Genomic DNA, 229,779 nt, shown 5'->3' with positions numbered 1-229,779 from the left:
ATGACGAGGACGTCGCCCCCCTCGATGGTGGAGGGGTAGTCGGCCTGGCCCTCGGACCAGACGTGGAACGCCTCGCCACGGAAGAGGGGGTGGTGCCGGTAGATCGCCTCGAAGTGGACGGTCTCGCGCTGACGGGCCGGCCAGCGCATGGCGTTGATGGAGACCCCGTCGTAGATCCAGGCGGAGGTGTCACGGGTGAAGAGGTGGTTGGGGAGCGGTTCGATGAGGAAGTCGTCCAGCTCCATGACGTGGAAGCGGACGCTCGTCGGCTCCATGTGCGCGTCGAGGAACTCCCGCTTGGTCATCCCGCCGACCAGCGCCTCGACCAGTTCACCGAGGGGCAGGGACTCGAAGGCGGCCCGGAGATGGTCCGTGGCGAGCGGGCCGTACTCCTTCTCGTCGAAGACCCGGTCGAGGACGAGTTCACGGGCCTCGGGGACGCGCATGACGTCCGTCAGCAGGTCGCCGAAGAGGTGGACGGCGACTCCCCGGTCGCGCAGCACGTCCGCGAAGCCGTCGTGCTCCGCGCGCGCCCGGCGCACCCACAGCACGTCGTCGAAGAGGAGTTGGTCCTTGTTGCTGGGGGTGAGCCGTTTGAGCTCTAGATCGGGCCGGTGCAGGATGACGCGGCGCAGCCGCCCGGCCTCGGAGTCGACATGGAATCCCATGCCTCCATCCTGACCATTCGGGCGCGCGTTCACCCACAGGTCGGCCGAAACGATTCTCCGATCTCGTCTCCTTGACGATAAGCGGGCGGAGCCATTATCGTCCACCTGACGCGAACGAGTGTGCGGGGACGACGAGGGGGATCTTTCATGGCCGACATCACCAGACGGTTCGGCTGGCGGCACCTGCGCGGAGCGCCCACCGCGCACATCCGTCACCACCGCTCCGGACGACTCGTGCACGACGGCCCGGGGCTGAGCTTCTGGTACCGGTCGCTGACCGCCGCGCTGTCCGAGGTCCCCGTCGACGACCGCGAACTGGCGATGACCTTCCACGCCCGGACGTCCGACTTCCAGGACGTGGCGGTGCAGGCGACGGTGACCTACCGGGTCAGCGACCCGGCGACCGCCGCCGCACGGCTCGACTTCTCCATCGACCCCGACACGGGTGCCTGGCGGGGCGCTCCCCTGGAGCAGCTGTCGACCCTGCTGACGGAGACGGCGCAGCAGCACGCCCTGGACGTCCTCGCCCGTACGTCGCTGTCGTCCGCGCTGGTCGACGGGGTCGCGGCGGTACGGGAGCGGGTGGCGAGCGGCCTGGCGGCCGAGCCGCGGCTGCCGGCCACCGGCATCGAGATCGTGGCCGTGCGTGTGGTGGCGCTGCGACCCGAGCCGGAAGTGGAGCGAGCGTTGCGGACGCCCGCGCGGGAGCAGATCCAGCAGGAGGCGGACCGGGCGACCTACGAACGCCGCGCCGTGGCCGTCGAGCGGGAACGGGCCATCGCGGAGAACGAGCTGGCCAGCCAGATCGAACTCGCCCGCCGCGAGGAGCAGCTGGTGGAACAGCGGGGGACGAACGCGCGCCGCGAGGCCGAGGAGAAGGCCGCCGCGGACGCCGTGAGGGCGGGCGCGGAGGCGGCCCGGACGCTGCGGCTCACCGAGGCCGAGGCCACGCGCACCGTGCAGCTCGCCGAGGCCGAGGCCACGCGGAACGTCCGGCTCGCCGAGGCGGAGGCGGCCCGGCAGGTCAAGCTCGCCGAGGCGGAGGCCGCGGCGGCGCGGGCCGTCGGCGCGGCGCGTGCGGAGGCGCAGTCGGCGTGGCTGCGGGTGCACGGCGAGGTGGACGCGGCGACGCTGCACGCGCTGACCGGGACACGGCTCGCGGAGAACCTGCCGCGCATCGAGAACCTGACCGTCTCGCCGGACGTGCTGACCGGGCTGCTGGCGAAGCTGGGCGGGGCGGGCGGTCCCGGGGAGAGCGCGTGAGTCTCGCACCACGGGTGGTGCTGGTCCACCGCACCACCGAGTACGAGGAGCTGGTGGCCCGGCACGGCACGCACGGCCAGGCCGCCTTCTTCCTGAGGTCACGGGGGCGGGACATCGAGGAGGTCGCCGAGCGGCACCGCCAGGAGCGGCGGGCGCTGGCCGAGGTCACGTCCTCGGTGCCGCTGACCTGGCGTCAGGCCCGCGTGGAACGCGCGGACCTGGACCGGTTCCTGTTCGCTCCCGAGGACGTCGTGGTCGTCGTCGGGCAGGACGGGCTGGTGGCCAATGTCGCGAAGTACCTCGCGGGGCAGCCGGTGCTCGGGGTCGACGCCGACCCCCGGCGGAACCCGGGGGTGCTGGTACGGCACGGGGCCGGGGACGTGGCGAAGCTGCTCGCCTCGGCGGTGGCGCGGGCAGCGGCGGTGGACGAGCTGACCATGGTGGAGGCCGTCGCCGACGACACGCAGCGGCTGGTGGCGCTCAACGAGGTCTATCTGGGCGCGGCGGGGCACCAGACCGCGCGGTACCGCCTGGGACTCGACGGCGACAGGGGTGCCGTCGAGTCCCAGGCCTCGTCGGGGGTGCTGGTGGGGACGGGTACGGGGGCGACCGGGTGGATCCGGTCGGTGTGGCAGGAGCGGGCGAGCCGGCTGGAACTGCCGGGGCCGGGCGAGGCGCGGCTGCTGTGGTTCGTGCGGGAGGCGTGGCCGTCGCCGGTGACCGGTACGTCGCTGGTGGCGGGGGCGCTGGGGGCGGGGGCGCGGTTGCGGATGACCGTGGAGTCGGACCGGTTGATCGTGTTCGGGGACGGGATGGAGGGGGACGCGCTGGAGCTGACGTGGGGGCAGACGGTGGAGGTGGGGGTGGCGGACGTGCGGTTGCGGCTCCTGGGATGAGGACCTCGCCTCGCCCCCGCTGCCCCGGCCCGGCCCGTCCGTTAGGGGCCCCGCCCCGGCCCGTCCGTAAGGGGCCCCGCCCCGGCCTCTCGCCTGCTCCCGGTCCGCTACGCCGTCTCGGTCGCCGCTCCCTTGCGGCGCTTTCTCCGGGTGTAGGTCTCCAACGCCTGCCAGAGGTCCCGGCGGTCGACCTCCGGCCAGGGGGTGTCGGTGAAGTGGAGTTCGGCGTAGTGCGCGTGCCAGGGCAGGAAGTTGGAGATGCGGAGTTCGCCGCTGGTGCGCCACAGCAGGTCCACGTCGGGCATCGCGTGGTGCGGGAGGTACGCGGCGAACTGCTGCTCGGTGACGCGGGAGGGGTCGATGTCTCCCGCGAGGGCGGCGCGGGCGAGCGCCGCGCCCGCGCGGGTCAGCTCCGCCCGGCCGCCGTAGTTCACGCAGATGTTGAGGGTCAGGCCCGTGCGGTGGCGGGTGGCGCGCTCCTGGGAGCGCAGGACGTCGACGACGTCGTCCGGGAGACCGTCGGGGGAGCCGATCCAGCGCAGGCGTACGTCGTGCTGGAGCAGTTCGCCGTCGAGGAGTTCGGCGCGCATGATGGCGAACAGCTTGGAGACCTCGTCGGGTGAGCGCTTCCAGTTCTCCGTGGAGAACGCGTACACCGTCAGATGGCGCAGGCCGACCTCCAGGGCGCCCTGGACGACATCGCGCAGGGCGACCGCACCGGCGCGGTGCCCCTCGTCGCGGGGCAGACCGAGGCCGGTGGCCCAGCGGCCGTTGCCGTCCATGACGATGGCCACGTGGTTCGGGAGCTGGGCGGGGGCGATCCCGGGCGGGCGCACGCCCTCGGCGTGCGGGCGCGGCGGCAGGGGCGGCTCGGCGAGCGGCACCGGCTGCCACTCGGGCGTGCCGGGGGCGGTGTCGGCCTCGGCGCCCGGAACCGGGCGGCCACCGGGGGTGGCCGTGGTGGGCGGGAGGGTCAGCCGCCAGATCGCGGCGGCGCGGGCGCGGGCCGGCCCGAGGACACGCCACTGCTTGTGCCGGGGGACGCGTACCGGCCGGCGCAGCGCGGCGGGGCCCGCGCCTATGATCGCGTCCAGCTCCGCCGTGAACAGGTCGACGGTGGTGTCCAGGACGATCGCCGGCCCCAGCGGCAGACTGCCGCGCAGGACCCGGCGGGCACCCTCCAGCCAGGCGCGGGCCTCCCCCGTGAGGTGGGCGATGAGCCGCCGGACGGCGGGGGTCCACCGACGGGCGATCAGATCGGCCGGGGTGACCTGGAACCGGTCGAGCACCTCGGTGGGGAACCAGACGTGCCCCCCGTCCAGGTCCTCGGGCAGGTCGCGGAGCATGTCCGCGAGGAACAGCCCCTCCACGAAACGGGTGAAGCCGGGCACGTCCCGCAGCCGTACCGGCACGGGCAGGCCGCACCGCACCAGCAGCCGCATGAACTGCTCGGGCCAGCTGATGTTCTGGGCGTGGGCCCGTTCCCGCCACTCCTGCCAGGTGGCGACGGACTGCCGGTCGCCGTCCCGCTGGACCGCCTCCAGCGCGCCCAGCAGGTCGCCCAGTTCGAGTCCCCAGTGCCACACCGCATCGGTCAGCGCGAGCCGGATCGGGTCGTCGCTGGTGCCGCCGGCGAGGTCGGCCCGCAGCGCCTCCCGCCACTCATGGAGCCGGGCGGCGCGTTCCTCCAGGGTGCCGTCGGTGGCGTCGAGCAGGTCGTCGGCGTGGGCGAACGCCGCGTACAGGGCCCAGCAGGCGGGCCGGGCCGCCGGGGGCATCAGCCCCATCAGGGCGTACTCGGTGGGCCGCGTCGTGCGGACCAGGCGGCGGCACTCGTCGTAGGCGGCGTCGAGTGCCGATCGCTCTCGCCCGGACCGCGTTGCGCTGCGACGCATGGGTTACCCCGCATACCTTCGAATGGAACCGATGGGACCGACTCGGGTGGCGGCGATCGCCTGCGATTGGCTGCGATCGCTGCCCCCGAGCAGTGCCGGAACCGCTGAAACCATTCGAACGCGGAGCACGGCCACGCCTGTCTGCGACATTATCAGCCGCAAAGTCGCCACACAGGCTAGGGCTCTTCTGACGGATCTCCGCGGCGGCGTGACGCCCGGCGCGCCTCTCGCCGCACCGGCCGAAAGCCCGAGCACATCCGGTACGAGGGCTTCCGGCAGGGCTTCCGGCCGGCACACCGAGAGCGTCACAGCCGGGGGTCGACCGGCTCCGACTCCAGGGCCAGTACCCCGAACACCGCCTCGTGCACCCGCCACAGCGGCTCCCCCTCGGCGAGCCGGTCGAGTGCCTCCAGACCGAGGACGTACTCACGCAGGGCGAGGGACCTCTTGTGGTTGAGGAAACGGCCGCGCAGCCGGGCCAGGTTGTCCGGGCGGGTGTACTCCGGGCCGTAGATGATGCGCAGGTACTCCCGGCCGCGGCACTTGATGCCGGGCTGCACCAGCCGCCCCTGCTCCGTACGGACCACGGCGCCGACCGGCTTCACGACCATGCCCTCGCCGCCCCGGCCCGTCATCTCCAGCCACCAGTCGACGCCGGCGCGGACCGAGTCCGCGTCGCCGGTGTCGACGAAGAGGCGCCGGGTGGTCTGCAGCAGTCCGCTTGCGTCGAACTCGACGAGCCGGTCGATCAGGGCGAGCTGCTCGTCGTGCGGCAGCGCGGCGAGGCTGCGGCCCTGGACGGCGAGGATCTGGAACGGGGCGAGCCGCACCCCGTCCAGGCCCTCGGTGGGCCAGCAGTAGCGCCGGTACGCCTCGGTGAACGCGGCCGCGTCGGCGGCCCGCTCCCGCTGCCCGTCCAGCAGCCCGCCCACGTCGACACCCCGCGCCGCCGCGCCCTCCAGGGCGGCCAGCGCCCTCGGGAACACCGCGCCGGACGCGGCGCCGACCGCCGCGTACTGGGTGCGCAGCAGCCCGGACGCCTTCAGCGACCACGGCATCAGCTCGGCGTCGAGCAGCACCCAGTCCGTGTCGAGTTCCTCCCACAGCCCCGCCGCCGTCATGGCCTCGCGCACCCGCGCGAGGACCAGCTCGGTACGGGCCTCGTCGTCGAAGAACGGGCGGCCGGTACGGGTGTAGAGGGAGCCCGTGGGCCCTCCCGCAACCCCGAAACGGCGGCGGACCGTGTCCGCGTCACGGCAGACCAGGGCGACGGCCCGCGAGCCCATGTGCTTCTCCTCGCACACGACCCGCTCGACCCCGTCGTCCTTGTACTGCGCGAACGCCTCCGCGGGGTGCTCCAGATAGCCCTCGACGTGCGAGGTGGCCGTCGGCGCCATGGTCGGCGGGAGGTACGGCAGCAGCCGCGGGTCGACGGCGAACCGGCTCATGACCTCCAGCGCGGCGGCCGCGTTCTCCTCGCGGATCGAGACGCGGGCCTGGCCGTCGTAGCGGGTCTCGACGACGCGCCGGCCGTATACGTCCGCCAGGGCCAGCGGCCGGCCCTCGTGGCCGCCGGGCGCCTCGGAGGCCAGCGGCCTCGTCGGCTCGTACCAGACCTGCTCGGCGGGTACGTCGACCAGTTCGCGCTCAGGCCAGCGCAGCGCGGTGAGCTTCCCGCCGAAGACGGCGCCCGTGTCCAGGCAGATGGTGTTGTTCAGCCAGGTGGCCTGCGGAACCGGGGTGTGGCCGTAGACGACGGCGGCGCGGCCCCGGTAGTCCTCCGCCCACGGGTAGCGCACGGGCAGCCCGAACTCGTCGGTCTCCCCCGTGGTGTCGCCGTACAGGGCGTGGCTGCGCACCCGGCCGGAGGTGCGGCCGTGGTACTTCTCCGGCAGGCCGGCGTGGCAGACGACCAGCTTCCCGCCGTCGAGGACGTAGTGGCTGACGAGGCCGTCGATGAACTCCCGGACCTGCTTCCTGAACTCCTCGCTCTCGCGCTCCATCTGCTCGATGGTCTCGGCGAGCCCGTGGGTGTGCTGCACGTTGCGGCCCTTGAGGTAGCGGCCGTACTTGTTCTCGTGGTTGCCGGGCACGCACAGCGCGTTGCCCGAGCCGACCATGGCCATCACGCGGCGCAGCACACCCGGGCTGTCCGGACCGCGGTCGACGAGGTCGCCGACGAAGACGGCCGTACGGCCCTCGGGGTGGACGCCGTCGACGTAGCCGAGCTTGCCGAGCAGCGTCTCCAGCTCGTTCGCGCAGCCGTGGATGTCGCCGATGATGTCGAACGGGCCGGTGAGGTGGGTGAGGTCGTTGTAGCGCTTCTCGGTGACGACCGTGGCGTTCTCGACGTCCGCGACGCCCCGCAGGACGTGCACCTTGCGGAAGCCCTCGCGCTCCAGGTGGCGCAGCGAGCGGCGGAGTTCGCGGGTGTGGCGCTGGATGACGCGGCGTGGCATGTCGGCGCGGTCGGTGCGGGCCGCGTTGCGCTCGGCGCACACCTCCTCGGGCACGTCCAGGACGATGGCGATGGGCAGCACGTCGTGCTTGCGGGCCAGGTCGATGAGCTGTTTGCGGGACTCCGACTGCACGCTGGTCGCGTCGACGACGGTGCGCCGGCCGGCGGCGAGCCGCTTGCCGGCGATGTAGTGCAGCACGTCGAAGGCGTCCCTCGTCGCGCTCTGGTCGTTCTCGTCGTCGGAGACGAGGCCCCGGCAGAAGTCGGAGGAGATGACCTCGGTGGGCTTGAAGTGCCTGCGGGCGAACGTCGACTTGCCGGAGCCGGAGGCGCCGATCAGGACGACGAGGGAGAGGTCGGTGACGGGCAGGACGCGCCCCGCGGCCTGCCGCACGCCGGTCTCCACGGTGGTGTCGCTCATGCCGCCTTCGCCTCCTTCTCGTTCACGTCGCCGATGCTGAACACGGCCATCTGGGTGGGTGGCCCCACCTCCGGGTCGTCGGGGCCCACGGGGACGAACGCGACGTCGTAGCCGTGCCGTTCGGCCACCGTGGCCGCCCAGGCGCGGAACTCCTCCCGCGTCCACTCGAAGCGGTGGTCGCTGTGGCGGACGTGGCCGGCCGGGAGGGTCTCCCAGCGGACGTTGTACTCGACGTTCGGGGTGGTCACGACGACGGTCCGGGGGCGGGCCGAGCCGAACACGGCGTACTCCAGGGCGGGCAGCCGGGGCAGGTCGAGGTGCTCGATCACCTCGGAGAGCACGGCGGCGTCGTAGCCCTTCAGCCGGTTGTCGGTGTAGGCGAGGGAGCTCTGGAACAGCTGCACCCGCGACGCCTGCCGCTCGCCCATGCGGTCGAGCCTGAGGCGGCGGGAGGCGATGGTGAGCGCGCGCATCGACACGTCCGTGCCGACGATCTCGGTGAACCGCGGGTCCTTGAGCAGCGCCTGCACGAGCTGGCCCTGGCCGCAGCCGAGGTCGAGCACCCGGGCGGCACCGGCGTCCTTCAGTGCGGCGACGATCGCGTCGCGGCGGAGGACGGCGAGGGGGGCGGGCTTGTCGGCGGCCGTGGACCCGGCGTCGGCGTCGAGGGAGTCAGTGGTGGCGCCGGCGTCGGTGGTCGGGGCGGGCCCGTCCTGGTCCCGGGTTTCCTGTCCTTCCGTGCCCCGGGGTGCCTGCGCCGCCTCGGCTGCCTCCGCCGCGTCCGTCTCCGCCGGCTCCTCCAGGTCGTCGACCGCGTTGTCGATCTCCTCGACCTCGCTGTCGTCGGCCTCGGCCAGCCGTACGAGTTCCAGGCGCCCCAGGGCCTCGCGGGTCAGCGACCAGCGGCGGGAGAGATAGCGGCTGGTGATCAGCTTCTGCTCCGGGTGGTCGGACAGCCAGCCCTCACCGGCCCGCAGCAGCTTGTCGACCTCGTCGGACGACACCCAGTAGTGCTTGGCGTCGTCGAGGACCGGCAGCAGGACGTACAGGTGGCGCAGCGCCTCGGCCAGGGTCAGGGACTCCGACTCCAGGACCAGGTGGACATAGCGGGAGGCGCCCCACTCCGGGAACTGCGTGTCGAGCGGCACCGCCTCGGCGGTGACCGTCCAGCCGAGCGGCTCGAACAGCTCGGCGACGAGGTCGGGGCCGCCGTGCGCGGGCAGGGCGGGTATCTCGACGCGCAGGGGGCGGGCCTCCCCCGGGGCGTCGGGCCGGGCGGTGCAGCGGCCGCTCATCGCGCTGGAGAAGACGCTGCTCAGCGCGACGGCGAGCAGGGAGGAGGCCGCGTACGGGCGGTCGTTGACGTACTGGGCGAGCGCCGCGTCCGGGGCGCCGCCGCGGCCCTTGCCCTTGCCCCGCCGGACCAGGGCCACCGCGTCCACCTCCAGCAGCAGCGCGGCCGTGCACTGCTCGACGCCCGCCTCCGGGTAGAAGACGTGCGCCGTGCCGTAGGAGGTGGTGAACGCCTGCGCGTTGTCGGGATGCTTGTGCAGCAGGTAGCCGAGGTCGGTCGCGGGGCGCTCTGGGGTGCCGGTGGTACTGATCGTCAGGAACACGTCGGGGTGGCCTCTGGTCGTCGGAAGTGTCCGTACAACCTACAGAGAACGTGCTCTGGGCAGGCAGTTTTTTTCGGGCCCTGGCCGGTTCGCCGCCCGGTGGGCGGGGCCCCGGCACGGGCGGGTGCCCCGGTCGTGCCGGGCTCGGTCGCGACGGGCTCGGTCGCGGCCCGGCGGGGGCCGCATGTCGCCGGAAGGCGTCCCGTGGGGCGGCGCGGGTCGGGTCGGCCGCCGCGTGCGACGATCGGTGGGGGCGCCGGGGACGGTGCCCCGATCGGTGGGGACGCCCGGAGGCGGTGTCCCGACACCGGCACGAACGCCGACCGGAGGGCACGCGGGACATGACGACGCAGCGGGATCGTTGGGCTGAGCTGACCGGCGGGCAGGGCGGGGAGGAGTACGCCCGGCGGTTCGCGCGGCTCGCCGCCTCCGGCCAGGACGTCCACGGGGAGGCGTCCTTCTGCGCCGCGCTGCTGGGACCCGGCGCCCGGATCCTCGACGCCGGCTGCGGCACCGGACGGGTGGCGATCCGGCTGGCCGAACTGGGGTACCACTGCGCGGGGGTGGACGTCGACCTCTCCATGCTGGCCGTGGCACGGCGCGAGGCACCCGCCTCACGATGGCTGCACGGGGACCTCGCCCGCCTGGACACCCTCGGTCTGGACCCGGACTTCGACCTCGTGGTCGCCGCCGGCAACGTCATCCCGCTGCTGGCCCCCGGCACCGAGCCGACCGTGGTCCGGCAACTGGCCGCCGTACTGCGCCCCGGCGGGCTGCTGGTCACCGGCATGGGCCTGGACGCGGCACACCTGCCGCTGCCCGAGGCGACGGTGACACTCACCGACTTCGACGACTGGTGCGAGCGGGCCGGACTGGCCCTCCGGGAGCGCTATGCCACCTGGGACGGCGCCCCGTTCGAGCAGGGCGGCGGGTACGCCGTCAGCGTGCACGCCCGCGCCGCCGGCTGAGTGCGGGCCCCGGGTTCCGGGGCCGCCTCAGCTGAGGGCGACGAGCGGAGGGCGGGCGGCTGAAGGCCGGGCGGCCCCAAGGGCGAACGGAAGGATGGCCCCAGGGGCGAACGGGCGGGCGGCTCGGACCGGGCGCCGGGGCACGGGCGCGGTCCGGGCCGTCCGGGGGCGGGCGCTACGACAGCTGGGTCTGCACCGCCGAGGAGATCAGCTCCAGGTGGTCCAGGTCGTCGAGGTCGAGGACCTGGAGGTAGATGCGCTGCGAGCCGACGGCCTGGTAGCGGCCGATCTTCTCGACCACCTCGGCGGGGGTGCCGGCGAGCCCGTTGGTCCTGAGCTCGTCGACCTCGCGGCCGATCGCGGCGGCGCGGCGGGCGACCTCGGCGTCGTCCTTGCCGACGCAGACGACCAGCGCGTTCGAGTAGACGAGGTCGTCGCCCTTGCGGCCGGCCTCCACGGCGGCCTCGCGGACCCGCCCGAACTGCCGCTCGCTGTCCTCCAGCGAGCCGAACGGCATGTTGAACTCGTCGGCGTACCGCGCGGCGAGGCGCGGGGTGCGGCTCGCGCCGTGCCCGCCGATCAGGACGGGCACCTTGGCCTGCGCGGGCTTGGGCAGGGCGGGCGAGTCGGTCAGCTGGTAGTGGGTGCCCTCGTACGAGAAGGTCCTGCCGACCTCGGTGGCCCACAGCCCCGTGACGATGGCCAGCTGCTCCTCCAGGCGCGCGAACTTCTCCTTCGGGAAGGGGATGCCGTACGCCTTGTGCTCCTCCTCGAACCAGCCCGCGCCCAGGCCGAGCTCGACGCGGCCGCCGGACATCTGGTCCACCTGGGCGACCTGGATGGCGAGCACACCCGGCAGGCGGAAGGTTCCTGCGGTCATCAGGGTGCCGAGCCGGATGCGCTTGGTCTCCCGCGCGAGGCCGGCCAGGGTGATCCACGCGTCGGTGGGGCCGGGCAGGCCGTCCACGGAGCCCATGCGGAGGTAGTGGTCCGAGCGGAAGAAGGCGTCGAAGCCGAGGTCCTCGGTGGCCTTGGCGACGGTGAGCAGCTTGTCGTAGGTCGCCCCCTGCTGGGGCTCGGTGAAGATGCGAAGATCCATGCCCTCCATCCTGCACGCTCGGACGTCGCTCGACGCCACCGGTCCGGGCCACGGCCGTCGTGCCCTCTCGGGTGAAAATCCGTCAATCCGGTGTACGGGACGGGTGGCGCCAGTGACCGGCGGGAACGGTGATCGTTGCCCGGGAGGAGCCGGACCGCCCGGCACCCGTCGCCGGCGGTCGCTGCCGGGGCGGTCGCACACGTGCCCCCTCGGGGGGGCGAGGGCCGAGGAGGCCGTCACATGTCCCAGGAAGCCGTGCCGGAGCAGGCCGCCGTGCCTGCGCAGCCCAAGGGTCTGCTCCAGCAGATGGAGGAGTTGATGGCTGCCCTGAACGCGGACCTGTCCCAGCTCGACGCCGATCTGTCGGCGCCGCGTCCCGCTCCGACGGAGGACGCGGGCTCCGCCTGACCCGCCCCGCCGTCCGACCGGACGTCGTCGGACCGACCCCGCGGAGCGGCACGGGGCCACCGGGTCGTGCCGCGGGGTGGTTCCCGTACGGCGCGGGGAATCGCGCTGACGCGCGCCTTCTCCCCTCCCCCGTCGCGGAAACGGTTCAGCTTGCTGCCGCGTCCCGTTCCGCGAGGACCTGGTCCCGCACGGCGAGACGGCGGAGCATTTCGAGGACCCTGTCGCGGGCCTCGTCGGCCGCGTCGATCGCCTCCATGCACTGCCAGTACGTCGACTCCTCGCCGACGACGCTGGCGAGGCCGACCAGGGCGATGCCGACCTCGCCGAGGAGGCCGCCGAGGCGGGTGAGCGAGTCGTGGGCGTCGCCCAGATCGGTGAGCTGGGCGGCGCGTAAATCGCCCACTCCGAGCGGAGGGGCGCCGAGTATGCCGCAGCCGCTGCCGGCCAGCTCGGTCAACCCCAGCGCCTCACCGCGCAGTTCGGGGGGCCCGGAGACGGCCAGGCGGCTGCCGATCGCCTGCGCGAGGGCGTACGCCTGCCACGCCTCCGCCATGAGTTGAGGTTCCTCGACGCTGCCCGCCAGAGCGCGCCTGCTCGCCAAGATGAGCCGCACCGCGTCCATGCGCTGCTCCCGACTGTCCCGACGCGCTCTCACACGTCCACCCGACCTCTTCTCTGTTCATTACCCACAGTGAGGGCGACTGAGACAGAAAGCCAGAGGAAGCCTGAAATCTGTGGATAACAAGTCGGCAGAGCACCGCCGTTCAACTACGGAGCGTTATATTAGCGGTGAGGTGACTCGGTTTCACGGGGCTTCCGGCGCCGGGAACCTCCGTTCGTTGCGGTCGATCTTCGCGTCGAGGGCGGCCAGCGGATCGATGCCCAGCACTTCGCAGAGTTGGAGCAAGTAGGCGAGGACGTCGGCGACTTCGTCGGTGACCCGGTGGGCGGTGTCGGGGTCCGACATCACGCGGGCCGACTCCTCGGGCGTCAGCCACTGGAAGATCTCGACGAGTTCGGATGCCTCGACGCTGAGGGCGGAGACCAGGTTCTTCGGGGTGTGGTACGGCGCCCAGTTCCGGGCGGCCGCGAACTCGGCCAGGCGACGCTGGAGGGTCGGGACGTCGAGACGCGCCGGGAGGTCGGGCCCGTCGGGGGCTACAGGTGCGTCGGGCGCTTCAGGCCCGTCAGGGGCTTGAGGTCCGTCAAAGGCTTGAGGTCCGTCAAAGGCTTCAGGTCCGTCAGGGGCTTGAGGATCTTTCACGGTCCAGGTGTACCACCGTCGCCCCGGGGACCCCGTCGGCGCATGACGCGTCGCTCACCGCGCCCACGAGCCGGATGTGACCGCGCTCGCCCATGCGGGCCGCCACGCTTAGGAGTTGGGCGCACTGGCGGGGATCGAGGCAGCGGTCGAGGCCGTCGGCGAGGACGGTCAGGGTCTGGAGCGCCGCCGGCACCTCGGCGGCCGGGTCGACCTCCAGGACGCCGGGGCCGGTGAACAGCACGAGGGCCAGGGCGAGATACCGCAGTTCGCCGTCGCCCAGCAGGGCGAGGGGCGTCCGTACGCCGTCACCGCGGTCGAGCACCGCCCGCACCAGGCCGGGGCCGGTACCGCGCCCGTGGCAGGCTCCGGGTGCGTCGCCGAACCCGTTTCCGCCCGGGGCGGGTTCGGCGACGAGGTCGGCGATCGGCCCCGCACAGCCGTCGCGGACCGCCGCGACCAGTTGCGCGTGGCGTCGGCCGCACTCCGTGCGGGTGCGCCACAGCACGTCGGCGAGGTTGTCGCAGCCGCGCAGGAGGCGCCCGGAGCCGAGCGGTACGGCGTCGCGCATGCGGCGGGGGCGGGGGTCGCAGGCGAAGACCGAGCGGAGGGCGACGACCATCTGCTCGGCGGCGGCGAGGACGCGGCGCTGGCCGTCGGTCTTGCCGGCGACGCGCAGGGGGAGCAGGGCGGTGCCGAGGCGGTCGTCGGGCAGGGGGCCGCGGGTGACCGGGGAGGCGCCCGCGGTGTGCCAGGCGGCCTGGACGACGGGGCGGCCCGGGTCGACCAGCGCTGTCTCCAGGAGGGTCAGCCCGCCGGAGGTCAACCGTTCGCCGGCGATGCGGAGTTCGGGTTCGGCCTGGACGGCGACGTCGAGCCGGATGGGGCCTTCGGGGCCGTCGGCGGTGCAGCCGACGCGGAAGCCGCGGCGGCGCTGGGCGTCCGGGCGGGCCCGCTCGGGCACACAGCCGTGCGGATCGGGGAACGCCTCGTCGAGGGGGGCGCCGCCGCCGAGCCGGGCGAGCGCCTCGTACGCCCTGAGCGCCGTCGTCTTGCCGCTGCCGCTGGGCCCCACGAGCAGGGTGAGCGGGCCGAGCGGGACGGCGGCGCCGCGGTGTCCGGCGTAGGCGGAGAGCCGCAGTTCGGTGATGCTCGGCCGCTCCGGACGGACGGCGGCGTCGGTGCCGGACCGCACCGGCGACGGGGGTGACACGGTCATATGCGGACCGTAGAGACACCCACGTCAGACGAACCGTTCCACCTCGCGGATCTTCCTACGTTCGAGGGAGCGCTTTCTATGCGGGGGCGCGCCTTGGGGCACGGAGAGCGCCGGATGGCAGGTTCGGCGAGCGCCGGGAGGCGGGTCCGGCGAGCGCCGGGGGGCGGGGGATGCCTGTGCTGGATGCGGAGGGGCGCCGGGGCGCCGGCAGGCCGTGGGGGCGCGCTCTCCGGGTTCCGGCACACCGGTACCGCGAGCCGGGCGAGGGCCGGGGCGGAGTTCGGCAAGGCCGACGGGAAGGGACGCGAGGCGGTTCACCTCTCGGCCGGTGGGGCACCGCCGCGGGTACTCGCCGCCGGGCACCCGACGCACCGCGCGCCGGGCCGCTTCCCAGTGCCGCGGCAGGTGACGTTTGCCCGTCGAGGAGCGGCGTCCGGTGCGTGCTCCCGGCGTGCCGGGCGCACGTCCTCGTACGGGATGTACTCGGGCTTGTGCCCGGTGCGGCGAGAGTGCGTGCCGGGCGTCGCGCCGGGGCGAACGTTGCCCGTCGCGGCACCAGCACCTGGGGCCGGCTCGGAGCACCGGGCGGGTGCCGGGGCTCCGGGCCGGCGTGGGACAGGGGTCAGACGCCGGGGACGCCGGCGTTCTCCATCAGGCCCCGGACTTCCGTCCCGTGGGGCGTGAGGAGGAACACGTTGCGGTCGACGCGGTGCATTCCGCTGGCGAGGCCGAACACGACGCCGGTGCTGAAGTCGAGGACGCGCTTGGCCACCTCGGTCTCCGCGCCGGAGAGGTCGAGGAGGACGGGGATGCCCGACATGAGCGTCTCGGCGACGTCACGGGCATCGGCGAAGACATTGACGCGGAGGACGACGAAACGGCGCCGGGCCTCCGTCTCGGCCTCCGGAATGGTCCGGTGGTCGACCGCGGACGGCCAGGCGTCCCGGCCCCGCAGCGGCACGACCTGTGCGAGCCCCTCCCACTGTTCGTCGGTGACATCGTGGCTGTTCACCCTGTTCACCGGCCTTCCCCCTGGCTCGCACTGATTGACTGCATCGACCAATTCTTACGCATGGTCACCCGATCGGCCCAACAACGACACGTACCGCCGAGCGGGCCGTGGAACGGGCCGCAGGACAGGCCGCGGGACCGCCCCCAGGGAAGGTGGACGAACGGGCTGTCAGGGCAGCCGCGGCGGCCCCGTCGGCCCCTCGGCCGGGGCCCGGCCTCACACCCTCGCGCGGGGCGCTGTGTGGCGGCCGTAACCCCTCATGATCGGGTCATGTGACATCGGCGTAACGGGCAATTCGTACGATCGAGCCTGCCCGGCGGCCACCAGGACGCTGAGCGGAAGCAGTCCGACCGCCGTACCGAGCGGTGACCGGACACCCCGCACGCCGACAGAGAGGGGCCGCCCGTGGCCGCACAGGGCCCGCAGAGCACCACCACCCAGGTGCGGACCGTGTGCTCGTACTGCGGTGTCGGCTGCGGCATGCTCCTGGACGTCGGGACGGGTCCCGACGGGCGGCGCACGGTCCTGAGGGCGACCGGCGACAGGTCCCACCCGGCGAACCGTGGCCGGCTGTGCACCAAGGGCGCGACGACCGCCGACCTGCTGGCCGCTCCCGGCCGGCTCACCACGGCCCTCGTGCGGGACGACCGGGGGGACGAACCGGTGCCCGTGCCGGTGGCGGACGCCCTCTCGGCGACGGCCCGGCGGCTGCGCTCGATCATCGACGAGCACGGGCCGGACGCGTTCGCGTTCTATGTGTCCGGCCAGATGAGCCTGGAGGCGCAGTACCTGGCGAACAAGCTGGCCAAGGGCTTCATCCGCACCAACCAGATCGAGTCGAACTCCCGGCTGTGCATGGCGAGCGCCGGCACCGGATACAAGCTGTCGCTCGGCGCCGACGGGCCGCCCGGCTCGTACGACGACCTCGACAAGGCGGACGTCTTCCTGGTGATCGGCTCGAACATGGCCGACTGCCACCCCATCCTCTTCCTGCGGATGATGGACCGGGTCAGGGCGGGCGCGAAGCTGATCGTCGTCGACCCGCGGCGCACGGCGACCGCCGAGAAGGCCGATCTCTTCCTGCAGATACGTCCGGGCACGGACCTCGCGCTGCTCAACGGGCTGCTGCACCTGCTGCACGCGGACGGGCACACCGATCCCGAGTTCATCGCCGCCCACACCGAGGGCTGGGAGGCGATGCCCGGCTTCCTCGCCGACTACGCGCCGGACGCCGTCGCCTCCGTCACCGGGCTCGCCGCCGAGGACATACGGCGGGCCGCGCGGCTGATCGGCGAGGCCGCCGAGTGGACGAGCTGCTGGACCATGGGGCTGAACCAGTCCACGCACGGCACCTGGAACACCAACGCCCTCGTCAATCTGCATCTGGCGACCGGCGCCATCTGCCGGCCGGGCAGCGGACCGTTCTCGCTGACCGGGCAGCCCAACGCCATGGGCGGGCGCGAGATGGGCTACATGGGCCCGGGGCTGCCGGGCCAGCGGTCGGTGCTCGTGGACGAGGAGCGGGCGTTCGTCGAGGAACTGTGGGGGCTGGCGCCCGACACGCTGCGCCCGGACGGTTTCGGCAAGGGCACCGTCGAGATGTTCCGGAGGATGGCCGACGGCGAGATCAAGGCGTGCTGGATCATCTGCACCAACCCCGTCGCCTCCGTGGCCAACCGGAAGACGGTGATCGAGGGGCTGGAGGCCGCGGAGTTCGTCGTCACGCAGGACGTGTTCGCCGACACCGAGACCAACGCGTACGCCGACGTCGTGCTGCCCGGGGCCCTGTGGACCGAGGCCGAGGGCGTCCTCGTCAACAGCGAGCGGAACCTGACGCTGGCGTCCGCGGCCGCCGACCCTCCGGGCGAGGCGATGGCGGACTGGCGCATCATCGCCGCCGTCGCGCGGGAGATGGGCTTCGAGAAGGGCTTCTCGTACGACAGCGCCGAGCAGGTCTTCGAGGAGATCAAGCAGGCGTGGAACCCGAAGACCGGGTGGGACCTGCGGGGGGTGACGTACGAGCGGCTGCGGTCGACGTCGGTGCAGTGGCCGGCCGCGGAGGAGACCGGGCCGGCGCGGAACCCGGTCCGGTACGTGGACACGGACGGCGGGCTGAGGTTCCCCACCGCGAGCGGGCGTGCCGTGTTCCACGCGCGGCCGCACCTGGAGCCCGCCGAACTGCCGGACGACGACTTCCCGTTCGTGCTCAACACCGGACGGCTGCAGCACCAGTGGCACACGCTGACGAAGACGGGCAGGGTCGCCAAGCTCAACCGGCTGAACCCCGGGCCGTTCGTGGAGGTGCACCCGCAGGACGCCGAGGCGCTGGAACTCGCCGACGGCGACTTCGTCGAGGTCGCCTCGCGGCGGGGGCGGGCCGTGCTGCCGGTGGTCGTGACGGACCGGGTGCGGCCGGGGTGCCTGTTCGCGCCGTTCCACTGGAACGACCTGTTCGGGGAGTACCTGAGCATCAACGCGGTGACCAGCGACGCGGTGGACCCGCTGTCGTTCCAGCCGGAGTTGAAGGTGTGCGCGGTGGGTCTGACGAAGGTGGCGGCCCCCGCGCCGGCGCCGACCGGGACCCAGCCGGTCGCGGCCGACGCGGTCGAGGCTCGTACGGGCCAGGGTCACGGCCGGGGCGGGGCGGTCGAGGCGCTCGTCCCGACCGCGGTCGCGCCCGGCGCCGACGCCTTCGGTCTCGCGCCCGCTCCCCCGCCCGTGCTCTCCGCCCGCGAACGCCATTACCTCACCGGCTTCCTCGCCGGGCTCGCGTCCGGCGTCACCGGGGTGCCCGTGCTGCCGCCGGACGCGCCGTTCAGCCCCGAGCACGCGCTGTGGGTGAACGGGGTACTGGCCGGGATGTACTCGCGGTCGGCGGCGCCCGTGGCCGACCCGGCGGCCGGGACGGCGGGGCGGGACGTCGTGGTGCTGTGGGCCTCGCAGACGGGCACCGCGGAGGAGTTCGCGGTGGCCGCCGCCGAGCACCTGGGCGCGGCGGGACACCGGGCGACGCTGGTCGGCATGGACGAGGCCGCCCCGGGCGAACTGCCGCGCGGCGCGGACCTGCTGCTCATCACGAGCACCTTCGGCGACGGGGACGCGCCCGACAACGGCTCCGGCTTCTGGGAGGCGCTCGCGGACCGGGAGGCGCCGCGACTGGACGGTGTGCGGTACGCGGTGCTGGCGTTCGGGGACTCGTCGTACGACGACTTCTGCGGGCACGGCCGGCGGCTGGACGCCCGGCTCGACGAGCTGGGCGCGGTGCGGCTGGCGCCCCGCACGGACTGCGAGCCGGACTACGCGCCGTCGGCGGACGCCTGGCTCGGACAGGTGCTCACCGCGCTCGGCAGCGGGACGCGGACGCCTGCCCCGCAAGGGCTCACGGAGGCGGGCCCGCAGCCCGCGCCCCTCGCGCCGCCCGGCCCCACTCCCCTCTCCGCGCGCGGCGCCGCCCCCCTCACCGTGCCGGTGGCCCCCCGGTCCGCCAGGCCCGCGCCCGCGCCCGCCCGGCTGGTCGGCAACCGGCTGCTCAGCCTGCCGGGGGCGGGCAAGGAAGTACGCCGCTTCACCTTCGACACGAAGGGGACGGGGCTCACGTACGAGGCCGGTGACGCGCTCGGAGTACGGCCGGTCAACTCGCCGGGCCTGGTCGCGGAGTGGCTGGCGGTGACCGGTCTGGACGGCTCGGCCGCCGTGGAGGTCGCCGGTGTCGGCGAGGTGCCCTTCGCCGAGGCGCTGCACCGGCATCTCGACATCACCCGGATCACCCCGGACCTGCTCCGCTTCGTCTCCGAACGGACGCGGGACAAACGGGAGTTGAAGAAGCTGATGCGACCCGACAACAAGGACGGGCTCGCCCGGTGGTCGTGGGGCAGGCAGGCCGTGGACGTCGTCGCCGAGTTCGCGGCGCGGGCCTCCGCGGCCGAGTGGGCCGGGGTGTTCAGGCGGCTCCAGCCGCGGCTGTACTCCATCTCGTCGAGCCCGCTCGTCGACCCGCACGAGGTGTCGCTGACCGTGTCGGTCGTGCGGTACGAGAACCTGCGCGGGCAGCGGCGCGGCGGGGTCTGCTCGCCGTTCCTCGCGGACGGCGAGGCCGGCCGGGAGGTGCCGGTGTTCGTGCAGCGGTCACCGCACTTCCGGCCGCCGGCCGATGCCACGACCCCAATGGTCATGGTCGGTCCGGGCACCGGGGTCGCCCCCTTCCTCGGCTTCCTCCAGGAGCGGCAGGCCCTCGGCCACCGGGCGCCCAACTGGCTGTTCTTCGGCGAGCAGCGCCGGGCCACCGACTTCTACTACGAGGAGGAGCTGGCGGAGCTGCGGCGGGCGGGGGTGCTGGACCGGCTGGACACCGCGTTCTCGCGGGACCAGCGGGCGAAGGTGTACGTGCAGGACCGGATGCGCGAGCACGGCCCCGAACTGTGGCACTGGCTGCAGGACGGCGCACGCTTCTACGTCTGCGGCGACGCCTCCCGGATGGCGAAGGACGTCGACCGGGCGCTGCGGGACATCGCCGTGGCCCACGGCGGGCTGGGCGAGGCCGAGGCCGCCGCGTACGTGAAGCAGCTGGCGCACGAGAAGCGGTACGTCCGGGACGTGTACTGACGGCAGGGGTGCGCTGACGGCAGAGGTGCGCTGAAGGCACGTGCTCGGGCCCGGATCGGATCCAGCCCTGCCGCCACGCGTGGTGGGCCGCCGCGATGGGGGTCTCCCGGGTCCCCCGCGCGAGCGGAGCCGAGCGTGGCGGAGGGTGGGGGCGCCCGGCTTCGCCGGGTGGTGCGGGGGCGTGGACGTCGTGGTGGCCGTGGAGTCGGTCTTCCTCGTCCGACGCGGGGCGGGTGCCGCGGTCGAATCGGCGCCGACGGGCCGCGGCGGCCGTACCGGCGGCGGCCCACGACACCGGCTTTGCCATCTCTTTACAACGGGGTCGGCCGCTGTCTCGTCTCTCCGCTCGATCCGCAACGCCGCCCCGCCCGTTGACCGGCCGGGCGGCCCGACGAGAGAGAGCGACTCATGCGCCGTACCGTCCTCAGTGCCGCGGCCCTGGCCTGCACCGCCGTCCTGGCGGGCGCCCTGCCCGCCGTCGCCGACGACACCGCCCCGTCCACCGCGCCGCGGTCGGCGACCGCCACACCCACCACGGGGCCGTCCACCGGCGGGCCCGCCGACGAGTCGGCCACGGCCGAACCCACCGAGGACGCGAACGTCACCGAGCCGTCCCCGGTGCCCAGCCAGGTCTCCGTGGTGCCGAGCGGGGCCCCCGACACCGGTGAGGCGCCGGGGGCGGACGGCTCCGGCACCGGGGCCGTGCTCGTCGGCTCGGGCGCCGTGGCGGCCCTCGTCGGCGGGGCCGGTGCGCTCGTCCTCGTCCGGCGCCGCCGGGGCGACGCGGCGTGACTGCGTCCACCGCGGCGCTCTCCCGGCGCTCCCTCGTCGCCGTGGCGGCGGCCTCGCTGCTCGCCGGCTGTCAGGGCAGCGGCGGGGCCGGGGGCCGGGACTCGGGCGCTCCCCCGGCCGGCGCGGCCCCGTCCCCCCGGTCGTCGGGCGCGTCCCGTCGGCCGTCGTCCTCGGACGGGTCGCCGTCGCCGTCGCCGCTGGGGCGTTCCGTGCCGGTGAGGCTGCTGATCCCGGCCATCGGGGTGGACACGCCGGTCATGGGGCTGGGGCTGGCGGCGGACGGGACGGTGGAGGTGCCGCCGGTGACGGAGCACGACCGGGCGGGCTGGTACCGGCACTCACCGACGCCGGGAGAGACCGGCCCCTCGGTGATCCTGGGTCATGTCACCGTCGGGGCCTACGGCGACGGTGTCTTCCGCAGGCTCGCAGGGCTGCGGCGCGGCGCGCGGATCACCGCGCGCCGGGCCGACGGCTCGACGGCGGAGTTCACCGTCGACCGCCTGCGGACCGTCGCCAAGTCCGACTTCCCGGCGGCGGAGGTCTACGGGAACGCGGACCGGCCCGAACTCCGTCTCATCACCTGTGGTGGCCCTCGCTCCGGCCAGGAGTACCGGGACAACGTGATCGTGTTCGCCACGCTGAGCGCCACCGGCCAGGGGGGCGAGCGGGCGCGGTGACCGTTCCTCCTCCCCCGCCGCCCACCCGTACGGCCCCTGTCGCGGCCGGTTGTGTCTCCTCCCGGACGACCGCCCGCACGGCATGACGAGCCCACGACCCTGGAGAGCGTTGAAACGGTCCCGTGAGAAGGCCGCGTCCGAACTGTTCGCCGCCCTCTACCCCCGCCTCGCCGGCTGGTGCCGCAGGCTGGTCGACGACGACGAGACGGCCCACGAGATCGCGTCGGAGGCGTTCACCAGGCTCTGGGCCCGCTGGACGTCCGTCGCCGAGCCCCACGGCTTCCTCTATGTCACCGCGGCGAACCTCGTCCGGGACCACTGGCGCAAGCTCGAACGGGAACGCCGGGCGATGCACCGGGCCACGGCCGAGGCGGCGGTGCGTCCGCCGGGCGATCACACGGAGCAGGCCGACCCCTCGGTGCGGCTGCTGGTGCAGTCGCTGCCGGAGCGACTGCGCGTCCCGATCCTGCTGCACTACTACGCTGACATGCCGATCCGGGAGGTGTCCGTCCTGACCGGACGCAAGGAAGGAACCGTCAAGGCCGACCTGCACGCGGCCCGCGAACTGCTCCGCGCCCACCTGAGGAGAAGCCTTGATCACACACGCTGACGACGGGGCGGAGTTCGAGCCGGACGATCCGCTCGCCGTCGTCCTGCGCCCGCCCGCCGGGCATCTCGGCCCGCCGCCCGGCCGCTACGAGTCGATCCGCCGCACCGCCGCCCGCCGGCGGCTGCTGCGTGCGGCCGCCGGAACCGCCGTCACCTGCGCGGTGGTCGCCCTCATCACCGTCCCGACGCTGTTCGCCTCGTCCGGGACGCGCACGCCGCCGTCGCCGCCGCTCGCCCCACCGCCGGCCGGCAGTCCCGTTCCCACACAGCCCCGGGTGGAGTCGCCGCCACCCACGCGGCCGGACACGGGATCGTCCTTAGCCGTCACCCCCACGCCCGCTCCCGACGCCGGTCGCGATCCCGTCGAGGACGCGTTCACCGGGCCGTCCGCGAAGCCGGGTGCGTCCTCCCCGACCGACGCGCCCTCGACGCTGCCGACGCCGTCCACCGACCCGTCGACGGCCGGGTCACGGTGAAGTACGGGTCACGGTGAAGTACGGCGTCGGCGGCGGACGTCGTGGACGCACCGGGCAGCTTGAGGAGAACGCGCCGGCGAGGGCTGCCGCGCCGGCGGCACCGGCGCCGGCCACCTCCCCCGGCGCACCGACGGCCGGGGCGGACCCGGCCGCCCCCGCACCGGCCCCTCACACCACCCGCCGCATGCACACCAACTGCTCGCGCGCGTCCCACGACTCGGTGACCGTGAAGCCGAACCGCTCGTAGAGGGCGACGGCTCCGGTGCGCCAGCGCCACACCGACAGCCGCAGGGTGCTCACCCCGTTCTCGGCGGCGTGCGCCACCGCGGCGTCGATCAGGCGCGACGCGACGCCCCTGCCGCGGTGGGCGGGATCCGTCCAGAGCCGCTTGATCTCGGAGCAGTCGTCGACGGGCGCGGTGACGACGAGGCAGCCGACGGCGGTCCGTCCGCTCGTCGCCAGCAGCACGGCGTCGGCGGCGAACGCGGTCCGCGGATCGGTGATCTCCGCCCGGTAGCGGTCGGGCAGCCCCTCCACACCGGTGACGACCTGGCCCTTCTCCGCCTCGGTCCGCAGGTGGTAGTCCGCGAGCAGCCGGGCGAGCCCGGCCTCGTCGCCGGGGTCGGGTCCGGGCCGGTGGACCACCGTGATCTCACGCCTCTCTGTCATGCCGTCAGCATCACACGCCCTGATGGAGCCGCCGGACGCGGGCGTACATCTCGGCAACTCTCCTTGAATGCCGCCCGAACTCTCGACAGGACAGGGGTAACCGGGGGTAACTTCAGCCACGATCGTCCCGCAACCGCTTTCCCCGGCCAGACCCACGAGCCCCACCCCCGTACCACCAGCCCCCGTTCACGCCCCAGTTCACATCTCAGTTCACGTCCCAGGAGAGACTCCCCATGCGCAGACTCCTCGCCTGCCTGACGACGGCGGCCGCCGTCCTCGGCGGGCTCACCGTGGCCGCCCCCTCCGCCACGGCCGCCGACTCCGCCACGGCCGCCGACTCCGGCACCTTCAACGTCCTGAGCTACAACGTCGCGGGCCTGCCCGAGGCGATATCCAGCGCGCCGACACCCCGCGAGTCCAGCACCACGACGATCGGCCAGCGGATCGCGTCGTACGACGTCGTCCACGCCCAGGAGGACTTCAACTACCACGCCCTCCTCTACGCCGCCGACACCGCGCACCCGTACCGCACCCCCACCAGCGGCGGCGCCGGCATCGGCAGCGGACTCAACACGCTCTCGAAACTCCCCTACGACGAGGACGACTTCGAGCGGGTGCGCTGGAACACCTGCACCCTCGGCTCAGGCGACTGCCTGACCCCCAAGGGCTTCACCTTCATGCGCGAGCGCCTCGCCGAGGGCGTCTACGTCGACTTCTACAACCTGCACACCAACGCGGGCAGCAACGACGACGACCTCGCCGCCCGCAGGGCCAACCTCAGCCAGCTCACCGACTTCATCGCGTCCCACTCCGCGGGCAACGCCGTCGTGGTCATGGGCGACACCAACACCCGGTACACCCGCTCCGGCGACACCATCGCCGAGTTCGCCGCCGCCAACGGCCTCACCGACCCCTGGGTCCAGCTGATCCGGGGCGGCGTGGCCCCCGCGAAGGGCAGCGACGCCCTGGTCTGCGACCAGACGGGGACGACCGTGCCCAACACCTGCGAGGTCGTCGACAAGATCCTGTACCGGGGCAGCAAGCTCGTCTCGCTGAACGCGACGCGCTACAACAACGAGCACGCCAAGTTCCTCACCGACGGCGGTCTGATGCTCTCCGACCACGACCCGCTGACGGTGGACTTCTCCTGGTCGCGCAACGCCGCGTTCCAGCTCAGCGACCAGTTCGGCGGCCCGCACGGGAACTACTTCAACGACATCGGCAGCGTGCCGGCCGGGGCCCGCGCCACCGGCGTCGCCCTGCGCGCCGGTTCCCGCGTGGACCAGCTGAGCCTCACCCTCGCGAACGGCACCACGCTCGCCCACGGCGGCACCGGGGGCACGGCGTCCTCCCTCACCCTGGGCAGCGGCGAGTACCTCACCACGGCCACCCTCTGCCAGGGCCAGAAGGACGGCCGCACCCGGATCTTCTCCGCCAAGTTCACCACCAACCAGGGCCGCACCCTGTCCGGTGGCACCACCACCTCGACGTGTGTGACGCGCACGGCGCCGTCGGGCTGGCAGATCGCCGGCTTCCACGGCCGCGCGGGCGACGAGGTGGACAAGATCGGCTTCATCTACACCCAGCGCTGACCCGGCCCGGGACGACCGGCAGCGCACCTCGTCCCGGGCGGGCCGGACCGACCCGCCCGGGGCACCCCGCGGCCCACCGCGCCCGGACCGGTCACACCGGCGGGTCGAGGTGCGGCAGCGGGTCGAGGAACGTCAGGACGCAGGCGTCCTCCTCGATGAGCGGCGCGAGCGCGGCGTTGAACGGGCCGCCGTAGGGCGCGTCCAGATGTGCCCTGGAAGGCGTCCTCGTCCCGGTACACCTCGGAGATCCAGAAGCCGCGCGGCTCGGCCGCCCTGGTGCAGGCGTCGAAGGCGAGGTTGCCTTCCTCCTCGCGCACCTTCCGGGCGTGCTCCCCGATCATGCGGGCGACCTCGTCCCGCGCCGCCTCACGGGCGGTGAACTCGGCGAGCAGGCTCTTCTTCACCCTCACGTGTCCTTGTCGTTGCGGGGATGGGGGGTCGGGTACGCGGCCCGCGCCTCGGCTCAGGCCCCGGCGGCGGGCGCGGGCTGCTCCACCTGCTCCCGCCACGGCGGGTTGGGGCCCGCGACCGAGCAGGTCAGGGCCGCCACCCGGGCGCCGAACCGGCACGCCTCGGCGACCTCGTCGAGGCCGACCCCGTCCAGCCGGCCGCCGAGCAGACCGAGGGCACCGAGGTGGTGCAGGAGACCGGCCGTGAAGGAGTCGCCCGCGCCGACGGTGTCGACGACCCGGGTGGCGACCGCGGGCACCCGCAGCCGTGCGCCGTCGAGCGAGGCCAGGGCGCCGTCGGCGCCGAGGGTGATCACGACGAGCCGTACCCCCGCGGCGTGCCAGGTGTCGCAGGCCCGCTCGGGCGACGTGCCCGGCAGCAGCAGGTCCAGGTCGTCCGAGCTCAGCCGCAGGATGTCGGTGAGGGCGCACCAGCGCGCCAGCCGGGCGCGGTAGACCTCGGGGTCCACCAGCAGTGGCCGGACGTTGGGGTCGACGCTGACGGTGGCCCGCTCGGCCGCCGTCTCCAGGAAGCGCTCCACCACCGCCCCGCCGGGCTCGCGGACCAGGGCCAGCGAGCCGGTGTGCACACAGGCCGTGCCGGACAGGTCCACCCGGGCCAGCTCGTCCGAAGTCCACTGCCAGTCGGCGGTGTTCTGGGCGTGGAAGGAGTACGCGGCCTGCCCGGTGGCGTCCAGTTCCGCCACGGCCAGCGTGCTGGGCTCCGCGGCGGCGACGGCGCAGGAGAGGTCGACGCCGGACGCCTCCAGGTGCCCGCGGAACAGCCGGCCGAACACGTCCCCCGACAGGCGGGCGAGGAAGCGGGCGGGGGTCCCGAGCCGGGCCAGGGCCACCGCCGTGTTCGCGGGTCCGCCGCCGGGGAGGACCCGCAGAGCGAGTTCACCGGGAGCGCGGGCCGGCTCGGTGAAGGCGTCCGCGACGCACTCTCCCAGCACAGTGATCCGACTCGGACTCATGGGCTGCTCTCTCTCGAAGAAGGCTCGGAAAGGACCGGGCGAAGGGGCCGGCACGGCGACAGGGTGCTCACCGGCCGTACGGAGACGACGGCTTCGTAGATTGCCGATCTGTGACGGGTGGAAGGCATTGGCGTTGCCTGGATGCGGAGTCCATCATCCTCGCCATGCACTGTCAACGATGACATAAGTCAACGCTGACACGTTCGAGACAGCCGACCGCGTCCACGTCCACAGGCTGGGCCGGCGGGCCGCCGTGATCGACCCCTCCGACTACTCGATGGCGGAGGTCGTCGCCATCATGACCGGCGCACTCACCGTCGACGCGGCCGGAGATACTGTCGTTGCGGATTCGAAGGCCGCGAAGGCCGCCGGTGTCCGGGCCACTTGACAGCTCGACCCCGCTCTCCCGTCTCCGGCCGAAGGCCGCGGCCGGAGTGGAGAGCCCTCAGGAGACTTCCTCCATGGCAGCCAACCGCCGCCCCACCCTGGCCGACGTCGCCCGCGAGGTGGGCGTCAGCGCCAAGACGGTCTCGCGGGTCCTCAACGAGGACGGCCCCGTCTCCGCGCGGACCAGGGAACAGGTACTGGCCGCGGTGGCGAAACTCGGCTTCCAGCCGAACCTCATGGCCCGCCACATCCGCGTCGGCGGCCCGGACACCACCATCGGTCTGGTCATCCCCGACCTGGCCAACCCGTTCTTCGGGGCGGTGGCGCGGGCCATCGAGGACACCGTCGACGACCGCGGGCTGACCCTGCTGATGGGCTCCTCCGCGGACGACCCCGAGCGGGAACGCGCCCTCACGGACCAGTTCCTCGCCCGCCGGGTCAGCATCCTGATCGTCGTCCCGTCCGTGGGCGCCGACCACTCCCACCTCAGGCCCCACCGCGCGGCGGGACTTCCCGTGGTCTTCCTCGACCGGCCCGGAGCCGGCCTGGCCACCGACAGCATCGTCAGCTCCAACCGGGCCGGGGCCCAGGAGGGCGTCGCCCACCTCATCGCCCACGGGCACCGCAGGATCGGCTTCGTCGGGGACCTGCCCCGGAAGCTGTACACCCGCCGTGAGCGCCAGGCCGGCTACCGCGCGGCACTGCGGGAGGCGGGTATCCCCTACGACCGCGCCCTAGTCGCCGACGCCCACGACCAGCGGGGCGCCGAGGCCGCGACCGCGCAGCTCCTCGGTCTGAGCGATCCCCCGACCGCCCTGTTCGCGGGCAACAACATCATGGCGCTGGGCACAGTGGCCGAACTCGCCCGCGGCAAGCGCAAGGAGGTCGCGGTCGTCGCCTTCGACGAGGTGGCGCTCGCCGAGGCGCTGGAACCGGCGCTGACCGTCGTCGCCCAGGACGCGGAGGAACTCGGCCGGGCCGCCGCGACCACCGCGCTGGCCCGCCTCGACGGCGACCGCGGCCGCGCCCGCACCCTCACCGTCCCCACCCGTCTGATCGTCCGGGGCTCGGGCGAACAGCCCGCCCCGCAGCCGTAGCGCCGCGACCGGAGCGGTTCACCGGCCCGCCTCCCTCGCCGCCCTGGCCTCGGCGGGACCTGCTTCCTCCCCGGGCGCTGCTCCCAGGTCGCGGTGTCCGGGTCGCGGTGTCCGGGTCGCAGAGTCCGGGTCGATGCCGTGGGCGCGCGCACCGGCGTCGGCCGCCTGCCGGAGCCAGCCGGCGAGACCGGCGCGGATCCCGTCGTAGTGGGCGGCGAACCCCGGGTCGGCCTCGTGCCGGCGGCCGAGACGGACCTGCATCCGCCGGGTGAGGGGGAAGTACGCGGCGAAGACCTCGCGGTGCCGCTCGACGAGCCGGTTCGCCTCCGGGGCACCGGGGGTTGTGGCGACTGACACAGTCGACCGATCAAGTGCTTGCACCGCTTTGAAGAAAGCCGCAAAACATCAGTAAACAGGCAAAAATCCTCCCGCAAGGCGCTGTCGCGAGATGGGCTTCCAGGTGGGGAGTCGGGAGGTTCTGGGCCCTCAGGGGCTTTCTGGGCCCTCAGGGGCTGAGGACGAACCGCATCGGGTCGCCGGTCTTCTTCTCCGGCCCGCGGACGGCGCCCGCGGCGTGGGCCGACGGAACGGCGGCCGGAGGCGGGATCCGCGGTGTCATCGCAGTGACTGGACGGCGTAGAGCGCGCCGAAGGCCGCGGCGAGGGCGCCGAGCAACAGGCGCAGGGCGGTCTCGGGCAGTCGGGGCTGCAGGTACGCCCCGAGGTATCCGCCGATCAGCCCGCCCAGGCCGCAGGCCAGCCCGAGGTACCAGTCGGGGGCGATGCTCCCGGAGCCGGTCAGGGACAGCGACGCGAAGGTCGCGGCACCGGTCACGGACGTGGCGAAGGTGGAGGCGAGGGCTGCCGGGGCGACCTGGCGCACGGGCATACCGCGGCCGACCAGGAAGGGGCCGAGGAGGGAGCCGCCGCCGATGCCGTAGACCCCGCCGACGACGCCGACGGCCAGGGCCAGGCCGGTGAGGGCGCGGGGGGAGGGCTCCGCCGCCGGGGTGGCCGGGGCGGGCCGGAGGGTGCGGACGATCAGCCACAGGCCCAGCGGCATCAGCAGTCCGGCGACGAGCAGCCGGAAAGCGGTGGGGCCGGGTACGACGAACACCCGTACCACCGCTCCGACGACCACGCCGGGCAGGGTGCCGATCACCAGGCGGCGGGTCAGCGGGCTGTTCAGCAGACCCGCTCGGCGGTAGCGCAGCAGGGCGCCAGGCCCGGCCACCACGTTGTACAGCAGGTTGGTGGGGGTGACCGCCGGACTGGCCACGCCGAACACGCTCAGCTGCACGGGCAGCAGGAACACCGCCCCCGAGACCCCCACGGGGGCGGTCACCACGGCGATCACCAGGCCGACGACCAGTCCGTACAGTTCCACCGAGCCCGCCGTTCCAGTTCAGTGTCCGATCATGACAGGTCCGCCCGGCAGGCCGCGGACGTGGCTGCCGCACGACGCCGGGCACCGGGCCACGACCGGCTCATCGGCGGTGCCACTCCTCTGCGAGGAGCCGGTAGGAGCGCACCCGGTCGGCGTGGTCGTGGGTGATGGTGGTGATGATCAGCTCGTCGGCGCCGGTGGCCTCCTGCAGTTGTTCGAGCTGGTCGGCGACGCGCCCCGGAGAGCCGACGAACTGGGTGTCGACGCGGTCGGCGACCAGGGCCCGGTCCGCTTCGGTCCAGGCGTGCGCGCGGGCCTGGACCGGGGTCGGGAAGGGGATGGCGCCCTCGGCCGTGCGGATGCTGCGGACCCACGGGCCGTAGCCGGTGGCCAGTTCACGGGCGGTCGCGTCGTTCTCGGCGACGACGACGTCGGCGGAGACGCTGACATGGGGCTTGTCGAGGTGGCCGGACGGCTGGAACCCGGCGCGGTAGCCCTCGACCGCCTCCAGCACGGTGGCCGGGCTGACGTGGTAATTGGCCGCGAAGCGCAGGCCGTTGCGACCCGCGACCTCGGCACTCTGTCCGCCGCTGCTGCCGAGGATCCATACCTGCACCTCGGCGCCCTCACCGGGGACGGCGTGCGCTTCGATGCCGTCTGCGGAGCGGTAGTCGCCGCGCAGGAGCGCGAGGATGTCGCCGACCTGCTCACCGTAGTCCTGGGGGCGTGCCCCCGGCTGGTGCAACAGGTGCTGCTGGAGCCGGAGACGCGGCGAACCGATCAGGTGCTCGGAGGAGAACCGGGGCGGGATCCGCAGACCGTTGGGAGCGCGCCCGCCGACGACGGGCGTCGTGGTCGGCCGGGGTCCAGCCGTCCGCTCCGGGGGACGTCCGCCCGAGCGGCCGAGGCCCAGGTCGAGTCGCCCGGGGTGCAGGGCGTCGATCAGCCCGAACTCCTCGACGGTGGACAGGGCGGTGCGGTGACCGAGCTGCACGGCCCCGGACCCGATCCTGATCGTGGAGGTCGCGGACGCGGTCAGGGCCAGCACGACGGCGGGAGAGGTCCCGGCCACGCCCGGGTTGAGGTGGTGCTCGGCGAACCAGTAGCGCGTGTAGCCGAGACGCTCGGCCTGCTGGGCGAGGTCGATGGTGTTGCGCAGCGCCTGTGCGGCGGTGGACCCGGACGGGATCGGGACGAGGTCGAGGACTCCGAGAGGGATGGCGGACATGGTCGGGGTGTTGCTCCTCAGCGGTCGGTGGGCGCGGGTGCCGGTGCGGACGCGGACACGCGGTCGGCGCGTGGGACGGTGCGGACGCGGACACGCGGTCGGCGCGTGGGACGGCGGGGAGCGCCGGCCGGTCGCTGCGGGGGACGGCACCGTCACCTCCGCTCGTCCGGCCCCCTTGTCCCGCTCCGCACGGGCCGTGCCGTGCTCCGGTACGGGAGCGCCCGTGTCGTCGCAGGTTAGGCGGATCCGGACGGGCGAAGGTGGAGGGCGTATTGCGGTTGCGTGAAGCCGTCCGGAGCCCGCCGGGCGGGCCGGGCGGCGGCCGCGTCCGCGCCGTGCAGGGACCAGTCCACGCTCCGCACCGCCACCCCTGCGGCCTCCAGCCCTCGGCAGTGGGCGTGGTGTCGGCGGGCGATGCCGTCCAGGTCTAGGTGGATGCCGAAGGCGGGGTGGGCGGCCAGTCGCCGTGCGTAGGCCCACAGGTGCGGATGGTCGGCGATGCGTTGGACCACGGCGGCGTCCAGGTGCGGACGGTGCGCGGCCGACGGCGAGCGAAGGGTCAGGCGGCTCGTCCGGTGGCCGCCTGCGGGGCCGGTCGGCTGCCGAGGGCTTCGGCGAACTGGTCGACGACCTGTGCGAGGGCCTCGGCCGGGCCCGGCGCGACGGTCAGGGTGCCGTCAGCGCCCACCGCGAGGTCCTTGTCGAGCGTGAACCAGCCCTGGACGATGTGCGCGGCGCCCATGGAACTGAGCACCGGACGCAGCGCGTAGTCGATCGCCAGGACGTGCGCCGTGCTCCCGCCGGTCGCCAGCGGGAGGACCGTCTTGCCGACCAGGCCGTACTGCGGCAACAGGTCCAGCAGGGACTTCAGCAGCCCGGAGTAGGCGGCCTTGTAGACGGGCGTGCCGATCACGACTCCGTCGGCGCGGGCGAACAGTTCGGTCGCCTCGACGATCGCCGGGTGCCGGAAGTCGGCGCCGAGCAGGGCCTCGGCGGGGATGGTGCGGACGTCCAGGGGGATCACCTGGTGTCCCTGTGCCGTGAGCCGCGTGTCCAGGTGACGCAGCAGGCGGGCGGTACGCGAGGTGGCGGAGGGGCTTCCGGAGACGGACAGGACGGTGGCCATTGCGGATCCTTCGGGAGCGGGGGGGTGCGGGGGACTGGTGCGGGGCCGCGTACCGGGGGTACTGCGCACGGTGGCGTACGCGGTGAGCTGGAGGGTGACCCACACCGCCTGCACGATCGTCTCGGACAGCACGTAGTCGCGGAATACACCCCACTCCCAGACCGGGTTGGTGGTCAGGCCGTGCACGAACTGGCCGACCAGCACGATCACGGCGACGGCCGCCACCCAGCGGGCGTAGTGACGGGCGGGGACGACCTTGAGGGAGGCCGGGTCGTCCGGAGCGGGCGGGGCCCTGGGGCCGGTGCCCGGGACGGCCGCGCGGGGCGGCACGGTGTCGGTGGTCGGTCTCATCGTGGTGTTCCTGTGGGACTCGTATGGGTGCTCGGGCGGTTCGCTCCGCGCCGTCCCGGTCGTGGAGGGGGCGGTGCCCACGTCGTGCGGAGACGGGTTCCGGTGCCGCGGTCGTTCATGAGCCGGCCGCCTCTTTCTGGGGTGGTGCGGCGGGCAGGTGCTTCTCGAAAGGCAGCGGGCCGATGGATTCCGGGTCGGCCTCGGTGTCGAACAGCGGGGTGTAGCCGGTCGTCAGGTACAGGCCGCGGGCCTCGGGCTGGCGCGGACCGGTGGTCAGGTGGATCCGCCGGTAGCCGCGGGCGCTCGCCTCGCGTTCCAGCTCGGCGACGACCCGGCGGGCCAGGCCGCGCCTGCGGTGGGCCGAGTGCGTCCAGATCCGCTTCAGCTCGGCCGTGGTCTCGTCGTACCGGCGGAACGCGCCGCCCGCGACCGGCTCGCCGTGTTCGAGGAGCAGGAGCAGCACCCCTCCGTACGGTGCGGTGAACTCCTCGTCGGGGTACCGGGCGAGTTCGGCGTGCGCGTCCTTGCCGTAGCGGGCGGAGTACTCGTCGCCGAGTTCGCGCAGCAGGGGTTCCACCCGCGGGTCGGACACGGTGACGCGAACGACCGCAGGCCCGGCCGAGAGCGGCGGCGGTGGTGCGACGGAGGTCATCCACGCACCGCCGCGAGGGTCTGCGGGCCGCGGGCCGCCCGCGCGGCGTCGCGCTTGGCGACCTCCTCGCGGACGATCGGGATCACGTACCGGCCGAAGTCGATCGCGTCGCCCAGCAGGTCGTAGCCGCGGGCCGAGAGGATGTCGACGCCGAGGTCGTAGTAGTCGAGGAGCGCCTGAGCGACCGTCTCCGGGGTGCCGACCAGGGCGTTGGAGTTGCCCGCGCCACCGGTCGCGGCGGCGGTCGGGGTCCACAGGGCGCGGTCGTAGCGCTCTCCCGCCTCGGCGATGGCGAGCAGCCGCTGCGAGCCGGTGTTCTGCGGGCGGCTGTGGCCGTTGTGACGCTTGGAGACCGCCTCGCCCTTCTCCTTGCGGGCCTTGATCGCGCCGACCGTGCGATGGGCCTTCTCCCAGGCCAGCTCCTCGGTCGGGGCGATGATCGGGCGGAACGCCACCTGAATGCGCGGCACGTCGGTGCGGCCCGCGGCCTTCGCGGCGGCCTTCACGTTCTCGATCTGCTCGGCGGTCCTCTCCAGCGGCTCGCCCCACAGGCAGTAGATGTCGGCCTCGGCGCCGCCCGCGGCGTACGCGGCGGGGGACGAGCCGCCGAACGAGACGTTCGGACGGGGCTGTTGAACGGGGAAGACGTCGCTGACGAAGTCGTGGAAGCGGTAGTGCTCGCCCTCGTGGTCGAAGGGCTCGTGGGTGGTCCAGATCTTCTTGACGATGCGGATGTACTCGCGGGTGCGGGCGTAGCGCTCGTCCTTGGTGAGGGTGTCGCCCTCGCGGCCCTGCTCGCGGTCGTTGCCCCCGGTGATGAAGTGCACGGTCAGCCGGCCCTCGCTGATTCGGTCGAGGGTGGCGAAGGTCTTCGCGGCGAAGGTCGGGTAGGAGACGTTGGGCCGGTGGGCGAGCAGGATCTGCAGGCGCTCCAGCCTGCTCGCGACGTACGCGGCGGCCGGCGCGGGGTCCGGGGACCCGGAACCGTAGGCGAACAGCACCCGGTCCCAGCCGTGCTCCTCGTGCGCCCGGGCGAGCCGGAGCGTGTACTCCTTGTCGAAGGCGGCGCCGGAGCGCGGGGTGGTTTCGGAGCCGTCGTTGGTGGCGGCGATGCCGAGGAATTCCACGGGCATGGGAGATGGCCTTTCCTCAAGGCTCTGGGGCCGGGCCGCCGCGTGGGCAGCGGGCGGACACGGCGGAGCAGCCCTCGGAGCGACCGGATGTGACGGCGCTTCAGGGTGCCGGGAGGCAGATGGTGAGCAGGTGGGATGACGGCGGGGGGCAGCGACCTCGGGCGAGGTCGTGCGGCGGCAGTGCGTGTCAGGTCCCGCAGGACCGTTCGCGTACGCGGGTTCGGCGTGCGTGCGGCGGATGCGCACAACGGTGCCGCGCAGGGAGGAAATCGGCCCGCTACGGGGTCACCGAGGGAGAGCAGGGCCGGTCAGAGGGCCCGCTGCCGCGTCAGGCGCGACACGCCGCGGACCACACCCGACCGAAGTCGATGTGGTCACGGGTGACCAGGCGCTGCTCGGCATTCATGCGGCCAATTGAGCAGGACATCTCGCTTCTCGTCAACTGCGGCCCGGATGCCGGACCGGGGCGACACCGGCCCGTGGGCCCACGCACGGTGTTGCGTTCCCTACATTTCCCATCGATTTACTAGGGAAGCATTGACGGCCTGCCCGTAGGGTGCGCAGGATGATGCGCATGGCCCACACGCAGCAGCGACTCGTTCGTCGTCGGCATGTCGACTTTGGTCACGTCGTCAGCGCCGCCTGCTGTCGCGCGTAGAGGGCACACCGCTCACTCGTCGCGTGTGCCACTCCGCTCCTTCTCCCCCATCCCAGGCGGTCGGACGAAGCCACCGGCGCGCCTGACGGCCCGACGCATTCCTGAAGGACGACCGCCATGACCACGGCACTTCCGGCCCAGACCGCTCCCGCGACTCCGCCGCTCCCCGACATGCGGCATCTCCGCCTCGTGGGCGACACCGCGCAGTTCGACGACGAGGGAGACGGTTCCGCTCCGCTCGTCGGCTACCTCGTCCTCGTCCCCGAGGGCACCGATCCCGCCCGGCTGTTCGCGAAGGACGTGGCACGCCCGCTGATCCGGCCGGTCGCCCCTCCGGACGCGCCTCCCGCGCGGCAGACCGGAGCCGGCGGCGTACGCGTCGATCCCGCGCGACGTGTCGCAGAGCTGGACGGACGCGAACTCGACCTCACCTACCTGGAGTTCGGCCTGCTGGCCCATCTCGTCCTCCATCCCCACCAGGTGCATTCGCGTGAGCGGTTGATGGCCGGCATCTGGGGCTACGACCACATCGGCGACGGCCGCACCGTGGATGTCCACATCGCACGGCTGCGCCGCAAGCTGGGCGGAGCCCACCGGCACCGGATCGTCACCGTACGGCGCGTGGGCTACAAGTACGTGCCCGACCGGCAAGAGGACACCGGCTCCGCGCCCTGCCACCGACCTTGAGGAGACCACCGCCATGGGCGTTGCCACCGCGCCGTCCGAACCCGCCTCGGACTCCGACCGGACCGGGCCCGGCCGTGCGCACTGGCTGCGGGTGGCCCGGGAGACGGCGGACGACCTGGCCACGGACGCGGTGGCCAGGGAGCAGGCGGGCAAGGCCCCGTTCGACGAGGTGTCCGGGCTTCGTGAGGCGGGACTGCTGACGCTCCTCGTACCGGCCGCGCTCGGCGGAGGCGGCGCGGACTGGCCCACGGCCTACGCCGTCGTCCGGGAGATCGCCGCCGCCGACGGCGCGATCGCTCAGGTGCTCGGCTGTCACTACTTCCTGTCGTGGAGTGCCCGGTTGTTCACCGAGCCCGCCCTCGCCGCTCGGGTCGAGCGGACGTCCGCGGCGGAGCAGTGGTGCTGGGGTGGCGGTCTCGCCCGTCAGGAACTGCCGCTGACCCTGGCCAGGAAGGGCAGTGGCTTTGTGCTCGACGGTCGGCAGAGCTACGCCACGGGGGTCGTGGTCGCCGACCGCCTCGCCGTGCGGGCCGAGCGGGCCGACACCGGCGAACCACTCGCGGTCGTCGTGGACTCCGCCCGTCACGGTGTGCGCGTCGACGGCGACACCGACACCTTCGGCCAGCGGCTCGCGGCCGGCGGGAGCGTGGAGTTCGACGCCGTGCCGGTCGCCGCCCACGACGTACTCGGCTCGCTGTCCGCGGACGAGGACGATCTGTCACCCCTGGCCGCTCTGGCCTCGCCGGTCGGGCGTCTGCTCTCGGTCCAGCTCCTCCTCGGCATGGCCGAGGGGGTGCTCGCCGAAGCCCGTGAGTACAGCAGGGCGGGCCACTCCCCCTGGCACCCGGACCGGCCGGCCGGCTCCCCCCAGGACCCACAGGTGCTGACCGCCTACGGAGAACTCACCGTCCTCGCCCGCTCCGCGTCCGCGCTCGCCGCTCAGGCCGTGGACGCCGTGGACGGCGGGCTGGCACGAGGCGAGGACCTCACCTACGACGAGTACGCGGAGACCTCCGTCCTCGTGGCCATGGCCGAGGCCGCCGCGTCCCGGGCGGCACAGGAGTCCACCGCCCGCGCCCTCGACATCATCGGCGCCCGCTCCGCGTCCTCGCGGCTGGGCTTCGACCGCTTCTGGCGCAACACCCGAACGCACACCTTGTACGAGCCCGTCGCGCACCGGCTCCGCGACGTCGGGGACTACTTCCTCAACGGCGCGCACCCTCCGTTCGTCCTGCCGGTCCGGCCTTGAGGACCGGCTCCGGATCTGCGGCGAATCCACGACGGATCCGCGACTGATCCTCGTTTGATCCGCGATGAATCCGCCATTGATCCGGGACGGATCCGCGACAAGGCATCTGCTGCGGGAATACCCCTTCCGGCAACGCACGAGACCACTGTCCCGCGGCCGGGCTCGCCCCGGTCGGGATTCGCCATGCACCGTGACGTCCAGGCAATTGTGAATGGCGCACTTCACGTGCATGTCGGGCGGTTCAGGATATGAGACATCCACGGAACCGACATTGACGTGGCCGGATTTCGCTGCGACTCTCTTGGTTGTGAGCCCCTTCGAGAATCTCGCCACGCGCCTGCACGTCGATCTGCGACGTCAGGCCAGCGCCATCTGTGCCGTCGGCCACCGAACCCGCTGACGAGCGCCGCTCTCTGCCGCTCCACTGCGAAGCCGGCTGCTACGACCATGCCCCTGCTGTCGTAGATCACCGATGTCCCGCAGGCTCTCCTGACAGGGTTTGCATTCTCAGTCGGTTTCTCCTTACCCAGCCGGGTTCTCCTTCCCCGGCCGGGGTCTCCTCCATTTGCGCCTAAGGGCGGGACAGCCCTTGGCTGCCGCGCACCCTTTCGGCGGGGAATTCTCATGCCGAAGTACCCCTGCGGGCATCACTTTGTCGCGCCCTCGGACGGCACGTCCGCCGATTCCACGTCATTCCCCATTCGCTCGAACAGGACCTTTTCCATGGCCATCACGGCATCGACCCGACGCCAGTTCCTCTCTCTGCTCGGACTTTCGGCGGTGACCGTGAGCTGCGGCACCACAGCGACCGGAGCCACCTCCGGCAAGGGCCAGACCAAGACGCTCCGGTACCAGGGCTGGGCGGGACAGGTCACGTTGCCGGAACTGGCCGAGGATCTCGGCTATCTGGAGGACGTGAGACTGAAGTGGGTCGGCAACACCATCAGCGGGCCACAGGACATCCAGTCCGCGGCCACGGGCCAGATCGACTTCGGCGGCGCCTTCAACGGCGCAGTCGTCAAACTGGCCGCGAACAACACCCCGGTCAAAGCCGTCATCAGCTACTACGGCTCCGACAAGTACGCCTACAACGGCTTCTACGTCCTCAAGGACGCACCCATCCGTTCGGCCCGTGACCTGATCGGCAGGAAGGTCGGGATGAACACCCTCGGAGCCCACGCCGAGGCCATGCTCGACATCTATCTGCAGCGAGGCGGTCTCTCCCGGGCGGAGATCGACAAGGTCGAGCCCCTGGTGGTACCTCCGGTCAACACGGAGCAGTCGCTGCGTCAGAAGCAGATCGACGTGGCCGTGCTCGGCGGCATCCTGCGCGACAAGGCCCTGGCGACCGGGGGCATCCGTCCGCTGTTCACCGACCATCAGCTGCTCGGTTCGTTCAGCGCCGGCACCTATGTGATGACGGACCGCTTCCTGGAGCAGAACCCCGACACGGCCCGGACCTTCGTCACCGCCGTGGGGCGGGCCATCGAGTGGTCCCGTTCCACTCCGCGCGAGGAGGTCATCGCCCGGATGACGGAGATCGTGGAGAAGCGCGGCCGCAACGAGCAGACCGCACCGCTGAAGTACTGGCGGTCCTACGGCGTCGCCGAGACGGCCGGCCGGATCACCGGCAAGGAACTCCAGCTGTGGATCGACTGGCTGGTCGAGCGCGGTGATGTCCGCAAGGGCCAGGTCACGCTGTCGGACCTCTACACCAACGAGTTCAACGGCAACCGGAAGTCCTCGGCCGCCGCGGAGAGCGGGAGCTGATCCCATGCCGGAACCCACCACGAAGCCCTTCACACCCAAGATCGTGTTCGAGAACGTCCGGAAGGACTTCACCGTCAAGGACCGCGCGGGAACCCGACGCACAAGCCGGTTCACCGCCCTCGACGGCATCGATCTGGAGATCGCGGCCGGCGAGTTCGTCGTGCTGGTCGGCCCCAGCGGCTGCGGGAAGTCGACGCTGCTGGACCTGCTCGGCGGCCTCACCCGGCCCACCGGCGGACGGATCCTGCTGGACGGCGAACCCGTCACCGGCCCCGGCCTGGACCGGGGCGTCGTGTTCCAGCAGTACGCGCTGCTGCCGTGGCGCACGGCCCAGGGCAATGTCGAGTTCGGCCTTGAGGCCGTCGGCGTCCCACGGCGTCAACGTGCCGCACAGGCCCGGGAGTTCCTGGACCTGGTCGGTCTGTCCGGGTTCGAGGAACGCCACCCGCACGAACTGTCGGGCGGGATGCGGCAGCGGGTGGCGATCGCCCGCAGCCTCGCCTACGACCCCGACGTGCTCCTGATGGACGAGCCGTTCGCCGCGCTGGACGCCCAGACCCGGGAGTCGCTGCAGGACGAACTGCTGCGCATCTGGCAGCGCACCGGCAAGACCGTCGTCTTCATCACGCACGGCATCGACGAGGCCGTCTACCTGGGACAGCGCGTCGCCGTCATGACGTCGAGGCCGGGCCGGATCAAGCAGATCGTGCCGGTCGCCCTCGGCTCCCGTACGGCGACGGACGACCCGCGCTCCAGTCCCGAGTTCGCACGACACCGGCACGAGATCTGGTCGCTGCTGCACGACGAGGTGGCCAGGGCCCAGCAGTTGGAGAAGGAGGAGGCCTCCGTATGAGTCTCACCACCGGCACGACCACCGAGAAGACCACGGCGCCGGACTCGGTGAGCGCCGCCGAGCCCGTGCCCGGCCCCGGCCCGTCCGCCGCCGAGTCCGGGGTGCCCGCGCCCCACGGCGCATCGCCGCCAGGAGTGCGCCGAGCCCTCTCCACGGCGGCCCGGGTCCGCCGGGCCGTCCGCCGCCTGCCGCACCTGCTGGTCCGGGGGGCGACCAGGTCCGTAGCGATCGTGGCGCTGCTCCTGCTGTGGGAGACCGCGCCGCGACTCGGCCTGGTCGACCGGATCTTCCTGCCGCCGTTCAGCGAGGTCGCCCGTGCCTGGTGGGGACTGGCCGTCGACGGTCAGCTCGCCGACAACGCGCGTGCCAGCCTGGCGCGTTCGTTCAGCGGATTCGGTATCGCCGTGGCCGTCGCCGTGCCGCTCGGGCTGCTGATCGGCTGGTACCGGCCGGTCGCCGACCTCCTCGGACCGCTGCTGGAGGTGTTCCGCAACACCGCCGCCCTGGCCCTGCTGCCGGTGTTCGTCCTGCTGCTGGGCATCGGCGAGACCTCGAAGATCTCCATCGTGGTGTACGCCTGCACCTGGCCGATCCTGCTCAACACCATCAGCGCGGTCCGCCACGTCGACCCGACCCTGCTGAAGCTGGCGAAGTCGATGGACCTGTCCGCGCCGCGGCTGTTCCAGAAGGTCATCCTGCCCTCCTCGGTGCCGGTGATGTTCACCGGCATCCGGCTGGCGGGAGCGGTGTCGATCCTGGTGCTGGTCGCCGCGGAGATGATCGGCGCCAAGGCCGGCCTCGGCTATCTGGTCAACGCCTCGCAGTACAACTTCGCGATCCCGCAGATGTACGCGGGCATCATCACGATCTCCGCCGTCGGCGTGGCCTTCAACCAGTTCCTGGTGACCGTGGAGCGGCGGCTCAGCTCCTGGCGCGTGCCGGTCGGCGGCTGACCCGGCCGCCTTCTCACCCCGCTGTCTTCTCGGCCCAACTGTCTGTCGGCCCGCTGCCTTCTCGGCCCCGGTGTCCTCCCCGATCTCCTCCTTCTCCCGGTCTCTTCCGTCCAACGATCTCCTCAGCCCCCCGCTCTCCTCAGCCCTCCGCTCTCCTCCGTCTCCCGACCGTCTCGTTCGCCCCGATCCGAGGAACCCATGACCGCGCCCCGACCCCGTCAGCTGCATCTCAACGCCTTCCTGATGAACGCCGGCCACCACGACGCCGCCTGGCGGCACCCCCGCACCCAGCCCGAACGGGTCACCGACCTGCGCTACTTCCAGCAGCTCGCGCAGACCGCCGAGCGCGGCCTGCTCGACTCGGTGTTCCTCGCCGACGGCCTCGCCCTGTGGGGGAAGGTCCGGCACAACGCGCTCGGCGGCTTCGAACCGCTGACCCTGCTGTCCGCCCTGGCGGCGGTCACCGAACACGTCGGCCTGATCGCCACCGTCTCCACCACCTTCAACGAGCCCTTCCACACCGCCCGCAAGTTCGCCTCCCTGGACCACCTCAGCGGCGGCCGGGCAGGCTGGAACATCGTCACCTCCGGCACGGTGAACGAGGCCCGCAACTTCGGGCAGGACGAACACCTGGAGCACGCGCTGCGCTACGAGCGGGCGCGGGAGTTCGTCGAGGTCGCCACCAAGCTGTGGGACAGCTGGGAGGACGACGCGATCCTGCTCGACCGGGAGAGCGGCATCTACGCCGACACCGGCAAGGTGCGGGAGATCGACCACCGCGGAACGTACTTCGGGGTGCAGGGCCCGCTGAACGTACCGCGCAGCCCGCAGGGCTACCCGCTGCTGGTGCAGGCCGGCTCGTCGGAGGACGGCAAGGAGTTCGCCGCCCGGTACGCCGAGGCCGTCTTCACCGCCCAGCAGACCCTCGCCGACGGCCAGGCCTTCTACCAGGACCTCAAGTCCCGGCTCGCCCGCTACGGCCGCACCGGGGACCAGCTGCTCGTCCTGCCCGGCATCGCCCCCGTGATCGGCTCCACGGAGGCCGAAGCCCGCGCACTGGAGCGAGAGCTGACGGACCTCCAGGTTCCCGAGTACGGGCTCGCCCAGCTCTCCGGGATGCTCGGCACCGACCTGACCGGACTGCCGCTGGACGGGCCACTGCCCGAACTGCCCGAGGAACGCGACATCAACGGCAACAAGAGCCGCTTCACACTCGTCGCCGAACTCGCCCGACGTGACGGCCTCACCCTGCGCGAACTCATCGCCCGGCTCGGCGCCGGCCGCGGCCACCGTGTCTTCGCCGGCACCCCCGAGCAGGTGGCCGACCAGTTGGAGGAGTGGTTCACCCAGGGCGCCGCCGACGGCTTCAACATCATGCCGCCCCATCTGCCGGGCGGCCTGGCGGACTTCGTCGACCACGTCGTCCCGATCCTGCAGGGGCGTGGGCTGTTCCGCACCGAGTACACCGGCCGCACCCTGCGCGAGAACTACGGCCTGGCCCGCCCCGCCAACCGGCTGGCCGCGACAGCCGCACGAGAGCAAGTGGCCGTATGACCGGTCTCGACCTCACCACGGACGTCCTGGTGGTCGGCGGCGGCCCCGCCGCCACCCGGGCCAGGACGGAACGGACGTGGTCCTCGCCGACAAGCCCCCACTGCGGCACCAGCGGCGCCACCGCCTCCCCCGGCACATCGGCCGGGGACGAGGCCGCACCCCCGGCGCACTGCGGGCCGTCGGCCCTCCCCTCGGACCGCCGGGGTCCGAGGAGTCCTTCCCGCCCATCACCTCCTGAAGGGAACACCCGCACATGACCACCAGCACCGGCTTCGACGTCCGCAGGATCGGCGGCCGCATCGGCGCGGAGATCCTCGGCGTGGATCTTTCCGCCGACCTCGCCCCCGCCGTCGTCACCGAGATCAACTCCGCGCTCCTGGAGCACAAGGCGCTCGTCTTCCGCGACCAGAACCTCGACGACGCGGGCCAGCTCCGCTTCGCCTCCCTCTTCGGTGAGCTGACCACCGCGCACCCGACGGTCCCCTCCGTCGACGGCCGGCCGAACATCCTGCCGGTCGACGGCGCCGAGGGGATCCGCGCCAACCAGTGGCACACCGACGTCACCTTCGTCCGTACGCCCCCGAAGGCGTCCACGCTGCGCAGCATCGTGGTCCCGCCCTACGGCGGCAACACCCTCATCGCCAACTCGGCCGCCGCGTACCGGGATCTGCCCGAGCCGCTGCGCGAGCTGGCGGACAGGCTGTGGGCGGTGCACACCAACGACTACGACTACGCCGCCCCGAAGAGCGAGAAGGCGGCCGAGCACCGCAGGCGGTTCGTCTCCCGGAAGTACCGCACCGCCCACCCGGTCGTCCGCGTCCACCCCGAGACCGGGGAGCGCGGGCTGTTCACCGGCGGCTTCGCCCAGAGCATCGTGGGCCTCGGTCCGTCCGACTCCCGCGACCTGCTGCGCATCTTCCAGTCGTACGTCACGCGTCCCGAGAACGTCGTGCGCGTGGCCTGGGCGCCCGGCGACCTCGTCCTGTTCGACAACCGCATCACCCAGCACTACGCCCCCGACGACTACGGCGACCTGCCGCGCCTGCTGCACCGGGTGACCGTCGCGGGCGACGTCCCGGCCGGTGTCGACGGCCGCCTCAGCCACGTCATCGAGGGCGACGACGCCGCCCACTACACGCCCGCCGCCGCCTGAGCACCCGGGCCGCCGGGCAGGGGACACCCGTCTCCGCCCGGCGGCCCGCCGACGGCGGACACCGGCGGAAGGCCGTACGGGATAATGCAGGCATGAGGATCTCAGCCAGGGCCGACTACGCGGTGCGTGCCGCGCTGCAGCTCGCCGTGTCCCCGGATGACGGGCCACTGAAGGCCGAGGCCATCGCCGACGCCCAGGACATCCCGCACAAGTTCCTCGAAAGCATCCTGAACGACATGCGCCGGGGCGGTCTCGTGCTCAGCCAGCGCGGCGGCAACGGCGGCTACCGGCTGGCCAGGCCCGCCGAGTCCATCAGCATCGCCGACGTCATCCGCACGGTGGACGGCCCCCTGGTGTCGGTACGTGGCGTCCGCCCGCCCGAGCTGTCCTACACCGGCCCCGCCGAGTCACTGCTGCCCCTGTGGATCGCCCTGCGGTCCAACGTGCGCGAGATCCTGGACGGCGTGTCGCTCGCCGACGTCGCGTCGACCCAACTGCCCCCCTCCGTTGTCAAGTTGAGCGAGGACCCCGAGGCCTGGGTGAACCCCTGACAGGCTGAGCCACTCACCGGCCATCTCACCAAGCGAGAGCGCCGCGTCCACCATACGAACACCCTCTTGGGGTGGACGCCGCCTTCTGCCACTATCCCTAGCAACCAGGTAGGGAAACTAGGAATGCACGGGGGGGTGGCCATGCGTACGCTCGATCGCTCAGGCCAGTTGCTGCCCCTTCTGACCTCGCGTCGCCACGTCGACCTCGGCCGTACCTCCAGTGCCATCTGTCGGCCCTTCTCACGCCGCAGAACCTGACTTCCGTCCGCACCACCGCGCCCCTCCCCCGCTCCGCCTCCGCCGGACGGGTGAGGGACCGACGCCCCCGCTGACGACGACTCTCTCCCTCCCCGTCCCCCTTCTCGGGCCGCGACGGCATGCGTGCCGCCCGGTCCGAGGACGGGAGTGCCGGCGCGTGCCGGCAAGCACCACGCCTCGCGTCTTCGCACCTCCACGATCACCCATCCCCGAGAGGACACCGCTGTGTCTGCCGCCAGACCGCTCACCACCCTGCGCACCCTCACCGTCGTGGCCGCGCTGCCTCTGCTCCTCACCGCCTGCGGCTACGGTTCCGCCTCCACCGACGACGGCAAGCGGACCGAGGTCGCGGCAGACGCCAAGAAGCTCTCCGCCGACGAGGTGAAGATCGGCTACTTCCCCAACCTCACCCACGCCACCGCCCTGGTCGGCGTCCAGGAGGGCCTGCTCCAGAAGGAGCTCGGCGGCACCAGGATCAAGACGTCCACCTTCAACGCCGGCCCCTCCGAGATCGAGGCGCTCAACGCCGGCTCCATCGACATCGGCTGGATCGGCCCCTCCCCCGCCATCAACGGCTACACCAAGTCGAACGGCGCGAACCTGCGCATCATCGGCGGTTCGGCCTCCGGTGGCGTCAAGCTCGTCGTCAACCCGAAGAAGATCAAGTCCCTGGACGACGTCAAGGGCAAGAAGATCGCCACGCCGCAGCTCGGCAACACCCAGGACGTCGCGTTCCTCAACTGGATCGCGGAGAAGGGCTGGAAGGTCGACGCGGAAAGCGGCGCGGGCGACGTCTCCGTCGTCCGTACGGACAACAAGATCACCCCGGACGCCTACAAGTCCGGCTCCATCGACGGCGCCTGGGTGCCCGAGCCCACCGCGTCCAAGCTGGTCGCCGAGGGTGCCAAGGTGCTGCTGGACGAGGCCGACCTGTGGCCCGACAAGAAGTTCGTGATCACCAACATCATCGTGTCGCAGTCGTTCCTGAAGGAGCACCCGGACGTCGTCGAGGCCGTGCTGCGCGGCTCGGTGAAGACCAACGCGTGGATCAACGCCAACCCGGAGAAGGCGAAGTCCTCCGCGAACGCGGCGCTGAAGGAACTCTCCGGCAAGGCCCTGCCCGCCGAGGTCATCGACCCGGCGTGGAAGTCGATCACCTTCCTCGACGACCCGCTGGCCGCCACCCTCACCACGGAGGCGGAGCACGCGGTGAAGGCCGGTCTGCTGGAGAAGCCCGACCTGAAGGGCATCTACGACCTCGCGCCGCTCAACAAGGTCCTCAAGGCCGAGGGCAAGGACGAGGTCGACGACGCCGGTCTCGGCGCCGAGTGACCACGGCCGGACGACGATGAGTTCCCAGGAGGTGACGGCCATGACCACCACGGTCACCGGGGCCGGCGAGGACGCACCGGCGGTGACGTACGCCGCCCGCATCGAGCACGTCTCGAAGTCCTTCCCCGCGCCGGGCACGCCCGGCGGACAGCAGCTCGTGCTGGACGACATCACGCTGGACGTCGCGCCGGGTGAGTTCGTCACCCTCCTGGGGGCCTCGGGCTGCGGCAAGTCCACCCTGCTCAACCTGGTCGCGGGACTGGACCTGCCGTCCGCGGGCTCGATCCGCACGGACGGCCGGCCCGCCCTGATGTTCCAGGAACACGCGCTGTTCCCGTGGCTGACCGCGGGCAGGAACATCGAACTCGCGCTGAAACTGCGCGGCGTCGCCAAACCGGAGCGCCGCGCCGAGGCGGAACGGCTGCTGGACCTCGTACGGCTGCAGGGCGCGTACGGCAAGCGGGTGCACGAACTGTCCGGCGGCATGCGCCAGCGCGTCGCACTGGCCCGCGCGCTGGCCCAGGACAGCCGGCTGCTGCTCATGGACGAGCCGTTCGCCGCGCTCGACGCCATCAACCGCGACGTCCTGCACGACGAGCTGACCCACCTGTGGCGGGAGACGGGACTGTCGGTGCTGTTCGTGACGCACAACGTGCGGGAGGCGGTGAAGCTGGCGCAGCGGGTGGTGCTGCTGTCCTCGCGGCCGGGGCGCATCGCCCGGGAGTGGACGGTCGGCGTTCCGCAGCCGCGCCGCATCGAGGACAGCGCGGTCGCCGAGCTGTCCGTCGAGATCACCGAGGAACTGCGAAGGGAGATCCGCCGCCATGGCCGGCACTGACACCCGCGTCGACACCACGAAGGACGGTCCGTCGACGGCCGGGGACCCCCGGGACACACAGGAACTGGCAGGGCTGGAGGCAGGGCTCGACGCGCTGGAATCGGTGCCGAGCGGCCGTACCCCGCTGCGCGAGACCCTGGTGCGCAAGGTCCTGCCGCCCCTCACCGCCGTCGCGCTGGTGCTGGTGGTCTGGCAGCTGCTGGTGTGGGCCGAGGTCGCCCCCGACTACAAGCTGCCCGCGCCGTCCGCGGTGTGGGACGAGGTGACCGACGCCTGGCGGCAGGGCACGCTCCTCGACTACATCTGGACATCCGTCTCACGCGGTCTGCTCGGCTTCCTGATGGCACTCGCCATCGGTACGCCGCTCGGCCTGCTGGTCGCCCGGGTGACATTCGTCCGGGCCGCCGTCGGCCCCATCCTGTCCGGACTGCAGTCGCTTCCCTCGGTGGCCTGGGTGCCGCCCGCCGTGCTCTGGCTGGGCCTGAACAACTCGATGATGTACGCCGTGATCCTGCTCGGCGCGGTCCCCTCCATCGCCAACGGCCTCGTCGCGGGCATCGAGCAGATCCCGCCGCTGTTCCTGCGGGCCGGGCGGACGCTGGGCGCGACCGGGCTGAGAGAGGCCCGGCACATCGTGATGCCGGCCGCGCTTCCCGGCTATCTGGCGGGGCTGAAGCAGGGCTGGGCGTTCTCCTGGCGTTCGCTGATGGCCGCCGAGATCATCGCCTCCTCACCCGATCTGGGTGTCGGCCTCGGCCAGTTGCTGGAGAACGGCCGGAACAACGCCAGCATGTCGCAGGTGTTCCTGGCCATCTTCCTGATCCTGCTCGTCGGCATCGCCATCGACCTGCTGATCTTCAGCCCGCTGGAGCGGCGGGTGCTGCGCGGCAGGGGCCTGCTGGTCACCCGCTGAGCGCGGGTCCCCACCACGCGGGACGCACGGCCCGTCCCGCCACGGCGTCAGGAGCGCTCGGCCACCGGTTCGGAGATCGCCCCCGCGCTCCGCGTGACGCGTCACGCGGAGCGCGCGAGCGTGATCGTGACCGGTGACGAGCCCTCCGGGCGCCGGCGCGCGGGACGCGCGCACAGCCCGCCCGGCGGTCCTGACACCGTTGCCGTCGAGTCCGTGGCGGCTCCCGATGGCCCGCGGCCGGATGAGGATCACATGCCCGCACCGGAGTACCCGTCGGCACTTCCGCCCAGTTCCCAGTGCCACAGCACGTCACAGAGCCGCTTGTGTCCCTGGGACAGATGCCGGCGGTACGTGCTGTACGGCAGCCCGAGCCGTGCCGCGGCCGCTTCCTGGGTGGTGGCCGTCCGGCGCAGGTAGGTGGCGGCGAGGGCCCGGTGCTGCCTGCTCGCCCTGGCATCCCTCTGCACCTCGTCCACGGCGCTCACCAGCGTGTGGCGCAGGGACTCCACCGGGTCCTGCCGTGTCGTCCAGCCGAACCGGGTGCACAGGCGGCTGGAGAAGAGGGCGCTGCCCCGCAGGGCATCGGGGCGGTGCAGGTCCCGCAACGCCTGCCGTACGGCCGCGTCGAACTCCGTTCTGCTCAGGGGCTTGCGCGGCGCCCCCGCGGGCTCCGGCGCGGCGGGGGCTTCGGCGAGCGCCCCCGGCTGCGTCCGGTCGAACCACACTTCCAGGGGCGTCACCCGCCAGTCACACGCGAAGGTGGTGAAGGTACGACCGTGCTCCCACGGCGTACGGAACATCTCCTCGTGACCGAGGTGGTCCATCAGCGGTCCCCACAGTTCCGCGTCCGGCGTGGTGATGAACGACCAGGCGAGGTCACGGGAACGGATCCAGTCGCTGCAGATGCGCAGTTGCATCAGGTGCCCGACGCTCGATATCTGCCCGTAGGCTCCCGGGTGGATCATGAATCGGCTGATCCGCACGTGCTGGCCGGCCAGCAGCGGGCCCTGCTGCGCGACACCGGCCCAGGCCTGGGCGACGACCGGGTCGAGGCTGCCTCCCACCTCGGGGTCGGTCAGCCGCAACCACAGCATGAAAGCGACGAGTTCGCCCGTCTGGGCGCTGCGGTACATGCGGAACGCGCCGGGCTGCTCCTGCAGCCAGAAGCGGACGATGTCCGCCGAGTGAGGGCCTTCCGTCTCCAGGGTCATCCGGACCGCCTGCTCATGGTCGCGCGGGCGCAGAACGTCCTCGTAGACGTCTCCCTCCCGGTCGATCTTCTTGAAGTACGGTTCCATGGGCCCGTACCGCTTGAGGTAGGTCAGCGCGCGGATCGCGGTCATCGCCTCCGTCTCCGCGGCCGTCCTGGCCCGCTGGAGCAGGTGGTGACCGGTACGAACGTGCATCCGTTCGTAGCTGTCGGGGTCCCGCCAGCGGAAGTCCTGGTCCAGGACCTCGCTGACCAGCTCGTGCAGGAACAGGCCCTGGCGCCCGTACTCGGCGAACGGCAGCGCCCGGAGCCAGGCGAACATCTCGACGGCCCGGTCCTCCCCGATCACCGCTGCCAGCAGGGCCTCGGTCGTGCTGAGCGCGTGGGCGGCGGTCTCCAGGGCGAGCCGGTGGTCGCGGGAGGGCAGCTCTCCCACGAGCGCGGAGAGCAGCCTGGCGATCATGTCGGGCCCGGGGGTCCACCGCGCGCCGGCCGCGGTGCCGGTCTGCGTCACCGAGGCGGCCAGGCTCAGCGCGAGCGGGTGACCGTCCGCGAAGGCCAGGATGGCCTCGCGCCTTGCCGGAGCCACGCCCCGGCGCTCCAGCAGTGCGGCGGCCGTGGACCGGTCCAGCGACTCCAGCGGGAGCACCTCCAGAAGATCGCTCCAGGCCAGATCGCACAGCCATTCATCGCTCGGTGGACGGCGTCCCGCCACGACGACGACGGCGTCCTCGCGCAGGCCGGGTAGGAAACGGTCCCGCAGCCAGCCTTCCAGTCCCTGGCAGCGTTCGAACCCGTCGATGAGGAGTACGACGTCCGGGCCGGCGACGACGTCGGTCGTCTCGGCCAGGAAACCGGCCGGGGACGGGGTCACCCGGTGACCGTCCACCCACACGATCCGGCGGCCGGCCCGGCACGCCTCGTCCTCGAACCGGCGCAGCAGTGTCGACTTGCCCACTCCGCCCGGCCCATGGACGTAGAGGACCGGTCCCACACCCTGGGCGCCGTCGAGGGCGGCGCGGAAACGGGCCACTTCCTCGGACCGTCCCACGAACGTCTTGTTCCGCGCGGCCCGCAGGCGGTTCGCCAGGCTTCCGGAGTCAGTTGTCACGTACACATTCTAGGAACCGGGGGACCTCGTCGCTGGTGGGGTCGCGGCGCAGTGGCCGTAGGGCGGCGTGGGCGTGCCCATGGTTCCGTGCCACGTGGTCCGCCGGTTGCCGAGAGGTGGTTCTCGGCCGACGCGACCAAGGGACGGCGGGCTGAACCACCCGTCGAACGACTACCTGACCGGGACTGCCGAAACCTCACGTTCGGTCTCCACCGCTTTCCCGTCGGCTGCTTGCGCGACCGACGGGCGTGCTCCGCCCAGCAGTGTCGGCACCGCCGTCATCACCCGGGCACGGCACACGTCGGCGTGCAGGGTCCGGCGGCGTGCCGGACTCAGCTCATCGAGCACCGCGCGCCGGAGCAGTCCTGCTGGAAAGTGATAGCCCTGGCTGTCGTACGGCGAGGTCGCCTCGGACCAGGCCAGCAACCGCGCCGCGACCGCCTGGTCCGCCAGGCTGAGCGTCTCGTCGAGCGGCATGAGGCCGAGCCGGGCCACCAGCCGCATGTCAGGCCGGTCACCGGTCACGGCCGCGCGATCCACGACCTGCCGTGCGGCGGGTGACAGTTCGGCGAGCCGGGCCCTGACGACGCTCCGAACGGCCGGTGGCACGGTCCGCAGCTCACGCGACCAGGTCCCGTGGGGGTGCGGAGCCGGCCCGAGGTGCCGCAGATGCGCGAGCACCTGGTGCAGCAGGAAGGGATTGCCGCCGCTCAGTCCGTGCAGTCGGTGTGCGACGTCCCCCGGTACGGGGCCCTCCGTGGCCGCGGAAACGACGCGCCGCACCCCGGCTTCCGTCAACGGGGCGAGGGACAGGACGTCGGCACCGCGTCCCGCCAGCCCGGCCAGGAACCGTTCGGTGGCGGGGCCTGGTAAGTCCGCCACGGTGCACACCACCGCAAGCGGCGCTTCCCGCAGCGTCCGTGCGTACGTGAGGAGCAGCCCGCGTAGGTCGTCCGAAGCGAGGTGGACATCCTCCACGACGCACAGCGTGGGCCCGGTGACGTGCGCGTTCTCGGACAGCTTGCGCAACTGGGCGGCGAGCGGCTCCAGTTGCCGGTCCAGGACACGTGATCCCGGGTGGCTCTCCTCGGCGCACCAGGTACGCAGCACCTGCCAGCCGGTGTCGCACGCCTGCCGCGCCACCTCTTCGACGATCCGGGACTTGCCCACGCCGGGCTCCCCGGTCACCACGGCCCATCCGGCGCGGCCGCCTGCCGCTCCGCGCAGCAGCTCGGACAGCCGTCCCAGTTCACGTTCCCGGCCCGGCAGATCCGGCCGGATGCCGGCCGGTCGCCGCACGGGCCCGCTCTGTACGGCGGCTGCGACGCGAGGGGGTGGCGGGCGCAGTGCCCCGATGTCGTGGCGCAGCACGGCCAGTTGGGTGTCGCGCAGCCCAGGGCCGGGTTCCACGCCGAGGTCACGGGCCAGGAGGAGCCGCACCTCCTCGTAGCGGCGGAGCGCCTCCGCGGGCCGGCCCGCCAGATACAGAGCTCGCATGAGCACGGTCCAGGACGCCTCGCGCAGGGGATCGCGTTCGACGAGCCGTTCCGCACTGGTGATCGCCTCGACGATCCGGCTTTCCCGGAGCAGCAGGGAGGTGCGCAACTCCTCGGCCGACAACTTCACGTCGTGGAGCCGTCCGCTCTCGCCCGTGACGAAGGGGTGGTCGCGTGCGTCGGCGAGCGGTGTCCCCCGCCACATGGCCAGGGCGCGCTCGGTCTCCCGCAGAGCCTCGTCGACGCGGCCTGCGTCCGCCAGTACCTGCGCTTGCCGCACGGACCGTTCGAAGCGCACCGAGTCCAGCAGTTCGGAGCGGAAGGACAGGGCGTAGCCGGTGGGGGTGGAGCGGAGCACCTGTGGCTCCCTGTGCCGCCCACGACCGGGTTCCAGGACGGTGCGCAGTCTGCTGATGTGCGCGTGGACGGAAGAGCGGGCGCCGGGGGGAGGAGAGCCGTTCCACAGGTCGTCACAGAGCCGTTCCACTCCGACGGTGTGTCCGTTCTCCAGCAGGAGACGCAGAAGCAGGGCGCGCCGCTTGGGCGGCCCGAGGCGCAGTACCTCGCCGTCGCGCCGTACTTCCAATGGGCCCAGCACACGAAAATCCACAGTGGCACCTCTCTCGCATCGGTGCCAGCCTCACCCTTTCACCTGTTCATTCGGCAGTCCGGACATCGCTCATCACCTGCCCGGTTCTGCTCACTTTCCCTCCTGTCCCGCTCATCCCGCGGCCGGCGAACCGGCAAGAGGAAGACAGGGATCCGCCAAGTCGTCCTCCGCACGCTGGCCCTGCCACCGACGAAGGACGCGGTGGACGTCAGTGGGGAGACACCATGGGAGCCACCAGCGTCATCGGGCGGGCCGGGACGGCCGGTCAGGGCACTTCCGCCTGCGGAACGGGTGAACCGCCGCACGAGCGGCACCGGGTGCGTGACGACGCCGGCGACACGGACGGCGAACGCTTCGTCCGCCTGATCTACGACAAGCACGGGAGTGCGCTCGTACGCTTCGCCGCACGTCTGCTGGACGGAGACCGGACCCGGGCTGAGGACGTCCTCCAGGAGGCCGTGATCCGCGCCTGGCGGCACATCGGCCTGCTGGGGCAGCAGGAGGAGGACGGAGTTCGGCCGTGGCTGTTCACCGTCGTGCGCAACCTGGTGATCGATGACCACCGGGCGCGCCTCGTCCGGCCCGTCAGCACCTGCACGCTCGACGACGTCGTCGTCCCCGTCGACGACGACGTCGAACGGACCCTGACGCGTCAGGTCGTCCACGACGCCCTCGACGACCTGACACCTCGGCAACGGCAGATCCTGCACCACATGTTCTTCCAGGACCGCAGCGTCGCGGAAACGGCGGAGGTGCTCGGAATCGCCCAGGGGACGGTCAAGTCCCGTACGTACTCGGCGGTGCGCGCCCTGAAAATCGCCCTGCACACCCGCGGCGTCCGACGCTGAACCGCGCTGAATCGCACTGAACCGCACCGAGCCACCGACAGGCGGATCGCATCCTCGCGGTGGCCTCGCGCACCCGTCGGCAGCGGAGCCGACGCGGCTTGGCCACCGCCCTCGACGCGTCGGCCCGCCCACGACGGGTGCGCGGGCGGGCCGACGGCTCAGCGGACCCGGTGGTGTGAGCCCCCTGGTGCCGGGTGGTACCCACACCCCGCATTCAGGGGGCGATGCGCCGGACGGCCTGTCACCAGCCGGTGTTGACCGGTACGTGCATGTCCCTCAGGAATCGCTCCGCGGCGTCGTCGAACATGGAGATGTAGGCGTGGTCACGGTCGTTGGGTCCGCCGTCGGAGGAGACGACGCCGACCTGGGTCCCCTGCCACATCATGGCGCCGCCCGAGTCGCCTTCGCGCAGTATCCCGTTCTTCAGCGAGCCGTAGACCCGGTAGGCGGGACCACCGACCAGGTCGGTGCCGTAGTCGACGATCCTGACCCGCGCTTCCTTCAAGTACGGCGAGCCGGTGCAGGTCAGGCACGTCCTCCCCCAGCCCTGGACCGTGCCGTACTGGCCGAGAGCGGGCTCTATGGTGGTGGTGACGTTGATGTGACGGACGTTGGGGTCATCGCTCAGATCGCTCTTGAGGCTGGCGACGGCCAGGTCCCGGTGCTTGTTGACGTTGCCGATCCTGATGCGCGTACCCTCCCCCTTCGCGGTGTGGCCGACCACGACGTAGTAGTTGTCGTACGGCACACCCGGCGTGAAGCAGTGAGCGGCCGTGAGAACCTTGATCGGGCCGACGACGCTGCCGCTGCAACGGTAGGCGGCCCCGCCGGGCGTCGCCTCCCACACCTGGGCCATCCCGGTGCCCCACCCGGCAGCGATGATCACTCCGCCCTCGACAGCCTGGGCCGACGGGGCTGCCAGACCGAAAGCGGCGCCCAGGGTCAGCAGCGCGGCTGTCGCGGCGCGGGCCAGGCGGGTGGTGCGCACGTTCTTCACGATGTGATTCTCCGAACTCTCGTATGCGTGGTTGTCGGGCAGGGCACCTGTTCGGGGCCCTGCCGCGCACCGCCCTCGGGGCTCCGGACGGTGCGCTTCGTTCCCTGCAACGGCCACATACGCGGATCGGTTCGGTGCCGGGACCACCGGATCACGATGACTTCGCGTCGACGCGGGACGCCGCCCGACCCGGGCAGTCGTCACGGGCCTGACACCCCGTCATCGACAGGTCAGGCATCGACAGATCAGGCGCCCTTGCCCGCAGGCCCAAGGATCGCCAAGGTCCTTCAACAACACGTCAGCCACCAGTTCCTCGACCACGGCCGTACCGTGCTCTGCCATGGCCTCGGCCAGCTCACGGTCCCAGGGTGCCTCGGTGATGCGCCCCGGCTGAGGGCCGCGCGGGTGGCGGGCGACCGCGGCACGGTAGTCCGCTGCCGTCATCCGCCAGGGCCGCGCGGGCGTCTTGTCCAGGACGTACGCGGCGATGCGGATGCCTTCGCCGTCGAAGTCGCCGTGGTAGCGAAGATCCGCGCCGTGGTCCGCGAGCATGCGCAGGAGCTGGATCGCGGCGCTGTTGGGCCAGCCGGACGTACAGACGAGCGGCGGGCAGCAGGACCCGAAGCGGCGCAGGGCCAGTGCCAGGACGCTGGGGTTCTCCACGACGTGGACGACGCGTGCACGGGCCCCGGAAAGGATGAACTCGCCCGGGTGCCGGACGTGGCCGAGGGTCAGACTGGCGGCCTGACCCGCCTCCGCGCACGCCGTGGCCACCCGCGCGAGCACGCCGTCACCGGCCGGGCGCAGTCCGCCGACGAGAACGGTGGCGGACAGCTCGTCGTCGGCGACTCCCGCGCGGGTCCACAGGGCGCGCCGCTGCGCGGCGGACTGCGGAGGGACGGTGTCGTACAGGGTCGCCAGGGCGCGCAGGACGAGCGCGGACAGGGGTGTGCCGTCGTCGAGTGCGTGCGCCTGGCCGCCCAGGACCCGGGCGGCGAACACGGGAAGGGGTTCTGCCCGGCCGGGCAGTTCGGCGAGCACCCTGAGCGCGTCGGTGAGCAGCGTACGGGTGTGTTCCGCCGAGCCGGCGACCACGCCGGATGCCCGGCACGAGGCCGCCCAGTCGGAGAGCACCGGCTGGGCCCTCACCGTCTCGTGCTCGGCCAGCCAGGTCCACAGCCGGGTCCGCTCGTCCTGCCGGCGGCGCCGTTCGCCGGCTCTGTCGCCGAGCGGGCCGACGAGCTCGGTGACGACTTCTCGTACGGTGCGGCCGGACAGTTCGGTGACGGCCTCCTCCAGGCGGGCCAGGGGGACGCAGGGGTGTGCGTCCGGCAGGCGGTCGAGGCCGAGGAGGTCGGCGAGCGCCTCGCGCTGGAGGTCGTCGAGCGGTCCGGGGCGCACCCGTGTGACGGGGCGGCCGGAGGAGAGGCGGCTGTGGAGCGTGTCCCAGAGGGGGCGCAGTTCCGGGCGGCGCAGGGTGGCGTCGCCCGGGGCCGGTTCCGTGGGGATCGTCGCGTCGGTGCCGGTCATCCCGTTTCCAGGTCGCTGCCGTTCCAGACGAAGCGGGCGCTGGTGACCGCGTCGTCGTCCCCGCCGGTGAGGAGTTGGTGGACGGCGATGCCGGGCAGTTCGCCGTAGGTGCACCATTCGTGGTCGGAGGTGACCATGAGGTCCAGGTCGAGGGCGGTGAGCAGCGCGAAGACCTGTCCGCGGTTGACCGTGTCGACTCCGACGAAGACCTCGTCCAGCAGGATCGGCCGGGGTGCCAGGGGCACGGCCTCGTAGTGTGCGGCGACGGCGGCGAAGAGGGGCAGGTGCAGTGCGATGGCCTTCTCCCCGCCGGAGAGCGCGCCGTGCAGTTTCTTGGTCAGCGGCTGCCAGCCGGTCCCGTTCGCCCGGTCGAGGCGGACGGTGAAGCGGTGCCAGGCGGTGTAGTCGAGCACCTCGCCGAGCTGTTCCTCCCAGCTCGCGGCCGTCTCACTGCCCTTGGCCTCCTCGATGCGGGCGCGGAAGAAGACGTGCAGGGCTTCCCGGTCGCTCTCGGTGACCCGGCCGGGGTCCTTGAGCAGCAGCTGACGGGCGGTGCGGGTGCTGTCCGGAAGGTCCGGGCGGACGTCCCAGACGAGTTGGACGGCGACGTTGGAGGCGGTGCGGACCCGCTCCAGGTGACGGTTCATGCGGTCGACGAGTTCACCGGCCTGGCGGATGCGGGCCGCGAGGTGACGGCGGATGTCGCCCGTGAGGATCTGGTCGAACAGGCGCCGCTCGGCGGCCGTGATGTCGTCCCGGCTGCGGTCCCGCTCCTGGATGAGCGTGCTGAGCAGGCCCGCCGCCCCCACCCGTACGCCGTCCAGGGTGGCGGTGAAGAGCTGGATGTCGTCGTCCGGTTCCAGGTCCAGGTCGGCACGGGTGCCGAGGCACTGGCGGGCCTCGTGGACCGCTTCGGACAGTCGGGTCGCGGCGTCGCCCAGGTTGCGTGGGGCGTGCGGGAGGTCCGGCCACGTCGCCGCCGTGGCGCGGGCGGCCTCCAGGGTGACCTTGGTGCCGTCCCCGGCGTCGAGTGCCGGTGTGCTGCCGGCGTCCTCGGCCAGCCCGGCCAGGCACAGGTGCCGGAACCGGTGCGCCGCCGCGTCGCGGGCCGTGACGGCCTGTTCCCGTCGTTCGGCGTCCTGGCCGCTGGTGGCCCGCAGTTCTCCGACCTGTCCTTCCAGACGCAGCAGGAGGTCGGCGGCCCGGCCGGCCTCCTCACGGCAGCGGCGCAGCTCGGCGCGCGCCTCGGCGACGCGTGCGACGATCTGCCGGTAGTCCGCGCCGACGGTGGCTTCCACTGCCTCCAGGCGCGCTCTCAGCCCCGTTGCCTCCGCTTCGGCGGCGGCGGCGTCCCCGGCGCGTTCCTCGGCGGTCGCCCGCGATCGGTCCGCCTGGGCGGCCCGCCGGCGGGCCCGGTCGGCGGCGGCGGTCGCGGCGAGCCGGGCGTCCACCCAGCTGTCGGCGGTGTCCCGGAACCTGTCGACGGCGTCGGAGAGCGTACGCAACCGGGCGCGGTCGGTGGGCAGTCCGTGTTCGGCGGCCCGGCGGTCGAGGGCGCGCAGGGCTCCCGCCACTTGCCTCTCGCACCGCGCCAGACGTCCGGCGACGTCACGTACGGCGTCGTCCCGAGCCGCAACGGTGTCCTCCGCGCGGTCCCGGTCGCGCCGCCGGGCGTCGAGTTCGAGGTGGTCGGGGCGGGCGGAGCGGTCGGCGTCCAGCCGGGCGCGGCGGGCGGCGAGGCCGCGCAGCCGGTCGTCCAGTGCGGCGAGGGAGGCGTTGGTCTCGCCGACGCGGTCGGTCAGTTCGCCGATCCTGCGCTGCCGGGCGCGCTGGCGTGCCGGGGCGCCGATGTGGGCGGGTTCCGGCTTGCTCCAGGTCCCGGTGGCGAGCGCGAGACGCCAGGCGCCGTCGGCGGAGACGGCCGCGGGGTGCCCGCCCGGCAGAGTGGGTCCGTAGGCGATGCCGGCGAGGATGCGCGTCACGGTGTCGGCCGGGACGGGGAGGTCCTCCTCGGGCCTCAGCACCTCCAGCAGGCTGGGCCCCGGGGCGGTCGCGGCCAGGGCGGCCTCGGCGCGGGTGTCGTGACCCGGCAGCGTTATTCCGTCGTAGGGGCTGACCCAGGCGTCCAGGAGCCCCGACGCCTCCAGTGCGGCCTCCACCGCGGACTGGACGGGCAGCGGGACGCCTTCGCGGAAGGCGACCACGCGCCACAGGGGTGCTCCCGCCGTCGCCGTACGGACGGCTGTGCGGGTGGGCGGGGGCACGGGCGGCAGGTCGGTCTCACCGATCAGCCGTCGTAGCTTCTCCTCCAGTCGGCTCCGCTCCTCCCGCAGGCCCTGGCGTGCGGCCCGGGTGGTGGCCTCCGCCTCGGCGATCTCCTGTTCCAGCGGGCGCGCGGCGGCTTCGGTCAGGGCCGTCACCTCGGCCTGTGACGCTGCTGCGGCGGCGAGTGCGTCGAGGTCGGTGACGCGCAGTTCCGTGCAGTGCTCGGCCCAGGCGAGGAGGCGTTGCGCCTGTGCGGCGAGGGCGTCGTCCCAGGCGGCGGTCGCCTCGTCCCGCCGGGCGATCGCCTCGGCGAGGCGGGTGCGGGCCTGGTCCAGCAGTTCCTCGGCTGCGCCTCGGTCGCGTACGGCGCGGTCATGTTCGTCGATCGCCTCGGTGACGAGCGTGACCTGCTGCCGTCGGGCGGTGTCCGCGCCGCGCAGCAGCCGACGGGCTTGTCGCGCGCCGTCCTCGCCCGTCGTGCGCGGGTGGCCGCCGTGGTCGTGTCCCGTGCCGTGGGGGAGGGCCACCGCGGGATGCGCCGCGTCGAGGACCGTCCTCACCTCGTGGTGGATGGACTCCAACCCCGCTGCCCGAGCCGCCCTGTGTGCTTCCCCGGCGGCTTCGCGCGCGTGCTCGGCCAGTGCGCGGGCGTGGTCCGCAGCCTCCTCGGCGTGCCGCTGGTCCTCCTCCGACCGGACCTGAGCGGCCTGAGCGGCGGATCGCTGCCTCCCGGCGGCGGCTGCCACGTCTTCGGTGCGGCGGCGGAGCCGGTCGAGTTCCTCGCCCTGCCGGTACGCGTCGCTCTCGCGCAGGCCCTCGACGGTCTCCTCCAGGGCATGCGCGCGCAGCTCCTGTTCCTCGCGCCGGGCCTGGGCCGACTCGCGTTCCGCCAGCGCCTGTTCGAGTTTCTCGGCGCTCCGGCGGGCGACACGGGTGAGGTTGTCCATCTCGGTGGTGGCCGAGATGAGCGCGGCGGAACTCGCGCGCAGGACCCGCCGCGCGTAGGCGCGCTGCCGGGCCGCGACGGTCTCGGCGGCCGTCACCTCGTCGTCGAGCCGTTTGAGGTGTTCGCGCTGCCGGTCGAGCCGTTCGAAGCCCTCGGCGAGTTCGGCGATCTCCCCCTCGCCCAGCGGGGGCAGGGCACGGGACAGCAGGGTGGAGAGCAGGGACGGGTCGAGCCGCTCGGACAGTTTGGGCTGACGCAGCTGGAGCAGCGCCGACAGCAGCGACTCGTAACGCTGCTCCCCCATCCCCGCGAAGAGTTCACGCCGTACGGCCGTGCGGTAGTCGGTGGCCGAGGCATGGACGTCGCCGCGGTCGCGCAGGGCTTCGGCGAGGGCGGCCCGGGTCAGTGGCTGTCCCGCGTCGTTGACGAGGAGCACACCGCCGGGGCGGGCGATCCTGGAGCCGGTGGTGAAGTAGTCGGCGTGCACGGCGCTGGTGTGCACGCTCGCCTGCAGGCGCGCCCCGCAGCCGAACCACCGCTCGGTGCCGTCGTCGCCGACGCGGCGGAACTCCATCCACACGTATCCGACGCGGGTCTTGCCGGAGGCGCCCTCGCCCAGCAGGTTCCAGTGCATGGTGCGTTCCGAACCGCCGAACGTGGACAGGCGGTTCGGGCGGAGGCTGGCGTCGAAGAGGAACGGCAGCAGCAGTTCCAGGGCCTTGGACTTGCCGGAGCCGTTCTGCCCGCGCAGCAGCAGGCGTCCCTGGTGGAAGGTGAACGTCTCGTCGTGGTAGCGCCAGACGTTGAGGATGCCGGCGCGGTGGGGCCGCCAGCGGCTGCCGGTGGCGTCCGCCGCTCGGGCGGCCCCTGCCACGGCCGGTCCGGTGGGCTCCGGCCGCCGGGGGGAGGGAAGCTCGGTCACGCTCACTGCTGGTCTCCTTCTGCGGCGACGCCCTCGGCAGCCGTGCCGCCTGCTTCCCGGGGGGCGGCGTGCCCATCCGGTCCGGGCTTGTCGTCCCGGTCCTGGCTAGTCGTCTGTGTCAGGCGGTAGCGGTATGCGGCCGGGCACGCGACGACACGGCTCCCGGTCCGGCGGGCCAGGCCGACGTCACGCAGGACGCGTACGGCGTCGTCGGACAGCCGGGCCGCGCCGTCCTCGGACTGGTACGCCCTGGCCCACCGCGGGAAGCGCCGCAGCAGGTCCGCTCCGGCCTCGGCGAGCTGCTCGGGCAGCAGCCCCGCGGGCGCGGCACACAGCGGATCCAGGAGGAGCAGCGCGGCGACCCGGGCGGTGGACGTGTCGTCGGGGAAGCGGACGTCGGTGGCGAGCCCGTCCGGGTCCACGAGCAGGAAGCCCTCGGCTCGTTCCTCCAGCAGGAAACCGGCCTGCTCGACCGAGCGGCGCAGGATCTGGCGTCCGGTCAGGGAGGTGACGTAGGCCAGCTCGTCGTCGGTGAGGTCCGTCCGGTACAGCACGGGGTCGTCGAGGAGGCGGCGCAGCACCGAGTGGCGCAGCCTCAGGTTGCGTTGCGCGTCCGTGGCGGCCCGCTCGCCGTGCGCCTCGTCCTCCGTGCCGTCGGCGACCGCGCCGCCGTAGCGGCGCTCGCGCACCAGACCGGTGAGGAGTTCCCCGAACCGCGCGGGCACCTCGTCCGGGGGCACGGCGAGCCGGGAGGCGCCGACGGGTGCGGCGGGCAGCCGCATCAGCAGCGTGGTGTCCACCCGGTAGAGGACCTTCGCCTCCACGGACTCGACGTACGCCTCGGTGGTCCCGTCGACCGCGCGCAGCACGTCGTACGACTCCAGCAGTTTCAGGACGTCGACGAACGCCGTCCGCTCCGGCCTGTGCACCGGGTCGAACGCGGCCAGCGCCCGGTCGGCCGCCGTGGCCTGCACGACACGGTCGGCGAGCATGCCGATGGTCGTCATCGGCATGGACAGCAGCTCGGCGGCGGTCACGCACAGCAGCACGTAACGCCGGCGGTCGAACGGGGCCCGGCCGGAACGGGCCCTGCGGGCCGGGCGGGTGCCGTCCGGGTCGGCGCGGACCTTGGTGAGGCGGGCGTAGCCGCGGCGCGGTTCCACCACCAGGCTCCAGCCGCAGGTGTAGTCGAACCACCGGGCCAGCGGCTCGCGACGGCGGCGTACCAGTTCGAAGCCGGCCGGGTCGGTGGCCTCGGTCAGCAGGGGCCGGGCCAGCAGGAGACGGATGGCGCGGGCGACCTGCTCCCGTTCCGCGGCGGCGAGTTGGTTGGCGAGGGTGCTCATCCGGCTGCCTCCCGCCGCGCGGCGCCCGGCCGGGGGAGGGGGTTCGCTCCGCCCGCCGCGGTGATGAGGACGACGTAGTCCGGTCCGGCGAGTGTGCCCTTCGTCGTGCGCAGTACGGCGGTGCGCTCGTCGGGAGGCGGGGACAGCGCGATCTCCACCCGGCCGTCCCCCGTCGTGGCGCGGCGTGAGCCGGTCGTGTCCGGCCGGGCGGCCAGGGCCCGGCCCACCAGGTCGAGCAGCCGCTCGAAGACGGCGGGATCCAGGGTGCCGAAGGAGGACAGGCGCACGGGGCCGTCCGTCCGCAACGCCTGCCAGGCACGCGCGAGTTCCGCCCGCTCCGCGCGGGCCCGCTCCGCACGCTCGGCCCTGACGGCCGTGACGTCCCGCACCCTGGCCGTGCGGGTGAAGCGCTCCGTCCGTCCGCTGGTCCGCAGCAGCGCCGACACCTCCACGGGCGGGGCCTCGGACCAGGAACGGGACGACGGGATCAACTCCGGGTCCGGGTGGGCGAGGTGGGCGTGGCGCGCCGGGCCGAGTCCGAAGGCGGCCGACCACAGCCGGTGCAGGTCCTCCTCCGCCGGGGCGGCGGCGAACCAGCGCGCCAGCTCCCGGAAGTCCTGTACGGCGCTGGAGGAGCGGCGCCGTGACTCGTTGATCCGTTCCAGGACCTGCAGCAGCGAGACGATGGCGCGCCGGGCGATGTCGTGCAGCTGCTCGATCCGGGGCCGTGCCCCGTCGTCCGGCAGGAACCAGGCCCGCAGGCCCGCCCAGCGCGCCCGCCTGCTCTCCAGCCAGCCGGCCGCGGGGTCCTCACCGGCGACCGGGGGGAGTTCGGCCCCGCGCAGGGCGCGCTCGCGCAGCATGGCGGTCCCCCGCTCCTCCACCCGGGCAACGGCGGCGGCGACCGCCTGTCCGCGCCGGTCGAGGTTGACCAGGAACTCCTGCAGATAGGCGACGGTGGCGGCCTTGACCTCGCGGAAGACCTCCAGGTCCGCGCCCTCGGCGCGCAGGAGGCGCTGCAGTTCGCCGTTGAACGCCTTGGTGTTCTCCACCAGGGCTTCCAGATGTGCCTCCAGCTCGCGCAGCGTGCTGAAGATCCGCCGGTCGGCGGAGGCGGGTTCGCTGGACAGCAGGCACAGGTCGTCCAGGCGGTCGGCGATGGCCTCCAGCACGGCCGTCTGCAACGCCCCCGTGGAGGCCAGCACCTCCAGCGCGTGCCGCACTCCGGCGAGAGCCGCCTCACCCCGGCGGGTCAGCGAGTACTGGAGGTTGCGCCGCTCGTACTCCTCGGCCGTGCGGTAGTTCTCGGCGTGGTTGTGCACGACGTCGAGGAGGTCCCACTTCACGAGCCGGCCGAGCGCGTCGTGCAGTTCCGCGTCGTCGACGTCCGCCACCCAGCCCACCTGGCGCAGTCGCTCGCGCACCGCGTCGGCCCCCAGCGTGGTTTCGAGATGCTCGCCGGCCACGCCGAAGGCGTCCAGCACCGCCCCGTACAGGTCGGCCTTCTCTCCGGTCGTGAACCGGAACATCTCCGGTGGCACCCTGCGCACGCTCGTCGTCCCTCCCCACCGCCCTGGCGGCATCGGTGATCTCCACCGTAGAGGGCGGCACCGACATCACGGGCCGTGTCCCGGAAGAGGGGTGTGCGCCCCGGTCTGCCGGGGAATGGGCGGTGACCGGCCTCCCGCGGGGGCGGGCGGTGGTCTGGCGTGACCGTGGACGCCGGTTCCGCCCGATGGTGAGGCCCTTCGTGCACATCGCGCCCCTCAGCCCCGACGGCCCTCGCGAGCTGGGCGGTTACGAACTGCCCGGCCGGATCGGGCAGGGCGGGATGGGCCAGGTGAATGGCAGGACTACCTCGGCCTCATGGCCCACCTGGAAGACCCGGAGCGCACCCCGCCCCCCGAGGGCTACCAGGCGCCCTTCTACAAGGCCGACCGCGAGACCGAGATGCGGGCGGCGCACGATCACTTCCAGGCGCGGCTGGACGCCGAGATCGCAGCTGGGCGCTGGACTCCGTCTGTCCGCGAGAAGACGAACGCGTAGTCGGTCGACCAGGCGGCACATAGGTCTGCCCCCGACCCAGGGCCGGGGGCAGACCTACCGCTCACTGAGCAGCGAAGCCGACAAACGCTGTCCAAGCCTCAGCATCGACCGCAAGGCCGCGACGAGCTACGTCCTTGGAGTCGCGCACTCGAACGACACGAGGGCAGACGGCGACCTCGATGCACTCCCCGCCCGAGCCCGTGCTGTAACTGCTCTTGAACCACGCCAACGCAGAACCGGTGGACTTCTCGGCGTTCATTGTTCTCCCAGCAACTTTTCGACGAAGGCCAGTGACGCACGTGGGGTGAGCGCTTGGGCTCTGAGGATGCCGTACTGCTCCTCAAGCTCCCGGACCGCCCTGCGTTCCGTATGCAGGCGGCTGTCCTTGTACCCCTCCACGTAAGCGATCCTGCGCCCGTCACGCGTCTCGATCAAGGTGAACGGCCCCTCAAGTCCAGCGTGCTCTTCCAAGTCGGTGGGCACCACCTGAATTTCGACGTTGCGGTGCTGGCCGTACAGCAGGATTTGCTCCAGCTGCCCCCGCATGACCGCCCGACCCCCGAGTGGCCTTCTCAGCACAGCCTCTTCGATGACGAAGCTGATGGTGGGCTGTGGCACACGAGCGAAGATCTCCTGCCGGGCGAGACGGGCCGCCACCCGCTCCTCGATCAGGTCCTGCGCCAGCAACGGCCGCCACATGGTGAACACCGCTCGCGCGTACTCGTCGGACTGGAGGAGCCCTGGGACAGCCTTCGTCGCGTACACGTGCAGCTCAACCGCCTCCCCCTCCAACCTCGCCGCATCCCGGAAGAACGCCGGATACTGAGCCCGAGCCACCTCCTCCTTCATCTCCTGGAGGACCCCGCCCGCGTCCAGCACCTCGTCCGCCTGGTCGATGAACCTCGGCGGCGGCACCCGGCGCCCCTGCTCGTACGCGGCGATGGTCGACACCGAGTACCCCGTCAGCGAGCCGAACTCGGGCCGCTCCATGCCCGCCCGCACCCGAAACCGTTTCAACTGGCGCCCGAAGACCCGCAGGACCCCGGAGCCGGCGTCCGACTCCGGATGCCGCTCCTCACCCTCGCCGCCCCCGGACGCCCCGTCCACCAGCCGTGTCGGTTCACTCATCCCCGTACCACCTCCCTCGGCCAACGCGCCCCCGCGCCGACCGTCACGCTCCGTCCCGCCTACACCCGCACATCGGCCACTTACAGCGACGGCCCGTATGCGCGCCGTATCCGGCCACGCTAGGACCGCACCGGCAGCGTGGGCCACATGAACAGCCGAATCTCCACCCCCCGGGTACACACCCCCGGCGCCGAGGCCGAAACGGCCCACCCCCTGCACGAGTTCGCGATGGCGTTCACCTCCTCCCCGCGCGGCGCCCGCCTGGCCCGCAGACTGGTGTCCCACCGGCTCGACACGTGGGGACACCCGTACGGCGGCCGGGTCAACGAAGCCCTCACGCTGATCACCGCCGAGCTGGCCGCCAACGCCGTCCGGCACGGGCATGTCGCCGGACGGGACTTCCACGTCCGGCTCACCCACGCCACCGGCACCGTGCGCGTCGAGGTCAGCGACACCCGCACCGAACGCGTGCCCGTGCTCACCGACGCGGAACCGCCGGGCGACGCGGAGTCCGGCCGGGGTCTGCTGATCGTCGCGGGACTGGCGACCCGCTGGGAAGTCGCGCGGCGCGACGGCGCGCCGGGCAAGACGGTGTGGGCGGAACTGCGCCTGGCATGAGCCGCGCGCGACCCGGCCATCGGCAAGCGTGTTCACGCCAACGCCGGGGCGGACAGGGCCCGTTGGACCGTCGGTGTCAGTGGTGGACGCTAGTGTCGTTCGCCCGGCAAGGAGCCGACGGACCCAGGGGGAGCACGAGAACGCCATGCACGACAACCACAGCGGATACCGGATCTCCGTCGTCGACGAGGACCCGCTGCGCGCCCGCAAGGACGCACGCGAACTGCTCGCCGCGCTCGCGGAGGCGGACTCCACGGCCAGGATGGACCTGCCCGAACCGGGCAGCCTTGCGGGGGTCGGCGACAAGGGCGGCCCGTCCGCCGAGACCGTCGGGCTGCTGCTGAGCGCCGGTTCGTTCGTCGCCGCGCTGGTGCAGGTGTGGCTGGCGCGGATCCCTCAGCGCACCCTCGTCGTCAAGCGGCCCGACGGGGCGGTCCTGCGCATCACCGGCAAGGAGGCCCGCGAGGACGACACGCTCGTCGAGCGGTTCCTCGCGGACGGCGGCGACGGCGACGGCACGGCGGCGGGCTGAGCGGCGATGACGGACAACGACCGCCACGCGTTACTCGTCGGTGTCTCCACGTACGACAGCGAGGCGTACCAGAACCTTTCGGCGGTGCGGGCCGACCTGCACTACATGCGGGCCGTGCTGGAGAACACCGGGATCGGCATGTACAACGAGTGCGCGGTGGCCGCCGAGCCGACGCGCGCGGAGATGCTGCACGCCGTCGAGACGTTCCTGGAGGCCCGGCTGCCCAGCGAGACCGCGCTGCTCTACTTCAGCGGGCACGGGGAGTACTGCGAGCAGGACGGCCAGCTGTACTTCCTGACCCGCGACACCGATCCCGCCGACCTGCCGGGCACGGCGGTGCCGGCGGAGTTCCTGGAGCGGATGCTCCAGTCCTGCCGGGCCGCCTCCAAACTGGTGCTGCTGGACTGCTGCTCCAGTGGTTCCGTCGTCCAGGGCTGGACCGCCAAGGGCCCGGCGGGGGAACCGGACCGGCCCACGCCGAGCACCCTGCTGAAGCCGACCGGCGTGTACTTCATCACCGCGTCCGACGCCCTCCAGGCGGCCTCCGCGATGGCGCCGCCCGGGTCGGGCCTCGGCACCTCCCGGTTCACCGGGGAGATCGTCGAAGGGCTGCGCAACGGCCGGATCAAGGACGGCGGCTGGATCACGCCGGACGACCTCTTCGACTACCTGACCGCCCAGATGACCCGCGACGGCGTCCCGGAGGAGCAGCGGCCCACCAAGTCCACGATCAGGGCCACCCGGAGCCTCCCCTTCGCCCGGTCGGTGGCCCGGCCCGTACGCCTGCCCGCGCTCCCCCACGACGCCACCGAGGCCGCCCGGCGCTCCCCCGCGCTGCTGAAGGCCCGGGAACTGGCCGAGGCGGACGACCGGGACGGCGTCGACCCGCAGCGGCTGCTGCGGTACTACGCGGACTGCCTCACCGCGCAGGCGGCGGCCGGAATGCGGCCCGACCGGGACGCCGGCCGCGACGAGAAGTACTTCCTGCTGGGCCAGGGCGAGGAGACCATCCAGTCGGGCCGCGGACCGCACATCGTCGCGCCCGGGTCCCTGCCCCGGCCCCAGGACGGGCGGGCCGGGGCGGACGGCGGGGCGGGGACGCGGCAGGAGTACTGGTACGGGTATCCGGCGATCACGCTCCCCTCGCGTGACGGGGGCCGGGGGCGGCGCGCGACGGTCGAGCTGGCGCCGCTGCTGATTCAGCAGATGGAGCTGGCGCCGGACGAGAACGGCCGGGACGTGCTGCGGCCCAGCGGCGTGCCGTCCCTGCACAGCGGCGTCGTCTCGGAGCTCCTCGACGCGGGCGACGCCGCCGACCTGGTCGCCCGCTGGCAGCCGGCCTGGCAGGAGGGCAACGACGCCCAGATGCTGCGCGCCGTCCGGGAGTTGCTGGACGAGCTGGGGCTGCCGGAACTCGAACCGCTGGACCCGTCCGCGCTCAGCGACCGCACGGTCATGCAGGCACTGCGGCCCGGCGCGCACAACGCGGCCGTGCTGCTGGTGCCGTCCGGTGCGGAGGCAATGGCCACCCAGGCGCTCGTGGACAACCTGCTGGAGATCTCCACGCGGACCGCGCAGATCACGGGCACCGCCCTGGACGCGCTGCTGAACGGCGGGGCCCGGCAGGCACCGGCCACGACGGCTGCCTCGGCGAACCCGGTGACCCCCGTCGCTCCGGGGCCGTGCAACGAGAGCCAGGAACAGGTGATCGCCTCGGCGATGAGCCGGCCGCTGACGGTGGCGACGGGCCCACCCGGCACCGGCAAGAGCGAGGTCGTCACGGCGGTCGTCACCACCTGCGTCGCCGCGGGACAGTCGGTGCTGGTCGCCTCCACCAACAACGAGGCCGTGAACGTCGTCGCCCAGCGCTGCGACGACATCGCGCCCGGCCTGCTGATGCGAACGGGCAACGCGGAGGCACTGGAGCGGGAGGCCGCCAAACTGGAACGGCTGCTCGCCGAACCGGTTCCGGCGCCGCGCCGCGGATCGGCCACCGTCGGCGGCGAACTGCGCAACACCCGGGACACGGCCGACCGGCTGCGGGCGGAAGCGGCACACCGCGTCGGTGAGGAGACGCGGCTGCTGGAACTGCTCGGCGACCGGGAGGAGCGGGCGGCCGGACTGGAGCTGCCCCTGCCCCTCCTCGAAGGGGCCTGGGCGGCGGACGCGGACGGCCCGGCAGCGTTGGGCCGGTGGGCGGACCGGGCCCGGAAGACGGCCGGGGCCCGCTGGTGGCAGCTGGGGACATGGCGGCGCGGCCGTGCGCTCGCCGCACTGGTCTCGGCGGGCGCGGAGCAGCCCGACGGGGCCCAACCCGCGTGGCCGCAGTGGGCGGCGGCACGACCGGTGCCGCCCGGGTTGCTGGAGTCCCTGGCCGACATCGTGACCGTGGAGCGGGAGGTGCGCGAACTCGTCCGCGGACAGAGGGACTGGGACGAGGACGGACTCAAGGCGTCCCGGTCGGCGACGGCGGAGGCGCTGTCCGGCCTGGCGGCGGAACTGTCCCGCGCGCTGTCCGCCGAGACCCTCGACCGGGCCGCCGGGCTCATGAACCAGCGGCTCCAGGCGCTCCGCCGCCGCTCCGGCTACCAGCGCAGCCAGAAGAACCTGATGACCCTCGTCAAGGGATGGGCCGTCAGCACCCACTCGGTGCGGCAGCTGGAACTCACCCCGAAGCTGTTCGACCTCGTCGTCATCGACGAGGCCAGCCAGTGCTCCATCCCCTCGGTGCTGCCGCTGCTGTTCCGGGCCCGGCGGGCACTGATCATCGGTGACCCCATGCAGCTCGGGCACATCCCCGGAGTGTCACCGCAACAGGAGCGGCAGGCACGGACGCGGGCGGGGCTGAGCGCCGCGCAACTGGAGCACCACCGCCTCACCTACCACGTGTACTCCTCGTACCACGCGGCCGAACAGCACGGCGAGGGCGCGCTGCTCCTCGACGAGCACTACCGCTGCCACCCGCGGATCGCGGACGTCGTCAACAGCCACTGCTACGGCGGCCGGTTGCGGGTGCTGACCGACGTGCGGCGGCAGGTGCCGGGACACGACCCGGTGGGAGCGGCCGACCCGGCACCGGTGCTCGGCTGGGTCGACGTACCGTCCGGGGCGTCGGCGCGCGGCGGCGACGGGCGGTCCTGGCGGAACGCGGCGGAGGCGGAGGCCGTGCGGCGCGTGGTCGACGGATTGCTGGCGGGCCTTCCGGCGGACGCGACGGTGGGGGTGGTCACGCCGTTCCGGGCGCAGAAGGAGACACTGGCCCGGATCTGGCGGGACGACGACCGGGTCCGGGTCGGCACCGTCCACACCTTCCAGGGCGGACAGCGTGACGTGATGGTGCTCAGCCCGGTGGCCGCGCCCAACACACCGCCCCGGACCACACACTGGGTCGCGAGCCAGGTCAACCTGTGGAACGTGGCGGTCACCCGGGCCAAGTCGCAGCTGCTCACCGTGGGCGGCCACGCCTTCTGGCAGGAGCAGAGCGGGCTGCCGGCCCTCCTCGCCGCGCGCTCGGCACCCCTGGGAGCGGGCGACGGCGGCACCGCGGCCGAGGCCGGCCCGCCCGGCCCGGTGAGCGAGGCGCGCGAGGACCTCGCCGACCGCCTGCAGCGGTATCTGACCGGACGGGGCGTCACCGATCTGGAGCGGGCCGTGCCGGTGGGCGGACACCCGGTGGACCTGCTGTTCACCGACGCCGGCCAGAACACGGCGGTGCTGATCGACCCCGGTCCGAGGCCCGGCGACGATCCCGCACGGCACCTCCGGCTCACCCACGCGCGAGGCGACCTGCTCACCGGACTGACCTCCGGGGGCCACGGCGCCAAGCCCGGCCCGGTGAGCCGGACGGTGCGGGTGCCCGCCTGGCGGATCATGGCGGGCGAGACCGCGCTGGCACCGCTGTTCGACTGAAACCCCGGGCAGCGCGGCCGGGTTCGGCGCCCGGACCCGGCGGCCCGCTCAGCCGCCGGGCAGGCTCCGCACGACGTACGTCATGTGCTGGAGGTTGCCCGCCCGCAGCCACTCCGTGGGACCTCCCACCCCCTCGCTGACCGAGAGCGGGCCGTTCGCGCAGTCGCTGAGCCATGCCTCGCCCTGCCCGGCCCGCGCCCCCCGGAACTCGGGCAGCTCGGTGATCCGGCGGGCCGCGGCACGGTTGACGGCGATCCGGTCGGGCCCCCGGGTCACCGTCCTGACGACGTACGAGCTGTCGGTGGTGTAGCGGAGCACACCCCAGGGCGGGCCGCCCTTCCTCCCGGGTGCCGGGGCCTGCGCGAGGGCACTCGGAGGCTGCACCCCGTAGTCGCCGCACGGGCAAGACCGTCGTCGCCCTGCACCGGGTACGCCACCTGGTCCGCCAACTCCCCCCGGGGCACGACAAGCCGGTCCTGCTCACCACCTACAACAAGAACCTCGCCGCCGACCTGCGCTCCCGGCTGCTGGAGCTGGGCGGTGAGGAACTCCTCGGCCGGGTCGACGTGAGTCACGTCGACCAGTTGGCGCTGCGTGTCGTCCGCGAGGCCGAACCCGGCAACGGCAAGCAGGCCATCGACGACGGACAGGCCGTACGCGAGTGGCGCGCACTGCGCGACGAACTGGGCGAGGACACCTGGGACCCGGAGTTCCTGCACGAGGAGTGGACCCAGGTCGTCCTCGGCCAGGCGGTCGGCAGCCGCACCGACTACTTCCGTGCCCGGCGGGCCGGGCGCGGCAAGAGCATCGGCCGCGGGGAGCGGGCCGAGATCCGGCAGTTCGCCGAACGCTTCACCCAACGGCTGCGTGACCGTGAACCCACCCGCTACCGGCACGAGATGCAGCGAGCCAGGTCCCTGCTCTTCGTGGCCGCGACCCGGGCTCGCGACCGTGTGGACGTCTTCTGGCACGGCAGGCCCAGCCCGTTCCTCGACGGCTCGTGGGTGAAGACCGAGCACGGCGGGAGGTGACTCCCGGCTCCGAGGCAGGTTTCCACCTCGGCACACCCGTGCCCGTGCGGACGTCACCGGGTGTCTGGGGCACGCCGTCGACCCCGTGGGCGCACTCCTCGTCGTCACGCTCTCAGCCCCCTCCGGCGACCACGGCGGCTCCGGTGAGGTGGCGGCCGGGCACAGGGCCGGGTGGGCAAGCGCCGGGCGTGAGCGATCCGCAGCCCGGGGTGACCCTGATGAACACGGTGTCCGTCCACGCCACAGCCGGCCCGTGCCACAGGCCGCCGCCGACGCACGCGCCACCGCACCAGCCTTCAGCGCCGACCCGCGGCAGCCGAACAGCAGCCGCCCGATGCCGCGCAGCACGCCCCTGGCTCGCCGCCGCACATGCGCACTGCCGTGACCTGGACCGCGGCACCAGGGGAGCCGTGTGCGCCCGTCCTGCCCGATGGCCCCGTCCCGCTAGCCACCAGGGCGGCCCGGTGCGTAGCATCCGGTCCCATGCCGAAGCCTGACGAGCTGCTCGTTGACATCGCCGCCCGTGTGGAGTCCGGGCAGAGCAATCAGATGTCCCTGACCGTGGTCACCAGTGGTGCTGTCATCACCGGTCGGCTGGCCCCAGAAGCCATGTGGAGGCAGAGGGTGTCTGAGGTGCTGAAGGACTCCGCCGACCTGGGCGAGTTCTCCACCGTCTTCGACAGCCCCGCGAAGCAGGACGGTCCGCCCAGGCACCTGCACTTCCACGTCGCCCGGATCCTGCAGGGAGTCGTGGGGGTTCCGGAGACGGGCGGGATGTACCGCGTCGCGATCGAGGACGTCAGTGCCTGGACCGTGGGCGACTTCAGCTACTCCGACCACTGACGCACCGGGACACGGCACACAGTGAGGCCCGACCGGCACCCGCCGGTCGGGCCTCAGTGCTCGGTTCGGCGCCCCCCTGTCCGCGGGTCAGGCGGACAGGGGGGCGCCGAGCCGTGCGGACGCCCGCCGGTACGGGCCGGCCATGGGTGCGGTCGCGGCGGCGGGGCGGGGGCGGCAGGTGAAGCCGAGTCGGGTCATGGCCCTGAGGACTTCGCCTGTGCTGACATCACGGCGATCCTGGCGGGTGATGACCTGGGCGACCTGCTGGGCGGGGTGGTGGCGTCGTCCGTTGACGACGCACTCACCGGTGACCGGCTCGGGTCGGACGCGCTTCGTCGATTCCGCCACGCCGCTCTTGGTCAGCTCGAACGGGAGGTGGGTGACGACACAGCGCATGATGCCTCCCGGGAGACGACAAGACACGGCCGGGTGGGGTGAGGGCGGTTCAGCGGGAGAGGGCGAGAGCGCTCAGAGCGGTGCCGTGTTCGTCGGCCGCGGGCGCGGCCCCGAGCCGGCGGCAGGGCATCACACGTTCGGCGTCGGTCCCCGAGGTCAGCGGTGGGGCGAAGGGCCCGATGACGTCTGCGATGTCTCGCAGGCGGATCCGGTCCGTGTACCCGGAGCCGTCGCGGACGGCCGTGAGCCCGGCCCGGGTGACCAGGCCGGTGCGCAGACCGTCCTCGTCGCAGACCGCCAGATGACCTGTACGGGCGGCGGTCATCACGGACAGCGCCACCTCCACGGTCATGTCCTCCCAGACCTGCGGTCCGGCCGTGTCCATGGTGTCGGCCACCGTGCCGTGCGCGGGGTGGGCGCTCGCCGGGCGGAACTGCGTCTGGTCAAGCGTCAAAGGGTGCCTCCTGAGGAGTTGGGCCGGCTTCCTGATCACGAGGGTTCTATGCAGCGGCACCCGCGGTGGACTGCCGTACGGGCGCGCGGCGGGCCGCCGGGACGGGGCGGCGCCGGCCGCGTGAGGTGGCGCCGCGCTTCTTGGGGCGTTCGACCACCGGTGCGGTGATGACGACCGGGATGCCCGAGGGGGTCTGGGCGCCGGTGATGCGATGCAGGGCATCTTCGCCGGCGCGGACCAGGGTGGTCTGCGGGACGATGCCGGCCGCTGCCATGAGGCGAGTCAGGGCGCGGCGCTGGTTGGGGGTGACCAGGGTGACGACACTGCCGGACTCTCCTGCGCGGGCGGTACGGCCGCCGCGGTGGAGGTAGTCCTTGTGGTCGGTCGGCGGGTCGACGTTGACGACGAGGTCGAGGTTGTCGACGTGGATGCCGCGCGCCGCGACATTGGTCGCCACCAGTACGTTGACGTGCCCGCTCTTGAACTGTGTCAGCGTGCGGGTGCGCTGCGGCTGCGACTTCCCGCCGTGCAGGGCGGCGGCCCGTACCCCGCTGTTCAGGAGGTGCTCGGTGAGGCTGTCGACGGCGTGCTTGGTGTCGAGGAACATGATCACGCGGCCGTCGCGTGCGGCGATCTGGGTGGTGGCCGTGTGCTTGTCGGCGCCGTGAACATGGAGCACGTGGTGCTCCATCGTCGTGACCGCGCCGGCCGAGGGGTCGACGGAGTGGACGACGGGGTCGTTGAGGTAGCGGCGCACGAGCAGGTCGACGTTGCGGTCGAGAGTGGCGGAGAACAGCATGCGCTGCCCGTCGGGGCGGACCTGGTCGAGGAGGGCGGTGACCTGCGGCATGAACCCCATGTCGGCCATCTGGTCGGCCTCGTCGAGGACGGTGACGGAAACCTGGTTCAGCCGGCACTCGCCACGGTCGATGAGGTCCTTGAGGCGTCCCGGCGTGGCGACGACGACCTCGGCGCCACCGCGCAGCGCGCTCGCCTGCCTGCCGATCGGCATTCCGCCCACCACCGTGGCCAGCCGCAGCCTCACGGAGCGGGCGTACGGGGCGAGCGCGTCGGTGACCTGCTGCGCCAGTTCACGCGTGGGTACGAGGATCAGCCCCAGCGGCTGCCTGGCCTCGGCGCGCTGCCCGGCCGTACGGGCCAGCAGCGCCAGCCCGAAAGCGAGGGTCTTGCCGGATCCGGTGCGGCCACGGCCCAGTACGTCCCGGCCGGCGAGGGAATTCGGCAGGGTCGCGGCCTGGATCGGGAAGGGCACGGTCACGCCCTGCGAGCCGAGCGCGGCCAGCAGTGCGCGGGGCATGTCGAGATCGGCGAAGACCTCCGCGGCGGGAAGCGCGGGGGTGATCGTCCTGGGCAGCGCGAACTCCCCCTGGACCGCGGCGGGCCCGCGGCCGTGACCACCGGAGCGGCTCGGCCCGCCGGAGCGGCTCCTGGCCGACGAGCCGAACCGGCTGCCGCCCCTGCCGGAGTCGGTACTGCCGTTACGGGTGCGGGCGAAGCGGTCGTTCGTGCGTGTGCGGTTCATGCGGAACCTTCCTCGATACGGCACATATCAAGGAATTCCCGCAGCAATGAGCAGCAGAGAGAATTGCAAGAATGGACCGGCGGAATGCGAAAGCGATCTGACCGACGAAAAATCCGTGCGGGCACAGGCGCTGGAATGAGTGGCGCGAAGCGGACGCAACGCAATGTGCGGGCGTCCGCCGCCATGAAACCCATGAAGGGGTGCGTGCACCCCTGAAGAGTGCCCCGTATGCGATGAGCCTACGGGTTTCCTGGTTGTCGTCCGCAGCCGGGACCACTGCGGGAAAATGCGAGCAGCTGGGGCCCGCACCCCGAAGGATGCGGGCCCCAGCTACACGTACGCGACAGTCGACGTCAGGCGAGAACGATGTTCTCGGCCGTCGGGCCCTTCTGGCCCTGAGCGATGTCGAAGGTCACCTTCTGGCCCTCCAGCAGCTCACGGAAGCCCTGGGCGGCGATGTTCGAGTAGTGGGCGAACACATCGGCGCCGCCACCGTCCTGCTCGATGAAGCCGAAGCCCTTTTCCGCGTTGAACCACTTCACGGTGCCAGTAGCCATGTCATTTCTCCTTTGGGGCAGTGCATCGGGATCCGCACTGCGCGGACCCCGTGTCGCCGCGATGATCAGCCCGTCCGGAAAAAGACCGGATAACAAAAGCGCTCCCAACGGCACAGACGCCGCCCGGAGGACACTTGGAGTTTTGGGAACCACAACTGCAACTGAGATCGACAGCAGCACGCCGCAGCGGCATGCGGACGGCGAAAAATCCCACTCCACTAAAAGCGGTAGAGGATCTGTCTGCCTGTTCCATTGAAATCTCAGCTGGCGGGCACAGATATTGACCCAGCCGGAGCGGAACGTTTCAGGGAGCCTCGGGGGCGCGCCCGGCGTGACGGCTGCCGCCCGAAGGGATGGTGCGGGCAGGCACGGGCCACGTGGGCCCGGCCCTCGGCCCGACCCTCGGCGCTATCGCCCCGCGGGGGACCCGCTCGCTGGACGCCGCCGTCGCCCGGCTCCGCACCGAGGGCCACGACATCGAGGATGAGGACGTGGCCCACCTCCCCCCGTCCGAGGACCGGCACGTCGACTTCCTGGGCCGCCATCCGTTCACCATCAGGGCCGGCGGACCCGGTCAGGGCCTGCGTCCCTTCCGGAACCCCGAGGCAGCCGAGGACGACGAGGACCGACGGCGGCACACCCTGCCCGCCGGGCCGCCACAGCGCCCTCTCATGGTCGCGCCTGCGTGGGCAGGGTGAGGATTTCGGCACCGTCGTCGGTGATGGCGATGGTGTGCTCGCTGTGCGCGGTCCGGCAGCCTGTCGCGCTGCGCAGCGTCCAGCCGTCGGCGTCGGTGACGAGTGCGGCGGTGTCGGCCATCACCCAGGGCTCCAGGGCGAGCAGCAGTCCGGGGCGCAGCTTGTATCCGCGGCCCGGCCGTCCGGTGTTCGCGATGTGGGGGTCCTGGTGCATGGTCGAGCCGATGCCGTGGCCTCCGAACTCGGTGTTGATCGGGTAGCCCGCCCCCTTGAGGACCGTGCCGATGGCGTGGGAGAGATCACCGGTGCGCGCCCCGGGCTTGGCGGCGGCGATGCCGGCGGCGAGCGCACGCTCGGTCGCCTCGATCATCGCGACGCTCTCCGTGGGCCTGGCCTTGCCCACCAGAAAGCTGATCGCGGCGTCCGCGGCCACCCCGCCCATGGCTACGGCGAGGTCGAGGGTCAGCAGATCCCCGTCTGCCAGCGTGTAGTTGTGAGGCCGCCCGTGGAGCACTGAGTCGTTGACGGCCGTGCAGATGTAGTGCCCGAACGGGCCGCGCCCGAAGGAAGGCGCGTAATCGACGTAGCAGGACTGCGCTCCCGCCTCGGTGATCATCTCTTTGGCCCACTGGTCGATGTCCAGCAGGTTCGTCCCGACCGTGCTGCGCTGCTTCAGTGTGTGCAGCACGTCTCCGACCAGAGCGCCGGTCTCCCTCGCCCGCTCAAGCCGCGCGGAGTTCAGGATCTCAATCATGGAGGCCTCTCAGGTGTGCCCAATAACTATCCCGGCCTAACAATACCGGTATTAGAATGGGTCCATGGTCAGGTTGCCGCTCACCCCCGCCGAGGTAGAACGCGGACAGCGCCTCGGCGCCCTGCTCCGCCGAGCCCGGGGCCGCCGCTCGATGCTGGACGTGGCGCTCGCCTCGCGCATCTCGCCGGAGACCTTGCGGAAGATCGAATCCGGCCGTGTGGCCACCCCCGCCTTCCCGACCATCGCAGCGATCGCCGACACCCTCGGCCTGTCCCTCGATGCCGTCTGGGCCGAGATCAACCGGGCGGAGCGAACCGTCGAGGACCGGTCGGTCCTGCCTGTCGCACGGCGTCCATCGCTGGCTTCGTGACACCCCGCTCGACAGCGAACACACATGAACGGACGCAGCCGGCTTGCCCGTGGCCGCGTTGCCTTTCCAACTGCTCCTGCCGGGGCTCGGCGGGGGCGTGATCGCGGTGCTGGGCGCGAGGTCGGCGGGGCCGGGGTGAGGTCACGGGTCCCCTCCCCCGGCGGCGGGGCTCAGCCGGCCGACGACCTCCCCACCGCGCACGGAATCCTCGTCACGCCCGATCTCCCCCTGGGGGCGACCAGGCGTGACGAGGATTCAGCACGAGCGTCATCCGAGCGTCAGCCGTGCGAGAACCGCGCCGGGACCACGACCACGGCAGGTCACCGCCCACGCCTGGAGCCGCAGCCCAGAGCACACCAGGCGGGTGGTCCCCCGCTCCGTGCACCGTGCGAGGGAGAACAGCTCGAAGCAACCACCCGCGCCGACGAACCCACAGGTCAGCGACCCTTTTCGACAGGCTCCAGAATCGCCACGCACTCCACATGATGCGTCATCGGAAAGTGTCGGCCTGACCGACTCTCGGAAAGTCCCAGGTCAGAGCCGGTTTATCGGCTCACTGTCACGCGTGCGGGCCGCACGGAGCGTCAAACGAGCGTCATGACCCACAGTCCAGCTCCTCTGCAGGGGGAACAGGCCGCCACGACCAGCTCACCTGCACGGGCCCGCTCCCGACCGAGGAGCTCGCGCTCTACCGAGAGGGGTTCCGGCGGCGTCTGCCGGAGTCGCTGGACGGAGTTGCGCGGGCCGACCACGGTGTCATGGCTCTGCCGCTGTACATGTCTTGGTCGGGGATGACCTCGTACGACCTGGGCAAGCCGCGCCAGCGTATGGGCCTGTACCGGACCGTCCTGCACGAGGGCCTGCGCGACGACCTGCCCCGCGCCGGCCGTGCAGGTCCCTCCGTGGTCAGCCGCCGGTGGCAGCCCGGGCAACCGCTTCGGCGAGGAACGCGGCCACCTCGTCCGTGTGGGACAGGTGGGGCGAGTGGCCGGAGGGGACACGAAGCCTGTGGGCACAGTGCGCGGCCCACTGCTCCTGGACCGCGGGCGGCAGCGCCGGGTCCTCGGTGGCTACGACGTACGCCAGCGGTACGTCCGCCGGCGCGGCGGCCGGCTCTTCCGTGAAGGCGCGCATGCCCTGCCAGTTGAGGCGCTTGACCGCCTCGGCGATCACGACGGGGTCGACACCGCTGAAGATCGACTGCTCGGCGTCCCCCGCCCTGACGGCGCGTCGTGAGCGGCTCACCGCCCGCGGCATCGAATCCCGAGCCGTGCAACTGCCGAGCAGTAATCCCGACAGTGCCGCCGCCGAAGGACTGACGGAGGACGTCGCAGTCGTCCGGGACACGATCGACGCGGTCAGCGGCCCCGTGGTGCTGGCCGCCCACTCCTACGGAGGGGTGCCCGCCACCTGGGCCGCCGCCGAGGCGGAACAGCTCGCCGAACTCGTCTACCTGGCCGCGTTCGCAATCGGACCCGGTACCTCGATGATGCAGTGGATGGGCGGAGACTTCCCGCCCACCTGGATCCACTCGCCGGACGTGCCGGCCCCAGTACCGCCCCGACGTCCTCGATGGCTGCCTCACCGGCACCGGCCTCCGACGCCAGCCACTATGACGACATGTAACTGGATAGGTGGTTGGTTGGATTGGCTCGGTCGGCTCTGTGGCGGCTGCCGGGACCCTGTACCGCCCCTGAGGGTGTGGCGATCGTCAATCTGGGCTCAGCGCAAGGCGCTGGCGAGGTAAGCGTTGCGGGTTCTGATGAGGCGGGGCATGTACCAGCTCAGGACAGTGCGGTCGGCGACACGTCCGAGGAATCCGAACGGCGAGGCAAAGTCGATGACGTCCCTCATAACGGTGCCGCCAGTGCCGTCCGGCTCGAAGTGATGACTGTGATGCCATCGCTTGAAGGGGCCAGCATCCTGCTCGTCCACGAAGCACTGGGGCGGGTCATACGCCGTAATGCGGGCGGTGAGTCGCCAGGTCAGGCCGAAGTGGCGGGCCTGGAAGGTCACCGTGTCGCCGAGTGAGAGTACGCCTCGGGTCCTGCCGCCGACCGCCCGCTCCGACGAATCGGCCATCGACCGCGTGTGTGCTTCCACGTCGAGGCATGCCTCGAACACCCGGTCCGGGGGTGCGGCAACGGCTGTCACGATCTCGAAGTGCGGCACCGGGCCATCCTAGAAGGGCGTGCTTGATCGCCGGTCGGTGGGGCCGGCGTGTCAGGTGATGGCGGGCATCCAAGGGCTGCCTCGCATGGCTTGCACGAGGCCGTCGAGCATGGGCTGGTCCTGGCGGGCCGCGGTGGCGAGGTAGGTGCGGATCGCGGCGAAGTCCTGGGCGCCTTGCAGGGGCCGTAGACATCCGGAGACCTTGATCCGCAGTTTTCCCGTCCTGATCGTCTGTTCGGCGGGGTTGTTGTCGAACGGCAGCCGCAGGTCGTGGACCCAGCGCAGGTAGTCCTCCCAGCGCCGGTGCAGGCGCTTGAACAGGGCGTGGTGCTTGGCCTCGCCCTTCGACGCTCGGGCGGCGGTGACTGCCAGCCCGTCGTCGACCGCGCGGTGAATCACCTATCCGTTACGACGACATCACGCATTCAAGGTCAGTAATCACGGTCAATACGGGCGCCCCAACGCAGTACGCACGTTGCCCTCTAGTGTCCTGAGTCTTTATTTCGCTGTAGAAGTAGGCTGGGCTCATGGCGCGTATGGGTCGGCCGACGGTCGAGGTGGTTCTGACGGATGAGGAGCGAGAGACGTTGCTGCGCTGGTCGCGGCGGGCAACGTCCTCGCAGGCTCTGGCGTTGAGATGCCGGATCGTGCTCGCGTGCGCTGATCGCGGTTCGAACACCGCGGTGGGGGCGGAGCTTGGGGTCCACCCGGTCACGGTGGCCAAGTGGCGTAAGCGGTTCGCGGCCGACCGGCTCCAGGGCCTGTCCGACGAGCCGCGGCCCGGCCCGCCCCGCACGGTGAGCGACGAGAAGGTCGAGGAGGTGGTCGTGCGGACCCTGGAGACCACGCCGAAGAACGCCACGCACTGGTCGACACGGGAAATGGCCGCGGTCAGCGGGCTGAGCCAGTCCACCATCTCGCGGATCTGGCGGACCTTCGGCCTCAAACCGCACCTGGTGGACACCTTCAAGCTGTCCAAGGACCCGCAGTTCATCGAGAAGGTCCGCGATGTCGTCGGCCTGTACCTGGACCCGCCCGAGCGGGCCATCGTCCTCTGTGTGGACGAGAAGTCGCAGATCCAGGCACTGGACCGGTCGGCACCGGTGCTGCCGATGATGCCCGGCATGCCCGAGCGCCGCACCCACGACTACCTGCGCGGCGGCGTGACGCCCCTGTTCGCCGCCCTGAACGCGGCCACCGGCGAGGTCATCAGCTCGCTCCACCGCCGGCACCGCGCGGTGGAGTTCAAGAAGTTCCTGGCCAAGCTGGACAAGGAGGTCCCCGGCCATCTCGACGTCCACCTGATCTGCGACAACTACGCCACCCATAAAACGCCCGCGATCCAGAAGTGGCTGCTGGCCCATCCTCGGTTCCACATGCACTTCACCCCCACCAGCTCGTCATGGCTCAATCAAGTGGAGCGGTGGTTCGCCCTGCTGACGGACAAGCACATACGGCGTGGCGTCCACAGGAACGTCCAAGCCCTGGAGAAAGACATCCGGGCCTGGATCGCCGACTGGAACGACAACCCGAGGCCTTTCGTCTGGACGAAGACCGCTGATGAGATCTTCGAACGCCTCACCGGATATCTGAACCGAATCAAAGACTCAGGACACTAGCGCGCGTTTACGCAGGTCAGGCCCGCAATGATGCATGCACGTCCCATTGATTCCCAAGCTCAGAGTGCGGGTTCGATTCTCGTCACCCGCTCCACGAAAACCGCAGCTCATAGCCGCTTTCCCACCCCGGGAAAGCGGCTCTACCGCTGTCTGCACCCCGTGGGCGTGGGAGAACCTGGGGGACAGCTCCGCCTGAGCCTCGTTGATCACATCGGGTACGACCCGACGAGCTGACCGGGAGGCAAGGATGGCGTCAAACTCCCCGCCGAGGAGCGCGCCGGAACCCTCGCGGTGCTGGCCGAGGCGTTCCCCGCTCTGGCGTTCCCGGATACGGAGGTGCTGCGGGCGAAGCCGCCGCCTCATCTCAAGCCGCCGCCGGGGGATGGTCCGGCGTGGGCGCCGAAGGGGTGGAACTGGTGAGCCGGTGGTGGTGCACCTGGGGGCAGTGCCCAACTAAGGGCTGTCCCGTAACTGCTGGTCACGAGTGAGATGATCTTGTCGTGTCTGGTGTGATCACGGCGTCGGAGCCCTCCTGGATAGCCCCGTTCACCGGGCTGAGCCCGCGCCAGTTCGGCAAGCTGATCACCGCGCTCCGGCGTGAGGGTGCGGATCCGGTACGCAAGGGCCGGCCCTGGAGCCTGCCGTTGGAGGACCGCGTGCTCCTGGTCGCCGCGTACTGGCGGACGAACCTGACCCTGCGCCAACTGGCCCCGCTGTTCGGGGTGTCCAAGTCGGCGGCCGACCGCATCATCGACCACCTCGGGCCCGCGCTCGCGCTCCAGCCGCGCAAGCGGTTCCGCAAGGACACCGTGCTGATCGTGGACGGCACCCTGGTTCCCACCCGCGATCACACCATCGCCGAGCAGTCGAAGAACTACCGGTACTCCACCAACCACCAGGTCGTCATCGACGCCGACACCCGGCTCGTCGTCGCGGTCGGCCGACCGGTCGCGGGCAACCGCAACGACTGCAAGGCGTGGGAGCTGTCCGGCGCGAAAGACGCCGTCGGCAGGACCACCGTCATCGCAGACGGCGGCTACCGCGGCACCGGCCTGGTCATCCCGCACCGCCGCGAGAAAGGCCAGAGCGAACTTCCGGCCTGGAAGGAGGAACACAACGCCTCGCACCGCAAAGTCCGTGCCCGCGTGGAGCACGTCTTCGCCCGCATGAAGGGCTGGAAGATCCTTCGCGACTGCCGGCTGAAAGGCGACGGCGTTCACCACGCCATACTCGGCATCGCCCGCCTGCACAACCTCCTCCTTGCCGCGTGACGCAGAAACCCGCAGGCCACCAGGCACGTCAGAGATCATTTACGGGACAGCCCTTAGACACTAACGGGCTAGTGTTACGCCTGGGTACGGTTCAACTCCCTTACCGGAAAATGATCACGCTGGGAGTTGTTGTGCGTCTTTCCCGTACCGCGCCCGTTGCCCTGGCGCTCACCGCGATGCCCGCGCTCGTCGTGACGACGGCTGCTGCCTCGCCGCCGTCCGCCCCCGAACCGTCCGCACCAACAGCGGTGTTCACCCTCGACGCCTCCAAGGGGACCTTCTCGGCGAAGGCGGCCAGCGGTCAGCGCGTGAGCGTGCTGGCCACCCACATAGGGCAGGGCGCGGACACCAAGATCCTCAAAGCCGGGGACGAGCGGGCCGTGTCGGACACCACCTTCGCCAGGTCCTCGGAGCCTTCCGCGCGCTCTGCGTGGGCAGCGTCCTCGAAGTTCGCGGACCTCTCCTGGGCGGACGCCGGCGCGAAGACCTACACCGTCTACCGTGACGGCGCGAAGATCGGTACGACGTCGAAGCCGAGCTTCCGCGACACCAGTGTCATACCCGGCACGGAGGCGGACTACCGGATCATCGGGGCCGGGAAGAAGGACACCCACACCTGGGGGATGACCGCGACCATCCCCAGCAGCGATACCACCAAGGCGCTGAACGCCACAGCGAAGGACATCGAGGCCAAAGCCCGCAAGTACTCCAAGTCAACGCTGCGGTGGCGCTCGTTCATCCGCCCGACTTGGGCCGACATCCCCAAGGAACTCGAGAAGCTCTCGGGCTGCAAGTACACCAAGGGCTACAAGTACGCCGGGGACGCGCGCGGCTTCTCCAAGTCGGGGAAGAACCCCGGCTCGCGCGCCGGGGTCACCGGGACGGTCGACTGGAAGAGCGGCAAGGTCACATGGGACCGCTTCACCGGCAAGACCCGCGTCTACAAGAAGTCCAACTCGAGGCTGGTCGCCACCCGTAAGGCCAGCGTGAAGAAAATCAAGTTCAAGGCGCTGAACAAGCACAACGGCAAGGAGCGCGGCGTGCGCATCATCGTCGACGCCACCGACCCGTTCTGCCCCAAGTCCGGTGTCAAGCGGGCCGGGATCGGGGCGTCCGCCACCGTCCAGATGACGCGGAGCGGCAGCTTCCACGTGACGGGCAAGCACCGCCAGGCCCCGGACCACGAGCTGTACATGTACAACTACGCGGGCAAGAAGTACAAGACGAAGACGATCCTGCGGGACAAGATGCTCGACCTGCGCTGCATTTCGCAGCCGGCCTGCCAGCTCCAGAACATCGCCGCCAAGGGCTGACCCCGCCCACACCCGCCGGTAGGTGCGGTGGGATGATCCAGGGGCGGTCTCCCGCTGCGGGAGACCGCCCCTGGAGGGAAGATCATGAAAGTCACATTCGGCAACGTCCAGTTCGGCAAAGCCACTCTGGGAAGTGCCCTCTTCTACGCCGTGAACGTCACCGTCAGCTCATCGCTGATCGGCCTGGTCGTCGACCGGGCCTGGGCCTCCTTCGCAGACGGTCCCTGGGACCCGCTGCTCTACGGCGAGAGCAGCGATCTGCTTTTCCCCGCTGCCTGCCTCCTCGTGCTGACGGCGGCCCGCCTCATCCTGCCCCCGGCGCCACGCTGGAAGGCCATCCTCGTCGATAGCTCCCTCTACCTGCTGACGCTCCTGATCTGCTACAGCGCGGGCTCCCTGGCGGACGGCGAGGGCGTCGGCACCGCCTTCGGCGGGGCTTTCTTCGTCGCGCTCCTGTCCCTGTTCACGCTCCAGCTCCCCGCCGCCTGGGCTCTGATCGCCTGGGCCACCGGCCACCTCGACCCCACCGCGCCCCGCGGCGAGCAGAGCCCGGCCTCGTCACCGGCCGGCAGTCTTCTTTGACGGTTTCACAGCCCAGGAGGTCATCTCCTCCAGCATCTTGCGGTTGATCGCCCCCGACCGCGAGGCGGCGATCTTGTGCCGGGAGTCGATGACGAAGGTGAAGGGCAAGCCCTGGGACTGGATGACGCCCTTGGGCATGTCCAGGATGGACTTCCCCGAAGGATCATCCAGGTTCGGGTAGGGGACGTCGAACTCCTCGATGAACGCCTTGGACGCGGCGATGCCGCTCCCGTGGTTGATGCCGACCACGACCACGCCCTTGCGCTTCATCGACTTCTCGTAGTCGACGAGCATGGGCATCTCCAGACGGCACGGCCCGCACCAATACGCCCACGCGTTGACCACGACCGTCTTGCCCCGGTAGTCCGACAGCCGGAACGGCTTCCCGTCGACCGTCGTCCCCTTGATGTCCGGGGCATCGGGACGGCTCTTCACATCGATGGTCAAAACCCCGTCGGACACGCGGTATCCGGTCCGCTCGGAGCCGTCCATCGACGTGACGGCAAGGATGCCGCCACCCCCGACGGCGACGACGGCGGCGGCCACGGCAATGGAGACGATAGAACGCTTCACAGGTCAAATCCTCGCTCGGTCACGGAATATGCCTGTCATCATCCCAACGCTCCAGGAGCACCTGGGCGTTGGGGTACTGCCCTTAGGGGCAGTGCCCAAAGAGCCACTACCGCCGACCTGTTCGAGCCGCGCAGCATGAAGGGACACTTCCCCGCAGCGGGGGAGGGCAGAGAACGGAGTGCTGCTGTGCAGGTAGGAAAAGCCGCCATCTCGGTCGCGATAGCGGCCAGTGTACTGGGCGCAGGCGCCACCACCGCCACGGCCACGCCGGCCCCCAAGGGCGACATCGCCGCGAAGTGCGGCTACGAGCGACGGCCCGACGGCGGCTGGCTGGACTGCTGGAAGACGAAGAAGGGCACGCAGAAAAGCGCCGCCCACAAGGTGAAGAAGGGCAAGCACTTCTTCCACTTCGGCATCAAGGGCAATAACGCCCGCTGGACCGCATCCGTCTACAAGCAGGTCAAGGGCAAGGACCCCAAGGTCCAGTCCCTCAAGGGCAAGGCCAACGGAACCGAGACCTTCGCCGTCGGCAAGAGTTACGGCGCCGGCAGCTACTACATCGTCTGGAAGTACGGCAAGACGGGCAGCCTGGCGTACGGCGGCATCGAGTAGGGAACCCCGCAACCCACGCCACAAGGAGGGGCCCCACCGGCGGGGCTCCTCCCGCCCTGCCCCCCAACGGTAAAGGACCCTGCATGATCCGCCTCCTCAGACCGTAGTGCTCATCGCCGCCACCATCGCCCTGATCGCCCCCACCGCCGCGCAGGCTTCCCCCGGCGGAGCACGCGGCAACCACAAGAACGTCCGGCTCGAAAAGGTCGCCGCGAAGGACAAGGCGGCCTGCTTCACCATGAGCGGCAAGACCGGCAAGGGCGCCACCCTGCGCCAGGCGAAGTACTCCAAGAACTCCACGCAGCGCTGGGACATCGAAGGCGTCCTGATCGGCAAACCCTCCGAATCCTATTACCTCATCATCAACCGCAAGTCCGGCAAATGCCTGCACTCGGGCAGCAAGAAGTCCGGATCGGCCATCGCCCAGCAGAAGTGCTACGCAGGCAACGACAAGGAGCTGTGGAACCTCACCTCAACAACATGAGGAGCACCAACTTCTGGTCCAAAAAGTTCATCCTGAGCCCGAACAACAAGAGCGGCACCAAGCTCAAGCTCGGTAAGAAGGGCTGCAGCGTCAAGGACGAACGCTGGGGCCTGTCCTGACCCGCTCCCGCACATGGGGCAGGGCCCGCAGCGTACGGGGCGGGCCCTGCCCCATGCGGGCTGTTACAGCGCGGTCGGGTCGTTCTTCTTCCAGATCAGCGAAAACGCCTGCTTCTTCAGCTTCACCGTCTTGTTCGAGTACTTCATCAGCGTGATCTTCGAGCCCTTCTTGTCCGACTGCGCCGACATCACCAGCCTGCCCGAGCCGTAGGAAGTGATCCGCCGGTCATACAGCGTCCACCACTGGGCCTTCGACTTCTTGTTGCACCCGTACTGACGCACTGACGCACCCGACTTCTTCGACGTCGGCGCCAGGCACTTGCCCGACTTACGGTTCTGGATCCCATAGCGCGGGCGCTCGGCCGGCTTGTTCGCATTGAGCCAGTTCAGGTTCCAACGCTGTGTCGTGGACTTCTTGTTGCAGCCCCGCAGCTTCACCGCCGCCTTGGACTTCTTCGAGTTGTCCATCGAGAAACACAGGCCGGTCTTGCCGTACACCTTGGTAAGACCTGTGTTCTTGTACGGGTCATTGCCCGCGGGCGCCGCCCCCACCGGCGCGGCCACACCCCCCAGCACCGCCACCGCGGCACCGGACACCACCACAGCCTTCATCGTCCTCGACACTGCGGGTCCCCTCCCACAACAGCTCGCGGCCCCTGCGGCACGAGCCCGCCCGAGCCTACGCTCGACGATCACCAGGCGGTATTGGCCCGGGGGGCAGCGCACTTGAGGGCAATACCCGCCTCCTACAGTTCCCTCATGCCCAAGCACTCCCGCACCCTGCCCATCCTCGCCAGCGTCCTGACCCTGGCTGGCGCCGCCCTGCTGGCCATCCAGTTCCTGCCCGCCGAAGCACCATCGGCCGAAGGCGCCCCCCAGGCCAAAGGCGCCATCTGCCGCGACCTGGCCGAGGGCTACCCCGACAAGATCGGCGGACACGAGAAAACCGCCACCTCCCCCGGCGCCGCCGTCTACGGCGACAACGTGATCACCTTGCGCTGCGGACTGCCCGAGATGCTGCCCACCACCGACATGTGCGTCACCGTCAACGGCGTGGACTGGGTACTGAAGAACAGCGGACAGGGCGAGGGCGACAAGACCATCACCACCTTCGGACGCAAGCCGGCCGCCGAAGCCGTCATCGACCCCGAAGTGCCCTCCGACGTCGCCCTGGTCGAGCTCGCCGCAGCGGTGAAGAACCTCCCCCGCAACGGCCACAGGTGCATCGATCAGGACGACGCCGCACGCCCCAGCCCGACCGGCAGCACGCACCACACCCCCTGAGCTGGGGTGTTGCGACGACCACTGGAACGGAAGGGTCAGGGTGCGGGCCTTCGTCTACGGGGACGCCCTGCGGGCCGCCTCCACGCCCCCCAGTTCCTCGAACAGGCGGGTGGAGACCACCCTGAAGGCGTCTCCCTCGTCTCTCACCCCAGAGACGCCATTTGCGCCTCCCAGGCTCCCCAGCGCCGTCACCGCGGACGCCGAGATGATCACGCTATGTACCACGGCTGCGGTGATTTCCCAGGGCCCTGCATGGCCCCGGAACGCCGCCTTCTATTCATTCATGACCCAAGGACACCATCAACCGCCTCCGGCCAGAGGAGGGTTCAAGCAATCCGCGACTCAGGACGCGACGTGTGCGTGGCTGCGATGCAAGGGGATCGCCTCCCTCTCCGCGCAGTTGCGCACACATCACGCGTCTTCACACAGCACGTGGTGCAGCAGCACGGAGACCACCGCGGCCTCCAGCCGCGAAGGCAACCGCAGCTTGGGCACTCATCAGCGACTGGGTGGCGGACGACGGGTGAGTGGACCCCGGGGCGCTTCCAGACAGGCGGGCCGCTGCAGGCACTGGACACACGCGATGCCTTACCCCGAGGTCGGCTCACCAGATTCGGTGGCCTGCTCCAACAGCCAGGAGAGCTCCCCGCACCGTCCGTTACGGGGAGCCGGGCACGGCCCCTTGGAGCGCCGGCGGCTACGCGGGATCCAGCACGGGCTTCGCCGCGAGCCCGCCGTTCTTCTCGCAGCGCAGTTCCCTGGCCATGGCCAGCGAGAAGGAGTGGGCCACGGTCGCATAGGCGTCCTTCAACGCATCGATGTCGCCCCCGGGCTCCGTCGGCATGCCCCAGCTCGCCGATGGCGACGTGAGCCGCATTCGTCGAGTTGGGGAACTTGCCGCTCCGGCACGCGAACCGGACCGACTCCCTGTTCGCCGCCGCCGGGGTGCGCTCCCCCATCTTCAGCACGGTGAAATCTGGGGCGGACTTCCCGTCGGGGGCCGCCACACAGCCCTCAAGTGACTCGGATCGCGCAATCCGGCGTACCGTCGGCCGTGTAGATGCGGCAGACGTCGTCGCGCCCACTGGTGTCGGCCGAAAGCGCCTCGACAAGGTCCGTCGCGGCCCGCGCGAGGGTCGGCTTCTCCGCCGTCGTCCTGAACCGCGACAACCCCGTGATCACCTTCAGCACCTTGGACGCCTGGATGGACACGCCGTCGCCACCGCACACTTGCGTCCCTGCCACAGCCTTCCCGTCTCCGCCCCCACCACAATTGGTGGCGCCTAGACACAACAAGCCGGTCACGACCGGGGCAAGAAGTCCAACGCGCACCAGCCTACGACTGATCACTGTCCGCATTCCTACGTGTCCTCGTCCATCCACCGGCCCAGCCGGTCTCCGGGCGGTTACCCTGCGATTCGCGAAGGTCCTGCGCGAACGTACTGTTCTCGGGGTCCGGGACGTACCGCCGGAGAACGGAGCCTCATCTACTCCATCCATGGGATCCCTTTCCTCGACCCGCGCCGTCAGCGGCCTAAAGTTCTCAGCCGCCCTCTCCCCACGCGCTTCGCTGTCGCGACGGTGGCCGCACGACTTGCGGACTTCGACGGCAGGGTCCTTGAAGAGCCGACACGTCTCCAGTTCGGGCACTGACCGCACCGGTCCGGCCGTGGAGCGCCTCGGCCCACTCACCCCTGCTGCATCGCATCCCAGAACCGCGAGCCGACGGGCTGAAGCCCTTCCTCGGGCGCCGGAATCCCTACGGACCCACCTGCCGGAAGGCAGCAGCGTCGCGCCGCGAGTCCCGTCAGCCCACGGGAGGCGATGAGGAGCTCCGGGCTGGTGGCGAACGTAGCGCCCGCCGACGCGATGCCGAAGAGGGCGCGCGCCGCCGAGCAGGAACTTCAGTGATGGCCACCGTGATGGACGATCCGCAGCCCGTCACGCCCCGCCTCGTGGGCACCTCGATGGAGATCGCGGCCTACACGGACGCGGAAGAACGTGAGCGGTTCCTGGCGCGCACTTTCGGCAGCCAGGACTGGCTCTGAGCGTGTCCGACGTCCTCCGCTTCGACCCAGCCTGCCCAGTAGCCCCTGGGCAGCCCCAGGACTTCCGCTTCGAGCGTCGTCCGAGCGTCAAGAATCTCCGAAAGAGTCTCTGAAAGCGTCGCCGATGCAGACTCCTCGCTTTTGATTCGCAGGTCAGGGAGTTCTCAGAGATCGATCCGTCCGCTCGAACCGCTACACGGAGGGAAACAGGTCGAGGAACCCTCCCGGGCACAAAAAGACCAGGTCAGGAACCCTTTCCCGCCGGTTCGAGTATCGCCACACACTCCACGTGCGACGTCATCGGAAACAGATCGAACGCCCTCAGCATCCGCACCCGGTATCCCCCCTCGCGGAAGTAGCCGAGGTCGCGCGCCAGCGCCGCCGGGTCGCAGGCGACGTACGCGATGCGGCGGGCGCCCAGCGTGGACAGGTGCTCCACCGTCCTGCGGCCCGCGCCCGCGCGGGGCGGGTCCAGGACGACGAGGTCGACCTCGGTGATCCCGGTGCGCGGCAGCACCGCCTCGACCTTGCCCTGCTCGATCCGCACGCGATCGAACTCGGCGAGGTTGTGCCGCGCGTCCTCGACCGCCCGCTTCCCGGACTCGATGCCGAGAACGGCCCCCTTCTCGCCGACCCGGTCCGCGAGGGCGCCCGCGAAGAGGCCCGCCCCGCAGTACAGGTCGAGCGCGGTGTCGCCCTTGCGGGGCAGCAGGCCCTGCATGACGGCCTTGACGAGGGTGTCCGCGGCCTTGGGGTGGACCTGCCAGAAGCCGCCGCTGCCGACCCGGTACGTGCGGCCGTCGGCGCGCTCACGGACGAAGGGGCGCCCGTGGACGCGGTGCACGCCCCCGTCCTTCTCCCCGACCCGCATCACCGACACCGGCTTGTCCAGCTCCACGATCGGCAGGCGCGCCCCGGGCTTCGGCGTGAGGATCACCTGACGGTCCTGCGAACCCGTCGCCGCGATCGCGTCGACCGACTCCATGCCGGTCCAGTCCCGCTTCTCGATGCCCAGCTCGCTGACGCCCGGCGCCGCGATCATGCAGTGGTCGATCGGCTCGACCTCGTGGGAGCGGTGGCGGCGCAGACCCGCGCGCCCCGAGGCGTCCACCGCGTACTGCACTCGCGTCCGCCATGCCGGGACCTCGCCCGCCGGGACCTTGTCGCCCTCGGCCGGCATCACCGTGCCGTCCCAGCCCGCCTCCTCGGGCGTGAGGCCCGCGAGCCGCCGCAACTGCTCGGCGAGGACCTCGCCCTTGAAGCGGCGCTGGGCACCCGGCTTGACGTGCTGCCAGTCGCAGCCGCCGCACCGGCCGGGGCCGGCGTAGGGGCAGGGGGCCTCGATGCGGTCCTTGGCCGCGTCGAGCACCTCGACGGCGTCGGCTCTCAGGAAGCGCGCGCCCTCCTCGCCCTCGGTCACCCGGGCCACGACGCGCTCACCGGGCAGCGTGTGCCGGACGAAGAGGACCTGGCCCTGAGCCGTACGGGCGATGCAGTGGCCGCCATGGGCGACGGGGCCGACCTCGACCTCGTACTCCTCCCCCACCAGTGATTTCTTCGGTTCTGCCTGCATGGCGGGGTGACTCCAGGAGAGAGGGAAGCGACAACGGCCGGACAACAGCCCACCAGTCTACGTGGGTGCCGTCCGGCCGCCGACCACAGGAGCGGCGCCCCGCCCTCGCGGGGACACCGCTCGCTGACTCAGCCGTGCTTGGCGGAGGACTCCTGGGACTCCTGCGCCGCCGTCCCGGACCGGTCCTGCGCCGGACCACGCCGCACCGAACCCGGCGCGTTCCACTCCTGCCGCTTGCGGGCGCGCCGCTTGGCGACCTCGGAGGACTCCAGCTGGTACGGCACGGAGGTCACCATGACACCCGGCGTGAACAGCAGCCGTCCCTTGAGCCGGAGCGCGCTCTGGTTGTGCAGCAGGTGCTCGTACCAGTGGCCGACCACGTACTCGGGGATGATGACCGACACCGCGTCGCGCGGGGACTCCTTGCGCAGCCCCTTGACGTACTCGATGACCGGCCGGGTGACCTCCCGGTACGGCGAGTCGAGGACCTTCAGCGGTACGTCGATGCCGCGCCGGTTCCACTCCTCCTGGAGCGCCTTGGTCTCGGTCGGGTCGACGTTGACGCTGAGTGCCTCCAGGGTGTGCGAGCGCATCAGCTTGGCGTAGGCGAGGGCGCGCAGGGTCGGGCGGTGGATCTTGGAGATCAGCACCACGGAGTGGACCCTGGAGGGCCGTACGACGTCGTCGCTGGGGCCGTCGGGGGCGGCGATCTCCGCGGCGACCCGGTCGTAGTGCCTGCGGATCGCGGTCATCGTCGCGTAGAAGATCACCATGCCGAGCAGGGCGACCCAGGCGCCGTGCGTGAACTTGGTGAAGAGGACGACGATCAGGACGAGCCCGGTGAAGAAGGCACCGAAGGCGTTGATGGCCCGCGAACGGACCATGTGGCGCCGCTTGGCCTGGTCCTTCTCGGTGCGCAGATGGCGGTTCCAGTGCCGGACCATGCCTGTCTGGCTCAGCGTGAAGGAGACGAACACACCCACGATGTACAGCTGGATCAGACGGGTCGAGTCGGCCCCGTAGATCCACACCAGCAGTCCGGCGGCGCCCGCGAGGAGCACGATGCCGTTGGAGAAGGCGAGCCGGTCGCCGCGGGTGTGCAGCTGGCGCGGCAGGTAGCGGTCCTGGGCGAGGATCGAGCCGAGCAGCGGGAAGCCGTTGTAGGCGGTGTTCGCGGCCAGGAAGAGGACCAGGGCGGTGGCGGCGGCCAGCACGACGAAGAAGAAGGTCCCGTCGCCGAAGACGGCGGCCGCGACCTGCGAGATCACCGGGTTCTGGACGTAGGAGTCGCCGACCGGCGTGCCGTCGCGCACGAGGTCGACCGCCGGGTTCTCGGCCATCCGTACGTCGGTGGCCATGGCGAGGCCGATGATGCCGCAGAACATGGTGACGGCGAGCAGGCCCATCGCGGCGAGTGTGGTGGCCGCGTTCTTCGACTTGGGCTTGCGGAAGGCGGGGACACCGTTGGAGATCGCCTCGACGCCGGTCAGCGCGGCGCAGCCGGAGGAGAAGGCGCGCAGCAGCAGGAAGACCAGCGCGAAGCCGGCGAGCCCCTGGTGCTCCGGCTTGATCTCCAGGTCGGCGGTGGGTGCCCGCATCGTCTCGTCCAGGACCAGCCCGCGGAAGGCGCCCCAGGCGATCATCGCGAAGACACCGAAGACGAAGACGTACGTCGGGATCGCGAAGAGCTTGCCGGACTCCTTCACCCCGCGCAGGTTCATCAGCGTCAGCAGCACGATGATGCCGACCGCGCACAGCACCTTGTGCTCGACGAAGAAGGGGATGGCCGAGCCGAGGTTCTCCACGCCGGAGGAGATCGACACGGCGACGGTGAGGACGTAGTCGACGAGGAGCGCGCTGGCGACGGTGAGACCGGCCTTGGGACCGAGGTTGGTGTTGGCCACCTCGTAGTCGCCGCCACCGCTCGGATAGGCGTGGACGTTCTGCCGGTACGACGCCACCACGGTGAACATCAGCACGACGACGGCGAGGGCGATCCAAGGGCTGAAGTGGTAGGCCGACACGCCCGCGATGGAGAGGACCAGCAGGACCTCACCGGGTGCGTACGCCACGGAAGAGAGCGGGTCGGAGGCGAAGACGGGAAGTGCGATGCGCTTCGGCAGGAGCGTTTCGCCGAGCCGGTCGCTGCGCAGGGCGCGCCCGATCAGAATCCGTTTGGGCAGGTCGGTCAGTTTGGACACGCAGAGGATCGTAAGCGCCCCGGCCGGTTCTGGGCACATCCGGGTGAAATCCCGGCGGGCCCCAGGGTGAAATCTCCCCGGCCGTCACTGCGAGATGCGTCACGTGACGCATCCTCAGGCCTAATGGGTGCGTCTTGACGTCCATATGACGAATCCCCTCCCACCCCCCTCTCTGGAGGCCCCATGCAGGCCGCGACCGCGGAGCTGATCGGCGCACTCGTGTCACTCGTCGGCCTCGGTGTCCTGACGATGATCAGCATCCGCCGGATCAGCCGTCGCCGCTCCCCCACCTGACGGGTGCTGCACGGGGGTGCCCTTGGCGGACCGCGCGTGTGTAGCTTGGGCCACGGTCTGAGACCCTGTTTTTGCCGTTTCGGCTGAACACCAGCTATTGACACCGGAAGGACGGTCGTGCACATCGTCATCATGGGCTGCGGGCGAGTGGGGTCGACCCTCGCCCAGACCCTGGAGCAACAGGGGCACACGGTCGCCGTGATCGACCTGGACCCCACGGCCTTCCGTCGTCTGGGCTCGGGATTCGGTGGCCGCCGTGTCACGGGTGTCGGCTTCGACCGCGACACCCTCCGTGAGGCGGGCATCGAGGAGGCGGGCGCGTTCGCCGCCGTCTCCAGCGGCGACAACTCGAACATCATCGCCGCCCGCGTCGCCCGCGAGATGTTCGGCATCGAGAACGTGGCGGCGAGGATCTACGACCCCCGCCGCGCCGAGGTCTACCAGCGGCTGGGCATCCCCACGGTCGCCACGGTCCGCTGGACGGCCGACCAGATGCTTCGCCGGCTGCTGCCCGCCGGGTCCGAACCGCTGTGGCGCGACCCCACCGGGGGCGTCCAGCTCGCCGAGGTGCACGCCTCCTCGACCTGGGTCGGCCACAAGATCAGCAAGATGCAGGAGGAGACGGGCGTCCGCGTCGCGTTCCTCACCCGCCTGGGTGAGGCCATCCTGCCCACCTCGCAGACGGTGCTGCAGGAGGGCGACCTGGTGCACGTGATGATGCGTACGGACGACGTCGAGAAGGTCGAGGCCTCCTTCGCCGAGGGTCCCGACGAGGAGGGCGGTCACTGATGAGGGTCGCCATTGCCGGAGCCGGTGCGGTGGGCCGCTCGATCGCGGGCGAACTGCTGGAGAACGGCCACGAGATCCTGCTCATCGACAAGGCGCCGACCGCGATCTCGGTCGAGCGCGTCCCCATGGCCGAGTGGCTGCTGGCCGACGCCTGCGAGCTCACCTCGCTGGACGAGGCCGCGCTGCAGCGCTGCAACGTGGTGATCGCCGCGACCGGCGACGACAAGGTCAACCTGGTCGTCTCGCTGCTGGCGAAGACGGAGTACGGCGTGCCGCGGGTCGTCGCCCGCGTCAACAACCCGAAGAACGAGTGGCTGTTCAACGAGTCGTGGGGTGTGGACGTCGCCGTGTCGACGCCGCGGCTGATGTCGGCCCTGGTCGAGGAGGCGGTCAGCGTCGGCGACCTGGTGCGCCTGCTCCGCTTCAGCCACGGTGACGCCAACCTGGTCGAGCTGACCCTCCCGCCGGAGTCGGCGCTCGCCGGCACACAGGTCGGCGAGGTCGAGTGGCCGGAGGACACGTCCCTGGTCACGATCATCCGGGGCACCCGGGTCCTCACCCCGACCCAGGAGGACTCCCTCGAAGCCGGTGACGAACTCCTGTTCGTCGCCGCCCAGGCCCGCGAGGAGCAGTTGGAGGATCTGCTGTCGGTGCGCCGCGAGGACGCGACGAGCTGACCCGGCGGACACGACGAAGGGGCGCCCGGAGATCTCCGGGCGCCCCTTCGTACGTGCTCCGGCCGACGTCCCGTGGCCCGTGAGCCGGCCGCCGGCCTCGTCGCTGGTTCAGTCGCCCGTGGCGGCCGCACGCTCGGCGGCCTTGCGCTCCTTCTCGGCCTGCTCGGCCGCCTCCATCTCCGCGAACACGTCGATCGGCGCCGGCGCCTTGGCCAGGAACACCCAGGTCAGCCAGACGGCCAGCAGGAACGGCGGGATCTTCAGCGCGACGAGCACCCAGCCGAGCTGCTCGGTGTCGGCCCACCAGTACAGCGGGAAGAGGATGGCGCACTTGCCGAGCAGGATCGCGCCCCAGGCGTAGCTGGCCTTCGCGTAGGCCTTCTTGCGGCCGGGGTTGCGGGTCCGCCAGGAGAGGTTCTCCTTGAACACCGGCCCGAGCATCAGGCCCATCAGCGGCACGCCCGCGAGCGTGGTGACGATGTACGTGAGGCCCATGCCGAGCGTGTAGAGCATGCCCGGCAGGTAGAAGTCCTTCGCGTTGCCGGTCATCATCGCGAAGACCACGCCGAAGGCGACGCCGAAGACACCGCTGAAGGCGTGCTTGACGGTGTCCTTCCTGACCAGTCGCACCACGACCAGCAGCAGGGAGACACCGAGGGCCGCGAGGGCCGACGAGTGCAGGTCCTTGTTGATCGTGTAGATGGTGACGAAGAGAAGGCCGGGCAGCACGGTCTCGACCATGCCCCGCACCCCGCCGAAGGCCTCGAACAGCGCGGCCTCGGTCACCGCCCTGGAGTCCTGGGGGTCGACCTGGACACCGGTCGTGTCCTGGGCGCCGCGGGCGGCGTCCTCCGTCGGCTTGTCGAGCGACGTCACCGGCTACTCCCGTCCGAGCGGTCTGAGTTCGTACTTCGGGTTGAAGAGCACCCTACGGCCCCGGCTCATCGAGATCCGACCGGATGCGATCAGCTTGCGCCCCGGCTCTATCCCGACGATGGAGCGCCTGCCGAGCCACACCACGTCCAGAGCGGCCGAACCGTCGAACAGCTCGGCCTCCAGGGCCGGCACACCGGCCCGCGGACGCAGCGTGACCGTGCGCAAGGTACCAGTAACCGTCACGATCTGCCGGTCGTGGCAGTCACAGATCCGCGTACAGCCCGCGGTGTCCGCGTCCTCCCGCAGTTCCTTGCTCTCCAGGTCCTCCTGGGACGAGGACAGCCGGTCGATCATGCGCCGGAACCGGCCCGCCGGCTTCTCTGGACGAGGAACAGCACTCATGGCAAAAAGCCTACCGGGGCGCGCCCACAGACCCGCACCCCAGTACGGGCCACCTCTGATCGCGGGGTCCCGCGGACCGCCCGTTCGTGTGGCGGGTACGACGAAGGGCCGCACCCCGAGGGGGTACGGCCCGTGCGTCCGTGCGGTGGTTCAGCGGACCTCGGTGATCTCCGGGCCGCGCTGCAGCTGGCCCATGCCGCCGGAGAAACGGGAGCCGCTCTGCTCCTCCTGCTGGACGCCTTCCGGCACCATCTGCGCGTCGTTCGGGAGCTTCAGGACGATCGGGTCGCGCGGGGCCATGGGGCCCTCACCGCGGACGACGACGGTGTCCCGGAAGATCTGCTCCAGCAGCCCGGCGGTCTGCGGCTCGACCGCGCCACGGCCGGAGATCACACCGCGCAGGAACCAGCGCGGCCCGTCCACGCCCACGAAGCGGACGACCTGGAAGCCGCCCGTGCCGTCCGGCAGCTGCACGGGCACCTGGGCCCGCAGCTCCCAGCCCAGCGGGCCCTCGACCTCGTCGATGACGCCGCCCTGCTGGGTGATGCCGGTGGCGATCTCCTCGCGGACCTCGCCCCAGATGCCCTCGCGCTTGGGAGCGGCGAAGGCCTGCAGCTGGACCGCGCTGTCGCGCAGGACGACGGTGGCCGCGACGATCGCGTCGCCCGCGACCTCGACCCGCAGCTCCATGCCCTCGACCCCGGGCACGAAGAGACCGCCGAGATCGACCCGGCCCTCACCGGGGTTGGAGACCTCGGAGCTGTCCCAGGGTCCGTCGGGCCGCGGCTCCGGCTCCAGCCGCACCCGCTCCCGCTCGACCTCGTCGGTCTCAGCGCCGACTTCCCCGGCTACGCCGTCGACCTGCTCGGCCTCGCTCGCCGCGTCCGCCGCGTCCTCAGCGGAGCCCTTCTTCTTGCGACGTCCGAACACGTCACTGTCCTTCCCGGTCGGATACGACCGAAGCGTATCGATTCCCACCCGTTGTGCCGCCCACCGCGGAATGACCGCCGGTGGACCCGAAGCCCCCCTCGGCCCGCGCCGAGTCGGGAAGCTCCGCCACCTCCTGGAAGCGCACCTTCTCGACCTGCTGGACGACCAGTTGGGCAATCCGGTCGAAGCGCTCGAACACCACGGCCTCCCGCGGGTCGAGGTTCACCACAATGACCTTGATCTCCCCACGGTACCCGGCATCAACCGTCCCCGGGGCATTCACCAGGGCGACACCGCAGCGGGCGGCGAGACCTGACCGAGGGTGCACGAAGGCCGCGTAACCCTCGGGGAGCGCGATGGACACGCCCGTGGGCAGCACGGCCCGTTCGCCCGGCTTCAGTTCACAGCTCTCCGTGGTCCGCAGATCGGCGCCCGCGTCACCGGGGTGCGCGTACTCCGGCAGCGGAACGTCCGGGTCGACGCGCCGGATCAGCACGTCGACGGGGGGACGTCCGCCGCTCACGGGTTCACCTCGAAGGCGCGGGCCCGCCGGACCTGGTCCGGGTCGCTCATGGCCGCCCGGATCTCCTCCTGGCGGCCGTTGTCGATGAAGTGGTCGACCTTCACCTCGACGAAGAGCGCGTCGGCGCGGACGGCGAGCGGGCCGTCGGGGCCGCCCACGCGCCCGGTGGCGCTCGCGTAGATCTTCCGCCCGGCCACGGCCGTCACCTCAGCCTGGAGGTGCAGCACGGCGCCGACGGGCACGGGACGTACGAAGTCGGTCTCCAGCCGCCCGGTCACCGCGATGGTGCGCAGCAGCCAGGTGAGCGAGCCGAGCGTCTCGTCGAGGGCGGTGGCGAGGACCCCGCCGTGCGCCAGGCCGGGCGCGCCCTGGTGGGCGGCCTTGACCGTGAACTCGGCGGTGAGGGAGACCCCCTCGCCGGCCCGGGCCTGAAGGTGCAGCCCGTGGGGCTGCTCGTCACCGCAGCCGAAACACTGCCCGTAGTGCGCGCCCAGCAGCTCGCCCGGGGCGGGCGCCTCGGGGTGCCGGACGGGCGCCGTGGCGTCCGCCGGGGGCTGCAGGGCCGCGGAAGTACCTCTCACAGCCGCAGACCTTACCCGTCCGTCAGCCTCCGGCCATCGTCCCGGCGGACAGGGTTTCCCCTCGGGTGCCCCCATTTCCCGGGGGCGGCCCTCCCCATGCCAAGCTTGACGCCATGCAGTCCTCCGCCCCGCCGTACGAAGAACGGCTCACCGCGCCCCGTTCCTGGTGGCTGGTGTGCCTCCTGGTCGGCGTCTCCATGGCTCTGATCCTGCTGCCCTTCGGCACCCTGCCGCTCCTCGGCGGCCTGGCCGGCGGCACCGCCGCCGCGGCGGTCGTGACCAGTTCCTACGGCTCGGTCCGCATCCGCGTGGTGGGGGACGCCCTGATCGCGGGCGAGGCGAAGATCCCGGTGAGCGCCCTCGGCGAGCCGGAGGTGCTCGACGCCGAGGAGGCGCGCGCCTGGCGCACGTACAAGGCCGACACCCGGGCGTTCATGCTGCTGCGCGCCTACGTCCCGGGGGCTCTGCGCATCCCGGTCACGGACCCGGCCGACCCGACGCCGTACCTGTATCTCTCGACCCGGCAGCCGCAGCGGCTGATCGCCGCCCTGGAGGCGGCGAGGGCTGCGGTGTAGACGCCGCGCCGGCCTCCCGGCCACCGCCGCTCCCCCGGCCGGCACCTCGCCCGGTTCCCGCCCGTTTTCTCGCCCGATTCTTACGGTCGGCCGACGGTCACGGTCGCCCGGTTCTCACGGTCGGCGGGGGTCGTCGGGGTTCTGCGGCAGCTCGGCCACCGCCACGGGGTCCGTCGGCTTCTCCAGTGCCGGGAGGTCCGGCAGCGCCTCCCAGGGCACCTGGGTCCGCCGCAGGTCCTTGCGGACGCGCTCCGCGAGGTGCTTGGTGTCCCGGCGGTTCATGAACGCGCCGACGGCCGCACCGACCAGGAACGGCATGAGGTTCGGCAGGTTGCGCACCATGCGCTTCGTGATCTGCTGGCGCAACTGCCGCTTCAGCTGTCCGCCGAGCGCCGCGTCGATCGTCGCGGGCCTGGTCACGTCGATCCCTCGCTCACTGGACCAGGAGTCGAGGTAGGCGGTGCTGCGCTGCCGGAGGTTGCCGGGCGGTCGCGCCCCGTACACCTCGTGCAGCTCGGCGACGAGTTTCAGCTCGATCGCGGCGACGCCGGTGATCTCGGCGGCCAGCTCCGCGGGCATGGCCGGCGGGGTGGGCAGCATGGCGGCGGCCCCGACTCCGGCGCCCACGGTGGAGGACGCGTTCGCGGCGCCCGCCACGAGCTTGTCGGCGAGCTGTTCGGGCCCGAGGCCCGGGAACTGGGCGCGCAGGGTCGCGAGGTCCCGTACGGGGATCCTCGGGGCCATGTCGATGATCCGGTCGGTGAGGTACGCGAGCCCGGCCCGCGCGCGGTCACCGCCCTTGCGGGCCCCGACGCTCAGGCCCTGTCTGATGCCCGCCCGGACGGCCGCCGCGCGCTGCCCGGCGACCGGCGCCGGAGTGTCCACCGGTACGGGCAGGCGTCCCTGCTCATCCGTGGCGCCCCCCGACGCCGTGCCCGACGTACGTTCGAGCGAGGCCGCTCCGGGATCGGAGGAGCCCCGCTCGTCGTCACGCACGCCGTCAGGGCCGCGGTACGGCCCGTGGTCCGCCCCCTTGCGGAGGCGGCGCTTCCAGGGAGGGGTCGAGCCAGTCACGGCCGACCCTGCCTCAGTCGCAGTCGCGGCAGATCGGCTGACCGTTCTTCTCGCGGGCCAGCTGGCTGCGGTGGTGCACCAGGAAGCAGCTCATGCAGGTGAACTCGTCCTGCTGCTTGGGCAGGACGCGGACGGCCAGTTCCTCGTTCGAGAGGTCGGCGCCCGGCAGTTCCAGGCCCTCGGCTGCCTCGAACTCGTCGACGTCCACCGAGGAGGTCGACTTGTCGTTCCGGCGCGCCTTGAGTTCTTCCAGGCTGTCCGAGTCAACGTCGTCGTCGGTCTTGCGTGGGGTGTCGTAATCCGTTGCCATGTCGCTCTCCCCCTCTGGGTGTCTGCGGTGTCTCCAGCGCACGTAACGCGTGAGAGGCCGGACTTGTGCCCGACCTGAGGCGGAGATTTTGCCTCACATCAAGGTCTGTTACTCAATCGACACCCAACCGGACCCCTCAAGAGTGATCGGCTTGGATGGCGAACGGGACCGTACACGGTCCTCGGGCTGCATTTCAAAGGCGCCCCAGCATGTACTTCCCGTGATCTCAACCCCCGAAAACCCGGATGTTCCCGGCGTTCCGGCGGGCACGTGATCACGCTCAGTAGATGGCCGAATAATCGCCCATGTGATCGATCACACACCGGTCGTGCGCGACTGTTCTGACCAGAACCCATGGGCGTCCCGGGAAATTCCGCGTGAAGCGAACATGTCCCGGAAGCCGGCACATTTTCTCAGACGGGCAGGGTCACACGCATCACCAGACCGCCCCCCTCACGTGGCTGGGCGGCGATGTGGCCGCCGTGCGCGCGGGCCACGGACCGGACGATCGACAGGCCGAGGCCCACGCCCTTGTCGCTTCCCGTGCGCTCCGTCCGCAGCCGCCGGAACGGCTCGAAGATGTTGTCGATCTCGTACGCCGGGACCACGGGCCCGGTGTTCGTGACCACGAGGACCGCCTGTCCCTGCTGGAGCTCCGTCGTCACCTCGACCCAGCCGCCCGGCCCCGGCACGTTGTACCGGACGGCGTTCTGGACGAGGTTCAGCGCGATCCGCTCCAGCAGGACGCCGTTGCCCTGGACGACCGCGGGGGCCCGCTCGCCGCGGATCTCGATCTTCTTGGCGTCCGCCTCGGCGTGCACCTGGTCGACGGCGCGGGTGGCGACCTCGGCGAGGTCCACGGGCTTGCGCTCGACGATCTGGTTGTCGCTGCGGGCGAGCAGCAGCAGCCCCTCGACGAGCTGCTCACTGCGCTCGTTGGTGGCCAGCAGGGTCTTGCCCAGCTGTTGCAGCTCCGCCGGCGCGTTCGGATCGGAGAGGTGCACCTCCAGCAGCGTGCGGTTGATCGCGAGGGGGGTGCGCAGTTCGTGCGAGGCGTTGCCCACGAAGCGCTGCTGGGCCGTGAAGGCCCGTTGGAGCCGCTCCAGCATGTCGTCGAAGGTGTCCGCCAGCTCCTTCAGCTCGTCGTCCGGGCCGTCCAGCTCGATACGGCGGGAGAGGTCCGACCCGGCCACCGCGCGCGCGGTGCGCGTGATGCGGCCGAGCGGCGCGAGCACCCGGCCGGCCATCGCGTAGCCGAAGGCGAACGCGATCACGGCGAGCCCCAGCAGGGCCAGCAGCGAGCGGCTGAGCAGGGCGTCCAGGGCGGCCCGGCGCTGGTCGTCGATGCAGTTGGCGATCGCGGCGTTGAAGTCGGCGAGCGGGACGTTGCCCGACGAGTTGGCGTTGACGGCGGGGCACTGCTCGCTGGAGACGCTGATGTCGTTACCGCCGATGATCTTGAACAGCGGCTGGTTGCCGGTGTTGATCGCCTGGGCGGCCAGCAGGTAGATGATCGACAGCAGCAGGATGCCGGCGATCAGGAACATGCCGCCGTACAGCAGCGTGAGCCGTATGCGGATGGTCGGGCGCAGCCACGGGAACGGGACCTGCGGCCGCTGGGGGTCCCAGGTGGGCTTGGGGGGAGCTGCGGGGGGTGCCGGGGTCGCGGCCATGACGATCAGATCCGGTAGCCGGAGCCGGGCACGGTGACGATCACCGGTGGCTCGCCGAGCTTGCGCCGCAGCGTCATCACGGTGACCCGGACGACGTTGGTGAACGGGTCGGTGTTCTCGTCCCAGGCCTTCTCCAGGAGCTGCTCCGCGGAGACCACGGCGCCCTCGCTGCGCATCAGCACCTCCAGGACGGCGAACTCCTTGGGCGCGAGCTGCACCTCCTTGCCGTCGCGGAAGACCTCGCGGCGGTTGGGGTCGAGCTTGATCCCGGCGCGCTCCAGGACCGGCGGCAGGGGCACGCTCGTACGCCGGCCGAGGGCCCGCACGCGCGCGATCAGCTCACTGAAGGCGAACGGTTTGGGCAGATAGTCGTCGGCGCCGATCTCCAGGCCCTCGACGCGGTCGCTGACGTCGCCGGACGCGGTGAGCATCAGCACGCGCGTGGGCAGGCCCAGCTCGACGAGCTTGCGGCAGACGTCGTCGCCGTGGACGAGGGGGAGGTCGCGGTCGAGGACGACCACGTCGTAGTCGTTGACGCCGATGCGCTCCAGGGCGGCCGCACCGTCGTACACGACGTCGACGGCCATGGCCTCCCGGCGCAGTCCGGTGGCCACCGCATCGGCGAGCAGCTGCTCGTCCTCGACGACGAGTACGCGCACGTCGCTTGTCCTTCCTGTGTCCACCCGCGTAGCACGCCGAAGGCGCACACGGGCAGGGTGTTCGTGGGTGTGTGACCTCCATCCTGCCTTTTTCGGCCGTAAGTCGGCGGTAAGGCGACCTCCTGCCGGGGCCGACCGGGAATGCGGGATTTTTTCGTCCGGTTGAGGTTTCCGTCGGAGGGGGCGAGGGGAGGACAGGCTTTACACCCCGCGATCACGCTCTGCTTGTGCCGCGCCACCACGCGGTGCACGGCGATCCGCTTTCCGCAGAGCGGGCGTGGGTGTCCGGCACCGACGCCGCCCGGCACGGGTGACGCTGGGCATCCACACGAAGCGTGATCGTCCCTTCCGAACCGGCACACCCCCGTGCCATCGACCCACGACCAGGACGAGGGGGCGCAGCATGGACGCTTTCACCGCAGGACTTCTGCAGCGCATAAGGGCGACCGAGTCCGACCTGACCAGGGCTCGTGACGAGGGCGACGACTTCCTCGTCGAAGTGGAGCAGGCCGAGCTCGACGACCTGCACCGCCTCGCCGCCGACCACGGTGTGGAGGTCGGCGCGTCCAGCGTCTGATCCGGACCCACGCGAACGACAGCGGGACCCCAGGCAGCCGGCCTGGGGTCCCGCTTTCTTCGCGCTCAGTCGTGCCAGGCGCCGAGCTGCTCCAGGCGGGCCTGGAGGGCCTCGAAGAGGCCGGGTGGGGCGGCGACGGTCAGGTCGGGTGAGAGGGGCTCTCCGGGACGTCCACCGGTCAGGGCGCCCGCCTCCCGGGCGATGAGGTCGCCCGCCGCGTAGTCCCAGGCGTTGAGGCCGCGCTCGTAGTACGCGTCCAGACGCCCCACGGCGACGTCGCACAGGTCGATCGCGGCCGAGCCGCCGCGCCGGATGTCGCGGACCTCGGGGATCAGCTCGCGCAGCACGTCGGCCTGGCGGGCCCGGCGCTCGGCGCGGTAGCCGAAGCCCGTGCCGACCAGGGCCAGCTCCAGGGCGGGGGCGGGCCGCACGCGCGCGGGGCGGTCGTTCACGTACGCCCCCTCGCCGAGGACCGCGCGGCAGGTCTCGCCGCGCGCGGGGGCGTGGACCACGCCGACGACCGTCTCGCCGTCCACACGGGCCGCTATGGACACGGCCCAGCTCGGCAGGCCGTACAGGTAGTTGACGGTGCCGTCGATCGGGTCGATCACCCACTGGACACCGCTGGTGCCCTCGACGCTGGCGCCCTCCTCGCCGAGCACGCCGTCGTGCGGCCTGCGCTCGGCCAGCAGCGCGGTGATCAGCTTCTCGGATGCGATGTCCATCTCGGTGACGACGTCGACCGCGCTGGACTTGGTGGCGGCCACGCCGAGGTCCTCGGGCCGGCCGTCGTGCAGGAAGGCGCCCGCGCGGTGGGCCGCCTCCAGGGCGATCTCGAGCAGCTCGGCCTTCAGCCCGTCCGGACGGTTCGGCTGGTCGTTCACGGTGCTCCTCACGCGTACGGGCTGTCGGCGCCCGCGGCGGCGGGCTTCGGGGCGCGGGCCGGGCAGCAGCCGACCGGGCAGAGGTTGTGGCTCGCGCCGAGGGCGCCGAGGGCGCAGGGCGTCACGTCCTGGCCCCGCTCGACGGCCGCGCGCTCCAGGACCAGGTCGCGGATCGCGGCGGCGAACCGCGGGTCGGCGCCCACGGTGGCCGAGCGGCGCACCGGCAGCCCCAGTTCCTCGCCCTTGGCCATGGCCTCGGTGTCGAGGTCGTACAGGACCTCCATGTGGTCCGAGACGAACCCGATGGGCGCCATCACGACGGCCGGGGCGCCGGACCCGCTCAGCTCCTCCAGGTGGTCGCAGATGTCGGGCTCCAGCCACGGGATGTGCGGGGCTCCCGACCGGGACTGGTAGACGAGCTGCCAGGGGTGCTCCACGCCGGTCCGCTCGCGCACGGCCTCCACGATGAGCCGGGAGACCTCCAGGTGCTCCTCGACGTAGGCGCCGCCCTCTCCGTGGCCCTCGACCGGGCCGGAGGTGTCCGCCGAGGCGTTCGGGATGGAGTGCGTGCAGAAGGCGATGTGCGCGCCGTCGCGGACGTCGTCGGGGAGGTCGGCGAGGGAGTCGATCACCCCGTCGATCATGGGCTCCAGGAAGCCGGGGTGGTTGAAGTAGTGCCGGATCTTGTCGATCCTCGGCAGCTCCAGGCCCTCGGCCTCCAGGGCCGCGAGGGAGTCGGCGAGGTTCTCCCGGTACTGGCGGCAGCCCGAGTACGAGGCGTACGCGCTGGTGGCGAGGACCAGGATGCGGCGGCGGCCGTCGGCGACCATCTCGCGGAGGGTGTCGGTGAGGTAGGGCGCCCAGTTGCGGTTGCCCCAGTAGATCGGCAGGTCCAGGCCGTGCCCGGCGAAGTCCTTGCGCAGGGCGTCGAGCAGGGCGCGGTTCTGGTCGTTGATGGGGCTGACCCCGCCGAACAGGAAGTAGTGCTCGCCGACTTCCTTGAGGCGTTCCTTGGGGATGCCGCGCCCCCGCGTCACGTTCTCCAGGAAGGGGATCACGTCGTCCGGGCCCTCCGGGCCGCCGAACGAGAGCAGGAGCAGGGCGTCATAGGGGGTGGCGTCGTGCGCGTGTGGCATGACTCGATCCTGCCACCCGACACCGACGGCCGGGATCCCGGCCCGCTCTGGGTGGTGACTTAGGTTTGCCTGACCCGTAAGCTGTATCGGCATCCTTCGCGCCTTACAGCGCCGACCAGGGAACGGTGCCCTCCGCTTCCCGCACCTTTCGGAGACCCGCCGTGCCCAGCCCGTACACCGCTCTGTTCGCCATGCCCGGCACCAAGGGCTTCACCGCCGCGGGCCTCATCGGCCGTATGCCGCTGTCGATGATGGGCATCGGCGTGGTCACGATGATCTCGCAGCTCACGGGACGGTACGGCCTCGCCGGTGCGCTGTCGGCGACCATCGCGCTGTCCGCCGCCGTGCTGGGCCCGCAGATCTCCCGCATGGTGGACCAGTACGGGCAGCGGCGGGTGCTGCGTCCGGCGACGCTCGTCGCGCTGGCCGCGGCAGCGGGGCTGCTGTTCGCCGCGCACTTCCGCTGGCCGGACTGGGTGCTGTACGTGTGCTCGGCCGGCATCGGCTGTGTGCCAAGCCTCGGGGCGATGACCCGGGCCCGCTGGGCGGCCCTGTACCGGGGCACCCCGCAGTTGCACACCGCCTACTCGTTCGAGTCCGTGGTGGACGAGGTCTGCTTCATCTTCGGGCCGATCATCTCCATCGGTCTGTCGACGGCGTGGTTCCCGGAGGCCGGGCCGCTGCTCGCCGCCTGCTTCCTCGCGGTCGGCGTGTTCTGGCTGACCGCCCAGCGGGCCACCGAGCCCGCACCGCACCCGCGCGCGCAGCGGGGGCGCGGCCGTTCCGCGCTGCGCTCGCCCGGACTGCAGGTGCTGGTGGTCACGTTCGTGGCGACCGGGGCGATCTTCGGAGCCGTCGACGTGGTCACCGTGGCGTTCGCCGAGGAGCAGGGCCACAAGGCCGCGGCGAGCGTCGTCCTGGCCGTCTACGCGGCCGGGTCCTGCCTCGCCGGCATCGTGTTCGGGCTGCTGCGGTTCTCCGGGGCGGCCGAGCTTCGCTGGCTGCTGGGCGTCTGCGGGATGGCCGTGAGTATGATCCCCCTCCTACTGGTCGGAAACTTGCCGTTTCTGGCCGTGGCGCTCTTCGTGGCGGGGCTGTCCATCGCACCCACGATGATCACGACCATGTCCCTGATCGAAGAGCACGTACCACGCGCGCAACTGACCGAGGGCATGACCTGGGTGAGCACCGGACTCGCGGTCGGCGTCGCGCTCGGCTCCTCCGCGTCCGGCTGGGTGATCGACGCGGCCGGGGCCGACGCCGGGTACGGGGTGCCGGCGGTGTCCGGTGCCGTCGCGGTCGCGGTCGGTTTCCTCGGGTACCGCCGGCTGCGCAGGCCGGCACCGGAGCGGGGAGGGCCCCATGAGCACCACAGTGATCGGCAAGAGCGGCACGTGGCGTAACTGGGCGGGGAACGTGACCGCCCGGCCCGTGCGGGAGGTCACCCCTGCCACCGTCGAGGAACTCGCCGCGGCGGTGCGCCGGGCCGCCGAGGACGACCTCCGGGTGAAGGCCGTCGGCACGGGGCACTCCTTCACGGCCGCCGCCGCGACCGACGGCGTGTTGATCCGCCCTCAACTGCTGACGGGCATACGCGACATCGACCGCGACGCCATGACCGTCACGGTGGGCGCGGGCACCCCGCTCAAGAGACTCAACGTGGCGCTCGCACGCGAAGGGCTGTCGCTCACGAACATGGGCGACATCATGGAGCAGACGGTCTCCGGGGCCACCAGCACCGGCACCCACGGCACGGGCCGCGAGTCGGCCTCGATCGCCGCGCAGATCAGGGGACTCGAACTGGTCACCGCGGACGGCTCGGTCCTGACCTGTTCCGCCACCGAGAACGCGGACGTCTTCGCGGCCGCCCGCGTCGGCATCGGCGCGCTCGGCATCGTCACCGCGATCACCTTCGCCGTGGAGCCGATCTTCCTGCTCACGGCCCGCGAGGAGCCGATGCCGTTCGAGAAGGTGCTGGCCGAGTTCGACGAACTGCACGCCGAGAACGAGCACTTCGAGTTCTACTGGTTCCCGCACACCGGCAACACCAACACCAAGCGCAACAACCGCAGCGCGGGCCCCGAGAAGCCCGTCCCGCAGCTGAACAGCTGGTTCGAGGACGAGTTCCTCTCCAACGGCGTCTTCCAGGTGGCCAACCTGGTCGGCCGGGCCGTGCCCGCCACCATCCCGGCGATCGCCCAGATCTCCAGCCGCGCCCTGTCCGCGCGCACCTACACCGACATCCCCTACAAGGTCTTCACCTCTCCGCGCCGGGTGCGCTTCGTGGAGATGGAATACGCCGTTCCGCGCGAGGCCCTGGTGGACACACTGCGTGAGCTCAGGGCGATGGTGGACCGCTCCCCCCTCCGCGTCAGCTTCCCGGTGGAGGTCCGCACCGCGCCGGCCGACGACATCACCCTCTCCACCGCCTCCGGCCGCGACAGCGCCTACATCGCCGTCCACATGTTCCGGGGCACGCCCTATCAGGCGTACTTCACGGCCGCCGAGCGGATCTTCACGGCGCACGAGGGGCGTCCGCACTGGGGCAAGGTGCACACACGGGACACCGACTACTTCGCCAAGGTCTACCCGCGCTTCGGCGAGTTCACCGCGCTGCGCGACCGGCTCGACCCCGAACGGCGTTTCCAGAACGACTACTTGCGCCGCGTCCTCGGGTCGTAGCCGGGCGGCCGGACCGGTGATCGTGTGACGCGCTCCCCCTACCCGGCGTGACGAAAGGCCCCTTCCCCGCGGCCGATTGCCGTCTCTCACCAGAAAGCGAGCGGCGCGCCGATCCACGCAAGTGGCCCGAATGGAGTACTGTTGCGAGCCCTGGGTCCGGACTCCCGCCAGGGTGTCCGGGGCCCACGAGGACCGCCGGGAGGGGGATCGTTGCACAGGGTGATGAGGTTCGTCACTTAGCGTTGCGAAACAGGTAACCGTGCCATAACGGCGGCCTCGGGCCCACGCCCGACACGCCGGGCAACTAGGCAAGGTTGTGGCAGGCTGCACCCGGGCAGGCCACACTCACTAGCGGAAGCAGCGACGCACGTGACGTCGGCAGGCACCACCCGGGAGGTCCCCATGCCCGAACTGCGTGTCGTGGCCGTCTCCAATGACGGCACACGGCTGGTGCTGAAGGCTGCCGATTCCACGGAGTACACGCTGCCGATCGACGAGCGCCTGCGTGCCGCCGTACGCGGTGACCGTCCCCGTCTCGGCCAGATCGAGATCGAGGTCGAGAGCCATCTGCGTCCCCGTGACATCCAGGCGCGTATACGCGCGGGTGCCACGGCCGAGGAGGTCGCGCAGCTCGCCGGCATCCCCGTCGACCGGGTACGCCGGTTCGAGGGGCCCGTACTGGCCGAGCGCGCCTTCATGGCCGAGCGGGCACGCAAGACCCCGGTCCGCCGCCCCGGCGAGAACGCCGCGGGCCCGCAGCTCGGCGAGGCCGTCCAGGAACGGCTGTTGATCCGCGGCGCGGAGAAGGACACCGTCCAGTGGGACTCCTGGCGCCGCGACGACGGCACCTGGGAGGTCCTGCTGGTGTACCGGGTCGCGGGCGAACCGCACTCGGCGAGCTGGACGTACGACCCGCCCCGGCGGCTGGTCCAGGCTGTCGACGACGAGGCGCGCTCCCTGATCGGGGAGTCCGACGACCTGGGCGCGCCCGAACCGAGCTTCCCGTTCGTACCGCGGATCGCCCGGCTGCCCCGCGACCGTCAGACGGAACGCCCCGTCCTGCCGGCCGGGCCACCGGAGGGCGACGAGGAGAGCGAGCGCGACTCGCTCACGAGCATCCTGGAGGCCGTCCCCAGCTACCGGGGCGACCTGGTGGTGCCCGAACTGCCGTCCGCCGAACCGCAGGACGAGTCCGTCGAGGAGGCGGACGAGGAGTCCGCGGCGCCCGCGGCATCGGCCGGTTCCGCCTACGCGGACGTCCTGATGCCGCCGCGGTCGGTGGGCGGGCACCGTGACCGGCTCATCGGCTCCACCGACCGGCAGGCCGAGGCCGACGGCGTACGGCCGGGCCGGCGCGCGGCGGTGCCCAGCTGGGACGAGATCGTGTTCGGTACGCGCCGCAAGAAACAGGAGTAGCGGGCGACAGCGGTGAGCAGGGTGGGGGTCGGCGGCTGCGAGCAGGACGGTCGTGCATGCCGATCCGTTTCTGCTTTCTTCTGCTTCCGGGTTCTTCTTCCGTGGTTTCCGTGGGGTTCCGTGGGTGGGGGTCCGGTCTCTCATACGTGTACGGGGCCCGTGTCGTTCAGACGCGGGCCCCGCGGCACGCCGTCAGTGCCGGGTCACTGGGGGTCGGGCCCGGTGGCGACCGGGCGGCTGCCGTCCCGTGACCACTCCGACCAGGAGCCGACGTACAGGGCGGCCGGGATGCCCGCCACGGCCAGCGCGAGCACCTGGTGGGCGCCGGAGACGCCCGAGCCGCAGTACACGCCGACCTCGGTGTCCGCGGTCGCGCCGAGTCCCTTGAATCGGTCGGCGAGTTCGGCGGCGGAGCGGAAGTGACCGGATGCGGTCACGTTCTCGGTGGTGGGCGCGGACACGGCGCCCGGGATGTGGCCGCCGACCGGGTCGATGGGCTCCACGTCGCCTCGGTAGCGCTCGGCGGCCCGCGCGTCGAGGAGCAGACCGCTGCGGGCGAGCGCCGCGGCGCCGTCCGCGTCGAGCAGCGGGAGGGCGCCCGGGGCGGGGGTGAAGGTTCCCGGCTCGGGGACGGGGAGTTCGGCCGTCACAGGGCCGTCCCAGGCCGCGAGACCGCCGTCGAGGACGCGCACGGAGGGGTGGCCCGACCAGCGGAGCAGCCACCACGCGCGCGCGGCGGCCCAGTTGAGGCCGCCGTCGTAGACGACGACCGGACGGTCGGCGGACACCCCGGCAGCCCGCATCGCCGCACCGAAGGTCTCGGGGTCCGGCAGCGGGTGGCGGCCGGCCTCGCCCGCCGGGCCGGCGAGTTCGGCGTCCAGGTCGACGAAGACGGCCCCCGGGATGTGCGCCGTGTCGTACGCGGGCCGCTGGTGGGGGCCGCCCAACTGCCAGCGCACGTCCAGCAGGACGGGCGGGCGGGGTCCGGCCAGCTCCTCGGCGAGGTCGGATGCGGTGATGATGGCGTTCATGGCCCCCATCCTCGCGCACGGGGTGGTTCCTTCGCCCGGGTCCGGCTACTCTGCCCGCCGGACGGTTGCGATCACCGCGCGTACAGGATCGGACACATGCCGTACAGTCGACGGCCACCACCCGTCCGCCCCGCGGAAAGCGGCGCGTCACGGTCGACCGCGTCCGTTCGCGTACGTACGTGCGCCAGGGCGCGGCGGTGCGGCGCGGGCGTGCGGCACCACGGGTGGTGCGAGCATCGGCGCGGGGCGTGATCGCGGGTGGACGCGGTACACGTGTACGGCGGGGCGGACGGACGCGGCCGCGAGGGCCGAGGAGAGAGTGACGATGACCGACGCACGGGGGTCGACCGGCCCGAACGGCGGGGCGTACCCGCCGGGCACGCCCCGCTGGGTGAGCCTGATGGTGCACGGGATGGACGCGACGCAGGAGTTCTACGGGGCCCTGTTCGGCTGGGAGTTCCAGCCCGGTCCGCAGCAGCTCGGCCCGTACGTGCGGGCGTTGCTCGACAGGCGCGAGGTGGCGGGGATCGGGCAGCTGCCGCCGGACCGGCACCTTCCGATCGCGTGGACGCCGTACTTCGCCTCCGACGACGTGGACCGGACGGCGGCGACCGTGCGGCACTGCGGCGGGACCGTCGGGGTCGGGCCGCTGGACGCCGGGGAGGCGGGGCGCCTCGCGATCGGCTCGGACCCGACGGGTGCCGTCTTCGGCATCTGGCAGGCGGCGGAGCTCCTCGGCACGGACATCACGGGGGTTCCGGGCACCCCCGCCTGGGACGAGCTGCTCACGTACGACACGGAGAGCGTCGCCAAGTTCTACGAGGTGGCCTTCGGCTACGAGGAGAGACCGGTGGCGTCACCGGACCCCGACACCGACCACGTCACCCTCCACATCGGGGGCCGCCCCGTCGCCGGCATCCACGGCATGGGCACCGCGCTCCCCCGTGACCGTGGCCCGCACTGGCTGACGTACTTCGAGACGACCGACACCGACGAGGCGGCCCGGCGGGTCCTCGACCTCGGCGGCCATGTCCTCACTCCGCCGCACGACACCCCCCAGGGCCGTGTGGCCACCGTGGCGGATCCGGAGGGGGCGGTCTTCGCGCTGGTGCACATGGAGCGCTGAGGGGCCCGTGGAGCGCCGAGGGGGCCCATGGCGCGCTGAGGTTCGGGACGTGGGAGCGCTGACGGGTGCGGGGGCCGTTGCCCGCGAGGGCGACCTCTGCGCGCGGTGATGGCCGGCGGAGGGCTCAGGCCGTCTCGACCGGGAGGACGTCCGGGGAGAGGGCTCCCGCGCGGGCCGTCGCCGCGGTCATGCGGCGGCGGTGGTGGCGGCGGCAGAGCACCTCGTAGCCGATGTCGTCGGGCTGGTTGACGTCGCCGACGACGACCTGGGCGCCCTCGACGACCATGTGGCCGCCTATGGTGCGGGCGTTGTGGGTGGCGCGGGCGCCGCACCAGCACAGGGCCTCGACCTGGAGGACCTCGACGCGGTCGGCGAGCTCGACCAGGCGCTGGGAGCCGGGGAAGAGCTTGGAGCGGAAGTCGGTGGTGATGCCGAAGGCGTAGACGTCGAGGCCCAGGTCGTCCACGACGCGGGCGAGCTGGTCGATCTGCTCGGGGGCGAGGAACTGCGCCTCGTCGGCGATGACGTAGTCCGCGCGGCGCCCCTGGGAGAGGTGGTCGACGAGGTACGCGTAGAGGTCCTGGCCGTCCTCGACCTCCACCGCGTCGGTCACCAGCCCCAGGCGGGAGGAGAGCTTGCCCTCACCGGCGCGGTCGTCACGCGTGAAGATCATGCCCTGGAGGCCCCGCGCCGAGCGGTTGTGCTCTATCTGGAGGGCCAGCGTCGACTTCCCGCAGTCCATGGTTCCGGAGAAGAACACCAGCTCGGACATGGTGAGGTGAGCACCTTTCGGCAAGGGACGGCGGGGCGGTCGGGACGGGCGCGCGGGACGGTCAGGAGCGGACTTCGAGGAGCGGGACCAGTTGTTCCGCCGGGGTCATCGAGCCGTGGTTGCCGACCATGGCCGACTCCTTGGGCTCCCGCTCGGAGGCGATGATCAGGACGTCGTCGCGGGCGGCCGCGACGACGTCACCGATGCGGCCGTACACCCGTTCGTCCACCGTGGGCCCGAACCAGCCCGCGGCGATGGCCTCGTCCCGCGAGGCGATCCAGAACTGCTCGCCGAGCACCTCGCGCCAGCAGGTCAGGACGTCCGACTCGGCGCCCGGTACCGCGTACACATGGCGGGCGCGGCCCTCGCCGCCCAGCAGGGCGACGCCGGCGCGCAGTTCCCAGTCCTCGTCGAAGTCGATGCGGTGCTGTTCGTCGAAGGGGATGTCGATCATGCCGTGGTCGGCGGTGACGTAGAGGGCGCTGCGCGGCGGGAGTTGCTCCGCCAGCCGCTGGACGAGGCGGTCGACGTGCATGAGCTGGCCGCGCCAGGTGTCCGAGTCGAGGCCGTAGCGGTGCCCGGCGCCGTCGACCTCGGAGTAGTACGTGTAGACCAGGGCCCGGTCACCGGCACGCAGTTGGGCGGCGGCCAGGTCCATGCGGTCCTCGCCGGAGAGACGGCCGTGGAAGGTGCCGCCGCTCAGCGCGACCTTGGTCAGGGGGGTGTGCTCGAAGGCGGGCGACGAGACCTGCGCGGCGTGCACACCGGCCTCGTGGGCGAGCTGGAACACGGTCGGGTACGGCTGCCACACGTGTGGTGCCGTCCAGGGCTGCCAGCGGAGCTGGTTCATCAGCTCCCGGGTGTCGGGGTCGCGGACCGTGTAGCCGGGGAGGCCGTGCGCGCCGGGGGGCAGTCCGGTGCCCACGGAGGCCAGGGAGGTCGCCGTGGTGGCGGGGTAGCCGGCGGTGATGGGGCGGCCGGTCCCGCCGCGGGAGGACGCCAGCAGGGAGGTCATGAAGGGCGCCTCGTCGGGGTGCGCCCGAAGCTGCTCCCAGCCGAGTCCGTCGATCAGGAAGACGCAGGCACGGTCGGCCGGCGCCAGTTCCCGTATCGCGGCGGTCACGCCGGGGACCTCCATGCCCGCGGCGAGGGTGGGCAGGAGGTCGGCGAGCGAGCCTGCGCCGTACTCGGGGACGGGCGCGGAGCCGACGGCGAGGGGTTCCGGGTGGTCCCAGGTGGGCAGCGCCATCAGCGGGCGAGGTCCGCGGTCGCCTCGGAGAGGGACTGCGCGAAGGCGAGGGCCTGGCGAACGGTCTCGGGGCCGTCCCCGGCCTCGCTGACGCGCAGGCTGAGGTCGTCCGCCGTCGAGCTGCCCGTGTAGCCGTGGTCGGCCTCGCAGTTGGGGTCGCCGCAGGCGGCGGGCTCCAGGTCGATGCGGGAGACGGCGCCCCAGCCGATGGTCAGGACGACCTCGCGGGGCAGGGTGCCGGGCGTGTACGACTCGGGGTTGGCGACGACCCTGCTGACCACGACCGAGGAGATCCGGCCGAGCTTCACCGACTCGGTGGACGTGGTGGCGTAGGGCGTCGGCGACGTGCTGTCCGCGGCCTGCTCGTCGGTGTGGCTGACGATGAACCGGTTGGCCGTGAGGACGAGGACGGTCACATGGCGCCGCACCTCGTTCGCGTCGAACGTCGTCTCCTGGTGGACCAGGTACGACTTGATGGCCTCGCCGCCGACAGCGGCCTCCACCGCCTCGGCCACGAGAGCCGGGTAGTAGCCGCTGCGCTCGATCGCCGCGCGCAGCCCCTGGGTCGTCGTACTGGTCTTGGCCATGACGTCCATCCTAGTCCGTGGGCAAGGGCGGTCCGGCTCAGTCAGGGGCATCCCGGGGCGTTCGCACAGCAGGCCGTCGTGCCCCTCTCGCGTCCGGCCCCCCGGAGCAGCCCTGTGGAGGGGCAGGCGGAGGGGTGCGGCCACGGCATCGCGGAGGCTCGGGGAGGGCCGCGCGGGGCTCGGGGAGGGCCATGTGGTCGCAGGCGGACGCGGGCCTCGAACGCCGCGTACGCAGGGCCGGTGACGGAGCCGGAGGTGACCGTGTCCCCCTCTCCGGTGGCCGGTCGCCAGCCGCCGACCGCCGGTCCCCGGTCGTCGCCGTCAGTAGACCGGGAGCGTTCTCGGGCCGAGGTCGTCGCGGGCAGGTGGGCGGGCGAGCCGTACGGTGGCGCCGAGGACGCTGAGCCCGTGCGGGGCGACGACGACCGGTTCCAGGGAGACGGCCACGACCTCGGGGTGATCGTCCACCAGCCGGGAGACGCGCAGCAGCAGTTCCTCCAGGGCGCCGGTGTCGACCGGCGCCGAGCCTCTCCAGCCGAAGAGGAGGGGTGCCGTCCGGATCGACCGGACCAGGGAGGCGGCGTCCCGTTCGGTGGCCGGAATCAGCCGGTGCGCCATGTCACCGAGCAGCTGCGACGCCGGCCCGGCCAGCCCGAAGGACAGCACCGCGCCCGCCGCCGGGTCGACCACCGTCCGTACGATCGTGTCGACACCGCGCGGGGCCATGGCCTGGACGACCGGACGCAGCTCCTCCGGACCGCCGAACAGTTGCGTCAACTCCGCGTAGGCTCGCCGCAGTTGCTCCTCGTCCGCCAGGTCGAGCCGTACGCCGCCCAGGTCCGCGCGGTGCCTCAGGTGCGGGGCGGTCGTCTTCAGCGCGACGGGATAGCCGAGCGCCTCGGCCGCCGCCACCGCCTCGTCGGGCGTGGGCGCTGGACGTGCCTCCCGGACCTGGATGCCGTACCGCCCGAGCAGGGCACAGGTGTCCTCCGCGCCGAGGGCGAGCCCCTCGCCCCGCGCGAGCAGCTCGTCGATCTGCCGCGCGGCGCCCTTCTCGTCGATGTCCTCGTACTCGGGCACCTTGCCCGGCTCCGCCGCCTCGCGCCGCCACTGCGCGTACTTCACGGCCTCGGCGAGGGCGCGGACGGCCCGCTCGGCGGCGGGATAGGCGGGGATGAGCCGCGAGTCGGCGGGCCGGGCGGGGCCGAGCCGGTCATCGGCGGGCGGGGCGGGCGGGGCGGCGTCCGCCGCGAGGGGACGGGCGGGCGCGGTGGGGGGTGCCACCGGGGTGGCCGTTCCGTCGGCGGCGGGCGCTCGCTCCGCGGGGTGCCCCGCGTCCCCCTGAGCCGGGGTGGCCGCAGGCTGTGACGCGCCGCTCGTGGTGCCGGGTGCCCTGTCGGCCGCCTGGGGTGCGGTGCTCGCCGCGGCCGACAGCGCCTCGGCGAGGCCGCCCAGCTCGACGTGGACGACGAGCACCGGCTTCGAGGGATTCGCCGCCGCCGCGGAGCGCAGCGCCTCGGCGAGGGCCGCGTCGTCGGGGGACGTCTCCCCCAGCGCCGGTATGGCCGTCACGACGACCGCGTCGCAGGCGTCGTCGGCCAGGGCGTCCGACAGCACCCGGTGGAAGTCGTCCGCCGAGGCGGCGGTCGTCAGGTCGACCGGCGGCAGCGGACGGAGCCCCTCGGCCAGGCACGCGTCATAGGTGAGCAGCCCCAGCGACTCCGAGTTGCCGAGGATCGCGACCCGCGGGCCCGCGGGGAGCGGCTGCCGGGCCAGCAGGAGCCCCGCGTCCACCAGCTCCGTGATCGTGTCGACGCGGATCACCCCCGCCTGCCGCAGCACCGCGGACACGGTGGCGTGCGGCAGCCGGGTGGCGCGCACCGCGTGCCCCTGCGGGGCCGCCCCGTGGCGTGCGCCCTGGACGACGACGAGCGGTTTGACCGCGGCGGTCCGCCGGGCGAGGCGGGTGAACTTGCGCGGGTTGCCGATGGACTCCAGGTACATCAGCACCACGTCGGTGTCGGGGTCCTCGTACCAGTACTGGATGACGTCGTTGCCGGAGACGTCCGCCCGGTTGCCGGACGACACGAACGTGGACACGCCCGTCACCCCGGTGACCCCTCCCCCGCGCCGGTGCAGCCGGGACAGCAGCGCGATGCCGATGGCGCCGGACTGGGCGAAGAGGCCGATGCGCCCCGAGCGGGGCATCTGCGGGGCGAGCGAGGCGTTGAGCCGTACGCCGGGGGCGGTGTTGATGACGCCGAACGCGTTCGGGCCGATGATGCGCATGCCGTACGCGCGCGCCAGGCGGACGAGTTCGCGCTGGCGGTCGTGCCCGTCGGGGCCGCTCTCGGCGTACCCGGCGGAGATCACCACGAGGCCCTGCACTCCGTGTTCACCGCACTCGGCGACGACCTCGGGGACCTGCGCGGCGGGGACGGCCACGACGGCGAGGTCGACGGGGCCCTCGATGTCACGGACGGAGGGGTACGCCGGGACCCCGTCCAGCTCCTTCTCCCGGACGGCCTTGTTGACCGCGTAGAGCCGGCCCACGAAGCCCGCGTCGCGGAGGTTGTCGAGCACGCTGCGGCCCACTCCGCCGGGGGTGCGTCCGGCGCCGATGACGGCGACCGAGCCGGGGGCGAGGAGCCGCTGCACCGATCTGGCCTCGGCCCGCTGCTCCCGCGCGCGCTGCACGGCGAGGGAGCGGTCGGTGGGCTCCAGGCCGAACTCCAGGCGTACGACGCCGTCCTCGAAGCTGCGCTTCTGCTGGTACCCGGCGTCGGTGAACACCTTGATCATCTTGGTGTTGGCGGGCAGTACCTCGGCGGCGAAGCGCCGGATGCCGCGCTCACGGGCGACGGCGGCGATGTGTTCGAGGAGGGCGGAGGCGACGCCGCGGCCCTGGTGGGCGTCCTGGACGAGGAAGGCGACCTCGGCCTCGTCGGCGGGGGCGGAGGCGGGCATCCCGTCGGCGCCGATGCGGTCATAGCGTACGGTGGCGATGAACTCGCCGCCGACGGTGGCGGCGAGCCCCACCCGATCCACGAAGTCGTGGTGCGTGAAGCGGTGGACGTCCTTGGCGGACAGGCGAGGGTACGGCGCGAAGAAGCGGTAGTACTTCGACTCGTCGGAGACCTGCTCGTAGAAGCTGACCAGACGCTCGGCGTCATCAACGGTGATGGGCCGGATGCGTGCGGTGCCGCCGTCGCGCAGCACCACGTCGGCCTCCCAGTGGGCGGGGTACTCATGCCGGTCCGACGAGGTCTGCATGGGCCCCAGAGTACGGCTCGCGTCCGACGACGGCGCGGGGCAGTCTGGGGAAGCACAACAGCCGGTGCGCGGTCAGGCCGTGGGCCCGCCCCGGTGACGCTTCACGATATGGGAAACTGGTCTAGACAATCCGGTCTAGACCTCTTCGAGGTACCCGAGACACACCTGAAGGGCAGCATCACATGGCTGAGCGCCGCGTCAACGTCGGCTGGGCCGAGGGCCTCCACGCCCGCCCCGCTTCCATCTTCGTCCGGGCCGCCACGGCCTCCGGTATCCCCGTGACGATCGCCAAGGCCGGGGGCAACCCCGTCAACGCCGGTTCCATGCTGGCCGTCCTGGGGCTGGGCGCCCAGGGCGGCGAGGAGATCGTCCTCGCCTCCGAGGCCGAGGGCGCGGACGCCGCGCTCGACCGACTGGCGAAGCTCGTCGCCGAGGGGCTCGAGGAGCTGCCCGAGACGGTCTGACCCGCGCGACTCCGGCCTGAAGGCCGCTCGCAACAGCACTGAAGGGCTCGTCCGACACACCGGGCGAGCCCTTCGCCTTTCCCCGGACCGAGGCACCGGGTAAATCCGTCGGCGATGAACACGGACATCGGGGGAATCCGTCCGCGCGCCGGACGGTAAACGTGTCCACGGCTTCGGGAAATGCGTCCGCGGGCAGCAGGAAGAAAGCCCTTCGAATTCACGTCTTCTTTGTATACGGCTCTCGTGTTAATGCCGCAGACTCGGCATGTTTACGGGGTGTTGCGAAGTCCTCACACCGTCCCCTCGCTCCGGCGCGGCGGGCCGGCCGGGAAAGCGCAGCCGGTGCGCCGACGTCGCCCGCTCGGTGTGCCGAGCGGTGATCGTCCGCGCGCGCTCGCTGTCGCCGCGGGCCACGGCGTCCACGATGCTCCCGTGCTCGGCCCAGGACTCCACGGGATCGGCCGGCGCCTCGACCGCGTACATCCAGGCGATCTTGTGCCGCAGCTGGGCGAGCGTCGAGGTCAGGGCGGGGCTCCCGGAGGCCTGGGCGAGCGTCTCGTGGAACCAGCCGCCCAGGGAGCGCAGATCCTCGCTGTTGCCCCGCCTGGCCCGCTCCTGGCCCAGCCTGACCAGGCCGCGCAGGACCTTCAGATGGGCCTCCGTGCGGCGCTGGGCGGCGCGGGCGGCGCCGAGGGGCTCCAGCAGCATGCGCATCTCCAGCAGGTCGGAGGCCTCCTGGTCGGTCGGCTCGGCGACGCACGCGCCCGCGTGCCTGCGGGTCACCACGAAGCCCTCCGCCTCCAGCGTGCGCAGCGCCTCGCGCACCGGGACCCGGCTCACGCCGTACCGGCGTGCGAGCAGTTCCTCGGTGAGACGGCTGCCGCGCTCGTGGACACCCGCGACGATGTCATCACGGATCGCCGTGCATACCGAGTGCGCCGGAATACGCATGACCGACCTCCGCCTTAATCCCCGTAAAACGCCTTTGATCGACGTGTGTTCAGGTGACTCTATTGCAGCGGGCCGGAATTTCCGATGGCGGGCCGGAATCCATGGATATTTTTTGGACAGCGGGTACCCCGGAACAAGGAAAGCCCCGGCTCGGTGAGCCGGGGCCTCCTGAAGCGGGGGGCTTTCGTCAGACGTTCACACCGTGCGAGCGCAGGTACGCGACCGGGTCGATGTCCGAGCCGTACTCGGCCGTCGTGCGGGCCTCGAAGTGCAGATGCGGGCCGGTGACGTTGCCGGTGGCGCCGGAGAGGCCGATCTGCTGGCCGGGGGTGACCGTCTGCCCGACGGAGACGCCGATGGACGACAGGTGGCCGTACTGCGTGAACGTGCCGTCGTTCATCTTGATGACGACGTTGTTGCCGTACGCGCCGCCCCAGCCGGCCTCGACGACGGTGCCGGCGCCCACGGCGTGGACGGGGGTGCCGGAGGCGGCGTGGAAGTCGACACCGGTGTGGCTGCCGGAGGACCAGACGGCGCCGCCGGACTTGTAGCCGGTGGAGATGTAGGAGCCGGTGATGGGAGAGACGTACGCGTTGAGGCGCTCGCGCTCGGCGGCGCGGGCGGCACGCGCCTTGATCTCCTCGCGCTCCTTGGCGGCGGCGCGCTCCTGCTTGGCCTTCTCGGCGGCGGCCTTGCGGGCCTCCTCCTGCGCCTTCTGCTTGACGGCGGCCACCTCGGCGGCCTGCTGCTGGGCGGCGGCCTGGGCGTCGACCTGCTCGGCGACCGTGTCGCCGAGGACGATGATCTGGTTCAGCCCCGTCTGCTCGGGAGCGGGCTCCGCGGCGAGCGCCGGGACGGCGACGGTGCCGACGACACCGGTGGTGGTGAGAGCGGCGACGCCCACGGTCCTCGTGGTCGTGCGCTTCACGCGGCCGGGACGGCGGTGCTTCCCGGGAGCGCGGGTGAACGCCATGGAGTGGCTGATCCTTTCCTTCCCTCTCGCCTACCGGGTTAGCTGACGGGTTCGGAGCAGGAAGGTCTCCTACGGACACCCCTCGTTTCGCGACGCTCGCGAAGGGCACCCGATTCACCCCAGGGACTGCGGTTGGGTCCCCGGCTCCCCTGGCTCGCGCCATGGGGGACTCGGCGATGACTGTCCGGTGCCGCGGGTGCGGCGAACTGCTGGCGAACAGCCGGACAGACGCTAAGCGGGCCGCCACCGGAATAACAAACGCATCACGGGTTTTGAGGCGTACGCCACAGAGCCAAAGGCCAACCTCCGCCATCAATACGGACAAACAGGGGCCCGGTGACTCTTCCGTCACCGGGCCCCTGTTGTGCGCCCGTCCGCGGGCCTTCTCTACTCGGCCGGTACGACGGTGACTTCGCCGATGCCGAGAGCCCTGACCGGCTCCTCGATCTGCGCGGCGTCGCCGACGAGGACCGTCACCAGACGGTCCACCGGGAAGGCGCTCACGACGGCCGCGGTGGCCTCCACGGTGCCGGTGGCGGCGAGCTGTCGGTACAGCGTCGACTGGTAGTCGTCCGGCAGGTGCTGCTCGACCTGGTCGGCCAGCGTGCTCGCCACCGCGGCCGCCGTCTCGAACTTGAGGGGGGCGACCCCGACGAGGTTCTGCACGGCGACGTCCCGCTCGGCGTCCGTCAGGCCCTCGGCGGCGAGGGTGCGCAGCACCGTCCACAGGTCGTCGAGCGCGGGGCCGGTGTTCGGCGTGTCCACGGAACCGCTGATGGCGAGCATCGAGACACCGGAGCCGTCGGGCGCGGAGCGCAGCACCTGGCCGAACGCGCGCACGCCGTAGGTGTAGCCCTTCTCCTCGCGCAGGACGCGGTCCAGCCGGGAGGTCAGGGTGCCGCCGAGGCAGTAGGTGCCGAGCACCTGGGCCGGCCACACCCGGTCGTGCCGGTCGACGCCCACGCGGCCGATGAGCAGCTGCGTCTGTACGGCGCCGGGGCGGTCGACGATGACGACGCGCCCGGTGTCGTCGGCGGTCACCGCCGGCATGGTGCGGGGCTTGGCCGGGGAGCCCGTCCAGGCGCCCAGGGTGTCGCCGAGCAGCGCGTCGAGGTCGACTCCGGTGAGGTCGCCGACGATGACGGCGGTGGCCGTCGCCGGGCGGACGTGCCGCTCGTAGAAGGCGCGCACGGCCGCGGAGTCGATGCTCGCCACCGTCTCCTCGGTGCCCTGGCGGGGCCGGGACATGCGGGAGTCCGCCGGGAACAGCTGCCGGGAGAGCTCCTTCGCGGCCCGGCGGCCCGGGTTCGCGGTCTCGTGCGGGATCTCGTCGAGCCGGTTGGCGACGAGCCGCTCGATCTCGCTGTCCGCGAAGGCCGGGGCCCGCAGGGCGTCGGCGAGCAGGCCGAGCGCCTTGCCCAGCCGGGACACGGGCACTTCGAGGGACAGGCGGACGCCGGGGTGGTCGGCGTGCGAGTCGAGGGTGGCGCCGCAGCGCTCCAGCTCGGCGGCGAACTCCTCGGCGGAGTGCTTGTCGGTGCCCTCGGAGAAGGCCCTCGTCATGATCGTGGCGACACCGTCGAGGCCGGCGGGCTCGGCGTCCAGGGGGGCGTCGAGGAGCACCTCGACGGCGACGACCTGCTGGCCGGGGCGGTGGCAGCGGAGCACCGTCAGGCCGTTGTCCAGGATGCCGCGCTCGGGCGCCGGGAACGCCCAGGGCCTGGCCTCGCCGGCCTGGGGCTGCGGGTGGAAGTCCATGGTCGCGAGCTCGGTCACTTCGCCGACTCCTCGTTCTCGTCGGTGGTCGCGTCGGTGGTCGCGTCGGCGTCCGTCGCCGCGCTCTCGGCCTCGTCGTAGACGGGTTCGTAGACGAGCACCGCGCGGTTGTCGGGCCGCAGGCGGGCCTTGGCTACCTCCTGGACCTCCTCGGCGGTCACGTCGAGCACCCGGTCGACGGCGGTCAGGGCGAGCTTGGGGTCGCCGAACAGCACCGCGAAGCGGCACAGTTCGTCGGCGCGGCCCGCGACCGTGCCGAGCCGGTCCAGCCACTCGCGCTCCAACTGGGCCTGGGCGCGCTCCATCTCCTCGGCCGTGGGGCCCTCCGCGGCGAACCGGGCGAGCTCCTCGTCGACGGCGGCCTCGATGACGGGCACCTCGACGTCGCCGGAGGTCTTGACGTCCATCCAGGCCAGCGAGGGGGCGCCGGCCAGGCGCAGCAGACCGAACCCGGCCGTCACCGCCGTACGGTCGCGGCGGACGAGCCGGTTGTAGAGGCGGGAGGACTCGCCGCCGCCGAGGATGGCGAGGGCCAGGTCGGCCGCGTCGCACGCGCGCGTGCCGTCCTCCGGGAGGCGGTAGGCGGCCATCAGCGCACGCGCGGGCACCTTCTCCTCGATGACCTCGCGGTGCTGCTCGCCCATGACGTCGGGCAGTGCGCCGTCACGCGGCTGCGGCTTGCCGTCGTAGGACGGGATGGAGCCGAAGTACTTCTCGACCCAGGCGAGGGTCTGCTCCGGGTCGATGTCGCCGACGACCGAGAGGACGGCGTTGTTGGGGGCGTAGTAGGTCCGGAAGAACTGACGGGCGTCCTCCAGGCTGGCCGCCTCCAGGTCCTCCATGGAGCCGATCGGGGTGTGCCGGTAGGGGTGGCCCTCCGGGTAGGCGAGCCGGAAGATCCGCTCGAAGGCGGTGCCGTAGGGCACGTTGTCGTAGCGCTGCCGTCGCTCGTTCTTGACGACGTCCCGCTGGTTGTCCAGGTTCTTCTGGTCGAGCGCGAACAGCAGGCTGCCCATGCGGTCGGCCTCCAGCCACAGCGCGAGCTCCAGCTGGTGGGCGGGCATCGTCTCGAAGTAGTTGGTCCGCTCCCAGCTGGTGGTGCCGTTGAGCGAGCCGCCGGCGCCCTGGACCAGCTCGAAGTGGCCGTTGCCCGAGACCTGCTTGGAGCCCTGGAACATCAGGTGCTCGAAGAGGTGGGCGAGGCCGGTGCGGCCCGCGACCTCGTGGCGGGAGCCGACGTCGTACCAGAGGCACACCGCGGCGACCGGGGTCAGGTGGTCCTCGGAGAGCACCACGCGCAGGCCGTTGTCCAGGCGGTGCTCCTTCACTGTCAGGCCTTCGGAGCCTGCCTCGGCTGTGGCCGTGTGACCCATGGGCATGTACGTCCCTTCGATGGCGAGCGCGGTCGCTGGAACCGCGGTTGTCCTGCCGGTCCTGCCACTGTATGCAAGCGTGCGGACGCCCGGCGAAGTTCCCGGCGGCCGTACGCCGAGGGCGGAGAACGCCGTGCGCCGGGAGCGAGAACCCCGGATGCCGGGAGCGGCACCGCCGCTCGTCACCGCCGGGCAGTGGTTAAGGTGGCGCACGCGGTTGACGCGGCGGCGCCGGGCACCCGCCCCGGTGGCGAATGCCGGGTCGTGTCCGGGTTGTCAGTGCGGCAGTCCACAATGGTCCGCGTCAGAGTCCGTTCACTTGCAGCAAGGAGCCGGCAGCGATGGCCCGCCGCAGCACGAAGACCCCGCCGCCCGACGACGCGTTCGAGGAGAAGATCCTCGACATCGACGTCGTCGACGAGATGCAGGGCTCCTTCCTGGAGTACGCGTACTCGGTCATCTACTCCCGAGCGCTGCCCGACGCCCGTGACGGTCTGAAGCCGGTGCACCGCCGCATCGTCTACCAGATGAACGAGATGGGACTGCGCCCCGACCGCGGCTATGTGAAGTGCGCCCGCGTCGTCGGCGAGGTCATGGGCAAGCTGCACCCGCACGGCGACTCGTCGATCTACGACGCCCTGGTGCGGATGGCCCAGCCCTTCTCGATGCGGGTCCCCCTGGTCGACGGCCACGGCAACTTCGGCTCCCTCGGCAACGACGACCCGCCCGCGGCCATGCGGTACACGGAGTGCCGTCAGGCCGCCGCGACGAGCCTGATGACGGAGTCGATCGAGGAGAACACGGTCGACTTCGCCCCGAACTACGACGGCCAGGAGCAGGAGCCGGTCGCGCTGCCCGCCGCCTTCCCGAACCTGCTGGTCAACGGCGCCTCGGGCATCGCCGTCGGGATGGCCACCAACATGCCGCCGCACAACCTGGGCGAGGTCATCGCGGCGGCCCGCCACCTGATCAGGTACCCCAACGCGGACCTGGACGCGCTGATGAAGCACGTCCCGGGCCCCGACCTGCCCACGGGCGGCCGGATCGTCGGCCTCAGCGGCGTCAGGGACGCCTACGAGACGGGCCGCGGCACCTTCAAGATCCGCGCCACGGTGACCGTGGACAACGTGACGGCGCGCCGCAAGGGCCTCATCGTCACGGAGCTGCCGTTCACCGTCGGCCCCGAGAAGGTGATCGCCAAGATCAAGGACCTGGTCGGCTCGAAGAAGCTCCAGGGCATCGCCGACGTCAAGGACCTCACCGACCGCCAGCACGGGCTGCGGCTCGTCATCGAGATCAAGAACGGCTTCGTGCCGGAGGCGGTCCTGGAGCAGCTCTACAAGCTGACGCCGATGGAGGAGTCCTTCGGCATCAACAACGTGGCGCTGGTCGATGGCCAGCCCCTCACTCTGGGGCTCAAGGAACTCCTGGAGGTCTACCTCGACCACCGCTTCGACGTCGTGCGCCGCCGCTCGGAGTTCCGCCGCGGCAAGAAGCGCGACCGGCTGCACCTGGTCGAGGGTCTGCTCACGGCGCTGCTGGACATCGACGAGGTCATCCGTCTGATCCGCTCCAGCGAGAACTCCGCGCAGGCCAAGGAGCGCCTGATGGAGCACTTCTCCCTGTCGGACGTCCAGACGCAGTACATCCTGGACACCCCGCTGCGCCGCCTCACCAAGTACGACCGCATCGAGCTGGAGGCGGAGAAGGACCGGCTCACCGCGGAGATCGCGGAGCTGACGCGCATCCTGGAGTCGGACGCCGAGCTGCGCAAACTGGTCTCGGGGGAACTGGCCGCGGTGGCGAAGAAGTTCGGCACCGAGCGCCGTACGGTGCTGCTGGAGTCCTCGGGCGCACCGGCGGCGGTTCCGCTCCAGGTAGCGGACGACCCGTGCCGGGTGCTGCTGTCCTCGACGGGGCTGCTCGCCCGTACGGCCGACGCCGAGCCCTTCGCGGCGGACGCGGGCGCCAGGCGCACCAAGCACGACGTGATCGTGTCGGCGGTCCCGGCGACGGCCCGCGGCGAGATCGGCGCGGTGACGTCCACGGGCCGTCTGCTGCGGCTGAACGTGATCGACCTGCCCCAGCTGCCCGACACGGCCGCTGCCCCGAACCTCGCGGGCGGCGCGCCGCTCGCGGAGTTCCTCTCCCTCCAGGACGGCGAGAGCGTGGTCTGTCTGACGACGCTCGACGAGTCGTCGCCGGGCCTCGCCCTCGGCACCGAACAGGGTGTCGTCAAGCGGGTGGTGCCCGACTACCCGTCCAACAAGGAGGAGCTGGAGGTCATCACCCTCAAGGAGGGCGACCGCATCGTGGGCGCGATCGAGCTGCGCACGGGCGAGGAGGACCTGGTCTTCATCACGGACGACGCCCAGCTGCTGCGCTACCAGGCCTCGCAGGTCCGCCCGCAGGGCCGCCCGGCCGGCGGTATGACCGGCATCAAGCTCACCGAGGGCGCGAAGGTCATCTCCTTCACCGCGGTCGACCCGGCCGCCGACGCGGTGGTCCTCACGGTGGCGGGCTCGCGCGGCACGCTGGACGACTCCGTGCAGACCACGGCCAAGCTGACCCCGTTCGACCAGTACCCGCGCAAGGGCCGGGCCACGGGCGGCGTCCGCTGCCAGCGGTATCTGAAGGGCGAGGACTGTCTGTCCTTCGCCTGGGCGGGCCCGACGCCGGCCCGCGCCGCCCAGAAGAACGGCACTCCGGCCGACCTGCCGGAGATGGACCCGCGGCGCGACGGTTCGGGCGTCTCCCTGGGCAAGCCCGTGGCCTCGGTGGCGGGACCCGTCTGATCGAGGCCGACGGCAGGCCGCGACCCCTCCCGTACGGAAGACGTCACGGGGGGGGCCGCGGCCCGACCGGCCTCAGAAGGTGTCGTCGGAGGTCTCCGGGCCGCCGGCCTCCGGCTCCTCCTGGTCGGGTACGTAGCGCAGGACGCCCCACATGCTGTGCTCGTCGGCCTGGGGGGCGTCGTCCTCGCACGCCTGAAGCTCCTTGGTGAGGGCGGCGGCGTCGATGCCGGTGCCGATGAGGACGAGCTGGGTGAGCCTCGGCCCGTCGCCCGGCGCCCACGGCTCGGGGTAGAACCGCAGGAACCGCCCGACGGCGTGCACGGCGTACCGGTTGCGGGTGTCGTGGGGGCCGAAGTCGACGTACCCCTTGATGCGGTAGAGCCCGTCGGACCTGCCGTCGAGGAAGTCCAGCAGCCGTCGGGGGTTCATCGGCAGGTCGGAGACGAAGGCGACGCTGTCGTAGGCGGTGTGCAGATGCCCGAGGTGGTCCTCGTGGGCGTGGCCGCCGGTGGCGCCGTCTCCGCCATGCGGGTCGGCGCCGTCGTTCCCGTGGACGTCGTCGTGCCGGTGGAGGTCGTCGAAGGAGAGCTGCCCGACGCGTTCCTCACTGGGACGGCAGTCGAAGAGGAACTCCGGGTCGATACGCCCGTACGTCGCGGCCACGACGGCGGCTCCCTCGCTGAGCGACCGGACGAGTCCGAGCACACGCTCACCGTCCTCGGCCCGGTCGACCTTGTTGACGACGACGAGGTCGGCGATGGCGAGGTGCCGGTCGATCTCGGGGTGCCGTTGCCTGGTGTCGAGGAACTCGGCCGCGTCGACGACCTCGACCAGCCCGCCGTACACGACCCGGGGGTTCTCGCTGGCGAGCACCATCCGCACGAGTTCCTGCGGCTCGGCGAGCCCGCTGGCCTCGATGACGATGACGTCGATGCCGGTGGCGGGGTCGGCCAGCCGCTCCAGGTACACGTCCAGCTCGCCGGCGTCGACGGCACAGCACAGACATCCGTTGCCCAGCGACACCGTGGAGTCGCCGAGCGCGCCGGCCACCGCCATCGCGTCGATCTCGATGGCCCCGAAGTCGTTGACGACGGCCCCGATGCGGGTGCCGCCGCTGCGGTGGAGAAGGTGGTTGAGGAGGGTCGTCTTGCCTGATCCCAGGAACCCGGCGAGGACCACGACCGGGATCTGCTGCGGACCCCGGGGGCCCGGACTCGACGACTGGCTCAACGCGCGCCCTCTCTCACACCTTGCGTACGCCGGCTCGCGACCGGCCGCCGTACCGGGACGGCTCACGGACACCGGCGTTCGCCGGAACACCGCGGCTCTCGTACGGCCTTGTCCTGCTGCCCCAGGATACGAGTGGGCACACAGCCCACAGGAGGGGAACGATTGTCAGCGGGGCACGCGGTGTGCATGGCGCCGGTTTCCGGCACCCGCACATCCATGATGCGGTCGCCGGCGAGACGATCTTCGCCGTCGCCCGCACGGTGGGCTGGATCGCCCATGCGCTGGAGGAGTACGGCGAGCGCCCCCTGCGGATGCGCCCCAGTGGCCGGTACGTGGGGGTGCGCCCGCCGCGACCACTGCCCGGGTGGGCACACGCCACACGCCGAGGCCCACCGGACGCACCGCTCCCTGCCCCCGGTTCTCCCCTCTTCGGCCCGGCCGGAAGTCGCCCGCGCCGAAGTCAGGTTAGGCTCACCTCTGTGAGTACGTGCACATCCGCGTCCCGACACCTCGCCGAGCCTCTCGCGGGGACCGCCGCCACGGCGAGGACATGGCTGCTGCTGGAACAGCCGGGCCCCTGGGGCGCCCAGGCGCTCACGTCGAGCCACCTGGACCCCGCGCTCGGCCGTGCCCTCGAAGCCGCCACCGAGGGCACCGGCGTCCGCGTGGCGCTCATCCGGCGGCCGGGCCGTCACGCCGACTGCCGCGAGGTCCACGAGCGCCAGGTGTACGTGGCGCACACGGTCCCCGGGAACGTCTGGCTGCACCGCGCCACCACGACCGCCCCGGAGCGCCTGCTCGACCTCGACTTCGCCGCGCTCGGCGACGGCGACCCCCGCTCCTTCGAAGCGGTCCTCCAGGGCCGCCCCCACACGGGCCAGCCGCTCGCGCTCGTGTGCACCAACGGCAAACGCGACCGCTGCTGCGCCCTGCTCGGCCGGCCGCTCGCCGCCGAACTGGCCGCCTCCGGCGTCGAGGGCACCTGGGAGGTCACCCATCTGGGAGGGCACCGCTTCTCGCCCACCCTGCTCGTCCTCCCCTCCGGCTACGTGTACGGCCGCGCCGAGGCCCACCACGTCAAGGAGGTCCTCCACGCCGTACGGGAGGGCCGGGTCGTCACCGAGGGCTGCCGCGGGAACTCCGCCTGGGAGCGTCCCGGGCAGGCGGCGGAGCTGGCGGTGCGCGCGGCGACGGGCGAGGACGCGGCCGACGCGCTCACCGTCCTGCGCACGGACGGGGCCGCCCCGCACTGGGAGGTCACCGTCGCCCACGTCGACGGCCGCCGCTGGACGGTCACCGTCTCCCGGGGAGCGTCCCAGCCGCCCCGCCCCGAGAGCTGCGGCTCACCCCTGGGCCCTCCGGCCCGGATGGACGTGACGGCCGTACGCGAACTGGTGCCGGCGGCGCCGGCCGGTGAGGCCCTGCGCACCGGACCCGTCCTCCGGGCGGGCCGGAATCGTCCTGGGCCGCGCGGGCAGGAATCGTCCTCGGCGCCCCTGACGTGCCCCACACCCGTCTGAGATCCCCGCCACACCCCTCTACGTCCGGCGCACGCCGTGCACGTACCGTCATGGGTATGAGCCCCACTCCCCCCGCACGTCGCCTGCGTCTCGGGATGCCGCGGCGGGTGTTCTCGCAGGTCCTGCTGATGCAGGTGGCGATCGCCGCCGGTGTCGCCGTCCTCGCGACCGGGCTGTTCCTCGCACCGCTCAGCGACCAGCTGGACGACCAGGCGATGCGGCGCGCCCTCGCGATCGCCCAGACCACGGCGGCACAGCCGCAGATCGCCGAGGACCTGGTCACGACCAAGCCGTCCGTGCAAGGGCCGGTGCAGGTCGAGGCGGAGCGGATCCGCAGGGCCAGCGGGGCCGAGTACGTGGTGGTGATGGACGACCGCGGGGTGCGCTGGTCCCATCCGGACCCCACCGAGATCGGCGGCCTCGTCTCGACCGACCCGCGCCGCGCCCTCGCGGGCAACGAGGTCATGGAGATCGACTCGGGCACCCTCGGGCGGTCCGCGCGGGGCAAGGTGCCCCTGCGCGACGCCGACGGGAGGATCGTCGGGGCCGTCTCCGTCGGTATCGAGTACGACAATGTGCGCGCCCGGCTGATCCACGCGATTCCCGGGCTTCTCGCGTACGCGGGCGGCGCCATGGCGGTCGGCGCGCTGGCGGCGTACCTGATCTCCCGACGGGTCCACCGGCAGACCCGTGACCTGGCTTTCTCCGACATCGCGGGGCTCCTCGCGGAGCGCGAGGCGATGCTGCACGGCATCCGGGAGGGTGTGGTCGCTCTGGACCGCGCGGGACGCGTGCGCCTCCTCAACGACGAGGCGCAGCGTCTGCTGGGCCTCGGCGACGAGGTGGTCGGCCGGTCCCTCGACGAGGCGCTCGGCCCGGGGCGTACGACCGATGTGCTGGCCGGCCGGGTCACCGGCACCGACCTGCTCACCGTCCGCGGCCGGCGCGTCCTCGTCGCCAACCGCATGCCCACCGACGACGGCGGTGCCGTGGCCACCCTGCGGGACCGCACCGAACTGGAGCAGCTGGGCCGCGAGCTGGACTCCACACGCGGTCTGATCGACGCCCTGCGCGCCCAGGACCACGAGCACGCCAACCGGATGCACACCCTCCTCGGCCTGCTCGAACTGGAGATGTACGACGAGGCCGTGGACTTCGTCGGTGAGGTGGTCGGCGACCATCGCGCGACCGCCGAGCAGGTCACCGAGAAGATCCACGATCCGCTGCTCGCGGCGGTCCTGGTCGGCAAGGCGACCGTCGCGGCCGAGCGCGGCGTGGCCCTGACGGTCACCGGCGGGACCCCGCTGCCGGACAGGTTGATCGATCCACGTGGTCTGGTCACCATCGTCGGCAACCTCGTCGACAACGCCCTGGACGCCGTCGCGGGCACCCCGCACGCGCGCGTGGAGGTGGAGCTGCGGGCCGAGGGGCGCACGGCGATCCTCCGGGTCCGCGACACGGGGCCCGGAGTCCCGCCCGGTCAACGTGAGTTGATCTTCACGGAGGGCTGGTCCACCAAGACGCCCCCGGCCCACCGCGAGCGCGGTATCGGGCTCTCCCTGGTGCGCCGGCTCGCCGAACGGCAGGGAGGCAGCGCCCGGGTCACCGAGGCGGAGGGCGGCGGCGCGGAGTTCACGGTCGTCCTGCCGGAGGCGCTGGCGGAGCCGGGGTTGGTGACGCAATCGTCCGGACGGGCGCTTACGTCTACGGCACCCGACGAGGGAGCCGGCCCGCACGACGAGCCGCCGGCGGGCCGTGACGCGCGACCGGGCACGGCGCACGCGCCTGATGCCGCCGCCCCGGCCGCCGAGAAGGAGTCGCGATGATCGAGGTCCTGGTCGTGGACGACGACCTGCGGGTCGCCCGGGTGAACGCCGCCTACGTGGAGAAGGTCACCGGCTTCCGGGTGGCGGGCGTGGCGCACAACGCGGCCGACGCGCTGGAGCAGTTGGAGAAGCTGCCCCGGGTGGACCTGGTCCTGCTGGACCACTACCTCCCCGACGAGACGGGTCTCAGGGTCGTCCAGGAGATGCGGCGGCGCGGCCACCAGACCGATGTGATCATGGTGACGGCGGCGCGTGACGTCTCGACGGTCCAGGCGGCGATGCGGCAGGGCGCCCTGCAGTACCTGGTGAAGCCGTTCGCGTTCGCCGGGCTGCGGGCCAAGCTGGAGGCGTACGCGGAGCTGCGGCGGACCCTGGACGGTGGTGGCGAGGCCGAGCAGGCGGAGGTCGACCGGATCTTCGGCGCGCTCTCGGCGGGCGGCGAGCCGGACCTGCCGAAGGGGCACTCCGCCACCACCACCGAGGTCGTGCGCCGGGCCCTGATGACCGCCGAGGGCCCGCTGTCCGCCCAGGAGATCGCCGATCGGACCGGTCTGAGCCGTCAGACCGCCCAGCGGTATCTCAAGCTGCTGGAGCGCACCGGACGCGCCCGCCTGACCCTCAAGTACGGCGACGCGGGCCGCCCGGAGCACCGCTACGAGTGGGCGACCCGCCCCTGAACCCACCCGGGGACGCGCCCGAGAAGACCGCCGGCGGACGCCCCGAAGGGCCGTCAGACGGCCCCGGCGCCCGTCAGTGACCGCACCTCGGTCTCCGCGTACTTCGCCTCGTCCGCCGGTTCGGCGGAGGTCACCGTGCCGAGCCAGCCGGCGAGGAAGCCCAGGGGAACCGAGACGAGTCCCGGGTTCTCCAGCGGGAAGTACTGGAAGTCGACGGTGGGGAACAGGGATTCGGGGCTGCCGGACACCACCGGCGACAGCAGCACCAGCACCACCGCCGGGACGAGTCCGCCGTACACGGACCACACGGCGCCGCGGGTGGTGAAGCCGCGCCAGAACAGGGAGTACAGCAGCACGGGCAGGTTGGCCGAGGCGGCGACGGCGAAGGCCAGCCCGACGAGGAAGGCAACGTTGAGGTCGCGGGCGAGCAGCCCGAGCGCGATGGCGACGGCCCCGATCCCGACGGCGGCGGTACGCGCCACGGCCACCTCGCTGTACGGCTGGGAGCGCCGGCGCCGCAGTGAGGCGTAGAGGTCGTGGGCGACCGAGGCGGACGAGGCGAGGGTGATGCCGGCGACGACCGCGAGGATCGTCGCGAAAGCGATGGCCGCGACGACCGCGAACAGGACTGTTCCACCGGTGGAGCCCGCTCCGCCGCCCAGGTCGAGCGCGAGGAGCGGAACGGCCGTGTTGCCGGCCGCGTTCGAGGCTCGAACGGCCGCCGGGCCGACGATCGCGGCCGCGCCGAAGCCCAGCACGATCGTCATCAGGTAGAAGCCGCCGATGAGGCCGATCGACCACACGACCGAGCGGCGCGCGGCGCGTGCGGTCGGCACCGTGTAGAAGCGGGACAGGATGTGCGGCAGCCCGGCCGTGCCCAGGACCAGGGCGAGCCCGAGGCTGATGAAGTCGAGGCGGGCGGTCCAGTCGCCGCCGTACTTCAACCCCGGCGCGAGGAAGGCCGCCCCGTGCCCGCTGCGCTCGGCGGCCGTCCGCAGCAGCTGGTCGAAGTCGCCGTGGAACCGCATCAGGACGAGCACGGTCAGCGTGATCGCCCCGCCCATCAGCAGGACCGCCTTCACGATCTGGATCCAGGTGGTGGCCCGCATCCCGCCCAGCGACACGTAGACGACCATGAGCGCGCCGACGCCGATCACGGTCCAGGACCGTGCCGCCTCGCCCTCGCCGCCCAGCAGCAGCGCGACGAGGGTGCCCGCGCCCACCATCTGCGCCACCAGGTACAGCACGGACACGGTGACCGAGGAGGTGCCCGCCGCGATCCTGACCGGTCGCCGGCTCATCCGGGCCGCGACGACGTCGGCGAGCGTGAACCGTCCGCAGTTGCGTACGAGTTCGGCCACCAGGAACAGCACCACGAGCCAGGCCACCAGGAAGCCCACCGAGTACAGCAGTCCGTCGTACCCGAAGAGCGCGATGAGGCCGGAGATACCGAGGAAGGACGCGGCGGACATGTAGTCGCCCGCGATGGCAAAACCGTTCTCCATCGGCGAGAACAGCCGCCCGCCGGCGTAGAACTCCTCCGCAGAACCGTGCCGGTTGCGACTGACCCAGGTCGTGATGCCCAGGGTGATCGCGATGAACACGCTGAACAGCAGCAGGGCCAGCGTCTGATGGTTCCCGGTCACCGCTCGCCCCCGATCCCGCGCGTCAACTCCTGTGTGTCCCACCGCAGATCCAGGGCCGCACGGTCCCGCCGCAGCCGCGCGTGGCGCGCGTAGGCCCAGGTGAACAGGAACGTCGTGAGGAACTGTCCGAGCCCCGCCAGCATCGCCACGTTGACCGCGCCCGCGACGGGCCGCGCCATCAGGCCCGGCGCGGTGGTGGCCGCGACCACGTATCCGACGTACCAGCCGAAGAAGACGGCGGCTCCCGGGATCACGAATCTCCGGTACCGGCGACGGACCTCCTGGAAGGCGGCGCTGCGCTGCACCTCCACGTACACGTCGGCGGCGGCCCGGCCCTCCGCACGGGCTGACGGCACAGCGGGCGGCACTCCTCCCGTGCCGTCCGCCTCTCCCCAGCCGGAGGCCAGCGCGTCGTACCAGGGATCATCGAACCGCGCGTCCGCCGGGGGAGCCCCTCGCCCCTCGACCGCGCTCTCGGAACCACCCGCGCGACGACGGGACCGGCCGGTACTTGACTGCATGCCCAAGCATGGACAGACCGGGCCGACCCTCGCCGATCCCCTTCGCGATTGTTCACCCCATCAGGTGAAGCAGGGGCCGGCTCAGGTCGGGGACGGTGCGCCCGCCGACGCGGCGGGCGCGGCGCTCACGCGTCGATACGTGACCGGTCCAACGTGGCGGCCGAGCTGGAGATGAACTCCTTGCGCGGCGCGACGTCGTTCCCCATCAGCAGATCGAACACCTGTTCGGCCGCCTCCAGGTCCGACAGGTTGATCCGCCGCAGCGTCCGGTGGCGCGGGTCCATCGTCGTCTCCGCGAGCTGGTCCGCGTCCATCTCGCCGAGGCCCTTGTACCGCTGGATGGAGTCCTTGTAGCGGACACCCTTGCTCTGGTACTCCAGCAGCTTGTCCCGCAGCTCCCGGTCGGAGTACGTGTAGACGTACTTGTCCTGGCCCCTCTTCGGCTGCACCAGCTCGATCCGGTGCAGCGGGGGCACCGCGGCGAAGACGCGCCCCGCCTCGACCATCGGCCGCATGTACCGCTGGAACAGCGTCAGCAGCAGGCACCGGATGTGGGACCCGTCCACATCGGCGTCCGTCATCATGATGATCTTGCCGTACCGGGCCGCGTCGATGTCGAACGTGCGTCCGGATCCGGCCCCTATGACCTGGATGATCGCGCCGCACTCGGCGTTCTTGAGCATGTCCGTCACGGACGACTTCTGGACGTTGAGGATCTTGCCGCGGATCGGCAGCAGCGCCTGGAACTCGGAGTTCCGGGCGAGCTTGGCCGTACCGAGCGCCGAGTCGCCCTCGACGATGAACAGCTCGCTGCGGTCGACGTCGTCACTGCGGCAGTCGGCGAGCTTGGCGGGCAGCGACGACGATTCCAGCGCGGTCTTCCGCCGCTGCGCGTCCTTGTGCTGACGTGCGGCGATACGCGTCCGCGCGGCCGCGACGACCTTCTCCATGACGACCCGCGCCTGCGCGGCGGCGTCCCGCTTGGTGGAGGTCAGGAACGCCTTGAGCTCCTTGGAGATCACCTGTGCGACGATGCGGCGGGCCGCGGACGTACCGAGGACCTCCTTGGTCTGGCCCTCGAACTGCGGCTCGGCCAGCCGCACGGTGACGACGGCGGTCAGGCCCTCCAGGGCGTCGTCCTTGACGACGTCGTCCTCGGCGACCCGGAGCATCTTCTTGGCGCGCAGCACCTCGTTCATCGTGCTCGCCACGGCCTGCTCGAAGCCGGCGACATGGGTGCCACCCTTGGGGGTGGCGATGATGTTCACGAACGACTTGAGAGTGGAGTCGTAGCCGGTGCCCCAGCGCAGCGCGACGTCGACGCCGAGTTCCCGGGTGACCTGGGTGGGGGTCATCTGGCCGTGCTCGTCCAGCACGGGGACCGTCTCCCTGAAGGTGCCCTCGCCGGTGAAGCGGAGGATGTCGCAGACCGCCTTGTCGGTGGCCAGGTACTCGCAGAACTCGCTGATGCCGCCGTCGAAACGGAAGGACTCCTCGCCCTTGCTCCCGCCCTCGCCGAGGCCGTACTCGTCGCGGACGACGATCGTCAGGCCGGGCACCAGGAACGCGGTCTGGCGGGCGCGCTGGTGGAGGTTCTCCAGGGAGAGTTTGGCGTCCTTGAGGAAGATCTGGCGGTCGGCCCAGTAGCGCACGCGCGTGCCGGTGCGCGTCTTCGGAATCCGCTTGGCCTTGCGCAGCCCGCCCGTGGCCTCGAACTTCGCGTCCGGGCCGTTGCCCGCGAAGGCGCCGGGCACGCCGCGGCGGAAGCTGATGGCGTGCGTGTGGCCGCTGCGGTCCACCTCGACGTCCAGGCGGGCGGAGAGGGCGTTCACCACGGAGGCGCCCACCCCGTGCAGACCGCCGGAGGCCGCGTAGGAGCCGCCGCCGAACTTGCCGCCCGCGTGCAGCTTGGTCATGACGACCTCGACGCCGGACAGGCCGGTCTTGGGCTCGACGTCCACGGGGATGCCGCGGCCGTTGTCCCGGACCTCCACGGAGGCGTCGTCGTGGAGGATCACCTCGATGTGGTCGCAGTAGCCTCCGAGGGCCTCGTCGACGGAGTTGTCGATGATCTCCCAGAGGCAGTGCATCAGGCCTCGACTGTCGGTCGAGCCGATGTACATCCCGGGGCGCTTCCGCACGGCCTCGAGCCCCTCGAGGACGAGCAGGTGCCGCGCGGTGTAGTTGGAACCGTCCCGGTCTGCTCCGGTCAGCAGCGCTGTGGACGGCACGGACGTCTCGGCGGTCACGCGGTTCGCTCCTCGCTGAATTTCAGGTGAGGCCCTTTTGGGTAAGGGGCCCGGCTCTGTTGCCGGTCCGAGGGTACCGAGCCCTGGTAGAGCCGTTGTAACGCCACCCTCGCTGGAAACTCAGGGTAGTCCAGTCTCGCATGCGTGTTCGATCCCTCGATGGGGTGAAGTACATATCACGTTCCCTTCGAGGCATGAACCATTTAGGCTCCGGGCACGTCCTCTTGAACAACCGGCAACCCGGCCGGGAGGACCGTACAACCGAGAGAGCACCCTCCAGAACCACCGACAGACAGCGCGAACCCGTACGACACGAAGACACGCACTACGGCTCATTCGCCGCCAACCGGCAACAGACAGCCGGCCTGGAAAGATTTTTTCGAGGAAAAGCCGCGAGCGGGAACGTTTTCGGCCTGGTTGGATGTTGACCCTGGTACGACAGCTCGTCGAGCTAGAGAAGAGGCGACGTGACTACTGTTCTGACCCCCGCGACCCCGCTGACGGCCGCTGACCGATGCGACCGCTGCGGCGCCCAGGCCTATCTGCGCGTCGTCCTCCTGAGCGGTGGAGAGCTGCTGTTCTGCGCCCACCACGGGCGTAAGTTCGAGCCTGAGCTCAAGAAGATCGCCGCGGAGATACAGGACGAGACGGAGCGGCTGACGTCCGTTCCCGCCACCGCGGAAACCGACGAACGCTGACGCTTCGCACCAACGACGAGCCGACACCGGCTCGAGGCCGGTGACCGGGCGGCCACTCCCGCACACACGGGGTGGTCGCCCGCTCTCGTTCCGCGGCCCGCGCGGGGCACCGTGACGGTGCCGCGCCGAGGGTACGGCGTCAAGCGCCGGGGTACGGGGCCTGAAGGCACGGGCCCGAAGCGCCGGTGCACGGCGTTCGACGACCTCTCAGCGGCTCTCCGCCAGCACCTGGGCCGCGTAGGAGCCCCTGGTGTACACCCCCGGGTTCCCGGCCAGTCCGCAGCCGCTGCCCCAGGACACGAGGCCGATCAGCTTCCCCTGGGCGACGAGCGGTCCCCCGCTGTCCCCCTGGCAGGCGTCCCGGCCGCCGGTCAGCTCGCCCGCGCACACCATGGATTCGGCCTGGTACCGGCCCTCCGCTCCGCCCGGGTAGGCCCTCTCGCACACCGAGTCGGCCAGCACCCGCACCGACGCGCCCCGCAGGCTCAGCGCGTAGTCCCCGGCGCCCGTGGTGTCGCCCCAGCCGTAGACGGCCGCGGCCGTGTCGGCCTCGTACGCCGGATCGCCGGCTTCCGCCAACGGCAGGACGGAACTCTCGGGGAGCGGCGTCGCCAGTGTGACCAGGGCGAAGTCCCCCGCGTTCGAGGAGGCGTCGTACCGCGGATTGACCCAGGTGTCGGTCACCGGGATCTCCGTGCCCTCGTTCGACCGCAGATCGGCGCGGCCCGCGATGACCTTCAGGTCGGGGAGCCGCGCCGGCGGCCCTCCGAGCACGTCCTCGCTGAGGCAGTGGGCCGCCGTCATGACCGTGGAGGGGCCCACCACGACGCCGCCGCAGAACTGCCCGGCTCTCGTACCCCCGAACCGGTCACGGCTGGACAGTGCCACCGTCCAGGGCGCCTGGGAGATCGCGACGGGGTGACCGCCGATGACGACGTCGGCGGTCGCGGTCGGAGGTGCGGCCAGCGGTATGACGGCCGTGGTGGCCGCGAGGGCCAGCAGTCGGGCGATGGTGGGACGCATGCGCGCTCCTGACTCGGGGAGATGGATTGCACACCCAGAGTTATCCACGTGGCGGGCGCCCGCATGCCGCACCCACGCCGAAGGCCCGGCTCCTTCGAGGGAACCGGGCCTTCGATGCCTGCCGTGGACCGTCACCCGGACGGAGCCGCGACGGGGTCAGTCGAGGTAGTCGCGCAGGACCTGCGAGCGGGACGGGTGGCGCAGCTTCGACATCGTCTTCGACTCGATCTGGCGAATGCGCTCACGGGTGACGCCGTACACCTTGCCGATCTCGTCGAGGGTCTTCGGCTGACCGTCGGTGAGACCGAAGCGCATGGAGACGACGCCCGCCTCGCGCTCGGAGAGCGTGTCGAGGACCGAGTGCAGCTGCTCCTGGAGGAGCGTGAAGCTGACGGCGTCGGCGGGGACTACGGCCTCGGAGTCCTCGATGAGGTCACCGAACTCGCTGTCGCCGTCCTCGCCCAGCGGGGTGTGCAGGGAGATCGGCTCGCGGCCGTACTTCTGGACCTCGATGACCTTCTCCGGGGTCATGTCGAGTTCCTTGGCCAGCTCCTCCGGGGTGGGTTCGCGGCCCAGGTCCTGGAGCATCTGGCGCTGCACGCGCGCGAGCTTGTTGATGACCTCGACCATGTGCACCGGAATACGGATGGTGCGGGCCTGGTCGGCCATCGCCCGGGTGATCGCCTGACGGATCCACCAGGTGGCGTACGTGGAGAACTTGTAGCCCTTGGTGTAGTCGAACTTCTCGACGGCGCGGATCAGACCGAGGTTGCCCTCCTGGATGAGGTCCAGGAAGAGCATGCCGCGGCCGGTGTAGCGCTTGGCCAGGGAGACCACCAGTCGGAGGTTGGCCTCCAGGAGGTGGTTCTTGGCGCGGCGGCCGTCCTCGGCGATGATCTCCAGCTCACGCTTGAGCTTGGGGGCGAGCTTGTCGGCGTTGGACAGCTTGTCCTCGGCGAACAGACCGGCCTCGATGCGCTTGGCGAGTTCGACCTCCTGCTCGGCGTTGAGGAGGGGGACCTTGCCGATCTGCTTGAGGTAGTCCTTGACGGGGTCGGCGGTGGCACCGGCGGCGGCGACCTGCTGGGCGGGGGCGTCGTCCTCGTCCTCGTCGGAGAGCACGAAGCCCGCGCTCTCGGTGCCCTCGGGCTCGTCGCCGGGCTTGCCGCCGGGGGTCTCCTCGAGGACTTCCTCGTCGAGCAGCTCGACGTCGTCCTTCTTGGCGGTGGTCTTCTTCGCCGCCGTCTTCTTGGCGGCGACGGTCTTCTTGGCGGGGGCCGCCTTCTTGGCGGTCGCCTTCTTGGCGACGGCCTTCTTGGCGGGGGCGTCCTCTGCGGAGGAGTCGACCGCGGGCGCCGGCGGCGCGGCGGGGGTGGCCTTCTTCGTGGTCACCGTCTTCGCCGCGACCGTCTTGGTGGCGGTGCGCTTGGCCGGACTCTTCGCTGCGACGCTCTTTCGGGTGCGCTTTGGCTCCGCGGCACTGACCATCAGCGTCACACCCTCTTCCTCGAGGATCTGGTTGAGGCTGCGCAGTACGTTTTTCCACTGAGTGGCCGGGATCTGGTCAGCTTCGAAGGCCCGACGCACGTCGTCGCCGGCGATCTGCCCCTCAGCCTTTCCCCGCTCAATGAGCGCCATGACAGAGACGGACTCGGCGATCTCCGGCGGGAGCGTACGGGATGTGCTGGCCGACACGAACAACCTCTCGGAACGTTGGAAAACGGCTTCCGGCCCCGTCCACTGCGGACAGGAGCCGACCACCGGCTTGGGGATGGGCCGACGGTGCGGGCGGGGGCCGGGAAGATGCACAGCGCCGTGAACGGCGTCCGTATTCCCTCCGCGGCTGTCACCTCTTAGGTCATCGCGTTGTTCCCGCGAGCGTTACGCCCAATCTGCGTGGCCCGAGTCACACCCCGTAAGCACTCAAAAGCGGTCAGACATGACCAGAGGTGGTCGGGTGGGGCCACGACCGGTGCTCATATGTCGTTTACCCGCACGATTCCCGATCGAACTCGCCAGTGGGGGTCCGCCGCAGGTGCGGAACGTTACGGTCCCGTTTGCGGGTGACCGGGGGGACCGGTCCGGGCGGATGAAGGCCGGACCGTGGGGCGAGGCCGCCTGGGCTCCGACGGCGGTCGAGGACGGCGGGAGCCGGGCTCCGACGGGAAGCGGTACGTCCGACGGGGAGCGGCACGTCCGACGGAGGACGGCGGTCCGACATCGACACCGGTACTGACACCACACCGACACCGACACCTGCGGGCGGCGGTACGCGACCGTCGTGCCGCCGGGCCCCGCCGAATCCCAGAAGGATCCGACGGGGTCCGGCGGCACACGGCTCGCCGGGCCGACCGGGGCCGCCGAGGGCTCACACCGCGACCGCGTCCGTCCTGTCGCGCTCCGCGTGCCCTCAGTGCTCGCGCGGCGCCGGCACCACACGTTCGACCTCGGGGTGGACCGTCAGCAACTGCCGCATGGCCGCCTCGGCCGCCCCTCCGTCGCCCGCGGCGAGGGCGTCGACGATCCGGGCGTGGTGCACGAGGGTCGACTCGTTCGGCCGGTCGCAGCCGGTGGCGGGAGCGCCGGAGACCTGGAGCGCCGCGGAGACGATGCCGGAGAGGTGCTCCAGCATGCGGTTGCCGGCGAGCTGGATGAGCAGCGAGTGGAACTCGGCGTCCGCGCGCGAGAAGGTCAGCGCGTCGCCCTGGGCCATGGCGTGACCCATGAGCTCGACCATGTCGCCGAGCCGCTGCTGGACGTCGTCGCGGCCGTGCCCGGCGGCGAGGCGGGCGGCGAGCGGCTCGATCGTCCAGCGCAGCTCGCTCAGCTCACGCCGCTGGTCGTCGCGCTGGGGGCCGAAGGCCCGCCACTCGATGATGTCCGGGTCGAGCAGGTTCCAGTCGCTGACCGGGCGGACCCGCGTGCCGACGTTCGGGCGGGCGCTGACCAGCCCTTTCGCCTCCAGTACGCGGAGGGATTCACGGACTACGGTGCGGGAGACCTCGAACCGCTGGCCGATCTCCTCGGGGACGAGCGGGCGGTCGGCACCGAGATCGCCGGAGACGATCATCTGGCCGAGCTGCTGGACGAGTTGGCCGTGGAGCCCGCGTCCACGGCTCCCGGCGGCACGACGGCCCACGCGCCCCAGCTCGGGGTCCGCGCCGTCCCAGGAGGGGAAGCCGACCCGGTCGACGCCGGGGTGCTCGGCATAGGGGTAGCGGTCGAGTTCGCCCGGTCCGGCGAGGCCGGAGTCGGCGGAGCGGGCGGCGGTCATCATGGTGTGCGCAAGGGTACTCACGCATCCTTTGTCGGCTGTGTTCTCAACTCCCTTGAGGTCTTTGGTGAAAAGCACACGAAAGGGTGATCGCTCACCCCGTCGCAATTGACGCCTTATCGGAAAGAAATGGGCGTCCTACGAGGAGTTGCGCACAGTGCGGCGACGGAAGAGCACGGAGGGTGAGCACGAAAGGGTGAGGGGGGTCATCATCGGACCCTGCCGCGCGCGGTCGTGAGCAGATAGGCCCCGAGCAGCGCGGTCAGTGACAACAGCAGCGCCCCGCCCTCGGGTTGGGCGATCGCCTGCGCCGCCGCTTCCACGTAGCGCTCACCCCCGAACGGCCACTGCGTCAGCAGGAGCTCACGCAGCCGCATCGGAAATCCGACCGCTTGTCGCACAGTCGGTCCCTCCAGAGCCTTCCGCATCAGGGGGACGACAAGGAGGGGGACGGCGACCACGGCCGCGAGTCCCGCGCTGGTGGAACGGAAGACCCCCGCTGCGAGCACCCCCGCCCAGGCACACCCGACCACGAGCCCCAGCCAACTCGCACCGAGTGGCAGCCAGTCACCCGGGACCGAGGTGAGTTCCGGTCCGTGCAGCAGGTACAGCACCTCCAGGTCGCAGCCGACGGTGAGCAGGGCCAGCAGCAGCCCGGCGGCGGCCGAGACGAGCAGTTTCGCCGCGAGCAGCCCCAGCCGGCGCGGCACGGGGCCGCGGTCGACGGCCAGCGCCGGGTACCGGAACTCGTCCCCGAAGGCGATCGCGCCGAGCAGCCCCGCCCCGACGGCCGCGGGCGGCAGCGGAAGCTCCCGCGGCCACGCGGCCAGGAGCCTCGGCTGCGGGGTGTGCCCCGTCCTGGCCAGCACCACGGCCATGACCGCGGAGAGGACGATCACCACAGCGGCCGTCACGTAACCGGTCGCGACCCCCGTGGCACGACGCAACTCGTACAGCACCGGACGCAGGGGATTCGGCGCCGGGCGCACGGTGATGGAGGGCGGGAGCGGGGGCAACGCACCGGCCTCGGCCGCACGGGGCTGTCGGCGCTCTCGCGGAGCGGCCTCGTCGTCATCGGCCGACTCCTGTGGCTCCTGCGGCTTCTGTGGCTCCTGCGGCTTCTGTGGCTCCTGTGGCTTCTCGGCGAAGTCACCGGCACCGTCTTCCCCCGGTTCCCCCTCGGCGGGCCGCGACGGCGCCGGTGTCGCGGCCGCTACTGCCGTCGCCGGCGTCGCCGGCGGCCCCATGTCACCGATCTCGTCCGCGAGTTGGTGGACGAGGATGCCGTGCCGGAACGCGGTCTCGCCGACCTCGGCGCATGTACTGCCGTACACCGAGAGCCTGTTGCCGCCCTCGCGGACGATCTCCACGGAACGTCGGGCGGTCCGGGCCTCCTTGGTGAGCAGGGCACCGAGCCGCGCGGCGTGCGGGGTGCGGACGGCCACGCGCGGGCGCAGGCGGGTGCGGGAGAAGTCGGCCACGTCCTGGTCGGCGACGAGTCGGCCCTGTTCGAGAGTGAGCACCCGGTCGGCGATCCGTGCGGCCTCCTTGGGGTCGCCGGTGGTGAACAGCACGGTGCCGCCCTGGGTCGCGTGTGCCCGCAGGATCCCGTGCAACCAACGCGCTTCGCGCACGGACAACCCGTGGACGGGTTCGTCGAGGACGAGGGTGTGCGGGTCGGTCAGCAGCGCACAGGCCAGGCCGAGTCGGCGGTCCATGCCCCGCGAGAGGGTGCTCAACCGTGCCTCGCGCAGGGCGACCAGGCCCACCACCTCCAGGACTTCGTCGGCCCGCCGCGCGGGCAGTCCCGCCGCCGCGCACAGCATCCGCAGATGACCGCGGACCGTGCGGGCCGGGTGCCCCGGCACCTCGCCGAGCAGAACACCCACCTCGCGGTCGGGGTGTGCGACGCGGTGCAGGGGACGGCCTCTGAAGTAGGTGATTCCGCGGCCCTTTTGGAGTTCGAGCATCAGCCTCAGCACGGTCGTCCTGCCCGCACCCGGCATCCCGAGGAGTGCGGTCACATGGCCGGGGTGCGCCTCGAACGACACGTCGTCGACGGCGGGCGGAAGCTCCTTGCGAGGGGGGCTGGTCAATCCGATGGCCTGGATCACCCGAAGCAAGATAGCGCGGTATGTCCGGTTTTCCGGGCACCTCGCGGCTCGCTTCGAGGCAGCGGGGTGGCAGCGGGCGAAGCCGGGTGCGACCGCCGGGCAGGCCACAGCCCCCTGGCGTGCGCCCCGTCGGACCTCAGACCTCGGGGCGGAGCATCGGCGGGTTGAGAAGGGTGGCGCCACCGGCTCGGAAGAGCTGGGCAGGACGGCCGCCCTGCCGGGTGGTCGTGCCACCGGTCGGTACGAGGAAGCCGGGCGTGCCCGTCACCTTGCGGTGGAAATTGCGCGGGTCGAGCGCGACGGCCCACACCGCCTCGTAGACACGGCGCAGCTCACCGACGGTGAACTCCGGCGGGCAGAAGGCGGTCGCCAGCGAGGAGTACTCGATCTTCGAGCGAGCACGTTCCACGCCGTCCGCGAGGATCTGGGCGTGGTCGAAGGCCAGTGGCGCCACCGGCTCCCCGTCCCGCCCGTAACCACCCTGCGCCAGCAACTCCTCGACGGGCGCCCAGCGCGCGCTGTTCGCGTCTCCGCCCGGGCGAGGTGCCGGGAGGTCGGGGGCGAGCGCGAGGTGGGCGACGCTGACGACTCTCATCCGGGGGTCGCGCTTCGGGTCGCCGTAGGTCGCCAGCTGTTCCAGATGTGCTCCGTTGTCCTGCGCTGGGGCGGACGGGTCGTGGGCGGTCAGCCCGGTCTCCTCGGAGAGTTCCCGTGCGGCGGCCTGCGCCAGATCCTCGTCGGGCCGTACGAAGCCGCCGGGCAGCGCCCACCGTCCCTGGAAAGGCTGTTCACCCCGCCGCACGGTCAGCGCGCACAGCGCGTGGCGGCGGACGGTCAGCACGACCAGATCGACGGTGACGGCGAAGGGCGGGTAGTCCGACGGGTCGTAGGGCATGCCGCGATCATAGTCGTCTTCCTGACGATAAACACTCCCTCCCGTGGTCGCTTCCGCCCTTGATCCGCTTCTGTCCGGCACCTGGTTCATGATCCACCCGGCATCTTCGCGAGATCCGCACAGGGCGTGGTCGATCATGTGTGAGCCGAGGTCATCCTCCCAACTGCAGGCCGTGGGCCGCTTCCTCGACCATGGCGAGCCCCAGTCTGCTGACGCGCACGGCGAAGGGGGCGCCGGCCACGCGCAGGCCGGTCAGGCCGATCTCGCCCAGGGGCGCGCTGCTCACCGGACGCAGCGTCACCGTGCCGGCGGGGGTGTCCGGACGGATGCCGACGAGCGTGGTGAGCAGCAGCACAGCCGAGGCCGCCGCCGTCGCGGCAGGTCTGCACGCGGCCGGATGCGGCAGCGGCGCTCCGCCGGCCGTGCGCTGCTCCCCCGCGTACATCTCCGGCAACCGGTGGCCGAAGCTGTCGGCCGCCGCCGGCACTCTCCGCAGCAGAGAAGCAGCCTCCTTCTCATGGCCCGCGGCCGCGAGCCCGGCGACCGCGATCGCCGTCTCCGGCACGCGCACGGCACCGCTGCGATGCCCGAACGGGTTGTACGCCGTTTCCTTCGCGCCGAGGCCGCGCAGCCCCCACCCGGAGTCCATAACGGGTCCTCCGAGCAGCCGCGCGAGCTGCTCGGTCCGCACCTTGTCGAGCAGGCCCGGAGCCTGGCGGCCTCCGCCGAGCAGTCCCGTGTCGAGGAGGTGGACCGTGGCCGCGCCCAGGTGCGCGACGAGACGCCCGTCGGGGTGCGGGCGGCAGCGGGTCTGCCGCCACCGCGGTCCTCGGCCCAGAAGTCCGCCGGGAACCGGGTGCGCAGCCGTATCGCCCATTCCCCCAGCTCGTCGCCGCCCGGTCGGCCGTACGCGTCGAGCAGGTCGGCGCCCAGCAGCGCGGCCCGGTGCGCGTGCGCCGGGGTCTCGCAGCGCAGCGGCCCGCCGGGGCCCGGGTCGGGCAGACAGGTCCCGGCCCGGGCGGTGGCCCGCAGCCACCGCAGACAGCGCTCGGCGACCGGCAGCAGTTCCTCCGTCTCCTGCTCGGGCAATCCCCAGCGCCGTGCCTCGGCCAGGAGCCCGGCGAAGAGGAGGGTGGCTTCGGTGCCGGTGCAACCGGGCGGCAGATGAGGACCCGCGTCCCTGCGTGGACCGGGGATCATTCCCGACTGGGCGACCGGGCCGCCGAGTTGGGTGCGGGCCAGGGTACGCAGGGTGCCCGCCGCGAGACGCGTGCCGAGGGGCAGCGTCATGCGCGCCGCGAGCCGCGATCAGGGCGTCGGCCGGGGCCATGCCGCAGCGCCAGGGCGCGCCCGCCGCGAGGTGGATGTCGGACGGGTTGGCGGGATCGCGCAGCAGCAGAGCCTCCAGGTCTTCCAGACAGATGCGCAGCAGTGCCACGGCACTGGGGTCGTCGCCCGCGGCCTCCGCCTGGGCGAGAGGGCTCGCGGCCCCGCGTCCCACCGGTCTGATGGGGCCCGCCCCGTCCGGCCGGGTGCGTTCGGCACCTGGTGGAGAACGGCGGTGGCGGTGTGGCGGGACGGGGCGCCGGCGAGGGCCCGCCGCCGATACCGCCCCACTCAGGTGAACGGAACGGCTCCGCGCCGGGTCACGGCCGTTCGCCCCGGGTCACGGCCGCTCGTCGACATGAGCCGCTCCAGGTCACGGCTGCTCGTCGACATGCGTCGCTTCCGGAGGCGTGTCCTGGCCGTCTGCGCCCCGGTGGGCCCGTGCTCGGCCGCGGGGGCCATCGGCGGGGCGACCCGAGCGTCGACCCCCCGGTGAGGTGCCCTCGGTGGAACGCGGACGGCGGGCCTGGGCCGTCCCGTCGAGTGCACGTCGGCCGGCGCGGGTGTCCGGGCTCCGCTCCGGTCGTGACCGGCGCCGACGCCGAGAGCCGGTGCCGCAGGGCTTCCCCGCGGGTGCCACGTCATCACCGGGCACCGCGGCGACCGTGTGCGTCGCCGCGCTCGGCTGCTCCGCTGCCTCCGGTCCGCCCTCGGCGCCTGCTTCCGTCGTGGTCGTCGGCCGCTCCCGTCCCCTGCGCTCCGCGCGGAGGCAACGGCGGATCGACTCGGGGTCGAGGCCCTCGTTGCACGCCTGGTGGAGGAGGCGGGCGAAGAGGTAGTCGCGATCGGCGGCAAGGGCCAGGGCGAGGGCTTCGCGGGCCTCCAACTCGTCACCCGTGGACCACGCCACCCAGCCGACCAGCGTGAGGGGCGCTGCGGCGTGCTCTCCGTAGGGGCCCACGCAACGGCGGGCCAGAGCGCGCCAGAGCCGGAGCGCGGGGCCCGCTTCGTCGCCCTCCATCCACTCGGCGGCCCGGTCCCGGGTCGCCCTGTCCTGGAGGCCCAGAATCATGGTCGCGGCGTCGTCGTGACCGATCAGCTCGTCGTCGCGCAGGTCCGCGTCGAGGCCGCCGGACATGCTCGGTGCGGCCGCGAGCCGCTCCATGGCGCGCCGGACCGCCGCGAGCGTCTCCTCCGCCACCTCGGCACGACTCTCCGCTTCCAGGATGCGCGGGACCAGGGCGGCCTGGGCGGTGTCGAGCGCGGCCTCCTGGCACAACGCCGCCGCGGTCTCCCACGGCAGGAGCCGCGCCCGCAACTCCCGGAGCGTGCCGCGCACTTGAAGGCCGGCGTAGGTCGCGGCGGCGGCCAGCACGGAGGTGCCGGGCAGTCCCATCGACTCCCCGTCCGGGGAACAGCATCCGTTGCCCGGGCAGCAGTAGGACCAGAAGCGGCCGTCCGAGATGCACAGGGCCTCGACCACCGGGACGTCGAGGGCACCGCAGGCCCTGCGCAGGAGCTGGGCCAGTGGTCGCAGCCGCTCCATGACGTCGCGCGCCGACTCGCCGACCGCCGGGTCCTGACAGAGGAAGGCGACCATGCTCTCCGGTTTGGCGCCCCGGCGCTCGCTGCCTGTCACCAGTCCGTGGGCCAGTTGCTGCGCGGCGGACGGCCAGTCGTCCGTCCTGGGCGGGATCCCGAGCCGGGCGCGCCCGCCGAACCGCCCCTTCGCCGGGCCGTCGTGCAGTGCGACGAGGACGATGCTGTCCTCGGGGCGATAGCCGAGGAGATACGGCAGAGCATCGGCGAGCTCGGCCGGGGTCCGCAGCGTGACCTGCTGCTCGCCACCGGGGCCGACGGCCGCGCCGTGCCCCATGGCAGGAGCGGTCCCCTCGGTTCCCGCGCCGTGCCCCGGGAGCGGCACCGCCCTGTCCGGCACCGCCCCGTGCCCCGCGGGCCCGCCTTGCGAGGGCTGATGCCGCAGCCCCCGGTCGTCACGCTCCACCTGACCCAGCGGTCCCCCGTCATCCCACTCCGCCCGAACCCGGGGCACCCCGTCATCCCACTCCGCCCGAACCCGGGGCTCCCCGTCATCCCACTCCGCCCGAACCCGGGGCACCCCGTCATCCCACTCCGCCCGAACCCGGGGCACCCCGTCATCCCACTCCGCCCGAACCCGGGGCACCCCATCGTCGCAGTCCGCCCGCGACCGGGGCTCCCCGTCACCACACTCCGTCCGAGCCCGCCTCCCCGCGTCGTCACGGTCCGGATGGGGCCGCCGCTCCTCGTCCTCGTACGCGGCGGCGGGGTCCCCGCACCCGACCCCGACCCATCCGTTCTGCCCGCTGATGTCGCTGTTGCCGGTGGTCCCGGCCGCTTCGTTGCGATTCGTCATGCGGCGACCATCTCGCGGATCTTGGAATTCCGCTTTGCCCTGTGGACAAGTCCGACCATGGCCACGTCATCAGATCATGACCACGTCAGAAGTTGTCCACAGATCCGCGCCGCTCGTCCGCACGATGTCCGAGGCATCGGCTTTCATGGGGCCATGAACGACGCGCACACGCCCACCATGAATCGTCGGCCGCCGGCTGCGGTCGGCTCAGTCCTCCCGCTGGCCGGCGGCGGAGACCGGCCGCCCCGAGCCGACCATGACGTCACTGTGCGGGGACCGGGCCTTGATCCGCGGGGCGGCAGCCCGTGCCGTCCCACCGGCGGAGGACGGATACAGCTCGGCGTGCCGGCGGCGGGGCGCGGCCCCGCTCAGGCCTCGGCCGCGGTGGGCAGCGGTACCCGCGCGTCGCTCCTGCCGATCACGGTCAGCTGGTGCGGTTCCACCAGGTACGGCTCGCACAGCCGGTAGACGTGGCTGAGGTGCTCGACGACCTTCTGCTCCTCGGGGTCGGAGGTGATCAGCGTGGACAGCAACCGCCACACGAAGTCGTCGAGGTCGGCGTCGACGTGGGCGCGGGCTCCCTCGACGTGGTCCTCGCCGAGGACGATGGTCCCTGCGCTTCACCGCGTCCGGTACTTCCGCCTGTGTGCGCGGGCGAGGGGAGTGCTCAGCCCGCCGTGGCGAGCACCAGGGGCAGGACCTGGCCGGCGCCAGCGCGGCGCAGCAGGCGGGCGGAGACGGCGAGGGTCCAGCCGGAGTCGGTGAAGTCGTCCACCAGCAGCACGGGGCCCGAGGCCGCGCCGAGGGCCCCGGCCAGTTCGTCGGGCACGGTGAGGACGGCGGAGAGGGCCTGGAGGTGCCGTGCGGAGTTGCTGCGCCGCCCCGTGTGCTCGCCGCCCTGGGCGGTGTAGGCGAGGCTGCCGAGGTACGGCAGGCGGCCGATGGCGGCGACGCGTTCGGCGAGCGAGGAGACGAGCCGGGGCCGCCGCAAGGAGGGCATGGCGACGATCCCGACGGGCCGGGCGGCGGAGCCGGGACCGTCGGACGCCCAGCCTTCCGGGGAGCGCGCCCAGTCGGCGAGGACGGTCACCACGGCCTTGAGGACGTCGTCGGGGACGGGTCCGTCAGGCGCGTTCTCGGCCAGCAGAGGGCGCAGCCGGTTGCCCCACCCGATGTCCGAGAGCCGCCCCAGGGCACGCCCGGTGGAGCACTGCTCACCGGCGGGGATACGGCCCTTGAGGTCGACGCCCAGGGCGGGCATCCCGGTCGGCCACATCCTGCGCGGCTCGACCTCCACGCCGGGGCGTGCCAGTTCCTGGGTCGCGCTGGTCAGCGTGTCCGTCGAGACGGAGGAGTCGACCCAGGCCCCGGCGCAGTTGTCGCACCGGCCGCAGGGGGCGGCACCCTCGTCGTCGAGCTGCCGGCGCAGGAACTCCATCCGGCACTCCGACGTGCTCACGTAGTCGCGCATGGCCTGCTGCTCGGCCGCCCGCTGCTTGGCGACCCACGCGTACCGTTCGGCGTCGTAGAACCAGGGCTCGCCGGTGGAGATCCAGCCGCCCTTGACCCGCTTGACCGCCCCGTCCACGTCGAGCACCTTGAGCATGGTCTCCAGCCGGGTGCGCCGGAGGTCCACGGACGTCTCCAGGGCCGGCACCGACAGCGGGCGTCCGGCCTCGGCGAGGGCCGTGAGGGTCTGCCGTACCTGCGCCTCGGGCGGGAAGGCGGTGTCGGCGAAGTAGCGCCAGATGGCCTCGTCCTCCTTGCCCGGCAGCAGCAGCACATCGGCGTGCGCCACACCGCGCCCCGCGCGCCCCACCTGCTGGTAGTAGGCGATCGGCGAGGACGGCGAACCGAGATGGACCACGAACCCCAGGTCCGGCTTGTCGAAGCCCATGCCCAGGGCGGAGGTCGCGACCAGCGCCTTCACCCGGTTCTCCTGGAGGTCGGCCTCGGCCTGGAGCCGGTCCGCGTTCTCCGTGCGCCCGGTGTAGGACGCCACGTCGAAGCCGCGCTGCCGCAGGAAGGCGGTGGCCTCCTCGGCGGCGGCCACCGTGAGCGCGTAGATGATCCCGGAGCCGGGCAGTTCCCGGAGGTGCTCCGCGAGCCAGGCCAGCCGGTGGGCCGCGTCGGGCAGGCGGACGACTCCGAGGCGGAGGCTCTCCCGCTCCAGTGGTCCTCGCAGCACCAGGGCCTCGCCGCCGCCGGTGCCCAGTTGTTCGGCCACGTCGGCCGTCACCCGCGCGTTCGCGGTGGCCGTGGTGGCCAGCACCGGTACGCCGGGGCGGAGTTCGGCCAGCATCGCCCTCAACCGGCGGTAGTCGGGCCGGAAGTCGTGTCCCCAGTCGGAGATGCAGTGGGCCTCGTCGACCACCAGCAGACCGGTGGTGGCCGCGAGCCGGGGCAGCACGTGCTCGCGGAAGTCCACGGAGTTGAGGCGCTCGGGGCTGACGAGGAGGACGTCGGCCTCACCGCGTTCGACCTCTCCGTAGATGGTCTCCCACTCCTCCGGGTTGGCCGAGTTGATGGTGCGCGCCTGGATACCGGCGCGCGCCGCCGACCCGACCTGGTTGCGCATCAGCGCCAGCAGGGGCGAGACGATCACCGTGGGACCGGAGCCGCGGCGGCGCAGCAGGGCGGTGGCGACGAAGTACACCGCCGACTTGCCCCAGCCGGTGCGCTGCACCACCAGGGCGCGCCTGCGCTCCTCCACGAGGGCCGCCACCGCCTGCCACTGGTCCTCCCGGAGCCTCGCCGACCCGGTGGGGTCGCCGACGAGCTCGGCGAGGATGGCGTCGGCTTCGGCACGGAGCTTCACGGTGTCCATGCCCCCATGCAACCCGATACCTCGGACAGTCAGCCACCTCACCCCCCGCGACCCCTCCCTCACGAGCAGCCACCGCCGGTCTCCCGCCCGGATCGCCGCGTCAACAGCGTGTTGCCGGCCGCCACCCGGGGCGTTGCCGACGACTCCCACAGGGCGGGGATATAAACGGTGGATCACCACAAAACCGCCAGTGGCCCCAATTGCTCGTTGCCGCAACCAAGTTCGGCAGGAAGAATTGAGGTCCGCTCCCCGCACGGCCCACCGGTGAACCGGTAGGGCTTCTGCTGCGGCGTGCGCTCCCCCAGTCCGACCCCGCCCGCAGTGTGGGCGCGTAGCCGAAGGGAGGATCGTGACCTTCGGATTCGCTCCGTCCTCGGCGGCCTCCATGTCGACGTCTGTCGACCTGTCCGCCGCTTCCGCCAACCGGTTGCTCGAGCCCGCGGAATGGTCCGCCGCCGGGATTCCGCTGCTGCGAAATCCCCGGGAGGTCGTCAGCGGACTGCACGCGCGCCATCAGCCGCGGCCCGCGACGGCGGTCATCGCCGTCCTGGACCCCGACGAACGGCTGCGGGCGAGCGCCTCGTTCATCAGGCGCCCGGCCCCGGCGGACGGCTGGATGTTCCGCAACGCGCTCCTCGCACAGCTACGCCGGGTCATCCCGCACGACCTGCGCCGGCGGGCGCCGGTCCGGACGGCGGTCCTGCTGTACTGCCGGGACGGGGACGCGCGTTGGACGGAGGAGGACGGAGCGTGGATGTGGGGGCTGCGGGACGCCTGCACCCTGCACGGACTGCGCTGCGGGGCGTACATCACGCTGACACGTGACGGCTGGCAGGTCCTCGGCGAGGGCCGCGGCGGCCGCCGCCCCCACGCGGACTCCCCGGCCGAGCCGTTCGCCACGGCCATGGCACCGCCGCCGATACCGCGGACCGGCGGGGTGGCCTCCGAGGTACTGCGCCGAGCGGCGGCCCGCTGACCCGGGGGCCTTCGGGCCCTCCGCCCCACCGGGCCCGGGGTGCCGGTCCGCATCGGGCCACGCGCGCGTACCCCGCCCCCACCGCGGGGCGCCCGCGCGCCCGCACGCGCCCTCGGGCGCCCGCAGCCGTACCCACCGAGCCTTGCCCGGTCCGCTCCGGTCCGGGCAAGGCTCGTCCTGCGCGCGGGCACGCGAAACACCCCGCCGGCACGCCGAGGCGTCCCGTCGCGGGGTGTGGCCGCCACGGCACCCTGGGGGCCGTGGCGGGCAGGCGCGGCTCCCGGTGTGCCCTGGCGGGCCACCGGAAGGGTCCGCGGTCGTTCAGACGCCGGCGCCCAGCACCGCGTTGATCTTCTGCGGGTCGCCGCAGACGATCAGCAGCGCACGCGCCCGCCCCAGGGCCTGGGGCAGCGTCTGCGCGGTGAGGTCGTCGGTGCCGCCGTTCAGGGCGACCACGACCACGGGACGCGGCGCGGCCCGCCCGACGGCGGAGGCGTCGGCGTAGAACACGTCGTCGCCCGCGTCGTGCTGGGCCCAGTACGCGCTCTCCCCGAAGGACAGCTCGTGGGCGGCCCACGGGTGCTGCTCACCGGTGGTGATCACCAGTACGTCACCGGGGGCGCGCCCCGACTCCAGCAGCAGGTCGACGGCTTCCTCCGCGGCGTCCAGCGCGCCCTCGGCCGAGGCCGGGAGCAGCTGGATCTGCGGGGTGGCGGCCGGAGCGGACGGCCCGGGCTTGGCCGCGGTGTGCGACGCGCGCTGGGCCGGCACCGGCCGGGCGGGACCCGGACGGCCGGGACGCGGCGCGGCCGCGGGACGGGGTCCGGGTACGGGACGGGGGGTCGGCGCGACGCGGCCGCTGGCCGGAGTGGCGCGCGGACCCTGGGCACTCTCGTGAATCTGAGGCTCCTCGGGAATGAGAGGCATGAGCTGATGTCTATCAAACGCCGCCACGAATCGCGTCGGCGGGTGGCACATGAGTGCGAACGAATCCGTCAGAAATCGAAGCCGAGCTGACCCTCGATCTCCGGAACGCTTCCGTCCACCCAGTTGCGGACCTTCTTGAGGTGCCGCCACTGGGGCAGCGCATCAAGATACGCCCACGACAACCGGTGGTGCGGGGTGGGTCCCCGCTCCGCCAGAGCGGCCTTGTGCACGGGCGACGGATAGCCGGCGTTGGCCGCGAAACCGAAGTCTGCATGCTCGACACCCAGTTCGGCCATCATTTTGTCGCGCTGAACCTTGGCGATCACCGAGGCCGCCGCGACGGCGACACAGGACTGGTCGCCCTTGATCACCGTACGGACCCGCCAGGGCGAACCGAGGTAGTCGTGCTTGCCGTCGAGGATGACCGCGTCGGGACGCACCGGGAGCGCGTCCAGGGCCCGTACGGCGGCGAGCCGCAGTGCGGCCGTCATCCCCAGGTCGTCGATCTCCTCCGGGGAGGCGTGGCCGAGTGCGTGCGACGTCACCCATGTCAGCAGCTCCTCGGCGAGCGCCTCGCGGCGCTTGACCGTCAGGAGCTTGGAGTCGGTGAGGCCCTCGGGCGGTCGGCGCAGTCCGGTGACCGCCGCGCAGACGGTGACGGGGCCGGCCCACGCGCCTCGCCCCACCTCGTCGACACCGGCAATGACCTTCGCTCCGGTCGTGGCGCGCAGGGAGCGCTCGACGGTGTGAGTGGGTGGTTCGTACGGCATGGCGCCCTTAGCCTACGCCGCCCGCGAGGCCGTACGACACCCAGGTTCCCGGGGTGGCCGCGGCCCGGCGGCCGGGCCGGGTCGGGTGTCCCGCGAGCGCGGCGGCGGCATCGTCAACTGGTGGATCGTCTCCGCCGTTTCCCGCTCGCTCCGTTCGCTTCCGCACAGCTTCGAGGGGTACGTCATCATGGCGGGAACCGCGTCGAGGACGGAGCCGTCGGACGCGCCGGGCCGGACCTCACCGCGCCTGGTTCCGAGCCCGACGGCCTCCCGCGGCAGCTTCACCGCGGGCTCGACGACCCGGTCGACGGTCACGGTGCGGAAGCGCTCGGCCTGGAGGGTGTCGCATTCGTGAATCACCGGACGCAGGGCGAGCCCTGGACGCGAGGACATCGCCTCGCGGGGACGGCGGGAGGGGGGACCCGCCGGGGGCCGATCGCCCCACTCGGCCTCCCTCAGCGCAGGAACGGCTCCGGCTCCCACTCCGGCTCACCGCAGGTCGGCCCACTCGTCGGCTCCCTCACCTCCGGCGCCACCGGCCGTTCCTCCAGGAGGCGCCGGGCCTCGGCCTCGCCCAGGCTCGTGGCGTACCAGGGGGTGTCCCGCTCCTCGTCCAGCTCGGCGTCGATGTCCCGTAGCGCGCACGAGCGCAGCGGCTCCTCCAGCCGGTCCAGGACGGGTACGGCGTCGGCCGACAGCCCTCTCGCGTACTCCAGGTCGAACCGGCCCGTGGTCTCGTACCGCTCGACGTTGCGCTCGGCGATCAGCTCGTCCGGCGACACGAACCCGAACGCGAGCACCGCGGCGAGGGCACTGGCCGCGACGGCCCGCGGCAGCAGACGGGCGCCCCACACCCCGGCCGCCATGATGAGCACGATGACCAGGCCGAGCCACAGTTCCATGGCCACCACCGAGATCCTCAACCGCGTCAGCCCGTAGGCATCCACGTACATGTCCATACGGCGCACGGCGGACGCCACGACGACGAGGGCCAGCGCGCACAGGGTTCCCAACACGGCCCGTACGAGCGTGCGGTCGCCCGGCCGGGTGCGCGGCGCCCAGCGCAGTGCCACCACGATCACGGCCAGAGTGAGCAGGGTGGCGGTGAGCAGCTGCCAGAAGCCCTGCCGGGCGTACTCGGCGTACGTCAGCCCGGTCTCCGCCAGCACCGCGTCGTAGCCCCCGAACAGCACGGCGAGCTGGACGGTGTTGAAGGCGGCGAAGAGGACGATCAGTCCGATCAGCGGGAGCGCCCACTCGGCGCGGCCGCGGGCCCGGCCGGCGGGCACCGGGACCCGGTCCCAGCGGGTCGGCGCGGCGGCCGTGCGGGCCGCGGCGAGCGTCCCGACGAGACCCAGCATCAGGAGCAGGATCCGCCAGGGCCCGTCCTCGGTGGAGACGTCGGGCACCAGGGCGCCGAGGAGGTCGGCGAAGGCGGCGTCCGCCTGGGCGAAGAGCACGCCGAAGACCAGCAGCAGCCCCGCGGCCACGGCGAGCGACCGCAGCACCGGGCCCACCCTGCTCCGGTCGCCGCCCGCGCGTTCCCGCAGCCCCTGCCAGGCCCAGGCGGGGCCGGTGACCACCGCCGTGAACACGCCGAGGGGGCCGAGCAGAACGGCCGGCCAGGTGCGGCCGCCGTGCAGGGCGAGCGAGCCCGCCGCGAGCGCGGTGACGACGGCGAGGAACGAGGGCCACTCGGCGGCCCGCACGGAGGGCACGACCAGCAGGGCGAGCCCACCCGCGCCCCAGACGAGCGACCAGGCGCGCGGCCGCCGGCCGGCCCGTACCCCGGCGAAGTACACGGCGAGCGTCGCGGGCACGGCGACGACCAGCAGGTTGACCGCGATCCCGTCCCCGAGCAGCAGCATGCTGAGCAGCCCGGTCGCCAGCGCTGCCCAGAGCGTCGCGGTACGGATCGGCGCGGGCTCCTCGACACCGGCTCCGGCCGCACGCCGCGGCGGGGGAACCGCCCCGCCGGTCACCGTCCCGGCCCCGCCGACTGCCCGCGCCGGCCCCGACCCGGCGACCGACCGCGCCGACTGCGACCGGGCGGCCGACCGGGCCGCCTCACCCCCGGCCACCGGCCGTGTCGCCTGCGACCCGGCACCCCGGGACGTGACGTCCGCCGTGAGCGCGGCGTCCGCGGAATCCGCGGACGCCGTACCCGCCGCATCGGCGGACACCGCCTCCGAGCCGGGTCCTTCGGCCGCGGCCCGTGTCTGGGGCGTTGGCCCGTCGGACCCGGACGGTGCGGGCGTGGACGGTGGTTCGGACACGGGTCCCCCTCCCCCGGCCGGACCACGTCGCCCGTCGCGCGCGGGATGCCGCTGCGTCGGAGGGCTCGTGGACCGGTGTCTGTGCGCCGCTCGTTGTCAAGATCAACAGCGGCGTGCGGGACAGGCTATGCGGGGCCGCCGACGATGGCGGAGGCCGAGAGCCACTCTGTGGCACGCCTGTGACACTGGGGGTTGGTTGTGGCGGCTGTGGCCCGGGGAAGCGGTCCCGTCGCCCCACAGCCGTCCTGCCGGAGCCCTCCGGCCGGGCTACGGCACAGGCGCCCAGTCGGGCAGTGGCTCCGTCTGTTCCAGCCAGCCCTCGGGAGGCGCCCCGTGCGTGCCGCCGGAGGCGACCACTCCCCCGACGATCGCGCAGGTCGTGTCGACGTCACCGCCGGCCTGGGCGGTGGTCCAGAAGGCCGTCTCGTAGTCACCGAGGGCGCGCGCGGCGGACCAGAGCGCGAACGGCACGGTGTCGTGCGCCGTCGTACGCCGGCCACATCCCAGGACGGCCGCGACGGTGTCCGCGTCGGCGTAGTCGAGCATGTCCCGGGCCCGTCGCAGCCCCGCGCCGACGGCGCTCTTCGGGACGAGCGCGATGACGCCGTCCAGCAGCGCCCCGGCGGTCGGGGGCCCCGCGGGGTCGGCCGCCAGGGCGGCGGCCGCGGCGACGGCCATGGCTCCGACGACGCCCTCGCGGTGCTGGTGCGTGGGGTACGCGGAGATCTCCGCCTGGTGCGTCGCCTGCTCGGGGTCGTCGGCGTACCAGGCGCCGAGCGGGGCGATCCGCATGGCCGCGCCGTTGCCCCACGAGCCCTGGCCGTTGAAGAGGGCGGAGGCCAGTCGACGCCAGTCGCCGCCCTCGCGGACCAGTCGCAGCAGACGGTTGACCGCGGGCCCGTAGCCCCGGTCGAAGTCGTGGTGCTCGGCGAAGGAGCGGGCCAGTTCGTCCTGGTCGATCCGGTGGTGGGCGGCGAGGACGGCCACCACGGAGCAGGCCATCTCGGTGTCGTCGGTCCACTGCCAGGGGCCGGGCGGCGTCTGTCGGCGCTTGAGCAGCGGATAGTTCACCGGCACGAAGTACTGCGAGCCCAGCGCGTCCCCCACGGCGAGGCCGCGCAGGCTGGCCAGGGCGCGCTCCAGGCGGCCTTCGGGAGAGGAGTCAGCGGTCATCGCCCTGCCACTCTAACCGGTGGCGCCGTACGATTCCGGGTCCCGCCAGCGCTCGAAGGGCCGGTCGATGGTGTACTTGCCGTTCTCCCCGAGGACGAGCATCCGCATCTCCGCGTTGCCCGGGTTCGACAGGGACTCGAACTCGGCGACCGTCCAGTGGAACCAGCGCATGCAGAACAGCCGCATGGCGAGCCCATGGGTCACGATCAGGACGTTCGGCGGGTGGTTCGGGTCCTCGAAACTGCGGAAGAGGCTCTCCAGGAAGTTGCCGACCCGGTCGTACACGTCGGCCCCGGACTCCCCCTGCGCGAAGCGGTAGAAGAAGTGGCCGTACGCGTCCCGGTAGGCCTTCTGGAGGCGGACCTGATCGGGGTCCTGCCAGTTGCCCCAGTCCTGCTCCCGCAGACGGGGCTCCTCGCGTACGCGGACCTGCTCGGGGTCCAGGTGGAAGGCCTGGAACGTCTCGTGCGTCCGGCGGTACGGGGAGACGTAGACGCTGACACGCTCCCGGCCGAACAGGTCACGGAGCCGTTTGCCGGTCTCCTCGGCCTGCTGCCAGCCCAGCTCGGTGAGCGCGAGGGCGTGGTCGGGCTCGCGTTCGTACACGGTGTCATCAACATTGCCCGTTGACTCGCCGTGCCGGACAAGGACGATGCGCCGTGGTCGTGCCATGCCAAAACCCTAAGGGGGACGAGGCCGTAACGAGCACCCGTCCGGGTCACCTACGGCGTAGATCACACGGATCCAGGCAGTCCGGTTCCCGCACCGGCACGAGTTCGGATGTCCAACTGCGCAGGCAGGTCCCTGTTCGCGTCAGACCGTCCAGCTCGGTTCCAGTTCCACGATGTCGCCCGCGAGCGCGGCGACATCCGCTTCTATCTGGGCCCGCAGGGCAAGGCGCTCGATGCGTTCGACCCGGTACTTGCCGTGCTCGGCGGCCGACTGCCACATGGAGAGGATCAGGAACTCATGGCCCGGCGCCTCGCCGAACAGGCCCCGCAGCATCCCCGGGGAACCGGCCATCGCGGGGTTCCACACCTTCTCCTGCATCAGCGCGAAGTGCTCGGCCCGCTCCTCGTGGACACGACAGTGCGCCACCCGTACGAGGTCGGCGTCCCCGAAGCGCGGCTCGAAGCCGGTCTTCACGTCGAAACGGTGGTCGAACAGCTTGACCTGCGCGTCCTTGTGGGTGCCTGCCTGCGACGCGGCGAGGCGGTCGTGGGAACGGGCCATGAAGGAGTCGTAGAAGGCACGGCTCTCCCAGAACGAGAAGATGTGCGCCACCCCCGGCCGTGCCCGGCTCCAGCCCCCACCCTGTCCACGGAATCCCGGCTCCCCCAGAAGCCCCGCCCACTTTCGCTGCCCCCGCTCGAAGCCGCGGCGGTCGACCACGGTGCAGCGAATCCACTTGACCAGCACCGCGCCATGGTAAGGCCACGGAGCGTGGCGCCGGTCACTCGCCGACGGGCCGTGGCCCCGGCGAGCGTCGGGGCGCGCATGGGAGGATGGGCAACTGGCCTGGACTGGGGAGCAGTTCGGCCCTCATGCACCGGAGAACGGGGAGGAGAGTTCTGTTGAACGGCCTCAACAAGGGCATCCGCAAGGTCGAGGTGTCACTGAAGTGGGATCCGAGCCCCGCCGGCCAGCCGCCCACGGACCTCGACATCGTCGCGGCGACCTACCCGGCGGCCGACCCGAGCGGCGATCCCGCCTACGTCGTGCACTTCGACAGCCGCTCGCCCGACGGCACCATCACCCTCAACCGTGACAGCAGGACCGGTCAGGGCTTCGGCTGGGACGAGGTGATGACGGTGGAGCTGAACCGCCTCGACAGCCGGTACGGGCGCGTGGTGATCGGCGTCGCCATCCAGCAGGGGGCGAGCCCGAGGACCTTCGGTGACGTCGGCAAGCCGGCGCTGCGCATCCGCGAGGACTACACCGTGCTGGCCGAGGACGACTTCGCCTCGGTCCGGGGCTCCACGGCCGCGGTCGTAGCCGAGTTCGTCCGGGACGGCTCCGGCTCCTGGAGCTTCCTCCCCGGCCTCCGGGGCCATGACGAGGACCCGGCGACCTTCGCCCGCGTGATGGGCGCCCCGCGCGCCTCCTGACGCGCCGCGCCACGCACGCCGAAGGGCGGCACAGCCATGAGCCGTGCCGCCCTTCAGTGCTTCAAGGCGTCAACTGGTGTCAGCTGCAACCACTGGTCGAGCCGCAGCCCTCGCAGATGTAGCAGGAGCCGGCCCGCTGCATCTTCGTGCCGCAGGAGAAGCAGAGCGGGGCGTCGGCGTGGATGCCCAGCTGCATCTCCACCAGCTCGGCGCTGGTGTGGGCCTGCTTCGGGGCGGGCTTGGCCGCCTCGGCCTCGGCCCGCGGCGTGGCCACGGCCTTCAGGTCCGTCTGCCGCGGGGCCGACTGGGCCAGGCCCTCGACGTCCACGTCCTCCTCGGCGGGCTCGTACGAACCCGTCTCCAGGTGGCGCTGACGCTCCTCGGCGGAGTGGATGCCGAGCGCGGAACGCGTCTCGAAGGGCAGGAAGTCCAGCGCCAGGCGGCGGAAGATGTAGTCGACGATCGACTGGGCCATCCGCACGTCCGGGTCGTCCGTCATACCGGCCGGCTCGAAGCGCATGTTGGTGAACTTCGAGACGTACGTCTCCAGCGGCACGCCGTACTGGAGGCCGACGGAGACCGCGATGGAGAAGGCGTCCATCATCCCCGCGAGGGTGGAACCCTGCTTGGACATCTTGAGGAAGACCTCGCCGAGACCGTCGTCCGGGTAGGAGTTGGCGGTCATGTAGCCCTCGGCGCCGCCGACGGTGAAGGACGTGGTGATGCCGGGCCGTCCCTTCGGCAGGCGCTTGCGGACGGGGCGGTACTCGACGACCTTCTCGACCGCGGTCCGGATGGTTTCCTCGGCCTTCTCGGTGATCTCCGTCTTCTCCGACTCCTTGGTCTTGGCGGAGAGCGGCTGGCCGACCTTGCAGTTGTCGCGGTAGATCGCCAGCGCCTTGACGCCGAGCTTCCAGGCCTCGAAGTAGATCTCCTCGACCTCCTCGACGGTCGCCGTCTCCGGCATGTTGACCGTCTTGGAGATGGCGCCCGAGATCCACGGCTGGATCGCTGCCATCATGCGGACGTGGCCCATCGGGGAGATGGCCCGCTCGCCCATGGCGCAGTCGAAGACCTCGTAGTGCTCCTGCTTCAGGCTCGGGGCGTCGATCACATTGCCGTTCTCGGCGATGTGGGCGACGATCGCCTCGATCTGCTCCTCCTGGTAGCCCAGGCGGCGCAGGGCCTGCGGGACCGTGCCGTTGACGATCTGCATCGAGCCGCCGCCGACCAGCTTCTTGAACTTGACCAGCGCAAGGTCCGGCTCGACACCGGTGGTGTCGCAGGACATCGCGAGGCCGATGGTGCCGGTGGGGGCGAGCACCGAGGCCTGCGAGTTGCGGAAGCCGTTCTTCTCGCCGAGGCGGAGCACGTCCTGCCAGGCCTCCGTGGCGGCCGCCCAGACCGGGGTGTCAAGGTCGTCCATGCGCACGGCGGTGCCGTTGGCGTCGGAGTGCTGCTTCATGACGCGGTTGTGGGCGTCGGCGTTGCGGGCGTAGCCGTCGTACGGGCCGACGACCGCGGCCAGTTCGGCGGAGCGGCGGTAGGCCGTGCCGGTCATCAGGGAGGTGATGGCGCCGGCGAGGGCGCGGCCGCCGTCGGAGTCGTACGCGTGGCCGGTCGCCATGAGCAGGGCGCCGAGGTTGGCGTAGCCGATGCCGAGCTGGCGGAAGGCGCGGGTGTTCTCGCCGATCTTCTGGGTCGGGAAGTCCGCGAAGCAGATCGAGATGTCCATCGCGGTGATGACCAGCTCGACGACCTTCTGGAACCGCTCGACGTCGAAGGACTGGCTGCCCTTGCCGTCGTCGTTCAGGAACTTCATCAGGTTCAGCGAGGCCAGGTTGCAGGACGTGTTGTCCAGGTGCATGTACTCGCTGCACGGGTTCGACGCGGTGATCCGGCCGGACTCGGGGCAGGTGTGCCAGGTGTTGATGGTGTCGTCGTACTGGATGCCGGGGTCGGCACAGGCCCAGGCGGCCTCGGCGATCTTGCGGAACAGCGCCTTGGCGTCGACCTGCTCGATGACCTCACCGGTCATCCGGGCCCGCAGACCGAAGTCGCCGCCGGCTTCGACGGCCTTCATGAACTCGTCGTTCACCCGGACCGAGTTGTTGGCGTTCTGGTACTGGACGGAGGTGATGTCGTCGCCACCGAGGTCCATGTCGAAGCCCGCGTCGCGCAGGACGCGGATCTTCTCCTCCTCCTTCACCTTGGTCTCGATGAAGTCCTCGATGTCCGGGTGGTCCACGTCGAGGACGACCATCTTGGCGGCGCGGCGGGTGGCACCGCCCGACTTGATCGTTCCCGCGGACGCGTCGGCGCCGCGCATGAAGGAGACCGGACCGGAGGCGTTGCCGCCGGAGGAGAGCAGTTCCTTGGAGGAACGGATGCGGGACAGGTTCAGGCCGGCGCCGGAGCCGCCCTTGAAGATCATGCCCTCTTCCTTGTACCAGTCGAGGATCGACTCCATGGAGTCGTCGACGGCCAGGATGAAGCAGGCGGAGACCTGCTGGGGCTGCGGGGTGCCCACGTTGAACCAGACGGGGCTGTTGAAGCTGAAGATCTGGTGCAGGAGGGCGTAGGCCAGTTCGTGCTCGAAGATCTCGGCGTCGGCGGGCGAGGCGAAGTACTTGTAGTCCTCACCGGCCTTCCGGTACGTCTTCACGATGCGGTCGATGAGCTGCTTCAGGCTCACCTCGCGCTGCGGGGTGCCGACGGCGCCCCGGAAGTACTTGCTGGTGACGATGTTGACCGCGTTCACCGACCAGAACTCGGGGAACTCGACGCCACGCTGCTCGAAGTTGACCGAGCCGTCGCGCCAGTTGGTCATGACGACGTCACGGCGCTCCCAGGCCACCTCGTCGTACGGGTGCACGCCGGGGGTGGTGTGGATGCGCTCGATACGCAGGCCCTTGCTCGCCTTGGTGCCCTTGGCGCGGGAACTCCGTGCCGGACCGCTCGCCGTCTCTGTCATGCCGCCTCCCTGTGTCGGGCTGAAACGCCCTGAAGTGCCACTTTGTTCCTGTGACACGGTGTTCTGTCTGGTGTCGCGACCCGGCTCGCACAGCCGTCCGCGACAGGTTTCGATCGCCGCCGGCCATCCGGTCCCGGTGGTCCGGAGGTGCGGCCCGCCCTCAGTCGGCGGCGTTGGCGGGCACGGGGACCTGGACAGTCCCTCCGGACCCGCGGTCGTCCTCCCGGCACCCCTCGCCCGCACGGTCGACGCCGTCGTCGTCCGCGTCGGGGCGCTTGCCCTCTTCCCTGAGTTCCGCGATGGCGGCCTCGAAGTCCTCCAGCGAGTCGAACGCCCGGTAGACCGACGCGAACCGCAGGTAGGCGACGAGGTCGAGTTCCTGCAGCGGTCCGAGTATGGCCAGCCCCACGTCGTGGGTGGTCAGTTCGGCGCTGCCGGTGGCGCGCACCGCCTCCTCGACCCGCTGGCCGAGCTGGGCGAGCGCGTCCTCGGTGACGGGCCGTCCCTGGCATGCCTTGCGGACGCCGTTGATGACCTTGGTACGACTGAAGGGTTCGGTCACGCCGGACCTCTTGACCACCATCAGCGAGCACGTCTCCACCGTCGTGAAACGACGGGAGCAGTCCGGGCACTGGCGGCGCCTGCGGATCGACGTGCCGTCGTCCGTCGTACGACTGTCGACGACACGGCTGTCGGGGTGCCTGCAGAAGGGACAGTGCATAACTCCAACCCTCCTCACAGCACGACTCAAAAGCCCCACGAGGCTCTCGGGCCCCGCGGAAGCAGCCCCAAGCATAGGGGATGACCTTGAGCCCTCAGACCGGGGGGACCACAACTTCTGGGATGTTGTAGCAATCCAAGCACTAGATGTAGGGCTTGGCACGTAAATCCCCACACGACGCGCGTGTCGCACCCGCACCAGCGAGCGCCAGGCGAAGGAGCCGTCGCGGAGCGCGTCCGGGCCGTCGCGGAACGGACCCGGCCCGGACGTCACGGACCGGAACGGACCGGACCGTGAGGGAACCGGAGAAAGCCGGGTACCGGTACCCGGCGGGAGGGGCGGGGAGTGGCAGACTGTGCCGCGCGGCGACAGCGGCCCACGAAGCCTCCACCCCTGCGGTGCCTCCGCCCCGGCGGTGAAGAGTACAGCAATCAGCTGTTTTGTCCGTCGAGAGCAGCGAGCTATACACCTGCACACATGGTCACGTCAGGTAATCCGCCGTTTTTCACTCGAACGTGTGTTTGGCGCAACCTTTCGAAAGCAACTACCGTTGTGCTGCACGGGAGACCATCGAGAGGGGCCGACGTGACCACGACCGCAGACAGCGCCACCATCACTGCCCAGGACCGCTCCCAGGGCCGACTCGAGCCGGTGCACGCGATGAACGACGTTCCGAACCATGACGGGCCCAAGCGGGCCCTGCCCGGCCGACCTCCAGGCATCAGGGCGGACAGCTCCGGACTGACCGACCGGCAGCGCCGGGTGATCGAGGTGATCAGGGACTCCGTGCAACGCCGCGGGTACCCGCCGTCCATGCGGGAGATCGGGCAGGCGGTCGGCCTGTCGAGCACGTCGTCCGTGGCGCACCAGCTGATGGCCCTGGAGCGCAAGGGCTTCCTGCGCCGCGACCCGCACCGCCCGCGCGCCTACGAGGTCCGCGGCTCGGACCAGGCCGTGGCGCAGCCGACCGACACCGCCGGCAAGCCCGCCGCGTCGTACGTGCCGCTCGTCGGCCGGATCGCGGCCGGCGGGCCGATCCTGGCGGAGGAGTCGGTCGAGGACGTGTTCCCGCTTCCGCGGCAGCTGGTCGGTGACGGCGAGCTGTTCGTCCTGAAGGTCGTGGGTGACTCGATGATCGAGGCCGCGATCTGCGACGGCGACTGGGTGACGGTCCGCCGCCAGCCGGTCGCCGAGAACGGCGACATCGTCGCCGCCATGCTGGACGGCGAGGCGACCGTCAAGCGCTTCAAGCGCGAGGACGGCCATGTGTGGCTGCTGCCGCACAACGCCGCCTACGAGCCCATCCCGGGTGACGACGCGACCATCCTCGGCAAGGTGGTGGCGGTCCTGCGCCGCGTCTGAACCCCTCGCGGCGGACGGCTCCCGTGCCCGTCCGCGCCCCTGATCCGGGCCCCGGAATCCACTGCGCCGGTTCCGGGGTCCTGGGCTTTCCGTGCCCGGTGGCCCGTCCCCTGTGGGGGGCGGGCCACCGGTCTCCCTACGCCTCTTCGAGGGCCTTCGCCGCCTGGTCGATCGCGGCGAGCGACTTCCGCACCTGGTTGCGGTCCGTCGTGTACCAGAAGTCGGGCAGTGACGCCTTCAGATAACTGCCGTACCGCGCTGTCGCGAGTCTCTGGTCGAGGACGGCGACGACGCCCCGGTCCCCCTGCGCCCGCACGAGGCGGCCGGCGCCCTGGGCCATCAGCAGGGCCGCGTGGGTGGCCGCCACCGCCATGAAGCCGTTGCCGCCCGCTTCCTCGACGGCCTTCTGGCGGGCGCTCATCAGCGGGTCGTCGGGGCGTGGGAAGGGGATCTTGTCCATGACGACCAGCTGGCAGCTGGGGCCCGGCACGTCGACGCCCTGCCAGAGCGAGAGCGTGCCGAACAGACAGGTTCTCGGGTCGGCCGCGAAGCCCTTGATCAGCTCGCCCAGCGTCTCCTCGCCCTGGAGGAGGATCGGGAACTCCGGGATGCGGACCCGCAGATCCTCCGCCGCCAGCTGGGCGGCCCGCATCGACGAGAACAGACCGAGTGTGCGGCCGCCGGCCGCCTGGATCAGCTCCGTCAGCTCGTCCAGCATGTCCGCGCGGTCGCCGTCCCGCGCGGGACGCGACAGATGCTTGGCGACGTAGAGGATGCCCTGCTTCGGGTAGTCGAACGGCGAGCCGACGTCGACGCCCTTCCACCGCGGGAAATCGTCCCCCTCGGTGCCCTCGGGCGCCAGCCCCAGGGACGCCCCCACGCCGTTGAAGTCGCCGCCCAGTTTCAGTGTGGCCGAGGCCAGGGTGACGGAACGGTCCGCGAAGAGCTTCTCCCTGAGCAGGCCCGACACGGACATGGGGGCCACGCGCAGGGACGCGCCGAAGCGGTCGTGCCGCTCGTACCAGACGACGTCCCACTCGGAGCCGTGGCTGATCCGCTCGGCCACCTCGTGCACGTTCTCCACGGCGGCCAGGGCCTGTTTGCGGACGGCGTCCTCGTCCTGGACGTTCTTGTCGCGGGTGGTGCCGATCGCGGTGATCACCGTGCGGGCGGCGTCACGCAGCGCCATCAGCGCGTACGCCAGGTCCTCCGGGATCTCCGCCAGGCGTCCGGGCAGCGCCAGCTCCATCAGCCGCTCGAAGCCCTCGGCGGCGGTCTGGAGCTGGTCGGCGGCCTTCTCGTTGACCAGTTTCGCCGCTCGCTTCACCGCGCGGTTGACCTGGCCCGGCGTCAGCTCGCCAGTGGCCACGCCGGTCACCCGGGAGACCAGTTCGTGGGCCTCGTCGACGATCAGCACCTCGTGCGGCGGGAGCACGGGGGCGCCCTCGATGGCGTCGATCGCGAGGAGGGCGTGGTTGGTGACGACGACCTCGGCGAGCTTGGCGCGCTCCCGGGCCATCTCGGCGAAGCACTCGGCGCCGTACGCGCACTTCGAGGCGCCCAGGCACTCCCGCGACGACACCGACACCTGGGACCAGGCGCGGTCGGACACACCGGGGGTGAGGTCGTCCCGGTCGCCGGTCTCGGTCTCCTGCGACCAGTCCCGCAGCCGCAGCAGGTCCTGGCCCAGTTTGCTGGACGGGGCGGCCGCCTCGAACTGGTCGAAGAGGCCGTCCTCCTCGTCCTGGGGCACGCCCTCGTTGAGGCGGTGCAGGCACAGGTAGTTCGACCGGCCCTTGAGCATGGCGAACTCGGGGCGGCGGCGCAGCAGCGGGTGCAGCGCGTCGACCGTTCTCGGCAGGTCACGTTCCACGAGCTGCCGCTGGAGCGCCAGGGTCGCCGTGGCCACGACGACGCGCTCGCCCTGCGCGAGGGCGGGCACCAGGTAGCCCAGCGACTTGCCGGTGCCGGTGCCGGCCTGGACGAGCAGATGGGTGCCGTCGTCGATCGCCTCCGCGACGGCTTCGGCCATGGTCACCTGGCCGGGGCGCTCCATGCCGCCGACGGCGGTGACGGCGGCGTGCAGGAGTTCGTGGAGTGAGGGCTTCGTCATAGCGCGACCACCCTACGGGGCGGCACTGACAAACGGGTGATCACGGCGGAGAGGGCGGGGGCGGGAAGGAGGGCGGCGCGCGGGATCAGGACGGTTTCTCCTCGGTCGGGAGAGAGCGGGAAGCGGGCACTGTGCGGCGTGCGCGGCGTTCCGCCCGGCGCGCCCGGGAATCGGTTCGGGCCGGGCGGTGCACCGGGAACGACGGCGTCGGGGCGGATGCGCGTCGGATCGGGTCTACATCAGATCGCGCAGCAGCCGGTCCCGGATCATCAGGGCGGCTCGCTTGTCGGGCAGGTCGACCTCCGCGGAGAACCGGAAACCGGCGGTGAGGAACGCGGAGACGGAAGGGAAGTTGCGCAGGTCGGGTTCCGCGACGACGCGGGCGCAGGACGGGCGGTGGTCCAGGACGAGATCGGCGACGGCGCGGAGCAGGACGGAGCCGAGACCTCTCCCCCGGTGGGCCACCGGACCGATGAGGAGGTGGACCCCGGTGTCGTGGGGGCGGGCGGGGTAGTGGCGGGCGACGGGGTCGAGGTCCGCCCGGTAGATCTCCCAGTAGCTCATCGGGGCGCCGTCCAGCACTCCGAGGCAGGGCACGCTGCGGCCGTCACCGTCGAGCTGGGCCCGGAGGTGGTTCGCGGTCACCGCCTCGGGTCCGGCGAGGTTCCAGGACGAGGCCACCGCGGAGTCGTTCATCCAGCGGGTGATCAGCGCGAGGTCCCGTTCGAGGCGGACGGGGAGGAGGCGGAGCGTACCCACGGGGGTGAGGGCGGGTCCCCAGCCGGCGAGCTGGTCCAGCAGTTCCCCTTGGCCCGCGAGGGCCGCCCCGCCCGGGTCGGTGCCCCCACCCTCCGGGTCGCCGGCGTCCTGCGCGAGGAAGTCGGCCAGGTCGTCGGGCAGGCGCAGTTCGAGTGTGTCCTCGTTACCGGGGGTCCGGGTGGTGCCCGTGTCGGTGCCGGACGGGGTGCTCGCATCGGTGGAAGGCACGCGACGCTCCTCTCAGGAGATGGGGTGGGTCCTGTTCCTCGGGGCGTGCAGGGGGTCGTCGGTGATCGGGTCAGCGGTGGAGGGGATTGGCGAGGGTGACGTAGACGGACTGGGTGTCGACGGGGCCCACGAGTTCGTCGAGACCGTTCAGCCGGGTCAGCAGGTTGGCCTTGCAGCGCAGGACGGGTGAGTCGAGCAGCAGGGCCGGCAGGGTGGTGTCCAGCCGGGCGGGCCCGGTGGCCACATCGGTGAGGAAGCGGCGGAAGCCGGCGAGCAGCAGCCGTTCGTCGGCGAGTCCCTGTGAGCCGAACGCGCCGATGAGACCGAGCACGTTGTTGATGCCGAGGTAGTAGGCGAACCGTTCGTCGGTGACCTCGTCGGGGACGAACGTGTCGCTGTGCTCGCCGATGCCGGGCAGTCGGGCGTCGAGGTCCGCACGGCGGGACTCGCGGAAGTAGTAGCCCTGGTTGTCGCGGTACCGCCCGCCCATGGGCCAGCCGTCGGGGTCCAGCAGGAGGACGGTGTTCTGCTGGTGGGCTTCGAGGGCGATCCCCGCCTCGCCGTCCAGCCACAGCACGGGCCGCACCACCTGCTCCAGGTAGCGCAGGAACCACTCGGCGGCGACGGCGCCTCGGGGGCGCCCGGTGCGTCCGGCGAGCCGGCTGACGACCTCGGCGAGCCGGGACCGCATGGCGGGCCCCTCCGGGAGACGGTCGCCGTCGCCGGGCGCCGGCGGGCCGGCGAGGGGGTGCGGCGTCCGGTCCGGGAGGCACGCTCGCTGCCCGGGGATGCGGGACGCCCGGTGCTCGCCGTCCGGGTGCGGGCCGTCCGGGCCTTCCCTGAAGGACCCGTCCGCGAACGACCCGTCCGTGAAGGACCCGTCCGTGGATGGCCTGCCCGCTCGCGTTCGGTCGGCGTACGGCCTCGGTGCGACGAGCCCCGCCACACAGCACGCGTCGTCCGCCGGGCCGAACGGGTTGTGCCGGATCACCACGTCCAGGCCGGGCACGGGGGCACCGCCCGGCGCGGTGACCGCCAGCCAGGCCGGGTCGCGGACGATGTCGAACCCCGGGTGGACCGCCTGCCACTCCCTGGCCAGACCGGTGCGCAGCAGGCGGTGGACCTCGACGCCCCGGTGCAGTTCCTTGCGGAGGTTCTCCCGGCGGGAGTTGGTGATCCGCAGTCCCAGCGAGAGCTTCAGCATCGCGGGGGCGGCGGTGCGGTGCACCGTGCGGACGGACGAGGTGGGATGCCACGGGGAGCCGTGGGGGCCCAGGGCGCGCAGCAGCCCGGCGCTCACGAGGGCGGCGACGGGCGGGCGGTGGAGGACCTCGCGCAGTTGCCAGGGGTGGACGGGCAGGGCTGCGTAGCCGTCGGGCAGCGGCAGACCCGGCCCGGCCAGCCGTGCCGTCAGCTGCTCGGCGGGAACGACGCGGCCTCGTTCGGTCCACGCCGAGTCGGCCGCCAGGACGGAGGGTGCGACAGCCAGCCAGTGCAGGGGGAAGGAGCCGCGTGACTCGGGTGAGTAGGGCCGCGCTTCCGCCTCGGACAGCCCTTCCCGGCTCTTCGGGGTGGGGTGCAGCGGGTGACCGAGGACGAGTGCCTGCTCGGCGGCGAGGAACGGATCGGGAACGTCGTCCGGCGCGGCCCGGCGTTCGGCGATGAACCGGGCGATGCGCCGGGTGGAGTCGGCGACCCGGCCGACGAGGTCGAGCGCGTCGAGCGGGGCGGGCTGCCAGCGGGAGAACGACCGGTCGTCCGCGGCCACCGGTCCGTCAGCCGGTGCCGCTTGCTCGCGCTGCTCGCGCTGCTCGGGCTCCTCGCGCGGGGCCGCCCGGTCGCGGGGGTCCGACGGGCCGCGCGGTGCCGCTCGCCCTCCCGGACCTGCGGCGGCCTCTCTGGAGAGCAGCGCCGCCACCGTCACCGCGTCGGCGGGCGGTGCCGTCCCGGGGGCGCCGGCGAGGCGGGGAAGGCCGAAGCGGTGCCAGCCGGTCGGGGACCAGTAGTGGATCGGCACCAGGAGGGCCGTAGCGGTGGCGGGGAGGGGGAGGCGGAGGACGGCGCCGTCGGGGCGGGGGAGGTCGTGCTCACGCACCCAGCAGCGCAACAGGTTCTCGACGGCCGCGGCCTGGGCCGCGATGCGCGGGTCGGGATGGTCCAGGAGGTCGGCGGCGGGGAGGGGCGGGTGCTCGGCGGTGGTGGTCCGGTGCCGGGAGGGCCCGTCCGCCGGCACGGCCTCGGGATCGGCCACGTGCTCGGTTTCGGCCCCGGGATCGGCCACGTGCTCGGAATCGGCCTCGGCCGGGGGGAATGGTGCCCGTGGGGCGGGGGCGTCGTCCTCGGACGCGTCGGTGGGGACTTCGGAGGCGGGTGTCGCGGTCACAGGGATTCCTGGATGGGGGTGGTCCTGACGGGGGTGGTCGTGCGGTGGACCGGGCGGGACGGTCGCGCGGTCGTCCGGCGGGAGCGGCGTGCGGGTCGGTCAGGGGTGAGCGCGCGCGGCGGGCGTGCGTTGCACGAGGCGGGTGCGGGACGTCGTCGGGGTCCGGGCGGCGCGCCTGCCGAGAGGGCAGGCGAAGTGGCATGGCGGCATCCGCACCGGCCGGTGCTCCCGGCCTCCGCCGGCGCGCTCAACCGCCGGTCGCGCGCCCCGGGTTCACGGCCGCCTCGTGCCGTACGGCTCCCGGTCCCCGTGCCGTGGCCGCGGCCACGGAGGCGATCGCGTCCGTGAGGCGGTCGAGCACGGCGGCGGCCTGTTCGTCGGTGAGTGTCAGAGGCGGCAGCAGACGGACGACGCCCGCGTGCCGGCCGCCCAGTTCGACGATCAGTCCGCGGCGCAGGCACTCGCGCTGGACGGCGGTGGCGATGGACGGGGCGGGAGGGTACGGGCCGGTGGCGCCGGCGGGCAGGTCCGCCTCGGGGTTGACCATCTCGATGCCGATCATCAGCCCCCGCCCCCGTACGTCGCCCACGCAGGCGAACTGGCCGGTGAGGCGGCGGAGGTGGGCGATCATCCGGGCGCCCAGGGTCGCGGCGCGCTCGGCGAGGCCGTTCTCACGGACGTAGGCGAGGGTGGCGGTTCCGGCGGCCATGGCGAGCTGGTTGCCGCGGAAGGTGCCCGCGTGGGCGCCGGGCTGCCACACGTCGAGGTCGTCCCGGTAGACCACGACAGCGAGGGGAAGGCTGCCGCCGATGGCCTTGGAGAGGACCATGACGTCGGGGACGACCCCGCTGTGTTCGACCGCCCAGAAGCGCCCGGTGCGCCCCACGCCCGTCTGGACCTCGTCGGCGATGAGCGGGATGGAACGCGCGGCCGTGATCGCGCGCATCCGGCGGAGCCAGCCGTCCGGCGCGGGGATGACACCGCCCTCGCCCTGGACGGGTTCGAGGATCATCCCGGCGGGCGACGGGACACCGGACTTGGCGTCGTCGAGGACGGACTCCGTCCAGCGGGCGGCGAGTTCGGCTCCCTGTGCGCCGCCGACGCCGAACGGGCAGCGGTAGTCCTGCGGATAGGGCAGCCGGGCGACCCGTACGTCGCCGGCGCCCCCGGACGCTTCGAGCGCCCCGGCGGTCATGCCGTGGTAGGCGCCGGTGAAGGCGAGCATCCCGGTGCGGCCGGTCGCCGCCCGGACCAGTTTGAAGGCGGCCTCCACCGCGTCCGTGCCGGCGGGTCCGCAGAACTGCACCCGGGCGCGGTCGGCGAGACCGGGCGGGAGGGTGCGGAACAGCTCGGTGGTGAAAGCGTCCTTGACGGGGGTGGCCAGGTCGAGGACGTGCAGCGGGGCGCCGGAGTCGAGGACCTTGCGGATCGCTTCGAGGACCACCGGGTGGTTGTGCCCGAGAGCGAGGGTGCCGGCGCCGGACAGGCAGTCGAGATAACGGCGGCCGTCCGCGCCCTCGATGGTCAGCCCCCGCGCCCGCACCGGCACGATCGGCAGGGCACGCGCGTAGGTGCGCGCCGCGGACTCGCGCGCCGCCTGCCGTCGCAGGATCCCCTCCTGCGCCGAGCGCGCGCCCTCACACTCCCCCCGTGCGGGCGCCCGTTCGTCGTCGTGTCCCGTGCGCGCCCCCTCGGGCTCGCCCCCCACAGGTGCCACCGCGGACTCGGTCACCGCCACGACTACACTTCCTCCCGCTGCTCAGAGGCGAGTTGGCAGGGGTCACCGAGCACCGGCGGGTCCCCGCCCGTACCAACGACGCGGCACGCACTCGGAAGCGGGTGAGGCGAAGATCCTTGCCGTGACGGAACCGTTGCCGTTCCATCGGATGTCCCCCACAGGGACCGCATAGTGTGTGGTGCCGTTCCGGCGGGACGCCCGGCTCGGCGGACCCGTACCCGGCCGCGCGCACGGCGGCCCCGTACGACGAAGCAGGTGTACGGAGTCGAGCGCGAGGCGTGTCGGAGCCGTACGAGGAGGCGGCGGGCGCGCGGCGAGGCCGCACGCGCACCGCTTCGGCAGCACAGAGTTCGTCAACGCCCCAGGGGAGTTCAGACCATGCGACCCATACGCCCGCTCTTCGCCGCTCGTCGTGGAAGGAGCGCGCGCCGCAGAACCTCCCCCGTCCTGGCAGCGGTCGGTCTCGCCACGGCCCTGTCGCTCACCGCCACCGCCTGCGGCTCGGGGGACACCACGGCGAACGCCGAGGCGTCGTCGTCCGCCCAGGACAACGGCGGCGACGGCAAGATCCGGATCCCGGACAACCTCAAGGAGAAGCTCAAGGAGCACGGGATCGACCTCGACAAGTGGCGGGGCGGGGCCTGGAAGAACTGGGACAAGGACGACTGGCTGCGCGAGGCCGAGGACTACGTCAACCCGATCATCGAGGACCTGTGGGACCCGGACCGGATGCGGGACGCCGAGGAGCCGGAGAAGGAGGTCGACGAGAGCGACCTCACCGGCGACCAGGGCGTCACCGACCCGACCCCGCAGCCCGTCCAGGCGGCGGCGGTGCCGACGGAGTACCACGCGAACGCGCCCGAGGCGGGCAAGGTCTTCTTCGACTCGCCCGAGGGCACGATGGTCTGCTCGGCGACGGTGGTGAAGGACCCGGCCAATCCGGGCAGGTCCAACCTCGTGTGGACGGCCGGGCACTGTGTGCACGCCGGCAAGTCGGGCGGCTGGTACCGCAACATCGCCTTCGTGCCCTCGTACAACGACAGCGGTCTGTCGGCGGCGGAGTTGCCGACCGCCACCAAGGAGCAGGTCGCCCCGTACGGCATGTGGTGGGGTGACTGGGCGCAGACCTCGGACCAGTGGATCGAGCAGGGCGGTCAGAAGGGCGGCGACGGAGCGCCGTACGACTTCGCGGTCATCCATGTGACGCCGGAGGAGGGCAACGGCGGCAAGTCCCTGGAGGAGACGGTCGGCTCGGCGCTGCCGGTGGACTTCGACGCGCCGGCCGTGCCGCAGGTGGACAGCATCACCGCGACGGGGTACCCGGCGGGCGCCCCGTACGACGGCGAGACGATGTACCAGTGCACGGACAAGCCGGGGCGGCTCTCGCTCGTCGAGTCCGACCCGACGATGTACCGCATCGGCTGCACCATGACCGGCGGTTCGTCGGGCGGCGGCTGGGTGGCGACCGGCTCGGACGGCAAGCCGGCGCTGGTGTCCAACACCTCCATCGGCCCGGTGAGCGCGGGCTGGCTGGCGGGCCCGCGGCTGGGCAAGGAGGCCCAGGGGGTCTACGACGCGGTCAGCGAGAAGTTCGCCCAGCGGTGAGGCCGGGCGCACGGTGACGCCCGCGGGCGGCGACGGTCCGGCGGCCGCCTTCGGGCAGCCGCCGACGTGTCGGGGAGCAGCCGCGCGGACACCGATGTCATCGCCGACCGGTTGGAGTTGAGCGGGGCCGGTGGTCCGCACCACGCGGGAAGGCCCGTCCCTCGGCCGGCGCCTTCCAGTGCCGCGGCAGGCAACGTCTGCCCCGTCGCGACGCCCGGCACGCACTCTCGCCGCACCGGGCACAAGCCCGAGTACATCCCGTACGAGGACGTGCGCCCGGCGCGCCGAGAGCACGCACCGCACGCCGCTCCGCGACGGGCAAACGTTGCCCGTCGCGGCACTGGGGACGGGCCTTCCCCCGTGACGGGTCAGACGGTCGGCGCCGGCACGTACGGTGCCAGGTCCGCCGCCAGTTCCTCGTGCACCCGGGCCTTGAGCAGGGTGCCCTCCGGGGTGTGCTCCTCGGAGATCACCTCGCCCTCGGTGTGGGCGCGGGCGACGAGCTTGCCGTGCGTGTACGGCACGAGCGCCTCGATCTCGACCGAGGGGCGGGGCAGTTCGTCGTCGATCAGGGCGAGCAGTTCCTCGATGCCCTGACCGGTGCGGGCCGAGACCGCGATGGAGCGCTTCTCGATCCGCAGCAGGCGCTGCAGCGTCAGCGGGTCGGCCGCGTCCGCCTTGTTGATCACCACGATCTCGGGCACGTTCGTCGCGCCCACGTCACGGATGACCTCGCGCACGGCGGCCAGCTGCTCCTCCGGCGCCGGGTGCGAACCGTCGACGACGTGGAGGATCAGGTCGGAGTCGCCGACCTCCTCCATCGTGGAGCGGAACGCCTCGACCAGGTGGTGCGGCAGGTGCCGTACGAAGCCGACGGTGTCCGCCAGCGTGTACAGGCGCCCGCTCGGGGTCTCGGCCCGGCGCACGGTCGGGTCGAGGGTCGCGAACAGGGCGTTCTCGACCAGGACGCCCGCGCCGGTGAGACGGTTGAGCAGGGAGGACTTGCCCGCGTTGGTGTAGCCGGCGATGGCGACCGAGGGAACCTTGTTCCGCCTGCGCTCCTGGCGCTTGATCTCGCGGCCGGTCTTCATCTCCGCGATCTCCCGGCGCATCTTCGCCATCTTCTCGCGGATCCGTCGCCGGTCCGTCTCGATCTTGGTCTCACCGGGACCACGGGTGGCGAGGCCGCCGCCCTTGCCGCCGCCCATCTGCCGGGACAGCGACTGACCCCAGCCGCGCAGCCGCGGCAGCATGTACTGCATCTGCGCGAGCGCGACCTGGGCCTTGCCCTCTCGGGACTTGGCGTGCTGGGCGAAGATGTCGAGGATCAGGGCCGTACGGTCGATGACCTTGACCTTGACGACGTCTTCGAGGTGGATGAGCTGCCCCGGGCTCAGCTCACCGTCGCAGATGACGGTGTCGGCGCCCGATTCGAGGACGATGTCCCGCAGCTCGCCGGCCTTGCCGGAACCGATGTAGGTGGCCGCGTCCGGCTTGTCGCGGCGCTGGATCACACCGTCGAGGACGAGCGCGCCCGCCGTCTCCGCGAGGGCTGCCAGCTCGGCCAGGGAGTTCTCCGCGTCCTGCGCGGTTCCCGTGGTCCAGACACCGACGAGCACGACCCGCTCCAGACGGAGCTGGCGGTACTCGACCTCGGTGACGTCCTCGAGCTCGGTGGAGAGGCCCGCGACGCGGCGCAGGGCCGCGCGCTCGGAGCGGTCGAACTGGTCGCCGTCCCGCTCGCCGTCGATCTCGAAGCTCCAGGCGACGTCCTCTTCCATCAGGGCATCGGCCCGAAGACCCTCGGGGTTGTTCTGCGCGAAGGCGCGCTGTGCGGCCTGGGAAGGGGATGAAGAGGAGGTCATTGGATCCTTACGTCGATGGGGGTACCGAAGGTGTGACGGATCTCGGTCCGTCGATGGCGACAACGCCCGGGGCCGCCCGGGGATTCCCGGACAGGGCCTCGGCCGGCCTCGGGCCGGCCCCTGGGGGCCGGTCCACGGCTGACCGGGAGTGGGCCGCGCCGCCGACTCGAAGATGGTCGCACGGCACGCCTCGTCTCGTCACGCGGGTTATTTTCCCGTCTTCCGCTTCGCCGAAGCCTCGGCGGGTGCCGCCTTCCAGTCCGGGTGCCCCGGCATCGGCGGCGTCCGCTCGCCGTGGAGCCAGCCCTGGAAGAAGGCGTCCAGGTCGCGTCCGGCGATCCGGGTGGCGAGCCGCTGGAAGTCGGCGGTGGACGCGACGCCGTCGCGGTGGACGGCGACCCAGGCCCGCTGGAGCCGTTCGAAGGCGGGGCGGCCGATCTCCTCGCGCAGGGCGTACAGCACGAGCGCGGCCCCGTCGTAGACGTTCGGCCGGAAGATGCCGATCTTGTGGCCGGCCTTGGGCGCCTTGGGGGCCGCCGGCGGGCCACCGGCGGCCCGCCAGCGGTCGGAGGCGCTGTAGGCGGCCTTCATCCGGGTCTCCATGGGGCGGCCGGCCTTCTCCTCGGCGTAGAGGGCCTCGTACCAGGTGGCGTGCCCCTCGTTGAGCCACAGGTCGGACCAGGTGCGAGGGCTGACGCTGTTGCCGAACCACTGGTGGGCCAGCTCGTGCACCATGATCGACTCGACGTACCACTTCGGGTACTCGGGGCGGACGAACAGCTCCCTCTCGAACAGGGAGAGGGTCTGCGTCTCCAGTTCGAACCCGGTCTGCGCCTCGGCGATGAGCACCCCGTACGTCTCGAAGGGGTAGCGGCCGACCTTGCGCTCCATCCACGCGATCTGGGCCGGGGTCTTCTCCAGCCACGGTTCGAGCCGCTCGCGGTCCTTGGCGGGGACCACGTCGCGGACGGGCAGGCCGTCCGGTCCCGAGCGGCGTACGACGGCGGAGCGGCCGATGGACACCTGGGCCAGCTCGGTGGCCATGGGGTGTGCGGTGCGGTACGTCCAGGTGGTGGTGCCGGGGCCGCGGTCGGTGCCGGTCCCCAGCCCGTTGGAGACGGCCGTGTAGCCGTCGGGCACGGCGACGCGGACGGTGAACAGGGCCTTGTCGGAGGGGTGGTCGTTGCAGGGGAACACCACGTGGGCGGCGTCGGCCTGGTTGGCCATGGCGAGCCCGTCGGCGGTGCGCACCCAGCCGCCCTCCTCGTCCCCGGTGTACACGGGGTCGCTGGTGTGCCGCACGGTGATGCGGGTCCGGCTGCCCGCGGGGAGCGGCTGCCGCGGGGTGATCACCAGGTCCTCGCCCGCGGTGGTGAAGGCGGCGGGCGCTCCGTCGACCTCGACGGAGCCGACCTTCCCGTGGGTGAAGTCGAGGTTGACCCGGTCCAGGGAGGACGTCGTCCGGGCGTCGATCGTGGTGACGGCCGTCAGGGGCTTGCGGTTGTCACCGGGGTAGGTGAAGGCCAGGTCGTACGACCGCACGTCGTAGCCGGGGTTGCCGAGGTGCGGGAAGAGGCGGTCGCCGACGCCGAGCGGGACGGCGGGCGAGGGCGCGCCCGCGGCGATCAGGCAGACGGAGACGGCGGAGGTGAGCAGCGCCGCCTTGGTACGGCGGGCCCTGAGGCGTGGGGTGAGCGGCATGGACCACCGCTACCAGCGCGCCCGGTCTGCGCGCCGCCGACGCGCAGCCGTCCCACCCGAACGAGCGGCGCCGACGGTCCGCCGGGCCGCCCGGTGGACCGTCGGACCGCCGGGTGGGCGGGTGGCTAGCGGGCGGCGGCCTGGTGCTGGGGCCGGGCCACGTCGTAGACGCCGGCCACGTTGCGCATGGCGCGCATCAGGTCGGGGAGGAGGGCGGCGTCCGGGAGCTGCACCGTGTACGTGTGCCGGACGCGCTGCTGGGTCGGGGGTTCGACGGTGGCGGAGACGATGGCGACCCCCTCCAGGGCGATGGCCTCGGTGAGGTCGGCGAGGAGGTGGGGCCGCTGGAACGACTCGGCGACGAGGGTCACCCGGAACTCGGTGGTGTCGCCCCAGTGCACGGCGATCTCACCGCGCCCGAGGCCCTTCATGCGTGTCACGGCGGCGCATTCGACCCGGTGCACGGTCACCACTCCCCCGCGGACGGCGAAGCCGGTGACCTCGTCGGGCGGTACGGGGGTGCAGCAGCCGGCGAGGCGGACGTTCGCCTCGGGCCGGCCGGCGACGACCACGGCGTTCGCGGTGTCCGAGGGCGCGGCGGGCTCGTCGTGGGCGGGGCGGGGGGCGGGCGTCCCGTCCTTGCGTTCGGTGTCGAGGGCGTCCGGTCCGTCGGCGGCGGACGACGGGTGGGTGGCGAGCCAGCGCTGGATGGCGATGCGGGCGGCGGGGGTGTGGGCGTGCTCCAGCCACTCGCGGGAGGGCTCGGAGGCGGGGTCCTGGCCCATGAGGAGCTGGACGGTGTCGCCGTCCTTGAGGACCGTGCTCAGTGTCGCCAGACGGCCGTTGACGCGGGCGCCGATGCAGGCGTGGGCGTCCTCGCCGTACTGGGCGTAGGCGGCGTCCACGCACGTGGCGCCCTCGGGGAGGCCCAGGGTCCCGCCGTCGGGCCGGAAGACGGTGATCTCGCGGTCCTGGGCGAGGTCCTCGCGCAGGGTGGACCAGAACATGTCGGCGTCGGGCGCGGCCTGCTGCCAGTCGAGGAGGCGGGAGAGCCAGCCGGGACGGGTGGGGTCGACACGCTCGCCGTCGCCGTCGGTCCGCTCGCCGTCGGTCTGGTCCTCGGCGGGGGCGGCGTAGGGGTTGCCGAGTGCGACGACCCCGGCCTCGGCGACCTTGTGCATCTGGTGGGTGCGGATGAGGACTTCGGCGACCTGTCCGTCGCCGCGGGCGACGGCCGTGTGCAGCGACTGGTACAGGTTGAACTTCGGTACGGCGATGAAGTCCTTGAACTCCGAGACCACCGGGGTGAGACAGGTGTGCAGTTCACCGAGGACGGCGTAGCAGTCGGCGTCCTCGCCGACGAGGACGAGGAGCCGTCCGAAGTCGGTGCCGCGCAGCTGTCCGCGTTTTCGCGAGACCCGGTGCAGGGAGACGAAGTGGCGGGGCCGGATGTGGACTTCGGCCTGGATGCCGGCCTCGCGCAGGACCCCGCGGACCTCTTCGGCGATCTCGGCGAGCGGATCGCTCTCGCGGGCGGCGTTGTCCGCGATCAGTTCGCGGGTGCGGGCGTACTCCTCGGGGTGGAGGATCGCGAAGACGAGGTCCTCCAGTTCGGTCTTGAGGGCCTGGACGCCGAGGCGTTCGGCGAGCGGGATCAGCACGTCGCGGGTGACCTTGGCGATGCGTTCCTGCTTCTCGGGGCGCATCACGCCGAGGGTGCGCATGTTGTGCAGCCGGTCGGCGAGTTTGATCGACATCACGCGGACGTCGTTGCCGGTGGCGACGAGCATCTTGCGGAAGGTCTCGGACTCTGCGGCGGCGCCGTAGTCGACCTTCTCCAGCTTGGTGACGCCGTCGACGAGGTAGCGCACCTCCTCGCCGAACTGCTCGCGCACCTGATCGAGCGTCACGTCGGTGTCCTCGACGGTGTCGTGGAGCAGGGAGGCCGTCAGGGTCGTGGTCTCCGCGCCGAGTTCGGCGAGGATCAGGGTCACGGCGAGCGGGTGGGTGATGTACGGCTCGCCGCTCTTGCGCATCTGGCCGCGGTGGGAGGACTCGGCGAGGACGTACGCCCGGCGCAGCGGTTCCAGGTCGGCGTCGGGGTGGTGGGCGCGGTGGGCCTCGGCGACATGGCTGATGGCGTCGGGCAGCCGGTCGCGGGTGGCCGGCCCGAGCAGCGCGGCACGGCCCAGACGGCGCAGGTCGATACGGGGCCGGCCCTTCCTGCGGTGCGCTGCGGGCGGCGCAGGGGCGGGCGATACGGCGGGGTTCGTGGCCTCCGCGCTCATGGGCACCTCCGGCTGCGTGGACCGGCGGACGGGTGCCCCATGGCGTGCGGCGGCTCAGGGATCGTGTCGTTCCCCCGTCCGTGCCGGTGCTTGATGCTACCGAGCCCATCACGCCCACCCGACCGCCTCTCGGCGAGCGTGAAACGGATCACCCATTAGAGCGAAGGTTCCGGTGTTTGCGGTTTCGAGCCACGCGACCCCGGCCCTGCCTGGGATTCACACCGCTGAGCAGGGGTTCGACTCGCCCGTCCGTGGCGTCCGGGACCCGCATACCACTGTGTCGAGCCTCACATGACTCAACGCGCGGCGTTTTCGAGCCAGTTGGCGTCGAGTTCCCCTTCGGCGACGATCACGGCGGGGCCGGTCATCTCGATCTCGCCGTCGGGCCGTTCGGTGATGACGAGGGTTCCGCCGGGCACGTCGACCGTGTACGTGACGGGGGTGCCCGTCACGGCCGGGTCGGCGCCGTCGCGGCGGGCCGCGGCGACGGCGACGGCGCACGCGCCCGTGCCGCACGAGCGGGTCTCCCCGGAGCCGCGCTCGTGGACGCGCATCGCCACGTGGCGCGGGCCACGGTCGACGACGAACTCGACGTTGACCCCGTCGGGGTAGGCGGCCGCCGGGGTGAACGGCGGCGGCGTGTGCAGGTCACCGGCGTCGGAGAGGTCGTCGACGAAGGCCACGGCGTGCGGGTTGCCCATGTCGACGTTGCGCGCGGGCCAGCTGCGGTCGCCGACGCTCACCGTGACGTCCCCCTCGGGCAGGCGTGCGGCACCCATGCCGACGGTGACGTCGCCGTCCTTGGCGATGTGGACGCTCTTCACGCCCCCACGCGTGGCGACGGCGAGGTCGCCCTCGGTGACGTGACCGGCGTGCTGGAGGTAGCGGGCGAAGACCCGGACGCCGTTGCCGCACATCTCGGCGATCGACCCGTCGCCGTTGCGGTAGTCCATGAACCACTCGGCGTCGGCGGCCATGTCCGCGGCCTCCGGGTGCGCGGCCGCCCGTACGACGTGCAGCACGCCGTCGCCCCCGATGCCCGCGCGGCGGTCGCACAGCGCGGCGACGGCGGCGGGGGTGAGGTCGATGAGGTTCTCGGGGTCGGGGACGATCACGAAGTCGTTCTCGGTCCCGTGCCCCTTCAGGAAGGCGATCCGCGTGCTCATTCCTCGATCGTACGGGGTGGAGCGGCGTGCGCGCCGGGCGCCGGGACGCTAGCGCAGCCGGGCCACGCGCCAGACGGCGAGGACGACCACGGCGGCGAGGACGAGGGCGTACCCGAGGACGACCCGCCAGTCGGCGCGGCGCCCGGAGCCGCGCGCGGGCAGGCCGGGCCACGTGTAACCGACACGGCGCGCGGCCATCATGCCCCAGCCGCCGGCGGTGGAGCAGATCAGCAGACCGAGCATGGCGACCACCGCGCCGCCGTCGCCGAACTCGAAGGCGAGCGGGAAGGCGAACATCAGGGAGCCGACCGCGCCGAGACCCACGATGGGGGCGAGCTGCCACAGCCGGAGCCGGCGCTGGGGGCGCAGCTCGACCTCGACCTCCGGGGCGGACATCTCGTCCGGTTCCGGTCCGTCGTCGGTCACGCCGTCCGGCGTCTGGTCGTCCGGCCCGTCGGGGCTCAGCGGACCGCTGTCGAGGTCCAGTGCGTACCCCTCGGTAACCAGCTGGTCCGCGTCGTCCGCGGTGCCGTGCTCCGCGCCTTGTGCGGTGTCGCGAGGGCCGGCCTCCATCGCCACGCGCCCTCCCAACTCGGACTCCACTTGGTCGATCGAAGCTCGATGATGGCACGCTCCCGGAGGCCGGGATGACCGCCGGGGCGACCCGATGCCATGACGTGATCAGGCTGTGACCGGTCGTTCGATCAACGCCAGTGCGAGCTGCGGGAGTTCCGTCCGGTCCGCGACACCCCCCTTGAGCCAATGCACCCGCGGGTCGCGTCTGAACCATGAATCCTGACGGCGCGCGAAGCGCTTGGTGGCACGGACGGTCTCGGCACGCGCCTCGCCCATGGTGCACTGTCCGGCCAGGGCCGCGAGGACCTGCTGGTAGCCGAGTGCCCGCGACGCCGTACGCCCCTCGCGCAACCCCTGCGCCTCCAGTGCGCGCACTTCCTCGACCAGTCCGGCGTCCCACATGCGGTCGACGCGGGCCGCGATGCGTTCGTCGAGTTCGGGGCGGGCCACGTCGACACCGATCTGCACGGTGTCGTAGACCGAGTCGTGGCCCGGCAGGTTGGCGGTGAAGGGCTTGCCGGTGATCTCGATCACTTCGAGGGCCCGGACGATGCGGCGGCCGTTGCTGGGCAGGATGGCGTGGGCGGCCTCGGGGTCGGCGGCGGCGAGCCGGGCGTGCAGGGCGCCGGACCCGCGCAGGGTCAGCTCCTCCTCCAGGCGGGCCCTGACCTCGGGGTCCGTGCCGGGGAACTCCAGGTTGTCGACGGCGCCCCGGACGTACAGACCGGAGCCGCCCACGAGGACGGGCCAGCGCCCCGCGGCGAGCAGCGCGTCGATGCGCGCCCTGGCGAGCCGCTGGTACTCGGCGACGCTGGCGGTGACCGTGATGTCCCAGACGTCCAGGAGGTGGTGCGGGACCCCGTCGCGCTCCTCGGGGGTCAGCTTGGCGGTGCCGATGTCCATCCCCCGGTACAGCTGCATGGAATCGGCGTTGACGACCTCGCCGCCGAGGCGCTGGGCCAGGAAGACACCCAGATCGGACTTGCCCGCCGCGGTCGGGCCGACGACGGCGATGACCCGCGGGGCGGGAACTGCGCTACTCACCGCCCCAGTCTCGCAAACCTCGGGGGCTCATCTCGAACGAGCTACGTGACGCGAGGGGGGCGGGGTCGTTGCGTGTTGCGTGTTCTGAGCGCCGGTTTCGAGTGCCGGCGACCCGGTCGACGCAATCGGGCGCTCCGGGTAGGCGCGGGAATGAACCCGCACGAGTAGCTTTGAGGTTGATATGGGCGTTTTTTCGCTGTTTCGTCGCAAGACGAAGGGCTCGGAGGAGGCCGCGGAGGCGACCTCCGCGGTGACCACCGAGGCCGGGACGGAAGAGGCGGACGAGGCGAAGGGACCTGCTGAGGCCGCCCGGCCGGAAGCCGACACCGGGAGCGAGGCGAAGGACGCCGCGGCGGAGGCGGCCGACGAGGCGGACGACGTCGAGATCCCCCAGCAGCAGACCGCCGAGAAGGCCGCCGACAACGAGGCCGGTGAGGGCGCCCGCACGTGATGATCCGCGCGGGAAGGTGGACCACGGGTCTTCCGCACAGCACGAGAGCCGGACTCTCCCCGGCCGAGGAGAAGGTCCCGGACCTCGCCCGCAAGCACGAGGGCAGGATGAGGATCCAGCACCGTCTCGACACGGCCGCGCACGCGGTCGACCGGAGGACCACGGGCACGTACCTTTACACGATCCAGTCGGGCACGGGCAAGGCGAAGCTCGCCATGGACCGACTCGCGCACGGGGAAGGCCGCGGCGGCACACCGCCCCCGGCTTCCTGAACACCCGCACATCGACGGACGGCCGCGGAGCGCCTCGCTCCCGGCCGTCCGCCGTGTCACGACCAGGTCGCCACCAGATACCCCACGCCGTAGGGGGCGTCGTCGTACAGCAGGCTGCCGCTCAGGTCGGCCTCCTCGGCGGCGCCGGCCAGCACCTGCCAGGGGGCGCGGCCGGAGACCAGCAGCTGCCCCGCCAGTCCCGTGTCCAGCGCCTTCAGCGCGGCGACGTCCGCCGTGGCGAGGGCGCGGGCGAGCGCCGCGTCGAAACCGGCGGCGCGGTCGTCCAGGTACCCCGGCGCCTTGAGCGTGCGGCAGGCGCTGGCGTCGCCCATCACCAGCAGGGCCACCCGCTCGGCCGTCCCGGCGATGTCCCGCCCGAGGGGGACACACCGCTCGGCGGCGAGGGCCTCCGCCACGGCGACGCCCTCGACGGGGACGGACGGCCCGGCGCGGCCGAGCAGCCAGGCGGCCACCGCGAGGGACGCCGGCAGCTCGCCCTCCGGCCGCTCCTCCGCGGCCACGCCCGGCCCGAGCCGGACGTCGAGATCCACGCCGAACCCGCGGAACGACCCGCGCGCGCCCTGCGGGAACCTGCCGTCCCGCGCGGCGGGCCCGACGACCACCAGGCGGGTGGGCCGGGCGGCCGCGAGCACCCCCAGCGCGTCCGCGCACGCCTCCCGCGCACGGTCCAGCTCGGGCGCGGCCCCCGCGGCCACCTCGGGCACGAGCAGCGGAGGACAGGGACAGACAGCGGCGGCGACAAGCATGATCCGCAGGGTAACGGTCGCCCCCGCGCGAAGCACGGGGCGGACCGCAGGCGCCCGCGGCGGGCCGTCAGTGTCCTGCGCACCCGCCCGTCGTGGCCACCGGCAGCGGCTCGGGCACGCCGATGCCCGGCAGGCCGAGCAGCACCCCCGCCGGCTTGGTCTCGGGGGCGGCGTTCCGCTTCTCCCAGGCGTCGCCCGCTCGCGTCCGGCGCACATCGAGGACGGCACCCTCGGCGAGGAGGTGGTGCGGGGCGGCGTACGTGATCTCGACGGTCACCACGTCACCGGGGCGCACCTCCTGGTCCGGCTTGGTGAAGTGGACGAGGCGGTTGTCGGGGGCGCGGCCGGACAGCCGGCGGGTGGCACCGTCCTTGCGGCCCTCGCCCTCGGCGACCATCAGCTCAAGGGTGCGCCCGACCTGCTTCTTGTTCTCCTCCCAGGAGATCTCCTCCTGGAGGGCGACGAGGCGCTCGTAGCGCCTCTGCACGACCTCCTTGGGGATCTGGTCCTCCATGGTGGCCGCGGGGGTGCCGGGGCGCTTGGAGTACTGGAAGGTGAAGGCCTGCGCGAAGCGGGCCTCGCGCACCACGTGCAGCGTCTGCTCGAAGTCCTCCTCGGTCTCGCCGGGGAAGCCCACGATGATGTCGGTGGTGATCGCCGCGTGCGGGATGGCGGCGCGGACCTTCTCGATGATGCCCAGGTAGCGCTCCTGGCGGTACGAGCGGCGCATCGCCTTGAGGACGGTGTCCGAGCCGGACTGGAGCGGCATGTGCAGCTGCGGCATCACGTTCGCCGTCTCGGCCATGGCGGCGATCACGTCGTCGGTGAAGTCACGGGGGTGCGGCGAGGTGAACCGGACGCGCTCCAGGCCCTCGATCGTCCCGCAGGCCCGCAGCAGCTTGCTGAACGCCTCACGGTCGCCGATGTCGGAGCCGTACGCGTTGACGTTCTGGCCGAGGAGCGTGATCTCGGAGACCCCCTCGCCGACCAGCGCCTCGATCTCGGCGAGGATGTCGCCGGTCCGGCGGTCCTTCTCCTTGCCGCGCAGCGCGGGGACGATGCAGAAGGTGCAGGTGTTGTTGCAGCCGACGGAGATCGAGACCCACGCGGCGTAGGCGCTCTCCCGGCGGGTCGGCAGGGTGGAGGGGAACGCCTCCAGGGACTCGGCGATCTCGACCTGCGCCTCGTCCTGCACCCGGGCGCGCTCCAGCAGGACCGGCAGCTTGCCGATGTTGTGCGTCCCGAAGACGACGTCCACCCAGGGCGCCTTCTTGACGATGGTGTCGCGGTCCTTCTGGGCGAGACAGCCGCCGACGGCGATCTGCATGCCGGGCCGGGACGCCTTCACGGGGGCGAGGCGGCCGAGGTTGCCGTAGAGGCGGTTGTCGGCGTTCTCGCGTACGGCGCAGGTGTTGAAGACGACGACGTCGGCGCCGCCCTCGCCGTCGGGCGCGCGCACGTACCCGGCCTCCTCCAGGAGACCGGACAGCCGCTCGGAGTCGTGGACGTTCATCTGGCACCCGTAGGTGCGGATCTCGTAGCTCTTGGGTCCTTGAACGTCCACTGCCGGGCTCCGGTCGCTGCTGCTGGTCATGGCTCAAGGGTAGGCGGTCCCCGGAGGGCTCCGTCCCGGGCGGGCGCCCCACCACCGGGGACCCGGACGCCCCTGTGCACCGGCGGCGGCGTCGGCGCCCGGCGCCGTGTCAGACGTGGCCGGTTGCCGCGGCGAGGGCGTCGATGTCGTCCTCGTAGGTCAGATAGCGTCCGGTGAGCGGGTCGGCGTCGCCCCGGACCAGGCGCAGCAGGTTGCCGACGGCCGCGTCGAGCGGAGCGAAGCGGCCGGCCTCGCGCTGTGCGTCGAGCCACGAGGAGAGCCGGCGCCGCCAGGGGTCGTCGCCGTCCTGGTCCTCTCCTGCGGGTGCGCCGAGGCCCACGTTCACCATCCCCGGGTGGTAGCTGAACGCGGTGATCCCGTGCGGCAGCAGTTCGATGGCCAGGTTCTCGGTCAGTTTGTTCACCGCCGCCTTGGAAACGGAGTAGGCGCTGACGTACGGCCAGCGGGTGTGCCCCGCGTGGCTGGAGATCGTGACGACGCGCCCCTGACCGCGCTCGATCATGCCGGGCAGCACCGCCCGGCAGGCGGCCAGCGGGCCCTCCAGGTTGACCTCCAGGGTGTGCCGCCACTCGGCGGGGCCGTTCTCCCAGGCCGGTCCGACGGGGCCGGACACACCCGCGTTGTTGACCAGCACGTCGATGCCGCCGAGCCGTTCGGTCGCCAGCTTGACGGCGGCGGCGAGTTCGGCGTCGTTGGTGACGTCGGCGACGGCCGTGACGACCTCGGGGGGCCCGTCGAGCCCGGCGGCGGCCCGGGGCAGGGAGTCGGCGGTCCGCGTGGTCAGGACCAGGTGGGCGCCTGCCGCGTGCGCGGCCTCGGCGATGGCCCGGCCGAGCCCGCCGGCCGCGCCGGTCACCAGCACCCGCAGACCGGTCAGGTCCATCGTGTCTTGGGACATCACAACCTCCATGGAGAGTTACGGGGTTCTGCCGCGTCGCCGCCGGCAGGACGGCGGGGGCCGGCCGCGGTCCCGGCTCACGGGCCCGCGGCCGCCGCCCCTGCCCTCGGTTCAGGCACCCGCCTCCACCGGGGCGGTGAGCACCTGGTGGAGGTGATCGGCCAGGTCCCGCGGCGCGGGGTGGTCGAACACCAGCCTGGCGGGCAGCCGTAGACCGGTCAGGGCGCTCAGCCGGTTGCGCAGTTCGACGGCGGTGAGCGAGTCCAGGCCGGACTCGTGCAGGCTCCGGTCCGGGGGCAGGGCCTCCGCGTCGTGGTGGCCGAGGAGTTCGGCGGCGGCGGCGCGGACCTCGGCCAGCAGCCGCTGCGCCCGCTCGGCCGGGGCCAGGTCGCGCAGGTGCACGGCGGGTGCGGTCGGGGCCGGTCCGGCGGGGACGAGGCGGCGCAGCAGCGGGGGCGCCCCACGGGTGCGCAGCTTGGAGACGTCGAACCGGGCGAGGGTGAGGACGCTGTCGTCCTGCCGCAGCGCCTCGTCGAACAGCGCCAGGGCGAACTCGGTGGGCATGGGCACGGTGGAGTCCGGGAGGGTGCCGTCGCGGTCCCGTTCACGCAGCACCGCGGTCATGCCGGACGCCTCCTCCCACAGGCCCCACGCCTGCGACTGGGCCGGCAGCCCCTCGGCCCTGCGGAACTCGGCGAACGCGTCAAGGAAGCCGTTCGCGGCGGCGTAGTTGCCCTGCCCCGGGCTTCCCAGCACACCGGCCAGCGAGGAGAACAGCACGAAGGCGGCCAGTTCGGTGTCCTTCGTCAGCTCGTGCAGGTTCAGCGTGCCGTCGAGTTTGGGGCGCAGCACCCGTTCCACCTGCTCGGGGGTCATCCCGGTCACCACCCCGTCCGCGAGCACCCCGGCCGCGTGCACGACGGCGACCAGGGGGTGGGTGCCGGGCACCAGGTCGAGGGCCGCGGCGAGACTTCCCCGGTCGGCGACGTCACAGGCGGCGACGGCGACCTCGGCGCCCAGCGCGGTCAGCTCCGCGATGAGCGGCTCGGCGCCCCGTGCGCCGCTGCGGCTGGTGAGCAGGAGGCTGCGGACGCCGTACCCGGTCACCAGGTGCCGGGCCAGCAGCGAGCCGAGCGTGCCGGTGCCCCCGGTGATCAGCACCGTGCCGCCGCCGAGGTCCGGCCGGGTGCCGCGGCCCGGGGAGACCCGCTCCAGCTCCGGTGCCTGGAGCCGTCCCGCGCTGATCCGCACGTGCGGCCGACCGGCTGCCAGCGCGTCGGCGAGCCGGGCCGAGGAGCGGGGGTCGCCGTCCGTCTCGACCTGGACGATGCGGCCGGGGTGTTCGGACTGCGCCGACCGCACCAGGCCGCGGGCCGCCGCGTGCGCCGGGTCGCCGCTGCGGGTCAGCACGACGAGGGGGACGTCGGCCCGGTGGTCGGCCGCCAGCCACTGCTGGACGTGGGACAGCGTCTCCAGCGTCGCCTCGCGGACGTCGCCGGGTGGCGGCGTGCACAGGACGGCGTCGGCGTCGGCGAGGCCGACCGGGTCGGCGGTGATCCCCCGGCGGTCGGGGCCCAGCAGCGCCCACTTCGGTGCGGGCGCCGCCGTGCCGGGGAGATCGCTCCACCGCGTCCGGTACACGGAGTCCGTCGGCAGGGCGCCCGTCAGCTCGCGCAGGGCCACCGTGCGGGTGCCGAGTGTTCCGCGGAACAGCGGTTCGCCCTCCGCGTCGGTGAGGGTCACGGTGAACTCGTCGTGCCCGGCGGGGGCCAGGTGGGCGCGGGCGTGGGTGGCGTGACGGTCCCCGGCCCACACGTCGTGCCACACGAACGGCAGCGCGATGTGGCCCTCCGGGACCGGCTGGGTCAGGGCGAGGGCGTGCAGGGCGGCGTCGCCGAGCACGGGGTGCAGTCCGGGGCCGGCGAACCCGCCGGCCGCGCCCTCGGGCAGCCGCAGTTCCGCGAAGAGTTCCTCGCCTCGCCGCCACAGCCTGCGCAGGGCCCGGAACGCCGGACCGTACTCGTTGCCGCGCCCGGCCAGTGACGCGTAGTCGACGGTGATCTCCTCGGCGTCGGCCGGGGGCAGAACCCCGGCGGGCGGCTCGGGGCGGGTGCTCTCGAACGGGCCCTCGAACGTGCCCTGCGCGTGCCGTCGCCAGGCGGCGCCGGGCTGTCCGGGCCTGCTGAACACCTCGACCGTGCGCCGGCCGGGGTCCGCCACGACCTGCAGCTCGGTCGTGCCCTGCCGGGACAGCGGCAGGGGGGCCTCGATGACCAGTTCACCGAGGCCGGTGCCGCCGCTGTCGTGCGCGGCGCGCAGCGCGAGGTCCAGCAGCGCGGTGCCGGGCAGGAGGCAGGTGCCGTTCACCGCGTGGTCGGCCAGCCACGGCTGGTCGGCCGGCGAGACACGGCCGACGGCCACGCGTTCGCCGCTGCGGGCGGACTGGACCGGCGTGCCGAGGAGCGGGTGGCCGGTACCCGCCGTCGGCACGCCGGTGGTCGTGAACCAGAACCGCCGCCGCCGGAAGGGGGTGGTCGGCAGCGGAACCGGCAGGCCTTCGCCGGTGGTGAGGCGCACGCCCGGCACGCCACGGGTGTACAGCTCCGCGGCGGACATCAGGAACCGCGCGGGACCGCCGTCGTGGCGGCGCAGGGTTCCGGTGACGACACCGGTACTGCCGCTCTCCTCCAGCGTCTGTTCGATCCCGTGGGTCAGCGCCGGGTGCGGGCTGGGCTCCACGAAGACCCGGAAGCCCTGCTCGACGAGGTGCTCGACGGCCGGCTGGAACAGCACGGGCTGCCGCAGGTTGCGGAACCAGTACGCGCCGTCCAGCGTGGAGTCGCCGACCCAGTCGAGGTCCACGGTGGAGAACATCGGCACCGCGGGGCTGACGCTGTGCACCTCGCCGAGGCGGGCCGTCAGCTCCTCGCGCAGCGGCTCCATCATCGGGCAGTGCGAGGCGACGCCGACGCGGACGCGGCGGGCGGGCAGACCGTCCAGCGCGCACTCGGTGAGCAGTCCCCCGATCGCCATGTCGTCCCCGGAGACCACGCTGGACGAGGGGCCGTTGAGCGCGGAGATCCAGAGCCGGTCCGGCCAGCGTTCCAGCAGCCACTCCAGCTGTGCGCGCGACGCGGACACCGACGCCATGCCGGCGCCGGGGGCGAGCGCGGCGATGACCTGGCTGCGCACCACGACGACGCGGGCGGCCTCCTCCAGCGACAGCGCGCCCGCCACGTGCGCGGCGGCCACCTCGCCCATGGAGTGGCCGAGCACCGCGTCGGGCTCGACGCCGCGGGAACGCCACAGGGCGGCCAGCGACACCATCACCGAGAACAGGGCGGGGTGGATGACGTCCAGCCGTTCCAGCGGATCGTCGCCGGCCAGGACTTCGGTGAGCGACCAGTCCACATGGGGTTCGAGCGCCCGTTCGCAGGCGTGGACGGATTCGGCGAAGACGGGTTCGCCCATCAGCCGGGCAGCCATGCCCACCCACTGCGTGCCCTGCCCGGGGAAGACGAACGCCACCTTTCCGTCGACCTCGGACACACCCGCGACGACGTTCCGCGCCGGCTTGCCCTCGGCGACGGCCCGCAGCCCGGCGAGCAGTTCGCCGGAGTCGCCGCCGACCACGACGGCACGGTGGGTGAAGTGGCCGCGGGTGGCCGCCAGCGAGTGGGCGAGGTCCGCCGGTGCCGTCTTCTCGGCGACCGGGAGCAGCCGGGCCGCCCAGTCCCGCAGCCGCTCGGGGGTCTTGCCGGACAGGGGCAGGGCGACGGCCTGCGCCGGGGCGGCGGGCGGCGGCGCGGGCCGCGCGGGCGGCGCCTCCAGGATCACGTGGGCGTTGGTGCCGCTGACCCCGAAGGAGGAGACGGCCGCGCGCGGCGGCCGGTCCGCCTGCGGCCACGGCATGTTCTCGGTGAGCAGCCGGACGTCTCCCGACGCCCAGTCGACGTGCGGCGACGGCTCGTCGACGTGGAGGGTCTTCGGCAGGGTGCGGTGCCGCATGGCCTGGACGACCTTGATGACGCCGACGACCCCGGCCGCGGCCTGCGTGTGCCCGATGTTGGACTTCAGGGAGCCCAGCCAGAGCGGGGTGTCGCGGTCCTGTCCGTAGGTGGCCAGCAGGGCACCGGCCTCGATCGGGTCACCGAGCCGGGTGCCGGTGCCGTGGGCCTCGACCAGGTCCACGTCCGACGGGGTCAGCCCGGCGTCCCGGAGGGCGAGCCGGATCACCTGCTGCTGTGCCGTACCGCTGGGCGCCGTCAGGCCGTTGGACGCGCCGTCCTGGTTCACCGCGGAGCCCCGCAGCACGGCCAGCACCGGGTGCCCGGCGCGTCGGGCCGCGGACAGCCGTTCCAGTACGACCATTCCCACGCCCTCCGCCCAGCCGGTTCCGTCCGCCGTCGCGGCGAACGCCTTGGCCCGGCCGTCCACGGACAGCGCGCCCTGCCTGCTGTACTCGACGAACGTCTGCGGGGTGGCCATGACGGCGACGCCGCCGGCGAGCGCGAACTCGCACTCGCCCCGGCGGATCGACTGCGCCGCCAGATGGATGGCCACCAGGGACGAGGAGCAGGCGGTGTCCACCGTGAGGGCGGGGCCGCGCAGCCCCAGGACGTAGGAGATCCGCCCGGAGGCGGCGGCGCCGACGGTGCCGGTGCCGAGGTAGCCCTCCAGCTCGGGCGGCACCCGGTCGGGGTCGGTGACGTAGTCGTGGTGGATCAGCCCCGCGTACACCCCGGCGCGCGCGTCGCGCAGGGAGGTGGGGTCGATGCCGGCGCGCTCCAGCGCTTCCCAGGAGGTCTCCAGCAGCAGCCGGTGCTGCGGGTCCATCGCCAGCGCCTCGCGCGGGGAGATGCCGAAGAACTCCGGGTCGAAGTCGGCCATGTCCCGCAGGAATCCGCCTCGCCGGGTGCGGGAGGTGCCCCGGCGACCGGGGGCGGGGTCGAACAGCCGGTCGAGGTCCCAGCCCCGGTCGTCGGGGAACCCGGAGGTGGCGTCTACCCCCTCGGCGACCAGGTGCCAGAGTTCCTCGGGGGAGGTGACACCGCCGGGACAGCGGCAGGCCATGCCCACCAGGACGACGGGGTCGTCGTCGGCGCCCGCGGCCACCGGCCCGAAGGAGTCGGCGGGTTCGTGCGCGCCGGTGAGGGCGGCCCGAAGATACCCGGCGATCGCCCGCACCGTGGGGTACTCGAAGGCGAGGGTGGTGGGCAGGCGCAGCCCCACGGCGGCGGCGACCCGGTCCCGCAGCCGGACCGCGTCCGCGGAGGTGAGCCCGTAGTCGCGCAGGGCCCGGTCCGGTTCGACGCCGTCACCGGCGCCGACGATCCCGCCGACCTCTCCCGCGACGAGGTCGACGAGCGTTCTGGTGAGGTCGGTGCCGGTGATCCCGGTGAGGTCCGCCCTGGCCGGCAGTCGGTCCGACGGGGCTGCGGTCCCCGACGCCATGGCCGCGACCAGGGTGCTGCCCGGCCGGGTCAGCGCGACGTCCACGGCGTTGCGGACGCGGTGGTCGGTCAGCCCTTCGGCCAGCACCAGGGTCGTGGGAGCCGCCCCGGCGAGGGCGACCGTCACGGTCGTCCCGGTGACGGTGACGGTGGCGCCGGGCTCCGGGCCGGCCGGCTCGTCCACCCGGGCGCCGTGACCGCCCACGAGGTGACGGGCGATCAGGTCCGCGAGGTCGCCGGTGTCGCCCGCCAGGACGATGTCGCGGCCGGCGAGCGGCCCCTGTCCGGTGGGTGCGGCGACGCCCGGGAGCGGGCTCGGGTCGCCGTCGGCGCCGATCAGGTGCAGGCCGGGAGGGGAGCCGGCGACCGCGAGCAGCCGGCCGGGCAGTCCGGTCAGCGCCTTGCGCGCGATCTTGCCGGTGGCCGTCCTCGGGATCGCGGTCACGGCCCGGACCTCCACGGGCACCTTGAAGTAGGCGAGGTCCCGGCGGCAGCGCGCGAACAGTTCCGCGCAGTCGAGGCCGTCGCCCTCGGGGACCACCAGCGCCACCGGGACCTGGCCGAACTCGTCGTCCGCCGCCGCCGTCACCGCCGCCTCCCGCACACCGGGCACCCGGGTGAGCACGGTCTCGATCTCGGTGGGGTGGACGTTCTCCCCGCCCCGGATGATGACGTCGTCGCGCCGGCCGGTGATCCAGAGGTACCCGGCCTCGTTGCGGCGGGCCAGGTCACCCGTGCGGTACCAGCCGTCGCGGAGGACCTTCGCGGTGGCCTCCGGCTGGTTGTGGTAGCCCAGCATCACGTTCGGGCCGCTGACCCAGATCTCGCCCTCCTCACCGACGGGCACCTCGGCGCCGGTGTCCGGGTCCACCACCCGCAGGTCGAGCCCGGGCACCGGCAGGCCGCACGAGCCGGGGACCCGTTCGCCGTCCGGCCGGGTGGCCGTCATCGTCCCGCTGGTCTCGGTGCTGCCGTAGCTGTCGCTGAGCCGGACCCCGAAGGCGGCCTCGAACGCGTCGGCGAGCGCGGGCGTGCTGACCGCGCCCGCGATGAAGCACACCCGCAGCGCGGGCAGGGTGAGCCCTTCCGCGCCGGCGGCCCGGACCAGGTTGTGGTAGATCGTCGGCACCCCGACCAGGAAGGTGTAGGGACGGGAGCGCAGTTCGTCGAGGACCTCGGGGGCGGAGAGGCCCGGCATCAGGTGGGCCGTGGCGCCGACCGCGGTCACGCCGACCACGCACAGGTGGTGGCCGAGGGTGTGGAACAGCGGCAGCGGGAACAGCAGCGTGTCCGCCGGGGAGAGTTCGACCATCGGGACGTAGCAGTGGGCGACGTTCCACAGCGCGGCCCGCTGGGTGGACAGCACACCCTTCGGGCGGCCCGTGGTGCCCGAGGTGTAGAGCAGGAACGCCGGCTCGTCCACGCCGAGATCGTCGCGGGCGGGGACGTCCGGATCGCGGGTGGCGAGGTCCTCGTACGACAGGGTGTCCAGGTCCTCGTACGACAGGGTGTCCGGGATGTCGCCGGCCACGACGAGGTGACGCGGTCCGGCCGGCAGCGATGCGCGCACCTGCTCGGCGTGCGCGGCGTCGGTGATCACCACCCGGGCGTCGCTGTCGGTGAGCACGTGCAGCAGCTCCGCGTCGGAGGAGTGCGGGTTGACCGGCACGCCGACGCCGCCGGCGCGGTTGACGGCCAGATAGCTCTCGACCATCTCCACGCGGTTGCCCAGCAGGATCGCCACCCGCGCGCCCCGGGGCAGGCCGAGGGCGACCAGGTGGCCGCCGAGCCGGGCGGTCCGCCGTTCCAGCTCCGTGTAGGTCACGGCCCGTCGCACGTCGGAGTAGGCGACCTTGCTCCCCCGCACGGCCGCGTGGGCGCGCAGCAGGTCGGGCAGCGGGCGGATGAGGTCGTCGTGTTCGGTCGCGGGCATGTCCGCCCTTTCTCGCGATGCGGTCATGAGAGCGTTCCGGTCACCGACTCGACGGCGTCGAGCACCGCGCCCGAGCCGACGAGTGCGACGGCGCGGTCGACCTCGGGCGCCAGGTACCGGTCCGGGCCGGGGCCGTCCGCGCCCAAGGACCTCAGCAGGGCCACCACCGCACGGGTGGCGGCAGCCGGCTCCAGCGGGGCGCGCAGGTCGAGTGCGCGGGCGGCGGTGAGGATCTCGATGGCGACGACGCGGGTGAGGCCGTCGACGGCGCGCCGCAGTTTGCGGGCGGCGCCCCAGCCCATGGAGACGTGGTCCTCCGCCATGGCGCTCGTCGGTATGGAGTCGACCGACGCGGGTGCGGCCAGGCGCTTGAGCTCGGCGACGACCGCGGCCTGGGTGTACTGGACGATCATGTAGCCGCTGTCCACGCCGGGGTCGTCGGCGAGGAACGCCGGCAGGCCGTGGCTGCGGGCGGTGTCCAGGAGCCGGTCGGTACGGCGCTCGCTGATCGAGGCGACGTCGGCGGTCGCGATGGCCAGGAAGTCGAGCACGTAGGCGACGGGCGCGCCGTGGAAGTTGCCGTTCGACGCCACCCGTCCGTCGCCGTGGAGCACGGCCGGGTTGTCGACGGCGGCGGCCAGCTCGCGACCGGCCACCGTGGCGGCGTGGGCGACGGTGTCGCGGGCGGCGCCGTGCACCTGGGGCGAGCAGCGCAGGGAGTAGGCGTCCTGCACGCGGGTGCAGTGCGGCCCGCGGTGGGAGGCGACCACGCCCGAACCGGCGAGGATCGCGGTCAGGTTGGCCGCGGAGGCGGCCTGGCCGGGGTGGGGACGCAGGGCCTGGATGTCGGGCGCGAACGCCCGGTCGGTGCCGAGCAGCGCCTCCACGGACATGGCGGCGGCGACGTCCAGGGTGGTGAGCAGCCGCCGCAGGTCGGTGACGGCGAGGACGAGCTGGGCCAGCATGCCGTCGGTGCCGTTGATGAGGGCGAGGCCCTCCTTCTCGTGCAGCTCGGCCGGGCGAAGGCCGGCGGCGGCGAGCGCCTCAGCGGCGGGCATGAGGGTGCCCGAGGCGTCGCGGACCTCGCCCTCCCCCATGAGCGCCAGCGCGCAGTGGGCGAGCGGGGCCAGGTCGCCGGAGCAGCCGAGGGAGCCGTACTCGCGGACCACCGGGGTGATCCCGGCCGACAGTAGGGCGGCGAGCCGTGCCGCGGTCTCGGCCCGCACGCCGGTGTGCCCGGTCGCGAGCGTGGAGAGCCGTAACAGCATCATGGCGCGGACGACCTCCCGTTCGACCTCCGGCCCGGAGCCGACGGCGTGGGAGCGGACCAGGGACCTCTGCAACGCGGCCCGCAGGTCGGGCGGGATGTGCCGGGTCGCGAGCGCGCCGAACCCGGTGGATATCCCGTACGTGGGTGTCGACGCCGAGGCGAGTTCCTGCACCACGGCCCGGCCCTTCTCCAGCGCCGAGAAGGCGTCGTCGCCGAGGCGGACTCCCGCACCGTCCCTGGCGACGGCGGTGACCTGGGCGAAGGAGAGTGGCCCGGTCCCGACGGTCACGGTCTGGCGCGGCGTGCCCTTCGGGGCGGCCACGTCCGCGCCGACGACGGCCACGTCGGCCGCGGGGGCGTCACCGGGACGGACCGGACCCCGGGCGAGCGGTGTGTTCATCGCGTCTCTTCCTGTCCAAGGGGTGGGGGGCGACGACGGGTTCGTCCGCGCCGCGGGCGGGAACCCGCGCCGGGGCTGACGAGGGAGCCGGCCCGCGGACTCGCGCCGGGGGTGCGGGCTGACGGGGGCACAGGCGGCGGGACCACGGGCTGCGCGGGCTCGGGGTGCTGTCCGTGCGGGGGGGGATCGTCGACCGTGTCGTTCAACGAGAGGCGGAGCGGGACGCCGGCGGGCCGGCCGTGCGGGCGGTCGTGTCCGAGGGAGGCGGGCGGTCGTGTCCGAGGTGGGCGGGCGTGCTTCGGGAACCGGGTGCGCGTCGGACGGCTACGCGGTGCGCCCCACGCCCTGTCCGATCGGCTCCCGTCCCTGAGGGGGGACTTGCTTGCGGGCCGCCCCCAGTAGATGACTTTGAAAGTTCAATGTCATCGGCTCGTGCCGTGGGGCGGCACGGCAGGAGGCGGAGCACGGGCGGACGGCGGCACTCTTCGGCCGGCAAGCCCCTCGGCGGTCCCCGAGGTGCCCCGCAGGTGCTCCGGGAAGGGGGCACGGGCGACCGGGCCGGGCTGCCGGCGCCTCCCCTCGTCGGCGCCCGGCCCCGGTCGGCCCACGGCGGGCCGGCCCCGCCCCGCGGTGCGGAAGCCCCGTTGCCATGGGGCTCCTCACACCTTCTGCTCACGGAAGCGGTTGATGGCGTCGACGTGCCGCGCGCGCAGGGCGTGGTCGCGCACCCCGAGGCCCTCGCGCGGGGCCAGGCAGAGGACGCCTACCTTCCCCTGGTGGAGGTTGGCGTGGACCTCGTACGCGGCCTGCCCCGCCTGCTCCAGCGGGTAGACCTTCGACAACGTCGGGTGGATCCTGCCCTTGGCGACCAGACGGTTGGCCTCCCACGCCTCGCGGTAGTTGGCGAAGTGCGAGCCGACGATCCGCTTCAGCGACATCCACAGGTACCGGTTGTCGAACTCGTGCACGTACCCGGACGTGGACGCGCAGGTGACCACGGTGCCGCCCTTCCTCGCCACGTACACCGAGGCGCCGAAGGTCTCGCGGCCCGGGTGCTCGAAGACGATGTCGACGTCCTCGCCGCCGGTCAGCTCGCGGATGCGCTTGCCGAAGCGCTTCCACTCCTTGGGGTCCTGGGTGGTCTCGTCCTTCCAGAACCGGTAGCCCTCGGCGCTGCGGTCGATGACGGCTTCGGCGCCCAGGGAGTGGCAGATGGCCGCCTTCCGCGGTGACGACACCACACAGATGGGGTTCGCTCCCCCGGCGAGCGCCAACTGGGTCGCGTACGAGCCCAGTCCGCCGCTCGCGCCCCAGATCAGCACGTTGTCGCCCTGCTTCAGCTGGGCGCCGTTGCGGGACACCAGCTGCCGGTAGGCGGTCGAGTTCACCAGCCCCGGGGAGGCGGCCTCCTCCCAGGTGAGGTGCTCCGGTTTGGGCATGAGCTGGTTGGACTTCACGAGCGCCAGCTCGGCCAGACCGCCGAAGTTGGTCTCGAAGCCCCAGATGCGCTGCTCGGGGTCGAGCATCGTGTCGTCGTGGCCGTCAGGGCTCTCCAGCTCGACGGAGAGGCAGTGCGCCACGACCCGGTCGCCCGGTCGCCACCGGTTCACGCCGGGGCCGGTGCGCAGCACCACCCCCGCCAGGTCCGAGCCCAGCACGTGGTACGGCAGGTCGTGCCGCCTGGCCTGCTCGCTGAAGCGTCCGTAGCGCTCCAGGAAGCCGAAGGTCGGCAGCGGTTCGAAGATCGACGACCACACCGTGTTGTAGTTGATCGCGCTCGCCATGACAGCGATCAGGGCCTCGCCCGGTCCCGGCTGCGGGGTCGGGACCTCCTGCACCCGCAGCGACTTGCGGGGGTCCTTCGCCTTCGAGTCCATCCCCTCGAACATCGAGGTGTCCTCGCGGCGCACCACATTGCCCCGGTAGTACTCCGGCAGGCGCAGGCCCGCCACATCGGGCGAGGTGACGTCCTCGGAGAGGAGCGTGCCGATGATCTCGTCCATGGGCCATCCCGTGACGTGTCGTTGTGTCGAGCCGCGGTTCCCGAGAAGGCGCCGACGGCTGGAGAGGTCGGTCGGATCGACAGGAAGGCCGGCGGCGTCCGTGCTCCGCGGGGGTCCGCAGGACCCGTGCCGCGCCTGGGGGAAACCGTGCCACCGGGCCGCCGCCAGTAGATGACCTGGGCGACCCCCTGTCACCGCCTCGTGCCGAGGAGCGGCACAGAAGGAGGCGGAGCACGGGCGGACGGCGTCAGTTTGCCTCAACTGGCCTTTCCTGTGCGGTGAGTTCATCCCCTCCGCCCGTGACGGGCGATCACCTTCGCCCCGGGCGAGGACGACTGAGAGGAACAGCGACATGACCCGTCGGTCCGCGGACGCACCGGTCGAGGGCGTCCAACCGCGGTACAGGCCCTACACGGCCAAGACCAGTGAGCCCTGGGAGGAGCTCGCCCACGACCGCGCCCGCTGCCCGGTCGCCCGCAACACCGAACTGGACGCGGTGCAGGTCACGACCTACGAGGGCGTGAAGGAGGTGCTGTCCGGACACCAGACGTGGTCCAGCGCCCTGGGGAACATCTGGCCCCTGAAGGAGCCGCTGCCGCCCGAGGAGCAGGTGCTCGGCTGGACCGACCCGCCGCGCCACACGCGCCAACGGAAGCTTCTGGTCAAGGCGTTGTCGGCGTCGCGCATCCAGAACATGCGCCCGTTCAGTGAACGCTTCACGGACGACCTCGTCGACGAACTCGCCGACCGGGGGTCCTTCGAGATGTACGAGGACTTCGCGGCGCGGATGGCCGCCGGCCACATCTGCGAGCTGCTGGGCATACCGGAGGGCGAACGCGACGCGTACGCGCGGGCGGCCCAGCGGATGGAGGAGCTGGTCACCGGCACCATGGACGGCCAGGCGGAGGGCGGCTACAACAGCGAGCTCAACGAGTGGCTGGAGCACCTCGGCGGGATGATCCGGGCGAAGCGGGCGGCCGGACCGGGCAGCGACGACCTGATCACCCAGCTGTCCTTCGCCCAGGTGGACGGCGACTACTTCGACGTCGGCGAGATCGCCCGTGTGATCCAGCTGCTGAACGTGGCGGGGATCGGCACGACGATCGGGGCGATCGGCAACACCGCCTACCTGCTGGACCGGTACCCCGAGCAGAAGGCCCGGTTCCTGTCCGACCCCGAAGGGCTGGCGCGCTCCCTGGCAGCGGAGTCCCTGAGGTTCGAAGGGCCCATCTCGGGTCTGTGGCGCACCTGCACCAAGCCGACCAGGCTCGGGGACCTCGACGTCCGGCCGGGAGAGAAGGCGTTCGCCGTCATCAGCGCCGGGAACCACGATCCGCTGGTCTTCGACCGGCCGGACGAGTTCATCATCGAACGGGACTGGGCGAACCTGCCGACGGATCTGCCGTTCGGCCAGGGCATCCACTTCTGCGTCGGCATGAACCTGGCCCGGCTCGAGATACAGGTCGCCGCGGCGAAGTTGTACAGCCGGCTGCCCGACCTCCGTGTCCGGCCCGGCTTCGAGCCCGCGCTCTTCCCGGGCGCGGTGCTGCGGCGTTTCCAGACCCTGGAGATGGTCTTCGACGCGCCGGCGCTGCCGAGAACGACCTGACCCCCGGTCACCGGGTGCGGGGACCGGTCACCCGGTCCCTGCGTCCGTTCGGCCCCGGCTGAAGGCCGGCACCTGCGGCACCGTCCTGCGGCATCGGCGCCGAGAACGGCGGGCAGGGCCTGCCGGACCACACCGACCCGCAGGCGCCGTCCGCCCGCAGGGCATGCCCCCGCCCCGCTCTGCCGCCCCGGCGCCGTCGACGGCGCCGGGGCGGCGGTGTTGCCCCTCCGCGTCCCCGTCAGGCGGCGAAGTCGTGGTCGCGGGTCTCGGGCAGAGCCAGCACGCAGGCCAGGCTGATCAGACAGAGGCTGCCCGCGTAGGCGCCCAGGACGAGCGGTGACTGCCAGTGGGAGTTCAGCCAGGTCGCGACCAGGGGGGCGAAGCCGCCGCCGAGGGTGTTGGCGAGGATGAAGGTCGCCGAGGCTCCCGTGTAGCGCAGCCGGGCCGGGAACAGCTCCGGCAGGAAGGCCGCGATCGGGCCGAACATCAGCATGAACAGGATCAGGCCGACCGTGAAGGCCCCGCCGATGAGGAGCCCGTCGCCGCTGCCGAGGGAGCCGAACATGGGCAGCACCCACAGCACGGACCCGACGGCGCCGGCCAGGATCACCGGCCGTCGGCCCACCCGGTCGGCCAGCCGGGCCACCGGGATCACGACGGCCGCGGCGGCACCGGCGGCCACGCTGGCGGCGGCCAGCATCGTGTTCTGCGGGATGCCGAGCGCCTTCGGACCGTACGACAGGCTGTAGACGATCACCAGGTAGTAGACCGCCGAACCGCCCACCGCCGCTCCGACGCCTAGCAACAGCCGCCCGGGGTACTCCCTGACCAGGGCGCCGAGCGGGAAGCGCGGGGCCGGCGGGCGGGCCGTGGCCGGCCCCGCGAACACCGGGGACTCCTCGATGCGGGTGCGCACCCAGAACCCGACGACGACGAGCACGGTGCTGAGGACGAACGGCACCCGCCAGGCCCAGTCGGCAAAGGCGTCCCGGCCGACGACGCCGATGGTGGGCAGGATGACGGCGCTGGAGAGCAGGAAGCCCAGCAGCGGGCCTATCTGCGGTACGGACGCGTACACCGCTCTGCGCCCCGGTGGGGCGTGCTCGGCGGCGAGGAGCACGGCGCCGCCCCACTCGCCGCCCATGCTCACGCCCTGCAGGAGCCGGAGCGCGACCAGGAGCACCGGCGCGAGGACGCCCGCCGTGTCGTAGGTCGGCAGCAGCCCGACCCCGACGGTGGCGACGCCCATCAGCACCAGGGAGAGCACCAGGGCCCGCTTGCGGCCGAGCCGGTCGCCGATCGTCCCGAACAGCACCACCCCGACGGGGCGGGCGAGGAAGGCGGCGGCGAAGGTGAGGAACGCCGCCAGGGTCGAGACGGTGGAGTTGCCCGACGGGAAGAAGGCCGGGCCCAGGACGAGCGCGGCGGCCGTGCCGTACACGGCGAAGTCGTAGTACTTGATGGTGGTGCCGATGAGGCTGGCGGCGGCGACGCGGGGGGCGTTCTTCCGGGCCCCGGGCGGTGGTTCGGGGGCGGGGACGGTGCCGAGGGCTGCTGCGTCGCGGACGGTTTCGGACATGGAGCGGCTCACCTCCGATTGGCCCGGATCATGGAGTGACCGGGACCACAGTGGGGTCTGTGCGGAGGACTGTAGGTGGCCGGAAATCGGTCGGCGCACCGCTGTGCCGCCTCGCGGCACGGCGGTGCGGTGTCAGCGCCGCGCCCGCCGAACCACCTGCTCTGTACATGTTTTTGACGGTACGTTACCCGCGCCCGTCCCCCGTCCCGTGGCGAGCGGGGCGGGGGACGCGGACGGTCCGTCAGTGCGGCTCCCCGGCCACCAGGTCGAGCGCGATGTCGACGATCATGTCCTCCTGGCCGCCGACGAGCCCTCTGCGGCCGACCTCCAGGAGCAGCGTGCGGGCGTCGACCCCGTACAGCGCGGCGGCGGCCTCGGCGTGGCGCAGGAACGAGGAGTAGGCGCCCGCGTATCCGAGGGTGAGCGTCTCCCGGTCGACCTGGACGGGGCGGTCCCGCAACGGGCGGACCAGGTCGTCGGCCGCGTCCTGGAGGGCGAACAGGTCGCAGCCGTGCTTCCAGCCCTGGAGGTTGGCGACCGCGACGAACGCCTCGATGGGGCAGTTGCCCGCGCCGGCGCCCTGTCCGGCGAGGGAGGCGTCGACCCGGGTGACGCCCTCCTGGACGGCGATCACGCTGTTGGCGACCGAGAGGGAGAGGTTCTCGTGCGCGTGGATGCCGACCTCGGTGACGGGGTCCAGGACGTCGCGGTAGGCCCGGACCCGCTCGCGCACCCCGTCCAGCGTCAGCCGGCCGCCGGAGTCGGTGACGTACACGCAGTGCGCCCCGTACGACTCCATGAGCCGGGCCTGGGCGGCGAGTTCGGCGGCCGGCGCCATGTGGCTCATCATCAGGAAGCCGGCGACGTCCATGCCGAGATCGCGTGCCTTGGCGATGTGCTGGGCCGAGATGTCGGCCTCGGTGCAGTGGGTGGCGATGCGCACCGAGCGGACGCCGAGGGCGTGGGCGCGCTCCAGTTCGGCGATGGTGCCGATGCCGGGCAGGAGGAGGGTGGTGAGGGTGGCGCGGGTGAGGTGTGCGGCGGCGGCCTCGATCCACTCCCAGTCGGTGTGGCTGCCCGGCCCGTAGGTGACGGAGCCGCCGGCCAGGCCGTCACCGTGGGCGACCTCGATCGCGTCCACCCCGGCGGCGTCCAGGGCGGCGGCGATACGGCCGACGTCGGCCGGGTCGATGCGGTGCCGGATGGCGTGCATGCCGTCGCGCAGGGTGACGTCCTGGATGTAGAGCCTGCGGGTCACGGGCGGGCCTCCGCGGGGGCTGTGGCGCGCCGGGCGACGGACTCGGCGACCTGGAGGGCCGCGGACGTCATGATGTCGAGGTTCCCGGCGTAGGCGGGCAGGTAGTGGGCGGCGCCCTCGACTTCGAGGAACACCGAGACCCGGGTGACGGCGGGGCCGGCACCCGGCGGCAGCAGCGTGTGCAGCGGTTCGCCGGGGTCCACCGGGGTGAACTGCACCTCCTGCTTGAGCCGGTAGCCGGGGACGTACCGGGCGACGCGCTCCGCCATGGCGGTGACCGACGCGCGGACGGCGTCGTGGTCGGCCTCCCCGATCAGGCAGAACACCGTGTCCCGCATGATGAGCGGCGGCTCCGCCGGGTTGAGGACGATGATCGCCTTGCCGCGGGCGGCGCCGCCGACGCTCTCGATGGCGCGGGAGGTGGTCTCGGTGAACTCGTCGATGTTGGCCCGGGTGCCGGGTCCGGCCGACCGGGAGGCGATGGAGGCCACGATCTCGGCGTAGTGGACCGGGGTCACCGCCGAGACGGCCGCCACCACGGGGATGGTGGCCTGGCCGCCGCACGTCACCATGTTGACGTTCGGTGCGTCGAGGTGGGCGTCGCCGTTGACCGGCGGCACGACGAACGGGCCGATCGCGGCGGGGGTGAGGTCGATGAGCCGCTTGCCGTACGGGGCCAGCCTGGCGGCGTTGGCGAGGTGCGCCTTGGCCGAGGTGGCGTCGAAGACGATGTCGATGTCGGCGAAGCCGGGCAGGGCGAGGAGCCCGTCGACGCCCTCGTGGGTGGTGGGGACCCCCAGTCGAGCCGCGCGGGCGAGCCCGTCCGAGGCCGGGTCGATGCCGACCATGGCGCCCATCTCCAGGGTGTCCGACAGACGCAGGATCTTGATCATCAGGTCGGTGCCGATGTTGCCGGACCCGATGACGGCGGCCTTGGTTCTCTTCACGCGTCCCTCTTCTCGAACTTCTCGGAGAACGCCGCGGCGACCGTGCCCAGCGGTCCGATCTCGGCGTGGATACGGGTGCCGGGAGGTGCCGGGACCATCGGGCCCAGCGCCCCCGACAGCACGACCTGACCGGCCCGCAGCGGGTCGCCGTACGACCGGGCCGTGCGGGCGAGCCAGGCCAGGGCGTGAAGCGGGTCGCCGAGGCAGGCGGAGCCCGCGCCCTCGGAGACCTGCTCGCCGTCGGCGTACATCCGCATGGTGACCTCGCGCGGCTCGAACGCGTCGAGCCCGAGGCGGCGGTCGCCCAGGACGTACAGGCCGCTGGAGGCGTTGTCCGCGATGGTGTCGGTGAGCCGGATGTCCCAGTCGGCGACCCGGCTGTCCACGATCTCGAGGGCCGCGAGGGCGTACTCGACGGCGGCCCGGACCCGGGCGGCGTCGAGTGGGCCGTCGGCGAGGTCCTCCCCCAGCACGAACGCGATCTCGGCCTCGGCCTTCGGCTGGAGCAGCCGCTCGGAGGGCACCTCCGCCTCGGCCGAGACGTCCATGTCGGCGAAGAGGACGCCGAAGTCCGGCTGGTCGACGCCGAGCTGGCGCTGGACGGCGGGCGAGGTCAGGCCGATCTTGCGGCCGACGACGACCGCGCCGGCGGCGAGCCTGCGCCGGGTCAGCTCCTGCTGGACGGCGTAGGCGGCGTCGATGTCCCGCTCGCCCAGCAGGTCGCGGACCGGGGCCACGGGACGGCCCTCGTCCGAGGCGGCGAGGAGCCGGGCGGCGGCCTGGGCGATGGCCTGCGGGCGGACTGCCATGCCGGTCACCTCCCCTGCGCCGTGGCGACGGCGAATCCGGCGATCCAGGCGGGGATCGCCTCGTAGAAGCGGGAGGTCATCTCGTACGGGCCGGTGGCGGCGAGCGAGGCGAAGGCGGCGATCCAGGCGCGGACCTCGTGGGCGGAGCCGCCGCCCTCCGCGGCCATCGCGGCCACGGTCCAGGAGTCGAACTCCGTGAGTTCGCCCTTCTCCAGGTGGTCGAGGAGCCGGTTGTCCCAGGCGGGGTTGATCGGGATCATCGCGCTCGTGCCGGCGGCGTACTCCTGGCCGGCCCGGATCACCCGCTGCTCACCCTTGGCGCGTTGCTCGGGCGTCGGCGGGTGGCCTTCGACGAGCGCCTCGGCGACCCTGGGGGGCGCGCCGTCCAGCACGGGTACGGGCGGGTCGTGGGAGAGACCGCCGGAGGCCAGGAACAGGGTCCTGCGGCCGAGTTCGGCGGCGGCCTCGCCGAGTGCGGTGCCGAGCGCGCGGATGCGGGCGACGGGGCAGAGCGGCGTGGCCACGCCGTTGACGAAGACGGGCACCACCGGCACCCGGTCGATGCCGCCGAAGAGCACCTCCAGCGGCTGGGCGAAGCCGTGGTCGACGGTCATCCGGGCCGATACGGTGAGGTCGATCCCCCGGTCGAGGGTGCCCTGGGCCAGCGTCCTCGCGGCGGCGGTGTCGACCGACAGCGGGCCCGCCGACGTGCCGAAGTCGCCCACCGCGTGGGCCTCGGTGGCCAGGCAGAACGGCGGCATCTCCTTGTAGAAGAAGCCGTTGTAGTGATCGGGGGCGTAGAGGACGACCAGCTCGGGATCGTAGGCGCGGATGAATTCCCGTGCGCCCTCGACCGCTTCGTCGACGCGGGCCAGGACGTCGGGGGCGGGATCGTTCTTGCCGATGAGGGGTGAGTGGGACAGCCCCACGGCTGCTGCGGTCATGGTCGTTCCCTACTTCTGGCGGGATTCCGGGCGTGCCGGGCCGGGCGGGTGGATGACGAGCTTCCCGGTGAGGGCGCCGTCGATCATGAGCTGGAAGCCCTTGTGGATGTCGGTGAGCGGGAGCGTGCGGTCGATGACCGGACGGACACCCGTGGCCTCCATCAGGCGCAGCATCGCGACCATCTCGGACCGGGTGGCACCGGTGGAGCCGAGGACGCGCTGCTGGAGGTAGAAGATGCGGCCGAGGTCGGCGGGCGGGTTGGCGCCGCTGGTCGCGCCGGCGATGACGACCGTGCCGCCGGGGCGCAGCGCCTTCAGCGAGTGCGCCCAGGTCGCCTCCCCCACCGTCTCGATGACGACGTCCACCCGTTCGGGCAGCCGCTCGCCGGGGGCCACGGCGGCGCGGGCGCCCCAGGAGACGGCCTCCGCGCGTTTGCCGGCGCTGCGGCTGGTGGCGTAGACGACGGCGCCGGCGGCCACCGCGAGCCGGATCGCGGCGGAGGCGACGCCGCCGCCCGCGCCCTGCACGAGCACCCGGTCTCCGGCGGTGATGCGGGCCTGGGTGAACAGCATGCGGTAGGCGGTGGTCCAGGCGACCGGCAGGCAGGCGGCCTCGTCGAAGGAGAGCCAGTCCGGCTTGGGCACCAGGTTGCGGGTGGGAACCGTCAGGAACTCCGCGAACGCGCCGTCGTGCCGTTCGGACAGCAGCGCGCGGTCCGGGTCGAGCGTCTCGTCGCCGCGGCCCGCGTCGGGGTCGCCGATCACCGGGTGGACGATGACCTCGTTGCCGTCCTCGTCGTAGCCGGCCGCGTCGCAGCCGAGGACGATCGGGAGCCGGTCGGCGGGGTGCCCCACCCCCTTCAGCGTCCACAGGTCGTGCATGTTCAGCGACGAGGCCACCACGCGGACGCGTGACCAGCCGGGCCGCGGGGCCGGATCGGGTACGTCGCGCAGCACCAGCCCCGACAACGGGTCGGTGGCGCTCTGGGAAATGGCGGTTGCAGCTAGCACACGTCAACCGTCGCCCGAGGCCGCCCGCCTGCCCTAGCAGTTGTGCCGCTGGACAGCACGGACGGCCCGTGGGGCTCGTCTCAGGGCGGCTCGGCTCAGTGCGGCATGTCGTCGAGGGCGGTGGACAGGCCCGCGACGTCGGGGGACTCGACGGCGAAGAGCACGACCGGTCCGCCCGGCAGGTCCGCCTCCGCGATCCGGCGGAACCCGCCCTCCTCCAGCAGGCGCTGGCCCCGCAGGTCGTCCTCGTCGGGCGCGGCGACGACCCGGCGGCAGCGCGGGTCGGCGGCGAACAGGGCCGGGGGGAGGGCGCGCAGCAGCCCGGCGGCACGGTCCGGCGCGGGCGGGTCGAGCCATACGGCGAGGTCGTGCGCGCCCCTGGGGTAGGCGGCCCGCAGCGGGTGCCGCCCGACCCGCTGGACGCGCACGAGGACCTCCTGCGGTCCGTCGCCGAGGGAGGCCGCGTACCGGTGCGGGCCCCGACCGGGGGATCCCTCGAGCCGCCGCAGGGCCCAGCCGCCGTCGAGGGCGGGTACCGGGGGCACCGGCACGGAATCGGAGAGTGGGTCCACGGCGCCGCTCCTGGGATCACGGTCGGGCGGCCCCGGCACCGGTGTGCGGGGGCCGGGCGGGCAGGCTGGAGGGTCAGGCGGTGGTGGCGGTGGCCGGCCGCCCGGTCACCGAGCGGCGCAGTTCGCGCTTGTCCAGCTTGCCGCTGGCGTTGCGCGGCAGCCCTTCGACGACCTGCACCCTGGTGGGGAGCTTGTAGCGGGCCAGCCGGCGGCCGGCGAACTCGCGTACCTCCTCGACGGTGAGTTCCGCGCCGGGCGCGCAGGTCAGGACCGCCATGACGGTCTCGCCCCACTTGGGGTCCGGGACGCCGAGGACGGCGGCCTCCAGGACGTCGGGGTGCTCCACGAGGACCCGTTCGACCTCCGCGGGGTAGATGTTCTCGCCACCGCTGATGATCATGTCCTTGAGCCGGTCGACGATGTAGTAGAAGCCGTCCTCGTCCCGGTGGGCGATGTCGCCGGTGCGGAACCATCCCCGGTCGTCGAAGGCGGCCCGGGTGGCGTCCGGGTTGTCCCAGTAGCCGGCGGCCACGTTGGGTCCGCGCACACAGATCTCGCCCTGGGTGTCGGGTCCGTCGATCCCGGCCCCGGTGACGGGGTCGATCAGCCGGATCTCGGTGTACGGCATCGGGAGCCCGGCGGACCCGGTCTTCTCCCGCGTCAGCCGGGCCGGCAGATAGGTCGCGAACGGGGCCGTCTCGGTCAGCCCCCATGCCTGCTGGAGCAGCACGTCCCTCTCGCCGTACTCCCGGATCAGCTGCGGTGGCACCGGGGCACCGGCGACGATCGCGGAGCGCAGGGCGCTCAGGTCCGCCTCGGCGAACCCGGGCGTCCGGGCGAGTGCCGCGTACATGGCCGGGACCGCGAAGAGGGAGTTCACCCGGTGCTGGACGAGGTCCTCCAGGCAGTGGGCGGGGTCGAAGCCCCGGCGCAGGATCACGGTGCCGCCGCGCACCAGCGTGCGCAGGGTCAGGGCGTTGAGGCCGCCGATGTGGAACAGCGGGGCGACGGCCAGGTTCACGTCGTCGGCGCGGGTGTCCACGACGGCGTCGACGTTGACCGCGTTCCACCACAGGTTGCCGTGGGTGAGCATGACGCCCTTGGGCCGTCCGGTGGTCCCGGAGGTGTACATCAGCGCCGCGAGGTCGCCCTCGTGCAGGGCGACCGGGTCGCGTACCGGGCGGTGGGCGCCGCGCAGCGTGGACAGCCGGGTCCACTCGGGGCCCGGTTCCGGGGCGGCGGGGCACTCGGGGTCGGTGTCGGCCAGCAGCAGGCTGCGGGCGGGGATGTCCGCCCGCACGGACTCTACGAGTGCGCGGTGCCCCTCCTCGACGACGAGGGTGTGGGCGCCGCAGTCGTTGAGGATGTGCCGGATCTCGTCGGCGGCCAGCCGGAAGTTGAGGGGGACGAACACCGCGCCCAGGTGGGCCGCGGCGAACAGGGTCTCCAGGAACGTCGCGCTGTTGAGGCCGAGGTAGGCGATCCGGTCCCCGCGCCGGAGCCCGCGCTCGGACAGCCCGGCCGCGAACTCCCGTACGGTGCGGCTGAGTTCGGTCGCGGAGATCTCGTGACCCTCGTAGATCACGGCAGTGGGTCCGGGGTACGGGGCTCTGCGGTAGAGCGCGGCGGCGGGACTGATGTCGACGGCGGCCATGGCGTCGGCTCCTTAACGGGGCTGCGGGACGGAGGGGGTGCGCCGGTGCCGGGTCACAGACCCGAACCGCCGGCGGGCGAACGGAAACCGCGTACGGCGATGCCGCCGTCGGCGGGGATCACGGCGCCGGTGATGGTGGCACTGTCGGTGCGGGAGGCCAGCAGGACGTAGGGGCCGGTGAAGTCCTCCGGCTCGACGCTGGAGTCGTACAGCGGGATCAGCGGCGGTGCCTTCTCCCCCGACGCCGCCTCGGCGGCCTCGTTCCTCGCGAAGGACGCGGCGAGGGTGCGGTTCTCCAGGCCGAGGCTCGCGGGGCCCCGCAGCTGGGTGCGCATCCCGCCGACGGCCACCCCGTTGACCCTGACCTTCGGCGCGAGTTCGAAGGCGAGCTGCCGCAGCAGCCCGAGGCAGGCGTGCTTGCTCGCGGTGTAGAGGGAGCCGCCGCCGTCGGTGTGGAAGGAGGCGTTGGACAGGGTCATCACGACGCATCCGCGGGTCGCGACCAGCTCGCGCCAGGCGGCCTCGACGGCCAGCAGGTATCCCTTGACGTTGACGGCGAAGAGTTCGTCGAACGCCTCGGCCAGCTCCTTGCCGCTCAGGCGGGTGACGCTGCGGTGGTAGTCCCAGATGCCCGCGTTGGGCACCAGGACGTCCAGCTTGCCGAAGCGCTCCACCGTGATGTCGACCGCCCGGTGCAGGTCCTCGGGACTGCGGACGTCGCCGGTGAGGGGCAGCACGCGGTCGCCGCGGTCACCGGCGGCGGCCACCACCTCCTGCAGTTGCGCGACGCTCCGGCCGAGGATCGCGACGCGGGCGCCCTCGGCCACGTAGCGCAGGGCGACGGCCCGGCCGATGCCGGAGCCCCCGCCGGTGACGAGGGCGACGTCGCCGTCCAGCCAGCCCAGACCCACGGTCAGTCCTCCTTCAGGAAGTCGGTGACCAGCCGCTCGAACTCGGCCTGCCGTTCCACCTGCACCCAGTGGCCGCAGCCGCCGAACACGTGCAGCTGGACGTCGCGGATCTGCTTGAGCATCAGGTGCGCGCCGTCCAGGGTGATCGTCCGGTCGTCACGCCCCCAGAGCAAGAGCGTAGGCGCCTTGATCCGGTGGACCTGCTGCCAGAGCGGGTCCATGCCGTGCCGTTTCGCGAAGGCCGCGTTGTAGCGGTGGTAGAAGGCGATGTGGGACTCGTCGAGGGACGCCTCGTAACGGGCCTGGGCGGTGTCCGCCCAGCGGCGCGGCTCGGCGGTCATCACGCCGATGAAGTCCCGCATCTTCTTCAGCGTGGGGCCCTCGCCGTTGTAGTAGCGGAACATCGCCTTCTGGCCCTCGGTGGGGGTGGGGCCGAAGGGGAGCCAGCCGCCGCCGGGTGCCATGAGGACGAGTTTCTCCACGCGGTCCGGGACCTGGAGCGCGGTGGCGAGGGCGGCGGCGCCACCGAGGCTGTTGCCCAGCAGGTGGAACCGGTCGACGGCGAGTTCGTCCAGGGTCCGCAGCAGCGCGTCGACGGTGATCTCGGTGATGCTGCGGGCGTCCAGGTCCTCCTCGGTGGGCCGGTAACTGCCGCCGAAACCGGGCTGGTCGGGGAGGATCACCCGGAAGTGCCGGGTGAGCGCGGGCAGGTTCTGGTGGTAGTTGGCGACCGCGCTCGCGCCGGGGCCGCCGCCGTGCAGCATGACGAGCGCCGGTCCGCTGCCGCTCTCGCCGACCGCGATGTCCCCGAGCGGGGTGTGCACCAGATGCTCGACCAGCTTGGGTTGTTCGGTCTCGGTGGGGGACATGTGGGTTCTCCGGTTCACAGGAAGGTGCTGATGTTCTTGGCGAGCAGGACGTTCTGGTCGAGCAGGATCGTGCGGCGGGCGATCAGCAGGCGTCCGTCGTCGGGGGCGCGGCGCAGCAGGTCGGTGCGGCCGCCCGCGTAGAGGTCGACCTCGCGTTCCAGGCGGTTGCGGTAGCAGAGGAACGCCGACTCGGCGATGTACTCCCCCGGTTCGTCGGCCGCGTGGACCATGACGTTCGTGATCAGGTGTCGGGTCCGCGACGGCGGGTCCTCGGCCCAGGCCATGCCGGAGTCGAACCGGCGGATGCGCCAGGCCAGGCTCGCCTTCGTCTCGTCGAAGATGGCGACCTCGCCGGGCGCCCCGTCGGCCAGGGCCTGCTGGCGGCGCAGCCGGTTGGTGCGCACCGGCGCCCAGTAGTGGAGGTCATCGGTGAACAGTTCCAGCCAGTCCGCGTAGCGGTGCTGGTCGAGGAGTTGCGCCTCGCGACTGTAGAGGCGGTGTGTCTCGAAGTAGAGCCGGACGTCGGCGTCGTACACGCCGGACGCCTCGACGGCCGGCTGCGGGGTGGGGATGCTCATCGGTTGGTCCTCCTGCGGGCCGCGCCGGACGGGGTCAATTCCAGCGCGGGGTACGGGGTACGGGGAGCTGGTGTGCCGGTGTGCGGCACGCGCCGGGGGCGGCTTCGGTGTCGTGCCGGTGTGCGGGGAGCCGGCGCGCGGTCCCGCCGCGTGGAGAGCGGCGCTCGGGCGGGATCGGCGGGCGAGGGGGCGTCCAGCGTGGTCGCGGCCGGGACCGTCGCACTCCCTTCCTCCGTTCCCCGGCCCGGCGGGCAGGCCCCGGCGCGTCCGGGGTCAGCGGGTGAGCATGCTCCGCAGATCGGTGCTCTCGTCGGCGAGTGCGGACGGGTCGACGGTGACGCGGCGGTCGATGATCCTGCGGACCGTCTTGATGTCGCGGGTGCGGTCGATCGCCGCGGCGGCCACCACGCGCTCACCGCGCAGACCCAGGGCGAGGAAGGCGCCGCTGTCGACGGCTCCGCGCAGCACGGTCCGCTCGGCCTGCGCCATGGTGCCGATCGCCTCCAGCCGGGTGCCGTGCCGGTCGGACCAGAACCATGGCGCGACCGGGTCGGTGGCGGGCAGGCCGAGGATGCCGCGCGCGGCGGCCTCGCCGTCCCGCTGGGCGGCCTCCCAGTGTTCGTGGCGTGTCCGCCGGCCGGCCTCGCGGGCGACGTCGCCGACGGCGTGGACGGCGGGGTGCGAGGTGCGCCGGTCGGCGTCGACGAGGACGCCGTCGTCCACGCGCAGTCCGGCCGCCTCGGCCGGCTGCGTGGCGGGGCGGATGCCGATGCCGACCACGATCGTGTCGGCGGCCACCGTTCCGCCGTACCCGGACAGGCCGATCAGGAACCGTCGCCCTCGGCGCTCGACGCGGTCGACGGCCGCGGTGACGACGTCGATGCCCTCGGCGCGGTGGCGGTCGTGCAGCGCCGTCGCGATGTCGTCGCCGACGACCGGGGCGAGCGGCACGCCGACCGGATCGACGAGGGTGACCCGGCAGCCGAGCGTCGTGGCCACGGCGGCGGTCTCGGCCCCGATCAGCCCCGCGCCGACGACGGCGACCCGGGTGCCGGGCAGCAGCCGCTCGCGCAGCAACTGGGCGTCCTCCCAGGTGCGGAGCAGGCGGATCTCCGGGTCCGCGCCTCCGGGTACGGGCAGCGTGCGCGGTGTGCCGCCGGTGGCCAGCACGATCCGGTCGGCCGGCTCGATCACACCGTCGGCCAGTTCGACGCCCCCGGGCCGCGGCCGGATCGCCCGGACGACGGTGCCTTCCCGGAGCCGGACGCGCTGGTCGTCGTACCACTGTTCGGGGCGCAGCAGCACGTCCTCGCGGCGGTCCTTGCCGAGCAGGACGTTCTTGCTGAGCGGGGGGCGGTCGTACGGCAGGCCCCGCTCGGCCGAGTACAGCACCAGGTCGCCGTCGTAGCCGTGGGCGCGCAGGGCGTCGCACGTGGAGACGGCGGCAAGACCCGCGCCGACGACGGCGATCCGCCGGGGCGCGTTCATCCGGCGGCCCTCTGACCGGGGTACACCCAGATGGCGCCGTCGCGGACCTCGACGCGGTGGGCGGCCACGGGCAGGGTGGCGGGCATGCACTGCGGCTCGCCCGACTTCAGGCAGAACCGGGCGGCGTGCAGCGGGCATTCGACCTCGCCGTTCTCCACCCAGCCCTCCGCCAGCGACGCCTGGCCGTGGGAGCAGGTGTCGTCGAGGGCGTAGTAGGCGCCGCCGTCGTGGAAGACGGCGATGTCGGCGCCGAGTCCGGTGGTCGCGGCGGGCACGCGCAGCCCCTCGCCGTCCTCGATGTCGCCGACGGAGGCGACCTGGACGCCGGTGGTGGTGTCGCTCATGAGGCGGTGTCCTTCCCGGGGTTCTCGTGCCAGGCGGGGGTGTTCATCAGATCGCGCCAGCGGGTGTAGAACCCGCGGGCGGCGCCGTCGGAGTAGAGGCGCCCCGTGGTGCCGGGGTGGACGCCGTCCTCCTCCTGGAGGCCGAGCCCCATCTGGTAGTTGAGGGTCAGGGAGCCGGACATGAAGCCGTGGGCGGTGGCCTGGCACTCCGACCAGTTCTCGCCGTCGTCCTGCTCGAAGATGCCCGTGGGTCCGAACGTCCGCAGGTTGTAGAGCCGTTGGGCGTTCTTGACCTCGTCGGGCATCGAGCGGTCGACGAGGGTCCACGCCCAGACCTCCATCCGGTCGGGTCCCTTGGGGTGCCAGACCCGGATGGAGCCGTTGACCGGGAGGTAGGAGAAGTTGGGGAAGACGGTGGCGTGGCCCGTGGTCATCGGCCCCTCGACCCGGGTGTCGCCCAGCCGGTCGCGCAGCGCGGCGTAGTCGTACCACTCGTGCACGACCCGGTCGTCGAAGCGGCTCTTGGGATGGGTCGGGAAGCCGTGGCCGTGGCCGAGCGGGTCGGAGTACTGCCGTCCCGGGGTCTGCACGATCCCGTCCTTGGGGCCCTTGCCGTTCGGTGACATGACCATCAGCGCGGAGGCGTGCGAGATGTTGACGTGGTACCAGTCGGAGGCGAACTGCTCGGCGGCGAGCTTCCAGTTGCCCTCCAGCACCCACTTGTGGACGCCGCCGACGACCTCGGTGCCCTCCGGGTCGCGGTCGAGCATGGCGTCCATGTACCAGGTCATGCCGCCCAGCGCCTCGGTGAGCGGGGGTGCCTCGGGGTTGAAGGTGGCGAAGACCAGCCCCTTGTAGGTGTCGAGCTGCGCGACCTCGACGAGCCCCCAGCTGTCCTGCTCGAAGCGGTCCGGGTAGTCGCCCTGGTTGGGGACGTTGACGAGCTTGCCCGAGGTGTCGTACGACCAGCCGTGGTAGCTGCAGGTGAACGCCTTGGCGGCGCCCGCGTCGGCGCGGCAGATCCGCATGCCGCGGTGGCGGCAGGCGTTGAGGAAGGCGCGGATCCGGCGGTCGCGGCCCAGGACGACGATGACCGGGTCCTCGCCCATGTACGTGGTGAAGAAGTCGCCGGGTCGCCGGAACTGGCTCTCGTGGGCGAGGAACAGCCAGCTCGGTGCGAAGACGCGGCGCAGTTCCTGCCGGTACAGGGACGGGTCGCTGAAGACGGTGCGGTCGACGAGCCCGTTGTCCAGGTCGAAGTACGCGCCCACGTCGGCGGACGGGTGCGGAACGCGGGCGAGACGATCCATCGGCCGCGCTGGCGTGGATGTCATCGGTGGTGCTCCTCGGCGTCGGTCGGGTCGAGGCGGCGGAGCGATCGGCTCGGTCGCACGGTGTCTTCCGTTCTGTTCGTTCTCGGTCGAGTGCGGTTCGTCCGCGGTCGTGGGGGGCGTCGGGCGGGCTCACCGCGGTCGCGGGGGTCGTCGGGCGGGCTCACGGGACGGCCGGAGCCGGCCCGGGTACAGGAGACGCGGGGTGAGGGCGTGCGGCCCAGCCGGTGTGCCGGAGCGCGGCACACCGAGATGTCCGATGGGTGCGCGGTCCGGCCCGTTTACAACCCCGAAACTGTCTTCTATGTTGGACGCGCGTCCACTTTGGTTACCACGCCAGCATCGCCGGGAGCCCCCCATGTCTGTCCACTCCCCCACGTCAGAGCGCCCCCACAGCCCGCCTCGCAGCCCGGTCGGCGTCCTGCCCGACCAGCGGACCGCGGTGGACAAGGCCCTGGTCCTCCTCAAGTCGCTCGCGGACCAGGACGGTGAGATCGGTGTGAGCGAGCTGGCCCGGCGCAGCGGTCTGACGAAGTCGACGACGTTCCGGCTGCTCGGCATCCTGCAGCGCAACGACATGGTCGAGCGCGTCGGCAGCGACTACCGGCTGGGCGCCCGGCTCTTCGACATCGGCGACCGGGTGTACGGCCCGGTCTCGGCACAGCTGCGGGAACGGCTGCTGCCGCACCTCGCCGACCTGTACGTCCTGACCCAGGAGACCGTGCATCTCGCGGTGCTGCGCGACACCGACATCGTGTACGTCAACAAGATCCACGGGCACCGCGCGACCCGCTGCCCCTCCCGCATCGGCGCCCGGCTGCCCGCCTACTGCACCGCTGTCGGCAAGGCGCTGCTGGCCTTCGACCACGACGCCGCGGAGGCCGCCGTCCTCGCTGGGCTGCCGCGGCTCACCGAGTACACCATCACCGACCCGGCCACCTTCCGTGCCGAGCTGGGCCACATCCGGCGCACCGGCATCGCGTACGACCGCCAGGAGGCCGCCCACGGCCTCACCTGCGTCGCCGTGCCGATCATGGGGCCGGCCGGGCGGCCGGTCGCCGCGTTCTCGGTCGCGGGCGCCGATCACCGCTTCGACAAGGCCCGGTTCGCTCCGGCGCTGCGCCGGGTGGCCTACGAGGCGACGCGGGCCGTCGCGGCGCTCGCCAGGGCACAGCAGGCGACGGCACTGATCTGACGGGGGCGGGCCCGTCAGCGCGGGGCGTCTCCGTGGGTGCGCTGGGAGGTCGACGTCCCGGGGTGCACGCGGGGCACACTGACGACGATGTGCACCAGACTCTCCCCTTCCAGGGACTCGTACGCATGGGGGCGGTCGCCCGGGTAGCGCACGAAGTCACCCGCGGACAGCTCCACGGGGCTGTCGACGGGCCCGACCCGCACCCGGCCACTGACGACGTAGAGGTGCTCCAGCGTGCCCACCGGATGCGACTCGGCCGTCCGGCTCGCTCCGCCCCGTTCCTCGATGCGCACCAGGTAGTTCTCGATGACACCGGAACCGTAGACGTGGTCGAGGGCCCGGGAGGCGTACCCGTCGCGTTCGGTCCAGACGACGTCGGCGCCGCGCTGGACCGTCATCACCTGCTCCCGCTCGGCCACCAGCCTGGTCACCGGGACGCCCAGTGCCGTCGAGATCGAAAACAAGGTGTCCACGGTGGGATTGCCCGCACCCTGCTCCAGCTTGGACAGCGTCTGCTTGGCGAGCCCTGCCTGCCGGCTCAGCTCGGCCAGGGACAGACCCCGCTGCTCTCTGAGGAGCCGCACGTTCCGTGCGACCACTTCGTTTCCTGAGGACACGACACCACTCTAAGCGGGCAGACAGGTGGCGGGACATGGTGCCCGAGGGCACTCCGCCTCGCCGCTCACCCCCTGGGTCCCCCCGCCGTCCTGCGCCTCGGTGCCCCCCGTCCGGGCCCGGCCTCGGTGCCCCGTCCGGGCCCGGCCTCGGTGCCCCGTCCGGGCGCGGCCTCGGTGCCCCCGGCCGGGCGCGGCCTCGGTGCCCCCGGCCGGGCGCGGCCTCGGTGCGCCCGGCCGGGCTCCGGCGGCGGTTCCCCGGCCGACGCCTCTGCCTCGACCTCGCCGCCGCCTCACACGGCGGGAGCGTCCGTCGCGCGCACTCGGCGGGCCCCGTCGCGACCGCGCTCCCCCCTCACCAGCCTCACCAGCCTCACCAGCCCCACATTCCCCACGAGCCCGCCCCATAGGCCCCACAGGCCCCACAGGCCCCACAGGCCCCAGCGTCCACCCCTGCGTCCGCCCCGCCGAGACAACCCGGATCGCCCGCCGCGCGCGGGGCCGACGGGACGACGCCGCCTCCGCTCGGAGGGCTCTCGGCGATCGCGCCGGAAATCCGCGACGGGCCCGGGAATCCGTGGCGGGACCGGGGCGCCGCCCCCGCCAGGTGTCGGTGGAAGTCAGCACCCGTGGGGCGCACGCCCGTCTCAGCCGGTCCAGCCCTGTGCACGCAGGACCGCGGCGACGTCGGGCGCCCTGTAGTGGTCGCCCTTGAGAACCTTGCCGTCGGCGCGGCGGGCGACGCGGCCGTCAGGACCCAGCTTGGTCATGTTGGAGCGGTGGATCTCGGCGATCACCGCGTCGAGGTCGATGCCGTGGACGAGGGCGGTGCCGTACGCCACGTACACGACGTCGGCGAGTTCGTGCGCCAGCCGGTCGAGCGGGCCGCCGACCGCCACCTCGGCGACCTCGGCCGCCTCCTCGGCCAGCAGTTCGCCGCGGTGGGCGGCCAGCTCCGGTGCGACCTCGGTCGGCTCGGCACGGACGTCGAGACCGAAGGCGCGGTGGAACTCACGGACGAGACGGGCGGGAGAGGAACTCATCCGCCGACCCTATCGACCACCGGGACCCGTCACCCCAACCTCCCTGCTCCCATGAGACTCTGACGTCGCATCAGCAACGCGGGGGGTGGCGTCAGGGACGGGACCCGACTCCGTACCCTCCGTTGAGTCTTCAAGTACCCCTTCTGAGCGATCGAGGACCGAACGTGAGCGTTCCCCCCACCTCCCCCTCCCGTCGGACCACGTCCCGCGTGGCCCGACGCACCTTGCTCGGCGCCGCGGGCGCGGTCGCCGCGGGCGCGGTCGCCGCGGGTGCCGTGATCGCGCCGCCGGTGCTGGCCGCGACCGGCGACTCCGAGCGCGCCGCGGCCGGCCCGGACGACACGGGCGACACGGGCGACACGGGCGACGGCACGACGACCGAGACCTTCCCCCGGACCCGCGCCGAGGCGGCCAACGGTGAAGGGCCCGTGGAGACCGCCTTCCCCATCGGCTACGTCGGTGTCACCTGGGACAGCACGGACGAGACCACCGGCGGCGGCATCCGGCTCCGGGACGCCGACGGCGGCCGGGGCACCTGGGAGCCGCTCGGCGACGGCGGCTGCTCCGTGGCCAACGGCGGCGGCGTTCTGATCGCCGCCGGCCAGGCCGCCGGCTACGAGCTGAGGGCGCCCGACGGCGCCACCGGTCTGCGCTCGCTCGCGCTCGACACCCGGCACGGGCCGGGCCGGAAGGTGCGGGTGCCGACCGACCCGACCCGGGTCCGCGGTGTCGAGTACCTCTCGCGGGCCGCGTGGGGCGCCGACGAGAAGCTGCGGTTCAAGGCGGACGGCACGGAGAACTCGCCGACCGCGTTCTACCCGTTCCAGACCGTCACCGTGCACCACACGGCCATGGCCAACGACGACCCGGACCCGGCCGCCACCGTCCGCGCGATCTACCAGCTGCACGCCGTCACCAACGACTGGGGCGACATCGGCTACCACTTCCTCGTCGACGAGGAGGGGCGCGTCTACGAGGGCCGCTACTCCGGCGACGACGGCATGCCCGCGCACGACAAGGACGGCAAGGTGGTGACCGCCTTCCACGTCGGCGGCTTCAACTCCGGGAACCTCGGCATCGCGTTGCTCGGCACCTTCACCGAGCAGGGCCCGACGGAACCGGCCCGCGACGCGCTCACCCGGCTGGTCCGCGCCCTGGTCCGGCTGCACGGCGTGGACCCGCTGGCCCGGGTGACGTATACGAACCCGGTCAACGGCGTGCGGAAGGAGGTACCGGAGATCAGCGGGCACCAGGACTGGATGGCGACCGAGTGCCCGGGCGCGGTCATGTACCAGGAGCTGGACCGACTGCGCACTTCGGTGGCCGCGGCGCGCCGCTGAGCCGCACGCCGGTGGGCGCCGCGCGCGGCCTGCGGGTCCGCGCGCGCGTCACCCCGTGTCACGACCCGGCACCGGATGGTCCCGAACCTGGCCGCCCGTCCGGTGACCTGGCAGGATCTCGCGCATGGTCCAGGTATTCCCCCGCATCGGCGGGCGTCGCGCGCTCCTGGGCTCGGCGGCCGCTCTGGTGGTCCTCGGGCTGCTGGCGTGGTGGCTCTGGCCGCGTGAGGCACCCCCGAGCGGGACGATCAGCCTCAGCACCGGAGCCCCCCAGGGCGTCTATCAGGAGTACGGCAAGCTGCTGCGGGACTCCGTCGGCGGGGACATGCCCGACCTGAGGATCGACCTGGAGAGCAGCAACGGATCCCAGACGAACGTGGCCCGCGTCGCCACCGGGGAGTCGGACTTCGCCATCGCCGCCGCCGACGCCGTGCAGACCTATGTGGACCAGGGCAAGCCCGGTGCGGACAAGCTGCGCGGCCTCGCCCGTCTGTACGACGACTATGTGCAGCTGATCGTCCCCGCCACCTCGCCCGTCCAGCGGGTCGCCGACCTGAAGGGCAAGCGGGTCGCCGTGGGGCCCGAGGGGTCGGGGGTGCGGCTGATAGCGGGGCGTGTGCTCTCCGCCGACGGGCTGGACATCGACAAGGACATCGAGGCGCGCAGCGACACCATCAGGACGGGCCCCGACGCCCTGCGCGAGGGAAGGATCGACGCCTTCTTCTGGTCGGGCGGACTGCCCACGAAGGGCATCGCCGACCTGGCGAAGAAGTACGCGTACGAGTTCCGCTTCGTGCCGCTCGAGAGCGCACTCGTGGCGCAGCTGCACGAACAGGGCTCGGTCTACAGCCACTACCGCGCGTCCGTGATGCCGGCCGACGCCTACCCGACCATCCTCCGGGGCTCCACCGTGCCCACGATCACCGTGGCGAACCTGCTGATCACCCGTGAGGACACGGATCCCCGGCTGACCCAGTGGCTGACCCGCCTGGTCATCAAGAGCAGGGACAGGATCGGCAAGAAGGTCCACGCGGCCCAGCTGGTGGACCTGCGCACGGCGATCTACACCGACCCGCTGCCGCTGCACGAGGGCGCGAAACGCTACTACCAGTCCGTCAAGCCGTAGCCGACCGACAGCGCGGCAGACCGAACCACAGACAGAACAGCAGACAGAACAGCAGAGCCACGGACAGAGCCACAGACGGGGCCGCCCGGCCGGTCGCGCCGATCGTGCCGGTCGCGCCGGTCAGTTCTGCGGGCGGTTCCGTGGCACCGTCACCGTCACCTTCAGGCCGTGCGGCTGGTGGTGGGCGTACGCGATGGAGCCGCCGCCCGCTGCTATCAGGGCCCGGGAGATGGAGAGCCCGAGGCCCGAGCCCTTGATGTTCTGGTGGGCCGTGCTGCGCCAGAAGCGGTCGCCGACGCGTCCCAGTTCGTCGTCGCTGAGACCGGGGCCGCCGTCGGTGACGACGATCGTGCAGTCCGGGCCGTTCGGGGCGACCGCGACCTCGACGCGCTCACCGGCGGGCGTGAACTTCAGGGCGTTGTCGATCACCGCGTCCAGGGCGCTGGACAGGGCGACCGGGTCGACCCAGGCGGTGGTGGCCGGGCAGGTGCCGACCAGTGTCACGCCCTTGTCCTCGGCGAGCGGCGACCAGGAGGCGACGCGCTCGGCGGCCAGCTCCCCCACGTCGGTGAGCCGGAGATCGGACTCGGCGTGCTCGGCGAGCGCCAGGTCGAGCAGATCGTCGAGGACCTGCGCGAGACGCTTGCCCTCGGTGCGGACGGAGGCGATCTCCTCGTTGCCCTCGGGCAGTTCCAGGGCGAGGAGGTCGATGCGCAGCAGCAGCGCGGCGAGCGGGTTGCGCAGTTGGTGGGAGGCGTCGGCGACGAACGCCCGCTGCTGCTCCAGGACGTCCTCGACGTTGTCCGCCATCTCGTTGAACGACCGTGCCAGGCGCCTGAGTTCGGGCGGTCCGCTGGCGACGGCGACCCGTGACTTCAGCCGTCCGGAGGCGATGGCGTGGGTGGTGGTGTCGAGGACGCGTACGGGTTTGAGGACCCAGCCGGTCAGACGCAGCGCGGCGCCGAGGGCGAGCAGCATCGCGGCGATCTCGCCCGCGCCGATGATCAGCCAGCCGCGCAGGATCTTGGAGCGCATCTGGCCGGTGGGCGAGTCGGTGACGACCACGGCGACGACGTCGCCGTCGCGGATGACCGGGGAGGCGACCACGAGCCGGCCGCGCTGCCACGGCCACACCTGCTCCGGGTCGTGCGGACGCCGCCCCAGCAGCGCCTCGTCGAACGCGTCCTTGCCCTCACCGGACTCCGGCACGTTCCAGCCCACGGGGGCGTTGGCCATGGGCCGTCGGTTGTCGTCGCGGTAGAAGACGCCGGCCTTGATGCCGTACACACTGTGGTACTGCTCCAGCTCCCGCTGGAGGGTCTCCCGGCGGCCGTCGCCGGAGGTGTCGTCGGTCCGGGACCGGGTCGGGGACTCGGTGACGAACTGCGCGAGGGCCGCGAAGCGCGCGGTGTCGTCGATGCGGTCGACGACGACCTCCTGCTGGCGCGCCGCCGCCAGGCTCACCGCCAGCGGGATGCCGAGGGCCAGCAGCACGGCGGCCATCAGGACGATGAGCAGCGGAAGAAGACGAGTGCGCACGCGGGAACGCTACGGCGTCGGGGTCACCAGCCGGTAGCCGACCCCGCGCACGGTCTCGATCAGGGCGGGCATGCGCAGCTTCGACCGCAGGGAGGCGACGTGTACTTCGAGGGTGCGTCCGGTCCCCTCCCAACTGGTCCGCCACACCTCGCTGATGATCTGTTCCCGGCGGAACACGACTCCGGGGCGCTGGGCCAGCAGGGCGAGGAGATCGAACTCCTTGCGGGTCAGCTGGACGACCGCGCCGTCCACGCTGACCTGCCGGGTGGGCAGCTCGATGAGCACCGGGCCGAGGCGCAGCCCGGTGTCGCCGGGGGTCGCGGACTCCTCGGGGACCCGGCGCCGCGCGACGGCGTGGATGCGGGCCAGCAGCTCACCGGTGTCGTACGGCTTGACCACGTAGTCGTCGGCCCCGAGGTTGAGGCCGTGGATGCGGGAACGCACGTCGGAGCGGGCGGTCACCATGATCACCGGGATGCTGGTGCGCTTGCGGATCTTGCCGCAGACCTCGTAGCCGTCCTGGTCGGGCAGACCGAGGTCGAGCAGGACGACGCCGAAGCCGGCGCCCTCCGGGACGAGCGCCTGGAGGGCCTCCTCGCCGCTGCGGGCATGGGTGACGTCGAAGCCGTGCCTGGCCAGGACCGCGGACAGCGCGGCCGCGACGTGGTTGTCGTCCTCGACGAGGAGCAGCCTCATTCCGGCCCCCTCCGGTTGGGTCGGGTATACGTATGACGGTCGTACGTTCGGTCATGCATACGGTCTCGGCTGGCCCACCTTACGCGCACCCCGTCCGGCGCCGGGTCTCCCGACGTCCGGGCCCGGGACTCCCGGGAGCGAGAGTCCCGGACCCGCAGGGGCACGAGCCGCCGGGCGCTCAGAGGTGTGGCGGAAGGCGGGCGGGGACCCGGCCGCCTTCCCGCCCACATGGGCAGTGACACCGATGACGGAGGACGCCGTCAAGGCCGTACGGGTTCCGCGGGGGTTCCGTTACCCAGCCGAAACGCCCTGGCGCGGCTCGGCTACGCGCAGTGCCCGACTGCTACCGGATCGTTATGCTCAATTTCCCCTCAGATGTAATGACGCTGGTCGTCGCGGGTCACTACTGTCCTCCGAAACCGAGGAGGACGGAGCCAGAAAGCGATGACCGAAGTTTCGGTGGTCAAGGACGCGGTGCCCGCGGCCGACGACCTGGTCGTCCTGAAGAGCGTCAACAAGCACTTCGGCGCGTTGCACGTACTCCAGGACATCGATCTGACGATCACCAGGGGCGAGGTCGTCGTGGTGATCGGACCCTCCGGGTCCGGCAAGTCCACCCTGTGCCGCACCATCAACCGGCTGGAGTCGATCGACTCCGGCGACATCCTGATCGACGGCAAGCCGCTGCCCGCCGAGGGCAAGGCGCTCGCCCGCCTGCGGGCCGACGTCGGCATGGTGTTCCAGTCGTTCAACCTCTTCGCGCACAAGACCGTGCTCGAGAACGTGATGCTGGGCCAGCTGAAGGTCCGCAAGGCCGACAAGAAGCAGGCCGAGGAGAAGGCACGGAACCTGCTCGACCGGGTCGGCGTGGGCACGCAGGCGGACAAGTACCCCGCGCAGCTCTCGGGTGGTCAGCAGCAGCGCGTCGCGATCGCCCGGGCGCTGGCCATGGACCCGAAGGTCATGCTGTTCGACGAGCCGACCTCGGCCCTCGACCCCGAGATGATCAACGAGGTCCTGGAGGTCATGCAGCAACTCGCCCGCGACGGCATGACCATGGTCGTGGTCACCCACGAGATGGGCTTCGCCCGCTCGGCCGCCAACCGCGTGGTCTTCATGGCCGACGGCCGCATCGTCGAAGAGGCCGTGCCGGACCAGTTCTTCAGCAACCCGCGCAGCGACCGGGCCAAGGACTTCCTTTCCAAGATCCTGCACCACTGACCACCCGACGGGGCCGGTCCCGGCCACAGGCACCCGCACCACGACGGTCCGCTTGTTCACCAGTCAAAGGATGTTCACCATGAAGCTTCGCAAGGTCTCCGCCGCAGCGGCCACCGCCCTCGTCCTCGCCCTGACCGCCACGGCCTGCGGCGGCGGCGACAACGACGACAGCGGTTCGGACAGCGGCTCGGGCGGCGGCAAGAAGATCAAGATCGGCATCAAGTACGACCAGCCGGGCCTCGGTCTGAAGGAGCCCGACGGCACGTTCTCCGGCTTCGACGTGGACGTGGCCACCTACGTCGCCAAGGAACTCGGCTACGAGCCCGACCAGATCGACTTCGTGGAGACGAAAAGCGCCGACCGTGAGAACGCGCTGGCCCGCGGCGACGTCAAGTTCATCGCGGCGACCTACTCGATCAACGACGAGCGCGCGAAGAAGGTCGACTTCGCCGGCCCGTACCTGCTCGCCCACCAGGACCTGCTGGTGAAGGCGGACTCGGACATCGCCAAGGGCACGGACCTCAACGGCAAGAAGCTGTGCTCGGTGACCGGTTCGACCTCGGCGCAGAACGTCAAGGACACGATCGCCCCGAAGGCGCAGCTGCGTACGAACAGCGGCTACTCGGAGTGCGTCGCCGCCCTCCAGAGCGGCGCCGTGGACGCGCTGACCACGGACGACTCGATCCTCGCGGGCTACGCCGCGCAGGAGCAGTACAAGGGCAAGTTCAAGCTCGCGGGTCTGAAGCTCAGCAACGAGAACTACGGCATCGGCGTCAAGAAGGGTGACACCGCGACCGTGGACAAGATCAACGCCGCTCTGGAGAAGATGGTCGGCGACGGCTCCTGGGAGAAGGCGGTCAAGGAGAACTTCGGTCCGGCCGGCTACCAGAACGAGCCCGCCCCGAAGATCGGCGACATCGTCAAGTAAGCGGGACTCCGCGACCACCGCGGCTCTCGCACACGTGCCGCCGCCCCGCCGTGAGGCGCGGCGGGGCGGCGGCACGCTGCGCCTGCACCTACGCCAGACACCCGGAAGCGCGGGAGACAGTGTTCGACTTCCTTTCAAACTATGACGACCCGAGCCTGTTGGGTGCCTTCTGGATGACGGTCAAACTCACCGTCTTCTCGGCCGTCGGCTCTCTGGTCTGGGGGACCATGCTGGCCGCCATGCGTGTCAGCCCGGTCCCTCTGATGCGCGGCTTCGGTACCGCGTACGTGAACCTCGTGCGGAACATCCCGCTGACCGTCATCATCGTCTTCACCTCGCTCGGCCTCGCCGACATCTTCGGCATGACGATGGGCGCACCCGACGACTTCAAGGTCCAGAACTTCCGGCTCGCCGTCCTCGGCTTCGTCGCCTACACGGCGGCGTTCGTCTGCGAGGCGATCCGGTCCGGCATCAACACGGTGCCCGTGGGTCAGGCCGAGGCGGCGCGCGCCATCGGACTGAGCTTCGGACAGGTGCTGCGCCTCATCGTGCTGCCGCAGGCGTTCCGTGCGGTCATCGGGCCGCTGGCCAACGTGCTGATCGCGCTGACCAAGAACACCACGGTGGCAGCCGCGATCGGTGTGGCGGAAGCCGCCTACCTCATGAAGGAAATGATCGAGAACGAGGCACAGACCCTGCTCATCGGCGCGGTCTTCGCCTTCGGATTCGTGGTGTTGACCCTGCCCACCGGCCTCTTCCTCGGCTGGCTGAGCAAGCGACTGGCGGTGAAGCGATGAGTTCCGTCCTCTACGACGCTCCCGGCCCCCGGGCCAAGCTGCGCAACAAGATCCTCACTGTGCTCTTCGTCATCCTGCTGGCCCTGGTCGCCTGGTGGGTGTGGCTGAAGATGGACGACAAGAGCCAGCTGGAGTGGAGCCTCTGGGAGCCCTTCACCACCTCCCAGGCGTGGACCACCTATCTGCTGCCCGGCCTCGCCGACACGCTCAAGGCCGCGGGCCTGGCCATGGTGATCTCCCTCCCCCTGGGTGGGCTCTTCGGTATCGCGCGGCTGTCCGACCACACATGGGTCCGGGTTCCGGCGGGCGTCGTGGTGGAGTTCTTCCGGTCGATCCCCGTGCTGCTGCTGATGCTGTTCGCCAACGAGGTATTCGCCCGCTCGACGGACGTCAGCACCGAGGACCGGCCGATGTTCGCGGTCGTCACCGGCCTGGTGCTCTACAACGCCTCGGTCCTCGCCGAGGTCGTCCGCGCCGGCATCCTCGCCCTGCCCAAGGGGCAGACGGAGGCGGCCCAGGCGATCGGCCTGCGCAAGGGCCAGACGATGTCCACCATCCTGCTGCCGCAGGCCGTGACCGTGATGCTGCCCGCCATCGTGAGCCAGCTCGTGGTCATCGTGAAGGACACCGCCCTCGGTGGTGTGATGCTCCAGTTCACCGATCTGCTCAACGCGCGCAGCACACTGGCCGCCAACTACGGCAACGTCGTCCAGAGCTTCGTCGTCGTGGCGATCATCTACATCATCGTGAACTTCATCATCACCAGCTTCGCGGGCTGGCTGGAGCAGCGGCTGCGGCGCGGCAAGAAGTCGACCGGAGCGGTCATCCCGACCGCCGCCGTCGGGGGCACGACGGCCACCGGCGGGGAAGGCGGCGGTGCACCCGGGCTCGGCACGTACGTGGAGAAGCGGGACACCTGACGAGTGGTCGGGTGCCATCCGTCCGGACGGCGCCCGAGTCGGGCGGCGTGGGAGGCAGTGGCGGTCATGCCACTGCCTCCCACGCTGTCCGGGACAGTCGGCGACCACGTCCGGTATTCCCTCTCCCTGGCGGGCGCCGACACATCACCACAGGCCGACGCCGTGAGCGATCCGAGTACACCTCGGCCCTCCGCGCTCGGCCGTCACTTGACGCAAGCACCGGCAATGGGTTGCATACGTTCTGTGATCGTGCACCCTGCTCCAACTTCTTGTTCACCTACGTCCTCCAGGACGCCGTCGCGGGCAGGGGGCGCCGCGCCGTGGACCCGGTGATCATTGTCGGGGCGGGGCCCGTGGGGCTTGCGCTCGCGCTGGCGTTGGCGCGTCAGGACGTGCCGTCCGTGGTCCTCGACGAGGGGCCGGGGAAGGACGAGCAGCGGCTCGCGCGGACGGTCGTGCTCCAGGAGGACACGGCCGCCCTGCTGGAACGATTGTCCGGCGTCCCGCTCACGGAAGGGGGATATCGCTGGACCGGATGGCGGTCGATGCGGCGCAAGCAGACGGTGCGTCAGGTCCGGTTCGGGGAAGTCGGCCCCGAGGAGCCCGACGGCGCCGCCCGGAATGCGGCGAAGGGCTCCCGCAACGGTGCCGAGGACACCGTCGAGGGCTCCGCCGGCCCGCCCCCGCTCCACATCCCCCAGCACGTCCTGACCACCGCGCTGCGCGGGGCGATCGCCGAGGAGCGCCTCGTCAAGATCGCCGTGGAAAGCCGCGTGGACGCCGTCGAACAGGAGGCGTCCGGGGTCACGGCTCATACACGCGGCCCCAAGAGCACCTGGTGGCGGGGGAGTTATCTGGTGGGCTGCGACGGTCCGCGGTCCACCGTGCGCAAGCTCCAGGACATCCGCTTCCCGGGCCGTACCGCCGTGGAACGGCACGCCGTGGCGGCGCTGCGCGTGGAACTCCCGTGGCCGGGCGAAGCATTGCTGCACCGCATGCCGCCGTGGCGGATGTCGGGCCCCTCCGGCGGTGAGGTGACGGCCCGTCCGCTCGACGACGGCATCTGGCGACTGGACTGGCTGCTGCCGCCGGGCAAGGACCTCGTCACCCCCGAACTCCTCGTGACCCGTGTCCGGGAGACCCTCGCGGGCTGGTCGGGGGGCTCCACACCGCCGTACGAACTGTTGGACACCGGTGTGCACACCGTCCACCACCGGCTCGCCCGGCGGTGGCGGGTGGGCCGGGTCCTCCTCGCCGGGGACGCCGCCCACCTGCTCGGCGCGCTCGGTACGCAGGGCCTGGACGAAGGGCTCCGCGACGCCGACAACCTCGCCTGGAAACTGGCGCTGGCCTGGCACCACGGCCCGCACGAGGCACTGCTCAACAGCTACCAGGCGGAACGCCGCGCGGTCGTCGCCGCCCGGCTGCGCGCCGCCGACCAGGCGTTGCCCCTGCTGCGCGGTGGCAAGGGGCTGCGTTCCTACGTCCCCGGTTCGGGCCGGGGCCACGACGCGCTGCTCGCCGACGCCCACCTGGGGCGCGGCCCGCTGGGCGCGCCGGGGGCGTACACCGACTCACCGCTCATGGCTCCGCACACTGCCTCCGAGGTGCCGATCGACACGCCGCCGGGTGCCCAGGTCGTCGATGTCCAGGTGACCGCCGAGGACGGCACGTTCGTACCGCTGCGGAACCGGCTCGGGCGGGGCGCGCTGCTGGTGGTGCTGGTCGCGCCGGGGACCGGGGTGTGGGAGCGCAAGCACTGGGTGAGCGCCGGGATCATGCCCCGGCTCGCGGCGGCGGTGTCCGCCCTGCCGCACTCCGCCGAGCTACTGGTGGCCGAGAGCTACCCGGGCGCGGCCGCCCACACCGTGCTCCTCGTCCGCCCCGACGGCCACCTCGTCACAGCCCTGAACGGTGTGCGCCCGGCCGATCTGTACGCGGCGGCGGAGGCGGCCCTGGGCGGGGCGAAGCAGCAGCCCGAGTCCACGGAGGCGACCGCGGCATCGCACTGAGCGGCTGGGCCGCTGAGGCGGCGGGGGCCCTGAATCACCGGCCCGCCTGCGGCGCGGCGGGCCGGTGGGGTGGCGGCACGGCAAGCAGGGGGCACGCGCTCGCGTCCGGCCGCTTCTCGCGACGTCCGTCATGGTGTGTCCACATAGTGACGGACGGTTGACCGGTCCGGATCGTCGTGGTGTACTCCGGACCGTGATCGACACCTCTACGCGCCTGTGGCGGAGGGTCCACATGGACCTCGTCCGCTACGCGGGCTGCGTGTGTCGTCCGTCCTGCTGATTCGCATCTCTCTTTCCCCGCGCGCCGCCGCAGATGTGCGCGTGCGCTCCCGCGAACCATTCGCCAGGACGGTCCCCGTGTCTGTGTCCCCCGCTGTCTCCTCCGCGTCCCCCGCTGTCTCCCCCTCCGTGCCCTCCCCTTCGTCACCCTCCGCCTCCGCTGCTTCCGCCTCCGTGCCTTCCCCGGCCGTGTCTTCCCCCGCCGCGGGTTCCTCCGCCGCGGGTTCCTCCGCTCCCACGCAGTCCGAGTTGCTCGACTTCGCGCGCCGGACCGCTGCCGACGCGGAGCTGGTCGCCTCACTTCCGCTCGACCCCGAAGGGCGCACCTGGGTGCGGCTCGAAGGGCCCGGCGGCAGCGAGGCGTGGCTCATCGGGTGGCCGCCCGGCACCGGAACCGGCTGGCACGACCACGCCGAGTCGGTGGGCGCGTTCGTCACCGCCGCGGGTGAGCTGAAGGAGTACTCCCTCGCCGCCCGGCTGCCCACCGACGGGTGGCAGACCCTCGAACTCACCGAAGGTGTCGACCGCGAACGCCAGTTGCCCAGCGGCACGGGCCGTTCCTTCGGCCGCCACCATGTGCACGAGGTGCTCAACGAGTCCACCGAGGAGCACGCCGTCTCGGTGCACGCCTACTATCCGCCGCTTCCCCGCATCCGCCGCTACAGCCGCACGGGCCGGGTACTGCGCCTAGAACACGTGGAACGTCCGGAGGACTGGCAGTGAGCTGTCCCTCCCCCTCCCCCTGAGCGATCGCCGCCCCCTCCCTCAGTGCCCCTCCTCCAGCCCGTCCGTGTCCTCGCCCTCCTCCTCCAGCGCCTGCCGGACCACCCGAAGGGCCATTCCCTCGGGGTAGCCCTTGCGGGCGAGCATGCCCGCCAGGCGGCGCAGGCGTTTGTCACGGTCGAGGCCACGGGTGGAGCGCAGCTTGCGAGCCACGAGCTCACGCGCGGTAGCCTCCTCCTGGTCGGAGTCGAGCTGGGCGACGGCCTCGTCGATGAGCGCGGAGTCGACGCCCTTGGTACGCAGCTCCCGGGCGAGTGCCCGCCGGGCCAGACCACGGCCGTGGTGGCGGGACTCCACCCAGGCGTCCGCGAACGCGCTGTCGTTGATCAGGCCGACTTCCTCGAACCGTGACAGCACCTCGTCCGCCACGTCGTCGGGGATCTCGCGCTTGCGCAGGGCGTCGGCGAGTTGCCTGCGGGTCCGCGGGGTCCCGGTGAGCAGGCGCAGGCAGATCGCCCGTGCCCGCTCAGCCGGGTCCCCTGAGGACTCCCCTTTCTCGGCCCTCGACGAGAAAGACGAACCCCCGTCCTGTGACCCCCCGTCGTCATACGGTTCACCGGCCGGCTCCCCGAAGCCGCGCCGTCGCCCCCCGCGGCCGCGTGTCCCACCGGCCGCGTCCAGTGAGGCACCGCCACCACGACCACCGACGGCACGTCCACCGTTGGCACGTCCACGGCCTTCGCGGGACGCGCCGCCGCCGGAGGGTCCGACCTCCTGCGGTGGGCCGACGACATCTCCTTCGTCGGCGTCGCCGGCGTACGGGCCGAACTCCTGCACGGCACGTCCCCCGGCACCCCCGCGCCCCCGGCCCTCAGGGGCACTGGGGTATGCGTACTCGCCCCAGTCCGTTCTGCGTGTCACGGACTAGCTCTTGGCCGCCGCGGCCTTGGTCTTGGCGGTCTTGGCCGCGGGTGCCGGGACCGTCTTCGCGTCGTCGGCCGGTGTGACGGAGGCCGCGGCGTCCGCGCCCGGTTCGGCGGCGGGCTCCTCGGGCCGTACGCCGACGCCCAGCTTCTCCTTGATCTTCTTCTCGATCTCGTTGGCGAGGTCGGGGTTGTCCTTGAGGAAGTTGCGGGCGTTCTCCTTGCCCTGGCCGAGCTGGTCGCCCTCGTACGTGTACCAGGCGCCGGCCTTGCGGACGAAGCCGTGCTCCACGCCCATGTCGATCAGGCCGCCCTCGCGGCTGATGCCCTGGCCGTAGAGGATGTCGAACTCGGCCTGCTTGAAGGGCGGCGCGACCTTGTTCTTGACGACCTTGCAACGGGTGCGGTTGCCGACCGCTTCCGTGCCGTCCTTCAGGGTCTCGATGCGACGGATGTCGATACGCACGGAGGCGTAGAACTTCAGCGCGCGGCCACCGGTCGTGGTCTCCGGCGAGCCGAACATCACGCCGATCTTCTCGCGGAGCTGGTTGATGAAGATGGCGGTCGTCTTGGACTGGTTGAGCGCGCTGGTGATCTTCCGCAGGGCCTGGCTCATCAGTCGGGCCTGCAGACCCACGTGGCTGTCGCCCATCTCGCCCTCGATCTCCGCGCGGGGGACGAGCGCGGCGACGGAGTCGATGACGATGAGGTCGAGGGCACCGGAGCGGACCAGCATGTCCACGATCTCCAGGGCCTGCTCGCCGTTGTCCGGCTGCGACAGGATCAGGTTGTCGATGTCGACGCCGAGCTTCTTCGCGTACTCGGGGTCGAGGGCGTGCTCGGCGTCCACGAACGCGACCTGGCCGCCGGCCTTCTGCGCGTTCGCCACGGCGTGGAGGGTCAGGGTCGTCTTGCCGGAGGACTCGGGACCGTAGATCTCCACCACTCGGCCGCGCGGCAGGCCGCCGACGCCGAGGGCCACGTCCAGCGCGGTCGACCCGGTCGGGATGACCTCGATGGGCTCCCTCGACCGCTCGCCCATGCGCATGACCGCGCCCTTGCCGAATTGTCGTTCAATCTGTGCGAGCGCGGCGTCGAGCGCCTTCTCGCGGTCGGTTCCTGCCATGGGTTCCACCCGATTTGCTTGTGTCGATCGCTTCACGTGAAAGACGCTAACGCCTGCCACTGACAATGGGCCCCGACGCCCGTCCGGCCTGTGGATAACTCGGGTACTTCTCCACCCAAACCCTGTCGAACTTCCCGTCGAGAGGCTCGCCGGAGCCTCCATGAGAATGGATGTTCGATTTTGGTGTCAAGCGCACCACGCGGTCCCCGGAGGACTTCCGGAAGGATGGATTCAGTCCGTCGGCGAGGGCAACGGCCGTGTGCCGGAGCCCGGCCGCCCAGGAGGCGGTCCGCGGCCCCACAACGCGCGAAGTCGGGGCGGCCCGTCAGTCCCGCGGAGTGCCGCCTTCGGACCCGGCGCCCCCCTTGGGGCCCGCGCCCCGGCGCTGGACCTGCGGACCGTCTCCCCCCTGTGGGCCGTCCCCCTCATGCCCCCGGGGACCGTCCCCTTCCTGCGGTCCCGCCTCCCCCGGCGCGGCCTCGTCCGACGGTCGCGCGCCCCAGCCGTGCTCCAGCCGCTCCCGCAGGCGCGCGAGCACGGCGCTTCCGGGGCCGCCCTCGTCCCGTTCCGCGCGCGGCCGGTTCCGGAGACGGGCGAGGAGGTTGCCGGAGGCGGTTCTGCGGTGGCCGTGGACGCGCGGGTCGTCCGTGACGTCGTACCGCTTCACGTACGCCCCGAGGAAAGCCTGGAGGGTGGCGATGGCCGGGATGGCTATGAGCGCGCCGACGGCGCCGAGGAGCGCGGTGCCCGCGATGACCGATCCGAAGGCCACGGCCGGGTGGATGTCCACCGTCTTGGCGGTCAGCTTGGGCTGCAGCACGTAGTTCTCGAACTGCTGGTAGATGACCACGAAGACCAGGACCCACAGCGCGTACCAGGGGTTGACCGTGAAGGCGATCAGCATAGGCAGCGCGCCCGCGAGGTAGGTGCCGATCGTGGGGATGAACTGGGAGACCAGGCCGACCCAGACCGCGAGGGCGGGGGCGTACGGCACGTTCAGGTACTCCAGCAGGACGTAGTGGGCTATGCCCGAGATCAGGGCCATCAGGCCGCGGGAGTACAGGTAGCCACCGGTCTTGTCGACGGCGATCTCCCACGCACGCAGCACCTCGGCCTGCCTGGCGGGCGGCAGCACGGAGCACAGCGCGCGCCGCAGCCGGGGGCCGTCGGCGGCGAAGTAGAACGAGAACAGGCCGATCGTCAGTATCTGGAAGAGACCACCGAGGACCTGCGCGGAGACGTCCAGGACGCCGGTGGCACTGTTCTGGACGTACCTCTTCAGCCAGTCGGAGCGGAGCAGGCCCTCCTGGATGTCGACGCGCCTCAGCTCGGTGTGGAAGGTGGTGTTGATCCAGCTGATGACCGAGTCGAGGTAGGCCGGGAAGTCCTCGACCATCTTGATGATCTGGCCGGCGAGCATCGAGCCGAGCAGGGTGACGAAGCCGGCGACCGCGATCAGCGTGAGCAGGAACACGAGGAAGGTGGCGAAGCCCCTGCGCAGCCCCTTCGAGGCCATCCAGCTCACCGCGGGCTCGATCGCGAGCGCGAGGAAGAACGCGATCAGGATGTTGACCAGAAGTCCTATGAGCTGATGGAACGCCCAACTGCCCAGTTCGAAGACGGCGACCAGCGACAGCGCGAGCACCATGGCGCGCGGCAGCCAGCGCGGCATGCCCGAACTCGGCGCGGTGCCGACCGGGGGTCCGGTGGGCGGCGCCGTGCCGGAGGGGGATGCCTGGGGCTCGACCTGCGCGGTCTCGTCTGAGGGGGCCACGGACCAAGTTTCGCCCACACCACCGACAATCGGTCCCCGCCCCCGCGCCTTCCGGTCCCGCGCGCGACGGCGGCGCGACCGGTACGGCCGCCTTTCAGCGGTTTTCGGCAGGAACGCCCATCGTCGCGCACACCACGCGCCACACGTCCTTGGCCTCCCAACCGGCGTCCAGCGCCTCGTGCACCGTCCGTCCGCCGAGTTCGGACATCACATGATCGCGCGCGAAGGTTTCGGCGTACCCCTCACCGAAGTGTTCCGCCATCCGCTGCCAGAAGACCGTCAACCGCATGACTCCAGTATCCCGCCCCAGGGGGTGGGCCCGGCCGGGACGGCCTGCCGACACCGCTTTCCGCCCTACGGTCTGACGCATGTCCGAAACCGGAGCATCCCCACGCCCCTCATCTCCCCCGGCGCACACCCCGCTCGCCCGCGCCGAGCAGTTCGTCTGGCTGACCGCCCGGGTACTGGAGCAGCGCCGCTTCGCCTACCACTTCCTGGATGGGAGCGCCGACGCGGTGGAGGCCGCGCTGGCCGCCTACCGCACCGCTGACGAGGGATACGGGCACGCGCTCGAACCGGATCTGCGCGGGCCGGTGAGCCAGCCCCTGCACACCGGGCACGCGTTGCGGGTCCTGGACTCGATCGGACGGTGTGCGGGACAGCGGGTGGAGCGCGTGTGCCGCTATCTGACGTCGGTGTCGAACCCGGACGGCGCCCTGCCCGCCGTGCTTCCCGTTCAGCGCGGCTATCCGGCGGCCCCGTTCGTGCCGATCGTCGACGACCCGCCCAGTGAGCTGCTGGCCACCGGGCCCGTGGTCGGGCTGCTGCACCGCAACCAGGTCTGGCACGCGTGGCTGTTCCGGGCGACCGACTTCTGCTGGCACGCGGTCGAGACGCTGGAGAAGTCGCACCCCTACGAGGTGCGGGCCGCCGTGGCGTTCCTGGACTCGGTTCCCGACCGTTCGCGCGCGCAGGCAGCCGCCGACCGGCTCGGCCGGCTGGTGCGCGAGCAGAGGCTCGCCGCGCTGGATCCGGAGCGGCTGGAGGAGTATTCCGTGGCCTCCGGTTACGCGCCGGGGGAGCACCATTTCCCGTTCGACTTCGCGCACGTGCCGGAGTCGCTCGCGCGCGCATGGTTCACCGACGAGGAGATGGCCCGTTCGCTCGACTTCCTGGAAAGCGAGCAGCGCGACGACGGCGGCTGGCCGATCCGCTGGCGCGCGTGGGCACCGGGAACCGCCCTGGAGAGCCGCCCGATCGTGACGATCGAGGCACTGCGCACGCTGCGTGCGTACGGGCGGTCGATCGGCTGAGGAGCGCACAGCCGGCCGGCGGGACGCCCGGGGGTACGCGCGCGTGCATGAACGGAGGCGCACGATCCCGGCACGTGCCCCACGCGCGCGTGCCTCCGCGTCCGCCTTCCACCTTCCCCGCATGCACGCGCACGCGTCCCCGCACGCACGCGCGTCCATGCGTTCCGCGCCTCAGCCGGTGATCGCCCGCACCCCCGCCGTCACGGCCACCGCCGCCGCCACCACGAGCAGGAAGGGCGCGCGCAGGAGGAGCGCGACGGCCGCCGCCGCGACTCCCGCGGCCCGGGCGTCCAGCACGAGCGCGCGTCCGTCGGCGAAGGTCTGCTGCGCCGTGAGCGCGGCGAGCAGCGCGACGGGGAGGAGGGCGGCAAGGCGTTGGACGAGCGGGCGTTCCAGGACGCCCTCGGGGACCAGCAGACCGATGAGCTTGACGGCGTAGCAGCCGACGGCGGTGACGGCGATCGCGATCCAGACGTTCACCGGGCCTCCCCCTGCGGGCCGTGCTGGTCGCGCTGTGCGTCGTTCACCGGGCCGCCCTTCGAGTCGTTCTGCGGGCCGTACTCAGGGCCGTCGAGGCGGCGCTGTGGGCCACCCGGGCAGTCCCCTGTCTGCCGGTCACCGCTCCTGCGGCGCCCCTCCGCCCACAGGACGAGGGGAGCGGCTGCCGCGGCCGCGAGCACCGGCACCCCGGCGGGCAGCACAGGCAGGAGTCCGAGCCCCAGGAGAACCGCGCCGCCGGCCACGGCCCGTTCCCTGCTGGTCTTGAGCATGGGCGCGAGGAGCGCCAGGAACACGGCGGGTCCGGCCGCGTCGAGCCCCCACGCCTCGGTGTCACCGATGGCCTCCGCGCCGAGCGCGCCGAGGAGCGTGGTGAGGTTCCACAGCAGATAGAGGCTGAGCCCGGTGACGGTGAAGCCGATCCGGGCTGCCCGGCGCGAGGGCTGGGCGAGGGCGACGACCGTGGTCTCGTCGATCACCCACTGCGCGGCGAACGGCCGTACCGCGCGCGGGAGGGCCAGCAGTTGTGACAGACGCAGCCCGTAGAACGCGTTGCGCACCCCCAGGAAGAAGGCCCCGGCCGCCGCGGTGAACGGATTGCCGCCGGCCGCGAGCGCACCCACCAGGGCGAACTGGGAGGCACCGGTGAACACCAGGAGGCTCAACGCACAGGTCTGCGGCAGGCTGAGCCCGCTGCCGGCCGAGGTCACGCCGAAAGCGAAACCGGAAAGTCCGACGGCGACCCCGACCGCCAGGGCGTCCCGGACGACGGCCCGTTCGGGCTCGACGCCCCCTTGGTCATGTATGCCTGCGAAGACTGTCTGCTCTGCCACACCTCGGACGGTAGGACGGGAAGCGGTCAGGAATCTTGTACGTTCTTGCGCCCGCGTCCGCCGCCCTCGGTTCCCCTGCCGCTCGCGTCGCTCCCGTCGTCGTCGTGTTCCCTGCCGCCCTTGGGTCCCCGCAGGTCGTCGGGGACGGCTCTGCGTTCCCGCTGGTACGCGCCCGGTGGTACGCCCACGATCCGGCTGAAGTGGCGGTTGAGGTGCGGCTGGTCCGTGAAGCCGACGGCGACGGCTGCCTCGGCGGGGGCCGTGCCCGCGTCGAGCAGGGCCCTGGCCCTGCGGACACGGGCGTCGGTCAGCCAGGCGTGCGGAGGCATCCCGTAGGCGGTCCG

195 protein-coding genes, 6 pseudogenes and 1 riboswitch (2 of these 202 running past the window's edge) are annotated in these 229,779 nt (G+C 72.2%); of the genes and pseudogenes, 75 read left to right on the top strand and 126 right to left on the bottom strand.

Annotation, left to right across the window (positions count from 1 at the left end):
• Positions 1–668, bottom strand: the 5' portion of a protein-coding gene (locus GSY65_RS28480) for an arginine deiminase (protein ID WP_201452695.1). The gene continues 556 nt to the left of window position 1, outside the view; the window shows 668 of its 1,224 coding nt (coding positions 1–668); the start codon lies at positions 666–668; the stop codon falls past the left edge of the window.
• A gap of 147 nt (positions 669–815) precedes the next feature.
• Between GSY65_RS28480 and GSY65_RS28475 the strand changes: the two genes are divergently transcribed.
• Both GSY65_RS28475 and GSY65_RS28470 read left to right on the top strand, forming a co-directional pair.
• Positions 816–1,931 (top strand): SPFH domain-containing protein, encoded by a 1,116-nt coding sequence (locus tag GSY65_RS28475; protein ID WP_159773992.1) that lies wholly within the window; start codon positions 816–818, stop codon positions 1,929–1,931.
• Entirely contained in the window at positions 1,928–2,827 is a 900-nt protein-coding gene (locus GSY65_RS28470) for an NAD(+)/NADH kinase (protein ID WP_159773990.1), read from the top strand. Before GSY65_RS28475 ends, GSY65_RS28470 begins: the two co-directional genes overlap by 4 nt.
• Before the next feature lie 107 nt (positions 2,828–2,934).
• Here GSY65_RS28470 and uppS read toward each other — a convergent pair whose 3' ends face one another.
• From uppS to GSY65_RS28455, 3 genes are all read right to left on the bottom strand, one after another.
• Entirely contained in the window at positions 2,935–4,722 is a 1,788-nt protein-coding gene (uppS, locus tag GSY65_RS28465; RefSeq protein ID WP_159773988.1) for a polyprenyl diphosphate synthase, read from the bottom strand.
• A 305-nt stretch (positions 4,723–5,027) separates the two neighbouring features.
• Positions 5,028–7,601, bottom strand: a complete 2,574-nt coding sequence (locus tag GSY65_RS28460; protein ID WP_159773986.1) for a polynucleotide kinase-phosphatase — start codon at positions 7,599–7,601, stop codon at positions 5,028–5,030.
• Positions 7,598–9,217 carry a 3' terminal RNA ribose 2'-O-methyltransferase Hen1 gene (locus tag GSY65_RS28455; protein ID WP_159773984.1) on the bottom strand — a complete coding sequence of 540 codons (1,620 nt, stop codon included), beginning with the start codon at positions 9,215–9,217 and terminating at the stop codon, positions 7,598–7,600. The genes GSY65_RS28460 and GSY65_RS28455 overlap by 4 nt, the downstream gene beginning before the upstream one ends.
• 341 nt (positions 9,218–9,558) lie before the next feature.
• Here GSY65_RS28455 and GSY65_RS28450 point away from each other — a divergent pair, with 341 nt between their 5' ends.
• Entirely contained in the window at positions 9,559–10,185 is a 627-nt protein-coding gene (locus tag GSY65_RS28450; RefSeq protein ID WP_159773982.1) for a class I SAM-dependent methyltransferase, read from the top strand.
• 175 nt (positions 10,186–10,360) lie between these two features.
• On the opposite strand, the gene GSY65_RS28445 is transcribed toward GSY65_RS28450, so the two are convergent.
• Positions 10,361–11,284: an LLM class F420-dependent oxidoreductase gene (locus tag GSY65_RS28445; protein ID WP_159773980.1), complete on the bottom strand. Its 924-nt coding sequence runs from the start codon at positions 11,282–11,284 to the stop codon at positions 10,361–10,363.
• A gap of 240 nt (positions 11,285–11,524) precedes the next feature.
• Between GSY65_RS28445 and GSY65_RS33405 the strand changes: the two genes are divergently transcribed.
• Complete coding sequence (locus tag GSY65_RS33405) at positions 11,525–11,692, top strand: hypothetical protein (RefSeq protein WP_201452694.1); 168 nt, start codon at positions 11,525–11,527, stop codon at positions 11,690–11,692.
• 145 nt (positions 11,693–11,837) lie between these two features.
• Here GSY65_RS33405 and GSY65_RS28440 read toward each other — a convergent pair whose 3' ends face one another.
• The 4 genes from GSY65_RS28440 to GSY65_RS28425 form a co-directional block, all read right to left on the bottom strand.
• Complete coding sequence (locus tag GSY65_RS28440; RefSeq protein WP_159773978.1) at positions 11,838–12,314, bottom strand: DUF6099 family protein; 477 nt, start codon at positions 12,312–12,314, stop codon at positions 11,838–11,840.
• Positions 12,315–12,497: 183 nt separating this feature from the next.
• Positions 12,498–12,794 (bottom strand): nucleotide pyrophosphohydrolase, encoded by a 297-nt coding sequence (locus GSY65_RS28435; protein ID WP_159776467.1) that lies wholly within the window; start codon positions 12,792–12,794, stop codon positions 12,498–12,500.
• A gap of 139 nt (positions 12,795–12,933) precedes the next feature.
• Positions 12,934–14,172, bottom strand: a complete 1,239-nt coding sequence (locus tag GSY65_RS28430; RefSeq protein WP_159773976.1) for an AAA family ATPase — start codon at positions 14,170–14,172, stop codon at positions 12,934–12,936.
• Positions 14,173–14,794: 622 nt separating this feature from the next.
• Positions 14,795–15,184: a cell division protein SepF gene (locus GSY65_RS28425; protein ID WP_159776465.1), complete on the bottom strand. Its 390-nt coding sequence runs from the start codon at positions 15,182–15,184 to the stop codon at positions 14,795–14,797.
• A gap of 405 nt (positions 15,185–15,589) precedes the next feature.
• Here GSY65_RS28425 and GSY65_RS28420 point away from each other — a divergent pair, with 405 nt between their 5' ends.
• The 5 genes from GSY65_RS28420 to GSY65_RS28400 all read left to right on the top strand — a co-directional run bounded on the left by GSY65_RS28420 (position 15,590) and on the right by GSY65_RS28400 (position 22,340).
• Positions 15,590–19,786, top strand: coding sequence for a bifunctional nitrate reductase/sulfite reductase flavoprotein subunit alpha (locus GSY65_RS28420; protein WP_159773974.1), 4,197 nt, complete (start codon positions 15,590–15,592; stop codon positions 19,784–19,786).
• 408 nt (positions 19,787–20,194) lie between these two features.
• The gene (locus GSY65_RS28415) at positions 20,195–20,578 is read left to right on the top strand and encodes a Tat pathway signal sequence domain protein (protein WP_159773972.1); all 384 of its coding nucleotides are present in this window, start codon (positions 20,195–20,197) and stop codon (positions 20,576–20,578) included.
• Positions 20,575–21,255, top strand: coding sequence for a class F sortase (locus GSY65_RS28410; RefSeq protein ID WP_159773970.1), 681 nt, complete (start codon positions 20,575–20,577; stop codon positions 21,253–21,255). The genes GSY65_RS28415 and GSY65_RS28410 overlap by 4 nt, the downstream gene beginning before the upstream one ends.
• Before the next feature lie 109 nt (positions 21,256–21,364).
• A complete protein-coding gene (locus GSY65_RS28405) occupies positions 21,365–21,865 on the top strand; it encodes an RNA polymerase sigma factor (RefSeq protein WP_159773968.1) in 501 nt (166 codons plus the stop codon).
• The gene (locus tag GSY65_RS28400) at positions 21,849–22,340 is read left to right on the top strand and encodes a hypothetical protein (RefSeq protein ID WP_159773966.1); all 492 of its coding nucleotides are present in this window, start codon (positions 21,849–21,851) and stop codon (positions 22,338–22,340) included. Before GSY65_RS28405 ends, GSY65_RS28400 begins: the two co-directional genes overlap by 17 nt.
• 168 nt (positions 22,341–22,508) lie before the next feature.
• On the opposite strand, the gene GSY65_RS28395 is transcribed toward GSY65_RS28400, so the two are convergent.
• On the bottom strand, positions 22,509–23,009 hold the full coding sequence (locus GSY65_RS28395; protein WP_159773964.1) for a GNAT family N-acetyltransferase: 501 nt from the start codon (positions 23,007–23,009) through the stop codon (positions 22,509–22,511).
• Between the two features lie 233 nt (positions 23,010–23,242).
• Between GSY65_RS28395 and GSY65_RS28390 the strand changes: the two genes are divergently transcribed.
• Complete coding sequence (locus tag GSY65_RS28390) at positions 23,243–24,601, top strand: jacalin-like lectin (RefSeq protein ID WP_159773962.1); 1,359 nt, start codon at positions 23,243–23,245, stop codon at positions 24,599–24,601.
• 91 nt (positions 24,602–24,692) lie between these two features.
• Here the strand turns inward: GSY65_RS28390 and GSY65_RS28385 are convergent.
• Both GSY65_RS28385 and GSY65_RS28380 read right to left on the bottom strand, forming a co-directional pair.
• Positions 24,693–25,005, bottom strand: a pseudogene (locus GSY65_RS28385) (putative quinol monooxygenase).
• Positions 25,006–25,064: 59 nt separating this feature from the next.
• On the bottom strand, positions 25,065–26,027 hold the full coding sequence (locus tag GSY65_RS28380; protein ID WP_159773960.1) for a carbohydrate kinase family protein: 963 nt from the start codon (positions 26,025–26,027) through the stop codon (positions 25,065–25,067).
• A gap of 202 nt (positions 26,028–26,229) precedes the next feature.
• Here GSY65_RS28380 and GSY65_RS28375 point away from each other — a divergent pair.
• Positions 26,230–26,415: pseudogene (locus tag GSY65_RS28375) on the top strand (sugar ABC transporter ATP-binding protein); the annotation flags it as partial.
• Between the two features lie 73 nt (positions 26,416–26,488).
• A complete protein-coding gene (locus GSY65_RS28370; RefSeq protein ID WP_159773958.1) occupies positions 26,489–27,511 on the top strand; it encodes a LacI family DNA-binding transcriptional regulator in 1,023 nt (340 codons plus the stop codon).
• Positions 27,512–27,625: 114 nt separating this feature from the next.
• Here the strand turns inward: GSY65_RS28370 and GSY65_RS28365 are convergent.
• The 7 genes and pseudogenes from GSY65_RS28365 to GSY65_RS28335 form a co-directional block, all read right to left on the bottom strand.
• A pseudogene (locus GSY65_RS28365) lies at positions 27,626–27,856 on the bottom strand (TipAS antibiotic-recognition domain-containing protein); the annotation flags it as partial.
• Positions 27,857–28,126: 270 nt separating this feature from the next.
• Entirely contained in the window at positions 28,127–28,891 is a 765-nt protein-coding gene (locus GSY65_RS28360; protein WP_159776463.1) for a sulfite exporter TauE/SafE family protein, read from the bottom strand.
• Between the two features lie 106 nt (positions 28,892–28,997).
• Positions 28,998–30,125 (bottom strand): LLM class flavin-dependent oxidoreductase, encoded by a 1,128-nt coding sequence (locus GSY65_RS28355; protein ID WP_159773956.1) that lies wholly within the window; start codon positions 30,123–30,125, stop codon positions 28,998–29,000.
• Positions 30,126–30,361: 236 nt separating this feature from the next.
• A pseudogene (locus GSY65_RS28350) lies at positions 30,362–30,661 on the bottom strand (glutathione S-transferase family protein); the annotation flags it as partial.
• 23 nt (positions 30,662–30,684) lie between these two features.
• Positions 30,685–31,251 carry an NADPH-dependent FMN reductase gene (ssuE, locus tag GSY65_RS28345; RefSeq protein ID WP_159776461.1) on the bottom strand — a complete coding sequence of 189 codons (567 nt, stop codon included), beginning with the start codon at positions 31,249–31,251 and terminating at the stop codon, positions 30,685–30,687.
• A 466-nt stretch (positions 31,252–31,717) separates the two neighbouring features.
• Positions 31,718–32,254: a GNAT family N-acetyltransferase gene (locus GSY65_RS28340; protein WP_159773954.1), complete on the bottom strand. Its 537-nt coding sequence runs from the start codon at positions 32,252–32,254 to the stop codon at positions 31,718–31,720.
• Positions 32,251–33,387, bottom strand: coding sequence for an LLM class flavin-dependent oxidoreductase (locus tag GSY65_RS28335; RefSeq protein WP_159773952.1), 1,137 nt, complete (start codon positions 33,385–33,387; stop codon positions 32,251–32,253). Before GSY65_RS28335 ends, GSY65_RS28340 begins: the two co-directional genes overlap by 4 nt.
• Before the next feature lie 775 nt (positions 33,388–34,162).
• Here GSY65_RS28335 and GSY65_RS28330 point away from each other — a divergent pair.
• The 12 genes from GSY65_RS28330 to GSY65_RS28280 all read left to right on the top strand — a co-directional run bounded on the left by GSY65_RS28330 (position 34,163) and on the right by GSY65_RS28280 (position 46,156).
• On the top strand, positions 34,163–34,732 hold the full coding sequence (locus GSY65_RS28330; protein ID WP_159773950.1) for a winged helix-turn-helix domain-containing protein: 570 nt from the start codon (positions 34,163–34,165) through the stop codon (positions 34,730–34,732).
• A 13-nt stretch (positions 34,733–34,745) separates the two neighbouring features.
• Positions 34,746–35,981, top strand: coding sequence for an acyl-CoA dehydrogenase family protein (locus tag GSY65_RS28325; RefSeq protein ID WP_159773948.1), 1,236 nt, complete (start codon positions 34,746–34,748; stop codon positions 35,979–35,981).
• A gap of 723 nt (positions 35,982–36,704) precedes the next feature.
• Entirely contained in the window at positions 36,705–37,751 is a 1,047-nt protein-coding gene (locus GSY65_RS28320) for an ABC transporter substrate-binding protein (protein WP_159773946.1), read from the top strand.
• Positions 37,752–37,755: 4 nt separating this feature from the next.
• Positions 37,756–38,604, top strand: a complete 849-nt coding sequence (locus GSY65_RS28315) for an ABC transporter ATP-binding protein (protein ID WP_159773944.1) — start codon at positions 37,756–37,758, stop codon at positions 38,602–38,604.
• Positions 38,601–39,557, top strand: coding sequence for an ABC transporter permease (locus GSY65_RS28310; protein WP_159773942.1), 957 nt, complete (start codon positions 38,601–38,603; stop codon positions 39,555–39,557). Before GSY65_RS28315 ends, GSY65_RS28310 begins: the two co-directional genes overlap by 4 nt.
• 198 nt (positions 39,558–39,755) lie before the next feature.
• Positions 39,756–41,111, top strand: coding sequence for an LLM class flavin-dependent oxidoreductase (locus tag GSY65_RS28305; protein WP_159773940.1), 1,356 nt, complete (start codon positions 39,756–39,758; stop codon positions 41,109–41,111).
• 253 nt (positions 41,112–41,364) lie between these two features.
• A complete protein-coding gene (locus tag GSY65_RS28300; RefSeq protein WP_159773938.1) occupies positions 41,365–42,264 on the top strand; it encodes a TauD/TfdA dioxygenase family protein in 900 nt (299 codons plus the stop codon).
• 92 nt (positions 42,265–42,356) lie between these two features.
• A complete protein-coding gene (locus tag GSY65_RS28295) occupies positions 42,357–42,815 on the top strand; it encodes an RrF2 family transcriptional regulator (protein WP_159773936.1) in 459 nt (152 codons plus the stop codon).
• Positions 42,816–42,938: 123 nt separating this feature from the next.
• On the top strand, positions 42,939–43,073 hold the full coding sequence (locus GSY65_RS34770) for a putative leader peptide (RefSeq protein WP_443043258.1): 135 nt from the start codon (positions 42,939–42,941) through the stop codon (positions 43,071–43,073).
• A gap of 225 nt (positions 43,074–43,298) precedes the next feature.
• A complete protein-coding gene (locus GSY65_RS28290) occupies positions 43,299–44,405 on the top strand; it encodes an aliphatic sulfonate ABC transporter substrate-binding protein (protein ID WP_159773934.1) in 1,107 nt (368 codons plus the stop codon).
• A 40-nt stretch (positions 44,406–44,445) separates the two neighbouring features.
• Entirely contained in the window at positions 44,446–45,243 is a 798-nt protein-coding gene (locus tag GSY65_RS28285; RefSeq protein ID WP_159773932.1) for an ABC transporter ATP-binding protein, read from the top strand.
• Positions 45,230–46,156, top strand: a complete 927-nt coding sequence (locus tag GSY65_RS28280) for an ABC transporter permease (protein WP_159773930.1) — start codon at positions 45,230–45,232, stop codon at positions 46,154–46,156. The genes GSY65_RS28285 and GSY65_RS28280 overlap by 14 nt, the downstream gene beginning before the upstream one ends.
• Positions 46,157–46,404: 248 nt before the next feature.
• Here the strand turns inward: GSY65_RS28280 and GSY65_RS28275 are convergent, their stop codons facing one another.
• Together GSY65_RS28275 and GSY65_RS28270 are read right to left on the bottom strand one after the other, a co-directional pair.
• Complete coding sequence (locus GSY65_RS28275) at positions 46,405–48,477, bottom strand: AAA family ATPase (protein ID WP_159773928.1); 2,073 nt, start codon at positions 48,475–48,477, stop codon at positions 46,405–46,407.
• Positions 48,478–48,648: 171 nt separating this feature from the next.
• Entirely contained in the window at positions 48,649–50,571 is a 1,923-nt protein-coding gene (locus GSY65_RS28270) for a BTAD domain-containing putative transcriptional regulator (protein ID WP_159773926.1), read from the bottom strand.
• 236 nt (positions 50,572–50,807) lie between these two features.
• Between GSY65_RS28270 and GSY65_RS28265 the strand changes: the two genes are divergently transcribed.
• Positions 50,808–51,431: a sigma-70 family RNA polymerase sigma factor gene (locus GSY65_RS28265; protein WP_159773924.1), complete on the top strand. Its 624-nt coding sequence runs from the start codon at positions 50,808–50,810 to the stop codon at positions 51,429–51,431.
• A 241-nt stretch (positions 51,432–51,672) separates the two neighbouring features.
• On the opposite strand, the gene GSY65_RS28260 is transcribed toward GSY65_RS28265, so the two are convergent.
• The 5 genes from GSY65_RS28260 to GSY65_RS28240 all read right to left on the bottom strand — a co-directional run bounded on the left by GSY65_RS28260 (position 51,673) and on the right by GSY65_RS28240 (position 60,987).
• Complete coding sequence (locus GSY65_RS28260; RefSeq protein WP_159773922.1) at positions 51,673–52,428, bottom strand: trypsin-like serine protease; 756 nt, start codon at positions 52,426–52,428, stop codon at positions 51,673–51,675.
• A gap of 219 nt (positions 52,429–52,647) precedes the next feature.
• On the bottom strand, positions 52,648–53,958 hold the full coding sequence (locus tag GSY65_RS28255) for a TIGR02679 family protein (protein WP_159773920.1): 1,311 nt from the start codon (positions 53,956–53,958) through the stop codon (positions 52,648–52,650).
• A complete protein-coding gene (locus GSY65_RS28250; RefSeq protein ID WP_159773918.1) occupies positions 53,955–58,097 on the bottom strand; it encodes a TIGR02680 family protein in 4,143 nt (1,380 codons plus the stop codon). The genes GSY65_RS28255 and GSY65_RS28250 overlap by 4 nt, the downstream gene beginning before the upstream one ends.
• Positions 58,094–59,437, bottom strand: coding sequence for a TIGR02678 family protein (locus GSY65_RS28245; protein ID WP_159773916.1), 1,344 nt, complete (start codon positions 59,435–59,437; stop codon positions 58,094–58,096). The genes GSY65_RS28250 and GSY65_RS28245 overlap by 4 nt, the downstream gene beginning before the upstream one ends.
• On the bottom strand, positions 59,434–60,987 hold the full coding sequence (locus GSY65_RS28240; RefSeq protein WP_159773914.1) for a TIGR02677 family protein: 1,554 nt from the start codon (positions 60,985–60,987) through the stop codon (positions 59,434–59,436). Before GSY65_RS28240 ends, GSY65_RS28245 begins: the two co-directional genes overlap by 4 nt.
• A gap of 316 nt (positions 60,988–61,303) precedes the next feature.
• On the opposite strand from GSY65_RS28240, the gene GSY65_RS28235 reads away from it, so the two are divergent.
• Complete coding sequence (locus GSY65_RS28235) at positions 61,304–61,483, top strand: hypothetical protein (RefSeq protein WP_159773912.1); 180 nt, start codon at positions 61,304–61,306, stop codon at positions 61,481–61,483.
• A gap of 61 nt (positions 61,484–61,544) precedes the next feature.
• On the opposite strand, the gene GSY65_RS28230 is transcribed toward GSY65_RS28235, so the two are convergent.
• Positions 61,545–61,742 carry a DUF397 domain-containing protein gene (locus tag GSY65_RS28230; RefSeq protein WP_159773910.1) on the bottom strand — a complete coding sequence of 66 codons (198 nt, stop codon included), beginning with the start codon at positions 61,740–61,742 and terminating at the stop codon, positions 61,545–61,547.
• Positions 61,739–62,611 (bottom strand): helix-turn-helix domain-containing protein, encoded by an 873-nt coding sequence (locus GSY65_RS28225; RefSeq protein ID WP_159773908.1) that lies wholly within the window; start codon positions 62,609–62,611, stop codon positions 61,739–61,741. The genes GSY65_RS28230 and GSY65_RS28225 overlap by 4 nt, the downstream gene beginning before the upstream one ends.
• A gap of 147 nt (positions 62,612–62,758) precedes the next feature.
• On the opposite strand from GSY65_RS28225, the gene GSY65_RS28220 reads away from it, so the two are divergent.
• The 3 genes from GSY65_RS28220 (at position 62,759) to GSY65_RS28210 (ending at position 67,670) form a co-directional block, all read left to right on the top strand.
• Positions 62,759–63,229, top strand: a complete 471-nt coding sequence (locus GSY65_RS28220; RefSeq protein WP_201452693.1) for an ATP-binding protein — start codon at positions 62,759–62,761, stop codon at positions 63,227–63,229.
• 145 nt (positions 63,230–63,374) lie between these two features.
• A complete protein-coding gene (locus tag GSY65_RS28215) occupies positions 63,375–63,761 on the top strand; it encodes an effector-associated constant component EACC1 (protein WP_159773906.1) in 387 nt (128 codons plus the stop codon).
• A gap of 6 nt (positions 63,762–63,767) precedes the next feature.
• Positions 63,768–67,670 carry a caspase, EACC1-associated type gene (locus tag GSY65_RS28210; RefSeq protein WP_159773904.1) on the top strand — a complete coding sequence of 1,301 codons (3,903 nt, stop codon included), beginning with the start codon at positions 63,768–63,770 and terminating at the stop codon, positions 67,668–67,670.
• Between the two features lie 48 nt (positions 67,671–67,718).
• On the opposite strand, the gene GSY65_RS28205 is transcribed toward GSY65_RS28210, so the two are convergent.
• Positions 67,719–68,054 (bottom strand): beta family protein, encoded by a 336-nt coding sequence (locus GSY65_RS28205; protein ID WP_236580098.1) that lies wholly within the window; start codon positions 68,052–68,054, stop codon positions 67,719–67,721.
• Between GSY65_RS28205 and GSY65_RS28200 the strand changes: the two are divergent.
• Both GSY65_RS28200 and GSY65_RS28195 read left to right on the top strand, forming a co-directional pair.
• A pseudogene (locus tag GSY65_RS28200) lies at positions 68,015–68,536 on the top strand (UvrD-helicase domain-containing protein); the annotation flags it as partial. The gene GSY65_RS28205 and the pseudogene GSY65_RS28200 sit on opposite strands and share 40 nt — an antisense overlap.
• Before the next feature lie 648 nt (positions 68,537–69,184).
• A complete protein-coding gene (locus GSY65_RS28195; RefSeq protein ID WP_159773902.1) occupies positions 69,185–69,544 on the top strand; it encodes a hypothetical protein in 360 nt (119 codons plus the stop codon).
• A gap of 87 nt (positions 69,545–69,631) precedes the next feature.
• On the opposite strand, the gene GSY65_RS28190 is transcribed toward GSY65_RS28195, so the two are convergent.
• The 4 genes from GSY65_RS28190 to GSY65_RS28175 form a co-directional block, all read right to left on the bottom strand.
• Positions 69,632–69,940, bottom strand: coding sequence for an SCO5918 family protein (locus GSY65_RS28190; RefSeq protein WP_159773900.1), 309 nt, complete (start codon positions 69,938–69,940; stop codon positions 69,632–69,634).
• A 49-nt stretch (positions 69,941–69,989) separates the two neighbouring features.
• Positions 69,990–70,394: a CBS domain-containing protein gene (locus tag GSY65_RS28185; protein ID WP_159773898.1), complete on the bottom strand. Its 405-nt coding sequence runs from the start codon at positions 70,392–70,394 to the stop codon at positions 69,990–69,992.
• 46 nt (positions 70,395–70,440) lie between these two features.
• Positions 70,441–71,937, bottom strand: coding sequence for a DEAD/DEAH box helicase (locus GSY65_RS28180; protein ID WP_159773896.1), 1,497 nt, complete (start codon positions 71,935–71,937; stop codon positions 70,441–70,443).
• Between the two features lie 353 nt (positions 71,938–72,290).
• Complete coding sequence (locus GSY65_RS28175) at positions 72,291–72,494, bottom strand: cold-shock protein (protein WP_031045667.1); 204 nt, start codon at positions 72,492–72,494, stop codon at positions 72,291–72,293.
• Between the two features lie 353 nt (positions 72,495–72,847).
• On the opposite strand from GSY65_RS28175, the gene GSY65_RS33400 reads away from it, so the two are divergent.
• A complete protein-coding gene (locus tag GSY65_RS33400) occupies positions 72,848–73,192 on the top strand; it encodes a Tn3 family transposase (RefSeq protein WP_201452692.1) in 345 nt (114 codons plus the stop codon).
• On the opposite strand, the gene map is transcribed toward GSY65_RS33400, so the two are convergent.
• On the bottom strand, positions 73,164–73,946 hold the full coding sequence (map, locus tag GSY65_RS28165; protein WP_159773894.1) for a type I methionyl aminopeptidase: 783 nt from the start codon (positions 73,944–73,946) through the stop codon (positions 73,164–73,166). The two genes, GSY65_RS33400 and map, sit on opposite strands and share 29 nt — an antisense overlap.
• A gap of 64 nt (positions 73,947–74,010) precedes the next feature.
• Between map and GSY65_RS28160 the strand changes: the two genes are divergently transcribed.
• Positions 74,011–74,316, top strand: coding sequence for a helix-turn-helix domain-containing protein (locus GSY65_RS28160; protein WP_159773892.1), 306 nt, complete (start codon positions 74,011–74,013; stop codon positions 74,314–74,316).
• 906 nt (positions 74,317–75,222) lie between these two features.
• Here GSY65_RS28160 and GSY65_RS28155 read toward each other — a convergent pair.
• Positions 75,223–75,561: an alpha/beta fold hydrolase gene (locus GSY65_RS28155; RefSeq protein WP_236580096.1), complete on the bottom strand. Its 339-nt coding sequence runs from the start codon at positions 75,559–75,561 to the stop codon at positions 75,223–75,225.
• Here GSY65_RS28155 and GSY65_RS34565 point away from each other — a divergent pair.
• On the top strand, positions 75,449–76,063 hold the full coding sequence (locus tag GSY65_RS34565) for an alpha/beta hydrolase (RefSeq protein ID WP_328707518.1): 615 nt from the start codon (positions 75,449–75,451) through the stop codon (positions 76,061–76,063). The two genes, GSY65_RS28155 and GSY65_RS34565, sit on opposite strands and share 113 nt — an antisense overlap.
• Here the strand turns inward: GSY65_RS34565 and GSY65_RS28150 are convergent.
• Positions 76,039–76,488: an SRPBCC family protein gene (locus GSY65_RS28150; protein ID WP_159773890.1), complete on the bottom strand. Its 450-nt coding sequence runs from the start codon at positions 76,486–76,488 to the stop codon at positions 76,039–76,041. The two genes, GSY65_RS34565 and GSY65_RS28150, sit on opposite strands and share 25 nt — an antisense overlap.
• A gap of 51 nt (positions 76,489–76,539) precedes the next feature.
• A complete protein-coding gene (locus GSY65_RS28145; protein ID WP_159773888.1) occupies positions 76,540–76,887 on the bottom strand; it encodes an IS66 family transposase in 348 nt (115 codons plus the stop codon).
• A gap of 128 nt (positions 76,888–77,015) precedes the next feature.
• On the opposite strand from GSY65_RS28145, the gene GSY65_RS28140 reads away from it, so the two are divergent.
• The 4 genes from GSY65_RS28140 to GSY65_RS28125 all read left to right on the top strand — a co-directional run bounded on the left by GSY65_RS28140 (position 77,016) and on the right by GSY65_RS28125 (position 81,273).
• Positions 77,016–78,107 (top strand): IS630 family transposase, encoded by a 1,092-nt coding sequence (locus tag GSY65_RS28140; RefSeq protein WP_159773887.1) that lies wholly within the window; start codon positions 77,016–77,018, stop codon positions 78,105–78,107.
• 500 nt (positions 78,108–78,607) lie between these two features.
• Positions 78,608–79,378, top strand: a complete 771-nt coding sequence (locus tag GSY65_RS28135) for a transposase (protein WP_159773885.1) — start codon at positions 78,608–78,610, stop codon at positions 79,376–79,378.
• A gap of 131 nt (positions 79,379–79,509) precedes the next feature.
• On the top strand, positions 79,510–80,691 hold the full coding sequence (locus tag GSY65_RS28130; RefSeq protein WP_159773883.1) for a hypothetical protein: 1,182 nt from the start codon (positions 79,510–79,512) through the stop codon (positions 80,689–80,691).
• 84 nt (positions 80,692–80,775) lie between these two features.
• Entirely contained in the window at positions 80,776–81,273 is a 498-nt protein-coding gene (locus GSY65_RS28125) for a hypothetical protein (RefSeq protein WP_159773881.1), read from the top strand.
• On the opposite strand, the gene GSY65_RS28120 is transcribed toward GSY65_RS28125, so the two are convergent.
• Positions 81,250–81,846, bottom strand: coding sequence for a TlpA family protein disulfide reductase (locus GSY65_RS28120; protein ID WP_159773879.1), 597 nt, complete (start codon positions 81,844–81,846; stop codon positions 81,250–81,252). The two genes, GSY65_RS28125 and GSY65_RS28120, sit on opposite strands and share 24 nt — an antisense overlap.
• A 186-nt stretch (positions 81,847–82,032) precedes the next feature.
• On the opposite strand from GSY65_RS28120, the gene GSY65_RS28115 reads away from it, so the two are divergent.
• The 3 genes from GSY65_RS28115 to GSY65_RS34375 all read left to right on the top strand — a co-directional run bounded on the left by GSY65_RS28115 (position 82,033) and on the right by GSY65_RS34375 (position 83,061).
• Positions 82,033–82,458 carry a hypothetical protein gene (locus tag GSY65_RS28115; protein ID WP_159773877.1) on the top strand — a complete coding sequence of 142 codons (426 nt, stop codon included), beginning with the start codon at positions 82,033–82,035 and terminating at the stop codon, positions 82,456–82,458.
• Between the two features lie 106 nt (positions 82,459–82,564).
• Positions 82,565–82,942, top strand: coding sequence for an RICIN domain-containing protein (locus GSY65_RS28110; protein ID WP_159773875.1), 378 nt, complete (start codon positions 82,565–82,567; stop codon positions 82,940–82,942).
• Entirely contained in the window at positions 82,939–83,061 is a 123-nt protein-coding gene (locus GSY65_RS34375; RefSeq protein WP_268978231.1) for a hypothetical protein, read from the top strand. Before GSY65_RS28110 ends, GSY65_RS34375 begins: the two co-directional genes overlap by 4 nt.
• Before the next feature lie 63 nt (positions 83,062–83,124).
• Here GSY65_RS34375 and GSY65_RS28105 read toward each other — a convergent pair whose 3' ends face one another.
• Entirely contained in the window at positions 83,125–83,673 is a 549-nt protein-coding gene (locus GSY65_RS28105; protein WP_159773873.1) for an RICIN domain-containing protein, read from the bottom strand.
• Positions 83,674–83,820: 147 nt separating this feature from the next.
• Between GSY65_RS28105 and GSY65_RS28100 the strand changes: the two genes are divergently transcribed.
• A complete protein-coding gene (locus tag GSY65_RS28100) occupies positions 83,821–84,345 on the top strand; it encodes a DUF3515 family protein (RefSeq protein ID WP_159773871.1) in 525 nt (174 codons plus the stop codon).
• 697 nt (positions 84,346–85,042) lie between these two features.
• On the opposite strand, the gene GSY65_RS34095 is transcribed toward GSY65_RS28100, so the two are convergent.
• Both GSY65_RS34095 and GSY65_RS34090 read right to left on the bottom strand, forming a co-directional pair.
• Entirely contained in the window at positions 85,043–85,189 is a 147-nt protein-coding gene (locus tag GSY65_RS34095) for a hypothetical protein (RefSeq protein WP_236580095.1), read from the bottom strand.
• Between the two features lie 170 nt (positions 85,190–85,359).
• Entirely contained in the window at positions 85,360–85,557 is a 198-nt protein-coding gene (locus tag GSY65_RS34090) for a hypothetical protein (RefSeq protein ID WP_236580094.1), read from the bottom strand.
• 698 nt (positions 85,558–86,255) lie between these two features.
• Between GSY65_RS34090 and GSY65_RS28090 the strand changes: the two genes are divergently transcribed.
• Positions 86,256–86,393 carry a hypothetical protein gene (locus GSY65_RS28090; protein ID WP_159773869.1) on the top strand — a complete coding sequence of 46 codons (138 nt, stop codon included), beginning with the start codon at positions 86,256–86,258 and terminating at the stop codon, positions 86,391–86,393.
• 244 nt (positions 86,394–86,637) lie between these two features.
• On the opposite strand, the gene GSY65_RS28085 is transcribed toward GSY65_RS28090, so the two are convergent.
• Positions 86,638–87,966 carry a class I SAM-dependent RNA methyltransferase gene (locus tag GSY65_RS28085; RefSeq protein WP_159773867.1) on the bottom strand — a complete coding sequence of 443 codons (1,329 nt, stop codon included), beginning with the start codon at positions 87,964–87,966 and terminating at the stop codon, positions 86,638–86,640.
• A 128-nt stretch (positions 87,967–88,094) separates the two neighbouring features.
• Complete coding sequence (locus tag GSY65_RS28080; RefSeq protein WP_159773865.1) at positions 88,095–90,167, bottom strand: APC family permease; 2,073 nt, start codon at positions 90,165–90,167, stop codon at positions 88,095–88,097.
• 411 nt (positions 90,168–90,578) lie between these two features.
• On the opposite strand from GSY65_RS28080, the gene GSY65_RS28075 reads away from it, so the two are divergent.
• On the top strand, positions 90,579–91,250 hold the full coding sequence (locus tag GSY65_RS28075) for a potassium channel family protein (protein WP_159773863.1): 672 nt from the start codon (positions 90,579–90,581) through the stop codon (positions 91,248–91,250).
• Entirely contained in the window at positions 91,250–91,927 is a 678-nt protein-coding gene (locus GSY65_RS28070; RefSeq protein ID WP_159773861.1) for a potassium channel family protein, read from the top strand. The genes GSY65_RS28075 and GSY65_RS28070 overlap by 1 nt, the downstream gene beginning before the upstream one ends.
• A gap of 108 nt (positions 91,928–92,035) precedes the next feature.
• Here GSY65_RS28070 and GSY65_RS28065 read toward each other — a convergent pair whose 3' ends face one another.
• From GSY65_RS28065 to GSY65_RS28045, 5 genes are all read right to left on the bottom strand, one after another.
• Positions 92,036–92,803, bottom strand: a complete 768-nt coding sequence (locus GSY65_RS28065; protein WP_159773859.1) for a DUF3159 domain-containing protein — start codon at positions 92,801–92,803, stop codon at positions 92,036–92,038.
• Positions 92,804–92,806: 3 nt separating this feature from the next.
• Positions 92,807–93,205: an OB-fold nucleic acid binding domain-containing protein gene (locus GSY65_RS28060; RefSeq protein WP_159773857.1), complete on the bottom strand. Its 399-nt coding sequence runs from the start codon at positions 93,203–93,205 to the stop codon at positions 92,807–92,809.
• A gap of 150 nt (positions 93,206–93,355) precedes the next feature.
• Complete coding sequence (locus GSY65_RS28055) at positions 93,356–94,135, bottom strand: DUF3710 domain-containing protein (RefSeq protein WP_159773855.1); 780 nt, start codon at positions 94,133–94,135, stop codon at positions 93,356–93,358.
• Between the two features lies 1 nt (position 94,136).
• Positions 94,137–94,658 carry a dUTP diphosphatase gene (gene dut / locus GSY65_RS28050; RefSeq protein WP_159773853.1) on the bottom strand — a complete coding sequence of 174 codons (522 nt, stop codon included), beginning with the start codon at positions 94,656–94,658 and terminating at the stop codon, positions 94,137–94,139.
• Positions 94,655–95,239, bottom strand: coding sequence for a PaaI family thioesterase (locus GSY65_RS28045; protein WP_159773851.1), 585 nt, complete (start codon positions 95,237–95,239; stop codon positions 94,655–94,657). Before GSY65_RS28045 ends, dut begins: the two co-directional genes overlap by 4 nt.
• 113 nt (positions 95,240–95,352) lie before the next feature.
• Here GSY65_RS28045 and GSY65_RS28040 point away from each other — a divergent pair, with 113 nt between their 5' ends.
• A complete protein-coding gene (locus GSY65_RS28040; RefSeq protein WP_159773849.1) occupies positions 95,353–95,814 on the top strand; it encodes a DUF3093 domain-containing protein in 462 nt (153 codons plus the stop codon).
• A gap of 114 nt (positions 95,815–95,928) precedes the next feature.
• Here the strand turns inward: GSY65_RS28040 and GSY65_RS28035 are convergent, their stop codons facing one another.
• From GSY65_RS28035 to GSY65_RS28020, 4 genes are all read right to left on the bottom strand, one after another.
• Positions 95,929–96,888, bottom strand: coding sequence for a hypothetical protein (locus GSY65_RS28035; protein ID WP_201452691.1), 960 nt, complete (start codon positions 96,886–96,888; stop codon positions 95,929–95,931).
• 13 nt (positions 96,889–96,901) lie between these two features.
• Positions 96,902–97,198, bottom strand: coding sequence for a DUF4193 domain-containing protein (locus GSY65_RS28030; protein WP_003997302.1), 297 nt, complete (start codon positions 97,196–97,198; stop codon positions 96,902–96,904).
• Positions 97,199–97,611: 413 nt separating this feature from the next.
• A complete protein-coding gene (locus GSY65_RS28025; RefSeq protein ID WP_159773845.1) occupies positions 97,612–98,871 on the bottom strand; it encodes a sensor histidine kinase in 1,260 nt (419 codons plus the stop codon).
• A 5-nt stretch (positions 98,872–98,876) separates the two neighbouring features.
• Positions 98,877–99,530 carry a response regulator transcription factor gene (locus GSY65_RS28020; RefSeq protein WP_009340866.1) on the bottom strand — a complete coding sequence of 218 codons (654 nt, stop codon included), beginning with the start codon at positions 99,528–99,530 and terminating at the stop codon, positions 98,877–98,879.
• A 403-nt stretch (positions 99,531–99,933) separates the two neighbouring features.
• Here GSY65_RS28020 and GSY65_RS33395 point away from each other — a divergent pair, with 403 nt between their 5' ends.
• Entirely contained in the window at positions 99,934–100,107 is a 174-nt protein-coding gene (locus tag GSY65_RS33395; RefSeq protein ID WP_201452690.1) for a hypothetical protein, read from the top strand.
• A 65-nt stretch (positions 100,108–100,172) separates the two neighbouring features.
• Here GSY65_RS33395 and GSY65_RS28015 read toward each other — a convergent pair whose 3' ends face one another.
• Together GSY65_RS28015 and GSY65_RS28010 are read right to left on the bottom strand one after the other, a co-directional pair.
• A complete protein-coding gene (locus tag GSY65_RS28015; RefSeq protein ID WP_159773843.1) occupies positions 100,173–100,991 on the bottom strand; it encodes an inositol monophosphatase family protein in 819 nt (272 codons plus the stop codon).
• 8 nt (positions 100,992–100,999) lie between these two features.
• Entirely contained in the window at positions 101,000–102,127 is a 1,128-nt protein-coding gene (locus GSY65_RS28010) for a ferrochelatase (RefSeq protein WP_159773841.1), read from the bottom strand.
• Between the two features lie 161 nt (positions 102,128–102,288).
• On the opposite strand from GSY65_RS28010, the gene GSY65_RS28005 reads away from it, so the two are divergent.
• The 3 genes from GSY65_RS28005 to sepH all read left to right on the top strand — a co-directional run bounded on the left by GSY65_RS28005 (position 102,289) and on the right by sepH (position 106,225).
• Positions 102,289–103,530 (top strand): MFS transporter, encoded by a 1,242-nt coding sequence (locus GSY65_RS28005; protein ID WP_159773839.1) that lies wholly within the window; start codon positions 102,289–102,291, stop codon positions 103,528–103,530.
• Complete coding sequence (locus GSY65_RS28000; RefSeq protein WP_159773837.1) at positions 103,490–104,809, top strand: D-arabinono-1,4-lactone oxidase; 1,320 nt, start codon at positions 103,490–103,492, stop codon at positions 104,807–104,809. Before GSY65_RS28005 ends, GSY65_RS28000 begins: the two co-directional genes overlap by 41 nt.
• A 402-nt stretch (positions 104,810–105,211) precedes the next feature.
• Positions 105,212–106,225: a septation protein SepH gene (sepH, locus tag GSY65_RS27995; protein ID WP_159773835.1), complete on the top strand. Its 1,014-nt coding sequence runs from the start codon at positions 105,212–105,214 to the stop codon at positions 106,223–106,225.
• Between the two features lie 203 nt (positions 106,226–106,428).
• Here sepH and GSY65_RS27990 read toward each other — a convergent pair whose 3' ends face one another.
• On the bottom strand, positions 106,429–107,256 hold the full coding sequence (locus GSY65_RS27990; protein ID WP_159773833.1) for a sulfurtransferase: 828 nt from the start codon (positions 107,254–107,256) through the stop codon (positions 106,429–106,431).
• Between the two features lie 325 nt (positions 107,257–107,581).
• Between GSY65_RS27990 and GSY65_RS27985 the strand changes: the two genes are divergently transcribed.
• Positions 107,582–108,382 carry a VOC family protein gene (locus tag GSY65_RS27985; protein ID WP_159773831.1) on the top strand — a complete coding sequence of 267 codons (801 nt, stop codon included), beginning with the start codon at positions 107,582–107,584 and terminating at the stop codon, positions 108,380–108,382.
• Between the two features lie 124 nt (positions 108,383–108,506).
• Here the strand turns inward: GSY65_RS27985 and GSY65_RS27980 are convergent, their stop codons facing one another.
• From GSY65_RS27980 to GSY65_RS27965, 4 genes are all read right to left on the bottom strand, one after another.
• Positions 108,507–109,154, bottom strand: a complete 648-nt coding sequence (locus GSY65_RS27980; protein WP_159773829.1) for a thymidine kinase — start codon at positions 109,152–109,154, stop codon at positions 108,507–108,509.
• A 61-nt stretch (positions 109,155–109,215) separates the two neighbouring features.
• Positions 109,216–110,403: an alkaline phosphatase family protein gene (locus tag GSY65_RS27975; protein ID WP_159773827.1), complete on the bottom strand. Its 1,188-nt coding sequence runs from the start codon at positions 110,401–110,403 to the stop codon at positions 109,216–109,218.
• A complete protein-coding gene (locus GSY65_RS27970; protein WP_099968251.1) occupies positions 110,403–110,990 on the bottom strand; it encodes a DUF5998 family protein in 588 nt (195 codons plus the stop codon). Before GSY65_RS27970 ends, GSY65_RS27975 begins: the two co-directional genes overlap by 1 nt.
• Before the next feature lie 321 nt (positions 110,991–111,311).
• Positions 111,312–114,263, bottom strand: a complete 2,952-nt coding sequence (locus GSY65_RS27965) for a bifunctional acetate--CoA ligase family protein/GNAT family N-acetyltransferase (RefSeq protein WP_159773825.1) — start codon at positions 114,261–114,263, stop codon at positions 111,312–111,314.
• Between the two features lie 182 nt (positions 114,264–114,445).
• On the opposite strand from GSY65_RS27965, the gene GSY65_RS27955 reads away from it, so the two are divergent.
• On the top strand, positions 114,446–114,727 hold the full coding sequence (locus GSY65_RS27955) for an HPr family phosphocarrier protein (RefSeq protein ID WP_159773821.1): 282 nt from the start codon (positions 114,446–114,448) through the stop codon (positions 114,725–114,727).
• A 246-nt stretch (positions 114,728–114,973) separates the two neighbouring features.
• On the opposite strand, the gene GSY65_RS27950 is transcribed toward GSY65_RS27955, so the two are convergent.
• The 4 genes from GSY65_RS27950 to GSY65_RS27935 form a co-directional block, all read right to left on the bottom strand.
• A complete protein-coding gene (locus GSY65_RS27950) occupies positions 114,974–115,678 on the bottom strand; it encodes a GntR family transcriptional regulator (protein WP_159773819.1) in 705 nt (234 codons plus the stop codon).
• A gap of 187 nt (positions 115,679–115,865) precedes the next feature.
• Positions 115,866–116,651 (bottom strand): M23 family metallopeptidase, encoded by a 786-nt coding sequence (locus tag GSY65_RS27945; RefSeq protein ID WP_159773817.1) that lies wholly within the window; start codon positions 116,649–116,651, stop codon positions 115,866–115,868.
• A gap of 12 nt (positions 116,652–116,663) precedes the next feature.
• A riboswitch (cyclic di-AMP (ydaO/yuaA leader) is annotated at positions 116,664–116,837 on the bottom strand.
• Between the two features lie 201 nt (positions 116,838–117,038).
• The gene (locus GSY65_RS27940) at positions 117,039–118,427 is read right to left on the bottom strand and encodes a M16 family metallopeptidase (RefSeq protein ID WP_159773815.1); all 1,389 of its coding nucleotides are present in this window, start codon (positions 118,425–118,427) and stop codon (positions 117,039–117,041) included.
• Positions 118,424–119,800 (bottom strand): M16 family metallopeptidase, encoded by a 1,377-nt coding sequence (locus GSY65_RS27935; RefSeq protein ID WP_201452845.1) that lies wholly within the window; start codon positions 119,798–119,800, stop codon positions 118,424–118,426. Before GSY65_RS27935 ends, GSY65_RS27940 begins: the two co-directional genes overlap by 4 nt.
• A gap of 341 nt (positions 119,801–120,141) precedes the next feature.
• On the opposite strand from GSY65_RS27935, the gene GSY65_RS27930 reads away from it, so the two are divergent.
• Complete coding sequence (locus GSY65_RS27930) at positions 120,142–122,595, top strand: DNA gyrase/topoisomerase IV subunit A (protein WP_159773813.1); 2,454 nt, start codon at positions 120,142–120,144, stop codon at positions 122,593–122,595.
• A gap of 72 nt (positions 122,596–122,667) precedes the next feature.
• On the opposite strand, the gene GSY65_RS27925 is transcribed toward GSY65_RS27930, so the two are convergent.
• Positions 122,668–123,825 (bottom strand): CobW family GTP-binding protein, encoded by a 1,158-nt coding sequence (locus GSY65_RS27925; protein WP_159773811.1) that lies wholly within the window; start codon positions 123,823–123,825, stop codon positions 122,668–122,670.
• A gap of 479 nt (positions 123,826–124,304) precedes the next feature.
• On the opposite strand from GSY65_RS27925, the gene GSY65_RS27920 reads away from it, so the two are divergent.
• The 3 genes from GSY65_RS27920 to GSY65_RS27910 are packed head-to-tail and all read left to right on the top strand — an operon-like array spanning position 124,305 to position 127,848.
• Positions 124,305–125,345, top strand: a complete 1,041-nt coding sequence (locus tag GSY65_RS27920) for a sucrase ferredoxin (protein WP_159773809.1) — start codon at positions 124,305–124,307, stop codon at positions 125,343–125,345.
• A gap of 56 nt (positions 125,346–125,401) precedes the next feature.
• The gene (locus GSY65_RS27915; protein ID WP_159773807.1) at positions 125,402–127,171 is read left to right on the top strand and encodes an ATP-binding protein; all 1,770 of its coding nucleotides are present in this window, start codon (positions 125,402–125,404) and stop codon (positions 127,169–127,171) included.
• A complete protein-coding gene (locus GSY65_RS27910) occupies positions 127,168–127,848 on the top strand; it encodes a DUF7342 family protein (RefSeq protein ID WP_159773805.1) in 681 nt (226 codons plus the stop codon). Before GSY65_RS27915 ends, GSY65_RS27910 begins: the two co-directional genes overlap by 4 nt.
• A gap of 53 nt (positions 127,849–127,901) precedes the next feature.
• Here the strand turns inward: GSY65_RS27910 and GSY65_RS27905 are convergent, their stop codons facing one another.
• From GSY65_RS27905 to GSY65_RS27895, 3 genes are all read right to left on the bottom strand, one after another.
• A complete protein-coding gene (locus GSY65_RS27905) occupies positions 127,902–129,494 on the bottom strand; it encodes a solute symporter family protein (RefSeq protein ID WP_159773803.1) in 1,593 nt (530 codons plus the stop codon).
• The gene (locus GSY65_RS27900; RefSeq protein ID WP_159773801.1) at positions 129,491–130,015 is read right to left on the bottom strand and encodes a DUF485 domain-containing protein; all 525 of its coding nucleotides are present in this window, start codon (positions 130,013–130,015) and stop codon (positions 129,491–129,493) included. The genes GSY65_RS27905 and GSY65_RS27900 overlap by 4 nt, the downstream gene beginning before the upstream one ends.
• A gap of 125 nt (positions 130,016–130,140) precedes the next feature.
• Positions 130,141–132,264 carry a DNA gyrase/topoisomerase IV subunit B gene (locus GSY65_RS27895; RefSeq protein ID WP_159773799.1) on the bottom strand — a complete coding sequence of 708 codons (2,124 nt, stop codon included), beginning with the start codon at positions 132,262–132,264 and terminating at the stop codon, positions 130,141–130,143.
• Positions 132,265–132,731: 467 nt separating this feature from the next.
• On the opposite strand from GSY65_RS27895, the gene GSY65_RS27890 reads away from it, so the two are divergent.
• Positions 132,732–132,962 carry a DUF7455 domain-containing protein gene (locus GSY65_RS27890; RefSeq protein ID WP_055512778.1) on the top strand — a complete coding sequence of 77 codons (231 nt, stop codon included), beginning with the start codon at positions 132,732–132,734 and terminating at the stop codon, positions 132,960–132,962.
• Between the two features lie 207 nt (positions 132,963–133,169).
• On the opposite strand, the gene GSY65_RS27885 is transcribed toward GSY65_RS27890, so the two are convergent.
• From GSY65_RS27885 to GSY65_RS27845, 9 genes and pseudogenes are all read right to left on the bottom strand, one after another.
• Complete coding sequence (locus GSY65_RS27885; RefSeq protein ID WP_159773797.1) at positions 133,170–133,985, bottom strand: serine protease; 816 nt, start codon at positions 133,983–133,985, stop codon at positions 133,170–133,172.
• 156 nt (positions 133,986–134,141) lie between these two features.
• Entirely contained in the window at positions 134,142–135,680 is a 1,539-nt protein-coding gene (locus GSY65_RS27880; protein WP_159773795.1) for an RNA polymerase sigma factor, read from the bottom strand.
• 715 nt (positions 135,681–136,395) lie between these two features.
• Positions 136,396–137,283 (bottom strand): FadR/GntR family transcriptional regulator, encoded by an 888-nt coding sequence (locus GSY65_RS27875; protein WP_159773793.1) that lies wholly within the window; start codon positions 137,281–137,283, stop codon positions 136,396–136,398.
• 185 nt (positions 137,284–137,468) lie between these two features.
• Entirely contained in the window at positions 137,469–139,373 is a 1,905-nt protein-coding gene (locus GSY65_RS27870; protein ID WP_159773791.1) for an ABC transporter ATP-binding protein, read from the bottom strand.
• Between the two features lie 136 nt (positions 139,374–139,509).
• A complete protein-coding gene (locus GSY65_RS27865) occupies positions 139,510–140,268 on the bottom strand; it encodes an NUDIX hydrolase (RefSeq protein ID WP_055715528.1) in 759 nt (252 codons plus the stop codon).
• Between the two features lie 151 nt (positions 140,269–140,419).
• Positions 140,420–141,808: pseudogene (locus GSY65_RS27860) on the bottom strand (glycogen debranching N-terminal domain-containing protein); the annotation flags it as partial.
• Between the two features lie 159 nt (positions 141,809–141,967).
• On the bottom strand, positions 141,968–143,470 hold the full coding sequence (locus tag GSY65_RS27855) for a DUF4192 domain-containing protein (RefSeq protein ID WP_159773789.1): 1,503 nt from the start codon (positions 143,468–143,470) through the stop codon (positions 141,968–141,970).
• Between the two features lie 887 nt (positions 143,471–144,357).
• Positions 144,358–144,522: a hypothetical protein gene (locus GSY65_RS27850; RefSeq protein ID WP_159773787.1), complete on the bottom strand. Its 165-nt coding sequence runs from the start codon at positions 144,520–144,522 to the stop codon at positions 144,358–144,360.
• 134 nt (positions 144,523–144,656) lie between these two features.
• Positions 144,657–146,816: a RecQ family ATP-dependent DNA helicase gene (locus tag GSY65_RS27845; protein ID WP_159773785.1), complete on the bottom strand. Its 2,160-nt coding sequence runs from the start codon at positions 146,814–146,816 to the stop codon at positions 144,657–144,659.
• Positions 146,817–147,165: 349 nt separating this feature from the next.
• On the opposite strand from GSY65_RS27845, the gene GSY65_RS27840 reads away from it, so the two are divergent.
• Positions 147,166–147,792 (top strand): hypothetical protein, encoded by a 627-nt coding sequence (locus GSY65_RS27840; protein WP_159773783.1) that lies wholly within the window; start codon positions 147,166–147,168, stop codon positions 147,790–147,792.
• A 321-nt stretch (positions 147,793–148,113) separates the two neighbouring features.
• Here the strand turns inward: GSY65_RS27840 and GSY65_RS27835 are convergent, their stop codons facing one another.
• From GSY65_RS27835 to GSY65_RS27805, 7 genes are all read right to left on the bottom strand, one after another.
• The gene (locus GSY65_RS27835; protein ID WP_159773781.1) at positions 148,114–148,719 is read right to left on the bottom strand and encodes a hypothetical protein; all 606 of its coding nucleotides are present in this window, start codon (positions 148,717–148,719) and stop codon (positions 148,114–148,116) included.
• Between the two features lie 68 nt (positions 148,720–148,787).
• Complete coding sequence (locus tag GSY65_RS27830; RefSeq protein WP_159773779.1) at positions 148,788–149,489, bottom strand: ribonuclease HII; 702 nt, start codon at positions 149,487–149,489, stop codon at positions 148,788–148,790.
• Between the two features lie 12 nt (positions 149,490–149,501).
• Entirely contained in the window at positions 149,502–149,882 is a 381-nt protein-coding gene (locus GSY65_RS27825) for a hypothetical protein (protein ID WP_236580092.1), read from the bottom strand.
• A 62-nt stretch (positions 149,883–149,944) separates the two neighbouring features.
• Positions 149,945–151,405, bottom strand: coding sequence for a DUF4153 domain-containing protein (locus tag GSY65_RS27820; protein ID WP_236580261.1), 1,461 nt, complete (start codon positions 151,403–151,405; stop codon positions 149,945–149,947).
• Between the two features lie 627 nt (positions 151,406–152,032).
• Positions 152,033–152,938, bottom strand: coding sequence for an ADP-ribosylglycohydrolase family protein (locus tag GSY65_RS27815; RefSeq protein ID WP_159773775.1), 906 nt, complete (start codon positions 152,936–152,938; stop codon positions 152,033–152,035).
• A gap of 12 nt (positions 152,939–152,950) precedes the next feature.
• Positions 152,951–153,610: a histidine phosphatase family protein gene (locus tag GSY65_RS27810; RefSeq protein WP_159773773.1), complete on the bottom strand. Its 660-nt coding sequence runs from the start codon at positions 153,608–153,610 to the stop codon at positions 152,951–152,953.
• 141 nt (positions 153,611–153,751) lie between these two features.
• A complete protein-coding gene (locus tag GSY65_RS27805) occupies positions 153,752–154,357 on the bottom strand; it encodes a YdbC family protein (RefSeq protein WP_159773771.1) in 606 nt (201 codons plus the stop codon).
• Between the two features lie 155 nt (positions 154,358–154,512).
• On the opposite strand from GSY65_RS27805, the gene GSY65_RS27800 reads away from it, so the two are divergent.
• Positions 154,513–155,046: a TerD family protein gene (locus GSY65_RS27800; protein ID WP_236580091.1), complete on the top strand. Its 534-nt coding sequence runs from the start codon at positions 154,513–154,515 to the stop codon at positions 155,044–155,046.
• 79 nt (positions 155,047–155,125) lie between these two features.
• On the opposite strand, the gene GSY65_RS27795 is transcribed toward GSY65_RS27800, so the two are convergent.
• Both GSY65_RS27795 and nrdR read right to left on the bottom strand, forming a co-directional pair.
• Entirely contained in the window at positions 155,126–158,020 is a 2,895-nt protein-coding gene (locus GSY65_RS27795) for a vitamin B12-dependent ribonucleotide reductase (RefSeq protein ID WP_159773767.1), read from the bottom strand.
• A 160-nt stretch (positions 158,021–158,180) separates the two neighbouring features.
• Positions 158,181–158,741: a transcriptional regulator NrdR gene (gene nrdR, locus GSY65_RS27790; RefSeq protein ID WP_159773765.1), complete on the bottom strand. Its 561-nt coding sequence runs from the start codon at positions 158,739–158,741 to the stop codon at positions 158,181–158,183.
• A gap of 585 nt (positions 158,742–159,326) precedes the next feature.
• Here nrdR and lexA point away from each other — a divergent pair.
• Positions 159,327–160,103, top strand: a complete 777-nt coding sequence (gene lexA, locus GSY65_RS27785; RefSeq protein ID WP_159773763.1) for a transcriptional repressor LexA — start codon at positions 159,327–159,329, stop codon at positions 160,101–160,103.
• A 136-nt stretch (positions 160,104–160,239) separates the two neighbouring features.
• On the opposite strand, the gene GSY65_RS27780 is transcribed toward lexA, so the two are convergent.
• From GSY65_RS27780 to GSY65_RS27765, 4 genes are all read right to left on the bottom strand, one after another.
• The gene (locus tag GSY65_RS27780) at positions 160,240–162,216 is read right to left on the bottom strand and encodes an ATP-dependent DNA helicase (protein WP_159773761.1); all 1,977 of its coding nucleotides are present in this window, start codon (positions 162,214–162,216) and stop codon (positions 160,240–160,242) included.
• Positions 162,217–162,450: 234 nt separating this feature from the next.
• Positions 162,451–163,203 carry a GNAT family N-acetyltransferase gene (locus GSY65_RS27775; RefSeq protein ID WP_159773759.1) on the bottom strand — a complete coding sequence of 251 codons (753 nt, stop codon included), beginning with the start codon at positions 163,201–163,203 and terminating at the stop codon, positions 162,451–162,453.
• A 70-nt stretch (positions 163,204–163,273) separates the two neighbouring features.
• On the bottom strand, positions 163,274–165,586 hold the full coding sequence (locus GSY65_RS27770) for an IucA/IucC family protein (protein ID WP_443043257.1): 2,313 nt from the start codon (positions 165,584–165,586) through the stop codon (positions 163,274–163,276).
• A gap of 247 nt (positions 165,587–165,833) precedes the next feature.
• Positions 165,834–167,324 carry a diaminobutyrate--2-oxoglutarate transaminase family protein gene (locus tag GSY65_RS27765; protein WP_159773757.1) on the bottom strand — a complete coding sequence of 497 codons (1,491 nt, stop codon included), beginning with the start codon at positions 167,322–167,324 and terminating at the stop codon, positions 165,834–165,836.
• A 378-nt stretch (positions 167,325–167,702) separates the two neighbouring features.
• On the opposite strand from GSY65_RS27765, the gene GSY65_RS27760 reads away from it, so the two are divergent.
• Positions 167,703–168,929, top strand: a complete 1,227-nt coding sequence (locus GSY65_RS27760; RefSeq protein ID WP_201452689.1) for a trypsin-like serine peptidase — start codon at positions 167,703–167,705, stop codon at positions 168,927–168,929.
• 368 nt (positions 168,930–169,297) lie between these two features.
• Here GSY65_RS27760 and hflX read toward each other — a convergent pair whose 3' ends face one another.
• From hflX to miaA, 6 genes are all read right to left on the bottom strand, one after another.
• A complete protein-coding gene (hflX, locus tag GSY65_RS27755) occupies positions 169,298–170,794 on the bottom strand; it encodes a GTPase HflX (protein WP_159773755.1) in 1,497 nt (498 codons plus the stop codon).
• 207 nt (positions 170,795–171,001) lie between these two features.
• Entirely contained in the window at positions 171,002–172,495 is a 1,494-nt protein-coding gene (locus tag GSY65_RS27750) for a M1 family metallopeptidase (RefSeq protein WP_159773753.1), read from the bottom strand.
• 125 nt (positions 172,496–172,620) lie between these two features.
• The gene (locus GSY65_RS27745; protein ID WP_201452688.1) at positions 172,621–174,783 is read right to left on the bottom strand and encodes a RelA/SpoT family protein; all 2,163 of its coding nucleotides are present in this window, start codon (positions 174,781–174,783) and stop codon (positions 172,621–172,623) included.
• Positions 174,784–175,079: 296 nt separating this feature from the next.
• Positions 175,080–175,949, bottom strand: a complete 870-nt coding sequence (gene dapF, locus GSY65_RS27740; protein ID WP_159773752.1) for a diaminopimelate epimerase — start codon at positions 175,947–175,949, stop codon at positions 175,080–175,082.
• 48 nt (positions 175,950–175,997) lie between these two features.
• Positions 175,998–176,528: a hypothetical protein gene (locus GSY65_RS27735; protein ID WP_159773750.1), complete on the bottom strand. Its 531-nt coding sequence runs from the start codon at positions 176,526–176,528 to the stop codon at positions 175,998–176,000.
• A 102-nt stretch (positions 176,529–176,630) separates the two neighbouring features.
• Positions 176,631–177,569 carry a tRNA (adenosine(37)-N6)-dimethylallyltransferase MiaA gene (gene miaA / locus GSY65_RS27730; RefSeq protein ID WP_159773748.1) on the bottom strand — a complete coding sequence of 313 codons (939 nt, stop codon included), beginning with the start codon at positions 177,567–177,569 and terminating at the stop codon, positions 176,631–176,633.
• Positions 177,570–177,750: 181 nt separating this feature from the next.
• Here miaA and GSY65_RS27725 point away from each other — a divergent pair, with 181 nt between their 5' ends.
• Together GSY65_RS27725 and GSY65_RS27720 are read left to right on the top strand one after the other, a co-directional pair.
• Positions 177,751–178,020 (top strand): hypothetical protein, encoded by a 270-nt coding sequence (locus GSY65_RS27725; RefSeq protein ID WP_159773747.1) that lies wholly within the window; start codon positions 177,751–177,753, stop codon positions 178,018–178,020.
• Positions 178,020–178,292, top strand: a complete 273-nt coding sequence (locus tag GSY65_RS27720) for an antitoxin (protein ID WP_159773745.1) — start codon at positions 178,020–178,022, stop codon at positions 178,290–178,292. The genes GSY65_RS27725 and GSY65_RS27720 overlap by 1 nt, the downstream gene beginning before the upstream one ends.
• A gap of 56 nt (positions 178,293–178,348) precedes the next feature.
• Here GSY65_RS27720 and GSY65_RS27715 read toward each other — a convergent pair whose 3' ends face one another.
• The 6 genes from GSY65_RS27715 to ccrA all read right to left on the bottom strand — a co-directional run bounded on the left by GSY65_RS27715 (position 178,349) and on the right by ccrA (position 192,631).
• A complete protein-coding gene (locus GSY65_RS27715; RefSeq protein WP_159773743.1) occupies positions 178,349–179,059 on the bottom strand; it encodes a class III extradiol dioxygenase subunit B-like domain-containing protein in 711 nt (236 codons plus the stop codon).
• A 67-nt stretch (positions 179,060–179,126) separates the two neighbouring features.
• The gene (gene miaB, locus GSY65_RS27710; protein ID WP_159773741.1) at positions 179,127–180,653 is read right to left on the bottom strand and encodes a tRNA (N6-isopentenyl adenosine(37)-C2)-methylthiotransferase MiaB; all 1,527 of its coding nucleotides are present in this window, start codon (positions 180,651–180,653) and stop codon (positions 179,127–179,129) included.
• A 109-nt stretch (positions 180,654–180,762) separates the two neighbouring features.
• Entirely contained in the window at positions 180,763–181,572 is an 810-nt protein-coding gene (locus GSY65_RS27705; protein ID WP_159773739.1) for an SDR family oxidoreductase, read from the bottom strand.
• A 111-nt stretch (positions 181,573–181,683) separates the two neighbouring features.
• Positions 181,684–188,958 carry a type I polyketide synthase gene (locus tag GSY65_RS27700; protein WP_159773737.1) on the bottom strand — a complete coding sequence of 2,425 codons (7,275 nt, stop codon included), beginning with the start codon at positions 188,956–188,958 and terminating at the stop codon, positions 181,684–181,686.
• A gap of 23 nt (positions 188,959–188,981) precedes the next feature.
• On the bottom strand, positions 188,982–190,628 hold the full coding sequence (hutH, locus tag GSY65_RS27695; RefSeq protein ID WP_159773735.1) for a histidine ammonia-lyase: 1,647 nt from the start codon (positions 190,626–190,628) through the stop codon (positions 188,982–188,984).
• Positions 190,629–191,287: 659 nt separating this feature from the next.
• Complete coding sequence (gene ccrA, locus GSY65_RS27690; protein WP_159773733.1) at positions 191,288–192,631, bottom strand: crotonyl-CoA carboxylase/reductase; 1,344 nt, start codon at positions 192,629–192,631, stop codon at positions 191,288–191,290.
• A gap of 352 nt (positions 192,632–192,983) precedes the next feature.
• On the opposite strand from ccrA, the gene GSY65_RS27685 reads away from it, so the two are divergent.
• Positions 192,984–194,240 carry a cytochrome P450 gene (locus GSY65_RS27685; RefSeq protein ID WP_159773731.1) on the top strand — a complete coding sequence of 419 codons (1,257 nt, stop codon included), beginning with the start codon at positions 192,984–192,986 and terminating at the stop codon, positions 194,238–194,240.
• Between the two features lie 238 nt (positions 194,241–194,478).
• Here the strand turns inward: GSY65_RS27685 and GSY65_RS27680 are convergent, their stop codons facing one another.
• The 14 genes from GSY65_RS27680 to GSY65_RS27615 form a co-directional block, all read right to left on the bottom strand.
• A complete protein-coding gene (locus GSY65_RS27680; RefSeq protein ID WP_159773729.1) occupies positions 194,479–195,819 on the bottom strand; it encodes an MFS transporter in 1,341 nt (446 codons plus the stop codon).
• Between the two features lie 241 nt (positions 195,820–196,060).
• On the bottom strand, positions 196,061–197,077 hold the full coding sequence (dmpG, locus tag GSY65_RS27675) for a 4-hydroxy-2-oxovalerate aldolase (RefSeq protein ID WP_159773727.1): 1,017 nt from the start codon (positions 197,075–197,077) through the stop codon (positions 196,061–196,063).
• Positions 197,074–198,024 carry an acetaldehyde dehydrogenase (acetylating) gene (locus tag GSY65_RS27670; protein ID WP_159773726.1) on the bottom strand — a complete coding sequence of 317 codons (951 nt, stop codon included), beginning with the start codon at positions 198,022–198,024 and terminating at the stop codon, positions 197,074–197,076. Before GSY65_RS27670 ends, dmpG begins: the two co-directional genes overlap by 4 nt.
• On the bottom strand, positions 198,021–198,833 hold the full coding sequence (locus GSY65_RS27665) for a 2-keto-4-pentenoate hydratase (RefSeq protein WP_159773724.1): 813 nt from the start codon (positions 198,831–198,833) through the stop codon (positions 198,021–198,023). The genes GSY65_RS27670 and GSY65_RS27665 overlap by 4 nt, the downstream gene beginning before the upstream one ends.
• Before the next feature lie 5 nt (positions 198,834–198,838).
• The gene (locus GSY65_RS27660; protein WP_159773722.1) at positions 198,839–199,777 is read right to left on the bottom strand and encodes a 3-carboxyethylcatechol 2,3-dioxygenase; all 939 of its coding nucleotides are present in this window, start codon (positions 199,775–199,777) and stop codon (positions 198,839–198,841) included.
• Positions 199,778–199,786: 9 nt separating this feature from the next.
• The gene (locus tag GSY65_RS27655) at positions 199,787–200,788 is read right to left on the bottom strand and encodes a zinc-binding dehydrogenase (protein ID WP_159773720.1); all 1,002 of its coding nucleotides are present in this window, start codon (positions 200,786–200,788) and stop codon (positions 199,787–199,789) included.
• A 95-nt stretch (positions 200,789–200,883) separates the two neighbouring features.
• Positions 200,884–201,360, bottom strand: a complete 477-nt coding sequence (locus tag GSY65_RS27650; RefSeq protein WP_159773718.1) for a GNAT family N-acetyltransferase — start codon at positions 201,358–201,360, stop codon at positions 200,884–200,886.
• A gap of 73 nt (positions 201,361–201,433) precedes the next feature.
• On the bottom strand, positions 201,434–203,014 hold the full coding sequence (locus tag GSY65_RS27645; RefSeq protein WP_159773716.1) for an acyl-CoA synthetase: 1,581 nt from the start codon (positions 203,012–203,014) through the stop codon (positions 201,434–201,436).
• Between the two features lie 53 nt (positions 203,015–203,067).
• The gene (locus tag GSY65_RS27640; protein WP_159773714.1) at positions 203,068–203,925 is read right to left on the bottom strand and encodes an SDR family NAD(P)-dependent oxidoreductase; all 858 of its coding nucleotides are present in this window, start codon (positions 203,923–203,925) and stop codon (positions 203,068–203,070) included.
• A gap of 2 nt (positions 203,926–203,927) precedes the next feature.
• The gene (locus GSY65_RS27635) at positions 203,928–204,794 is read right to left on the bottom strand and encodes an alpha/beta fold hydrolase (protein WP_159773712.1); all 867 of its coding nucleotides are present in this window, start codon (positions 204,792–204,794) and stop codon (positions 203,928–203,930) included.
• A gap of 14 nt (positions 204,795–204,808) precedes the next feature.
• Positions 204,809–205,372, bottom strand: coding sequence for a 3-phenylpropionate/cinnamic acid dioxygenase subunit beta (locus GSY65_RS27630; RefSeq protein ID WP_159773710.1), 564 nt, complete (start codon positions 205,370–205,372; stop codon positions 204,809–204,811).
• 273 nt (positions 205,373–205,645) lie between these two features.
• Entirely contained in the window at positions 205,646–206,860 is a 1,215-nt protein-coding gene (locus tag GSY65_RS27625; RefSeq protein ID WP_159773708.1) for an NAD(P)/FAD-dependent oxidoreductase, read from the bottom strand.
• Positions 206,857–207,204: a bifunctional 3-phenylpropionate/cinnamic acid dioxygenase ferredoxin subunit gene (locus GSY65_RS27620; RefSeq protein ID WP_159773706.1), complete on the bottom strand. Its 348-nt coding sequence runs from the start codon at positions 207,202–207,204 to the stop codon at positions 206,857–206,859. Before GSY65_RS27620 ends, GSY65_RS27625 begins: the two co-directional genes overlap by 4 nt.
• Positions 207,201–208,538, bottom strand: a complete 1,338-nt coding sequence (locus tag GSY65_RS27615; protein ID WP_159773704.1) for an aromatic ring-hydroxylating dioxygenase subunit alpha — start codon at positions 208,536–208,538, stop codon at positions 207,201–207,203. Before GSY65_RS27615 ends, GSY65_RS27620 begins: the two co-directional genes overlap by 4 nt.
• Before the next feature lie 355 nt (positions 208,539–208,893).
• Between GSY65_RS27615 and GSY65_RS27610 the strand changes: the two genes are divergently transcribed.
• Positions 208,894–209,730, top strand: a complete 837-nt coding sequence (locus GSY65_RS27610; protein WP_159773702.1) for an IclR family transcriptional regulator — start codon at positions 208,894–208,896, stop codon at positions 209,728–209,730.
• A 14-nt stretch (positions 209,731–209,744) separates the two neighbouring features.
• Here GSY65_RS27610 and GSY65_RS27605 read toward each other — a convergent pair whose 3' ends face one another.
• The gene (locus GSY65_RS27605) at positions 209,745–210,347 is read right to left on the bottom strand and encodes a helix-turn-helix domain-containing protein (RefSeq protein ID WP_236580090.1); all 603 of its coding nucleotides are present in this window, start codon (positions 210,345–210,347) and stop codon (positions 209,745–209,747) included.
• Between the two features lie 644 nt (positions 210,348–210,991).
• On the bottom strand, positions 210,992–211,387 hold the full coding sequence (locus GSY65_RS27600) for a MazG nucleotide pyrophosphohydrolase domain-containing protein (RefSeq protein ID WP_159773700.1): 396 nt from the start codon (positions 211,385–211,387) through the stop codon (positions 210,992–210,994).
• Positions 211,388–211,596: 209 nt separating this feature from the next.
• On the opposite strand from GSY65_RS27600, the gene GSY65_RS27595 reads away from it, so the two are divergent.
• Both GSY65_RS27595 and GSY65_RS27590 read left to right on the top strand, forming a co-directional pair.
• A complete protein-coding gene (locus GSY65_RS27595) occupies positions 211,597–212,727 on the top strand; it encodes a peptidoglycan recognition protein family protein (protein ID WP_236580089.1) in 1,131 nt (376 codons plus the stop codon).
• Positions 212,728–212,851: 124 nt separating this feature from the next.
• Positions 212,852–213,853 carry a TAXI family TRAP transporter solute-binding subunit gene (locus GSY65_RS27590; RefSeq protein ID WP_159773696.1) on the top strand — a complete coding sequence of 334 codons (1,002 nt, stop codon included), beginning with the start codon at positions 212,852–212,854 and terminating at the stop codon, positions 213,851–213,853.
• Positions 213,854–213,973: 120 nt separating this feature from the next.
• Here the strand turns inward: GSY65_RS27590 and GSY65_RS27585 are convergent, their stop codons facing one another.
• Together GSY65_RS27585 and GSY65_RS27580 are read right to left on the bottom strand one after the other, a co-directional pair.
• The gene (locus tag GSY65_RS27585; RefSeq protein ID WP_159773694.1) at positions 213,974–215,392 is read right to left on the bottom strand and encodes a sensor histidine kinase; all 1,419 of its coding nucleotides are present in this window, start codon (positions 215,390–215,392) and stop codon (positions 213,974–213,976) included.
• Between the two features lie 9 nt (positions 215,393–215,401).
• Positions 215,402–216,088 (bottom strand): response regulator transcription factor, encoded by a 687-nt coding sequence (locus GSY65_RS27580; RefSeq protein ID WP_159773692.1) that lies wholly within the window; start codon positions 216,086–216,088, stop codon positions 215,402–215,404.
• A gap of 444 nt (positions 216,089–216,532) precedes the next feature.
• On the opposite strand from GSY65_RS27580, the gene GSY65_RS27575 reads away from it, so the two are divergent.
• The 7 genes from GSY65_RS27575 (at position 216,533) to GSY65_RS27550 (ending at position 222,968) form a co-directional block, all read left to right on the top strand.
• Positions 216,533–217,309, top strand: coding sequence for an amino acid ABC transporter ATP-binding protein (locus GSY65_RS27575; protein WP_055538937.1), 777 nt, complete (start codon positions 216,533–216,535; stop codon positions 217,307–217,309).
• A gap of 79 nt (positions 217,310–217,388) precedes the next feature.
• A complete protein-coding gene (locus GSY65_RS27570) occupies positions 217,389–218,237 on the top strand; it encodes a glutamate ABC transporter substrate-binding protein (RefSeq protein WP_201452687.1) in 849 nt (282 codons plus the stop codon).
• 119 nt (positions 218,238–218,356) lie between these two features.
• Complete coding sequence (locus GSY65_RS27565; RefSeq protein ID WP_159773688.1) at positions 218,357–219,034, top strand: amino acid ABC transporter permease; 678 nt, start codon at positions 218,357–218,359, stop codon at positions 219,032–219,034.
• Entirely contained in the window at positions 219,031–219,954 is a 924-nt protein-coding gene (locus GSY65_RS27560; RefSeq protein ID WP_159773686.1) for an amino acid ABC transporter permease, read from the top strand. Before GSY65_RS27565 ends, GSY65_RS27560 begins: the two co-directional genes overlap by 4 nt.
• A gap of 320 nt (positions 219,955–220,274) precedes the next feature.
• Positions 220,275–221,966 carry an FAD-dependent monooxygenase gene (locus GSY65_RS27555; RefSeq protein ID WP_159776446.1) on the top strand — a complete coding sequence of 564 codons (1,692 nt, stop codon included), beginning with the start codon at positions 220,275–220,277 and terminating at the stop codon, positions 221,964–221,966.
• 130 nt (positions 221,967–222,096) lie between these two features.
• The gene (locus tag GSY65_RS34560) at positions 222,097–222,246 is read left to right on the top strand and encodes a putative leader peptide (RefSeq protein ID WP_328707517.1); all 150 of its coding nucleotides are present in this window, start codon (positions 222,097–222,099) and stop codon (positions 222,244–222,246) included.
• Positions 222,247–222,434: 188 nt separating this feature from the next.
• Positions 222,435–222,968: a cysteine dioxygenase gene (locus GSY65_RS27550; RefSeq protein WP_236580088.1), complete on the top strand. Its 534-nt coding sequence runs from the start codon at positions 222,435–222,437 to the stop codon at positions 222,966–222,968.
• 42 nt (positions 222,969–223,010) lie between these two features.
• On the opposite strand, the gene recX is transcribed toward GSY65_RS27550, so the two are convergent.
• From recX to GSY65_RS27530, 4 genes are all read right to left on the bottom strand, one after another.
• Positions 223,011–223,889, bottom strand: coding sequence for a recombination regulator RecX (gene recX, locus GSY65_RS27545; RefSeq protein WP_159773682.1), 879 nt, complete (start codon positions 223,887–223,889; stop codon positions 223,011–223,013).
• A gap of 3 nt (positions 223,890–223,892) precedes the next feature.
• Positions 223,893–225,017: a recombinase RecA gene (recA, locus tag GSY65_RS27540; RefSeq protein WP_159773680.1), complete on the bottom strand. Its 1,125-nt coding sequence runs from the start codon at positions 225,015–225,017 to the stop codon at positions 223,893–223,895.
• A gap of 325 nt (positions 225,018–225,342) precedes the next feature.
• A complete protein-coding gene (locus GSY65_RS27535) occupies positions 225,343–226,689 on the bottom strand; it encodes an AI-2E family transporter (protein WP_159776444.1) in 1,347 nt (448 codons plus the stop codon).
• 196 nt (positions 226,690–226,885) lie between these two features.
• Entirely contained in the window at positions 226,886–227,080 is a 195-nt protein-coding gene (locus GSY65_RS27530) for a DUF3046 domain-containing protein (protein WP_159773678.1), read from the bottom strand.
• 79 nt (positions 227,081–227,159) lie between these two features.
• On the opposite strand from GSY65_RS27530, the gene GSY65_RS27525 reads away from it, so the two are divergent.
• Positions 227,160–228,104: a hypothetical protein gene (locus tag GSY65_RS27525; RefSeq protein ID WP_159773676.1), complete on the top strand. Its 945-nt coding sequence runs from the start codon at positions 227,160–227,162 to the stop codon at positions 228,102–228,104.
• Positions 228,105–228,275: 171 nt separating this feature from the next.
• Here GSY65_RS27525 and GSY65_RS27520 read toward each other — a convergent pair whose 3' ends face one another.
• The 3 genes in view from GSY65_RS27520 to GSY65_RS27510 are tightly spaced (at most 26 nt apart) and all read right to left on the bottom strand, a layout consistent with a single transcriptional unit that may run on beyond the window.
• A complete protein-coding gene (locus GSY65_RS27520; RefSeq protein WP_159773674.1) occupies positions 228,276–228,584 on the bottom strand; it encodes an AzlD domain-containing protein in 309 nt (102 codons plus the stop codon).
• Positions 228,581–229,435 carry an AzlC family ABC transporter permease gene (locus tag GSY65_RS27515; protein ID WP_236580087.1) on the bottom strand — a complete coding sequence of 285 codons (855 nt, stop codon included), beginning with the start codon at positions 229,433–229,435 and terminating at the stop codon, positions 228,581–228,583. Before GSY65_RS27515 ends, GSY65_RS27520 begins: the two co-directional genes overlap by 4 nt.
• 26 nt (positions 229,436–229,461) lie before the next feature.
• On the bottom strand, positions 229,462–229,779 hold the end of the coding sequence (locus GSY65_RS27510) for an AraC family transcriptional regulator (protein WP_159773672.1). 624 nt of this gene lie beyond the right edge of the window; the window shows 318 of its 942 coding nt (coding positions 625–942); the start codon falls outside the window, past its right edge; its stop codon occupies positions 229,462–229,464.

Origin of the sequence: Streptomyces sp. HM190 (assembly GCF_009857135.1) — a bacterium.
Classification (GTDB): domain Bacteria; phylum Actinomycetota; class Actinomycetes; order Streptomycetales; family Streptomycetaceae; genus Streptomyces; species Streptomyces heilongjiangensis.
Note: the sequence above shows the minus strand (reverse complement) of the source record. Positions and strands in the feature narration are given on the sequence as shown.

Coding starts and splice junctions, on each gene's coding strand:
- GSY65_RS28475 (WP_159773992.1), top strand. CDS start 816: ATGGCCGACATCACCAGACGGTTCGGCTGGCGGCACCTGCGCGGAGCG.
- uppS (WP_159773988.1), bottom strand. CDS start 4,722: ATGCGTCGCAGCGCAACGCGGTCCGGGCGAGAGCGATCGGCACTCGAC.
- GSY65_RS28460 (WP_159773986.1), bottom strand. CDS start 7,601: ATGAGCGACACCACCGTGGAGACCGGCGTGCGGCAGGCCGCGGGGCGC.
- GSY65_RS28450 (WP_159773982.1), top strand. CDS start 9,559: ATGACGACGCAGCGGGATCGTTGGGCTGAGCTGACCGGCGGGCAGGGC.
- GSY65_RS28445 (WP_159773980.1), bottom strand. CDS start 11,284: ATGGATCTTCGCATCTTCACCGAGCCCCAGCAGGGGGCGACCTACGAC.
- GSY65_RS33405 (WP_201452694.1), top strand. CDS start 11,525: ATGTCCCAGGAAGCCGTGCCGGAGCAGGCCGCCGTGCCTGCGCAGCCC.
- GSY65_RS28440 (WP_159773978.1), bottom strand. CDS start 12,314: ATGGACGCGGTGCGGCTCATCTTGGCGAGCAGGCGCGCTCTGGCGGGC.
- GSY65_RS28430 (WP_159773976.1), bottom strand. CDS start 14,172: ATGACCGTGTCACCCCCGTCGCCGGTGCGGTCCGGCACCGACGCCGCC.
- GSY65_RS28415 (WP_159773972.1), top strand. CDS start 20,195: ATGCGCCGTACCGTCCTCAGTGCCGCGGCCCTGGCCTGCACCGCCGTC.
- GSY65_RS28395 (WP_159773964.1), bottom strand. CDS start 23,009: ATGACAGAGAGGCGTGAGATCACGGTGGTCCACCGGCCCGGACCCGAC.
- GSY65_RS28390 (WP_159773962.1), top strand. CDS start 23,243: ATGCGCAGACTCCTCGCCTGCCTGACGACGGCGGCCGCCGTCCTCGGC.
- GSY65_RS28380 (WP_159773960.1), bottom strand. CDS start 26,027: ATGAGTCCGAGTCGGATCACTGTGCTGGGAGAGTGCGTCGCGGACGCC.
- GSY65_RS28370 (WP_159773958.1), top strand. CDS start 26,489: ATGGCAGCCAACCGCCGCCCCACCCTGGCCGACGTCGCCCGCGAGGTG.
- GSY65_RS28355 (WP_159773956.1), bottom strand. CDS start 30,125: ATGTCCGCCATCCCTCTCGGAGTCCTCGACCTCGTCCCGATCCCGTCC.
- ssuE (WP_159776461.1), bottom strand. CDS start 31,251: ATGGCCACCGTCCTGTCCGTCTCCGGAAGCCCCTCCGCCACCTCGCGT.
- GSY65_RS28340 (WP_159773954.1), bottom strand. CDS start 32,254: ATGACCTCCGTCGCACCACCGCCGCCGCTCTCGGCCGGGCCTGCGGTC.
- GSY65_RS28335 (WP_159773952.1), bottom strand. CDS start 33,387: ATGCCCGTGGAATTCCTCGGCATCGCCGCCACCAACGACGGCTCCGAA.
- GSY65_RS28330 (WP_159773950.1), top strand. CDS start 34,163: ATGACCACGGCACTTCCGGCCCAGACCGCTCCCGCGACTCCGCCGCTC.
- GSY65_RS28325 (WP_159773948.1), top strand. CDS start 34,746: ATGGGCGTTGCCACCGCGCCGTCCGAACCCGCCTCGGACTCCGACCGG.
- GSY65_RS28320 (WP_159773946.1), top strand. CDS start 36,705: ATGGCCATCACGGCATCGACCCGACGCCAGTTCCTCTCTCTGCTCGGA.
- GSY65_RS28315 (WP_159773944.1), top strand. CDS start 37,756: ATGCCGGAACCCACCACGAAGCCCTTCACACCCAAGATCGTGTTCGAG.
- GSY65_RS28310 (WP_159773942.1), top strand. CDS start 38,601: ATGAGTCTCACCACCGGCACGACCACCGAGAAGACCACGGCGCCGGAC.
- GSY65_RS28305 (WP_159773940.1), top strand. CDS start 39,756: ATGACCGCGCCCCGACCCCGTCAGCTGCATCTCAACGCCTTCCTGATG.
- GSY65_RS28300 (WP_159773938.1), top strand. CDS start 41,365: ATGACCACCAGCACCGGCTTCGACGTCCGCAGGATCGGCGGCCGCATC.
- GSY65_RS28295 (WP_159773936.1), top strand. CDS start 42,357: ATGAGGATCTCAGCCAGGGCCGACTACGCGGTGCGTGCCGCGCTGCAG.
- GSY65_RS34770 (WP_443043258.1), top strand. CDS start 42,939: ATGCACGGGGGGGTGGCCATGCGTACGCTCGATCGCTCAGGCCAGTTG.
- GSY65_RS28285 (WP_159773932.1), top strand. CDS start 44,446: ATGACCACCACGGTCACCGGGGCCGGCGAGGACGCACCGGCGGTGACG.
- GSY65_RS28280 (WP_159773930.1), top strand. CDS start 45,230: ATGGCCGGCACTGACACCCGCGTCGACACCACGAAGGACGGTCCGTCG.
- GSY65_RS28265 (WP_159773924.1), top strand. CDS start 50,808: ATGGGAGCCACCAGCGTCATCGGGCGGGCCGGGACGGCCGGTCAGGGC.
- GSY65_RS28255 (WP_159773920.1), bottom strand. CDS start 53,958: ATGACCGGCACCGACGCGACGATCCCCACGGAACCGGCCCCGGGCGAC.
- GSY65_RS28245 (WP_159773916.1), bottom strand. CDS start 59,437: ATGAGCACCCTCGCCAACCAACTCGCCGCCGCGGAACGGGAGCAGGTC.
- GSY65_RS28235 (WP_159773912.1), top strand. CDS start 61,304: ATGGCCCACCTGGAAGACCCGGAGCGCACCCCGCCCCCCGAGGGCTAC.
- GSY65_RS28230 (WP_159773910.1), bottom strand. CDS start 61,742: ATGAACGCCGAGAAGTCCACCGGTTCTGCGTTGGCGTGGTTCAAGAGC.
- GSY65_RS28225 (WP_159773908.1), bottom strand. CDS start 62,611: ATGAGTGAACCGACACGGCTGGTGGACGGGGCGTCCGGGGGCGGCGAG.
- GSY65_RS28220 (WP_201452693.1), top strand. CDS start 62,759: ATGAACAGCCGAATCTCCACCCCCCGGGTACACACCCCCGGCGCCGAG.
- GSY65_RS28215 (WP_159773906.1), top strand. CDS start 63,375: ATGCACGACAACCACAGCGGATACCGGATCTCCGTCGTCGACGAGGAC.
- GSY65_RS28210 (WP_159773904.1), top strand. CDS start 63,768: ATGACGGACAACGACCGCCACGCGTTACTCGTCGGTGTCTCCACGTAC.
- GSY65_RS28195 (WP_159773902.1), top strand. CDS start 69,185: ATGCCGAAGCCTGACGAGCTGCTCGTTGACATCGCCGCCCGTGTGGAG.
- GSY65_RS28190 (WP_159773900.1), bottom strand. CDS start 69,940: ATGCGCTGTGTCGTCACCCACCTCCCGTTCGAGCTGACCAAGAGCGGC.
- GSY65_RS28180 (WP_159773896.1), bottom strand. CDS start 71,937: ATGAACCGCACACGCACGAACGACCGCTTCGCCCGCACCCGTAACGGC.
- GSY65_RS28175 (WP_031045667.1), bottom strand. CDS start 72,494: ATGGCTACTGGCACCGTGAAGTGGTTCAACGCGGAAAAGGGCTTCGGC.
- GSY65_RS33400 (WP_201452692.1), top strand. CDS start 72,848: ATGGTGCGGGCAGGCACGGGCCACGTGGGCCCGGCCCTCGGCCCGACC.
- map (WP_159773894.1), bottom strand. CDS start 73,946: ATGATTGAGATCCTGAACTCCGCGCGGCTTGAGCGGGCGAGGGAGACC.
- GSY65_RS28160 (WP_159773892.1), top strand. CDS start 74,011: ATGGTCAGGTTGCCGCTCACCCCCGCCGAGGTAGAACGCGGACAGCGC.
- GSY65_RS34565 (WP_328707518.1), top strand. CDS start 75,449: ATGCCCTGCCAGTTGAGGCGCTTGACCGCCTCGGCGATCACGACGGGG.
- GSY65_RS28140 (WP_159773887.1), top strand. CDS start 77,016: ATGGCGCGTATGGGTCGGCCGACGGTCGAGGTGGTTCTGACGGATGAG.
- GSY65_RS28125 (WP_159773881.1), top strand. CDS start 80,776: ATGAAAGTCACATTCGGCAACGTCCAGTTCGGCAAAGCCACTCTGGGA.
- GSY65_RS34375 (WP_268978231.1), top strand. CDS start 82,939: ATGAGGAGCACCAACTTCTGGTCCAAAAAGTTCATCCTGAGCCCGAAC.
- GSY65_RS28105 (WP_159773873.1), bottom strand. CDS start 83,673: ATGAAGGCTGTGGTGGTGTCCGGTGCCGCGGTGGCGGTGCTGGGGGGT.
- GSY65_RS28100 (WP_159773871.1), top strand. CDS start 83,821: ATGCCCAAGCACTCCCGCACCCTGCCCATCCTCGCCAGCGTCCTGACC.
- GSY65_RS34095 (WP_236580095.1), bottom strand. CDS start 85,189: ATGCCGACGGAGCCCGGGGGCGACATCGATGCGTTGAAGGACGCCTAT.
- GSY65_RS28090 (WP_159773869.1), top strand. CDS start 86,256: ATGGCCACCGTGATGGACGATCCGCAGCCCGTCACGCCCCGCCTCGTG.
- GSY65_RS28085 (WP_159773867.1), bottom strand. CDS start 87,966: ATGCAGGCAGAACCGAAGAAATCACTGGTGGGGGAGGAGTACGAGGTC.
- GSY65_RS28070 (WP_159773861.1), top strand. CDS start 91,250: ATGAGGGTCGCCATTGCCGGAGCCGGTGCGGTGGGCCGCTCGATCGCG.
- GSY65_RS28060 (WP_159773857.1), bottom strand. CDS start 93,205: ATGAGTGCTGTTCCTCGTCCAGAGAAGCCGGCGGGCCGGTTCCGGCGC.
- GSY65_RS28040 (WP_159773849.1), top strand. CDS start 95,353: ATGCAGTCCTCCGCCCCGCCGTACGAAGAACGGCTCACCGCGCCCCGT.
- GSY65_RS28030 (WP_003997302.1), bottom strand. CDS start 97,198: ATGGCAACGGATTACGACACCCCACGCAAGACCGACGACGACGTTGAC.
- GSY65_RS28025 (WP_159773845.1), bottom strand. CDS start 98,871: ATGGCCGCGACCCCGGCACCCCCCGCAGCTCCCCCCAAGCCCACCTGG.
- GSY65_RS33395 (WP_201452690.1), top strand. CDS start 99,934: ATGGACGCTTTCACCGCAGGACTTCTGCAGCGCATAAGGGCGACCGAG.
- GSY65_RS28010 (WP_159773841.1), bottom strand. CDS start 102,127: ATGCCACACGCGCACGACGCCACCCCCTATGACGCCCTGCTCCTGCTC.
- GSY65_RS28000 (WP_159773837.1), top strand. CDS start 103,490: ATGAGCACCACAGTGATCGGCAAGAGCGGCACGTGGCGTAACTGGGCG.
- sepH (WP_159773835.1), top strand. CDS start 105,212: ATGCCCGAACTGCGTGTCGTGGCCGTCTCCAATGACGGCACACGGCTG.
- GSY65_RS27990 (WP_159773833.1), bottom strand. CDS start 107,256: ATGAACGCCATCATCACCGCATCCGACCTCGCCGAGGAGCTGGCCGGA.
- GSY65_RS27985 (WP_159773831.1), top strand. CDS start 107,582: ATGACCGACGCACGGGGGTCGACCGGCCCGAACGGCGGGGCGTACCCG.
- GSY65_RS27980 (WP_159773829.1), bottom strand. CDS start 109,154: ATGTCCGAGCTGGTGTTCTTCTCCGGAACCATGGACTGCGGGAAGTCG.
- GSY65_RS27975 (WP_159773827.1), bottom strand. CDS start 110,403: ATGGCGCTGCCCACCTGGGACCACCCGGAACCCCTCGCCGTCGGCTCC.
- GSY65_RS27970 (WP_099968251.1), bottom strand. CDS start 110,990: ATGGCCAAGACCAGTACGACGACCCAGGGGCTGCGCGCGGCGATCGAG.
- GSY65_RS27965 (WP_159773825.1), bottom strand. CDS start 114,263: ATGCAGACCTCGTCGGACCGGCATGAGTACCCCGCCCACTGGGAGGCC.
- GSY65_RS27955 (WP_159773821.1), top strand. CDS start 114,446: ATGGCTGAGCGCCGCGTCAACGTCGGCTGGGCCGAGGGCCTCCACGCC.
- GSY65_RS27950 (WP_159773819.1), bottom strand. CDS start 115,678: ATGCGTATTCCGGCGCACTCGGTATGCACGGCGATCCGTGATGACATC.
- GSY65_RS27945 (WP_159773817.1), bottom strand. CDS start 116,651: ATGGCGTTCACCCGCGCTCCCGGGAAGCACCGCCGTCCCGGCCGCGTG.
- GSY65_RS27935 (WP_201452845.1), bottom strand. CDS start 119,800: ATGGGTCACACGGCCACAGCCGAGGCAGGCTCCGAAGGCCTGACAGTG.
- GSY65_RS27930 (WP_159773813.1), top strand. CDS start 120,142: ATGGCCCGCCGCAGCACGAAGACCCCGCCGCCCGACGACGCGTTCGAG.
- GSY65_RS27915 (WP_159773807.1), top strand. CDS start 125,402: ATGAGCCCCACTCCCCCCGCACGTCGCCTGCGTCTCGGGATGCCGCGG.
- GSY65_RS27910 (WP_159773805.1), top strand. CDS start 127,168: ATGATCGAGGTCCTGGTCGTGGACGACGACCTGCGGGTCGCCCGGGTG.
- GSY65_RS27900 (WP_159773801.1), bottom strand. CDS start 130,015: ATGCAGTCAAGTACCGGCCGGTCCCGTCGTCGCGCGGGTGGTTCCGAG.
- GSY65_RS27885 (WP_159773797.1), bottom strand. CDS start 133,985: ATGCGTCCCACCATCGCCCGACTGCTGGCCCTCGCGGCCACCACGGCC.
- GSY65_RS27865 (WP_055715528.1), bottom strand. CDS start 140,268: ATGCCCTACGACCCGTCGGACTACCCGCCCTTCGCCGTCACCGTCGAT.
- GSY65_RS27855 (WP_159773789.1), bottom strand. CDS start 143,470: ATGGGGCACGGCGCGGCCGTCGGCCCCGGTGGCGAGCAGCAGGTCACG.
- GSY65_RS27845 (WP_159773785.1), bottom strand. CDS start 146,816: ATGGACACCGTGAAGCTCCGTGCCGAAGCCGACGCCATCCTCGCCGAG.
- GSY65_RS27835 (WP_159773781.1), bottom strand. CDS start 148,719: ATGCCTCTCATTCCCGAGGAGCCTCAGATTCACGAGAGTGCCCAGGGT.
- GSY65_RS27830 (WP_159773779.1), bottom strand. CDS start 149,489: ATGCCGTACGAACCACCCACTCACACCGTCGAGCGCTCCCTGCGCGCC.
- GSY65_RS27825 (WP_236580092.1), bottom strand. CDS start 149,882: ATGTCCTCGCGTCCAGGGCTCGCCCTGCGTCCGGTGATTCACGAATGC.
- GSY65_RS27815 (WP_159773775.1), bottom strand. CDS start 152,938: ATGACCGCTGACTCCTCTCCCGAAGGCCGCCTGGAGCGCGCCCTGGCC.
- GSY65_RS27810 (WP_159773773.1), bottom strand. CDS start 153,610: ATGGCACGACCACGGCGCATCGTCCTTGTCCGGCACGGCGAGTCAACG.
- GSY65_RS27795 (WP_159773767.1), bottom strand. CDS start 158,020: ATGACAGAGACGGCGAGCGGTCCGGCACGGAGTTCCCGCGCCAAGGGC.
- nrdR (WP_159773765.1), bottom strand. CDS start 158,741: ATGCACTGTCCCTTCTGCAGGCACCCCGACAGCCGTGTCGTCGACAGT.
- GSY65_RS27780 (WP_159773761.1), bottom strand. CDS start 162,216: ATGACGAAGCCCTCACTCCACGAACTCCTGCACGCCGCCGTCACCGCC.
- GSY65_RS27760 (WP_201452689.1), top strand. CDS start 167,703: ATGCGACCCATACGCCCGCTCTTCGCCGCTCGTCGTGGAAGGAGCGCG.
- hflX (WP_159773755.1), bottom strand. CDS start 170,794: ATGACCTCCTCTTCATCCCCTTCCCAGGCCGCACAGCGCGCCTTCGCG.
- GSY65_RS27750 (WP_159773753.1), bottom strand. CDS start 172,495: ATGCCGCTCACCCCACGCCTCAGGGCCCGCCGTACCAAGGCGGCGCTG.
- GSY65_RS27745 (WP_201452688.1), bottom strand. CDS start 174,783: ATGAGCGCGGAGGCCACGAACCCCGCCGTATCGCCCGCCCCTGCGCCG.
- dapF (WP_159773752.1), bottom strand. CDS start 175,949: ATGAGCACGCGGATCGCCTTCCTGAAGGGGCACGGGACCGAGAACGAC.
- GSY65_RS27725 (WP_159773747.1), top strand. CDS start 177,751: ATGGGCGTTTTTTCGCTGTTTCGTCGCAAGACGAAGGGCTCGGAGGAG.
- GSY65_RS27720 (WP_159773745.1), top strand. CDS start 178,020: ATGATCCGCGCGGGAAGGTGGACCACGGGTCTTCCGCACAGCACGAGA.
- GSY65_RS27715 (WP_159773743.1), bottom strand. CDS start 179,059: ATGCTTGTCGCCGCCGCTGTCTGTCCCTGTCCTCCGCTGCTCGTGCCC.
- miaB (WP_159773741.1), bottom strand. CDS start 180,653: ATGACCAGCAGCAGCGACCGGAGCCCGGCAGTGGACGTTCAAGGACCC.
- GSY65_RS27705 (WP_159773739.1), bottom strand. CDS start 181,572: ATGTCCCAAGACACGATGGACCTGACCGGTCTGCGGGTGCTGGTGACC.
- GSY65_RS27700 (WP_159773737.1), bottom strand. CDS start 188,958: ATGCCCGCGACCGAACACGACGACCTCATCCGCCCGCTGCCCGACCTG.
- hutH (WP_159773735.1), bottom strand. CDS start 190,628: ATGAACACACCGCTCGCCCGGGGTCCGGTCCGTCCCGGTGACGCCCCC.
- ccrA (WP_159773733.1), bottom strand. CDS start 192,631: ATGGACGAGATCATCGGCACGCTCCTCTCCGAGGACGTCACCTCGCCC.
- GSY65_RS27685 (WP_159773731.1), top strand. CDS start 192,984: ATGACCCGTCGGTCCGCGGACGCACCGGTCGAGGGCGTCCAACCGCGG.
- GSY65_RS27680 (WP_159773729.1), bottom strand. CDS start 195,819: ATGTCCGAAACCGTCCGCGACGCAGCAGCCCTCGGCACCGTCCCCGCC.
- GSY65_RS27665 (WP_159773724.1), bottom strand. CDS start 198,833: ATGGCAGTCCGCCCGCAGGCCATCGCCCAGGCCGCCGCCCGGCTCCTC.
- GSY65_RS27660 (WP_159773722.1), bottom strand. CDS start 199,777: ATGACCGCAGCAGCCGTGGGGCTGTCCCACTCACCCCTCATCGGCAAG.
- GSY65_RS27645 (WP_159773716.1), bottom strand. CDS start 203,014: ATGGCCGCCGTCGACATCAGTCCCGCCGCCGCGCTCTACCGCAGAGCC.
- GSY65_RS27635 (WP_159773712.1), bottom strand. CDS start 204,794: ATGTCCCCCACCGAGACCGAACAACCCAAGCTGGTCGAGCATCTGGTG.
- GSY65_RS27630 (WP_159773710.1), bottom strand. CDS start 205,372: ATGAGCATCCCCACCCCGCAGCCGGCCGTCGAGGCGTCCGGCGTGTAC.
- GSY65_RS27625 (WP_159773708.1), bottom strand. CDS start 206,860: ATGAACGCGCCCCGGCGGATCGCCGTCGTCGGCGCGGGTCTTGCCGCC.
- GSY65_RS27620 (WP_159773706.1), bottom strand. CDS start 207,204: ATGAGCGACACCACCACCGGCGTCCAGGTCGCCTCCGTCGGCGACATC.
- GSY65_RS27615 (WP_159773704.1), bottom strand. CDS start 208,538: ATGACATCCACGCCAGCGCGGCCGATGGATCGTCTCGCCCGCGTTCCG.
- GSY65_RS27610 (WP_159773702.1), top strand. CDS start 208,894: ATGTCTGTCCACTCCCCCACGTCAGAGCGCCCCCACAGCCCGCCTCGC.
- GSY65_RS27600 (WP_159773700.1), bottom strand. CDS start 211,387: ATGAGTTCCTCTCCCGCCCGTCTCGTCCGTGAGTTCCACCGCGCCTTC.
- GSY65_RS27590 (WP_159773696.1), top strand. CDS start 212,852: ATGGTCCAGGTATTCCCCCGCATCGGCGGGCGTCGCGCGCTCCTGGGC.
- GSY65_RS27580 (WP_159773692.1), bottom strand. CDS start 216,088: ATGAGGCTGCTCCTCGTCGAGGACGACAACCACGTCGCGGCCGCGCTG.
- GSY65_RS27575 (WP_055538937.1), top strand. CDS start 216,533: ATGACCGAAGTTTCGGTGGTCAAGGACGCGGTGCCCGCGGCCGACGAC.
- GSY65_RS27570 (WP_201452687.1), top strand. CDS start 217,389: ATGAAGCTTCGCAAGGTCTCCGCCGCAGCGGCCACCGCCCTCGTCCTC.
- GSY65_RS27560 (WP_159773686.1), top strand. CDS start 219,031: ATGAGTTCCGTCCTCTACGACGCTCCCGGCCCCCGGGCCAAGCTGCGC.
- GSY65_RS34560 (WP_328707517.1), top strand. CDS start 222,097: ATGGTGTGTCCACATAGTGACGGACGGTTGACCGGTCCGGATCGTCGT.
- recA (WP_159773680.1), bottom strand. CDS start 225,017: ATGGCAGGAACCGACCGCGAGAAGGCGCTCGACGCCGCGCTCGCACAG.
- GSY65_RS27535 (WP_159776444.1), bottom strand. CDS start 226,689: ATGCCGCGCTGGCTGCCGCGCGCCATGGTGCTCGCGCTGTCGCTGGTC.
- GSY65_RS27530 (WP_159773678.1), bottom strand. CDS start 227,080: ATGCGGTTGACGGTCTTCTGGCAGCGGATGGCGGAACACTTCGGTGAG.
- GSY65_RS27525 (WP_159773676.1), top strand. CDS start 227,160: ATGTCCGAAACCGGAGCATCCCCACGCCCCTCATCTCCCCCGGCGCAC.